178 protein-coding genes, 3 tRNA genes and 1 pseudogene are annotated in these 227,481 nt (G+C 63.4%); 95 read left to right on the forward strand and 87 right to left on the reverse strand.

The window, feature by feature from the left end; genetic code table 11:
• Positions 1 to 293, forward strand: a 293-nt coding sequence (locus KVP10_RS15275) for a transposase (protein WP_217965485.1), incomplete at its 5' end; no start/stop codon positions are given.
• Between the two features lie 95 nt (positions 294 to 388).
• Here the strand turns inward: KVP10_RS15275 and KVP10_RS15280 are convergent.
• A tRNA-Gly gene (locus KVP10_RS15280) sits at positions 389 to 462 on the reverse strand.
• Between the two features lie 148 nt (positions 463 to 610).
• Between KVP10_RS15280 and trmB the strand changes: the two genes are divergently transcribed.
• Both trmB and pip read left to right on the forward strand, forming a co-directional pair.
• Entirely contained in the window at positions 611 to 1,390 is a 780-nt protein-coding gene (gene trmB, locus KVP10_RS15285; protein WP_217965486.1) for a tRNA (guanosine(46)-N7)-methyltransferase TrmB, read from the forward strand.
• A 152-nt stretch (positions 1,391 to 1,542) separates the two neighbouring features.
• Positions 1,543 to 2,478 carry a prolyl aminopeptidase gene (pip, locus tag KVP10_RS15290; protein WP_217965487.1) on the forward strand — a complete coding sequence of 312 codons (936 nt, stop codon included), beginning with the start codon at positions 1,543 to 1,545 and terminating at the stop codon, positions 2,476 to 2,478.
• Between the two features lie 12 nt (positions 2,479 to 2,490).
• Here pip and ffh read toward each other — a convergent pair whose 3' ends face one another.
• Entirely contained in the window at positions 2,491 to 3,909 is a 1,419-nt protein-coding gene (gene ffh, locus KVP10_RS15295) for a signal recognition particle protein (RefSeq protein ID WP_217965488.1), read from the reverse strand.
• A 108-nt stretch (positions 3,910 to 4,017) separates the two neighbouring features.
• Here ffh and KVP10_RS15300 point away from each other — a divergent pair, with 108 nt between their 5' ends.
• From KVP10_RS15300 to ampD, 3 genes are all read left to right on the forward strand, one after another.
• Positions 4,018 to 4,860: a cytochrome C assembly family protein gene (locus KVP10_RS15300; protein WP_217965489.1), complete on the forward strand. Its 843-nt coding sequence runs from the start codon at positions 4,018 to 4,020 to the stop codon at positions 4,858 to 4,860.
• Between the two features lies 1 nt (position 4,861).
• Positions 4,862 to 5,116, forward strand: a complete 255-nt coding sequence (locus KVP10_RS15305; protein WP_217965490.1) for a PP0621 family protein — start codon at positions 4,862 to 4,864, stop codon at positions 5,114 to 5,116.
• Between the two features lie 106 nt (positions 5,117 to 5,222).
• Entirely contained in the window at positions 5,223 to 5,837 is a 615-nt protein-coding gene (ampD, locus tag KVP10_RS15310; RefSeq protein WP_246600723.1) for a 1,6-anhydro-N-acetylmuramyl-L-alanine amidase AmpD, read from the forward strand.
• 206 nt (positions 5,838 to 6,043) lie between these two features.
• On the opposite strand, the gene htpG is transcribed toward ampD, so the two are convergent.
• Entirely contained in the window at positions 6,044 to 7,954 is a 1,911-nt protein-coding gene (htpG, locus tag KVP10_RS15315) for a molecular chaperone HtpG (protein ID WP_217965491.1), read from the reverse strand.
• Positions 7,955 to 8,030: 76 nt separating this feature from the next.
• On the opposite strand from htpG, the gene KVP10_RS15320 reads away from it, so the two are divergent.
• Together KVP10_RS15320 and KVP10_RS15325 are read left to right on the forward strand one after the other, a co-directional pair.
• Positions 8,031 to 8,915, forward strand: a complete 885-nt coding sequence (locus KVP10_RS15320; protein WP_246600724.1) for a DMT family transporter — start codon at positions 8,031 to 8,033, stop codon at positions 8,913 to 8,915.
• A 406-nt stretch (positions 8,916 to 9,321) separates the two neighbouring features.
• Positions 9,322 to 9,534 carry a hypothetical protein gene (locus KVP10_RS15325; protein ID WP_217965492.1) on the forward strand — a complete coding sequence of 71 codons (213 nt, stop codon included), beginning with the start codon at positions 9,322 to 9,324 and terminating at the stop codon, positions 9,532 to 9,534.
• A gap of 35 nt (positions 9,535 to 9,569) precedes the next feature.
• Here KVP10_RS15325 and KVP10_RS15330 read toward each other — a convergent pair whose 3' ends face one another.
• Both KVP10_RS15330 and KVP10_RS15335 read right to left on the reverse strand, forming a co-directional pair.
• On the reverse strand, positions 9,570 to 10,601 hold the full coding sequence (locus tag KVP10_RS15330) for an aldo/keto reductase (protein ID WP_217965493.1): 1,032 nt from the start codon (positions 10,599 to 10,601) through the stop codon (positions 9,570 to 9,572).
• Between the two features lie 26 nt (positions 10,602 to 10,627).
• On the reverse strand, positions 10,628 to 11,839 hold the full coding sequence (locus KVP10_RS15335; RefSeq protein ID WP_217965494.1) for an MFS transporter: 1,212 nt from the start codon (positions 11,837 to 11,839) through the stop codon (positions 10,628 to 10,630).
• A 102-nt stretch (positions 11,840 to 11,941) separates the two neighbouring features.
• Here KVP10_RS15335 and KVP10_RS15340 point away from each other — a divergent pair, with 102 nt between their 5' ends.
• The 25 genes from KVP10_RS15340 to KVP10_RS15460 all read left to right on the forward strand — a co-directional run bounded on the left by KVP10_RS15340 (position 11,942) and on the right by KVP10_RS15460 (position 32,073).
• Positions 11,942 to 12,865, forward strand: coding sequence for a LysR family transcriptional regulator (locus tag KVP10_RS15340; RefSeq protein ID WP_217965495.1), 924 nt, complete (start codon positions 11,942 to 11,944; stop codon positions 12,863 to 12,865).
• 135 nt (positions 12,866 to 13,000) lie between these two features.
• Positions 13,001 to 13,085: transfer RNA gene (locus KVP10_RS15345), tRNA-Leu, on the forward strand.
• A gap of 142 nt (positions 13,086 to 13,227) precedes the next feature.
• Complete coding sequence (locus KVP10_RS15350; RefSeq protein ID WP_217965496.1) at positions 13,228 to 14,295, forward strand: site-specific integrase; 1,068 nt, start codon at positions 13,228 to 13,230, stop codon at positions 14,293 to 14,295.
• A gap of 70 nt (positions 14,296 to 14,365) precedes the next feature.
• Complete coding sequence (locus tag KVP10_RS21605; RefSeq protein ID WP_376810962.1) at positions 14,366 to 14,647, forward strand: helix-turn-helix domain-containing protein; 282 nt, start codon at positions 14,366 to 14,368, stop codon at positions 14,645 to 14,647.
• Positions 14,648 to 14,711: 64 nt separating this feature from the next.
• A complete protein-coding gene (locus KVP10_RS15360) occupies positions 14,712 to 15,455 on the forward strand; it encodes an HNH endonuclease (RefSeq protein ID WP_246600726.1) in 744 nt (247 codons plus the stop codon).
• Positions 15,456 to 15,588: 133 nt separating this feature from the next.
• Positions 15,589 to 15,882: a plasmid mobilization protein gene (locus KVP10_RS15365; protein ID WP_217965498.1), complete on the forward strand. Its 294-nt coding sequence runs from the start codon at positions 15,589 to 15,591 to the stop codon at positions 15,880 to 15,882.
• 55 nt (positions 15,883 to 15,937) lie between these two features.
• Positions 15,938 to 16,603 carry a TrbM/KikA/MpfK family conjugal transfer protein gene (locus tag KVP10_RS15370; protein ID WP_217965499.1) on the forward strand — a complete coding sequence of 222 codons (666 nt, stop codon included), beginning with the start codon at positions 15,938 to 15,940 and terminating at the stop codon, positions 16,601 to 16,603.
• Between the two features lie 9 nt (positions 16,604 to 16,612).
• Complete coding sequence (locus KVP10_RS15375; RefSeq protein WP_217965500.1) at positions 16,613 to 17,266, forward strand: lytic transglycosylase domain-containing protein; 654 nt, start codon at positions 16,613 to 16,615, stop codon at positions 17,264 to 17,266.
• Positions 17,267 to 17,358: 92 nt separating this feature from the next.
• Complete coding sequence (locus tag KVP10_RS15380; RefSeq protein WP_217965501.1) at positions 17,359 to 17,679, forward strand: TrbC/VirB2 family protein; 321 nt, start codon at positions 17,359 to 17,361, stop codon at positions 17,677 to 17,679.
• A gap of 3 nt (positions 17,680 to 17,682) precedes the next feature.
• Entirely contained in the window at positions 17,683 to 18,003 is a 321-nt protein-coding gene (locus KVP10_RS15385) for a VirB3 family type IV secretion system protein (RefSeq protein WP_217965502.1), read from the forward strand.
• A gap of 11 nt (positions 18,004 to 18,014) precedes the next feature.
• Positions 18,015 to 20,441 (forward strand): VirB4 family type IV secretion/conjugal transfer ATPase, encoded by a 2,427-nt coding sequence (locus KVP10_RS15390; protein WP_217965503.1) that lies wholly within the window; start codon positions 18,015 to 18,017, stop codon positions 20,439 to 20,441.
• Positions 20,442 to 20,459: 18 nt separating this feature from the next.
• Complete coding sequence (locus KVP10_RS15395) at positions 20,460 to 21,206, forward strand: hypothetical protein (protein ID WP_217965504.1); 747 nt, start codon at positions 20,460 to 20,462, stop codon at positions 21,204 to 21,206.
• 189 nt (positions 21,207 to 21,395) lie between these two features.
• On the forward strand, positions 21,396 to 21,779 hold the full coding sequence (locus KVP10_RS15400; RefSeq protein WP_217965505.1) for a hypothetical protein: 384 nt from the start codon (positions 21,396 to 21,398) through the stop codon (positions 21,777 to 21,779).
• 37 nt (positions 21,780 to 21,816) lie between these two features.
• Positions 21,817 to 22,521, forward strand: coding sequence for a TrbJ/VirB5 family protein (locus KVP10_RS15405; protein WP_217965506.1), 705 nt, complete (start codon positions 21,817 to 21,819; stop codon positions 22,519 to 22,521).
• 72 nt (positions 22,522 to 22,593) lie between these two features.
• Positions 22,594 to 23,481 (forward strand): TrbL/VirB6 family protein, encoded by an 888-nt coding sequence (locus KVP10_RS15410; protein WP_246600727.1) that lies wholly within the window; start codon positions 22,594 to 22,596, stop codon positions 23,479 to 23,481.
• Between the two features lie 68 nt (positions 23,482 to 23,549).
• Complete coding sequence (locus tag KVP10_RS15415; RefSeq protein WP_217965508.1) at positions 23,550 to 23,687, forward strand: conjugal transfer protein; 138 nt, start codon at positions 23,550 to 23,552, stop codon at positions 23,685 to 23,687.
• Between the two features lie 3 nt (positions 23,688 to 23,690).
• Positions 23,691 to 24,377 carry a VirB8 family type IV secretion system protein gene (locus KVP10_RS15420; protein ID WP_217965509.1) on the forward strand — a complete coding sequence of 229 codons (687 nt, stop codon included), beginning with the start codon at positions 23,691 to 23,693 and terminating at the stop codon, positions 24,375 to 24,377.
• Between the two features lie 27 nt (positions 24,378 to 24,404).
• Complete coding sequence (locus KVP10_RS15425) at positions 24,405 to 25,292, forward strand: TrbG/VirB9 family P-type conjugative transfer protein (RefSeq protein WP_217965510.1); 888 nt, start codon at positions 24,405 to 24,407, stop codon at positions 25,290 to 25,292.
• Positions 25,289 to 26,422, forward strand: coding sequence for a type IV secretion system protein VirB10 (gene virB10, locus KVP10_RS15430; RefSeq protein WP_217965511.1), 1,134 nt, complete (start codon positions 25,289 to 25,291; stop codon positions 26,420 to 26,422). The genes KVP10_RS15425 and virB10 overlap by 4 nt, the downstream gene beginning before the upstream one ends.
• Complete coding sequence (gene virB11, locus KVP10_RS15435) at positions 26,400 to 27,407, forward strand: P-type DNA transfer ATPase VirB11 (RefSeq protein WP_217965512.1); 1,008 nt, start codon at positions 26,400 to 26,402, stop codon at positions 27,405 to 27,407. Before virB10 ends, virB11 begins: the two co-directional genes overlap by 23 nt.
• 148 nt (positions 27,408 to 27,555) lie before the next feature.
• The gene (locus KVP10_RS15440; RefSeq protein ID WP_217965513.1) at positions 27,556 to 28,473 is read left to right on the forward strand and encodes a TrfA; all 918 of its coding nucleotides are present in this window, start codon (positions 27,556 to 27,558) and stop codon (positions 28,471 to 28,473) included.
• 344 nt (positions 28,474 to 28,817) lie between these two features.
• Positions 28,818 to 29,255, forward strand: coding sequence for a hypothetical protein (locus tag KVP10_RS15445; RefSeq protein WP_217965514.1), 438 nt, complete (start codon positions 28,818 to 28,820; stop codon positions 29,253 to 29,255).
• Entirely contained in the window at positions 29,252 to 29,959 is a 708-nt protein-coding gene (gene stbB, locus KVP10_RS15450) for a StbB family protein (RefSeq protein WP_217965515.1), read from the forward strand. Before KVP10_RS15445 ends, stbB begins: the two co-directional genes overlap by 4 nt.
• Positions 29,960 to 29,967: 8 nt before the next feature.
• A complete protein-coding gene (locus KVP10_RS15455) occupies positions 29,968 to 30,402 on the forward strand; it encodes a hypothetical protein (RefSeq protein ID WP_217965516.1) in 435 nt (144 codons plus the stop codon).
• 12 nt (positions 30,403 to 30,414) lie between these two features.
• Positions 30,415 to 32,073: a type IV secretion system DNA-binding domain-containing protein gene (locus KVP10_RS15460; RefSeq protein ID WP_217965517.1), complete on the forward strand. Its 1,659-nt coding sequence runs from the start codon at positions 30,415 to 30,417 to the stop codon at positions 32,071 to 32,073.
• Between the two features lie 94 nt (positions 32,074 to 32,167).
• Here KVP10_RS15460 and KVP10_RS15465 read toward each other — a convergent pair whose 3' ends face one another.
• Entirely contained in the window at positions 32,168 to 33,847 is a 1,680-nt protein-coding gene (locus tag KVP10_RS15465; RefSeq protein ID WP_217965518.1) for a hypothetical protein, read from the reverse strand.
• A 74-nt stretch (positions 33,848 to 33,921) separates the two neighbouring features.
• Positions 33,922 to 35,673: an ATP-dependent nuclease gene (locus tag KVP10_RS15470; RefSeq protein WP_217965519.1), complete on the reverse strand. Its 1,752-nt coding sequence runs from the start codon at positions 35,671 to 35,673 to the stop codon at positions 33,922 to 33,924.
• A gap of 627 nt (positions 35,674 to 36,300) precedes the next feature.
• On the opposite strand from KVP10_RS15470, the gene mobF reads away from it, so the two are divergent.
• Positions 36,301 to 39,198, forward strand: a complete 2,898-nt coding sequence (mobF, locus tag KVP10_RS15475) for a MobF family relaxase (RefSeq protein ID WP_217965520.1) — start codon at positions 36,301 to 36,303, stop codon at positions 39,196 to 39,198.
• A gap of 194 nt (positions 39,199 to 39,392) precedes the next feature.
• Positions 39,393 to 39,737 carry a serine hydrolase gene (locus tag KVP10_RS21610; RefSeq protein WP_376810953.1) on the forward strand — a complete coding sequence of 115 codons (345 nt, stop codon included), beginning with the start codon at positions 39,393 to 39,395 and terminating at the stop codon, positions 39,735 to 39,737.
• A 245-nt stretch (positions 39,738 to 39,982) separates the two neighbouring features.
• On the opposite strand, the gene KVP10_RS15485 is transcribed toward KVP10_RS21610, so the two are convergent.
• The 4 genes and pseudogenes from KVP10_RS15485 to KVP10_RS15500 all read right to left on the reverse strand — a co-directional run bounded on the left by KVP10_RS15485 (position 39,983) and on the right by KVP10_RS15500 (position 45,787).
• Positions 39,983 to 42,457 (reverse strand): DEAD/DEAH box helicase family protein, encoded by a 2,475-nt coding sequence (locus tag KVP10_RS15485; protein WP_217965522.1) that lies wholly within the window; start codon positions 42,455 to 42,457, stop codon positions 39,983 to 39,985.
• An 874-nt stretch (positions 42,458 to 43,331) separates the two neighbouring features.
• Positions 43,332 to 43,785 (reverse strand): annotated as a pseudogene (gene ssb, locus KVP10_RS15490) (single-stranded DNA-binding protein).
• A 63-nt stretch (positions 43,786 to 43,848) separates the two neighbouring features.
• A complete protein-coding gene (locus tag KVP10_RS15495; RefSeq protein WP_217965523.1) occupies positions 43,849 to 44,658 on the reverse strand; it encodes a DUF3560 domain-containing protein in 810 nt (269 codons plus the stop codon).
• A gap of 595 nt (positions 44,659 to 45,253) precedes the next feature.
• A complete protein-coding gene (locus KVP10_RS15500) occupies positions 45,254 to 45,787 on the reverse strand; it encodes a JAB domain-containing protein (protein WP_217965524.1) in 534 nt (177 codons plus the stop codon).
• A 588-nt stretch (positions 45,788 to 46,375) separates the two neighbouring features.
• Here KVP10_RS15500 and KVP10_RS15505 point away from each other — a divergent pair.
• The 11 genes from KVP10_RS15505 to KVP10_RS15555 all read left to right on the forward strand — a co-directional run bounded on the left by KVP10_RS15505 (position 46,376) and on the right by KVP10_RS15555 (position 61,242).
• Positions 46,376 to 46,960 carry a recombinase family protein gene (locus KVP10_RS15505; protein WP_074685660.1) on the forward strand — a complete coding sequence of 195 codons (585 nt, stop codon included), beginning with the start codon at positions 46,376 to 46,378 and terminating at the stop codon, positions 46,958 to 46,960.
• Between the two features lie 12 nt (positions 46,961 to 46,972).
• Positions 46,973 to 50,206 (forward strand): DEAD/DEAH box helicase, encoded by a 3,234-nt coding sequence (locus tag KVP10_RS15510; protein WP_217965525.1) that lies wholly within the window; start codon positions 46,973 to 46,975, stop codon positions 50,204 to 50,206.
• Positions 50,203 to 50,994, forward strand: a complete 792-nt coding sequence (locus KVP10_RS15515) for a DUF4391 domain-containing protein (protein WP_217965526.1) — start codon at positions 50,203 to 50,205, stop codon at positions 50,992 to 50,994. The genes KVP10_RS15510 and KVP10_RS15515 overlap by 4 nt, the downstream gene beginning before the upstream one ends.
• A 9-nt stretch (positions 50,995 to 51,003) precedes the next feature.
• Entirely contained in the window at positions 51,004 to 53,127 is a 2,124-nt protein-coding gene (locus KVP10_RS15520; protein ID WP_217965527.1) for a GmrSD restriction endonuclease domain-containing protein, read from the forward strand.
• A 41-nt stretch (positions 53,128 to 53,168) separates the two neighbouring features.
• Positions 53,169 to 55,085: a site-specific DNA-methyltransferase gene (locus tag KVP10_RS15525; protein ID WP_217965652.1), complete on the forward strand. Its 1,917-nt coding sequence runs from the start codon at positions 53,169 to 53,171 to the stop codon at positions 55,083 to 55,085.
• A complete protein-coding gene (locus tag KVP10_RS15530; RefSeq protein ID WP_217965528.1) occupies positions 55,085 to 55,594 on the forward strand; it encodes a gamma-glutamylcyclotransferase family protein in 510 nt (169 codons plus the stop codon). Before KVP10_RS15525 ends, KVP10_RS15530 begins: the two co-directional genes overlap by 1 nt.
• Positions 55,591 to 58,596, forward strand: a complete 3,006-nt coding sequence (locus KVP10_RS15535; protein ID WP_217965529.1) for a type III restriction-modification system endonuclease — start codon at positions 55,591 to 55,593, stop codon at positions 58,594 to 58,596. Before KVP10_RS15530 ends, KVP10_RS15535 begins: the two co-directional genes overlap by 4 nt.
• Before the next feature lie 114 nt (positions 58,597 to 58,710).
• Positions 58,711 to 58,911 carry a hypothetical protein gene (locus KVP10_RS15540; protein ID WP_217965530.1) on the forward strand — a complete coding sequence of 67 codons (201 nt, stop codon included), beginning with the start codon at positions 58,711 to 58,713 and terminating at the stop codon, positions 58,909 to 58,911.
• A gap of 300 nt (positions 58,912 to 59,211) precedes the next feature.
• Complete coding sequence (locus KVP10_RS21615; protein WP_217965531.1) at positions 59,212 to 59,748, forward strand: nuclease domain-containing protein; 537 nt, start codon at positions 59,212 to 59,214, stop codon at positions 59,746 to 59,748.
• Positions 59,749 to 59,948: 200 nt separating this feature from the next.
• Positions 59,949 to 60,323, forward strand: coding sequence for a helix-turn-helix domain-containing protein (locus KVP10_RS15550; protein ID WP_217965532.1), 375 nt, complete (start codon positions 59,949 to 59,951; stop codon positions 60,321 to 60,323).
• Positions 60,324 to 60,990: 667 nt separating this feature from the next.
• Positions 60,991 to 61,242: a helix-turn-helix transcriptional regulator gene (locus tag KVP10_RS15555; protein ID WP_246600728.1), complete on the forward strand. Its 252-nt coding sequence runs from the start codon at positions 60,991 to 60,993 to the stop codon at positions 61,240 to 61,242.
• Between the two features lie 735 nt (positions 61,243 to 61,977).
• Here KVP10_RS15555 and KVP10_RS15560 read toward each other — a convergent pair.
• Complete coding sequence (locus tag KVP10_RS15560; RefSeq protein ID WP_246600729.1) at positions 61,978 to 62,304, reverse strand: BrnA antitoxin family protein; 327 nt, start codon at positions 62,302 to 62,304, stop codon at positions 61,978 to 61,980.
• The gene (locus KVP10_RS15565) at positions 62,301 to 62,600 is read right to left on the reverse strand and encodes a DNA-binding protein (RefSeq protein WP_217965533.1); all 300 of its coding nucleotides are present in this window, start codon (positions 62,598 to 62,600) and stop codon (positions 62,301 to 62,303) included. Before KVP10_RS15565 ends, KVP10_RS15560 begins: the two co-directional genes overlap by 4 nt.
• A gap of 538 nt (positions 62,601 to 63,138) precedes the next feature.
• Here KVP10_RS15565 and KVP10_RS15570 point away from each other — a divergent pair.
• Genes KVP10_RS15570 through KVP10_RS15580 form a run of 3 tightly spaced genes read left to right on the forward strand, consistent with a single transcriptional unit; the run spans position 63,139 to position 64,462 of the window.
• Positions 63,139 to 63,603 (forward strand): VOC family protein, encoded by a 465-nt coding sequence (locus KVP10_RS15570; RefSeq protein ID WP_217965534.1) that lies wholly within the window; start codon positions 63,139 to 63,141, stop codon positions 63,601 to 63,603.
• Positions 63,600 to 63,995, forward strand: a complete 396-nt coding sequence (locus KVP10_RS15575; protein WP_343218753.1) for an ArsR/SmtB family transcription factor — start codon at positions 63,600 to 63,602, stop codon at positions 63,993 to 63,995. Before KVP10_RS15570 ends, KVP10_RS15575 begins: the two co-directional genes overlap by 4 nt.
• Complete coding sequence (locus KVP10_RS15580; protein WP_217965535.1) at positions 63,992 to 64,462, forward strand: SRPBCC domain-containing protein; 471 nt, start codon at positions 63,992 to 63,994, stop codon at positions 64,460 to 64,462. The genes KVP10_RS15575 and KVP10_RS15580 overlap by 4 nt, the downstream gene beginning before the upstream one ends.
• A gap of 140 nt (positions 64,463 to 64,602) precedes the next feature.
• Here KVP10_RS15580 and KVP10_RS15585 read toward each other — a convergent pair whose 3' ends face one another.
• Positions 64,603 to 65,517, reverse strand: a complete 915-nt coding sequence (locus KVP10_RS15585; protein ID WP_217965536.1) for a LysR family transcriptional regulator — start codon at positions 65,515 to 65,517, stop codon at positions 64,603 to 64,605.
• Positions 65,518 to 65,635: 118 nt separating this feature from the next.
• On the opposite strand from KVP10_RS15585, the gene KVP10_RS15590 reads away from it, so the two are divergent.
• The 3 genes from KVP10_RS15590 to KVP10_RS15600 all read left to right on the forward strand — a co-directional run bounded on the left by KVP10_RS15590 (position 65,636) and on the right by KVP10_RS15600 (position 68,363).
• Entirely contained in the window at positions 65,636 to 66,409 is a 774-nt protein-coding gene (locus tag KVP10_RS15590; protein WP_217965537.1) for an SDR family oxidoreductase, read from the forward strand.
• A gap of 387 nt (positions 66,410 to 66,796) precedes the next feature.
• Positions 66,797 to 67,345, forward strand: coding sequence for an FUSC family protein (locus KVP10_RS15595; protein WP_217965538.1), 549 nt, complete (start codon positions 66,797 to 66,799; stop codon positions 67,343 to 67,345).
• A gap of 67 nt (positions 67,346 to 67,412) precedes the next feature.
• A complete protein-coding gene (locus tag KVP10_RS15600) occupies positions 67,413 to 68,363 on the forward strand; it encodes a hypothetical protein (protein ID WP_217965539.1) in 951 nt (316 codons plus the stop codon).
• Between the two features lie 116 nt (positions 68,364 to 68,479).
• Here the strand turns inward: KVP10_RS15600 and KVP10_RS15605 are convergent, their stop codons facing one another.
• Together KVP10_RS15605 and KVP10_RS15610 are read right to left on the reverse strand one after the other, a co-directional pair.
• Complete coding sequence (locus KVP10_RS15605) at positions 68,480 to 69,388, reverse strand: tripartite tricarboxylate transporter substrate binding protein (protein WP_217965540.1); 909 nt, start codon at positions 69,386 to 69,388, stop codon at positions 68,480 to 68,482.
• Between the two features lie 331 nt (positions 69,389 to 69,719).
• Positions 69,720 to 70,862, reverse strand: coding sequence for a mandelate racemase/muconate lactonizing enzyme family protein (locus KVP10_RS15610; RefSeq protein ID WP_217965541.1), 1,143 nt, complete (start codon positions 70,860 to 70,862; stop codon positions 69,720 to 69,722).
• A 218-nt stretch (positions 70,863 to 71,080) separates the two neighbouring features.
• On the opposite strand from KVP10_RS15610, the gene KVP10_RS15615 reads away from it, so the two are divergent.
• On the forward strand, positions 71,081 to 72,022 hold the full coding sequence (locus tag KVP10_RS15615) for a LysR family transcriptional regulator (protein ID WP_217965542.1): 942 nt from the start codon (positions 71,081 to 71,083) through the stop codon (positions 72,020 to 72,022).
• Between the two features lie 284 nt (positions 72,023 to 72,306).
• Positions 72,307 to 73,407: an NAD(P)-dependent alcohol dehydrogenase gene (locus tag KVP10_RS15620; RefSeq protein WP_217965543.1), complete on the forward strand. Its 1,101-nt coding sequence runs from the start codon at positions 72,307 to 72,309 to the stop codon at positions 73,405 to 73,407.
• A 126-nt stretch (positions 73,408 to 73,533) separates the two neighbouring features.
• On the opposite strand, the gene KVP10_RS15625 is transcribed toward KVP10_RS15620, so the two are convergent.
• The 8 genes from KVP10_RS15625 to KVP10_RS15660 form a co-directional block, all read right to left on the reverse strand.
• Positions 73,534 to 74,676 carry an ABC transporter ATP-binding protein gene (locus tag KVP10_RS15625; RefSeq protein WP_217965544.1) on the reverse strand — a complete coding sequence of 381 codons (1,143 nt, stop codon included), beginning with the start codon at positions 74,674 to 74,676 and terminating at the stop codon, positions 73,534 to 73,536.
• A 6-nt stretch (positions 74,677 to 74,682) separates the two neighbouring features.
• Positions 74,683 to 76,368 (reverse strand): ABC transporter permease, encoded by a 1,686-nt coding sequence (locus KVP10_RS15630; RefSeq protein ID WP_217965545.1) that lies wholly within the window; start codon positions 76,366 to 76,368, stop codon positions 74,683 to 74,685.
• A gap of 30 nt (positions 76,369 to 76,398) precedes the next feature.
• Positions 76,399 to 77,580 carry an ABC transporter substrate-binding protein gene (locus KVP10_RS15635; protein ID WP_217965546.1) on the reverse strand — a complete coding sequence of 394 codons (1,182 nt, stop codon included), beginning with the start codon at positions 77,578 to 77,580 and terminating at the stop codon, positions 76,399 to 76,401.
• A 118-nt stretch (positions 77,581 to 77,698) separates the two neighbouring features.
• A complete protein-coding gene (gene araD, locus KVP10_RS15640) occupies positions 77,699 to 79,432 on the reverse strand; it encodes an L-arabinonate dehydratase (protein WP_217965547.1) in 1,734 nt (577 codons plus the stop codon).
• A 200-nt stretch (positions 79,433 to 79,632) separates the two neighbouring features.
• Positions 79,633 to 80,688 (reverse strand): Ldh family oxidoreductase, encoded by a 1,056-nt coding sequence (locus KVP10_RS15645; RefSeq protein WP_217965548.1) that lies wholly within the window; start codon positions 80,686 to 80,688, stop codon positions 79,633 to 79,635.
• A gap of 32 nt (positions 80,689 to 80,720) precedes the next feature.
• The gene (locus KVP10_RS15650; RefSeq protein WP_217965549.1) at positions 80,721 to 81,668 is read right to left on the reverse strand and encodes a 2-hydroxyacid dehydrogenase; all 948 of its coding nucleotides are present in this window, start codon (positions 81,666 to 81,668) and stop codon (positions 80,721 to 80,723) included.
• Positions 81,669 to 81,793: 125 nt separating this feature from the next.
• On the reverse strand, positions 81,794 to 83,314 hold the full coding sequence (locus KVP10_RS15655) for an aldehyde dehydrogenase (NADP(+)) (protein ID WP_217965550.1): 1,521 nt from the start codon (positions 83,312 to 83,314) through the stop codon (positions 81,794 to 81,796).
• A gap of 22 nt (positions 83,315 to 83,336) precedes the next feature.
• Positions 83,337 to 84,077 carry an SDR family oxidoreductase gene (locus KVP10_RS15660; RefSeq protein ID WP_217965551.1) on the reverse strand — a complete coding sequence of 247 codons (741 nt, stop codon included), beginning with the start codon at positions 84,075 to 84,077 and terminating at the stop codon, positions 83,337 to 83,339.
• A 365-nt stretch (positions 84,078 to 84,442) separates the two neighbouring features.
• Between KVP10_RS15660 and KVP10_RS15665 the strand changes: the two genes are divergently transcribed.
• Positions 84,443 to 85,483, forward strand: coding sequence for a LacI family DNA-binding transcriptional regulator (locus KVP10_RS15665; RefSeq protein ID WP_217965552.1), 1,041 nt, complete (start codon positions 84,443 to 84,445; stop codon positions 85,481 to 85,483).
• 20 nt (positions 85,484 to 85,503) lie between these two features.
• On the opposite strand, the gene KVP10_RS15670 is transcribed toward KVP10_RS15665, so the two are convergent.
• The 7 genes from KVP10_RS15670 to KVP10_RS15700 form a co-directional block, all read right to left on the reverse strand.
• On the reverse strand, positions 85,504 to 87,180 hold the full coding sequence (locus tag KVP10_RS15670; protein WP_217965553.1) for a N,N-dimethylformamidase beta subunit family domain-containing protein: 1,677 nt from the start codon (positions 87,178 to 87,180) through the stop codon (positions 85,504 to 85,506).
• Positions 87,181 to 87,294: 114 nt separating this feature from the next.
• Positions 87,295 to 88,290 carry an ABC transporter ATP-binding protein gene (locus tag KVP10_RS15675; protein WP_217965554.1) on the reverse strand — a complete coding sequence of 332 codons (996 nt, stop codon included), beginning with the start codon at positions 88,288 to 88,290 and terminating at the stop codon, positions 87,295 to 87,297.
• Positions 88,287 to 89,276, reverse strand: a complete 990-nt coding sequence (locus KVP10_RS15680; RefSeq protein WP_217965555.1) for an ABC transporter ATP-binding protein — start codon at positions 89,274 to 89,276, stop codon at positions 88,287 to 88,289. Before KVP10_RS15680 ends, KVP10_RS15675 begins: the two co-directional genes overlap by 4 nt.
• A complete protein-coding gene (locus KVP10_RS15685; protein WP_217965556.1) occupies positions 89,276 to 90,175 on the reverse strand; it encodes an ABC transporter permease in 900 nt (299 codons plus the stop codon). The genes KVP10_RS15680 and KVP10_RS15685 overlap by 1 nt, the downstream gene beginning before the upstream one ends.
• A complete protein-coding gene (locus tag KVP10_RS15690) occupies positions 90,168 to 91,112 on the reverse strand; it encodes an ABC transporter permease (RefSeq protein ID WP_217965557.1) in 945 nt (314 codons plus the stop codon). Before KVP10_RS15690 ends, KVP10_RS15685 begins: the two co-directional genes overlap by 8 nt.
• 21 nt (positions 91,113 to 91,133) lie before the next feature.
• Positions 91,134 to 92,705 carry an ABC transporter substrate-binding protein gene (locus KVP10_RS15695; RefSeq protein WP_217965558.1) on the reverse strand — a complete coding sequence of 524 codons (1,572 nt, stop codon included), beginning with the start codon at positions 92,703 to 92,705 and terminating at the stop codon, positions 91,134 to 91,136.
• 111 nt (positions 92,706 to 92,816) lie between these two features.
• On the reverse strand, positions 92,817 to 95,066 hold the full coding sequence (locus tag KVP10_RS15700; RefSeq protein ID WP_217965559.1) for a penicillin acylase family protein: 2,250 nt from the start codon (positions 95,064 to 95,066) through the stop codon (positions 92,817 to 92,819).
• Positions 95,067 to 95,231: 165 nt separating this feature from the next.
• On the opposite strand from KVP10_RS15700, the gene KVP10_RS15705 reads away from it, so the two are divergent.
• The 4 genes from KVP10_RS15705 (at position 95,232) to KVP10_RS15720 (ending at position 99,316) form a co-directional block, all read left to right on the forward strand.
• Complete coding sequence (locus KVP10_RS15705; protein ID WP_217965560.1) at positions 95,232 to 95,963, forward strand: GntR family transcriptional regulator; 732 nt, start codon at positions 95,232 to 95,234, stop codon at positions 95,961 to 95,963.
• 175 nt (positions 95,964 to 96,138) lie between these two features.
• Entirely contained in the window at positions 96,139 to 97,398 is a 1,260-nt protein-coding gene (locus tag KVP10_RS15710) for an aminotransferase class III-fold pyridoxal phosphate-dependent enzyme (RefSeq protein ID WP_217965561.1), read from the forward strand.
• 35 nt (positions 97,399 to 97,433) lie between these two features.
• Complete coding sequence (locus KVP10_RS15715) at positions 97,434 to 98,297, forward strand: transketolase (RefSeq protein WP_217965562.1); 864 nt, start codon at positions 97,434 to 97,436, stop codon at positions 98,295 to 98,297.
• 2 nt (positions 98,298 to 98,299) lie between these two features.
• A complete protein-coding gene (locus KVP10_RS15720) occupies positions 98,300 to 99,316 on the forward strand; it encodes a transketolase family protein (RefSeq protein WP_217965563.1) in 1,017 nt (338 codons plus the stop codon).
• Between the two features lie 14 nt (positions 99,317 to 99,330).
• Here the strand turns inward: KVP10_RS15720 and KVP10_RS15725 are convergent, their stop codons facing one another.
• Genes KVP10_RS15725 through KVP10_RS15750 form a run of 6 tightly spaced genes read right to left on the reverse strand, consistent with a single transcriptional unit; the run spans position 99,331 to position 106,627 of the window.
• Positions 99,331 to 101,511 carry an acetate--CoA ligase family protein gene (locus tag KVP10_RS15725; protein ID WP_217965564.1) on the reverse strand — a complete coding sequence of 727 codons (2,181 nt, stop codon included), beginning with the start codon at positions 101,509 to 101,511 and terminating at the stop codon, positions 99,331 to 99,333.
• Positions 101,508 to 102,605: an acyl-CoA dehydrogenase family protein gene (locus KVP10_RS15730; RefSeq protein ID WP_217965565.1), complete on the reverse strand. Its 1,098-nt coding sequence runs from the start codon at positions 102,603 to 102,605 to the stop codon at positions 101,508 to 101,510. The genes KVP10_RS15725 and KVP10_RS15730 overlap by 4 nt, the downstream gene beginning before the upstream one ends.
• 2 nt (positions 102,606 to 102,607) lie before the next feature.
• Positions 102,608 to 103,798 (reverse strand): acyl-CoA dehydrogenase family protein, encoded by a 1,191-nt coding sequence (locus tag KVP10_RS15735; RefSeq protein ID WP_217965566.1) that lies wholly within the window; start codon positions 103,796 to 103,798, stop codon positions 102,608 to 102,610.
• 22 nt (positions 103,799 to 103,820) lie between these two features.
• Entirely contained in the window at positions 103,821 to 104,597 is a 777-nt protein-coding gene (locus KVP10_RS15740; RefSeq protein WP_217965567.1) for an enoyl-CoA hydratase/isomerase family protein, read from the reverse strand.
• Positions 104,598 to 104,648: 51 nt separating this feature from the next.
• A complete protein-coding gene (locus tag KVP10_RS15745) occupies positions 104,649 to 105,605 on the reverse strand; it encodes a tripartite tricarboxylate transporter substrate binding protein (protein WP_217965568.1) in 957 nt (318 codons plus the stop codon).
• 44 nt (positions 105,606 to 105,649) lie between these two features.
• Complete coding sequence (locus tag KVP10_RS15750) at positions 105,650 to 106,627, reverse strand: Bug family tripartite tricarboxylate transporter substrate binding protein (RefSeq protein WP_217965569.1); 978 nt, start codon at positions 106,625 to 106,627, stop codon at positions 105,650 to 105,652.
• A 26-nt stretch (positions 106,628 to 106,653) separates the two neighbouring features.
• On the opposite strand from KVP10_RS15750, the gene KVP10_RS15755 reads away from it, so the two are divergent.
• The 4 genes from KVP10_RS15755 to tam all read left to right on the forward strand — a co-directional run bounded on the left by KVP10_RS15755 (position 106,654) and on the right by tam (position 108,991).
• Complete coding sequence (locus KVP10_RS15755) at positions 106,654 to 106,803, forward strand: hypothetical protein (protein ID WP_217965570.1); 150 nt, start codon at positions 106,654 to 106,656, stop codon at positions 106,801 to 106,803.
• 37 nt (positions 106,804 to 106,840) lie between these two features.
• Positions 106,841 to 107,431, forward strand: coding sequence for a TetR/AcrR family transcriptional regulator (locus KVP10_RS15760; protein WP_217965571.1), 591 nt, complete (start codon positions 106,841 to 106,843; stop codon positions 107,429 to 107,431).
• A gap of 45 nt (positions 107,432 to 107,476) precedes the next feature.
• Positions 107,477 to 108,091, forward strand: a complete 615-nt coding sequence (locus tag KVP10_RS15765; protein ID WP_217965572.1) for an LON peptidase substrate-binding domain-containing protein — start codon at positions 107,477 to 107,479, stop codon at positions 108,089 to 108,091.
• A 123-nt stretch (positions 108,092 to 108,214) separates the two neighbouring features.
• A complete protein-coding gene (gene tam, locus KVP10_RS15770; RefSeq protein WP_217965573.1) occupies positions 108,215 to 108,991 on the forward strand; it encodes a trans-aconitate 2-methyltransferase in 777 nt (258 codons plus the stop codon).
• Positions 108,992 to 109,071: 80 nt separating this feature from the next.
• On the opposite strand, the gene pdxR is transcribed toward tam, so the two are convergent.
• Positions 109,072 to 110,496, reverse strand: coding sequence for a MocR-like pyridoxine biosynthesis transcription factor PdxR (pdxR, locus tag KVP10_RS15775; protein ID WP_217965574.1), 1,425 nt, complete (start codon positions 110,494 to 110,496; stop codon positions 109,072 to 109,074).
• A gap of 242 nt (positions 110,497 to 110,738) precedes the next feature.
• Here pdxR and KVP10_RS15780 point away from each other — a divergent pair, with 242 nt between their 5' ends.
• Positions 110,739 to 111,203, forward strand: coding sequence for a GNAT family N-acetyltransferase (locus KVP10_RS15780; protein ID WP_217965575.1), 465 nt, complete (start codon positions 110,739 to 110,741; stop codon positions 111,201 to 111,203).
• 89 nt (positions 111,204 to 111,292) lie between these two features.
• Here the strand turns inward: KVP10_RS15780 and KVP10_RS15785 are convergent, their stop codons facing one another.
• Positions 111,293 to 111,889, reverse strand: a complete 597-nt coding sequence (locus tag KVP10_RS15785; RefSeq protein ID WP_217965576.1) for a helix-turn-helix domain-containing protein — start codon at positions 111,887 to 111,889, stop codon at positions 111,293 to 111,295.
• A gap of 327 nt (positions 111,890 to 112,216) precedes the next feature.
• On the opposite strand from KVP10_RS15785, the gene KVP10_RS15790 reads away from it, so the two are divergent.
• The 3 genes from KVP10_RS15790 (at position 112,217) to KVP10_RS15800 (ending at position 114,986) form a co-directional block, all read left to right on the forward strand.
• On the forward strand, positions 112,217 to 113,440 hold the full coding sequence (locus KVP10_RS15790; RefSeq protein WP_376810963.1) for an MFS transporter: 1,224 nt from the start codon (positions 112,217 to 112,219) through the stop codon (positions 113,438 to 113,440).
• A gap of 7 nt (positions 113,441 to 113,447) precedes the next feature.
• Complete coding sequence (locus tag KVP10_RS15795) at positions 113,448 to 114,047, forward strand: glutathione S-transferase family protein (protein ID WP_217965578.1); 600 nt, start codon at positions 113,448 to 113,450, stop codon at positions 114,045 to 114,047.
• Between the two features lie 168 nt (positions 114,048 to 114,215).
• Positions 114,216 to 114,986: an aldolase gene (locus KVP10_RS15800; protein ID WP_217965579.1), complete on the forward strand. Its 771-nt coding sequence runs from the start codon at positions 114,216 to 114,218 to the stop codon at positions 114,984 to 114,986.
• Between the two features lie 53 nt (positions 114,987 to 115,039).
• Here KVP10_RS15800 and KVP10_RS15805 read toward each other — a convergent pair whose 3' ends face one another.
• Positions 115,040 to 115,912 carry a TrmB family transcriptional regulator gene (locus tag KVP10_RS15805; RefSeq protein ID WP_217965580.1) on the reverse strand — a complete coding sequence of 291 codons (873 nt, stop codon included), beginning with the start codon at positions 115,910 to 115,912 and terminating at the stop codon, positions 115,040 to 115,042.
• A 405-nt stretch (positions 115,913 to 116,317) separates the two neighbouring features.
• Here KVP10_RS15805 and KVP10_RS15810 point away from each other — a divergent pair, with 405 nt between their 5' ends.
• Both KVP10_RS15810 and KVP10_RS15815 read left to right on the forward strand, forming a co-directional pair.
• Positions 116,318 to 117,295 (forward strand): Bug family tripartite tricarboxylate transporter substrate binding protein, encoded by a 978-nt coding sequence (locus KVP10_RS15810; RefSeq protein WP_217965581.1) that lies wholly within the window; start codon positions 116,318 to 116,320, stop codon positions 117,293 to 117,295.
• A 2-nt stretch (positions 117,296 to 117,297) separates the two neighbouring features.
• Positions 117,298 to 118,665 carry an MmgE/PrpD family protein gene (locus tag KVP10_RS15815; RefSeq protein ID WP_217965582.1) on the forward strand — a complete coding sequence of 456 codons (1,368 nt, stop codon included), beginning with the start codon at positions 117,298 to 117,300 and terminating at the stop codon, positions 118,663 to 118,665.
• 57 nt (positions 118,666 to 118,722) lie between these two features.
• On the opposite strand, the gene KVP10_RS15820 is transcribed toward KVP10_RS15815, so the two are convergent.
• Positions 118,723 to 119,559, reverse strand: coding sequence for a M90 family metallopeptidase (locus tag KVP10_RS15820; RefSeq protein ID WP_217965583.1), 837 nt, complete (start codon positions 119,557 to 119,559; stop codon positions 118,723 to 118,725).
• Positions 119,560 to 119,984: 425 nt separating this feature from the next.
• On the opposite strand from KVP10_RS15820, the gene KVP10_RS15825 reads away from it, so the two are divergent.
• Positions 119,985 to 120,938 carry a Bug family tripartite tricarboxylate transporter substrate binding protein gene (locus KVP10_RS15825; RefSeq protein WP_217965584.1) on the forward strand — a complete coding sequence of 318 codons (954 nt, stop codon included), beginning with the start codon at positions 119,985 to 119,987 and terminating at the stop codon, positions 120,936 to 120,938.
• Here the strand turns inward: KVP10_RS15825 and KVP10_RS15830 are convergent.
• Complete coding sequence (locus tag KVP10_RS15830) at positions 120,925 to 121,794, reverse strand: carcinine hydrolase/isopenicillin-N N-acyltransferase family protein (protein ID WP_217965585.1); 870 nt, start codon at positions 121,792 to 121,794, stop codon at positions 120,925 to 120,927. The genes KVP10_RS15825 and KVP10_RS15830 overlap by 14 nt on opposite strands.
• A gap of 260 nt (positions 121,795 to 122,054) precedes the next feature.
• Positions 122,055 to 123,071, reverse strand: a complete 1,017-nt coding sequence (locus tag KVP10_RS15835; protein WP_343218756.1) for an Lnb N-terminal periplasmic domain-containing protein — start codon at positions 123,069 to 123,071, stop codon at positions 122,055 to 122,057.
• 377 nt (positions 123,072 to 123,448) lie between these two features.
• Between KVP10_RS15835 and KVP10_RS15840 the strand changes: the two genes are divergently transcribed.
• A complete protein-coding gene (locus KVP10_RS15840) occupies positions 123,449 to 125,218 on the forward strand; it encodes a solute carrier family 23 protein (RefSeq protein ID WP_217965586.1) in 1,770 nt (589 codons plus the stop codon).
• 149 nt (positions 125,219 to 125,367) lie between these two features.
• Here the strand turns inward: KVP10_RS15840 and KVP10_RS15845 are convergent, their stop codons facing one another.
• The gene (locus tag KVP10_RS15845) at positions 125,368 to 125,706 is read right to left on the reverse strand and encodes an STAS domain-containing protein (RefSeq protein WP_217965587.1); all 339 of its coding nucleotides are present in this window, start codon (positions 125,704 to 125,706) and stop codon (positions 125,368 to 125,370) included.
• 227 nt (positions 125,707 to 125,933) lie between these two features.
• Between KVP10_RS15845 and KVP10_RS15850 the strand changes: the two genes are divergently transcribed.
• Together KVP10_RS15850 and alr are read left to right on the forward strand one after the other, a co-directional pair.
• Positions 125,934 to 126,380 (forward strand): ATP-binding protein, encoded by a 447-nt coding sequence (locus KVP10_RS15850; RefSeq protein WP_217965588.1) that lies wholly within the window; start codon positions 125,934 to 125,936, stop codon positions 126,378 to 126,380.
• The gene (alr, locus tag KVP10_RS15855) at positions 126,377 to 127,537 is read left to right on the forward strand and encodes an alanine racemase (RefSeq protein WP_217965589.1); all 1,161 of its coding nucleotides are present in this window, start codon (positions 126,377 to 126,379) and stop codon (positions 127,535 to 127,537) included. The genes KVP10_RS15850 and alr overlap by 4 nt, the downstream gene beginning before the upstream one ends.
• A 103-nt stretch (positions 127,538 to 127,640) precedes the next feature.
• Here alr and KVP10_RS15860 read toward each other — a convergent pair whose 3' ends face one another.
• Positions 127,641 to 130,094 carry an MFS transporter gene (locus KVP10_RS15860; protein ID WP_217965590.1) on the reverse strand — a complete coding sequence of 818 codons (2,454 nt, stop codon included), beginning with the start codon at positions 130,092 to 130,094 and terminating at the stop codon, positions 127,641 to 127,643.
• A gap of 131 nt (positions 130,095 to 130,225) precedes the next feature.
• On the opposite strand from KVP10_RS15860, the gene KVP10_RS15865 reads away from it, so the two are divergent.
• Together KVP10_RS15865 and KVP10_RS15870 are read left to right on the forward strand one after the other, a co-directional pair.
• Positions 130,226 to 132,241 carry a SpoIIE family protein phosphatase gene (locus tag KVP10_RS15865; protein ID WP_217965591.1) on the forward strand — a complete coding sequence of 672 codons (2,016 nt, stop codon included), beginning with the start codon at positions 130,226 to 130,228 and terminating at the stop codon, positions 132,239 to 132,241.
• A complete protein-coding gene (locus KVP10_RS15870; protein ID WP_217965592.1) occupies positions 132,238 to 133,422 on the forward strand; it encodes an ABC transporter substrate-binding protein in 1,185 nt (394 codons plus the stop codon). The genes KVP10_RS15865 and KVP10_RS15870 overlap by 4 nt, the downstream gene beginning before the upstream one ends.
• Here the strand turns inward: KVP10_RS15870 and KVP10_RS15875 are convergent.
• The 6 genes from KVP10_RS15875 to KVP10_RS15900 form a co-directional block, all read right to left on the reverse strand.
• A complete protein-coding gene (locus tag KVP10_RS15875; RefSeq protein WP_217965593.1) occupies positions 133,404 to 134,945 on the reverse strand; it encodes a glutamate-cysteine ligase family protein in 1,542 nt (513 codons plus the stop codon). The two genes, KVP10_RS15870 and KVP10_RS15875, sit on opposite strands and share 19 nt — an antisense overlap.
• On the reverse strand, positions 134,932 to 136,317 hold the full coding sequence (locus tag KVP10_RS15880; RefSeq protein WP_217965594.1) for a glycosyltransferase family protein: 1,386 nt from the start codon (positions 136,315 to 136,317) through the stop codon (positions 134,932 to 134,934). The genes KVP10_RS15875 and KVP10_RS15880 overlap by 14 nt, the downstream gene beginning before the upstream one ends.
• 36 nt (positions 136,318 to 136,353) lie before the next feature.
• Entirely contained in the window at positions 136,354 to 145,977 is a 9,624-nt protein-coding gene (locus tag KVP10_RS15885) for a hybrid non-ribosomal peptide synthetase/type I polyketide synthase (protein WP_217965595.1), read from the reverse strand.
• Positions 145,974 to 148,115: an AMP-binding protein gene (locus KVP10_RS15890; RefSeq protein ID WP_217965596.1), complete on the reverse strand. Its 2,142-nt coding sequence runs from the start codon at positions 148,113 to 148,115 to the stop codon at positions 145,974 to 145,976. Before KVP10_RS15890 ends, KVP10_RS15885 begins: the two co-directional genes overlap by 4 nt.
• 65 nt (positions 148,116 to 148,180) lie before the next feature.
• On the reverse strand, positions 148,181 to 150,934 hold the full coding sequence (locus KVP10_RS15895; RefSeq protein WP_217965597.1) for an ATP-binding cassette domain-containing protein: 2,754 nt from the start codon (positions 150,932 to 150,934) through the stop codon (positions 148,181 to 148,183).
• 232 nt (positions 150,935 to 151,166) lie between these two features.
• Positions 151,167 to 152,033, reverse strand: coding sequence for a thioesterase II family protein (locus KVP10_RS15900; RefSeq protein ID WP_343218755.1), 867 nt, complete (start codon positions 152,031 to 152,033; stop codon positions 151,167 to 151,169).
• A gap of 148 nt (positions 152,034 to 152,181) precedes the next feature.
• Here KVP10_RS15900 and KVP10_RS15905 point away from each other — a divergent pair, with 148 nt between their 5' ends.
• From KVP10_RS15905 to KVP10_RS15920, 4 genes are all read left to right on the forward strand, one after another.
• A complete protein-coding gene (locus tag KVP10_RS15905) occupies positions 152,182 to 153,033 on the forward strand; it encodes a phytanoyl-CoA dioxygenase family protein (protein ID WP_217965599.1) in 852 nt (283 codons plus the stop codon).
• A 377-nt stretch (positions 153,034 to 153,410) separates the two neighbouring features.
• Positions 153,411 to 153,737, forward strand: coding sequence for an antibiotic biosynthesis monooxygenase family protein (locus tag KVP10_RS15910; protein WP_217965600.1), 327 nt, complete (start codon positions 153,411 to 153,413; stop codon positions 153,735 to 153,737).
• Positions 153,738 to 153,949: 212 nt separating this feature from the next.
• Positions 153,950 to 157,312, forward strand: coding sequence for a non-ribosomal peptide synthetase (locus KVP10_RS15915; protein ID WP_217965601.1), 3,363 nt, complete (start codon positions 153,950 to 153,952; stop codon positions 157,310 to 157,312).
• Complete coding sequence (locus KVP10_RS15920) at positions 157,309 to 164,367, forward strand: non-ribosomal peptide synthetase (protein ID WP_217965602.1); 7,059 nt, start codon at positions 157,309 to 157,311, stop codon at positions 164,365 to 164,367. Before KVP10_RS15915 ends, KVP10_RS15920 begins: the two co-directional genes overlap by 4 nt.
• A 126-nt stretch (positions 164,368 to 164,493) precedes the next feature.
• Here KVP10_RS15920 and KVP10_RS15925 read toward each other — a convergent pair whose 3' ends face one another.
• From KVP10_RS15925 to KVP10_RS15940, 4 genes are all read right to left on the reverse strand, one after another.
• Positions 164,494 to 165,558 carry an ABC transporter ATP-binding protein gene (locus tag KVP10_RS15925; RefSeq protein ID WP_217965603.1) on the reverse strand — a complete coding sequence of 355 codons (1,065 nt, stop codon included), beginning with the start codon at positions 165,556 to 165,558 and terminating at the stop codon, positions 164,494 to 164,496.
• Entirely contained in the window at positions 165,555 to 167,219 is a 1,665-nt protein-coding gene (locus tag KVP10_RS15930; RefSeq protein WP_217965604.1) for an ABC transporter permease, read from the reverse strand. The genes KVP10_RS15925 and KVP10_RS15930 overlap by 4 nt, the downstream gene beginning before the upstream one ends.
• Before the next feature lie 19 nt (positions 167,220 to 167,238).
• Positions 167,239 to 168,231, reverse strand: coding sequence for an ABC transporter substrate-binding protein (locus KVP10_RS15935; RefSeq protein WP_217965605.1), 993 nt, complete (start codon positions 168,229 to 168,231; stop codon positions 167,239 to 167,241).
• A gap of 168 nt (positions 168,232 to 168,399) precedes the next feature.
• Positions 168,400 to 169,344 carry a bifunctional helix-turn-helix transcriptional regulator/GNAT family N-acetyltransferase gene (locus KVP10_RS15940; protein WP_217965606.1) on the reverse strand — a complete coding sequence of 315 codons (945 nt, stop codon included), beginning with the start codon at positions 169,342 to 169,344 and terminating at the stop codon, positions 168,400 to 168,402.
• Between the two features lie 30 nt (positions 169,345 to 169,374).
• On the opposite strand from KVP10_RS15940, the gene KVP10_RS15945 reads away from it, so the two are divergent.
• Positions 169,375 to 169,629: a hypothetical protein gene (locus KVP10_RS15945; RefSeq protein WP_217965607.1), complete on the forward strand. Its 255-nt coding sequence runs from the start codon at positions 169,375 to 169,377 to the stop codon at positions 169,627 to 169,629.
• The gene (panE, locus tag KVP10_RS15950; protein WP_217965608.1) at positions 169,626 to 170,567 is read left to right on the forward strand and encodes a 2-dehydropantoate 2-reductase; all 942 of its coding nucleotides are present in this window, start codon (positions 169,626 to 169,628) and stop codon (positions 170,565 to 170,567) included. Before KVP10_RS15945 ends, panE begins: the two co-directional genes overlap by 4 nt.
• 141 nt (positions 170,568 to 170,708) lie before the next feature.
• Here panE and KVP10_RS15955 read toward each other — a convergent pair whose 3' ends face one another.
• Entirely contained in the window at positions 170,709 to 172,286 is a 1,578-nt protein-coding gene (locus tag KVP10_RS15955) for a DHA2 family efflux MFS transporter permease subunit (RefSeq protein WP_217965609.1), read from the reverse strand.
• 94 nt (positions 172,287 to 172,380) lie between these two features.
• The gene (locus KVP10_RS15960) at positions 172,381 to 172,902 is read right to left on the reverse strand and encodes a MarR family transcriptional regulator (RefSeq protein ID WP_217965610.1); all 522 of its coding nucleotides are present in this window, start codon (positions 172,900 to 172,902) and stop codon (positions 172,381 to 172,383) included.
• Between the two features lie 125 nt (positions 172,903 to 173,027).
• Between KVP10_RS15960 and KVP10_RS15965 the strand changes: the two genes are divergently transcribed.
• On the forward strand, positions 173,028 to 173,828 hold the full coding sequence (locus KVP10_RS15965) for an IclR family transcriptional regulator (protein ID WP_217965611.1): 801 nt from the start codon (positions 173,028 to 173,030) through the stop codon (positions 173,826 to 173,828).
• 86 nt (positions 173,829 to 173,914) lie between these two features.
• On the opposite strand, the gene KVP10_RS15970 is transcribed toward KVP10_RS15965, so the two are convergent.
• The 4 genes from KVP10_RS15970 to KVP10_RS15985 all read right to left on the reverse strand — a co-directional run bounded on the left by KVP10_RS15970 (position 173,915) and on the right by KVP10_RS15985 (position 178,186).
• On the reverse strand, positions 173,915 to 174,706 hold the full coding sequence (locus tag KVP10_RS15970) for an enoyl-CoA hydratase/isomerase family protein (protein ID WP_217965612.1): 792 nt from the start codon (positions 174,704 to 174,706) through the stop codon (positions 173,915 to 173,917).
• Between the two features lie 5 nt (positions 174,707 to 174,711).
• Positions 174,712 to 176,280, reverse strand: a complete 1,569-nt coding sequence (locus KVP10_RS15975; RefSeq protein WP_217965613.1) for an AMP-binding protein — start codon at positions 176,278 to 176,280, stop codon at positions 174,712 to 174,714.
• A 38-nt stretch (positions 176,281 to 176,318) separates the two neighbouring features.
• Positions 176,319 to 177,092: an enoyl-CoA hydratase/isomerase family protein gene (locus KVP10_RS15980; protein ID WP_217965614.1), complete on the reverse strand. Its 774-nt coding sequence runs from the start codon at positions 177,090 to 177,092 to the stop codon at positions 176,319 to 176,321.
• 104 nt (positions 177,093 to 177,196) lie between these two features.
• Positions 177,197 to 178,186: a Bug family tripartite tricarboxylate transporter substrate binding protein gene (locus KVP10_RS15985; RefSeq protein ID WP_217965615.1), complete on the reverse strand. Its 990-nt coding sequence runs from the start codon at positions 178,184 to 178,186 to the stop codon at positions 177,197 to 177,199.
• 323 nt (positions 178,187 to 178,509) lie between these two features.
• On the opposite strand from KVP10_RS15985, the gene ppc reads away from it, so the two are divergent.
• Positions 178,510 to 181,398 (forward strand): phosphoenolpyruvate carboxylase, encoded by a 2,889-nt coding sequence (gene ppc, locus KVP10_RS15990; RefSeq protein ID WP_376810956.1) that lies wholly within the window; start codon positions 178,510 to 178,512, stop codon positions 181,396 to 181,398.
• A gap of 27 nt (positions 181,399 to 181,425) precedes the next feature.
• Here the strand turns inward: ppc and KVP10_RS15995 are convergent, their stop codons facing one another.
• Positions 181,426 to 181,761, reverse strand: a complete 336-nt coding sequence (locus tag KVP10_RS15995; protein WP_217965616.1) for a PsiF family protein — start codon at positions 181,759 to 181,761, stop codon at positions 181,426 to 181,428.
• Between the two features lie 257 nt (positions 181,762 to 182,018).
• Here KVP10_RS15995 and KVP10_RS16000 point away from each other — a divergent pair, with 257 nt between their 5' ends.
• Positions 182,019 to 182,828 (forward strand): sulfite exporter TauE/SafE family protein, encoded by an 810-nt coding sequence (locus KVP10_RS16000; protein WP_217965617.1) that lies wholly within the window; start codon positions 182,019 to 182,021, stop codon positions 182,826 to 182,828.
• A 66-nt stretch (positions 182,829 to 182,894) separates the two neighbouring features.
• Here KVP10_RS16000 and KVP10_RS16005 read toward each other — a convergent pair whose 3' ends face one another.
• Positions 182,895 to 183,797, reverse strand: coding sequence for a LysR family transcriptional regulator (locus KVP10_RS16005; RefSeq protein WP_217965618.1), 903 nt, complete (start codon positions 183,795 to 183,797; stop codon positions 182,895 to 182,897).
• A 113-nt stretch (positions 183,798 to 183,910) separates the two neighbouring features.
• On the opposite strand from KVP10_RS16005, the gene KVP10_RS16010 reads away from it, so the two are divergent.
• The 4 genes from KVP10_RS16010 to KVP10_RS16025 all read left to right on the forward strand — a co-directional run bounded on the left by KVP10_RS16010 (position 183,911) and on the right by KVP10_RS16025 (position 187,182).
• Positions 183,911 to 185,170, forward strand: a complete 1,260-nt coding sequence (locus KVP10_RS16010) for an aromatic ring-hydroxylating dioxygenase subunit alpha (protein ID WP_217965619.1) — start codon at positions 183,911 to 183,913, stop codon at positions 185,168 to 185,170.
• Between the two features lies 1 nt (position 185,171).
• Positions 185,172 to 185,642, forward strand: coding sequence for an aromatic-ring-hydroxylating dioxygenase subunit beta (locus tag KVP10_RS16015; protein ID WP_217965620.1), 471 nt, complete (start codon positions 185,172 to 185,174; stop codon positions 185,640 to 185,642).
• A 7-nt stretch (positions 185,643 to 185,649) separates the two neighbouring features.
• Positions 185,650 to 185,964, forward strand: coding sequence for a non-heme iron oxygenase ferredoxin subunit (locus KVP10_RS16020; protein ID WP_217965621.1), 315 nt, complete (start codon positions 185,650 to 185,652; stop codon positions 185,962 to 185,964).
• Between the two features lie 99 nt (positions 185,965 to 186,063).
• Positions 186,064 to 187,182 (forward strand): MFS transporter, encoded by a 1,119-nt coding sequence (locus KVP10_RS16025; protein ID WP_246600730.1) that lies wholly within the window; start codon positions 186,064 to 186,066, stop codon positions 187,180 to 187,182.
• A gap of 93 nt (positions 187,183 to 187,275) precedes the next feature.
• Here KVP10_RS16025 and KVP10_RS16030 read toward each other — a convergent pair whose 3' ends face one another.
• Positions 187,276 to 188,817 (reverse strand): DUF3300 domain-containing protein, encoded by a 1,542-nt coding sequence (locus KVP10_RS16030; RefSeq protein ID WP_217965622.1) that lies wholly within the window; start codon positions 188,815 to 188,817, stop codon positions 187,276 to 187,278.
• A 264-nt stretch (positions 188,818 to 189,081) separates the two neighbouring features.
• On the reverse strand, positions 189,082 to 189,519 hold the full coding sequence (locus KVP10_RS16035; protein WP_246600731.1) for an ACP-like domain-containing protein: 438 nt from the start codon (positions 189,517 to 189,519) through the stop codon (positions 189,082 to 189,084).
• 398 nt (positions 189,520 to 189,917) lie between these two features.
• Here KVP10_RS16035 and lhpI point away from each other — a divergent pair, with 398 nt between their 5' ends.
• Complete coding sequence (gene lhpI, locus KVP10_RS16040; protein ID WP_217965623.1) at positions 189,918 to 190,868, forward strand: bifunctional Delta(1)-pyrroline-2-carboxylate/Delta(1)-piperideine-2-carboxylate reductase; 951 nt, start codon at positions 189,918 to 189,920, stop codon at positions 190,866 to 190,868.
• A 7-nt stretch (positions 190,869 to 190,875) separates the two neighbouring features.
• Here lhpI and KVP10_RS16045 read toward each other — a convergent pair whose 3' ends face one another.
• The 7 genes from KVP10_RS16045 to KVP10_RS16075 form a co-directional block, all read right to left on the reverse strand.
• Positions 190,876 to 193,170, reverse strand: a complete 2,295-nt coding sequence (locus tag KVP10_RS16045; protein ID WP_246600732.1) for a nitric-oxide reductase large subunit — start codon at positions 193,168 to 193,170, stop codon at positions 190,876 to 190,878.
• Between the two features lie 160 nt (positions 193,171 to 193,330).
• The gene (locus tag KVP10_RS16050) at positions 193,331 to 194,479 is read right to left on the reverse strand and encodes a mandelate racemase/muconate lactonizing enzyme family protein (protein ID WP_217965624.1); all 1,149 of its coding nucleotides are present in this window, start codon (positions 194,477 to 194,479) and stop codon (positions 193,331 to 193,333) included.
• A 56-nt stretch (positions 194,480 to 194,535) separates the two neighbouring features.
• A complete protein-coding gene (locus tag KVP10_RS16055) occupies positions 194,536 to 195,510 on the reverse strand; it encodes a Bug family tripartite tricarboxylate transporter substrate binding protein (RefSeq protein ID WP_217965625.1) in 975 nt (324 codons plus the stop codon).
• Positions 195,511 to 195,755: 245 nt separating this feature from the next.
• Positions 195,756 to 196,685 carry a LysR family transcriptional regulator gene (locus KVP10_RS16060; protein ID WP_217965626.1) on the reverse strand — a complete coding sequence of 310 codons (930 nt, stop codon included), beginning with the start codon at positions 196,683 to 196,685 and terminating at the stop codon, positions 195,756 to 195,758.
• 159 nt (positions 196,686 to 196,844) lie between these two features.
• Positions 196,845 to 198,323: an aldehyde dehydrogenase gene (locus tag KVP10_RS16065; RefSeq protein ID WP_217965627.1), complete on the reverse strand. Its 1,479-nt coding sequence runs from the start codon at positions 198,321 to 198,323 to the stop codon at positions 196,845 to 196,847.
• A gap of 68 nt (positions 198,324 to 198,391) precedes the next feature.
• Positions 198,392 to 198,988 carry a thiamine pyrophosphate-dependent enzyme gene (locus KVP10_RS16070; protein WP_217965628.1) on the reverse strand — a complete coding sequence of 199 codons (597 nt, stop codon included), beginning with the start codon at positions 198,986 to 198,988 and terminating at the stop codon, positions 198,392 to 198,394.
• A complete protein-coding gene (locus KVP10_RS16075) occupies positions 198,988 to 199,539 on the reverse strand; it encodes a thiamine pyrophosphate-binding protein (protein WP_217965629.1) in 552 nt (183 codons plus the stop codon). Before KVP10_RS16075 ends, KVP10_RS16070 begins: the two co-directional genes overlap by 1 nt.
• Positions 199,540 to 199,710: 171 nt before the next feature.
• Between KVP10_RS16075 and KVP10_RS16080 the strand changes: the two genes are divergently transcribed.
• Complete coding sequence (locus KVP10_RS16080; RefSeq protein ID WP_246600734.1) at positions 199,711 to 200,628, forward strand: LysR family transcriptional regulator; 918 nt, start codon at positions 199,711 to 199,713, stop codon at positions 200,626 to 200,628.
• A gap of 51 nt (positions 200,629 to 200,679) precedes the next feature.
• Here KVP10_RS16080 and KVP10_RS16085 read toward each other — a convergent pair.
• Both KVP10_RS16085 and ispB read right to left on the reverse strand, forming a co-directional pair.
• A tRNA-Pro gene (locus KVP10_RS16085) sits at positions 200,680 to 200,756 on the reverse strand.
• 148 nt (positions 200,757 to 200,904) lie between these two features.
• Complete coding sequence (ispB, locus tag KVP10_RS16090; RefSeq protein WP_217965631.1) at positions 200,905 to 201,870, reverse strand: octaprenyl diphosphate synthase; 966 nt, start codon at positions 201,868 to 201,870, stop codon at positions 200,905 to 200,907.
• 258 nt (positions 201,871 to 202,128) lie between these two features.
• Between ispB and KVP10_RS16095 the strand changes: the two genes are divergently transcribed.
• Both KVP10_RS16095 and KVP10_RS16100 read left to right on the forward strand, forming a co-directional pair.
• Positions 202,129 to 202,995, forward strand: a complete 867-nt coding sequence (locus tag KVP10_RS16095; RefSeq protein ID WP_217965632.1) for an ATP-binding protein — start codon at positions 202,129 to 202,131, stop codon at positions 202,993 to 202,995.
• Positions 202,988 to 204,109, forward strand: a complete 1,122-nt coding sequence (locus tag KVP10_RS16100) for a thiamine phosphate synthase (RefSeq protein ID WP_246600735.1) — start codon at positions 202,988 to 202,990, stop codon at positions 204,107 to 204,109. The genes KVP10_RS16095 and KVP10_RS16100 overlap by 8 nt, the downstream gene beginning before the upstream one ends.
• A gap of 188 nt (positions 204,110 to 204,297) precedes the next feature.
• On the opposite strand, the gene KVP10_RS16105 is transcribed toward KVP10_RS16100, so the two are convergent.
• The 7 genes from KVP10_RS16105 to KVP10_RS16135 all read right to left on the reverse strand — a co-directional run bounded on the left by KVP10_RS16105 (position 204,298) and on the right by KVP10_RS16135 (position 215,529).
• A complete protein-coding gene (locus KVP10_RS16105) occupies positions 204,298 to 205,755 on the reverse strand; it encodes an efflux transporter outer membrane subunit (protein WP_376810957.1) in 1,458 nt (485 codons plus the stop codon).
• A 2-nt stretch (positions 205,756 to 205,757) separates the two neighbouring features.
• Positions 205,758 to 208,847, reverse strand: coding sequence for a multidrug efflux RND transporter permease subunit (locus KVP10_RS16110; RefSeq protein WP_217965634.1), 3,090 nt, complete (start codon positions 208,845 to 208,847; stop codon positions 205,758 to 205,760).
• A gap of 19 nt (positions 208,848 to 208,866) precedes the next feature.
• The gene (locus KVP10_RS16115) at positions 208,867 to 211,977 is read right to left on the reverse strand and encodes a multidrug efflux RND transporter permease subunit (protein WP_217965635.1); all 3,111 of its coding nucleotides are present in this window, start codon (positions 211,975 to 211,977) and stop codon (positions 208,867 to 208,869) included.
• Between the two features lie 15 nt (positions 211,978 to 211,992).
• Positions 211,993 to 213,222 carry an MdtA/MuxA family multidrug efflux RND transporter periplasmic adaptor subunit gene (locus tag KVP10_RS16120; protein ID WP_217965636.1) on the reverse strand — a complete coding sequence of 410 codons (1,230 nt, stop codon included), beginning with the start codon at positions 213,220 to 213,222 and terminating at the stop codon, positions 211,993 to 211,995.
• A 133-nt stretch (positions 213,223 to 213,355) separates the two neighbouring features.
• The gene (gene zapD / locus KVP10_RS16125; protein ID WP_217965637.1) at positions 213,356 to 214,108 is read right to left on the reverse strand and encodes a cell division protein ZapD; all 753 of its coding nucleotides are present in this window, start codon (positions 214,106 to 214,108) and stop codon (positions 213,356 to 213,358) included.
• A gap of 209 nt (positions 214,109 to 214,317) precedes the next feature.
• A complete protein-coding gene (gene coaE / locus KVP10_RS16130) occupies positions 214,318 to 214,929 on the reverse strand; it encodes a dephospho-CoA kinase (protein ID WP_217965638.1) in 612 nt (203 codons plus the stop codon).
• A 69-nt stretch (positions 214,930 to 214,998) separates the two neighbouring features.
• Positions 214,999 to 215,529 carry a prepilin peptidase gene (locus KVP10_RS16135; protein WP_246600736.1) on the reverse strand — a complete coding sequence of 177 codons (531 nt, stop codon included), beginning with the start codon at positions 215,527 to 215,529 and terminating at the stop codon, positions 214,999 to 215,001.
• Between the two features lie 238 nt (positions 215,530 to 215,767).
• Here KVP10_RS16135 and KVP10_RS16140 point away from each other — a divergent pair, with 238 nt between their 5' ends.
• Positions 215,768 to 216,436, forward strand: coding sequence for a hypothetical protein (locus tag KVP10_RS16140; protein WP_217965639.1), 669 nt, complete (start codon positions 215,768 to 215,770; stop codon positions 216,434 to 216,436).
• Positions 216,437 to 216,469: 33 nt separating this feature from the next.
• Here the strand turns inward: KVP10_RS16140 and KVP10_RS16145 are convergent, their stop codons facing one another.
• The 4 genes from KVP10_RS16145 to KVP10_RS16160 form a co-directional block, all read right to left on the reverse strand.
• The gene (locus KVP10_RS16145; protein WP_217965640.1) at positions 216,470 to 216,691 is read right to left on the reverse strand and encodes a response regulator transcription factor; all 222 of its coding nucleotides are present in this window, start codon (positions 216,689 to 216,691) and stop codon (positions 216,470 to 216,472) included.
• Positions 216,692 to 216,772: 81 nt separating this feature from the next.
• Positions 216,773 to 217,615 carry a pantoate--beta-alanine ligase gene (gene panC / locus KVP10_RS16150; protein WP_217965641.1) on the reverse strand — a complete coding sequence of 281 codons (843 nt, stop codon included), beginning with the start codon at positions 217,613 to 217,615 and terminating at the stop codon, positions 216,773 to 216,775.
• A 48-nt stretch (positions 217,616 to 217,663) separates the two neighbouring features.
• Positions 217,664 to 218,551, reverse strand: a complete 888-nt coding sequence (locus KVP10_RS16155) for a segregation and condensation protein A (RefSeq protein WP_217965642.1) — start codon at positions 218,549 to 218,551, stop codon at positions 217,664 to 217,666.
• 4 nt (positions 218,552 to 218,555) lie between these two features.
• A complete protein-coding gene (locus KVP10_RS16160; protein WP_217965643.1) occupies positions 218,556 to 218,744 on the reverse strand; it encodes a DUF3460 family protein in 189 nt (62 codons plus the stop codon).
• Positions 218,745 to 218,810: 66 nt separating this feature from the next.
• Between KVP10_RS16160 and KVP10_RS16165 the strand changes: the two genes are divergently transcribed.
• Positions 218,811 to 220,286 carry a DHA2 family efflux MFS transporter permease subunit gene (locus KVP10_RS16165; RefSeq protein WP_376810958.1) on the forward strand — a complete coding sequence of 492 codons (1,476 nt, stop codon included), beginning with the start codon at positions 218,811 to 218,813 and terminating at the stop codon, positions 220,284 to 220,286.
• Positions 220,287 to 220,421: 135 nt separating this feature from the next.
• Here the strand turns inward: KVP10_RS16165 and KVP10_RS16170 are convergent, their stop codons facing one another.
• Positions 220,422 to 221,228 carry a helix-turn-helix transcriptional regulator gene (locus KVP10_RS16170; protein ID WP_217965645.1) on the reverse strand — a complete coding sequence of 269 codons (807 nt, stop codon included), beginning with the start codon at positions 221,226 to 221,228 and terminating at the stop codon, positions 220,422 to 220,424.
• Between the two features lie 43 nt (positions 221,229 to 221,271).
• Positions 221,272 to 225,045, reverse strand: a complete 3,774-nt coding sequence (metH, locus tag KVP10_RS16175) for a methionine synthase (RefSeq protein WP_217965646.1) — start codon at positions 225,043 to 225,045, stop codon at positions 221,272 to 221,274.
• A 496-nt stretch (positions 225,046 to 225,541) separates the two neighbouring features.
• Here metH and KVP10_RS16180 point away from each other — a divergent pair, with 496 nt between their 5' ends.
• On the forward strand, positions 225,542 to 227,422 hold the full coding sequence (locus KVP10_RS16180) for a TonB-dependent receptor domain-containing protein (RefSeq protein ID WP_217965647.1): 1,881 nt from the start codon (positions 225,542 to 225,544) through the stop codon (positions 227,420 to 227,422).
• The last annotated feature ends 59 nt before the right edge of the window (positions 227,423 to 227,481 follow it).

The raw sequence follows: 227,481 nt of genomic DNA on the forward strand, positions 1-227,481 counted from the left end.
TGGTCATGAAGAGCCTGAAGGCCAAGCGGGCCAAGCAGATGCTGCCCCAGTTCCTGGCCCTGATCCGTCAATTTGAACAAAGCCCGGCCAAGGCGCTGGCCGCTACGCTACTATCGTGGCTCGAGCCCATCGTGCGCATGTGGCGCTTCACCAAGTCCAATGGGATCACCGAAGGCTTCCACACGAAGATGGAAATGCTCTCGCGCCGGGCGTATGGCTTCAGGAATTTTGAGAATTACCGCATGCGGGTCTTGGCCCAGTGCGGTTGGAACGGGGTGATTAACCGAGTGTGATGAATGCCCGTATCCCCCGATTATGGGGTAGAGCCTTGAAATTCAATCACTTGGAATCACTTCCCAAAGTGACAAACCGGGTGTGGGGCGATACTTGGAGCGGGTGAAGGGAATCGAACCCTCGTCGTAAGCTTGGGAAGCTTCTGCTCTACCATTGAGCTACACCCGCATGGGATGGGTCTCGCGCGGCGGCGGGCGTCGCGGAGAGCGCAGATTATAGCGCCTGCGGGGCATGCCGTGGGCGCAGGCGGACGGCGGGCCGGCCGGATCGCCCCGCCCTCGCGCAGACCGGCCCGGCAGTCACTACAATCCTGCCTATGAGCACGAACACGCATACCGATATCCCGGCTGCCGCCGAGGGGTCCGAGCCTGGGCCGGCCCCGGACAGCCCGGCAAACCCCGCCGATTCGGCGGCCGATCCTACGACCACCCCTCCCCATATCCGCAGCTTCGTCCACCGACGCAGCCACATCACGCCCGGCCAGAAGGAAGCGCTGGACAGGCTGATGCCGCTCTGGGCGCTGCCCTACCGGGCCACGCCGCTGGACCTGCAGCGCACCTTCGGGCGCGACGCGCCGACCATACTGGAGATCGGCTTCGGCATGGGCGAGACCACCGAAGCCATTGCCGCAACCCGGCCGGGCGATAATTTCCTGGGCGTGGAGGTCTTCAATTCGGGGGTGGGCGCTCTGCTCAAGCGCATCGAGGCCTCGGGCCTGCAGAACATCCGCATCGTGCAGCACGACGCGGTGGAAGTCGTGCGCGACATGCTGGCGCCGCAGTCGCTGGCGGGCGTGCATATTTATTTTCCCGACCCGTGGCCCAAGGCGCGGCATCACAAGCGGCGCCTGGTGCAGCCGCCGTTCATCGAGCTGCTGGCCAGCCGCCTGGCGCCGGGCGGCTATATCCATTGCGCCACCGACTGGGAAAACTATGCGCAGCAGATGCTGGCGGTGCTGCAGGGCGAGCCCAGCCTGTGCAATACCTGCGAGGGCTATGCGCCGCGGCCGGAATACCGGCCGCAGACCAAGTTCGAGACCCGCGGACTGCGGCTGGGGCATGGAGTATGGGATCTGATCTTTACGCGAAAAAACTGACCCCGCCCGGAATTCGCTGCAGGCCCCGTATTTCAAAACGCGGGGAAAACCAGCCCCGTTGCCGGTGAAGGGCGCAATACCCGGCGCCGGCGCTGCGGCAAGGACTGCTGCCCGCCCACAAAGCTGAACGAACACAGGAACACAGAGACACCATGTACCCGGCCATACAACCCTACCGCCAGGGCTACCTGAACACCGGCGACGGCCATCAGGTCTATTGGGAACTTTGCGGCAATCCGCAGGGCAAGCCGGCCGTGTTCCTGCATGGCGGGCCGGGCAGCGGCTGCTCGCCGGTGCATCGGCGCCTGTTCGACCCGCAGCGCTACAAGGTGCTGCTGTTCGACCAGCGCGGCTGCGGGCGTTCGCGGCCGCATGCCAGCCTGGAAAACAATACCACCTGGCACTTGGTGGCCGATATCGAACGCCTGCGCACGGAAGTGCTGGAAGCCGAGCAGTGCCTGGTGTTCGGCGGGTCCTGGGGCTCGACCCTGGCGTTGGCCTACGGACAGACGCATCCGGAACATGTCAGCGAAATGGTTTTGCGCGGCATCTTCGCGATGCGCCGCAAGGAACTGCGCTGGTTCTACCAGGAAGGCGCGTCATGGCTGTTCCCGGACTTGTGGGAACAATACCTGGCGCCGATCCCGCCCGAGGAACGCGACGACCTGATCACCGCCTACCACAAGCGCCTGACCGGCACGGACCGGGAGGCCCAGCTACGCGCCGCGCACGCCTGGACGCAGTGGGAAAGCCGCACGATCACGCTGCTGCCCAGCGCGCAGCATCAGCAGGACCATGCCGACGACGCGTCGGCGCTGGCCTTCGCCCGCATCGAGAACCATTATTTCGTGAATTCCGGCTTCATGGAAGAAGGCCAGTTGCTGGCCAACACGCACCGGCTGCACGCCATACCGGCCACCATCATCCAGGGCCGCTATGACGCCTGCACGCCCATGCGCACCGCCTGGGATCTGCACCGGGCCTGGCCGCAGGCCAAATTCCACGTGGTGCCGGACGCCGGGCACGCTTTCGACGAGCCCGGCAACCTGAAGCTGCTGCTGGCCGCCACCGACCGGTACGGCGGCTAAGGCCATACCGGCCTAGGGCCGGAAGCCTCCGAAGCCGCCCTTGCCCATGCCGCGCAAGCCGCCCATGGCGCGCATCATCTTGGCCATGCCGCCCTTCTTCATTTGCTTCATCATGCCCTGCATCTGCTCGAACTGGGCCAGCAGGCGGTTGACTTCCTGCACCGGCACGCCGGCGCCGGCGGCGATGCGGCGCTTGCGCGAGGCCTTGAGCAGCTCGGGCTTGGCGCGTTCGGCCGGAGTCATGGAATTCAGGATGCCTTCGGTGCGGCGCAATTGCTTTTCGGCCTGGCCGCCCTGCAACTGATTGGCGGCCTGCGCGAACTGGGCCGGCAGCTTTTCCAGCAGCGAGCCCATGTCGCCCATTTTCTTGACCTGCTGCAATTGTTCGCGAAAGTCGTTCAGGTCGAAGCGATTGCCCGACTTGAGCTTGGCCGCCAGCTTTTGCGCTTCGACGATGTCGACGTTCTTCTGCGCCTGCTCGACCAGGGAGACGATGTCGCCCATGCCCAGCACGCGCTGCGCCATGCGTTCGGGGTGGAAGGGCTCCAGCCCGTCGAGCTTTTCCGACATGCCGACGAACTTCAGCGGCTTGCCGGTGACGTGGCGCACCGACAGGGCCGCGCCGCCGCGGGCGTCGCCGTCCAGCTTGGTGAGCACCACGCCGGTCAGGGGCAAGGCGTCGGCAAAGGCCTTGGCCACGTTCACCGCGTCCTGGCCCTGCATGGCGTCGACCACGAACAGGGTCTCGATCGGCTTGAGCAGGTCATGCAGCGCGCGGATCTCGCGCATCATGGCCTCGTCGATGCCCAGGCGGCCGGCGGTATCGACGATCAGCACATCGTAGTGATGGCGCTTGGCATGGTCGAGCGCAGCCAGCGCGATGTCCTCGGGCTTCTGCGTGGCCTCGGACGGCAGGAAATCCACATGCACCTGCTCGGCCACGGTGCGCAACTGCTCGATGGCCGCCGGACGGTAGACGTCGGCGCTGACCACCAGCACCTTCTTCTTGCCCGTCTTGCGCCCGTGCTGGACGTGGCCGCCCTCGCTGAGCCACTTGGCCAGCTTGCCGGTGGTGGTGGTCTTGCCGGCGCCCTGCAGGCCGGCCATCAGTATCACGGCGGGCGGTTGCGCAGCCAGGGACAACTCGCCGGCCTCGGCGCTCTGGTCGCCGCCCATCAGGTCGGTCAGTTCCTTGTGCACCACCCCCACCAGGGCCTGGCCCGGGTTGAGGCTGCCCACGACGTCCTGGCCCAAGGCGCGTTCCTTGACCCGGGCAACGAAATCGCGCACCACGGGCAAGGCCACGTCGGCCTCGAGCAGGGCCATGCGCACTTCGCGCAGCATGTCCTGGGTATTGGCTTCGGTCAGGCGCGCCTGGCCACGCATGGTCTTGACGACTCGCGACAGGCGCTGGGTAAGATTGTCGAGCATAAATAAGAATGGTTTCGCTTAAACTAGTCGGTTCCGGACTGCGCCCGAACTAAAATAGGGTGCGGAGGGGCATCATGCCCCTGCCGGCCCAACCATATATCAGGGACTATGTCTGCAGGCATTGTATTTCACTTGCTGGCCGCGCTGGCCTACGCCGTGCTGGCCGTTTCTCTTTGGCGGCCGCTGGCCCGCGGCGGCGAGCAGGCTCACACGGGCAAGGTCGGACGCATCTGCCTGCTCAGCGCCATCATCCTGCATGGCATCGCCCTGCACCAGGCCATACTCACCGACAACGGCCTGCGCCTGAGCTGGGCCCTGGGCCTGTCGGCGGCGATCTGGGTGGGCATGATCATATTCTGGCTGGAAAGCCTGATCCTGCGCATCGACGGCCTGCTGCTGATCCTGCTGCCGGCCGTCACGCTGGTCACGGTGGTGGCCGCCGCCTTTCCGCAGGGCTACGTAGTGGCCCACGCCCATAACGACTGGCTGCGCGTGCATCTGCTGATCGCGCTGACCGCCTACGGGCTGATCACCGTGGCAGCCTTGCACGCCATCCTCATGACCGCGCTCGACCGCCACCTGCACCGGCCGGTCGAACAGGAAGCCAGCCGCGGCATCATCAGCCGCGCCTTCGATTCCATGCCGCCCCTGCTGGTCCAGGAACATCTGCTGTTCCGCCTGATCTGGATCGGCTTCATCGTCCTGACCCTGGCCGTCGGGTCCGGCGCCATGGTCTCCATCGCCCTGACCGGCCGCCCCTTCCCGCTGGACCACAAGACCGTCTTCACGCTGCTGTCGTGGATCACTTTCGGCGGGCTGCTGATCGGCCGCTACGCGCGCGGCTGGCGCGGCCGCATCGCCCTGCGCTGGACACTGGTGGGGTTTGTCTTCCTGCTGCTGGCCTACACGGGCAGCCGGTTCGTGCTCGAAGTCATATTGCAGCGAGGTTGAAGTGGGCAAGGTCCTGATCTGGGTACTGCTGATCCTGGGCGGCATGCTGCTGGCCCGCATCTTGTCGCAGAACAACGCCCGCCAGCAGTCGCGCCCGCGCCAGGCCCCGCCGCGCCCCACGCCGGCGGTGCGGGCGCCCGAAGCCATGGTGCGCTGCGCCCATTGCGGCATCCACTTGCCACGCTCCGAAGCCGTGCTGATGCAAGGCCAGACCTGGTGCAGCGCCGAACACGCCAAGCTGGGCGTGCGCAAATGAGCAGGCACGCACGGGCCAGCACCCCGGCCTCCAGCGCCGATCCGGCTGCAGCCCGGTTCCAGTTACGGCTTCGGCTGCTGCAGCCCAAGCGGCGGCCAGCGCAACCATGATGGCAACGGCAACGCCCGCCGGCGCCCGCCCCCTCGCCCTGGACCGCCACGGCTGGCTGCGCCCGGGCCCCGGGGTGCGCCTAGCGCCTTCTCCCAACCAGGACATCCGGCCAGGCAACGAAGACCCATACCTGCTGATCCTCCACAATATCAGCCTGCCGCCCGGCGTCTTCGGCGGCCCCGAAGTAGAGGGCCTGTTCCTCAACAGGCTGGACTACGAATCCCACCCCTGGCTGCCGCGCCTGCGCGGGCTGCGGGTTTCTGCGCACTTCTTCGTGCGCCGCGACGGCAGAGTGATCCAGTTCGTCGCCAGCACGCGCCGCGCCTGGCACGCCGGCGTCTCGGCCTTCGAGGGGCGCGAACGCTGCAACGATTTTTCCATAGGCATAGAAGTGGAAGGCACGGACTTCGAGCCGTACGCCGAAGCCCAATACGCGACATTGGCCGCCCTGACCGCGGCGCTGCGCGGCCGCCACCCCTTGCGGGCGGCGTGGGGGCACGAACACATCGCCCCCGGGCGCAAGACCGACCCGGGGCCGTACTTCGACTGGGCGCGCTACGGCCGGGAGAACGGCTGGCTGCGGCGGCAGATGCCGCCGGGCGTCGGCTAGGCCGGAAGGCGGCTGCGCCACGGCAGCGCCGGAACACAAACGGCGCCCGGGCTATCGAACCCATGGGCGCCGCAGCAAACATGAAACATCAGTAGTGCCTGGGCCGGACACAGTGGCCCCGGATCACCGGGGCCCGACTTGTGCGCCACAGCCCGGCCATAGCCGCCGTGCGCCACGGCACAAGCGGCCCATGGCCCCGCCAGCCATCAAGCGTTGAGTATCAGCCGGTTCATGCGCTTCACGAACCCGGCCGGATCGGCCAGTTGCGCACCCTCGGCCAGCATGGCCTGGTCCAGCAGCAGTTGCGCCCAGTCGCCGAAGTCCGCTTCCGGGGCGCCCTGCACCCGCGTCACCAGCGCGTGCTCGGGGTTGATCTCGAGTATCGGCTTGACCTGCGGCGTTTCCTGGCCGGCGGCCTGCAGCATGCGCATCAGGTGCGGGCTGAGCTCGTGCTCGTCGACCACCACGCAAGCAGGCGAATCCACCAGGCGCACCGTGACGCGCACGTCCTTGACCTTCTCGCCCAGCGCCGTCTTGAGGCGCTCGACCAGGGGCTTGAAGGTCTCGGCTACCTCCGACTGGTGCTTCTTTTCTTCCTCGTCGGCCAGCGTGTCGAGATCCAGGCCGCCCTTGGCGATCGACACCAGTTGCTTGCCTTCGAATTCGCGCAGGTGCGACAGCATCCATTCGTCGACGCGGTCCGACAGCAGCAGCACTTCCAGGCCCTTCTTGCGGAAGATCTCCAGGTGCGGGCTGTTGCTGGCCGCGGCAAACGAATCGGCGCTGACGTAATAGATCTTGTCCTGGCCTTCTTTCATGCGGCCGACATAATCGGCCAGCGACACCGTCTGCGCCGAGCCCTCGGCCTGCGTCGAGGCAAAGCGCAGCAGCTTGGCGATGCGTTCCTTGTTGGCATGGTCTTCGCCCACGCCTTCCTTGATCACCTGCCCGAACTGGGTCCAGAATTCCGCGTACTTGTCGGCCTGGTTCTCGGCCAGGTCTTCCAGCAGCGACAGGATGCGCTTGGTGGACCCTTCGCGGATCACCTTCACGTCGCGGCTTTCCTGCAGCAGCTCGCGCGACACGTTCAGCGGCAAATCGGCCGAATCGATCACCCCGCGCACGAAACGCAGGTACGTGGGCAGCAACTGCTCGGCGTCGTCCATGATGAACACACGCCGCACGTACAGCTTGACCCCGCGCCGCGCGTCGCGATCCCAGAGATCCATGGGCGCATGCTTGGGGATATACAGCAACTGCGTGTATTCGCTGCGGCCTTCCACCCGGTTGTGCGTCCAGGCCAGCGGATCGTCGTAGTCGTGCGCGACGTGCTTGTAGAATTCCTTGTACTGCTCGTCAGTGATGTCGGCCTTGGCACGCGTCCACAGCGCATTGGCCTGGTTCACCGTTTCCCATTCGTTCTTCTTGACCTGCTCGGATTTTTCACTGTCCCACTCTTCCTTCAGCATCTGGATCGGCAGCGAAATGTGGTCGGAATAGCGGCGCAGTATCTCGCGCAGCTTCCAGCCGCTGAGGAACTCATCCTCGCCCTCGCGCAGGTACAGCGTGACCGCCGTACCGCGGTCGGCCTTTTCTACCGTCGTGATGGAAAACTCGCCCTGCCCGTCCGATTCCCACAGGATCGCCTCGGTTTCCGGCAGCCCCGCGCGGCGGCTCAACACCGACACCTTCTGCGCCACGATGAAGGACGAATAAAAGCCCACCCCGAACTGGCCGATGAGCTGGGCGTCCTTCTGCTGGTCGCCCGTCAGTTGCGAAAAGAATTCCCGCGTGCCCGAGCGCGCGATCGTGCCCAAGTTGGCGATGGCGTCTTCACGCGACATGCCGATGCCGTTATCGGATATCGTGACGGTACGCTGATCCTTGTCGTATTCCACCCGGATGCGCAGGTCGGCGTCGCCCTGCAGCAGCTCGGGCTTGTCGATGGCCTCGAAACGCAGCTTGTCGCAAGCGTCCGACGCGTTCGAGACCAGCTCGCGCAGGAAAATCTCCTTGTTGCTGTACAAGGAATGGATCATCAGATGCAGCAGTTGCTTGACCTCGGCCTGGAAACCCAGCGTTTCGGCGCCATGCACAGTAGTATCGGAATCGCTCATAACTTATTGAATAAATGAAAAGTTTGTTGACGGAAAAGCTTCTGCGCCCAGACATTCGGGCCAATTGGGAAAATATATGGAGGCGATAGCCTCGACTTCAAGGGGCCCGGGGCGCGCCGGCGCCAACGCCGGCATCTGCTGCATGCTGGCCGGCATCCTGGTACTGAGCCTGAGCGACGCCTCGGTCAAGGTCCTGGACGGGCGCTACCCGGCCCTGCAGATCCTGTTCCTGCGCGCCCTGATCGCCCTGCCACTGGTCACCGCCCTGGCGCTGGCCCTGGGCGGGCGCCCCGCCCTGCGCACCCGCCAGCCCGGCCTGCACGCCTTGCGCGGCTTCCTGAACGTGATCGGCGCCTGTGCCTTCTACCGCGGCCTGGCCGAGCTGCCGCTGGCCGAAATCACCGCCATCGCCTACGCCGCCCCGGTCTTCGTCGTGCTGCTGTCGGCCGCCGTCTACAAAGAGCGGCTGGACGCCTGGCGCATGCTGGCCGTGGCCCTGGGCTTCGCCGGCGTCCTGGTCATCGTGCGGCCCGCCAGCGGCGCCTTCCAGGCCGCGTCCCTGTATCCCCTGTTCACCGCCATGACCTACGCCGCCATGATGGTCAGCGCCAAGCGCATCACCCCGTCCCACAGCTTCGCTGCCCTGATGTTCTATTCCGTACTGCCCCAGGTACTGTTCAGCGCCCTGCCCCAGCCCTGGATCTGGCAGCCGGTCGCGGGCGCCGACTGGCTCGTCATGTTCGCCATCGGCATCTTCAGCAGCGCCGGCATCAGCCTGATCTCACAGGCATTCAGGCTGGCTCCCGCCTCGGTGGTGGCACCTTTCGACTACTCGGGCCTGCTATGGGCCACCTTCTTCGGCTGGCTGGTGTGGGGAGAGCTGCCGGACGGTGTCAGCTACGCGGGCGCGACGCTGATCGTCGCAGCGGGATTGATCGGGGCCTGGCGGAAAAAACGGTAGGCAGCTTGGGCCAGGAGGCGGCCTTGCCGGGGTGCCAAGCTGTAGGTCGGGAGCCATCCTGGCCCCGAGGCCGCCTGAGGAGATGGCCTTGCCACCGATCATGGTCCTAAACCCTGAGCCCTGAACCTTGCCCTGAGTCTTGAACCTTGAGCCCTGAGCCGCGAGCCCTCAGGCCTGAGCCCTCGGCCCGCAACCCGCGGCGCCAAAGATTTCGAAACATTTTTCCCCGCGCCAAACCGGGGGCTCTCGTTTTATCCTTCGCAACAGTGGCTGTTGCCCCGGCGGGCCGGCGTGTCTAGGACTCGCGCCTCGTTCCGCCTTTTACGAGATCCGCGCAGCCACACTGCTGGAACTGACGATCGTCCAGGTTCCTTTCCACAGACGCCCAACAACAGGAGAGCAACGCATGAACATCAACAAAGCCGTGATGAAGGCCTACGAGACCAAATCGCTGAAAGAGATCGCCGACGCCCCGGTATCGGCCCTGCAAGGCGTGTCCGAAGGCGACGCGGAACACCTCAAGGCAGCCTTCAACGTGAAGACCGTCAGGGACCTGGCCAACCTGAAGTTCGTGCACTGGGCACAGGCCATCACCAAGCTGGCCGACACGGAAGAGTAAAGCCGCGAGGGGCGGCCTTGCCCGGCCGCCGCCCGCTATACGGCGGGCGGATTGCGCTCAGCGAACTGGCCGTTCCAGTACGGATAATAGGGATACGGAGGCGTCACCGCGCTGGCTGCGTCCAGCTGGGCGATCTGCGCGGCATCGAGGGCCCAGCCCACCGCGCCCAGGTTCTGGCGTAGCTGTTCCTCGTTGCGCGCGCCCACCAGAACACTGGATACCGTGGGCCGCTGCAACAACCAGTTCAGAGCAACCTGCGGAATGGTGCGTCCGGTCTCGGCGGCGACCTCGTCCAGCGCATCGACGATGCGATACAGCCGCTCCTCGTCCACCGGCGGCGCATAGCCGGCCGTCTGATGCAAACGGCTGTTCTCGGGCAAGGGCTGGCCGCGCCGTATCTTGCCGGTAAGGCGTCCCCACCCCAAGGGGCTCCACACCAGTGCACCGATGCCCTGGTCCAGGCCGAGAGGCATCAGCTCCCACTCATAATCGCGGCCGATCAGCGAGTAATACGTCTGGTTGGCGACGAAACGCGACCAGCCGTGCCGATCGGCAGCCGCCTGCGACTTCATCAACTGCCAGCCCGAGAAGTTCGATGCGCCGATGTAGCGGATCTTGCCCGCGCGGACCATGTCGTCGAGCGTCGACATCACCTGCTCTACAGGCGTTTGCGCGTCGAAATGATGCAGTTGCAGGATATCGATGTAATCGGTGCGCAGGCGCGACAGCGCGCGTTCTATGCCGGCCACCAGATGGTGGCGCGACGCGCCTACGTCGTTGGGCCCATCGCCCGCGCGCAGCGTGAGCTTGGTGGAAATGAGCGCCCGCCCGCGGCGGCCCTCTAGTGCTGCGCCGAGGATCGATTCCGATGCGCCGTCGGAATACACATCCGCCGCGTCGAACAAATTGACGCCGTGCTCCATGCAAATATCGATCAAGCGGCGGGCCTCGGCGACGTCCGTCCGCCCCCAGGCGCTGAACAGCGCACCCTTGCCCCCAAAGGTTCCCGCACCGAAACCCAGCTCCGAAACCTTGAGGCCGGACCGGCCCAGAAAGCGATAATCCATCTTGATGCTCCTTGAATGGCTGGCGGTCAGGCTTGAGCGCAAGCCGTATTCCGGTTGATCAACGCGCCCGCACGATCGCGGCGCAGGGCATATCCAGCCACCAGCAACCCGGCCACCGCCACCAGTGCGGCCACCCAAGGCAGGGCCGCAAGGCCGGCGCCCGCGGAAATCACCCGGCTGCCCAGCCATGCGCCCAGCGCATTGGCGAGATTGAACGCACCGATATTCACGCTGGAAGCCAGGCTCGGCGCGCCGGCCGCCTTGCGCAGGACCCACAACTGCAGCGGTGCCACCGTCGTAAACGCAGCCACGCCGAGCAAACCCGTGACCAGCACCATCAACACGCCGTTGTGCAAGACCAGCCCGAGCACGCCCAGCACGACGGCAAGCAAGGCGAGTGCGCCCAGCAAGGCCGATGCCAGACTGCGATCGGCCAGCCGGCCGCCCAACACCGTGCCGACGAATATGCCGACGCCGAACACCAAAAGCACCGGCGACACCGCCGCATCCGCGAAACCCGTGACACGCAGCAATATGGGCTCTATATACGTATAGACGACGAACAGGCCGGCAAAACCCAGCACAGTGATCAACAGACCCAGCAACACCGGAAGGCTTGCGATCACGCGCAGCTCCGTGGCCAATGAGGCGGGAGCCGCAGTGCCATGGCCGGCGGGAATCCACAGCGCCACCGCCGACATGGCCAACACCCCCACCACGGTCACCGCCCAGAACGAGGCGTGCCAGCCAAAGTGCAGCCCCAGCCACGCGCCGGCGGGCACGCCGAACAAAGTGGCCACGGCGAGGCCGGTGAACATCAGGGAAATGGCCGAAGCCTCGCGCTCTTTAGACACCAGGGACGTCGCCACCACCGACCCCACGCCGAAAAACGTGCCATGCGCCAGCGAGGTCAGCACCCGCGCCGCCAGCAGCGTCGCATAATCCGGCGCCAGGGCGCTCGCCAGATTACCCAGGGTGAAAACAGCCATCAAAGCCAGCAGCACCGTCTTGCGCGGCAGCCGCCGCGTTGCCAGCGTAATCAAAGGCGCGCCCAGGAATACCCCCAGCGCATATCCCGAGATCAGCAGGCCGACCGTAGCAATGCCGACATGCAGATCGCCGGCAATCTGCTGCAGCAAACCCATGGGCATGAACTCGGTCGTCCCGATGCCGAAAGCGCCAATGGCCAGGACATAAAGCGCCGCCGGGGCGCGCGAACGAACAGAGGGAACAGACATGATGCAATCCTTCAGGCAAGACAGGGCCACAACATTAAGGCCTGCGATTGCATAGAAAAACCACTAGAATGAATAAACATTATCAATAATCCATTGAAAATAATGGACCGACTGGACGACATACAGCTGTTCCTGCGCGTGCTCGATCAAGGCTCGATCAGCGCCGCCGCGCGCAGCCTGGACCTTTCCGTAGCGGTCGCCAGCCAACGGCTGAAAAGGCTGGAACAAAACCTGCAAGTACGCCTGCTGCACCGTACGACCCGCCACTTGCACCCCACTCCCGAAGGCATGGAACTCGCCGAACAAGGGCGCATACTGGTCGAAGACCTGGACGCGCTGACCGCCCGGCTGCGCCAAGGGGCCAGCGCGGTAAGCGGCACATTGCGGGTTACCATGTCCTCATCCTTCGGCAGCCAATACGTCTCGCCGCTGGTGCCGGCCTTCCTGGCGACATACCCGGACGTAAAGCTCAGCGTCAGCCTCAGCGACGAACTGCTGGACCTGGTCGGATCAGGCTACGACCTCGGCATACGCGTCGGCGTCCTGCGCGACCCCGGACTGGTGTCGCGCCGCCTGACCAGGAACCGGCGCGTAGTGTGCGCCTCGCCCGATTACCTGCGCCGGCACGGCGCGCCCCGCACCCCCGCCGACCTGGCCAAACACGAATGCCTGCTGCTGGCCGGCGGCTCGGGGCGCCAGAACATCTGGCACTTCACCGACAAAAAAGGCAATGCTATCGCCCAGCGCGTCAAGGGCCGCTTCGAAAGCACCCAGGGCGGCCCGCTGCGCGACGCCGCCGTGGCCGGGCTGGGCGTGTCGCTGCATTCACTGTGGCATGTCCATGAACAAGTGTGCAGCGGCGCGCTAAAGATCCTGCTGGCGGATTACCCGGTACCCATGACATACATCCACGCCGTCATGCCCCAACGCCGGCTGGTGCCGCCGAGAGTGCGCGCATTCGTGGATTTTTTGACCGAGCACCTGGGCGATCCGCCACCCTGGGAACGAGGCGTGCCGGGGGCCTAATCGGTGGCGGCAGCCTATGGGTATAGTCACCAAGATGTTGCGCCGAGCGGCACGACCGTGGACTGCGTCACGGTATCGTATAATTGCGACTCTTCTCCACGCCCCGGCATCCCAAGCCCAGGGCGATCCCCCAAAGCCCGGGTGGTGAAATTGGTAGACGCAGGGGACTCAAAATCCCCCGCCGCAAGGCGTGCCGGTTCGATTCCGGCCCCGGGCACCAGTCTAAATTTCCTCGTATTTACAGGTATTTAGCTGGATTCAAAGCCTTACCCCGTCTCTGGGGGATTTTCAAGAATTGCGAGCCAGGTACAGTTTCGGTACAGTGGTGAAGCGCCGAGTGTACTTTCGGAGCTCTAACTCGCATGGCTACTATCGTTAAGACACCCTCTGGAACCTGGAAAGCGGTCATCCGAAAGACGGGTTGGCCCACTTCGTCCAAAACATTTCGGACCAAACGAGACGCCGAAGACTGGGCCAGACGTACTGAAGACGAAATGGTACGAGGGGTTTACATCCAGCGCACACTCAGCGAAAGGATGACGGTCGAGGCGGCGCTGAAACGCTACCTACAAGAAGTGACGCCGACCAAGCGGGAATCCACTCGCATCTCTGAGCACAAGAAAGCGCGGCCATTGCTGCAGCATCTTGGCAAATATTCATTGGCCGCCCTGAGCGCGGACGTCGTCGCACAATACCGAGACATGCGCTTGGCGGGCGCCCCCGATGAAAATGGCAAGCTGGTACCCCGCACCAACAATACAGTTCGACTGGAATTGGCACTATTGAGCCATCTATTTACAGTAGCCATCAAAGAATGGGGACTGGGACTGCCGTTTAATCCTGTAGCTCAGATCCGCCGTCCCGCCCCGGGAGCAGGACGAAATCGTCGGCTCACCCCTGCTGAAACCAAGCGACTACTGGCCGAAGTAGATGCCTATTCCAATCCCATGTTCAGCTGGATTGTGCGGATTGCCTTGGAAACCGGAATGCGGCTGTCAGAGATCAGCGGTTTGCGTCTTGAGCAGGTTGATATACAGAGACGGGTGGTACGACTGGATATCACCAAGAACTCATCGCCGCGCACAGTGCCTCTGACGAAGGCCGCCACAGTTGCATTTCAGGCAGCTATAGATAATCCACTCCGACCACCCGAGACAGATCTCGTGTTCTTTGGTGAGCCTGGTCGCGATGGTGTGCGACGGCCATATCTGTTCGATAAGGCCTGGAATGACGCCAAGAAAGCCGCCAATCTGACAGATTTCCGATTCCATGACCTGCGCCATGAAGCCGTGAGCAGACTGGTCGAAGCAGGCCTATCTGATCAGGAAGTGTCGGCGATCAGCGGCCACAAATCCATGCAAATGCTCAAGCGGTACACACATTTGCGTGCCGAGGATCTCGTAGGCAAACTAGATAGACTGCGTAGTTAATCAACTCTCTCAAGTCCTCAGCGGGGAATACTGCTGGACTGCCGCCGTAATTCGCATGAGGGCTAACGAAATGGACAAATGTGTCATTGACGGTGTCGAAGTCGAGCTATCCTCGGGAAACGTGTTCAAAGACCTTGCTCTACACGATGCTGAGGAACTGCAGACCAAGTCAGGACTCATCACCCAAATCACGGCGGTCATCCGTAAACGTGAGCTCTCTCCCACTGCCGTGGCCAACGCCATAGGCTTCACTCCGTCCGAACTCGCAAACTCCTTGCTTGCAAAACTATCCAATCTCTCTGAACGGGAGCTCATGGACTGTTTGAATCATTTGCAGCAAAGTCCACAGTAGACATCTAGCTTTCTGACAAACTGCTTATCATGCATCGCTAACAGTCGAAAAGGGCTCGAAATACATGGCACGCGCGCGAGTTACGCCGGAAGTATTCTCAGCAGCGTATGAAGCTGCGCAGCAGGTACTCAACGGCACGATAAAACTAATCGATGCTCAAGAAGCTCTTGCGGAAAGGTTTGGTATTGCTAAGCGCACTGCCGGTGGATATATCGGCTGTTTCCTTGCTATGCGTAGAGGTAGCACGTTTAAAACCACGGTAAGCGCGGATGGTCTTCGATTCATGCTTGGCCGAATTGCAGAGAGCGGTCTAGGCGACTTGATGATCGCTTTGCAATCGGTCATGAACCACATCACATACCTGTCCAACTTCACTGGCAATGAACCAGGGCTACGCCGCGTTCATGCGGAATTCGTCGACAAACTTCGTGAGATGGCTACGTTTGATGAAACGTCGCTCTCGCTTGAGCAGCAAGTAACAAATGCGTTAGAAGACTCTCCTGATACTCGTGCGCAACGACTCCTGCATGCGCCGACAATGCCTGAACAGAGAGTAGTGCTAGCACGGACGTTCAAACGTAATCCTGATGTAATTGCAGAGGCCCTTCTAGCTGCCAAAGGCGTGTGTCAAGGTTGCGGCCAAGTCGCCCCATTTCTACGCCCGGACGGTCGCCCATATCTCGAAGTTCACCATCGCAAGGCCCTTGCTGAAGGCGGTGCAGATACCCCAGAAAATGCGGTAGCACTATGTCCAAACTGCCATCGAGAACGACACTACGGCGCAAATTATCATCAACCGCCTCAATAAACACGGACATCGTTCCATTCATGACGCTTGGTTATATGAGCCAGCCGCCAATTATGTGGCACGCAGCGGACACTGTGTTTCCTCGCCTCATACCCGCAACGAACTAGCCCTCACACCTTATAGGCACACCTTTATGAACGAACCTCTCTCCGAGGTCGTCCGCATTCGGATGACCCCGTCTCATGCTGCGCGTCTGGGCGAAGCTGCCGCCCTCTCGGGACTATCTCTGTCCAACTACATCCGACGCCGTCTGTCCGCCGACGACACGCTGCAGGAAGAGCTCACCCTGCTACGCCAGATCGTGGCCAGCCTGGGCAATTTGCAAGACACCCGCCTGGTTGCCATTGAAACCGCCTATCTCGTGCGTGCCATGGCCAAGCCCGAACAGATCGCCATCGCCCAACAACACCTGCAGCGTTCGCGCTGACCCGCCTCCGGTCGATTCCTCGACTGCCTGCTGTACCTATTCCCTGGAGACCTTCATGCAATCCTTCCCTGCAATGCAGGCGGGAGCGATGGCGCTCGTCTACGCGCTGGTGCCCGCCGCCCATGCGGCCAGCGCGGATCTGCTCACTGGCAATACCCGCTTGGCCTGCGAAGCAACACTGTGCCTGTCCACCGGCGCACAACCCAGTGAGTGCAGTCCCTCCCTGAACCACTACTTCGACATCAAGAAATACAGCCACGGCGGCCTGGATTGGTCGGCCACCGTCTCGGCACGACGTGCCTTCCTGTCCCAGTGCCCAGCCTCAAGCGATCAGGGCATGCCCGAGCGCATTGACGCCATCTCACGCGGCGCAGGCAAATGCGATCCTGACTATCTCAATCGCACGTATGCAGCAACGGCATACCGATGGCGCAAACGCAGCCTGGGCGGCGACAGCGGTGACATCATCTACGACGTACATGCGATCCCCACCGTATCGCTGGACAAACTGCCTGCCTACTGCGTGACGTACAACGATCATGCCTGGACCTATGACCTATCGGTGCGCTATGTCGGCGTGCCCGCGATGGGCGGACACTGGGTCAATGCGCAGGCATACACCGCCGCGCAAGCCAAATGGGATGCTGACCATCGAGGACGTTGGGCCAGCGGCTGGAATTTCTCCCTCAAAAACCCCAGGCCAGCCACCAATAGCCGATGAGGATGCACCATGATTGCTGCATTTGCTGCGCTGGCCCTGGCCTGTGCGCCAAACATTCACCCCGATACGCTGTCGGCCTTGATCCGCCATGAATCTCGAGGCAGTCCATACGCAATTGGTGTCAACCAAAAGCGCCGGCATCTACCGCAGCAACCGCAAACATTGGCGACTGCCACGGCCGCAGCCGATCGCCTGATCAAACAGGGAATCGACTTCGATGCTGGACTGGGGCAGATCAACGTGCGCAATTGGGCCGCTCTGAACCTGAACAGCAAGACGGTCTTTGATCCCTGCCGCAATTTGGCAGCGGCCCAAACGGTGCTTGCCGATTGCTATGCTCGGGCCTTGCACGAGCATCAAGATCCGCAACAGGCGTTACGTGCCGCCCTGTCTTGCTACAACACAGGCAACTTCACTGGTGGGTTTCGCAACGGTTATGTCGGCAAGATATTGGCCCAGGCCAATATCAAAGTGCCTGCATTAACACCGCAAGCCAGCGACGAGACCCCATCGACGCCCGACAGCAAAGCAGCACCAGAGCCACCCGCTGCCGAGCCTCACACCCCAGGTACTCAGGATGGCTTCACGGCCAATCCGGCCAACGATGGCTTCTCTGAAAAAGCCCAGCACCAGTCCTTAGCGGAACCCACTACCGACACCTGACGCAGCGCCGTCTCACTAGGCCCAGCGCCACCCTCCCACTTTTCATCCCCACCACCCCGACGCCAGCAAGCGTGTGGGGCAGGAGTCTTTTCATGTCTGTACTCAAGCACATCATGAACGCAACATCGTCCCTGCGCATTCTGTACAAGCTGATAGCAACGTCACTGCTATTTAGCTGCCATCACGCTGCATTTGCACAGTCCATCGGCGGACTGTCCCGCGCCAGAACCACGTTGCAAACGCTCAGCGACAATCTGGACATCATCCTGCCCATTGCCGCCGTCATCATCGGCGTGATCATTTTTGTGCTGTATGCCGCCGAAGTCATGCGTAAAGACGATGCCATCCGTTGGGGGATCGGTGTGCTGCTGGCGGGCTCCACGGCAGAACTGGTTGTTCTGCTCTGGAAGTAAGCCATGACGCCCAATACCTATCCGGTCTTCAAGGGCCTGGGCCGCAAGGCCACGTTCATGGGGATTCCCACCACGTTACTGCTGGGCGCGTTTGCCGGGGTAGCCATCATCGCCATGACGGCAGGCCTGGCCTGGTGGGGACTGCTCTTTGTGGTCATGCCCACCTTGGCGATTCTCACGCGAGACGACGACAAGGCGCTGGACGTGCTCTGGCTGGAACTCAAAACCCGGCGCAGCAATCCCAATCAGCGCTTTTGGCAAGGCTCCAGCTATGCCCTGCAGGGTTATCACCGACGCCGCCCCTGGCGGTCCCTCATCAAGTAAAGGATGTCTCCATGACTGCTGCAGCCTTCCTGGCGGTAGACGAGCGTCGCATCGCGCGCTACTTGCCGCACTCCCATCATGTCACGGATCAAATCATTGCCTGCGACAACCATGAGTACATGACGGTCATCAAAGTCACGGGTCGAGCGCCGGACGCGTACGCACAAGACGAACTCAAGGACTGGATCGAAGCCCTGCATAACGTGCTGCGCGGCCTGCCGATGGGAGCGTTTGGGCTCTACTCCCATATTGTTCGCCGCCGCGTCACCGAATATCCCGACAGCACGTTCGAGCAACCCTTTGCAGCCCAATTCGATGCTGCCTACCGTGCCACGTTCGATACGTCGGGCTTGATGGTTAATGAACTGTACCTGACTGTCCTGGTTCATCCTGTCCAAGATCCCATCCTAGGCACGTTTGCCAGCCTGGAGAAAGCCGACGCGAAACGCTTGGCGCTTTGGCAAGCCGAATCGATCGAACGACTCAACGGTATTGTGCGCGCCCTGATGGCAGGCCTATACCGCTACGATCCTGAAACGCTCGGCATCGTAGACCGGAACGGTTTTGCCTTCAGTGAAGCGGCTGAGTTTCTGGGCTTTCTGCTGTCCGGCACGCCACAACAGGTACCTATCAGCCGCGAACGGCTGCGAGACACCCTGCCACAGGCCAGACCGATCTTTGGCCGCCATGGCGAACTCGGCGAACTGCGCACCGTCGCCAACGCCCGCGTCTTCGGCATGATGGAATTGCGCGATTACCCGGAAGCGACAAAACCAGGGCACATGAATCGGTTGCTGGCCCTGCCGCACGAATTCGTGCTCACGCAGTCATGGGGTAGCCATACGGGAGCTGCAGCCAAGAAGTTGGTCAAGAAACACCACAAACTGCTGGTCGATTCCGGCGATGACTCTACCAGCCAGGTGGCCCAACTCAACGACGCCATGGATGACCTGACCTCGGCCCGCTTGGGTCTGGGAGACCATCACGCCACGCTATTGATCTATGACGACACGGCAGAAAGCGTGCGCCAGGCGCTGGCGCAAACGGCCACCGCCTTGGCCGAAGACGCCATCGGCTTCAGACCCTTGGACCGGGCATTGGAGGCGGGGTTTTGGGCACAACTACCTGGCAACTGGCACTGGCGACCCCGACCGGTTCCCATCACGTCGCTGAATTTTCTGTGCTTTTCCAGCCTGCATAACCAACTGACCGGCAAACCGGTCGGCAACCCCTGGGGCCCTGCGGTCACGCTGCTTAAAACCCAAACCGGCAGCCCGTACTTCTTCAATTTCCATGCCTCCACCGACGACGTGGACGAAACCGGGAAACGTCGCCCCGGCAACACGATGATTATCGGCATGACGGGTACCGGCAAAACCGTTCTGCAGGGCATGTTGCTCACCCAAGCCCAGAAGTTCGGTGCGACATGCGTGGTGTGGGACAAGGATCAGGGTATGCAGGTGCTGATCATGGCGCTTGGGGGTCGTTACTTCAACATTCGGCTGGGCGAAACCACTGGCTGGAATCCCTTCCAAATGGAGCCCACCAAAGGCAACGTCGCCTTTATGGTGCGCCTGGTGGTGTTCCTGGCGGAACGCCGAGGAGAAACGGTCACCACCCGCCAACAGGCCGACATAACCAAGGCCGTGCAACAACTGACCACGCTCATCGATCGCGAAGCCCGCACGTTATCCACGCTCAACACCTTGCTGCCCAACCCCTATAGCGAGGATGACAACACCAGCACCATTCATGCTCGGCTGGCACCGTGGTGCCAAGGTGGTGAATACGGCTGGGTGTTCGACAATCCGGTCGATGAGCTGAGTTTGCGCACGGATACCGGCCAGCCTGCCATTTTCGGCTTTGACCTGACCGAGCTGCTGGACGATGACGCCGCCCGGGGTGCTGCCACGCTGTACCTGAAGCATCGCGTCGATGCCCTGCATGATGGTCGCCGCATCATCAACCTGTACGACGAGTGTCAGCACCCGTTGAAAGACGCGCATTTTCAGGAATCCATGCAGGATGCCAGCCGCACGATTCGTAAAAAGAACGGCGTGCTGGCCTTCGCCACGCAGGAGCCGGGGGCCATCATCGAGAACCCGGTCGGGCCGTCCCTGGTGCAACAGACCGCCACACTCATTCTGCTGCCGAACCCCAAGGCCAAGGCTCGCGACTATATCGAGGGCTTTGGGCTTACCGAGGCGGAATTCGAACTACTGCGCGGCCTTGGAGAAGCCAGCCGGAAATTCCTGGTCAAGCAAGGCTCAAGCGTCACCGTCGCTCAACTTGACCTGTCCGGCTGCGAAGATGAACTGCTCGTGTTCTCGGGCAGCCCCGACATGGCCGCGATCGCACAAGAGGCGGTTGCCCAGGCAGGTCATGACCCAGCCGCCTGGCTGCCGGTATATCTGGCGGCGATCCGGCAGACACGCTAACACCATGCAGGAGGCTCCATGAATCTGCAGAACAATCCCTACTCAACACCCAAAGAGCTGGAAGATCGTGTGGAGGAGGCCTTCAGCGCGGGCGAACGAGCCCGACCAATACCGGACGCCGCGAAGGAACACCTGATCCTCACCCAGGAATATCTCAAAGGACTCAAAGACCACATGACTGGTCTGTATATCGCCAGGGACATCGAGGGCGTGGATATCCCGGATGCAGACTTTGAGGCTGGACGCGCACTGATCCGCGAGACCGAAAATCTCATCGCCGAAACGCAGACGGCCTGGGAGTACGAACAGCATCGGGATTTTTACCGCCGATTGGGACTTGAAACCCATGAACCGGAGCAAGAAAGCCCCGAAGACACCTTCGTGGTTTCCATCGACTGCGAGTACTGGGAGCCGGAAGACCTGGAAGCGGGCCAATCCAGTTGGGCAGATACCACGGTGGAACGTGAAGCCGTCGATACCGAAACGCTTCGGCGACTGGCACAAGACCACGGCCTGGACTCACCCTCCGCATCCGATCCACGGCAGGCCCCATCGCTCTGGTTTTCATCGAGCACGCCACGCGAAGATCGTGCCTATTTTGAACAAGGTGTGCACAAGTACTACAGCCTGCACATTCACGAGGTCAACGGCCATCCTCCGCAACCTGCCGACTACCAGCGCGTATCCGATCTCATCGGTGCACGCTTCGATCATCCGCTAGAGCGGCATGAGGCCACTCACGAAATGGATGGGCCGGATTTCTAACCCCTTTATCAACGTGTTGATGTCCGCATCCAAGGGCACCGAGAAACACGGCCTAATGGAACATCCTGAAACTGTGCAATCAAGCGGCCTGCACTACAAAGATTGAATACGCCTGCAGCGTACGCAATCCCTGGACATTTTTCACGAATAGCCGGGCCCTTCAACTGCCGCTCACTATAGGAAAACCGCATGAACCGACGAAACTTCATCGCCGCCATTAGTTCTGCCACACTGCTCACGCCCCTAGTCGGATGTAATAGTGAGCCCGGGGGTGAGAAGTTTCTTGGATATTGGAAGTCAGATAGCAAATATGATCCTGACGCGATCCATATCACTCGCAACGGCGATAGTTTTCTGTTCACCGTCGTAACGAAAGACCCTTTCGGTGGCGGTTACCAAGCTCACAAACTGCCTGGAAAGCTAGACGATTCGGACAATATTCTGGCAGTAGGCGACAAACGCGTTGCCTACGATGAAAGCGCCGATATCATCGTTTCAGGCCAAATGAAAGCGCATCGTGCAACAGAGGCTGAATATCAAGCCATTGCACAGCAAAGCGACACGCAGTCCTGATCCTCGCGCCTAACGGCGCACTCCCTGGAGACCCCTCATGACACGCTGCAAGCTATTTGCGGCGGGCATTTCCCTGTCCGTCGTATTGATCAATACCACCTACGCGAGTGGAATTCCAACGGTTGATGCTGCCACGATCGCTCAATTGCAGCAGCAATTACTGACGGCCAAAGATCAATTGAAAAATCTGAGCAAACAACTGTCTACAGCCAAGAGCCAGCTTGCCGCACTGACGCAATCAAGTGGTTACGGCAATGTGGTTGGCAGCCCAGACTCGCGCGATCAGCTTCGCTCTGCATTGCCCTCAACTGCCCAAGATCTGCTGAATCAACCTACCAACTCAAGCCTCAATGCAGACGTTAGCCGCGTCACGGACTCCGTCACTGCCCCTGTCAATTTTCAGGAAGATCGAGCCAAGCTTTCCAAGAGGGCATTGGATATTGAAGCAACCGCTAAAGCGATGAGCCAACGCGCCTATGACTCAATGACCCAACGCCTAGCTAACATTGATGCCCTGCAAGACAAAATAAACCAGACGAGCAACCCCAAAGAAATCGCCGAACTACAAGCACGGATTCAAATTGAACAGTCCAACATCGTGGCCGAGCAGACACGCATTCAACTAGCCTCGCAACAACTTGAAGCGGAGAGACACCTGCTACAAGCGAGAGCTGAACGGGTATATGGCGGGTGGTTTGGAGATAACAACACCGATGATGTAGACGCTCAACCTCACAACTAAGGTCGCACTATGCCCGGAATGACTCCGTCGGCTTCTTCGTCATTGTCCCCAAGCAATATTGCTCAATGGGTCATGTCTGAAACCGAGAATACATTAAGCAACGCTGTAAACGGCCCCATGCAGGCGTTATTCCAGGCCCTCATGCCCGTCATCGTCGTAGGCCTCACTCTCCAATTTGTCGTGTATGCATTTGCCCTCATGCACGGGCAAAGCAATATGACAGTGACGGAATTCTTTCGCAAAGCCATTCTCGTCGCCGTTGTCTCAATGATCTTTGGCGTGGGAGGCCTATACCAGAAGAACATCGCGGACACGATGATTGCATTACCTGACGATGTCACACAACTGGCACTAGGTACCAGCGATGTCGCAGTAGAGGTCGATAAATTGCAAAATGAGACCAGTAAAGCCTCCGGTGCCATGATGGGTAAGGGTCAAGATGCTTGGTACAACTTCTTGCCCTCCACTAAAGAAGTGCTCGTCAGTATTCTCGCCACGTTAGTACGTGCAAACGCAGCAATAGTTGGCAGCATCATTATTGTGATGATCGTCGTATGCAAAGTCGGTATGGCATTGGTAGTCGCGACTGGCCCCATATTTATTGCAGCGACGCTATTTGAGCCGACCAAGCCACTTCTCAACAGCTGGATCTCTCAAGCACTAAATTTCGTGTTCTTAGCATTGTTGGCCGGCCTTATTTTCGGGCTGATGTTGCAAATGAACGTTGAGCTTATCCGCATGATCGCCGATCAGATCAATGGCGGCGCGAAAGATATTCTGAGCCTCTATGGCGCACAACTGCTTGTCGGTATTGCCAGCCTAATCGTCATGATCATGATCCCCGGCCTCGCTGCAGGCCTCTCCAATGGCTTCGGCGCTCAACTCGGTATTGGAGCCGCCGCTAAAGGCGTGTTTTCCATCATGCGCCTGCGCAGCATGATACGCCCACGCGCCAAGTAATCCAGCGGCCTGCTGTCCCCCTCCATTCCTTCCTAATTGTTCTGTCCGCAGACAGAGCGGGAGTTCCCATGAAAAACATCGTTGCCGCCCTGGCATTGGCCGGGCTGCTGGCCGGTTGCGCCTTTCACGTGCCAGAGCCACCCCAACCCGCTGACTCGCCCCGTGTGCCGGTCAATGCCACGCCACCGCTTATTCAAGGAGTTTGATTCGTGCCCGAAGCCCTCAAATCCGAAGATATAGCTGCCTATCTGGAACAGTCTCGCGGCCTGGAGCGTGATTATTTCGGCGAAATTTTCCGCAGCCGAAAACGCGCCTGGCAAGTTGCCATCGGATCTGCGCTCATTGCCACAGTCGCCATCGCTGCCGTCGTCGGCCTGACGCCGCTAAAAGCGCCTCCTGAAATGTACGTTGTGCGTGTCGATGAGGCTACCGGCACGGTCGAGCACGTCAGCCAGCTCGGACAACCGCTGGAAGACTATGGCGAACGCATCGCCAAGCATTTCCTGAATACCTATGTACTGAACTGCGAAGGCTACAGCTGGCAAACCATTCAGGAGCAATTCGATACGTGCGCCCTGTTGTCCTCCGCACCCATTCAGACGCAATACGGCAAACGCTTTGAAGGAGAGGATGCCGTCACGACACGTCTGGGCACCGAGGGCACGGTCGATGTACAGGTTCACTCCATCACACTCGGAGCCAATCAGGCGGCCATTGTCCGATTCACCAAGACAGAGCGAGAAGTGACGTCGGGCAACCTCACCAACGTTCAGCACCTGATTGCCACCGTGGCCTATCAATACACCGATGTGCCGCTCACTGAAGAGGTCGCACGCCTGAATCCGTTGGGTTTCCAGATCACACGCTATGACCTGGCTGCCGACTTGTCGCGCTAACTCCCATATCGCCCTGAAGGAACTCTCATGCTTGAACACTTCCCCAGACGGCAGGCGTTGGCGCTCGTGCTTTGTCTGGCACTGCCTGCAAGCGCGCTAGCGCTGGAAACACCTCGACCCTCAAAATCGGATCATCGCGTACGCTACGTCAATTACAACGCGGCAGAAGTGATCCAGCTCAATGCCATCATTGGTGTGGCAACCCATATTGTCCTGGAGCCAGGCGAGCACTATGTCTACCACGTCTTCGGTGACAGTCAGGCGTACGCGTTTACGTACAAAGACAATCACCTGTTCTTCAAACCGACAGCCGAAAACGCCAACACCAACCTGCTTGTCGTCACCAACCGGCGCGATTACAGCTTCCGGCTTTCGTACAGCGACAATCGCCACTCACCGGCACTGTACAAACTAGTCGTCCGCTATCCCGACACCGAAGCCAAGCAACGTATTCAAGCATCGCGGAAAGCGGCGGTTGAGCAATCCCTACGCACGACAGGCGCTCCAATTAACTGGCAGGCCTACACCCGCAACGGGGATGCAGGCATCGCGCCCGTACATGCCTGGGATGATGGCCGTCAGACCTGGTTGCAGTTTGCCTCTGAGGCCGACATCCCGACCGTCTATCGCGTCACCCCAGACGGTCAGGAAGTCATTACCAACTATCACATGGCCGATCAACGGACCATGGTGCTGCATCGCACTTCAGCCTTATGGCATTTACGACTGGGAAATCAAGTGCTGGCCATCCATAACGATGCTTACGGTGTCACGCCGGTGCCGTCGCATACCGGAACAACCTCGCCTTCGGTCAAGCGCAACATCAAAGGCGCACCTGCATCGCAACCCTCCGCGGTCATGCCCGTGCCCGCCGTGCAGCACAGCGACGACATGCAACAAAGGAATGCCCCATGACGGAAAACGAGCAAGGCACGCTGCCGCTAGACTGCCAACCACCCAACGACCATGCAGCGCCTGACCTGGAGCGGGAGCCTCTGAACCTGGAGACCGCCGGACGCACCGCGCCGCGTGGTGCACGGGCTTTTCTCTGGCTCACTATCCTGGTCGCGCTTGCCGTCGCCATCGGCGTGCTCATCAAGGCCTGGAGCCATGACCAGCAGGAGGACACCAACAACGGCCTGGAAGCGGACCAAAGCGGCATCACCAATCGTCTGAAAACGCCCAAGGTGGAACGCCCTGCGCCACAGCCAGCCCCTGCACCGCCGGTTTCCGATCCCTCACCCGAACCGAGCTATAGCGTGCCGCCGCCTGCGCCGGAAGCACCACCGCCCGCCGATGAATTGACACAGCGTCGGCTGCTCAGCCCATTGCAAAGAAATGGCGGGGACGGAAACGGCGAGACCACGAACCAGCCAACTGCGGCACAAGGCCCGTATAACGATGCAGGCCCCTTGGCCGACAGGTTACGCCCACTGGAGTTATCTCCATCTGTGGCAGGTCAACTTGGCGACAGGAACTTCCTGCTGACGCAGGGCACCATGATCGATTGCACGCTGCAAACAAAACTCGTCAGTACACAATCCGGGTTTCTAACCTGCCTGGCCACACACGATGTCATGAGTGCCAACGGCAAAGTCAAACTCATCGATGCCGGGACCAAATTTACCGGCTATCAGTCTGGCGGCATCCAGCAAGGCCAGGCCCGCGCCTTCGTGACCTGGAACCGATTGGAAACGCCCAGCGGCGTGATCGTGAATCTGAGTTCACCCGGCACCGGCCCGCTTGGCGAAGCCGGGGTGGATGGCGAGATCGACAATCACTTCTGGGAACGCTTTGGCAACGCCATTTTGCTGTCTCTGGTCGGTGATTTCGGCAACTGGGCCTCCAACCAAGGCCAGTCTGGCAACGACAACATCCGTTTTGACAATACGGCCCAGGGTGGCCAGGAAGCCATTGCCAAAATACTGGAGAAGTCGCTGGATATTCCCCCCACGCTTTATAAAAACCAGGGCGAACGCATCGGCATCATGGTCGCCCGTGATCTGGACTTCAGTCACGTCTATGAGCTTGAACCCATCCGCTGAACCGATCCCATTTGATCGCTCCATCTCGGTTCGCACCTTTCTACGACCGTTAACCACCCACTTGGAGAACCCGAGCGTGACGGAAATTGCCATCGTGCGAGCTGGGGAGTTTTACACCCGTACGCGTGGGGCATGGGAGTTGCAGACGTGCCCCTCGCTCACCTACCCGCACCTGGAAGCCCTGGCCACCGCGTTGGCCGCGTACAACCACATGGCCCGCAGCCCCATCCAGTCTGTCATCCTGCCGGACGGAGAGCGTGGCCAGATCGTGATGCCGCCCGCCTGCATCGACGAGACACTGGCCATCAACATCCGCAAACACACACAAGCCGCAATTTCTCTGGAAGAACTGCAGGCACAAGGCGCGTTTGCGAGTACGGCTACCAACGCGGCAAGCGACATCTCGGCATCAGACCAGGCGCTCATGACGCTGAAAAAGGCGGGTGACATTCCCCAGTTTCTGCACGAAGCGATCCTAGCGCGCAGAAACATCGTCATTTCGGGCGCGACGGGATCCGGCAAAACCACCTTTGCCCGCTCGTTGATCGACCGTGTTCCCATCGACGAACGGCTGATCACCATTGAAGATGTCCATGAACTGATCCTGCCACGGCACCGAAACCGGATTCACCTGATGTACGGCGGCACACGCGGTCGAGTCTCGGCCACCGACAGCCTGGCCGCCTGCATGCGATTATCGCCCGACCGGATCTTTCTGGCCGAGCTCCGCGGCCCTGAAACCTGGGACTATCTGGCGGCATTGAATACCGGTCATCCAGGATCAGTCACCACCACACACGCCAACAGCGCCGCCGACGCCTTTGACCGGCTGGCCATCCTTATCAAGCAATCGCCAACCGGCGGCAACCTGGATTTGCCGACCATACAGGCCTTCTTGCGCCAGACCGTCGATGTCGTGCTGCATTTCGAACGCTTTCGGCTCAAAGAACTCTGGTTCGAGCCGAAAACACCAGTCAGCAGTTAGCCCGCCACACCGCCCGTCAGGGCAAACACCTGTTATTGCGTTGTCGGTCTGACATGTTCAGCCGACGATGCTCCCTTCCCCTGAACCCGTGTGAGGCACTGCACACGCGCCAGGCAGGCCTTATACCGGCTCGCCTGGAGCTTGACCCATGATTTCATCCACACGCCAGCCCTTTCATCAGGACGGCAACGTACTGCGTCGGTCTGCCGCCATGCAACGGGCCCACCAAAAGGCCCAGCAGGCCTTGGCGGCAGCCGCAGAAAAGCAGGCTCGCACCCCGACACCCTTTATCCTGCCCGGCATCAAGGAAACGGCGCGCGCCATTCCCAACTACATTGCCCGAAGCGCCGTCTTTGCGCCCGTGCGCCGAGGCTGGCGCACCCTGCACGACGACGCGGTGTTTCTCGAAGGCAGCAACATCCTGCTCAAGGGATCCGGCAAGCAGTTAAGTGAAGACCATGCGGACATCTGGATGCATGCCATGTATCTGCAAACCACGGCCTTGCTCGGCGAAGCACCCGTCATTAACCGCGCCGATTTTCTGCGAGGCATGGGCCGACCGACAGGCGGCAGCCAATACGAGTGGCTGCATGAAGGCATGAAAAATTTGGCCCGTTTTACGCTGTGCATTGAGGCCCGCCGCAAGGACGGCTCCATCAAGTACAGCTATGGCAATCATCCTTCAACGCGAGTGCTCGCCATGATCGGTGGCTTTGATTACGACGCACACAGCGGCTGTTACACCATTTATGCCGATCCGCGCTGGGCACAGATTTTCGGCAATCGAGAGTATGCCCTGGTGGACTGGTCCAAGCGTTTGCAGATGCGGTTGGATCTGTCCAAAAGCCTGCAACGACTCATCGGCACCTCGTCGGACATCCAGCAGAAATACAGCCTCGATATCCTGAAAGAACGTGCGCAGTCTAGCGGTCGTATGCGTGATTTTCGGGTCAGTTTGGAGCGCAGTTTGGCCGAACTGGAGGCGTTGAACGTGATCGCCGAACCCCGAGTCGAGGCGGCCATCAAGGGACATGAACAGGCCGTTTGGACGCGACTGGATCGCTAACCCATCGTGCCATGACGTCTCATCCAGCGCACCAAACTCGCCTTCTCACAACCCGTTTATTGATCATTGATTGACCAAAAAATCGCCTGTGGATAAGTGGTCTTCGGCGGCGGCATAGCATCGCGCCTGCATCGGCATAGCATCGCGGGTTATCGGCACAGCATCGCGCTTTATCGGCATAGCATCGCGCATCGGTTTTGGAAACCCGCATGAATAGGGGCTCTCCAGCGATCTCGACGCCTTCTACCTTATTTCTACCTTATTACTACCAGGCAAGCTTGTGGATAAGTTGCCCTGTGGCAAGCCGCAACCCCACCCCGTTTTCAACTCAACCATGGAAGCCTATGAATGAAGCCCGACCCGTAGCGCGCTATCGCGCCACCCTCGCGACCTTGGATCCTCGCATCAGCACCGCCGCACAACTGCGCGCCCTGTTTCCGTTGATCGAAGCGGAGCTGGCAACGGGTGTCCCACATGCTGCCGTGCTGGACGATTTGGCAGCGGCTGGCCTGCAGGTTCAGTTCGGCACCTATGCCATCAATCTCTACCGCTGGCGCAAAGCGCAGAGGAAAGCCGCCAAGTCACCGTCTCCACCCTCAACCCCCACCTCCTCACCCCCCACACTGGATGCCATTCAGGGACGACCCCGCGACATCCAAACGCCTGGTGATCTGCGAAAGATTCGCGACATGCGTATTGACTTGGAGGCACTGCGCCGAGAAGGCCAGGCCAACCGTACGCCCGCCATTGACAACCCGCCCACCAAAAGGAACAAACCATGAAAGTCGCCGTACTCAACTACACCGGCTCTGTTGGCAAAACGGTCGCTGCTTCACACCTGCTTGCACCCCGCATGAACAGCGCCCAAATCTTCGCCGTTGAGTCCACCAACGAAACAGGCGCAGATCTTGGTCTCGATGTCGATCAGCTACGCGGAGAGCAGTTTGGCCGACTGTTTCGTGAATTGCTGACCCGAGACGATGCCATCGTCGATGTCGGTGCCAGCAACATCGAGGATTTTCTGACGCACATGATGCGCTACGAAGGCGCTCATGAAGAAATCGGCTACTTCGTGTTGCCCGTTATCAATACCGGCAAAGCCCAGCGCGAAACCATCAAAACCGTCGCGGCGCTGGCCGAACTCGGTGTGGATCCCGAACGCGTACGCATCCTGTTCAATCGTGTCGATAGCAGCGTGGCCGATGAATTCCCGTCGATCCTGGCCTATGCCGCCAAGACCGGCGAGGTGCAAGCCAACCCGCACGCGGCCATCTACGAAAACGAAGTGTTCGAACTGCTGGCCGAACAACGCACCACCATTGCCGACGTGCTAGCCGACCAAACCGATTACCGCGCCCTGCTTCGTACCGCCGATCCAGACGACCACGTCCGCATCTCACAGCTAAGCAGTCGCCACGCATTGCGCGCCTTGGCCAAGCCCGTGGATCGGCAAATGAACGCGGCCTTCAGCGCACTGTTTGCCTGAGCGTCACCATGGAATCCAATCTGGCTCCCAATGGCGCTCGCACCAAACTGGACTTGCTGTATCACGAGGTGCTGGGCGAAGTGTCCAACCTGGTGGATCGGCTGGAGCGCACCACTCAGCACCTGCATACCATGCAAAAAAGCATGCAGACGATGGCTGACACACAGCAAGCCTTGCCCCAGCAACTCAGCCACCACCTGACGGCCACCATCGAATCGAGCATCAGGCCGATCCATCAGGAGGCACAGCAGGCCACTCAGGCCATGCTGCAAGACACCCACCAGCAACTGAACATCCTAGCCCGAGAGGCCGCACAGTACGCCCACACAGCACATCGATCGGCGCGTCGCATGACGTGGATTGCCCTGCTTGTCGGCGGTGCAACAGGCGTTCTGGGCGGATTGCTGGCGGGCCTAGCCCTTGGTCACCTACTGATTTCATGAGGACTGGCCACCATGTCCACACTAATTTCTCCCATCACTCGGCGGCGCATTGCCGCCTTTTCATTGGTGATCTTTCCTACAGGAGCCTGGATGGCCGTCGCCACCTGGGCCAGTCACATACACTGGCGAGACTGGAATGCCAGCGCCTTTTGGCACTTCATGGTGATAACGCCGCAGTACCCCTTGCTCTATGGCTCGCTAGGTGTCGGGTTGGTGCTCTCCCTCATCTTCGTCCTGTTTGTCGGGCGCACGGCGCGAACAGAAGGGTTTGAAGGGGCTGGCTACAAACGCTTTGTACGGGGCACGCGCACGACTTCGGCCAAGAGTCTGGCACGCCAGTGTGAAGAAAGCGGCGAGGAACAGATCGACATTGGCGGCATTCCCATGCCAACGGCCAATGAAAACCTCCATCTGCTGATCAGCGGTGCCACCGGCTCGGGCAAATCGGTACTGCTGCGCAACATGGCCGCCTCCGTCCTGCGTCGGTCAAAACGTGACATGAAAACCCGAGTAGCCAGGCAAGCCCCGGACCGCAACGACCGCATGATTGTGATTGATCCCAACGGGGATCTACTCAGCAAATTCTGGCAGCCGAACGACATGATTCTCAACCCCTACGACGCCCGCAGCCAAGGATGGTCGTTCTTCAACGAAGTCCGCGCCGACTACGACTGGAAACGGCTAGCCCACTCAATGGTGCCGATGAGCCAGGACAAAAATGCGGAAGAGTGGAACGACTTTGGGCGACTGCTGCTACGCGAAACCGCCAAGAAACTGCATCAGATGCAGGGCGAACAAGCCAGCGTCATGGATCTGTTTCGCCTGTGTACCATTGAGGATCCCAAGGTCTTAAAACAGTTCCTGGAAGCTACACTGGCCGAATCGCTGTTCGTGGGCTCCAGCGAGGCCAGCAAAGCCTTGTCCTCTGCTCGCTTTGTGCTGTCGAACAAACTGTCGGAGCACACTGGCATGAAGCCCGGGAAATTCTCCATCCGTGCATGGCTGTCCAAACCGGATGGTGGCAACCTGTACATCAACTGGCGCGAGGACATGATGAGCTCCATGAAACCTCTCGTGTCCTCATGGGCCGACGTTTTCATCACGTCGATTCTGTCCATGCCGGAAAGTTCTCATCGGCGCTGGTGGCTGTTTATTGATGAACTGGCCAGCCTGGAAGCGCTCCCCTCTCTGGAAGCAGGACTGACCAAGGGGCGGAAAAATGGTCTGCGCATCGTGGCCGGACTGCAAAGCACATCACAGCTGGAACACATTTATGGCAAAACCATGGCCACCACCATTCGTGCCAGCTTTCGCAACCTGGCAGTGCTGGGCGGCTCCCGCACGGATCCACAGACGGCCAAAGACATGAGCGAAAGCCTGGGAAAACATGAAGTCGAGCGCCCCAAATACAGCGTCAGTCGGAGTGTCGACAACCGGAATACGTCGGACAACATGGAACGAACGACGGAGGATGTGGTGACAGCGGCCCAGATACAGGCGCTGCCATCACTGGGGGGATATGTGGCGTTGGCGGGGGATTTTCCGATTGCGAGGGTAACATTGCCGATTAGGAAGTTTGGATCGGCTGCAGCGGCGTTTCAGGAAGTGGAAGGATTACCGCGTACCGTTACATCCAATACAGTGCCATCAGGTCAGATAGTAGCCGAATGAATATAGTCGGCTACAAACAATCTACGAAATTTAGGTAACAGATACCGCCGAGGCCCGGAAGAAAAACAGCGCTCGAAACCGAGGAGGGGTCACCCTAGTTAGCAAGGTGGCGAAAAAGAATTCCAGTGGGTGATGTGCGCCTTACCTTATCTGCTTCTGCAATTTCGACATACTTTGTCTTTATGTCTTTTAGTGTTGCCAACCCAACCACGCTTAGAGCTGCGGAAATTCCTTGAAGCGGGATACTTCCCGTCATAGCTCCAGCGACTCCAATGGCACCGACAGCCAAGCATGTTGGCACATCTATGCCGTAGAGCTTCAGTTTTCTACGCTTTGCCTCCAGCAGATCTTGCTGATGCTTTCTGAAAGCTAAGTCTAAGTTTTCAACAACCTGATCTGCTGTTCGAAAATAATTTTCTGGATTGACTTTCAGAAGGTCTGATAGTCCGCTCGACAACACCCCCCGCAATTCCTCTGCAAGGCCATTCCTTCGAATCTCCAGCACGGACTCTGGCGGGACATTGCCAAGCCATTGCAAGCTAGTACCTGCCTCCGTAGTGAGTGCGTGCGCAACATGGCATGCCTCTATGTTCCCAGCCCGGTTTCTCGCTCTCGCCCCTTGATATTCTAAGAGCCAAGTGTAGTAGCTCCAAGATGTGGGAGCCGAAATCAACGGAGAACCACCGAACTGGAACGCAGCCTCCTCTGCAGCCATCGCTTGCGGCATCCTCCCAAGGGCAGCAGTGATAACTTGATGTCCCGCGACATCTTGATCCATTCCAGGTAGAACGGGATTCTCAGTCATGGCTGTGCGAAGTTGGTGCGTCGCATCCCCTCCCCACTCAGTATCAAACAATAGCCTTTCCGGACACTTGAGTTGGCTAACAACATCTTCCACGCCGACCAGGCCGCTGCAGAATTCGGTAAGCTCGTCTAGTTCTTGAAAAGAACGGCCAAACAGCCGATTACCGTGTTGAACCATCAACGGTGCCGCTCGTGCTGTTACAGAGTGCTCACTGCCTCGTCCCTGAATATCATCTCGTGAGGGAACAATGAGAACAATCGGAGGCGAGACATCAGCCGTTGCGAGATTTCGGTAAGTCATCACAGTCAGGACGTGCTTTACAAATAGCTTTACAACTTCTGACTTGGGCAGAAAGTTTCCAAGCGGAGCCACCCTAAGAACTGGGCACGGTAAAATTATTGTGTCGACGTAGAGTCCGGCCGTTGAGACTACGTTCTCGTCATACGATGGACACAAGTCACCAGAAAAGACTGATTTGAGCTGATGCCCGTCTTGCAAGTGGTATTCAGAGATCTCACCTGCGACTTCCCAAAAATCCTTTACTGCCTTTTCACAGTCAGGAATAACAGAAAATAGCTTGTCGACAAACTCAGCTTCCTTCGCAAAATGTTCAGCAATTACATATGACGGCACTTTATGCTGCACCATCTGGTCGTACAGCCATCCAAACTGCTCAAAGAGAAACTCAAAATACTTTTCTTGCAGATCCTGCAGAGTCGCAGAATTCTTCATCTCCTCTCGCTGATTCATGGCCACGATTGCGAGTGTTGATGCTCGGATACGCCCGTCTACCGTGCGAGGATCCACTTTCCCATCTGGCCGAAGGCGAATCGCCTCAAAGCTCCGCCGAAAATCCTCGATCAAATGCGGAGCAAAATGAATTTTCCCCGCTTCAAGCCGTTCCTTAAGCAGAAACACGCGATCCGTTAGATCTTGAATTTCTGCTTCTGTGTAGCTTCGGTCATTCATCGTTTGCTACTTCCAAGTAAGGTAACCGGCGATAGTTATTAGAAATCGAGCTTTGCCAGGAAAATTGGTGGTGACTATACCCATTGCGCGAGATCGTGCAGATCTTGGGGCCTCGCAGCATGATTCAAATTGCCAACCTGCATAGCAGTGTTCAGGAAGCCTATTCGATCTTGATCGTTCTTGCCAATGCCCAAGTGAACCTCGATCGCTCCGCCTGACCACACCCAAATATTGTGCTGGCGAAGCATCTGAACAAGCGCATTGATCTCGTTAGGCATGGCAGCGGCCATCCTCTCGAACGCCTCAGCTGAGCTATAGGTCGATATCTCGCCATTGGGGCCTTTTCGAGTTGGCAGTCCGCTGGTATCCAGAAAAATCCCTAACGCGCCAGACTGGGTAGCAAACCAGTTCTTGCAGGCGACAAAGTCTTGGTCAGCCGGATTCACCAGTCCCGCTTTGGGAGCCACCTTGAAAATGAAATCAAGATCTGTCAGCACTTTGGGAGCGAATCCAACTGATTGCAAAATCTGCATCATGGGCATCAGTGCCGAACTGCTTGAACCAGAAACAATGCATCCTTTGTCGTGCGCAAAGGAGTGCCCGTGAACTGCCTGGTATATGTGCGGTAACAACATCTGCTCAGTTTTCCCCTCGACGAGCAAAACCTTTTCAGAAAACAGCAAATGGGTGGCGGACTGTATCGAAAACACAGCTTCCGCATGATGCTCGTGAGCTGCAAATGCTGCAGAGGCAGTCGTCAGCCGTTCACGGACTGCGGTCTTGTTGTCCGCATTCTTATAAATTATCCGTGTTTGTAGCGCGTGAGCTCGTCCTATCAGAAGCGGTGAGTGGGTAGAAAAGATGACCTGGAATGTCTGATTGGATAGAGACAGAAGAGACTCTCTGAGCAACTCAATCGCTTGCGGGTGGAGGTACAGTTCGGGCTCATCGATGAGTAGGACGACTGTACCTCCGGGATTGCCTGCTGCCCCCCCTGTCAGATCCGCAAGGAGTTTGATAAGCGCCATGTGAACACTCCGCTGCGCACCGTGCCCAAACGAAGTAAATGGCCGTGGCCGGCCCTGTGCATCCGACAGAGTAATCGTAGAGGATTTAAACAAGTCTTCGATTTCAGGAGGTGCGAAACTCAGGTGTAGTGATAGCCCTGGAAAGAATGATGCGATTGCAGACGTCGCTTCCGTTTCGAATCCGGCGAGCTCCTCGATTCGGTTCTGCCCATTCAAGTGTCCCGAGACTTGTGCTAACGCAGCACTCATAACATCTATGGCGGCAGGATTGCTGGCGTTGATTCTGCGCAATACATGTTTAAGCAAAAGGCCAATAGTGTTTTTGGCACCGAACTTTCCAACATCCTCACCAGCGTCTTCCATTGCTTCAATGTACAGAGGCTCCGGCAACAACACGGCTATCGCATTGTCAAGACCTGCTGGGTTGTCAACCCAGGCGCGGGCTTGACCATCGAAAACGTCAATTCTAAGCTGTCCCACGGGGCATCCTGGTGATGGCTGCCTGCGGCGAAATATCAGCGATCCATTGTTTAAATATGGAGCTACCGCTTGCTGCTGATTAGGTGGAAGTATCTGTAGATCTACATCTTCAATGGTACCTTCCACTGTGACCGCATTAGTGGGGTCATGGAACATATAATTCGGCAGAACACTCTTACGCAGCAGCCAGTTGATAGCTCGGAGAATGTTGGATTTTCCTGAGTTGTTGTATCCAACAATAGGGTTGAAATCGCTCAGTGAGATCCTCACTGGATCGCACGAGCAGAAATTGTTGATGACGACGTCAGATAGGCGCATTTTTTCAAATAATTTCGTTAGTACAGCCACACACAAGACAACCGCTTCTAGCCGAAATCGGCAACAACAAAGAAAGGGATGCTTAAGGTTCAATCAAGCAACCCATCTCTGCTCGTGTCCTTACTTTGGAACGGTCCATGCCTCAGTAAAACCGTCACTCGACACAATCCCTACACTCACAGCCCCAAGTGCCTGTAGTTCTCTGAGCTCCACAGAGTTTTTGCACAGCCACTGCCGAATCGAAAATTCCGCTGATGGCCCATTGATTTGCGCAACGACGACTGGAGGCACAACATCGGAAAGATATCTAAGCGCCACAACGCGTTCACAAAGAATGGCTGCCAACGCCCATTCATCGCCATCATGCGTATCGCACATGGATTCGGGAAGTGGATATATTTTCATGCCAAGGAAAACACAATTTATCTAAATGTGACTGATTTTAGCTATATCGCCCGATTATTAAAGCTGCTATGCATAGGGATTACCCACAAGTCCCCGAGATAAACCTCATCTCGACGTCTCCGCTGTCACAGTTGAAACAGCAAATTCACACCCTTCAGTAAGGCACCACACGCTCAGCCGTCGAGGTAGCTCCCCCTCAACTCGCTCGTTTCTGGAGTTTCTATGATCTCGCACAGCCAGATCTATCGCGCTCGCGCGTCCGTTGCTACCCACTACTACGCAGGCCAGGCAGACGATTACTACAGCCGAGACGGTGAGGCTGCCACCTGGCAAGGCGAAGGAGCCCGGCGGCTCGGAGCAATCGGTGAAATTGACCCTGCGCGCTTCAAAGCCATGCTGCAAGGCGAGTTTGGCCATGACGTCGTGGAAGGCGAATCCATTCGTAAAGATGCCAGAGCCCGGGCTGCCCTAGACCTCACGTTTGGTGCCCCTAAAAGTATTACTCTGCAAGCCTTGATCGGTGGTGACGAGCGCCTAATCCAAGCCAACGACAAAGCAGTCGCGGTGGCCCTGGACTATGTTGAGCAACACTTGGCTATGGGTCGCCGCAAGGAGAAAGGCAAATCACGTATCGAACACACTGGCAATCTCATCATTGCCAAGTTTCGCCACGAAGCCGCCCGCCCTACCGAGGATGCTGCGCCAGATCCTCATCTGCACGTTCACGCGCTGCTGATGAATCTGACCCAACGGGCCGACGGCAACTGGGTGGCCCTCTCCAATGAGGAAATTTTCAAACTCTTGCGCGTGACAGACTCTATCTACCAGGCAGAATTGGAGCGCAATGTCCGCACGCTGGGCTATGACGTTCGCCATGAAAAGCACCATATTGAACTGGCACACATCAGCCGCGAGCAAATCGAGTTCTTCAGCAAACGAAGCGCCGACATCGCGGCAGAGCTCTCTGCACGCGGCACCAACCGAGACGAAGCCCCTCACGCCCTGCGCCAAGGCATTACCTTGGCCCGTCGCCAGGCCAAAACAGAAAACCTCGATCGCACTGCATTGCAACAACAATGGCGCGACGCCGCCACTGCAATTGGCATGCAGTTTGACCACACGACGCCATCATTTCAGGGACAGGATGTCCCACACTCGCAAATACCGGCCAACCTTGTCGCGGAAGCCTCATTAGACTGGGCGATTCGGCATCTGGCCGAAAGAGAGTCCGTCATGCCCTTGGCAGACCTATTGCGCCACGCGGTACGCCACACAGGCGGGCATGCCAACGTCGCAATCATCCAGGATGCAGTTCAGCAGCGTGTCGAGTCTGGTGCATTGATCCGAGAGGCCCCTCACTACCGCAACTCCCAAGACCAACGCGCATCGCCCATGACACGTGAAGGCTGGGCTGCCGAAGCGACACGCCTATCCAACGTTGCACAGCCTGCCGCTCTGCGACTGGTCGATCAAGCCATTGCATCAGGACGTCTGTTGATGGAAGCCCCACGGTACGCGACTCGGGAAGCTTTCGACGCCGAAGCCAGGATCCTGTCGGCGGAGTTAGCGGGTCGCAATGCCTCGCCCACCACCATTGCCAAACCTCATGTCGCAAACGATCTGGACACGCGCCTGACTCCCGGCCAGCGCGAAGCGGTCATGCTGATTGCAACGGGATCAGATCAGATCGCCGGTATTCAAGGACTGGCAGGCACAGGCAAATCCTTCGCGCTGCAAAACGCACAATCCCTCCTGCACCAGCACGGCCATACGATGGTTGCCCTGGCCCCCTACGGGAATATGGTGCGCAATCTGCAAGACGACAACATATCGGCCAAGACAATCGCATCCGTACTTGCCGCGTCCGACAAACGCATGTTCACCGACAACCTGGACGCTAACACCGTGGTCGTCATCGATGAGGCCGGGGTGGTACCCGTCAGGCAGATGGACAAGCTGCTATCCCTGATTCAACCCACCGGTGCAAAAGTGGTTCTGCTGGGCGACACCGCCCAGACCAAAGCCATTGAGGCCGGAAGGGCATTTTCCATGTTGCAAGAACACGGCATGCGCACCGTACTGATGGGGGATATTCAGCGTCAGCGTTCGGAACGGCTGCGCCAGGCGGTTCAATTAGCTGCCGACGGCCAGGCCAGTCGCTCCCTCCCGCTATTAAACGACATCCGCACCGTTACAGATCAGTTCACGACAGATGAGCATGGCCACAAGCGCCGAGACAGTACGGCACGATATGAGGCCATTGCTCAGACGTATACGAAGCTTTCAGCGACGGAGCAATTGTATACCCTCGTGGTTACGGGCACCAACGACTCCCGCATCGCCATCAATGCCCAGATACACCGACTGCTTGGCCTGCAAAACAAAGGCCGACAATGCGATCTCCTGACGCGCCGTGACACCACGCGCGCAGAGCGCAGTGTGGCTCGCTACTACACAGAGGGCGACATTGTCATTCCCGAACGGGACTACCAGTGTGGACTGAAACGCGGCGAGCCTTACCGCGTAACGGGAACCACACGTCATGACCGCATTACCGTCGAGCCACTGACTGCCAGCCAATCGTCTACGAAGACCATAGAAATTATCCCTAAAACCATGAGCAAGCTATCGGTCTACCACCAGAGCCGAGCCGAGTTATCGGTGGGAGATCGCGTCCGGATCACGCGCAATGACACGCATAACGACCTGATCAATGGCCAACTGGCGACCGTCGCCGCCATTGACTCGGCTCATGTCACCATTCAAACCCAAGGCCGCTACGTACGATTGTCCACAGATCGGCCCCTCAATATGGACTATGCCTACACCACCACGGCACATAGCGCTCAGGGCTTAACTTGCGACCGCGTGCTTTACAACGCGGAAAGCTTCAGTCGCACCACGGCCCAGGACACCTACTATGTCAGTATCTCCCGCGAGCGGCATGAAGTGATCGTGTTTACAGACGATGCGGAAAAACTACCAGAACGCGTGGATCAACTCACATACAAGGGACTGGCACACGACCTGCAACCGGTGGTGAGCAAAGACCTGACAGACGGTCAGAACGAACTGGCTCCTCTTGCCCTACGCGCAGAATCTGAGCTGGAAGTAGGATAACTAGCCGCCTCTTGCCCTCTATTCCACATACCGCCTAATTAACCAAACAAGTAACTGCAACTGTGTCAAAATAGACTTATTGTCATGCTGGGCGCATATCGACCATGGGCTGGCGTTCGCCATACTGAATATCGCCAGCTTACAAAATTGCTAGGGCATCGATATAATTTTTTCGATCTTTGACTTTAAAGAAGATGCCCACAGCTTGCCTTGTCGGCACGCGCGCCCACGCGCGATTATTGTTCATCACATACCGACTTCAGTTGACCTGCTATAGATTATTGATAGGCATCGCTCTGATTGCCTTAACGTCTACCGTGTCACCTGTCTTCGCAAACGATGGTACCTTTCAATCGCAGTCCCACGCCACCTACGCACAGTCTATTGAAGAATACAAAATTCCCGGCCTTGTCGTGGGCGTAACCCTAAATGGTCACCACAGCTTTTATGCAACGGGTCTGGCCTCACGTGCTAACAACAGCCCCAACACCCCTGACACCCTCTTCGAGCTGGGGTCAATCAGTAAGGCCTTTAACTAGACTGAAGCGTGCAACAGCTGCTTACGGCCAGATGCTGTCAATCAGCGGACGCTTTCGACTAGCTGCTTCAGGAAGGTTGCTGCCGATCAAATTGGACAAAGCATTGACCGCTTGTACCGATGCAAGGCATTGCCACATTCTATGGTTGAATGTCAGCAGTATTGCCCAAAGTAGACATTTCTGGACTGCAGCCCAGTCCAGAAATGTCATCAATGGCAACACCCCCTCTAGGAGCAGCCCCGATGCTACTTTGTGCCAATAGCAACAGTGCATAGGCCAACAATCTCTGCGGCATTCAATTTGTGAAAACGTAGCTGTCTTTCTACTTCCTGCGCGTCCTTGAATCCGCTTGTCGCGGCCAGCGCAATAACATAACTGCGAATTCCATCCCGTAGCTTTTGCAGGCCAGCGTCGTTGACGATCCTGATCAGTGGATTCGGAGATGCTGCGTGTTCAAAGATCGTCTTCGGGTGCACCAGGATTGGGACCTTGTTGCAAGAGCCGTCGTACTTTTCCTCAAACCAGACGATGGAGCCATTCAATTGATTGGTGTCGCGCTTCGACACCTTCTCCGCTTTTGTGGCACCGCTTTTGCACTCAATAACCAGATAGTGCAAGCCGCCCAGCGCCCAAAGGTTATCCGGTCCTTTGCCAATCTTGTCCTCAGGTCTTTCAGATCCGAAACCAAGGAACGATCCAAGGTCCTTCATTGCAGCCTCAAACATCTTGCTGCCATCTTCTCCCCAATCGAGATCGTCAAGCAGGCCATTTATCCAGATGATGAGATCGTTTCCTTCAAGAAACCTCGTCATGAAGGTTGTCGCTGCTGTCGCCTGGCCTGCAGCAGGTGCATTCAGACGATGGTATGTCACACCTGCAAGCGGTCGAAGTAACCGCGAGTTCATACTTAGCGCAGATAGCTGCAACTCCTGCGCCTTCGCCGGATCCACGAAATTAGTGTATTCCGCAAGCTGCTGTTTGAGATACCCCTTTAGATGAGGTTCTGCAGTGGCATTCACCGCAGTTTGGGCCTCTTCCGCTGCCACATCGTATCTTTTAATACGTGCCGCATCAAAAGCAGTACGTAGAACAACCTGATTCGAGTCCAGATTTCCATCTACTACCGGCGGTGCATTAATTACTGCATTGCGATCCGCACTCACCCAGTTTGCATCCTGGGTTAGGCATAGATCAAGAATTGGCATTAGGTCGGCGAGAGCTTTGCCGCGAGCTTGGCTCGCCACGCTCTTGCCCAGATTGATCTGTGCACGCGTAGCTGATGAGAACATGGCTTCAGCGCCAGGCTGGTGAAGCCGCTGAGTCAATCGTCCTCCAAGCAACAAGACTACACAGTAGTCGTCGCTTGAGCGTACGCCTCGGCCCATGCCTTGCTCTATTCGTTGGACTTGACGAATCAACTGTCGGTTAGTGCCATCGAGCATGAGCATTTCGGCACGCTCTCCTAGCCCGTAGGCCTCCGGCAATCCGTCGATCACAAGCAACTCGCATGCTTTCCCCGGTAAGTCGATTCCATCGTACTTGTTTATCAGTACAGTCAACCCGACGTGCTTCTGCTTCAGACACTCAACCCCAGCCTGAATGGTGTCTTTGTCGAGAATTTGTTGAGCGACTTTGGTCCAGAATGCCGTGCGTTTCCACGACGGCACGATCACCACTACATTTCGTTGCTTGGCAATCTCCGCTACCAGATCACGGATCGCTTCCTGAGTGTAGTCAGGGTTAATCTCTTGCGGGGCAAGAATCATGCGGTCACCTATATCACCGCCGCCCTTCGGGCGAATAGGCCTACCGACTTGTGCAGCGTCAGCCTGGAAATGACTAACCAGGATAGAGTCGTCAGCCAATGTTGCCGTCATATAGATACGGCGTTGTGCTGACGAAAAAGACGGAATCCTATCTATGGGGACGAAGTGGGGCGCGATCTCTAAGTGCCCTCCACCAAACAGGCAAGTGCACAATGGAATACAGTCGCGCAGCAGCGACCAAGACCACTCCAAATCACCGGAATTGCGGTTTGCGTGTAGCAACTCGATTACCTGCTGTTGCTTCGCCTGCCATGCCCAGAATGGCACGGTCATTACGATTGAAGGATCGGATGCTTGAACGTCCAGCAAACCCGTTGCCGACTGATTTCTCAAGTCCTCTTCGAACAATGGCAACAACCCGTCGTAGACCGGACTACCAGCTTTTGACCTAATAGAAAACTGGTCATGTACCACGCCTAAGCAAGCGTGCGCATCATCGATGACGATGCAACCGATCGGGATTTTTCGTTCGCCGACACCAAACACTGAACGAGCATTAAACAGCTTGTGGACATTGACCACCAGAATTGATTGACCAGCTAGAAATTCGGGACTGGTCTCGTCTGAGGTCGCAGCGATACCCAACGATTCGGCCTCCTTGAGAACCTGTTTTACCAGGAAGGGATCTGGTGCAACGTAAACAGCTGGTCTGACGTTTTCATTAAGAGAGCTTTGCAGGCAGAGTAGGCCAACGACTGTTTTCCCGCCACCGGTATTCATCTTGATCGTCAGATCCTTAGCGGACCTTCGCTCATGCCATGCATCTAGCACATCAGACTGCTCATCGTGTGGCCGCTTAAAGCGTGGGTCACGCCTCAAGGTGGTGAAAATCTTCCGCGGATCTGTTTGAATCGCGACTGTGCCTGCATTCAATTTTCCAAAATCCAGAACCATCGGTGCACCCTTTTTCTGTAAGTCTGAAGTTTTTCGAATAATTGTTACATGCTATATCTTGGACAATAACAGGACAGCAATTTCTGTCCACTTTTAAATTTCGAGTGAGCGGTTTAGATATCGATGACGGCCATAACTTCATCGTTTTCAGAGTCGATAAGGTTCAACAAGGGTTCAGCGGTTGTTTAGGCTATTCCCAATTGTTATGAGTGCCGAGGCGGATATCCGTTCGTTTAAATCAGGCACGGTCTGCCTGCTCAAGCAGGAATCAGCACTCCTGAAATCTTCCCGTATGCTTGGTGTCGCAAGACTGTAAAGTCCCTGCCGCCCATAGGTAATCATCATGCAGCACTTATGCTGTCGCCATGCAATCAAAGTGCATATGGAAAGCAGTCGGCGTGTAGTCGGTACGTTGCTAGCGACAGGTGTCCGTGCCGTCTACCAGAAACGAGACTACAACTGTAGCCAGATATCTATTCGATAAATCAAGCTCTTACACTGTTTTGTGGTTCTATATGTCCTGCAACGCGGCTAGCCGCCGCTTGCTCCCAATCCCTTGAAAAACAAGCGTTTTTCCTACCCCTCCAAGGGTGCGTCATGTGTGGGACGTTTAAGGCCACAAATGAGCGCAGCGAATTTGGGGGCAAACGTCCCAGCCTGGCCCCGAAAGCGGGCAGGCAGTGTCACGTGGCAGGGCCCCAGGCACAGCCTGGGAATGGTCGGCACGATAACGATACACAGCCGATAGAATCAACCCCCAACGCAGGCATAGCCAGCAAAGAGACCCATCAGGCCAAGACGCAACAAAGCCCGGACAATGCCGGGCTTTAAAACAAACCAGGCCGGAATCCCCGGCCAGGAGCCTATCAATGAATCAGAAGGGGATATCTGACGATTCATCCTCTACAGGGGCTGCAGCCTCTTTCCCCTTACCGCCTCGACTCTTGGAGCGGGCAGCAGGCTCGGCCTTGGACTCATCCGTGTGTCCATCAGGGCGACCGCCCAACATCTGCATTTGCTCGGCGATGATCTCGGTGCTGTAACGGTCGATACCGTTGTCTGCATCCTGCCATTTGCGAGTTTTGAGTCGCCCCTCCACAAAGACCGTGCGGCCCTTGCGCAGATACTCTCCCGTCACTTCAGCCAGTCGGCCGTAAAACACCACGCGATGCCATTCGGTTTCTTCGCGGCGCTCGCCACTGGCCTTATCCTTCCAATGGCTGCTCGTAGCGATGGATACCGAGCATACGGCAGCCCCCTCTGCGGTATAGCGCAGCTCGGGATCCTTGCCCAGATTACCGATCAGGGTGACAATTCAATGAAGCCATGGTAATTCTCCTTTAGGTTGAGTTCGAAGTTTCCCCAGGAGTGTTCAGTCCGGGGCGAGTGGGTTAATGCTGCGTCGGCGTGCTGTCCAGCACACGTATCACTTCTCGGGCGGCCCATTGCGCGTTGCCCGTTAGCTGTCGTACCCAAGCATTGCGCGTCGGGCTCCACCGAAAGCCCTGACGTTTGAGTACGTCGCGAATGTCCTTGGCTGGTTTTCCGTCGAACAAAAACAGGGCGTGGTTGTCTTGCGAATCCTCGCGATAGATATAGCCATTGCCACAGCGTTGCCGCTCGGGGCGATCGGCTAGCGCTTCCAGTTGCTTGATACGATCAGCCACGCGGCGCATGTTGGCGTTGTTGTTCTGTAGTTGGTACGGCGAAAACCCAACACGACCCGCAAAATCAGGGGTCATCAGTTCGGTAGCGCGCTCGCTATCCACCAGGCCCGAAGCCACCAACATAGATACACGCGTTTCGGCATCTGCTTGGGCATGGCGGCGCAAAATTGCGTTTAACTTTTTCATGACATCCTGCTTGGCCTGCAATTGCGCCAACTGGGCCTTGAGCTTCTCGATGGCACCCGGATCATCGCTAGAGACTCCGCCCTTGCCTACCGCATCGGCCTTACCTGCGTAATGCTCTGCCTGCTTCTGCAGCGCGTACGATTTTTGGTATCCCTGGTTGACCCGTTCCCGATAACGTCGGTCGGCCCGCTCAGAATGGTGGCCCACCAGAATGGGCTGCCCGAAAGGAATGGCCTGTGCCATCTCCTGCGCTTGCGCGTGGCGAGCATCCGCTTGCTGTTGTGCCTGTGCCGCGCGGGTTTCATAACGTGCTTTGCGTGCCGCTTGCTTTGCTTCATAACTGTTCATGATCTGACTCCAAATGAGGGTTGATGCCTGTTCGGCTGACCGGATCCGAAGATTCTTGAGCCGGAACGTAAATCCTCCGTGTTGGGGTCTACGTTGGTTTTCCGGTCTTGCCGCCGTCTTCCGTGAGTTCCGTCGCCGTACCGATCTGGATCACGTAGCGCCGACCAGAAAGGGGCTGGCACGGAAGCCGCAGCCCGAAACGCAGTGCAAGGACCGGGTGAGTACCAGGCGCGGAGCGCGCCCCTTGTCGAGAGAAGCGCAGTGATACACGTCGGGGCTTTAGGCGACGTAACTCACGGAAGACTGAACAGCGGCCCAGCCGAAGCGATGACCCCACACACGGCGGCCGCGCGGCGAGCGCCCCTAGCCGCGCTTTGGCGCGGCTCTCACTGGAGGTTGAAGTGGGCTTTCACGACATACGTGCCAAAGGCACTAACTAAAAGCCCGGCAGACCAAGAAGTCAGCCGGGCTATGTCTGTTGCATTGAGCCCGCCCCGCCCGAACGCTGCCAGACATTCGCCGGGGCGTGCTCAACTTTCTGGGTATTTTTGGCGCATCCAGCACGACGGTTATGCCGCCGTGCTGTGTACCCGCTTTACATTTGACCGAGCTCGGCCAACGATGTGGCGCTCGCGCCTGCCACGATAATGTGGTCCAGGAAACGCACATCGACCAAGGCCAATGCATGCTTTAGCTGTCGAGTTAAGGTCAAATCAGCCGCACTGGGCTCAAGGGTGCCACTGGGATGGTTATGCGACATGATGATTGCCGCCGCATCTAAGCGCAACGCCGCTTTTACGATTTCACGGGGGTACACGCTGGCTTGTGTCAACGTGCCGTGACTCATTTCCATATACCGAATGACTTTGCATCGGGTATTGAGATACAGCACCGCAGCAACCTCGTGCCCAACTCCCGATAACTTCGCCTGAAAATACCGTTTCACAACGCCGGGATTACTCATATCCACCTGCTCGCCGATCAACGTTTCAGCGGCAACCCGAGCCGCCGCCAGCACATCTGAATCCGTCGCGGCCTGATACTGACCCGATGTGCTGCGCACGTACAAGGTCTGTCCAGCATCCATATTGTCATAGCTCAAAGCAGCGCTATCGCTAACACGTTCCATTTTCCTGTTCCTCCAGAAACAGTTGGTTTCCCTGCTGACCGGGGCCGAAGATTCCGAGCCTGGTTGTAGGTTTTCGGCGTTCGCAGTAATACGGCTCCTGCGGCGTTGCCGCCGTTGCCGTGAGTTCGTCGCCTTGCCGTGCTGAACCGCTGGCCGAGGCTGATGAACAGGAACGTGGAATATATGGAGGGGACCCGCTTAGCGGGGAGGAAGCCGTTTATGCCGCGAAAGCCCAGGCAGCAGACACGGACGGCGGTACTGTCGGCGTTTTGGGCGGCGGGCTCAGGGCAATGGGAACAGATGGCCCGATATGCACTGATTGTGAATGCTGGCCTGCGCGGCGAGCGCCCTTACCGCCTAGTGGGCGGTCTCACTTAATACTGACTTACGCATCAACCCGTATCTGTGCTTTCAATAAAGGCTCCATGTAGTCTCACTTCCCGGTGTCAACCTGGTCGCATTTAGATATCAGCATGGCAATAAAACGGTGGTTTTCTGAACGGGGGAACACACCGCATTTTTCTATCGTGAAAAGTCGTTAACGAGTGTTAATATATCCGTCAATTTTTCAATGTCCTGATTGCGTCCATGAATCAACGTATAGGGTACGCCCGCGTATCTACCGATGATCAGCACCTAGATCTGCAGCGCGACGCGCTCATGCAGGCTGGATGCGGCGTGATCTACGAGGAAGCGGCTAGCGGCAAGAGCGCAGCACGTCCTGAGCTTGAGCAGTGTCGCAAGGCGCTGCGGGCCGGAGACACCCTGGTGGTATGGCGGTTGGATCGACTCGGGCGCAGCCTACCCGACCTTGTACATGTCGTGAACGATCTTGAGCAGCGTGGCGTCGGTTTTGAAAGTTTGACAGAAAAAATCGAAACAAGCAGTGCGGCGGGAAAGCTGATTTTCCATGTGTTTGCTGCGCTTGCCGAATTCGAGCGTGGCTTGATTCGGGAGAGAACGCATGCAGGCCTAGCTGCCGCTCGTGCCAGAGGTCGTGTCGGTGGACGCAAGCCAAAGCTGGAGGAGAAACAAGTGAGGGAGATCAAAGCCCTTTTACGCGATCCTGACATTCAGGTCTCGGAAGTGGCGCGTCGGTACGGAATCTCTCGCACCACGCTCTACAAGTATGCAGGGGTGATTAAGCCTCGCGAAAAAAATAGTCAGAAGTGAGCGAAGGCGTCCATGAAGCTAATCCAAAACACCGGAACACAGCGCGTCATCGACTTGATGAGGCCCCACCTCAAGCACGGCAACCGACTCGACTGTGTAACGCCTTCTTTTTCTCTCTACGCCTTTGCGGAAGTCCGGGAGGCGTTGTCCGCTCTGGATCGAGTCCAATTGATCGTGCCTCCAGATAACGAGGCGCTCGAACTCCTGGGCACGGAGGGCGACCGCGCTGCGCGCAATCGTCTGCAGGCACGTTGGCTGGCCAATCAGTGCGCGAAATGGATCAGTGAAAAAGTAGCGCTCCGGCGGGCATCGAGGTCGGTGCCACAGGGGGCTGCTGTCATGCGCGGCCCGGACGGGGCACCTGCACAAGTGGTTCTGGGCTCGTTTGCCTTCAGCACATCTGGCCTTGGCCTGACGCCAGGCAATCCATTGAACCTGATTCAGGCGTCAGAAACGGCCGAGGAAGCCGCGCAGCTTGCGCAATGGTTCGATCAGCAGTGGGCGGGCTTGCAAACGGCTGCTTCAATCGACTCGGATGGTCAGGGTAAAGAATACGAATCCGTTTTTGAGGCGCTGCAAGGCCTGGGTGAGCACCGCGATCCCTTCACCATCTACACCTTGATGCTGCACCGCTTGTTTCAGGACAGCGGTGACGAGATGGACGAGGAGCGCATCGTCAAGTCTGCCACCGGCATTCGCAATACCGTGGTGTGGAAGAAACTCTTCAAGTTTCAGCGCGATGGTGTAGTGGGGGCCATCGACAAGCTGAATCGCTTTGGCGGCTGCATCATTGCCGACAGCGTAGGGCTGGGCAAAACCTTCGAAGCCCTGGCCATCATCAAGTATCACGAGCTGCGCAACGACCGCGTGCTGGTGCTGGCACCCAAACGCCTGCGCGACAACTGGACGCTCTACAAGGCCAACGACAAACGCAACATCCTTGCGGCTGATCGCTTCAACTACGACGTGCTCAACCACACCGATTTGTCGCGCGATGGCGGCCTGTCGGGTGACATCGACCTGTCTCATGTGAACTGGGGCAACTACGACCTGGTGGTGATCGACGAATCACACAACTTCCGCAACAAGGCCACGCATAAGGGCAAGGAGTCGCGCTACGACCGCCTGATGCGGCGCATCATCCGTGAAGGCGTCAAAACCCGCGTGCTGATGCTCTCCGCCACACCTGTGAATAACCGCCTGGCCGATCTGCGCAACCAGATTGCCTTTGCTACAGAAGGCGACGATGCGGCCCTGATGGAACACGGCATCGCCAGCATTGAGGCCACGACCCGCAAGGCACAGGCGCAATTCAATCGCTGGCTGGCGCTGGACGAAGCGGAAAAGACCCCCGGTCGGTTAGTAGAAATGCTGGGGTTCGACTACTTCACCCTGTTGGATCATCTCACCATTGCCCGCTCCAGGCGGCATGTGGAGAAGTATTACGGCACCAGCGAGACCGGCCGCTTTCCCGACCGACTGCCGCCCATCAACATCAAGGCCGACGTGGACCTTGCGGGCGAATTTCGTGCCATCCGCGATATCAATCAGGAAATCCGTCGGCTCACGCTCGCCAGCTACGCGCCGCTGCGCTATGTGCTGCCCCACAAGCAGGCCGCCTACGACGCCAAATACAGCACCCAGGTGCGTGGTGGCGAAGGTTTTTTCCGGCAAGCCGATCGTGAGGAAAGCCTGATTCACCTGCTGCGCGTGAACGTGCTCAAACGCATGGAAAGCTGCGTTGCGGCCTTTACCCTGACCGTGCAGCGCCAGCTCAAGGATGTAGAGAGCACACTGGCACGCATCGAATCCCATGCCGAAGCAGTGGAGGAAATCGACATTGCCGACGTCGATATCGACGACCCTGCGTTTGAGGCCTTACTGGTCGGGCGCAAGGTCAAGGTGCTGCTGGGCGATGTGGATCTGATCCGCTGGAAGCAGGACCTCCTGGAAGACCGCAATCGTCTGGCGACCCTGCTGGCGGCCGCGCGCCAAGTGGATGCCGCGCGCGATGCCAAGCTGGCGGCCTTGCGCGACATGATTGCCCGCAAATGCGCCGAACCTATCAACACCCACGATGGCAAAGCCAACCGCAAGATCATTGTGTTCACCGCCTTCTCGGACACGGCGCACTATCTCTACGCCCAACTTGCCCCCTGGGCCAGGGATAAGCAGGGCATGCACGCAGCGGTCGTCACCGGCAGCGCCGGCATCCAGTCCACCTTGCCAGGTCTGCGCAAGAATATGGGAGACGTGCTCTCAGCCTTCGCGCCGCGCGCCAAGGAGCGCCCGCAAGACCTGGCCGATGAAGGCGAAATCGACTTGCTGATCGCCACCGATTGCATCTCTGAAGGGCAGAACCTGCAAGACTGCGACTGGCTGATTAACTACGACATTCACTGGAACCCGGTGCGCATTATCCAGCGTTTCGGGCGTATCGACCGCATCGGCTCGCCCAACCAGCGCATCCAGCTCGTAAACTTCTGGCCCAATATGGAGTTGGAGGAGTACATCAACCTGGAGCAGCGCGTCAGCGGCCGCATGGTGCTGCTCGATGTCTCGGCCACCGGCGAAGAAAACCTGATCGAGCAACAGTCCGGCAACGCCATGAACGATCTGGAGTACCGGCGCAAGCAACTGCTCAAGCTGCAGGACACGGTGATCGACATGGAAGACCTGTCCACCGGCGTGGCGATCACCGACCTCACCCTGACCGACTTCCGCATCGACCTCGCGCAGTACCTGAAAGCGCACCCCGGCAAGCTGGACGCCCAGCCGCTGGGGGCTTTTGCGGTCACCACCACGCTGGATGCCGACATTCCCCCTGGTGTGATCTTTTGCCTGCAAGCCTGCGGCCCGACGGCACAATCCGCCGCATCGTCCGACTATCCGCTCGCGCCGCACTACCTGGTGCATGTCGGCGATGATGGGCACGTGCTGCTGCCTTACCCGCAGGCCAAGCGCATCCTGGATCGCCTCAAGCGCCTAGTGTTGGGGCGCGAACGGCCGGATGACAGTGCCTGCGCCCGTTTCGACAAGCTAACCAAAGGCGGCGAAGACATGCGCCACGCCCAGAAGCTGCTAGCCGCCGCAGTGGCATCCGTGGCCGGCAAGCAGGAGGAGCGGGCCGTGGCCAGCCTTTTCACACCTGGCGGCACGCACGCCATGAAGGGCGAGTTCGCTGGCAGCGGTGATTTTGAGGTGGTGGCATTTCTCGTCGTGCTGCCGGAAAGGGAGGCAGCATGACGGTCATCGACGCGTACGCCGTTATCCAGGCATTGTGCCTGCCCGACAGTTGCCGGGTAGAGCAGCGCGTTCCCAAGAAACTGCTGTTGGAGAATGGCGTGCCTACGGCGTCCGATAAGCGCTTGATCACCGATGCCATTGAAGAAATCCAGTGGTTCGCCGCGCTCAAGCCCAACACCATTGGCGTGCCTGACTACCGGGACGCGCAGCGCGAGTACCTTGAGATCGCAGTACTGGTTGTAACCTTGCGGGGTACCGTCAAACCCGCCAGTTGTTCGAGACTGGCTGAACTGGTGCACCGTGCGGTGCCTTATCCGGTGCTGTTGCTGTTGGTTGAAGGACAAACGGTGGCTTTGTCCCTGGCCCACAAGCGCTGGGCGCAGAACGAAGCCAGCAAAGTGGTGCTCGACGGCAGCCTGACGTCGACCTTGCTATCCCACGCAACCGCCGATGCCGCTGCACGCTCCGAAGCCGAGCATGCCTTCGTGCAATCCCTGTCGATTGCACACCAGCCCCAGACCTCGTTGCACGCTCTCTATCAAGGCTGGATGGATTGTGTGCAGGCCCTGCAGGCTGCGCAGTGGACAGGAAACTACCGAACCACGGCAACGCCGGAGCAGGCGGTGGCGCGTCGGCAGGCATTGGCTGATTGCGAGCGGCTTGAAGACGAGATCAGCCGCCTGCGGGCACAAGGCGCGAAGGAAAGGCAGATGGCACGCCAAGTCGAAATCAATCTCCAGTTAAAAGCACTGTTGGCCGAGCGTCAGCGGATCGCTCAATATCTCTGAGGAATAGAAGTGAAGGCCACCGAAACCAACCTGCTCAAGTTCTTGAAGAAATCTCCGCAGTTTGTCATTCCCATCTATCAGCGCAATTACTCCTGGACGGAAGCCCAATGCCAACAGCTGTGGTCAGATTTGCTGAGGTCGGGTCGTGACGAGCAGATTAATGGCCATTTCATCGGTTCCATCGTTTATGTGGAGCGAGGTCTGTCCACCGTCACTACTCAGGAAGCGCTGCTGGTCATCGACGGACAACAACGCCTTACCACGTGCACCTTGTTGATTGCAGCACTGGCCAAGCACTTTGAGGCCAATCAGCTGCCTGAACTGCTGGACAGTTTCTCCGCGCGAAAGCTGCACAATTACTATCTGCTCAATCCTGAAGAGGACGGCGAGCGCCACTACAAACTCATTCTGTCGGAAACTGATAAGAAGACGTTGTTGGCCATTATCAAGTCCGCACCGATGCCTGCGGAGATCAGTACCCGCATAGAGCAGAATTACACGCTCTTTCAGGCGCTGATAAACAAGCATCAGGATGAGCTCAAAGCCATCTGCCAAGGGTTGGCCAAATTGCTCATCGTCGAAGTGTCGCTCGATCGCACTCAGGATAATCCTCAGCTCATCTTCGAGAGCATGAATTCTACCGGCCTTGAGCTCAGCCAGGCCGATCTGATTCGCAACTACATCCTGATGGGATTGGAGCCAAAGCTCCAGACTGAGCTTTATCAGAGTTACTGGCGGCCGATGGAAAAATCGTTCGGCCAGAAGGCCTACGTGACGCACTTCGATCCCTTTATGCGTCACTATCTCACAGCCAAAACAGGTGAGATTCCCAACGTGCGCGAAGTGTATGCTGCCTTTAAGGCTTTCGCTCGCGCCAGCCAGCTTGATACTACTGCGCTTGTTGCTGATATCCACGCCTATGCCAGTTACTACTGCGCCATGGCGCTTGGTGCGGAAACGGAGTCGAAACTAAAAGAGGCTTTTCACGATCTGCGTGAGCTGAAGGTAGACGTAGCCTATCCCTTCCTGCTTGATGTCTATCACGACTATAAACAAGCACGCTTGGCTGCGGACGAATTGGTGAGCATTGTTCGCTTAGTTGAAAGCTACGTGTTTCGCCGCGCCATCTGCGCCATTCCCACCAACTCGCTGAACAAGACCTTTCCAGGTCTGAGCCGGACACTGAAAAAAGACCGTTATCTGGAAAGTGTGCGGGCAGCGTTCCTGTTGTTGCCGTCCTATCGCCGCTTCCCAGGCGATGAGGAGTTTCAGCGCGAACTCAAACAACGCGACCTGTACAACTTCCGCAGCCGTAGCTATTGGTTGCGTCGTCTCGAAAACCACGGGCGCAAGGAACGCATCGTGGTTGAGGACTACACCATCGAGCACATTTTGCCGCAGAACGAAGTACTGTCATCAGCGTGGCAGGCTGAACTCGGCCCCGATTGGAAACAGACTCAGCAGCAGTATTTGCACACCTTGGGAAATCTCACTTTGACGGGATATAACAGCGAGTATAGCGACTATCCATTTGCCTACAAGCGCGACCAGGTCATTAATGCCGATGGCAAGAAAATTGGCTTCAAGTACAGCGCCCTCAACATCAACGAAGGGTTGGGAGAGGTGGAAAAGTGGGATGCAGCAGCTATCCAAACACGCGCCGAACGCCTTGCTAGAGACGCCGCCAAAGTATGGGCTGCACCGCAATTGGATAGCAGTGTTCTTGATGCCTATCGCCCTTCGGCAACCAACGCAGGGCAGCACTACAGCATCGACGATCATCCGCACCTGACCAGCGGCACCATTCGCACACTGTTTGAAGCCTTGCGCAAAGAAGTTCTGGAGTTGGATCCGTGCATCTACGAGGAATACCTCAAGCTCTACGTCGCCTATAAGGCAGAGACAAACTTCGTGGATGTTGTCCCTCAGGCCAGGCGCTTGCGCCTGTCACTGAACATGCCATTCAGCGAGATTGATGACCCCAAAGGGCTGTGCACCGATGTCACTAACCTTGGTCGTTGGGGCAATGGCGACGTGGAAGTCGGCTTGTCCAACCCAGATGAACTTCCCTACGTTATGGGCCTGATTCGCCAGTCTTTTGATCGTCAGATGGGCGATCCGCAGGATGCCTGATGCCAAAGAATACCTAGTTTGAGGAAAGTCTCACCATGACCATGAAAAAAATCGACACCGCCAGCCCCGAAGCCCAGTCTGCCGACTTAGTGGCGGCAAATATCGAACAGCTCAAGGCGCTGTTCCCGGAATTGATTACCGAGGGCGCGAACGGCGTGGCCGTGAATATGGACGTGCTCAAGGCGCTGGTGGGTGATGCCAGCGTGACCGACGCCGATGAGAAATACGGCCTCAACTGGCATGGCAAGCGCCGTGCCCGCCAACTAGCGCTCACGCCCAGCACCGGCACCTTGCGCCCCTGCCCGGAAGACAGCGTGGACTGGGAGACCACCCAGAACCTGATGATCGAGGGCGACAACCTCGAAGTGCTCAAGCTCCTGCAAAAAAGCTATGCCGGCAAGGTCAAGCTGATCTACATCGATCCGCCGTACAACACCGGAAAGGACTTTGTGTACCCGGACAACTTTCAGGAGAACATCAAGAACTATCTGGAACTAACCGGGCAAATCGAAGGTAGGCAGAAAATCAGCAGCAATACCGAAGCCAGTGGTCGGTTTCATACGGACTGGCTAAATATGATGTATCCCCGTCTTAAACTAGCGAGGAACTTGCTGCGGGAGGATGGATTTATCTTTGTCAGCATTGATGACAATGAGGTAACGAATCTGCGAGCAGTGCTCGATGATCTATTCGGATCAGAGAATTTTGTTGCCAGCGTCATCTGGCAGAAGAAGTACAGCACAAAAGCGGACTCCAAGGATTTTTCGGAGTCACACGATTTCTTACTCTGCTACCGGAAAAGCGATGAGGCTCATATTCAGGGGTTGCCGCGCAGTGATGCTCAAGAAGCCACCTACAAAAATTCAGACAATGACCCTCGCGGCCCGTGGGCATCCGACAATCTCTTGCGTACTGAAGTTAGAGAATACGCAATATTTGCGGTCGTGGCGCCAAACGGGCAAGAGCACTGGCCACCCGAGGGAAGTAGCTGGCGCTTTAACAAGGAGCGAATGACAGAACTCATTGCTGATGATCGCATCTGGTTTGGTGAAGCTGGAAATAGCAAACCCCGATTGAAGCGTTTTCGTTCTGAAGTACGAGATGCGATTCCGCCGCAGACAATATGGACATTTGAACAAGTGGGTCATACAGATGAGGGCACCAAACAGCTAGCAGAATTGTTTGGCAGTACACGATCGCCGTTCCCCAATCCAAAGCCGACTCGACTACTTCAGCGTGTCGTCCAAGTAGGATCAAACAATGGTGACATCATTGTTGATTTTTTTGCTGGTAGCGGCACGATCGGGCAGGCAGTGTGGGAGCAAAACGTTACTGATGGGGCGAGCCGACGTTTCATAGCGGTACAGCTTCCGGAGTCTTTAAGTGATGAAAATAAAGAGGACCAATCCGCCATTCACTTCTGTGAACAACTCGGCACGCCTCACACCATCGCCGAACTGACTAAGGAGCGCCTACGACGTGCTAGCGCCAAGGTCAAGGCGGACACCCCACTGTTCGTGGGTGACATCGGCTTCCGCGTCTTCAAGCTCGACACCTCCAACATTCGCGCTTGGAATCCGAAGCCGGATGACCTGGAAGCCACGCTGCTCGATCATCAGGAGCACCTGCTCGAAGGCCGCAGCGAGGCCGATGTGCTTTACGAACTGCTGCTCAAGCTGGGGCTGGACCTGTGCGTGCCCATCGAACAGCGCGATATAGTAGGCCTGCACGTCCATGCCATCGGCGGCGGCGTGCTGCTGGCGTGCCTGGCCGAGAGCATCACCCGCGAGCAGATAGAGGCGCTCGCCCAGGGCATCATCACTTGGCACAAGGAACTGGCCCCAGCCGGCGATACCACCTGCGTGTTCCGCGACAGCGCCTTTGCCGACGACGTGGCCAAGACCAACCTCGCTGCGATTCTGGAGCAGCACGGCATTCAGAACGTAAGGAGCCTGTGATGCCAGAAAATTCTTTTCTGTATTTTGCTTACGGCTCGAACATGCTTTCCAGTCGTCTTCGGGAGCGTTGCCCTTCTGCGAGGCCGGTCGGTGTGGCTGAATTGCCGGATCATGAACTTCGCTGGCACAAGCGAAGCAAAGACAACTCGGGGAAATGCGATGTTGTCGCCTGCCAAGGCAAGCGCGTCATCGGTGTTCTTTATCGAATTGAAGCTTGCGACAAAAAGGCGCTGGACCGTGCAGAAGGTCTCGGAAAGGGATATCAAGAGATCGAGGCTCACGTTCTGCATGACGGCAATAACGTCTTTGCCAAGACGTACCAAGCAACGGCGACAGATGAATCATTAATACCTTATGAATGGTACAAAGCCTTGGTGATTGCCGGGGCGCAGGAAAACGGCTTGCCGCAAGACTACGTTGAGCAGCTCAAGCTCGTGGTTTCGACAGATGATCCGGACCGTGCTCGCCACGATAAGGAGTTCCATTTGATCGAAGGGGTGAGCCAATGAAGCTGCATTTTGAGCCCAACCTCGATTACCAGATGCAGGCCATCGAAGCCGTCTGCGACCTGTTCCGTGGGCAGGAAGTCTGCCGCACCGAATTCACGGTGACGATGAGACCCGATCAGACGCAGATGTCGCTGGGTGTGGCGCAGTCCGACCTTGGCGTTGGCAACCGCTTGACGCTGCTGGACGATGAACTGCTGAAGAACTTGAATGACGTGCAATTACGCGGAGGTCTGCCGCCTTCCGGTTCGCTGACTTCCGGCGATTTCACGGTGGAAATGGAGACCGGCACTGGCAAGACCTATGTGTATCTGCGTACGATCTTCGAACTGAACAAGCGCTACGGCTTTACCAAGTTCGTGATCGTGGTGCCGTCAGTGGCCATCAAGGAAGGCGTCTACAAGACCCTGCAAATCACCGAGGAGCACTTCAAAGGCTTGTATGCGGGCGCGCCGTTCGATTACTTTCTGTACGACTCGGGCAAGCCCGGGCCGGTGCGCAATTTCGCCACCAGCTCCAACATCCAAATCATGGTGGTGACGGTGGGTGCCATCAACAAGAAGGATGTGAACAACCTCTACAAAGAGAGCGAGAAGACCGGCGGCGAGAGGCCTATTGACCTGATCAAGGCGACTCGGCCGATCATCATCGTGGATGAACCGCAAAGCGTGGATGGCGGCCTGGAGGGCCGTGGCAAGGAAGCGTTGGATGCGATGACCCCGCTCTGCACGCTGCGCTACTCCGCTACCCATGTGGACAAGCACCACATGGTATTCCGCCTGGATGCCGTGGATGCCTATGAGCGCAAACTGGTCAAGCAGATCGAGGTGGCATCGGCCACGGTAGAAGATGCGCACAACAAACCCTTTGTGCGCTTCATTGCCCCTATCACGCGCGGTAAAAGTGTGGTCGGCGCGAAGGTTGAGCTGGATGTTCTTGTCGGCGGAAAAGTGCGGCGTGAAATTAAAGATGTGCAGCCATACGACCATCTCGATCAGACCACCGGTCGCGATGTCTACAGGGATTACACGATTGGCTCAGAGATTTTCGCCAAGAGAGGCGAGGAATTCATTGAGCTGCGTTATCCCGGTGACGAGGTAATTCTGAAATTAGGTCAAGCCCATGGTGATGTGGATGCATTGGCCGTGCAACGAGAAATGATCCGCCGCACGATCAGGGAGCACCTAGACAAGGAAATGCGCCTGAGGCCCATAGGGATCAAGGTGTTGAGCCTGTTCTTCATCGACGCGGTGGACAAGTACCGTCAATACGATGCGGACGGTCAGCCGGTCAAGGGTGTGTATGCGCAGATGTTCGAGGAAGAATATCGCCGTGCCGCCAAATTGCCGGCCTACCAGAGCTTGTTTGCCGAGATCGACCTGGAGTCCGCCGCCGAGGAGGTGCACAACGGCTATTTCTCCATCGACAAGAAAGGCGGCTGGCTTGACACCGCCGAGAACAATGCGGGCAACCGGGAGAATGCCGAGCGCGCCTACAACTTGATCATGAAGGAGAAGGAGAAGCTGCTGTCGTTCAGCACGCCGCTGAAGTTCATCTTTTCCCACTCAGCGCTGAAGGAAGGCTGGGACAACCCCAACGTGTTCCAGATTTGCACCTTGCGCGATATTCAGACCGAGCGCGAGCGCCGCCAGACCATTGGCCGTGGCCTGCGCCTGTGCGTCAACCAGCATGGCGAGCGGGTACGCGGCTTCGAGGTCAACACCCTGACCGTGGTGGCCACGGAAAACTACGAACAGTTTGCCGAAAACCTGCAAAAGGAAATCGAGAAAGACACGGGCATCCGCTTTGGCATCGTGGAGCAGCATCAATTTGCCGCCATTGCCGTGACCGGCGCTGATGGGCATGCCGCACCGCTGGGCATGGAGCAATCGAAGGCACTGTGGGAGCACTTGAAAGCCGCCGGCCATATTGATGCCAAAGGCAAGGTGCAGGATTCACTGAAAACGGCGCTGAAGAACGGCACTCTGGAACTGCCGGCCGAGTTTGATGCGCAGAAGGCCCAGATTGCTGAAGTGCTGCGCAAGGTGTCGGGCCGACTCGACATCAAGAATGCCGATGAGCGCAGGCAAGTGCCGCTGCGCAAGGGCAAGGATGGCAAGGCCGTCTATCTGAGCGACGAGTTCAAGGCGCTGTGGGACCGCATCAAGCACCAGACAACGTACCGCGTGCAGTTCGACAACGCCAAGCTGGTGACGGATTGCATTGCAGCGTTGAAGAAGGCCCCGGTGATTGCCAAGGCACGACTGCAATGGCGCAAGGCCGACATCTCGATCGGTAAGGCGGGTGTCGCCGCGACGGAGAAAGCGGGCGCGGCGACCGTGGTGCTTGATGAAGCGGATATTGAGCTGCCGGATTTGCTGACCGATCTGCAGGACCGCACCCAGCTCACCCGTCGCACCATCGTCAGCATCCTGACGGGAAGCGGCCGCCTGGACGACTTCAAGCGCAACCCGCAGCAGTTCATCGAATTGACCGCCGAAACCATCAACCGCTGCAAGCGCTTGGCTCTGGTCGATGGCATCAAGTATCAGAAGCTGGGTAACCAGCACGTCTATGCGCAGGAGCTGTTCGAGAAGGAAGAGCTCACCGGCTATCTCAAGAACATGCTGCTGGATACCCAAAAGTCGATCTACGAGCACGTGGTGTACGACTCGACCACCGAGCGCGATTTCGCCGATGGGCTGGAGAAAAACGACGCAATCAAGCTCTACGCCAAGCTGCCAGGCTGGTTCAAAGTGCCGACGCCGTTGGGCACCTACAACCCCGACTGGGCCGTGTTGGTAGAAGAAGACGGCACTCAGCACCTGTACTTTGTGGTGGAAACCAAGAGCAGCCTGTTCACCGACGACCTGCGCGACAAGGAAAGCGCCAAGATCGAATGCGGCAAGGCACATTTCACTGCGCTGGGGGTTGGTGAGAACCCAGCCCGATATGTGGTGGCGCGCTCGGTTAGTGATCTCTTGGCCGAGGCGGCAAAGGGGTAGTTTTTTCGCTGTCATGGCGAGATGAGGCAACCACCCGATCAACAAGCGCCTCAAGCGTCCTACAACGGATGCTTGAGGCGCACATTTGCTAGCCACTAGACCGGAGGAGTGAGCATGACGCACTTAAATCTAACCGACTCGGCCGAGCCGTGTTTCATCACCGACGGCCCGCCGTCCAATGATCTGCCGACCTCTCCGCATCGGACCATGAACCTGCCGCAAATCCTGGCGGGCCTCACCGATGACGAGTTGGCGAGGTGGCCCGCCGACCTGGCCCACGCCGAGCGGGAGAAGCGGCGCAAGGCTGGAGGTTGAGCGCCGTCCGAGAGTGGCTAGTTCAATTTCTCTTGGTGTTGCATGGTATTTTTCATGGCATCATGAGCATTAATACAAATAAATTATTGATATATATGGATATTTTTCTCTTGATGATGATCGAGTGGGAGTCATGATTGACTTCAGTGCACGAGCAGCTCAATCTCCCGGGGACCATACTTCCGTAGCTCAACCCACCGAATTAACAATAACCCAGGTTCCCGCGCACTGGCCACACAGACTGACGGCAACGCAGCCGGCGACCGGCTTCATATCTCTCCGTCATGGGACATTTATGAGTTGTGGGGTTTCCTATGCGTCGTTACCTGCATCGCCGACATCACCAGGCTCACCCCAATGCGCTGTTCGGCCACGACCGTCGTCGCCGAACATGCCGTCCAATTTACGCTCAATCACGATCATGTGTTCGAGGTCCTATTTCAAGCGATATTTCCGTCATTGAAATCGAACACCAATTGTCGAGGTCGGAGCCCATCGCGAGAGCTTCGACCCGATATTGTCATCGCTCAACGCCGATCCTCAAAGACCAGCGCCGTCGTACTCGACGCGAAATGGCGCAGCGGAAAGTCAAATATCTTGGACGCGATGGAGTCAGCCCATATTTACCATGACGCGCTGCGCGTCGGCATGATTCCCCCTGAATGGTGCATACTGCTATTGCCCGGGCAGACATGCGTTGCCCAGCTTGAGGATGACGCATTCATCCAAACTCAACACGTAGGCGCAGTGAGCAACATTCGACCAGGAGCGGTCGGGCTGACGCGGATACAGAGTCTCATCCGGTCTTGGTTAAACGGTCATTCAACATCGTCCTAACATCCCGCGGGGCGTCTAGGCAGACCGATTGGCGAAAACCCTCGCTGTTGACAATTCTTATCTCCCACACCGTCTCATGAAGTGTCACAACGGCCCAAGATTAAGTATTTATTTAATAAAATTGGCCATCCTAAAAATTGGACAGGCAATGCCTTTTAAATAAATATAGACTTACACTCCCAGTATCGCGCACGAGAACAATGACAGCAAAAATGCAACCAAGCTCAAGAGGCAGCATCGGCGAGCGCTTGATCATCGCACGCAAGAAGCGAGGACTGTCCCAAGACGCCTTGGCCCGCCTTCTTACCCCTCCCGTGAGTCAAGGCGCTATTGCCCATATCGAAAGCGGACGCATTGAGTCGTCCCGCCATCTTGTTTGGATTGCAGCCGCCCTCAAAATTCGCGCTGAATGGCTAGTCACAGGCGAGGGAGACATGTTCGAAATGCCTTGGCCGTGGCCAGAAATGCCCCAGTATGTCGTTGAACAGTTACCGGCTTCCGTCCTGGAAGACATCGGCGACTACATCAAGATGAAAATTAACCAGCAAGCCAGGCACAACAAAGATCAAACATAAGCCTGCGAGCTACGCTCCTCATCGCAAAAAACAACATTTCCCTCCCCAACGTCCTGAATTTCGTAACGAATCAGGGCGTTTCTTATTGGGTTAAGCCGGTTTATAGGATTTCTCCGTTCAAAAATTTTTACCTTTTATTCGGCCCAGATTCAGTACTTATTTATTGACGCCAAAAAATAAGTACGTAATGATTACAACAACCCTGCTCTTTAACAACACAACACCGATAAAAACCGCGCCCTGCCCCATTGCGGGCGGTGTGAGTGCGCGGCTACCCGAGTTACCAGCATGCATATGCGGGGTGACATGCACCTGGGTAGGAGCAAATCAGGTGAAAAATCGTTGTGCTCTTGGGCCGGTCGTGACTGGCATGAACTGAGAGCACCAACGACGATCCTTGTTACCGGACGCCGGTGCTGCCGAAGGCAGCCCCCCTCGATGGATGGCGCGTAATCCGTCGATGACAGCGGCAAAGACCACAGTCTTCAGTATCCCGACGAACCACACTTGTGGATCAACAACGACGGGCTCTACCGAAAATGATCAAAGCAATTGGTTCCCATCGCGGTTATTTGGCGAGCCAACTACCAGGGCGCTGGCTGCGCCCGCTTTGGAAAGCATCCTGGAGATCGTCCTAGGATGCTTTCCAAGGTTTAAAGGAGAGAACATGGAGAGACAATCTCAACGATCACCTTTTAGTGTGTCATTTGGCAGCAGCGAGACCCCTCGCCCGTCTGACGACGCATTGCTTTATCGCATACACACTGCCGAGGCCAAACTTGGCGTATCCCGCTCCACGATCTACCGCCTCGTCAATGAAGGGCAGTTGGTCTTGATCAAGATCGGCAAACGATCCAGTGGCATTACGGCCGCCAGTTTGCATGCGCTCATTGAACGTAATAAGACAGCCGCATGCTGAGCACTTCGCTGACACTCATGCCCGCAAGGTCTCATGCGTGAGCGCACTTTGCATACAGATAGAGTAGCGTCTGAAAAGCTGCTCACCATCAATCACTCCCGGCGAGCATGCAACAGGGAGACATAACCTGGAGTTGTTCAGTGACCACCGAAGAACAATTGATCAAACGGTACGGACCGTTATTGTCGTTAGTCGAATTATCCGAATTGTTAAAACGCAGCCCAGACGGCCTACGGCTTGCGCTCTGCGGACAATCCGAATTCGCCCGGCAATGGAACACGGCAAAGCGGAAAGTGGGAAGACGTGTTTACTTTCGAGCCAGCGACGTGGCCGAGTTGATTGACGGTGCCTAAGCGCTTCTGCACATCATTGTTTGCAGCGACACACGCACCCACGCACTCCCAGCAAAAATTGCGGTGATTAGCCATGACAATCACCGCATATTCCCCTTTTTCGACGTTCGCATGCATCAACCAAACGAGTCGCCGAGATTAGGTCCACTACTGTACTGAACTGTACCGACACCTCGCTTTTCGGTACAGTAGCGGTACAGGCATCAGTTCTGACGAACTTCGCCAAAATAACATAATCAATTGATTTATAAGTACTATTATATAGTTTAAGATGCACTCGGCATTGCCCCACTTCCCTGGGAAAGTAGCCTGAAACGCCAACTCAAAATCCCCCGCCGCAAGGCGTGCCGGTTCGATTCCGGCCCCGGCACCATTCAAAAATTCAACGAGCAGCAGCGACCTTCCCTGCCAACGCCAGGGACGCACGCAGCATATCGTTGGTACGGGTCTGCCAGCCGTCCCCGCTGGCGCGAAGCGCCTCCAGAACGTCAGCATCGAGACGCAGCTTTACCGCCTCTTTCGTCACAGCTTGAGTACTGCCCACGGGACGTCCTCGCCGCTTGGCAATCTTTGCCGGCGTGTGGATCTCCGCGAACTTGCCAGCCTTGGCTTCGGCCAGGGAGTCGCGCAGACCAGGAAGTGCCTGGCCAGCATCGGCCTCGATAGCCTTTGCCACCTTTTCCATATCCAGTTTCTTCAGGGCCTTCATACTTTCCTCCGCTTGATTTCCTTGGGCATCACGTTCTTGCGCTCGGCCTTGGCATACACCATGACCAACAGCACGACCTCGTCATCGACCAGGTGAAAGTAAATCACCCTGGCCCCGCCACGCTTGCCCATGCCCTTGCGGGCCCAGCGCACCTTTCGAGCCCCATCAGCCCCAGGGATGACATCGCCCGAGTCTAGGTTTTCCGCAATCCAGTCAATGAAGGCATGCCGCTCTTCTTCGTGCCAAATTTCAGCGGCTTGCTTCTGGAATGTGAGAGTTTCGATCACAGTACGCATAGTTAATTGTACCCCCAAATAAATCCTTAGCAAGGGGGGCGATGTGTCTGTACAGCAGCCAAGGGGAAGGAGCCCTCTGATTAGAGCTTTCACGTACAGAACCAAGCCTCGGTGAGCGGCCCGGCTAGGGCATCCCCTCGTCGGTGAACCGCAGGCGAGCCGCCTGACTCTGGTGGCTCGTTGTGTAACATTCAGGAATGCTGAAGTCGGCTGCGCTCGCTGGAGCCGCCCTGGCCTATGCTAATCACAAAATCCGGGCAAATGCGGTAGCACCGTGACCGATCGATGTAGGTGATGGGTAGTCACCCGTTCCAACCGCACTGGGCCAATAACCGGGCTTGTGGAGCAGTTCCGCGAATTCGCGCCACAGCTGGCCGGACGACAGGATTTTTTCGAGGCCCAGGCCAACAGCGGAAGCCGTGCGCGCCAGCCAAATCTTCCACGGGACTCGATGCATCAAGATGTATATCTGCTCGACAATATAATTTCTATTGTTGTTAAATATTCCATGTAACGGCAATATTCAAGGAGTCCCGCCATGTCTACTGCTATACCCCGTCGGCCCTCGTTCATCTCGTCGATCGCATACAAGGACGCTCGGGCCGCGCTCAAATGGCTGCAGGATGTTTTTGGCTTCGAGCCGAGCATGGTTCTTACCAATGCCGAAGGGAATGTAGTCCACGCCGAGATGACGCATGGCGACGGCGTCGTGATGATCGGGCCCGAGTGGGCGGACTGGACCCGCAGCCCTCTATCGCTGGGCGGCAAGAACACCCAGCGCGTCCATGTGCGCATCGACCACGGCATCGACGAGCATTGCGCACGGGCGCGGCAAGCCGGCGCGAGAATCGTGAAGGATCCCGAGGATCAGTTCTACGGCGACCGCTCCTACATAGCGGCCGATCTCGAAGGCCATTTCTGGACGTTCTCGCAGGCAGTGCGCCGCGTTTCGGAGGAAGAAATGGAGCAGGCGACCGGCCTCAAGTTCGAGCGGCTGCAGTGAGCGCCCAAGGCCTGGGCCGCGGGCCTCGGCATGATGATGTCGTCGAAGCTCCAGCCGCGGCAAGTGCGCATAGCCTCGATCGCACGCTGGCGGCGCTCGCCGACCCGCATCGCAGGCGCGTCGTCGATCTCCTGCGCGAGCGGCCTCTGAGGGCGGGGGACTTGGCGCAGGCGGCGCAGATTTCTTTTCCGGCCATGAGTCGCCATTTGAAGACGCTGCGCCAGTGCGGCCTGGTCGAGGAGGACCGCGACGAGTTCGACTCCCGGGTCCGCATCTATCGATTGAAGGCCGAGGCAATGGGCGAACTCAAGGCCTGGCTGGCAGAGACGGATGCATTGTGGGCGCGGCAGCTCGCGGCGTTCAAGGCGCATTTGCGGAAGGCCGGGAAATGACGTCGAAGGTCTATATCGCCATTCGCGTGCCTGCCGATCCGGCGCGGGCTTTCGAGGCATTTACCCAGGACATCGCGTCCTGGTGGCAGCCGGACCCCCTGTTTCAGATCACGCCGGAAGGCGATGGCGAGCTGAGTTTCGAGCCCGGCCCGAACGGCCGCCTCGTCACGCGGCTCGCCAACGGCGAGCTCTTCGAGATCGGCCGCATCCTGGCCTGGGAGCCTGGCAAGCGCCTCATGTTCGTTTGGCGCCAGGCCAGTTTCCCGCCCCAGCAATCGACCGAAGTGGAGGTGCTCTTTGAGCCGGCAGGCGAGGAGACGCGCGTGTCGATCGAACATCGGGCGTGGGACACGATCCCGCAAGAGCACGCCGCCCGGCACGGCTTCCCGGAACACGTCACGCTGCTGCGCGCCGCCGAGTGGTGGCGCGCTTCGCTGCGGAATCTCGGCGACAGGCTTTCGGGATGACTATGGCACGGGATGGCTCAAAGAAACGCGTCATCTGACGGGCGTCGATAAACGCCGCGGAACGTGCCGGTTCGATTCCGGTCTCGGGCACCGCCAATTTACGCAAAGCCGAAAGACGGGCCTCGCACCGCCATCTCGCATCACACCTTGCCGTCCGCTTCCAGACAAGGCACCAGAATCCCGGCGAGCCAATCGCTGAACACCCTCACGCGCCGCGACAAATGGCGCCGATGCGGATATACGATGTGCACCGGCATTGCCGGCGCCGGCCAATCCGTCAGCACTTCGACCAGTTCGCCGCGCTGCAGATGCTCGCGCACGTCGAAGGCCGGAATCTGGATCAGGCCCGAACCGGCCAGGCAACAGGCGATGTATGTCTCGGCATTGTTGACCATGACCTGGGAACGCATGGCGAGGCTGCGGCCCTGCCCTTCATCGCGCCATTCCCAAGGCACGATCCGGCCGCTGGCGGGCTGCGCGTAGTTGACGGCAAGATGCTGCGCCAGATCGGCCGGGGTGCGCGGCACGCCATGGCGGTCCAGGTAGGCCGGGCTGGCGCAATTGACCAGCCGCATCATGCCCAGCGGGCGCGCCACCAGGCTGCTCGCCGAAAGTTCTCCTACGCGCAAGGCGCAGTCGATGCCCTCCTGGACGAGGTCGATGGCGCGATCGCTCGATCCCAGCTCGATCTCGATGCCCGGGTGATGGTCGAAAAAATCCGGCAAGGCCGGCGCCACTTGCCGCCGGGCAATGCGGCTGGGCATGTCGACGCGCAGGCGCCCCCGCAAGGCGCCGGGGTGGGGCCGGAACTGTTGCTCGAGTTCGTCGCTGTCGGCCACCAGGGCGATGGCGCGCTCGAGTACCGCTACGCCGTCCTGCGTCAGGCTGACGCGCCGGGTCGTGCGGTTGAACAGCCGCGTGCCCATGCGCGTCTCCAGTTGCTGGATCGCCAGCGAAACCGTGGGGCGTGGCACTCCCAGCTGCGCCGCGGCCAGGCTGAAGCCGCCGCAGTGCGCGACACGCAGGAAGATGCGGAGCTGGTCGATACGATCCATAAGCCTGCAATTGGAAATTGGTAGTGATTTATGGATAGTCTAGGCTTAAATTGCTGGTTTATTCCAGTTTTATTGCTCTATAGGATAAAGAAATCCCTCGTTTCAACAAGGAGTTCCGATGTCTGCACATAGTATTCAAGGCAAGGTCGTTCTCATCGCCGGCGGCGCCAAGAACCTGGGCGGCTTGATTGCGCGCGACCTCGCGCAGCAAGGCGCGAAAGCGGTGGCGATCCACTACAACAGCGCCGCGACGCGGCCCGATGCCGAGGCGACCGCGGCCGCCATCGAGGCCGCCGGGGCGCGGGCGTTTGCCTTCCAGGCGGATCTCACGACCGCCGGCGCCGTCGAGAAGTTGTTCGCCGAGGCCGTCGCGGCGGTCGGCAAGCCGGACATCGCGATCAACACAGTCGGCAAGGTGCTCAAGAAGCCCTTGGTCGAGATCAGCGAAGCGGAATACGACGAGATGAGCGCCGTGAATTCGAAGTCGGCATTCTTCTTTCTCAAGGAGGCCGGCAGGCATGTCAACGACAACGGCAAGATCGTCACCCTGGTGACGTCGCTGCTGGGCGCCTTTACGCCGTTCTATGCCGCCTATGCAGGCACCAAGGCGCCGGTGGAGCATTTTACTCGCGCGGCCGCCAAGGAATTCGGGGCTCGCGGCATCTCGGTGACCGCGGTCGGCCCGGGGCCGATGGACACGCCGTTCTTCTATCCGGCCGAAGGCACCGACGCGGTGGCCTACCACAAGACCGCGGCAGCCTTGTCTGGGTTCAGCAAGACCGGCCTGACCGACATCCAGGATGTCGTGCCCTTCATCCGCCACTTGGTCAGCGACGGCTGGTGGATCACCGGCCAGACCATTCTGATCAACGGCGGCTATACGACCAAATGAGGCGGCGCGGCCTCGTCGGGCCGCCGTGATGGCGGGGTACGCGCAGATGAGCACCTGCTCCCCATCGGCCATCAGCGCATAGCGGGCCTGGGAATTGGGTATTCTCGCCGCAGATCAGCATCCCGATGCGGCCGATTTCGGTGTCGCTGACGCGCAGGCCGGATCGCGCTGCCCGCGTGGTACGATGCAACGGAACAATTCACCTGTGATGGATGTTCACCTTGCCGCATCGATTCGCGAATCTTTTTTTCGATCTTCGGCACCTGACAGTACGGCGGCGATGGATACCAGCCCCGGGCTGTGATGCGAGCCGAGGCGCCCGGCTTGCGGGCGCCAGCGGCGCTGCCGGACCAGATCGTTTGCACGCTCGGGCCCATGGGGTGTCGCATGAATGACGATGACCACGCCGCGCCGGCGGCAAAGCCGGCCCCCGACCAAATCCCTCGATCGACCTCAAGAGGCCTATGCAATTTAGGCCTGACGATATGGGACAGATGGCGCAGCGCGTGGCGCGAGATTGCGGCCGCGACCGTTGCCGCGATGCTGGCCTGGGTGGTCGCACAGAAACTATTCGACCACACACACCCGATATTTGCCGCGGTCATCGCCATTGTCGCCTTGGGGCCCGGCATCCCCAGCCACCGGAGACAGGCCTGGGGCCTGGTCCTGGGGGTGGCGCTGGGCATCCTGGTAGGCGAAGTGGCGCGCTTCATTCCCGAGCCGGCCGTGGCGACCGGAGTCGGCGTATTCGTTTCGATGATGATAGCGACGTCCTTCGGGATGGGCCCTGTCGTGCCCATCCAGGCCGGCGTTTCGCTGCTTCTGGTGCTCACGCTGGGCACGCAGACCGCGGGCTATGTGCGCATGATAGATGTCGTGATAGGCGCGGTAATCGGCTTGATATGCGGCCGGCTGCTGTTGAGGCCCAAGCCTTGACAACGCCGACCGCTAGCCATTGTTCTTTTCTTTCCGGCGCATCCGCCGGAACTTCCCGGAGCATTTGATGAAGGTCACGCTGGATCTCGACGAACTGCTGCGCAATGGCGACATCACGCAGGCCGAGCACGACAGGCTGGGCCGGCTGGCCGCGGCCACCACCGGCACGCTGGCCTTCAATTTGCTGGTCGGATTCGGCATAGTCGCGGTCGCCGCCGCGGCGCTGGCCCTGGTTCCGACGGCAATTACCGCCATCGTGATCGGCCTGTGCGTGCTGCTGGCGGGCATGCTCCTGCATCGGGCAAGCCTGGCCCAGTGGCAGTTGCTGGCGAACATCTGCGTTCTGGTGGGTGCGCTGATGGCGGGCGGCGGCCTGATCGCCAGCGACGATGGCAGCCTGCAGTCCATGCTGACGGTAACCGTGGCATTCGCCGTCATCGCGGCCCTCTCCAGAAGCAGCCTCATGGCCGTGCTTGCCACACTGATGCTGGCGGGATGCATAGGCTCTCGCACCGATTATTTCCATGCCAGCTACGGGCTGGAAATCCAGAAGCCGATCTATACCATCGTGCTCTTCTCGCTGCTGGCGGCGGGGCTGCATCGCCTTTCGGCAGTCCTTCCGGCGGCCTACCTGAAGATCACCGAAGCAGCTACGCGAACATCGATATTCCTGGTGAATCTCGGATTCTGGGTGGGATCCCTGTGGGGCGACCATATCGGCCGCGGCTACGCGGCGGACCCTACGCTGGCCCAGGGCTATATAAGCGCACCCGTGTTCGCCGTGCTGTGGGCCCTGGTATTGCTGGCGACGGGCATCTGGGCGTGGCGGCGCAATCGCCGCTGGGTACTCAATACTGTGGCGGTCTTTGCCGCGATCGATCTTTACACCCAGTGGTTCGAGAACCTGGACGCCAATGCCGGCAGCCTGCTGTTTGCCGGCCTGGTGGCGCTGGCCGCGGCCCTGGGCCTGAGCCACATCAATGCCGCCATGAGGCAACGTACGGTCCGTGCGAAGTAAGTCGAAACCATCGGAGGCAAGCCACGAACCGGGTTCGACTCCGGTCCATGTGCCGTCATGAAATGACATTCTTGAAATGTGGGCAGCAGCTCTGCCTCGGCCGCCACGCGCGGCTTTCATTTGACGTGTATGTTTGCCTTATGGGCTACGTCGGTCCATTTGCCGATCTGTTGCTTGACGAAGACAGGAAAGGGAACATCTTGGTGAACCGCAACGTTGGCGCCCAGCTTGCCAAAAAATGCAGCGGCGTCCGGCTCGGCCAATATGGCGCCCAATTCATCACGCAGGCGTTGGACTACCTGCTTCGGCGCGCCGGCCGGCATGGTCAGCCCGAACCACGAGGTTGCTTCATAACCGGGCACGCCGGCTTCGGCAACCGTGGGGACGTCGGGCAACTGAGCCGAACGATGCAGCGTAGTTACGGCAAGAGCACGCAATTTGCCTGCCTTCAACATCGGCAACACCGCGGCAAGCGCCGGAATAACCACTTGCGTCTGGCCGCCTATGGTGTCGGTAATTGCCGGAGCCGCGCCCTTGTAGGGTACGTGGAGCATTTGCGTCCCTGAATCGATCGCCAGCAGAGCTGCCGCCATGTGCAGCGGGCTGCCCACGCCGCCCGATGCGTAGGTAATGCGACCCGGAGACTGGCGCGCCAGATTCAGCAAGTCTTTGAGCGTATGTGCGGGAACCTTGGTATTCACGCATACGACAGCCGGCACCGTGACGATCAACCTGATGGGCGTGAAGTCCTTCACGGGATCGTAAGGCATCTTCATGCCGATCGCGGTGACTTGGGAAAACGAGGTGTCCACCAGCATGAGGGTATAACCGTCCGGAGCCGACCTCGCCACGTACTGGGCGCCGATGGTGCCCGAAGCGCCCGCCTTGTTGTCCACGATAACCGACACACCAATACGCTGGCTCAATTTCTTCGCCACGAAACGCGCGGTCAAATCGCTTGCTCCGCCCGCTGAAAAGGGTACGACAATCGTGATCGGCCTACTGGGATACTTGTCGGCGGACATCGCGGATCCCGGAAGAAGCATGGCGCACAGCAGCGCCGCGGCGAAATATCGAAAGATTTGCATAGTTATCTCCTGTCGTTATGAGTCTCTTTCGGCTCGATACCATCGGGTGACGGTCTCGCCGATGCAAAGATTCGTTTTATGAAAGGCCCTTCCCGTCCTGCCTCGACCAAGGGAAGGCCTGCCTATATCGCTATAGCGGTGGAAACATTAGCGTTTGGAACGTATCGAGTTTCCTGCACAGGGCCGCAGCGCAGCCCATGAGCCTTCCCGCATTCAGCCCGATTCGGGGTGCATGCATTATGTTTGCTCGTATAAGCCGAGCCAGCCTTCAAATATGGAATCGCTTCACGACATCCCAATCGATATCGAAGCCAAAGCCGGGGAGATCGCTCAGATGCAATTGCCCATCCCGCAACTGGGCACGTTCACGAAACAACATCTTCCACAAGGGGTCGCGCTTTTCGTCCAGGAAGACCTCGACGCATGCGCCATTGGGAACCGCGGCAGCCAGATGGCCATGAATATGGGGATCATGATGCGTGGCCATCGAGACGCCATGTAATTGCGCATAGGCGGCTACGCGCAACCATTCGGTGACGCCGCCAGAACGGGTAGCGTCGAACTCCATGTAGCGGATCGCCCCGAGATCGATCAAATCGCGGCAGGCCCACGAATGCTGCTCGGACTCGCCGCTCGCCAGGGCCACATGCGTGTATTGCGCCAATTTCCCCATCGCACGTACCGAGTCGTACCAATGCAGCGGCTCTTCGAACCAGTAGACATCGTAGGGTTCGAAAGCGCGAATTGCCTCGATGGCCTGCTCGAGCGTATACGCGCAGTTGGCATCGACCATCAGCATAGTGGACGGCCCCACGGCATCCCGCACCGCTTTGACGCGCGCCACATCGGCGGGCAAGCTCAAGCCGCCGACCTTCATTTTTACGCCGTTGAATCCCTGGCTTACATAACCGGCCATCTCTGGTCCGATATCGAACAAATCGCGATCGACTTGGTAATAGCCGCCGGTCACGTATGCTCGTATGGAAGTGCGATCGCCCCCCAACAGCCGCCACACCGGCAAGCTCACCGCTTTGCCCTTGATATCCCACAATGCGATATCTATCCCCGCCATGGCGGCCAGCAGCGCGGGGCGCTTGTCAGCCCCCAGATACGAAGGCGCCCCGGACGCGCGCGCCGCGTCAGGCGAGATCGTCGTCAGGCCGAAAACCTTTGCCCATATTGCTTCGTGTGCCAATGCGTCCATACCGGCCAGATAGCCGCTCAATTGCTCCACTACCTGCAGCACAGTCGGCATGGACCGGCCGTGTAGCGTCGCGACGCCGGTCACCCCTTCGTCCGTGAGCACCTGCACAATGATCTGGCTGCATCGGTCGATGATTTCGTTGCTGACCCAATACGTCGTTTCCAGCGGAATAGAGACTGCGTAGGCCTGTATTTTTTGGATTTTCATTTTCCTGCGCTCCTGCGCGAATCCCGTTGCGGGGCTGTCGACTGTTGAACTCGGGCCCGGCATCCGATGCGCGCCGTGGATCGTAAGAAGCTCGAACAATGGCTGCGCAAAGCCGGTCGAAAAAAATTGTAGGGCCCGACAGGTGCAATAATTCCGCATAACCTCCATATCAGATATGCATTTATTCCAAAATTTCGCCAAGGCGAGGATGACGAGCCATGAATTCGGATGATCTGGAACTGTTTGCCAAGGTTGCCCATCACCGCAGTATTGTGCGGGTGGCTCTGGAACTGGGCATGGATCAATCGACGATTACCCGCCACATCGCCCGTCTGGAACAACAGAGCGGCTTGCGTCTCTTCTATCGCAATGGCAGAGGGGTCGTGCTGACAGACGCGGGCAAGGCGTTTTTACAGCCTGCAAGAAAAGTTCTGGAATCCTTGGAGCAGGCGCGCCTCACCGCACACGCGCTTTCGCATGCGGGGCCGCCACGCCTGTCTATCGCCGCGCCGCCGACCATCGCCGGGGTACTGTTCGGCCGGATAGCCAACGCGGTGGCGCATGCGTTTCCCGCCACCGTTCTTCATTTCGCCGAAAGCCTGGTAAGCAACATCTTGAACATGCTGGCCGAGGGCGAAGTAGACATCGGGGTGGTCTACGCCCCGGTTCCCGCATCCCTGACGTACGACAGCCTTATGTTGAAGGAATCCATCTATCTGGTCGGCCCGATCACCGCAGCACCGCTAGGGGCCGAAGTCCAGTCGACCCGAATCGGCGAATTTCCCCTGTTGCTGCCCGCTACGCCCTATGGTTCACGCATGATGGCGGAGACGCTGGCGCGCAACCTGGGCCTCCGGTTGAATATACGTCTGGAATGCAATACGGGCAGCGCCACCATGAAGCATCTGGTCGAAGAGGGTATCGGCTATTCGCTTATGCCCTATGCGATCATAGCCCGGGAAATTTCCCATGGGAGGCTGCAGGCGGCGCGTCTTGTAGATCCCCCTGTAACACGCGATATCGTTGTCGTCACGGCGAGGAACCGCGACCCTGCCCCCGAGTTGTGGAATACGCTGCAAATAGTGCGCAACGAGATCAAGCACCTGGTACAAGCGGGGCGATGGGCCGGAGTGGCCCTGTCGGAAGATGAGGTCCATTGAAAGCAAAGCGCGAGCCATCGCGAGCCGGCCCGGCGCGCCGGCGATAAGTTCATGCGATCCTCGAAGTCGGCACGGCTGAAAAGAACTCGCAAGGCGCAACGAAAAATCACAATTTCCAAATGGAATGCCTGTTCCGTTTGCGATTAAATAAAAGCTTCCCCCGAGTATGGCGCGCAGCGGCACTGGGCACGCATGCCCTGCAGTCCGATATGACGTATCGACCGAGCCCCTACTCTCATGCAGCAGCTTCCCGGTATTGCCACTCACATTAAGGAGATTCTTTCATGGCTCAAATGATGAAGGCGGCAGCATTCCTGGCGCCAGGGCGGATCGAGCTTATCGACAAGCCGATTCCCGACGTGGGCCCCAACGATGCCCTGATGCGCATTACAACCACGACCATCTGCGGGACGGACATCCATATTCTCAAGGGCGAATACCCCGTGTCGACCGGGCTGACCGTGGGCCACGAGCCGGTCGGCGTCATTGAAAAGCTCGGCAGCGCGGTAAGCGGATACCAGGAAGGGCAGCGGGTCATTGCCGGCGCCATTTGCCCCAATTTCAACTCCTACGCGGCGCAGGACGGCGTGCCCTCCCAGGACGGAAGCTACCTGGTGGCGCGCGGGCTTTGCGGCTGCCACGGCTACAAGGCGACCGCCGGATGGCGCTTCGGCAATCTCATCGACGGCACCCAGGCCGAGTATGTGCTGGTGCCGGACGCCCAGGCCAATCTGGCCCCGGTCCCGGACGGCCTTACCGACGAGCAAGTGCTGATGTGCCCCGACATCATGTCCACCGGGTTCAAGGGCGCGGAGAATGCCAATATCCGCATCGGAGACAGTGTCGCCATCTTCGCCCAGGGGCCTATCGGGCTGTGCGCCACCGCGGGGGCGCGCCTGTTGGGGGCTACCACCATCATCGTGGTCGACGGCAATAGCCATCGACTGGACATCGCACGCGGGATGGGCGCGGACGTAGCGCTGAATTTCAAGGAATGCGATGTGGTCGAGGAAATCATGAAGCTCACCGGCGGACGGGGGGTCGACGCATCCATCGAGGCGCTGGGCACCCAGTCGACCTTTGAGTCTTCGTTGCGCGTACTCAAGCCCGGCGGGACACTATCGAGCCTGGGCGTGTATTCGCAAGACCTGAGCATCTCGCTGTCGGCGTTCGCGGCCGGCCTGGGCGACCACAAGATCAACACCGCGCTGTGCCCGGGCGGCAAGGAACGCATGCGCCGCCTGCTCAATGTGGTGGAGTCGGGGCGAGTGGACCTGGGCCCGCTGGTGACCCATGAATTCGCGCTCGACGACATCGTCACCGCTTACGATCTGTTCGCCAACCAACGCGACAACGTGCTCAAGGTGGCGATCAAGCCCCACTAAAGGCAGGAAAGCCCCGAGATTCCCATCGCGGGCTCGGGGCGAGGCGCCCTCTGCGAGGGTGCCTTGTCGGCCATGGACAATGCACAGCCGGCACGGGGTAGCCGGCACGTGGACGTTCGGCTTGCGTCAGGCCGCCGGCGCATCGTCCTCGAGCAGCACGCAGCGGTTCGGGTCCACCGACAGGAACACCTGCTGGCCTTCTTCCATCCGGTCGAGCGCCGAGCGGCGGATGATCAATTTCCGTCCGCCCCACTCTACGTGGATTTCGCTCAGGTCGCCCAGAAACACCGATCGGGCGATCGTCACCTGCCATACGTTGCGGTCTCCCGCAGGCCGCTGGGATGACAACTGCAAATGCACCGTGCGCACCGACAGCGTCGCCTGGCTGCCCCGCTTGCGCCCGTGGGTGTTGCCGTGGATGAGTTCGCCGCCCTGGGTTTCGATGACCACGTCGTTGCCCGAGGAAAGGTCTTCGCGCACGGTTCCGGAAATCAGGTTGGAAGAGCCCACGAAGTCGGCGACGAAGGCGGTGCGGGGGTAGTTGTATATCTCGTAGGGCGTGCCGGACTGTTCGATGCGGCCCTTGTTCATCACCACGATGCAGTCCGACATGGCGAGCGCTTCTTCCAGGTCGTGCGTCACGTAGATGGAAGTGACGCCCAGGCTGTGCTGCAGTTCGCGCAGTTCGATGCGCATGTCGCCGCGCAGCTTGGCGTCGAGATTGGACAGCGGCTCGTCGAACAGCAGGACTTCGGGGGAAAAGGCGCAGGCGCGCGCCAGGGCCACGCGCTGCTGCTGACCGCCGGAAAGCTGCGAGGCGGGCCGCGACGCATAGGCCTCCATCTGCACCAGGGCCAGTGCGCGCTTGACACCCGCGTCGATTTCTTCGCGGTTCTTGCGGCGCACTTTCAGGCCATAGGCTACGTTGTCGTAGACCGTCATGTGCGGCCAGATGGCGTACGACTGGAACACCATGGAAAGCCCGCGGTCTTCGGCCGGTATGTTCAGGTTCTCGGCCGAGGAATACATGTTCCGGTCGCCGATCTTGATGACGCCCGCCGCCGGTTTTTCCAGGCCGGCGATGGCGCGCAGCGTGGTGGACTTCCCGCAGCCCGATGGGCCGAGCAGGGTGAGCTGTTTGCCTTTCGGCACGGAAAAGCTGACGGGCCCGACCGCAGCCACGGCACCGTAACGGATTTCCAGGTCCCGGACCTCGATCTCGGTTTCTGCCTGGATTTCCTTATCTTGCGGTTGCGCTTGCGTTTGCATCGAGAGTTATCCTTTCAAGTCGCGCCGGCGCATCAGCACCGTGAAAATCACTATGACCACACCCACCACCACGGTCTGGATCAACGCCATGGCCGCGGTCAGTTCGGAACTGCTGAAATTCCATGCATCGACGATCGCCGGGGTCAAGACCTCGGAATTCGGGCCGACCAGCAATATCGACGCGCCGAGCTCGCGCACCGAGCCTATGAACAGCAGCATCCAAGCCGCCATGATGCCGGGCCGCAAGAGCGGAATGTTGATGGTGCGCAGCCTCTGGAACCAGTTGGCGCCGCAGACCTGGCCGCATTCGTCCAGGGTCTTGTCGAGCTGCATCAGCACGCTGGATATGGTGCGCACCCCTAGCGGCAGGAACACGGTGACGTAGGCGATCAGCAGCAGCCAGATGGTGCCGTAGACCGGGATGGGTATTACCAGCCACGCCCACATGATGCCGAAGGCGAAGACCAGGCGCGGCACGGCTTGCGGGAACATCGAGATGTACTCGAGAGTGGCGCGGCCCGGCAGCTTGGTACGATGCAAGAGCCAGGAGATGGTCCCGGTCAGGGCCACGCCTATGGTGGCCGTTATCACGCCGAGCTCCAAGCTGTTGCGTATGGCGTAGCGCACCGCGTTCTGCGACAGCGCGACCCGATAGTGCTCGAAAGTGAAGTTCGACCAACTGGGCAGCGCCGTCGCAAGCTGCTGTAGCGACACGTAAACCAGGGTCAGCATCGGCAGGACGACCGCCAGGAAGATATAGGCGCCGACGAGCACGAGATAGACCCAGCGCAGTCCGCCCACGTCCACGGGGCGCGGCCGGAAGGCCTTGCCGCTGACGGTGACATAGCTGCGGCCGGCGATCATGCGGCGGTAGAGATAGGTCATGAGGAACATGACCGCGAAAAGCACCACGCCCATCGCCGCGGCCAGCGGGATACGGGGCGGATATTGAGTCACCATCAAGTAGATGGCCGTGGTCAGGACGTAGAACCGGCTCGGCGTGCCGAGGACCAGCGCCGCGGAGAACGACCCGAGCATTTCGGCAAAAACATAGACCAGGGCTCCGAGCACGCCGGGCGCGACCAGCGGCAGCGTAACCCGCAGCATCGTGTTGATCCGGCTGGCGCCTATCACCTGCGAGGCTTCTTCCAGGGACGGGTCGATGGACTGCATGACCGCGCTGATCATGACGAAGGCGACAGAGCCTTCGAATAGCGCCATGACCCAGGCAATGCCCATGGCGCTGGTGACGTTGATGATCGCCCCCTCGCCTCCCAGCGCGCGCCACAGGATGTTGATGTAGCCGCTGTGCGGCTCGCCCAGCAAACCCCAGGCGAGCGCGCCGAGCAGCGGCGTGACGTAATAAGGCACCGCCATCAACTGCTCGAGACCGCGGCGGAACGGCACGTTGGTGCGCGTCAGGATATACGCGATGAGAAAACCCACGATGATGGCGATGATAGTCGCCACTACCGAGACTTCCAGCGTATTCCAGACGATGCTGCCGTAGCTCGGCAAGCGCGCGAAATTCCCCAAGCCGTAGCCGGTACTGCCATCAACCGTGCCGTCTCCCTGTTTCAGGGCTGCCTGAAACAGGAAGAAGATCGGGTATAGGACAAAAACCCCGATCACCACGATGATGGCGATGCCGGAGATTGCGCTTCTGCGCGACTTGAACGCACTGGTCGCCATGCCGTTCACTCCTGGTCAGCGGTCAAAGAATCAGAGCAGCCCCAGCATCTGGTTCCATTCGGAATTGAATTCCTTGCGGCTGGCCAGGAAGGCCTTCATATCCGTCGGAACCAGCAGCTTGAAGTCGTTGAGCTTCAGCCCGCCAGGCATGGGCGGCGCGTCCTTGCGGATCGAGCCGTAGTACAGGTACGGATTGTCCTGGTAGAAGGTCTGGCCCTTGAGCGACATCAGCCAGTCGGTGAACAGCCGCGCGGCTTGCGGGTGCGGCGCGTTGGCGACGATACCGTTGGCCATGGGCGAAGACGGCAGGCCGTCCTTGGGGGCGACGAAATTGATCGGTGCCTTCTTTTTATGGGCGAGCTGGTAGCCGGCCCACTCGGCCATGCCGCACACGGCATCGTCGCCGCGCGCGAGGCGGTCGAAGACCTGCACCCGCGAATTGAAGCCCTTGGGCTTTTGCTTGGCGAATGCCTTCCAGTAGTCGTCGCCATACAGCTTGCGCAACTCGTACCACGCCGTGAACTGCATGCCCGAATTGGCCTGCTTGACGCTGATCTTGCCGGCCCACTTGGGATCGAGCAGGTCCTTCCAGCTTGCCGGAGCCTCGGCGGGCTTGACCCGGTCGGTGCAATAGGCAAGACCGGCGAAGCCCATGGCGATCCAGAAGAAGTGCCCGGCCGGATGGCTCAGGTGATCGAGCGAGTAATACTTTTGCTGCGGCGAGTTGTATTCGTCGTAGCCGCCCTTGTTCTGGAAATCGATGGCGGTGCCCAGGTCGGAGAACTGGATGACGTCGGCTTCGTAGCGATGGGCCCCGCGCTCGGCCAGGATCTTGCTGAACAGCGAACCGTTCTGCAGGCTAACATAGCGTGCCGTGATCTTGGGGAAGTCTTTGTGGAATGCGTCGCAAATCGCGGCGGCGGCGGCGCCGCTGTCGTGCGTGTAGAAAACCAGGGCGCCTTCTTTTTCGGCCTGCGCAACGTCGGCGCCGGTCTCGAAGCCCTGCACGGTCGTGGTTTTACCGGTCTGTGCGTACGCGCCGCGCGGCGTGATCACGCTCAGGACCGGCAGCGCCGCCAACGACAGTCCCGCCCGCAATACATTGCGGCGGCTGGGAACCATCAAGCTGCTCGTGGCGATCGTTGTCTTGCTGTCCTTGCTCATGCCTTCCTCCTTGCTGGTTTTCGTGCTTCCGGTGATTTTTTCAGCCATGCCGTCCTCCGTATGTAGATGGAACATCGGCCGATGGACGGGGCGCCGCCTCGATGACGAGGCCACGCCCTATTCCGCCATGCCATGTCCCGGGCCTGAAATGCCAGGGAAATGCTGCTCAGAAAATATCGGGCTCGCCGACGGGGCGGCCGAAATCGGTTTGCAGGAAATCGAAGTCGCAGCCCTTGTCGGCCTGCGTGATATGGTTGATGTACATCCAGCCCCAACCGCGTTCGAAGCGGGGTTGGGGGGGTGTCCATGCGGCGCGGCGGCGAGCCAGTTCTGCTTCGTCGACCAGCATGTCCAGGTGCCTGTTTTCGAGGTCCAGGCGCACGATATCGCCGGTCTTGAGCAGCGCGAGCGGGCCGCCGACATAGCTTTCCGGCGACACATGCAGCACGCAGGCGCCATACGACGTGCCCGACATGCGCGCATCGGAAATCCTGAGCATGTCGCGATGGCCCTGCTTGATCAAGGCCTTCGGAATCGGCAGCATGCCCCATTCCGGAAAGCCCGGGCCGCCTTGCGGGCCGGCATTGCGCAGCACCAGCACGTGGTCGGGCGTGACCTGCAGGTTCTCGTCGTCGATGGCCTTTTTCATTTCCGGGTAGCTGTCGAATACCAGCGCCGGGCCTTCGTGCTTGTAGTAACGGGGGTCGCAGGCCGCGGGCTTGATCACCGCGCCGTCCGGGCACAGATTGCCGTGCAGCACCGCCAGCGAGCCTTCGTGATAGACGGGGTTGGACAGAGGCCGGATCACGTCGTCATTGAAGACTTTCGCGCCCACGAGCGTTTCGCCCAGGCTCTTGCCGGACACCGTCAGCGCCGAGGTGTCTAGCCTGTCTTCGATCTGCTTCATCAGGGCCAGCAAGCCGCCGGCATAGTAGAAGTCTTCCATCAGGTAGTCTTTGCCGGACGGACGGACATTGGCGATCAAGGGCGTCACGCGGCCGAGCGCGTCGAGATCGTCGAGCGTCAGGGCCAGGCCGGCGCGGCGCGCCATGGCGATGAGGTGCACCACCGCATTGGTCGAACAGCCCAGCGCCATGGCCACGATCGCAGCGTTGCGGACCGAGGCGTCGGTCAGGACTTTGTTCGGCGTCAGGTCTTCCCAGACCATGTCGACGATGCGCCGGCCGCAGTCGGCGGACATGCGCTGGTGGCCCGAATCGACCGCCGGAATGGACGAAGCGCCGGGCAGCGTCAGCCCCAGCGCATCGGCGATCGACATCATGGTCGAGGCCGTGCCCATGGTCATGCAGGTGCCCGCCGAGCGCGCGATGCCGCCCTCGACGCCCTGCCATTGTTCGTTCGTGATATTGCCCGCACGCCGCTCGTCCCAGTATTTCCAGGCATCCGAGCCCGAACCGAGGATCTGGCCCGCGTAATTGCCCCGGAGCATCGCGCCCGCAGGCAGGTAGATCATGGGCACGCCCGCCGAAACCGCCCCCATCACCAGCCCGGGAGTGGTCTTGTCACAGCCGCCCATCAGCACCACGCCGTCCAGCGGATGCGAACGGATGACTTCTTCGGTTTCGATGGCAAGCAGGTTGCGATAAAGCATGGAGGTCGGCTTGGTGAAGCTTTCGTCGACCGAGAGGGCCGGCATTTCCACCGCGAGCCCGCCGGCCTGGAAGACCCCGCGCTTGACGTGTTCAACCCGATCGGGGAAGTGCGAATGGCAGCTATTGAGGTCCGACCAGGTGCTGAGGATTCCGATTACCGGCTTGTTGCCGAAATCGGCTTCTGAAAAGCCGAGCTGCATCATGCGGGAACGATGCCCGAAACTGCGCAGATCGTCCGGCGCAAACCAGCGTGCGCTCCTGAGTTTTTTTTCCGATTTCGATGCCATGTCGTTTACCTTCATGCCCGGCGAGCGGGCTTTGCAAGCTCGTTAGTATGCGCATACATTGAGGAAAAACCAACTAGGTAATTACCCCAATAATAAAAGTATCTATTTGTTTTTATTGATTTTATTTTGGAAAAGCAATAGAAATAAAAAAAGTATGCGCAATCATTTTTTTGCACAAAACCATGCTTGAACCCGCCGGATCAGGCCGGCAGGCCGGCGCTGCGCCAGGCCGCCCCCGCCTGCTGGGCGCGGCGCTCGAGCCGAGCCAGCAAGGCATCGGGAATTTCCAGGCCGTTTTCAAGCGCATCGCGCCGCTTGCGCGCCGCGGCGTCGCCCGGGACCCGCACGGCGGCGACGCCAGGGGCCGGCGGCGTGGCGCGGCACAATCCGGCGGTATAGCTGGATTGGCGCACGAAAGCGTCGAGCCCGGCAAAAGCCTCCGGATCGATGAGCTGGACGAATACGGCCAGGGCCATATGGTCGGGATGGTCCACCCGCCCGAATCCAGCCAGCCCCTGGGTCATGAGGTCGACGCCCAGCGCCATGCCGTATCCCTTGTGCCCCTTGAGCTTGCCGCCCAAGGGCAGCAGCGTGCCGCCGCCTTCCAGGACGGCGTGCGGGTCGTCCGTAGGTTCGCCTTCGGCCGTCAAGGCCCATTGTTCGGGGTAGCGCTGCCCTTCGCGGGCCAGCGCCTGGGTCAGCGAGGTCGTGGTGATGCTGGAACTGATGTCGATCATGACCGGATCGCCGTCGGTGGGGTAGCCTTCGGCCAGCGGGTTCGGCGTGAAGACCGGGCGAATGCCGCCGAAGGGCGCCATCCGGGCCACGGAGGCCGTGGAACATTTGATTTGCGCGATGTAGCCTTTTTCCGCGGCATCGCGCAGATAGACGGCAAGCGCGCCGATATGGTGCGAGTTGCCGATAGCGAACGTGACGACGCCGTGCTGCTTCAGGCGCTCGTAGCCCAGCGCCATGGCCTTCCTGACCAGCCAGCCGCCGGGCAGCCTCTGCCCGTCCCAGGTCACACAGCCGCCGCGGTCGTTCACCACCTTGATGTCGCCGCTGCCGCGCATGCGGCCGCTGGCCAGAGCATCCAGATAGGATTCGAGCAGCCCGACCCCGTGCGTATCGTGGCCGATGAGATCGGCCTCGACCAGGACGTCGGCGACGGCCTGCGCCTTGTCGCGATCGACGCCCGAAGCCGCAAGCAGCGCGACAACGTTATCGAAAAGAACGGCGTGGCTGACTCTTGCCATTGACTTTCTCCGTGGGCGCCCGCAGGCCGGGCCTACAGTTTGACGGCCGTCAGGAGCGGCTTGCCCGCGTAGAACGCGGCCAGGTTGTCGATCACGAGCTGCGCCATCGCGTCCCGCGTCTCGACCGTGCCCGAGGCGTGATGCGGATAGAGCGTGACATTGGGCAGGGAAACGAGGCTCGGCTCTTGCGTGGGCTCTTGCGCGTAGACGTCCAGCGCGGCGTGGCCGAGGCGCCCGTCGCGCAAAGCCGCGATCATCGCGTCCTGGTCCACCACGGAACCCCGCGAGATATTGATGAGCAGGCCCTCGGGCCCGAGGGCCTCGATGACCTCGCGGGAAATCAGCGCGCGCGTGCCCGGCCCCCCGGCGACCGTGACGACGAGGTGATCGGACTGCTCGGCGAGCGTCTTGACGTCGGGGCTGTGCGGCCATTCGGCTTTCTTGGGGCTGCGGTTCCAGTACGAGATCTGGACGCCCATGGCCTGCGCCCGGTGCGCAATAGCGGTGCCGATGGAACCGAGCCCGACAATGCCCAGGCGGCTGCCCTTGAGCGAACGCTGCAGCGGAAACATGCCGTGCTTCACCCAATCGCCCGAACGGACATAGGCATCGGCCGCGACCAGGCCCCGGCGGGCCGCAAGCAGCAACATGATGGCCGTGTCGGCCACGTCGTCGAGCAAGGCCGCCGAAGTGTTCGTCAGGGCGATCCCCCGCTCGGCCATGATGCCGATATCGAAGGCCTCGAACCCAGCCGAAGAACACGCGACCAGCTTCAGATTCGGCAAGGCATCCAGCATGGCCTTGTTCAGCGGCGCATGGCCATTGGTCACTACCGTGCGGCACTTCGCCCCGTGCTCGGCCAGCAGCGCGGCCTTGTCCGCCGCCTTGTCCCAGCGATGCAGCGTATAGGCCTGCTCCAGTTGAGCCATAGCCTTGGGGCGCTGTTCGTATAGCACCATCACATCAGGTTTGGTTGTCATAAATTCCCCAGGGTGTATCCCAGACCGAAGGCATCAGCGCCTTCGAACAACTCTTACTTTATCGCCCATCGGCGGGCGCTGCGAACCCCGGCGCCGCGCACGGCCGGGTTCGCGGCGCACTTCCATCAGGCAAGATCCGCCGGCAGCAGGGCCTCGGGGATATTCTGATAGCAGACCGGCCGCAGGAAGCGGCGTATCGACAGCGTGCCGACGGAAGTCGCTCCGAAATTGGTCGAGGCCGGATACGGGCCCCCATGCACCATGGCGTCGCAAACCTCGACACCCGTGGGGTAGCCATTGGCAAGCACGCGGCCCGCCTTGCGCTCGAGCACGGCCATCAGGCGGCGGCCCAGGGCGGCGTCGTCCGCATCCAGATGCAGCGTGCAAGTCAGTTGCCCTTCGATTTTGCGCGCTATCGCCACCATCTGGTCGGCGTCCTGCACCGTGACGACCAGGCCCAGCGGGCCGAACACCTCGTCGGCGAGCTCGGCGTCGGCGAGCCAGTCCGCCCCCGAAACCTTGAAGAGATTGGGGGATGCGCTACGTTCGCTGCTTTCCGTGACCAGTACCTTGGCGACGCCCGGACCGCCGGCGATACGCGCGCAGCCCTGCCTGTAGGCTTGAGCAATGCCGTCGGTCAGCATGACCTGCGCGCCGACGCTCGACAATGCCTGCTGCACTGCATCGGCGAAAGCGGCTGCCTGGTCCTGCATGATGATGGCGATGCCGGGATTGGTGCAGAACTGCCCCGCCCCCATGGTCAGGGAACCGGCCCAGCCCTTGGCAATTTCGTCGCCCCGGGCGCCTATGGCCGAGGGCAGCAGGAACATGGGATTGACCGAACCCAGTTCGCCGAAGAAGGGAATCGGGTCGGGGCGCGCGGCGCACAGGTCGAACAGCGCGCGGCCGCCGGCCAGCGAGCCGGTGAAGCCGACTGCCTTGATCAAGGGGTGCTGCACCAGCGCATGGCCGACATCGCGCCGGCCGCCCTGCACCAGGCTGAATACGCCTTTGTGCACGCCGCAACGGGCGACGGCGGCAGCGATCGCTTCGGCGACGATCTCGCCTGTCCAGGGATGGGCGGAATGGCCCTTGACGACGACGGGACAGCCCGCGGCAAGCGCGGCCGCCGTATCGCCGCCGGCGGTCGAGAAGGCCAGCGGGAAATTCGAAGCCCCGAACACCGCGACCGGGCCGATAGGCCGCTGCATCAAGCGTATGTCCGGCCGCGGCGCGGGCTTGCGGTCCGGCAAGGCCACATCGTGGCGGCGGTCGAGGTATTCACCTTTGCGGATATGCTCAGCAAACAGGCGCAACTGGCCGGTGGTGCGGCCGCGCTCGCCTTCCAGGCGGCCGGCGGGCAGGCCGGTTTCTTCGCTGCCGACCTTAGTGATGGCAGCGCCGCGAGCCTCGATTTCTTCGGCTATGGTCTCGAGAAAAACGGCGCGCTCTTCGCGGCTGGAATAGCCGTAGGACCAGAACGCCTCTTCCGCCGCCGCGCAGGCCTGGTCGACCAGGGCTACCGTTCCGACGGAAAAATCATGCGGCTCGCCGGAGGCGGGCGCGGAGCGGAAGGTGGTTTCCGTTCCGACCCATTCCCCGGCGATGAGATGCTTGCCGTGAGGCTGAAAAGACTTGTCGAGCATTTGCGATTCCTGTTTGCGGCGTTCAGCCACGTCCGATAAACGGCATGGCCGTCGCCATCACCGTCAAGAATGGAATGTTTACATCCAGAGGCAGGTCCGCCATGTGATAAACGGAAGAGGCCACATAGCCGACGTCCATCATGGCTTCCGTCTTGATCGAGCCGTCGGCCTGGGGCACGCCCTTTGCCTGCCCGGCAGCCAAGTCGGTACGGGCATTGCCGATGTCGATCTGGCCGCAAGCGATGTTGAAGGGGCGCCCGTCGAGCGACAGCGTGCGTGTCATGCCCGTGACCGCGTGCTTGGAAGCCGTATAGGCGATCGAGCCGGGCCGAGGCACATGGGCGGAAATAGAACCGTTGTTGATGATGCGGCCGCCTTGGGGATCCTGGCGCCGCATGCGCGCGAAGGCCGCGCGAGCGCAATAGAACACCGCGTTGATGTTGACGTCGATGACGGCCTTCCATTGGTCGATACCGACATCGTCGGGCAGCACCGACTTGAGGCCGATACCGGCATTGTTGAAGAGCACGTCGAGGCGCCCCCATTTGGCCACTGCCTGGTCGAAGGCCGCATCGACCTGCTGCGGATCGGTGACGTCGCAGGTCAGCACCAGCGCGTTTTCGTTGCCGTCCGCGGTTTCAACCAGCGCGTCCGTTCGGCGGCCGATCAGGCCGACGCGCCACCCTTCTTTCAGAAACTTGCGAGCCGTCGCGCGGCCAATTCCGGCCGATGCCCCAGTCACGATAATGGTTCGTCCCGACACTGCTGTTCTCCTTTAGCAAACCCGAAATCGCGCCACCGGCTTCCTGCAAGACTTGCGCCGTCTGTGCTTCGGATATTTAGTATGCGCATTCATTAGAATACACAAAAACCCTTATTGGGATCAAGAATAAAAATAATTCATTGATAATACATATTTTTATTTCTACATCTGTATAATTTCATTTATGCATACGCAATCAATTTCATGCGGGAAGGCGGCCAATTCCACCACAATACAATACGGCATCATAAAAAGAGGCCGTTAGATTCGACTAGCGTCTGTTCGGCAGGCCAGGCGAAGGTTTGTACCAATAAACCGCCCATCGCCGCCAGCCGCCAGGCCTTCACCACAAGGCACGAACGTCGATGAACAAGTCTTTGAACCTGCGCACGAGAACCGCAGGAGGACGTCCCAGCGGGCGAGTCACCATGGCAACGGTCGGCAGATTGGCCGGCGTCAGCCAAGTGACGGTGTCGCGCGCCCTGTCCGATCCATCCAAAGTGTCGCCGGCGACCATGCAAAGAATACAGGACGCCATCGACATCACTGGTTTCGTGCCGAACGCCGTGGCCGGCGCCCTGGCATCGCGCCGCTCGAAGCTCATCTCGGCGCTGGTGCCCTCGCTGACCAGCAGCGTCTACGCCTCGATGATGCAGTCCTTCAGCGACCTGATGCGCGACAACGGCTACGAGCTCCTGCTGTCCGAATGCGGCTTCCAGGCCGAAACCGAAGAAAAGCTGATCGCCGCCCACTTGTCGCGCCGGCCCGACGCTTTCTATCTTACCGGCATTCATCACACCGCCAGGGCCAGGCAAATGCTCATCGGCGCGGACATCCCCGTGGTCGAAGTATGGGACCTGACCGACGCGCCGATAGATATCTGCGTGGGCTTCCACCATCGCGAGGTAGGCTGGGCCATGGCCGACTTCGCCCTGGAAGCCGGATACAAATATGCGGGCACCGTCAGCGCAGGCGACGAGCGCGCCCTGCGGCGCCGCGACTCTTTCGTCGACCGGTATTCCGCGCGCGGCGGCACCTGCGTGGGCAATGTCAGTTTCAGCGATTCGGCCAGCGTCGCGCACGGCCGCGCCGGCCTTGCCCGCCTGATCGACGAGCACGGCTTCACGTCCGGGCTGATCGCCTGCAGTTCCGATCTGATGGCGCAAGGCATCCTGATCGAAGCGCAGAAGCGCAAACTCAGCGTGCCGGATCAAATCGCCGTCCTTGGCTTCGGCGACCAGGATTTCGCCGCCTATCTCGAACCCGCCCTGACCACGATACGCGTAGACCGCCCGGCCCTGGGCACGAGCGCCGCCCAGGCAATCCTCAAGCGCCTGCACGGCGGCAGCCGCGAGCAGTCGCGCGTGGACATCGGCTTCCAATTGATACGGCGCGAGTCGGCCTGATCTTCCTGCTCACGCTTGGCTCATTTCGCTTTAGCCAGGAACCTCCCCAGCACATTGCGTGTCACGCCCTGAGTGTAATAACAGCCGCGCGCCAAACCCATCACCCACTCGCAACTGCCGGCGGTGAAGACTTCGCCGCGGCCTTTGGTCATGGAAACTATCATGCCGGAGCCATATTGGTGGCGGGCGATGGATTCGGGGCTGTCGTCGCCACTGAGGGCCATGGCCTTGCGCGCCAGGCCTCCGTCCTTGAGGTAATAGCGGAACCCCTCGCCGTCGTGCATTTCCTCGCCATAGAGGGCCGGCGCCATGGCCAGGATCTCCAGGCTTTGGGGCGCGCCGTCTTCATGCGTAGGGTATGGCAAGCCGTGGCGAAAGGTGTATTCCAGGCCATCGACCTCATAGGCGAAAATTCCCGCCTCGGCGCCAAGCAGGTCGCCGTAGTGCGCGTCCAGGCCCTCGAAAGCCCAATGGCGCGGACGATAGATGGTGAAGCCGCGGCTGGCCCGCGGCGCAAAGCCTCCCCAGGACGAGTACACGCCGCGCATGCCATTGACGCCGAAGGTGGTGGCGCCCGGCCAGTTGACGGCCAGCTCTTCCCAGGCGCCGGTCAACAGTGCGCGATCGGGGCCGCCCGCCACCGGGTCTTCGTCCTTGGCCCGAGCCTTGTAGCAGACCTGCCGCCGGCCTTCGTCCTCGAGGCGGATCTGCCACATGAAATTGCCGCCAAAGCGCGCCACGGAGCCGCCGCGCTCGACGAACTGCTCGATGGTTTCGCGCATCTGGCGGGTCCAATACTCGTCGTGCCCTGCAATGACCACCGTATCGTAGCGCTCCAGTATCTGCGGCCTGTAGTGCAGGTCGGTCTGGGTGATGCAATCGAATTCGTAACCCTGGCGTTCGGCCCATACCGCAAAATGACGTTCGAACTGGGCCCAGCCGGCCGAGGCGTAATACTGGGCATAGCCATTGGTATAGGCCCATTCTTTGGTGGGGTAGCGCGGCGCCTCCCAGGGGCCTCGCGGCAACGGGTCGCAAAGGCGGGGCGCCCCCGGAGGCAGCCAGACCAGGCCACGGGTCCAGGGCCGCTGGTTGCTCAGCACGGGCGAGAACTGCTTGCCGTCGGCGCCGTCGATGCCGTCATACGCATTGGCGCCGCCCCAGTCGTTGTAGGCGGTCCAGGTAGCGGTGGAAATGAGGAACAGAAATTTTTTCCCGGATGATGCAGTTGCCGTGCGAGGCCGCACCACGAAGAAATGGTGCTGCAGGAACCGGGAGCCGTCCGCCCTGGCGCACCACGAGGCGACGCGATAGAAGCCGGAGGCGGCATCCTCCGGCAGGCGCCAGCGCAAGGCCACCGGCCAGTCGCAGCCGTCGCGGTAGGCCTGCTTCGGCATAGGCGTAAAACGCCCTGCGACGTCGTCGGCCTTGTATACGCACTGGGGCCGGGCACCATCGCGCCAGACCTCGAGCGTCCAGCGCGCAGCGGTGCAAGAGGCATGGAAGGCCACTTCGTCGCCCGGCGCATAGGACATGGCATCGGTGTAGACGTAGATTTCAGGCAGCGCAGGATCTTCGCGCGGGGCTTCGTACCAGTGCGACAAATGCAGGCCTGCATCGGGATGCATGACGCCGGATTGGCGTGCCTGTTGGTTCAAGGCGCCGAATTCGGGGCGCGCCATGGTGGGGGCTGACATCGCTTGACTGTTCCTTTCTTCAGGGATTCAAAGGCCTGCCGCCATCCGGGATCCCGGGGCACATACCCCGGACGGACGGGGCCCGATGGACATTGCCGTTTACTGCTGGCGCAGCTATGGCGCCTGCGAGGCAGACGACCGTATCGCCTCATGGAAATGGCAGGCGACCTGCCAGCCGGGCTCGACCTCTCGAAGTTCCGGCTCTTCCCGGCGGCAGCGATCGGCGACATAGGGACACCGCGGACTCAGGCTGCAGCCGGCGGGCCTGTCGAGCAGGCTCAGCAGCTCGCCTTTGATGGGCGGCGGGCTCGTATGCCCCACCACCGGACGCGGCACGGCCTTGAGCAGCGCCTGCGTATAGGGATGGCGGGGCATGGCGTATAGCCGCCTCTTTTCACCCATTTCAACCACGCGGCCGGCATATAGCACCGCCACCCGGCTCGAGATAGTCTTGACCACGGCCAGGTCGTGGGCGATGAACAAATAGCTCAGGCCCAGTTTCTGTTGCAGATCCATGAGCAGGTTCACGATCTGCGCCTGCATGGACACGTCCAGCGAAGAAACTGCCTCGTCGCAGACGATGAAATCGGGGTTGAGAGCCAGCGCCCGGGCGATGACGATGCGCTGGCGCTGCCCGCCGGAGAATTCGTGCGGGAAGCGCGAGGCGAAGGACGGCGGCAGGCCCACCATTTCGAACAATTCGGTAATGCGGTCCTGCCGCTGCTTGCGCGATATCCCGCCAGCTATGTCCAGCGGCTCGGCCACGGCATCGCCCACCCGCATGCGCGGATTCAGCGATGAATAAGGGTCCTGGAACACGAACTGGAGCCGGTGGCGCACCGCGGCGAGATTGGAGCGCGCCTGCGTCCCGGTGATGGATTTGCCGAACAGCAGGATGTCGCCCTCGGACGGCTCTAGCAAGCCGACCATCATGCGGCCGATCGTCGACTTGCCGGATCCGGATTCCCCCACCAGGCCTATCGTTTCGCCACGGCCGATGTCGAAGCTGACCCGATCGACCGCGCGCAGCGAATGGCGTCCCTTGCCTCCACGGCCCAGCTTGAAATCGCGGGTCATGCCGCGGACTTCGACTATGGATTCACGGCTCATGAGGCGGTATCCAGTGCGGCGGCGCGGGGCGGACAGCGCAACTGCCGGCCCCGCGCCAGGGTTGCGAGCGGTATGGCCTGCTCGAAACAGCCAGGCTCGGCGTATGCGCAGCGACGGCCGAAGCGGCAGCCCTCGGGCCAGGCGCCCGGCGCAGGGATGCTTCCGGGAATCGCGGCCAGGCGCTCGCTGTCGCCGTCCAAGTCGGGAATAGCCTTGAGCAGGCCTTCGGTATAGGGGTGCAGCGGTTGCTCGAACAACAGTCGCGCGTCGGCATCCTCCACGGTCTGTCCTGCGTACATGACAATGACGCGCTCGACGAATTCGGCGACCAGCCCCAGGTCGTGGGAAATCAGGATCACGGACATGCCGATTTCCTCCTGCAGCTCGCGCAGCAGTTGCATGATCTGGGCCTGGATGGTCACATCCAGCGCGGTGGTGGGCTCGTCCGCAATCAGCAGCCTGGGCCTGCAGGCGATGGCCATGGCGATCATCACGCGCTGGCGCATGCCGCCCGACAGCCTGTGCGGATATTCGTCCAGGCGCCGCCTGGCATCCGGGATGCGCACCATGTCTAGCAGTTCGGCGGTGCGCCGGCGGGCCGCTGTCTTGTCCAGCCCCTGGTGGATGCGCAAGGTCTCGCCGATCTGGTCGGCAATCGTAAGCACCGGGTTCAGGGAAGTCATCGGATCCTGGAAGATCATGGCGATGTCGCCGCCGCGCACATGCCTCAGCTGCCGCTCCGGCATCGCCAGCAAATCCTGGCCATCGAAACGGATGGCCGACTGCGGCATGCGCGAATTGCGCCGGCTGTGCAAGCGCAGGATGGAGAGCGCGCACACGCTCTTGCCGCTGCCCGATTCGCCCACGATGCCCAGCGACCGGTTGGCTTCCAACGAAAAGCTGACATTGCTGATGGCGCGCACCCAGCCGGAGTCGCCCCGGAAATCGACGCTGAGGTTGTCCACCTCCAACAGAGGCATGCTCATCAGGAGCCCTCCACTTTCAGCCGGGGATCCAGCACGTCGCGCAAGCCGTCGCCGAGCAGGTTGATGCCCAGCGTGGCCAGGCTGATGGCCAGGCCCGGGAAGAGCATGATCCACCAGGCTTCGACCGCGTAATCGCGGCCTTCGGAAATAATGTTTCCCCAGCTCGGCAGAGGCGGCGGCGGGCCGATGCCCAGGAAGCTCAGCGTCGCCTCGGCCAGGATCGCATAGGCGAAGATGAAGGTCAGGGTGACGAGCAGCGGCGCCAGTGTATTGGGCAGGATGTGCCGCGTAATGATGCGCCACGAACCGGCCCCGCTGATCCTGGCGGCATCCACGTAATCGAGCCGCCGGATCACCAGCACGGCCGCGCGCACGATGCGGGCGGTGCGCGGCACATAGGCGAAGGCCAGCGCGATGATGACGCTGTGGATCTGCGGCCCCAGCGCCGCGTTGATGCCTATGGCCAGCAGGATGGCCGGGAAAGCATGCAGCGCGTCCATGACACGCATCAGCAGCGAATCCAGCCATGTGAAGTAGCCCGAGACCATGCCCACGAGCGAGCCGCCTATGGCGGCAAGCACCGCCACCACCAGGCCTATCCAGAGCGAGAGGCGGGCGCCGTAGAGCACGCGCGTGAAGACGTCGCGCCCATACATATCGGCCCCGAACGGATACGCCAGCGACGGCCGGTGGAAGCGGTCGACGATGTGCATGGCCATGGGGTCGCCGGAAGTAATGAAGGGCGCGCACACCGCGCCCGCGACGAGCAGCAGCAGGATGATCGCGCCGATGCGAAACGAGCGATGGCGCCAGAGCCGCCGCAGCACCGACGGCCGCGCGGCGGCAGGGGCTGCCGGCTCTGCCGCGCCAGGCCCGCGGTCGATGGCGATTTCAGTCATAGCGCACCCTCGGATCCACGAATGTATACACGATATCGAGCAGCACATTGACCAGGACGAAAGCAAAGCCCAGCAGCAGCATGGTGCCTTGCACGGTCGGATAGTCGCGCGCCATGATGGCCTGCACCAGCAGGCGGCCTATGCCGGGCAGGGCGAACACCTGTTCCACAACTACCGAACCCCCTATGAGCAGGCTGAGTATGTATCCCCCCACCGTCACCACCGACATCAGCGTGTTGCGAAATGCATGCTTGCCGACGGTGGTGAATTCCGACACGCCCTTGGCGCGGGCTGTGCGCACGTAGTCCTGGTCCAGGATCTCCAGCATTTCCGAGCGCGTCATGCGCGCCAGGAACCCGATCTGGAACAGTGCCAGCACCACCGCCGGCTGGATCAGCGCTGCCAGCCAGTGCCAGAAGCCTTCCGCCAGCGGCACATAGCCGGCCGACGGCAGCCAGCCCAGATGCACGCTGAACAGCACCACAGATAATGTGGCAATCCAGAAATTCGGCACCGACACGCCCAGCAGGGCAAAACCCATGACCGCGGAATCGAACCAAGAATCACGCCAATAGGCGGCAATCACTCCCAGGCCTATCCCCACCGGAATAGTGATGACGAAGGCCACCGCCGTCAGCGACAAGGTGACGGGCAGGCGCTCGGCCACCGCCGACAGCACCGGCTGGTTCAGAATCAGCGACTGCCCGAAATTGCCGCGCAGCAGATGCGAGATCCAGAGCCAGAGCTGTTCGAGCAAGGGGCGATCCAGGCCCAGGTTGTGACGTATGGCCTGGATCGCATCCGCGCTCGCCTGGTCGCCGGCGATGATCACTGCCGGGTCTCCCGGCAGCAGATGCATCAGGAAGAACGTGAGTACCGCCACCAGCAGCATGACCGGTATGGCCTGGGCGATGCGGAAGGAAACGCTATTGCTCATGACGCTATGCCGCTGCGGCCCTTATTTGAGCCAGACATTCCAGAAGTGGTTCATGTAGTAGGGCTGGAAGCCGCCCACCTTCTTCGTGTTTATGATCTGCACATTGCCCCGGTCGGCAACCTTGATCATGTAGGCCTGGTCCAGCACACGCTGCTCGATGGTGAGCCAGGCGTCCTTGCGATCCTTGAAGTCCGGCGAGGAATAGAACTTCTCGTAGGCGCCGTCCAGGACCTGATCGCCCTTGACGTGGGGAAAGTTGTAGATCATCGTCTGCCACTGCTGCGGCCCGAGTATCGGATTGGAGCAGAAGCTCGTGGTCGAGACATTCCAGTTGCCCTTGCCGGTCTGCAGGTTGGAGGCATTGGTGGTCCAGTCCGTCATGTCGATCTTCACCTTCATGCCGGCCGCCTTCAACTGTTCGGAGAGCACCAGGATCGCATCGCGCATGTAGTCATAGTTGTTGTTGGTCTGCAGGACTATGGGCTGGCCGGCGTAGCCCGCCTGCTTGAGCAGTTCCTTGGACTTGGCGGGGTTGTTTTCGTCGTAGCGGCCGTCGGTGAGCTTGCCGCCGTAATACGCGCCGTCCGGATAGACCATGGAATGGTTCTTGCGGCTGGCGCCGATCACCTTCATGAGGTCTTCCACATGCACCGCGCTGCGGATGGCCTGGCGCACCTGCACCTTGTCCGTGGGCGATTGCTGCGTATTCACGATGAAGTATTGCTGGCAGTACGGATAGACCGTGACTTCATGCAACTGCTTCTGCCCCTTGATGCGCGCCACGAGTTCCTGGGGAATCGACGAGGTGAAGTCCGCTTCGCCCGTCTGCATGGCAGCCAGCCGCGCATTGGCCTCGGGCACGAAATTGAAGCGCACGGCGTCCACATATACGGTGCGCCGGCCGGCGAAGCCATCGGGCCCCGGCTCGCGGTCATCGGCCGCATAGCCGTCGAAACGCTGCAATACCAGATGGCTGTCCTTCACCCACTGGCCCAGCTTGAACGGCCCCGTGCCGATGATGTCGATGCCGCGGGCCGGCTTGTCCTTTTCTTCCGCAGGCAGGATCACGAAGGGATAGACCGGCGTCTTCAGCATGTCCAGGAAGGCTGCATTCAGCTTCTTGAGCTTGATGACGAACGTGTACGGATCGGGCGTGTCGTAGCCCTGTACATCGCCCAATGCGGAGCGGTTCGGGCTGACCCGGGCGTAGCGCTCGAAGGTCGCCTTCACATCCGCCGAAGTCATGGTCTTGCCGTTGTGGAACTTCACCCCATGGCGCAGGATGAACGTATAGGTCTTGCCGTCGTCGCTGGTCTTGATTTCCTTGGCCAGCAGCGGCTTGGTGTCGTATTTCCCGTCTATGGTGACCAGGCCTTCGTATAGATGGTGGATGACCTCCAGATCCACCATGCTGGCCGCCACTTGCGGGTCGAGCGTGCCCGGCCCGGACAGGCTGGCATAGACCAGCGTTCCACCTCGCTTGGGCGCATCGCTCTGTGCCGTCGCGGCGCTCGCCCCTGCCAGCCCCCCGAGTAGCGCCGCGCCCAGGACGACGGCCCCTCCGAACCGCTCCAGTCTGGAATCTGCAAACATTGTGCTCCCCTTCAATCTTCAGTGGATAGTCCATGCCCCGCTGCGAGGCATGGCCCTGCCGGTTGAAAACGCAGCGCAAGCATCTGGCAAGATACCCGCGCCGTGCATCGATCAAGCATTCCGGACGGTCTGTGAAATCTCCTGCCGCGACACGGCGGCCGCGTCGACCGCCGCCCGCGAGAACGGCGCAGGCGCCAGCTCGCATTTCGCCCACAGGGCGTTCTGGTCGCCGTAATGCGCGCTACCGGGAACGCCGGAGGCGCCGTGAAACACCACCCAGCGGCTGTTGTCCCAGTCGCCGACATCGAAAACATAGCGCGCCACCGGGCCGTAGGTCGCCGCCGGGCCGCCTGACGGATAGGCTCCGTGCGCGCTTACGCAATCGCCATCGCCCCCTACAGGCTGCGATGCGGGCGCAAGCCGGCTGGCCTGTTCCGGAAACACGGACGCCAGCGGATGGGCGAACACGGGGCGATGCAGTTCGCCCCATGGCGCGATCGTCTCGTCGCCGGCCACTTCGAGCAGCGCTTCCCGTATGACCTCGTCCCAAGTCGCTCCCGCCAGCAGGCTGGTATCGTCGCGGCGCAGCAGGTCCGGCAATGTCCACCAGAGCTGGTTGACGGGGACGACGCCGGGCGCGGCCATGCTTGCGTAGATGTCGTCCGCCGCCGCATCCAGGCCCGAACGGCGCGCCAGAATCCGCGTCATTTCCTGCCGCACGAGATAGTAGGCGGAAGGCGCCTGCGCCCCCGGATCCATATTGCCGTCCCACTGCGCAAGCATGTCCAGCAGGCGCTGCGCAGCCGCATCGTCGACATGCACCATAGCGATACGCGCTGCGATTTCGACCGCGCGCGCGCTGCTCGTGTCGGCCAACACGGCCCGCATATCCGCCACGCCGGCACGATCGATGCCCCCGAGCCGCTCGTCGATGCGGCGCGCGCGCGTGGACGGATGGCAATCGGTGCACAAGTAGTCGCCCTGCCCGTCCGGCACGATACGATTGTTGGCCGTGACCAGCCGGCCCGACGGTGGATCGACCAGGCGCGGCATTCTTTCCCAGGGAATATAGCCCCGCCATTCATGTTCGCCGGTCCAGCCCGGCACCGGCAGCCAGCCGTTGGCCCGATCGCGCTCGGGCACGATGGCGCGCACATTCACGCTGATGCGGCCCTGCGTGTCGGCCGACACGACACTATGGTCGATGACGCCCCAGGGACGGCAGCGCTCGTTGAATTCCTCCACGCCACGCGCGCGCAGCATGGGCAGCAGGCAATCCAGGGACCGGTCCACCGGATCCAGTTGCACCGAGCGCAGCGCAACGCCGAAGCTGGTCTGCGCGGCGTCGGTAATGACCGGCCCGTGCCGGGTCTGCACGGCCTGTATGGTGACGTCTTGGCCGCCGCGCACGTGTATGGTTTCGCTGCGCACCTGGGCGCGTTCCGTGCCGTTTTCGGTGGCATAGCACAGCGGATCGCCAGGATCGAAACGTTCCAGGTACAGGTCGTGGATGTCGGCAAATGCGTGCGTGACGCACCAGGCCACGTGCTCGGTGTGGCAAAAGTGCGGAAAGGCCGGCACGCCGGGCACCGAAAAACCCAGCGCGTCGAACTCATCGCAGCTCAGGTGCAGTTGCGAGTACATGGAGGGGATCTCGAATGCGCGATGCGGATCGCCGGCCACCAGCGGCCGGCCGCTGGCGGTATGCGCCCCCGACACGGCCCAGTTGTTCGAGCCCGCGACCGTCGCGTCGCTCGCCGCCATGCCCAGCACGGCCTCGATGGACGGCGCGAGCGCTTCCAGGCCGGCAATCCACCGGCGGGATTCACTGTCGGTCTGCGGCACGACGAAGCGCTCGGTGCCGCCGTCCTCGTAGCGCAGCAACCCGACTGCCTGCGGCCCTATGCGCCGGATGGCCGCGGCCCGCCACAGCTTGAACCATATCGAGCCCATGAGCAGCCCGCGCTGGCGCATCACGGCCACGCAGTGCCAAGGCTCCCAGGGCTGCGGCCGTTCGCCGAGCAAACCATATTCGACCGGCAGCGGCAGTTGTTCCATGGCGTCGTTCACGCCGCGCGCATAGCATTCGAGCATGCGCCGGGTCTCGGCAGACAAGTGTTCGTAGTCGCGCAGCGATGCCTGCGCCACGCCCAGGCGGCGCGCCAGCATGTCGGCCGCCAGGCCTTCACGGCCGACCCACTCCGCATAGCGTCCCACGGCGCGCCGTCGAGCCGCGTCCATCTGCCACAGCCTGTCCTGCGCGTGAACATAGCCATTGGCATAGAACACGGCGTCCGTATCCGCGGCGCGGATGTACGGTATGCCCCACTGGTCTCGGAGAATTTCCGCGGACAACGGCATCGAGCCCCCTTATTCCTCGCCAGCCTCGCCGGCAAATTTGCAACACGATATATAATATATTCTGTTCTTTTCGCGCCGGCTGATATCAGTAGTTCTACTTAGTCGACAGTGTTTTCTACAATTGAACAAAACAACAACGACAGAAACAGAGACAATCAACGCAAGATGACCGCAGAAAACACGTCTATCGTCCGTTCCAGCCTGACCCGCCAGGTGTACCGCAGCCTGCGCGACAAACTCATGTCCGGCCGTTTCCAGCCCGGCGAACGGATCAAGATCCGCGAACTGGCCGCGCAATTGGGCGTCAGCGAAACCCCGGTGCGCGAAGCGCTGCTGCTGCTGACCAACGACGGCGCCATCGAGATGAAGACAGGCTATTACTTCCTGACTCGCCATCTCAGCCTGGCCGAATACATGGAGATCCGGCGCCTGCGCCTGATACTCGAACCTATAGCCGCCATCGAAGCCTTGCCGCACGTCGATGCAAACTTCATCGCCGAATTGCGGCGCATCCACACACAGCTGATCCGTGCCGAGGAAGAAAAAGACTATCCCCAGGCACTGCAATCCAATTTCGACTTCCACTTCTCGCTGTACCGGCGCTCCGGCATGCCGCAGTTGACGGAAATCCTGGAGCGCCTGTGGATCCAGGCGGGCCCGCTGCTGACTTACCTCTACCCTTACGGCCATCCCACCTACAAGGGCGACCATCAGCACACCAAAGTCATAGACGCCCTGGAAGCGCAAGACGCCGCTGCGCTGCGCACCGCGGTCGAGCAAGACCTGATAGAAGGAGGCGACAAGTTCATCGCCTACCTGCAGACCATCGACGAACAGGCGCCCCAGCCGGTCAAGAAATCCTCCACCAAGTCAATACGCAGAAGCCCCGCCGCGTAACTGCGGCCCGCGTGCGGCACCCTGCCAGTCGCCCACCCGCCACATGATTGGCGCCAGCCGGCGTTCCATGCTTTACAGTGTTCAAATACATCATATATCATGTATCAAGCGATGTACAAATAAATTGGCAATACCAGGCTGATCACCCTCTCTCGTTCCTTCACTGGACCCGGAAATGACTGCGACGCAGACGGCGGCAAGTAGACAGATCGACAACGACAACGAGCTCATGGACACGAACCTCCGGAGCCGGGCCGAGCGAGTCATCCCAGGGGGCATGTACGGTCACCTGAACGCCAAGGCGCTTCCGCCAGGCTATCCCCAGTTCTTCGAGCGGGCCCAAGGCTGCCGGGTCTGGGACGTGAACGGCCGCGAATACATCGATTTCATGTGCAGTTGGGGGCCCGTCATTGCCGGCCACAAGCATCCCGGCATCGAAGAGGCGGCCCGCCGGCAGGCATCGCTGGGCGATTGCATGAACGGCCCCACAGGCCGCCTGGTAGAACTTGCCGAGCGCCTGGTCGGAATGTTGCCCCATGCGGACTGGGCCATGTTCCAGAAAAACGGCACCGACGCCACCACCACAGCCCTGACCATTGCCCGCGCCGGCACAGGCAAGCGCAAGATTCTTTTGGCCAAGGGGGCATACCACGGGGCGGCTCCGTGGTGCAGCCCGTCAGTCGCGGGCGTCACTGCCGAAGACCGCGCCCACCTGATCTACTTCGCCTTCAATGACGTCGCCAGTCTCGAACAAGCCGCCCGGCAGGCCGGCGACGACCTTGCGGCAATATTGGTGTCGGCCTTCCGCCACGACCTGGGCGTGCCGCAAGAACTGCCCGACCCGGCCTTCGCGCGCAAGGCGCGCGAATTGTGCGATGCCCGCGGCGCCGCGCTCGTGCTCGACGAAGTGCGTGCCGGCATGCGCCTGTCCCTTTCGGGCAGTTGGGAAGGCCTGGGCGTGCGGCCCGACCTCGCCGCCTGGAGCAAGGCCATCGCCAACGGCTATGCGCTCGCTGCAGTCACCGGCAACGACCGCTATCGCAGGGCGGCGCAGCAGATCTACATCACGGGATCGTTCTGGATGGGCGGCGTGGCGATGGCGGCGGCCCTGGCCACCCTGGACGTGCTGGAACGCAGCAATGCCGTAGAACATTTCGAGAACATGGGGCTGCGCCTGCGCCTCGGGCTGCAACGTCAGGCGGACAAGTACGGGTTGCCGCTCAAGCAAACGGGCCCGGTGCAACTACCCTCGGTCATGTTCGAACAGGATGCCGATTTCGCCAAAGGCTCCCTGTTCGCCGCAGAAGCCCTGAAGCAAGGCGTATATCTGCATCATCGCCACAACATGTTCCTGAGCCTCGCGCACAGCGAACGCGACATAGACCTGGCGCTGCAGGTTACGGATCACGCGTTTTCCAAAGTAGCCGCCCTGTAACCGTATCCGGGCTCGTCCGCAAAAGGAAAGACCTCATGCCTCATGCCTCCCAACCCCCGCGCGCGCCCTTCCCCGCCACCCGCGATCCCGCCGTGCTGGCGGACATAGCCCGGTACTTGCGCAAACAGGTCGTCCGCATGGTCGCGCGCACTGGCCAGGGCTATGTGCAACAGGGCTTGGGAGCCGCCGACATCTTCACCACGCTCTATTTTTCCGAGCTGAACCTGAAACCACAGGAGCCCGCGTGGGAAGACCGGGACCGGTTCATCCTGTCGACCGCGCACAACACCGCCATCTTCTATGCCACGCTGGCTGCGCGCGGACTCATAGACCTGGCCCTGCTGGATACTTATTGCGAGGACGGCTCGCCGCTGGAGATCAACGCCTCCGAGCGCCTGGGTCCGATGATCGAGGCGACCTGCGGTTCGCTGGGACAAGGCCTGTCCGTCGGAGCCGGCATGGCCGCCGCCCTCGGCCGCGCCGGCAGGCCAGGCCGGGTATATGTGGTGCTGGGCGACGGCGAGCTGCAGGAAGGCCAGGTATGGGAAGCCGCCATGGCCGCCGGCAACTGGCGCCTCGACAACCTATGCCTGGTCATCGACGCCAACGATATGCAGGTCGAGGGCCATGTCGACCAGGTCCAGGCCAACGAGCCACTGGCCGCCAAGTGGGAAGCCTTCGGCTGGCGCACCCAGGATATAGACGGCAATGATATTGCCGCGATCCAGGCCGCCTTGCGCCGGGCCCGGGACGAGCGCGGCCAGCCCCATTGCATCATCGCCCGCACACTGGCCGGCAAGGGCGCTCCGACTCTGGAAGGAATACTCGGCCACAACCTCAGGCTTCCGGCTGACATTGCAGCCAGGGCGCTCGACGAACTCGATATGCAGGAGGCCTGATCATGCCCAACGACCATCTTGCGGTACAGGACTTCACGGACCGCTCCGGCCAACAGGCCGCGCCGCGCCATTATGGAGAAGCCTTGCTGGCCGCCGCACGCGACGACGCGCGCATCGTCGCCCTGACCGCCGATCTGACAGGCCCGACCGAAACCGACCTGATGCGCGACGCAATGCCCGAACGCTTCTACCAGGTCGGCATCTCCGAAGCCAATATGGCAGGCATGGCAGGCGGCATGGCGCGTTGCGGCCATATTCCCTTCATCCATACATTCAGTGTCTTCGCCACGCGCCGCAGCTACGATCAGATCGCCATGCAATTGGCCTACCCGGGTCTCAACGCCAAGATCGTCGGATTCATCCCGGGAATCGACACCCTGCTGGGCGTGAGCCACCAGGCCATCGACGACATTGCGTTGATGCGGGCACTGCCGCGCATGCGCGTGCTGGAGCCGGCTCCGGGCCAGGTCGCCCATGCCGTTCGGGAAGCGCTCGCCTACGAAGGGCCGGTCTATCTGCGGCTGGCCCGCAAATCGGGGGGGAACACTGCTTCGACATATCCCGAGCCGGTCGACGGGATTACGGAAATACGTCAAGGCGGCGACGGCCTGCTCCTGGCTTGCGGGCTCATGGTGCCCATCGCACAACAGGCAGCGGAACAGTTGGCCGCACAAGGCATCGAGGTCGGAGTGGCCGCCGTCACCACGCTCAAGCCCATGAGCGCAAAGGTTCTCGCCCTGGCCAAGGCAACTCCCGTAGTGGTCACTGTCGAGAACCACTCCATCATCGGCGGACTGGGGACGGCCGTGGCCGAATTACTGGCCGAGGAAGGCGTCTGCGTGAACTTCGAGCGAGTGGGCCTGCGCGACACGTTCGCGTATGGCGGCACGACGCCTTATTTGATGAAAACCTTCGGCATGGATGCCGATGCCGTCGTGGAGGCAGTCCTGCGCCAACGCAGGCGTTTCCAGGCGGGCGCCTCCAATGCCGCCAAGCCTCGAGATTCCGGAAACAAATAGGCTTGCGGCGAGCGTCAACAAGACGAGGTGGCCATGCACGCGGTATCTCGAGACGCAAGCGCTGCCGGCGGTTTCCTGGTCACGATCAAGGCATCCAGGCACACCGCCGTATCGTGCTTGAGCACAAACGGGTTTACGTCAATGCTGACGAGCGCTTCGCGCCAGTCGCACGCCAATTCGGACAGCCCGATCAGCGCCTTCACGAGCAAGCCTGTGTCGAGTGCCGGCTGGCCCCGCCAGCCCTTGAGCAGTTTGTATCCTTTTATCGATTCGATCAATTGATACGCGCGCCGCTCCGTCAAGGGGGCGGAAGCGAAAGCCACATCTTCGAAAAGCTCCACCGAGATGCCCCCCATGCCGAACATTATCATCGGCCCGAACAAGGGATCCATGTGTACGCCCAATATGGTTTCGGTGCCCGGCTCGATCATGGGCGAGATCAGCACCCCGGAGAGTGTCGCCTTCTCGTCATGCGCACGAGCCCGGGCCTGCAAGGTGGCGTAGGCTTCCCGCACCGCACCGGCGTCGGCCAGATTCAGCATGACGCCGCCGATTTCGGTCTTGTGCCGGATCTCCGGTGAAACGATCTTGGCCACCACCGGGAATCCTATTTCCTGCGCGGCGAGCACGGCATCTTCGGCGCACGTGCATAGACGTTCGGCAAGCACCGGAAGGCCGTACCGGGCCAGGATCTGCTTCGCCTGGAATTCGTCCAGGGGCGCATCCGGAAGTGCGGGCAAGGCACGGCCCGAAGCCTGCCGAATGCCGCGCACCGTGTCCTTGTCGCGCAGCGTGTCATGCAGGCAATTGCGTCTTTCGGCCATGGCGCAGGCGGCCCCCAGCGCGGCGATGGCCCGGCCGGGGTCGGAAAAAATCACCATGCCTTGTTCTTCGAGCGCGACACGCATCCGTTCGCTGTGCGGGCCCACCAGCACGATCAGCCGATCTGGATATTCCGCCCTGAGCTTGCCGAGGTCTTCCAGCAAAGGCGGGAAGCGCCGCTCGTCGCAAGGAATCTGGGCCAGGTAGATGCATAGGGTGGACCATTCGGTCTGCGCCAGCATCAATCGGGCCAGGCCGGCGATGCCGCCCGGGATGGCGCTGATCTGCGCGGTGGTGTCCAGCGGGTTGTCGCCGATGGCGAAGGGCACGAGGTCGTGCACCTGGTCTTGCAGGGGCGCCGGGATGCCGGGGATGGCAATGCCATGCCGTTCGGCGTCATCGGTCATCAACACACCTATGCCGCCCGAAACCGTCAGGATTCCGGCGCTGGAATTGCGGGGCGCGGGCAATTGGGTGCACAGGTAGGCAATGTCCAGCATCTCTTCTATGGTGCGGGCGCGCCAGGCGCCGCACTCCCGCACAACCGTGTCGAAGACCCTATCGTTGCCGGCGATGGCCCCGGTATGCGTGGCCGCGGCGAGCTGGCCCCGCGACGAGGTCCCGACCTTCATCAGGACGACCGCCTTGCCCGCCGCCGACGCGCGCAGCAGCGCCCGCCGCAGGACATCGCCGCTGCGGCATCCCTCGATGGCCCCGCATATGACGCGGGTTTCCGGGTCGGAAGCCAGGAAATCTATGCACTGCGCCACATCGACATCCGCCTCGTTGCCGGTCGCGACTATGCGCGCAATGCCCAGGCCCCGCTGTATCGCCTGGGCATAGGCGCAGGAACCGAAGGCCCCGCTTTGCGTAGCGAAGCTTATTCCGCCGGGCTGGGGCGACAATGCCTCCAGCGCCGTGGAAAAAGTCGCGAAGTAACGGTTCGGGACGCTGACTATGCCCAGGCAGTTCGGCCCGATGAGCCGGACGCCGTGCTCGCGCGCCATGCGCGCCAGTGTTTCCTGGCGCTGCCGGCCGATGTCGTCTTCTTCGGCAAAGCCGGAGCTCAGTATCTGGACATGCTTGATGCCGTGATCGATGCAGGCTTGCAAGGCCTCTTGCGCGGCGGAGGCCGGAACGATGATGACGGCCTGGTCGACCTGCTGGGGCACGTCGGCAAGGCTGGCGTAGCAGCGCAGCCCCTGGACGTTCCCGGCCTTGCGGTTTATCGGAAATATCTTTCCGCGGTACCCGGCTTTCAACATGAACCGGATGACCCGGCCCCCCAGCTTGTCCGCATCCGAGGAAGCCCCGATGACGGCAACCGACTGCGGATCGAAGAATGGTAAGAGAGGATGATCTTTTGCGCTCATGGCCGTGTCTTGGTGCGAAAGTCGTGCAAACAATAAAGATGGCTCAGCGGGTCGTCGAACCGCAGGGCATTGGCCAGCATCCGTGTGGCCAGCCGCGCGGCCGGAAGCTCTTTGGTCATGCCCATCCCGCCATGCAGCTGAATGACCATTTCGGCAAACCGGATCGCCTCCTGTCCCGTAAACAGCCCGAGCAAGTCGAAGGCCGCCTTGGCCTGCCGGCTGTCGAGCGGAGCCTGCATCGTATCGAGCGACGCCTGCAACAGGCCGCGCGCCAACTCGTAGATGATATAAAGCCGCGCGACATCATGGCGCAAGACCTGGAAACGCGACAGGGACTGGCCGAATTGATGCCGTTCCCGCAGGTAGGCTATGGTGTGTTCGAGCGCACTGCCCATGGCGCATACCGTGTCCGCCGCCGTGGCGCAGACCGCGAGGCGCCAGCCTGCCTCGATGGCCCGCGCCGCCTCCGCGCCGAACGCCAGCATGGCCGACGCGGGCAGCGACATGGACTCCATCCGATAAGCGCAAACGCCGCGTTCGTCCATGGATGTATAGGCCGCGGCCTCGCCATCCAGCTCTTGCCGGCGAGCGATGAAAACCATGGGGCTGCCGTCCCCGGCGTTGCGCGCCACCAACAGGGCATGCGTACATTCTTCGGTCAGCGCGATGTTCGGGATGCATCCCGAAAGTTCCCATTTCCCGGCTTGCTCGCGGGCGAGCAAGGGCTCTTCCGGCTGGCCGTTCAGAGATCCCCCCAGCTCTATGATGGCCGAGCCATCCGCGACGGCCGCGAGCAGGCTCCGGGCCGCATCCCCATCGGCCAGCGCATCCAGCATGGTCGGCACGACGCCGCAGCGGGTTACGACCGGCAAGGCCACGGCATGCGTAGCCAGGCCTTCGACGATGGAGGCGAAATCCGAGAAACTTCCTCCCGCTCCCCCCGCAGACTCGGGGACGAGAACCGCGTTCCACCCAAGCTCGCCTATCACTTGGGTAGAAGCCGCCTCCGGATAGCGGCCGGCGGCGTCCCTGGCCCAGCGCGTCGCGCTGTCGAACAGCATTCCAGGGAACAAAGCTTTGACGACAAAAGACATACTCAATCTCCGAACAGCAAACGGGCGATCACGTTCAACTGAACCTCTGTGGTTCCCCCGGCAATCGACTTCGATCGGCCAAACAAATAGTTCTGCACCCACAGTCCCGCAGACGACGGCGTTTCGTCCTCGCGCACGAACTGCTGGGTGCCCAGCGGCCCTATCGCATTCAAGGATATGCGGGTCAGCGTCTGCGCGATTTCGCTGCATGCCAGCTTCAAGGCGGAAGGCTTGCCGCCCAGAGGCTCTTTGCGCATCAGCCCGTCGATGCCCAGCGCCAGCATTTCCCGTACCCCCTTGATACGCGCGGCAAGCGTCAGCATTTCGTTGTCCAGCACCGCATAGTCGCGCAAAGAAGCCTTCTTGCGCTGCTCGTCCAACAGGCGCACTACCCGGCGCCACTGGCGCATCAATTGCGACACGCTGGCCGGCGGCAGACGTTCGCGCTCCAGGAGATACTTGGCGCAAGCCCAGCCTTTGCCCTCGTCGCCCACGAGGCGCGCGGCGGGAACCCGGACATTGTCCAGGAACACTTCATTGACATGATGCCAGCCGTCGATAGTGCGAATCGGCCGCACGCTGATGCCCGGCATATCCATGTCCATGAGAAACAGCGAAATTCCCTCTTGCTTGCGCTCGCCGCGCGAGGTCCTTGCAAGCAGATAGATGTGATCGGCTTCATGGGCGTGCGAGGTCCAGATTTTCTGGCCGTTGATGACATAGTCGTCGCCGTCCCGTACTGCCGGGGTGCTCAGTGACGAGAGGTCCGAGCCCGAGCCCGGTTCTGAATAGCCCTGGCACCACCAATCCGTCGTGTCCAGTATGCGCGGCAGGAATTGCGTCTTTTGCGCCTCGCTCCCGAATTGCATGATGACGGGCCCGATATGGCCCAGGCCGTGGTGATATAGAGGCGGGCAGTCCATGTCGGCCATGACCTCCTCGAAAATCATGCGCTGGCGCAGGCTCCAGCCGGTGCCGCCATATTCCTTCGGCCAGTTGGGCGCGGCCCAGCCGTGTGCGTAAAGGATCTGCTGCCAACGGCTGTATACGGGCCGTGTGATTTTCTTGCCGCTGGCCACGGCCTCTTCGATGTCGTCCGGGCGATTCTTGCGCACGAATTCCTGCAACTCTTCCCGAAACGCCGCGTCCTCGCGGCTTTCGGCCCGGCCGTCCGAGGGCAGCGATAAAAACATAGGATTCAAGTCCAGCCCCATTTCAACGTCCCCGATATACCGGATCCCGTTTCTCGAGAAAGGCGCGCTGCGCCTCGGCCGCATCGTCGGTCGCGGACAGCGCCACCGTGATGTTCTGCTCGAAGCGATAGCCTTCTCTCGGAGGCATCGACGAAGTAACCTGCGCCGCCTCCTTGGCATAGCGCAGCGCGATCGGGGCCTTGTGCGCGATTTCCTGCGCGAGCTCCATCACGTAGGGCATCAGTTCGTCGGGAGGCAGGCTGGCTTCGATCAGGCCGAGGCGGTATAGCTCGTCGGCGGATACCTTCATGCCGGTGAAGAACATGCGGCGCGCCCGGGACTTTCCGAACACGCGCTGCAGCAGCGCGGTCCCGCCGGCAAGGCCGACATTGATCTCGGGCATGGAGACATAGGCGTTGTTGGACGCCACCCAGATGTCGCACGAGGTCATCAGCCCGAAACCCGCGCCGAGGGCCGGGCCGTTCACTGCCGCAATAACCGGCTTATTGCATTCCGCTATGGCCAGCGATGCCTCGCGCACCAGCCGGTTATGGCGCCAGTATGCGCCGGGACCCTTGCCTTTTATGGCCGGGCGTTCCGATACGTCGGCGCCGGCGGAAAAAACCTTCAGCCTGCTGGCCAGGACGACGCAGCGGATACTGTCGTCGTCGTTGAAGGCGTCGAACACCTCGATAATCTCGCTGCGCAGTTCCGCGTTCTGTGCGTTGACCGGAGGCCGGTTCAGGTAAACGACGGCGACTTTGCCGTCGATTTCTATATCGAGATGCTTGTAGTTCATTTTCGGTTCCATGCGAGTCCTAGGCAAAAACATATCGGGTCATGGCAGCGGTCACTCGACCGCAATATCGGCGCCGCTATTCACCAGGTCCTGCAGGCGGCTCGATTCGTATTTCAGGAAATGGGCGAATTTCGCGGGCGAGCCCGTATCGATGACAAGATGAGTGTTTTCCAGGGCGGCGCGCGTGGCGGGGTCGTCCACGGCACGGCGCATATCGGCGTTGAGCTTCTTGACTATTGCGTCGGGCGTCCCCTGGGGCACGAAGAAGCCGAACCAGCTGCCGAATATGAGATTCACCCCCAGTTCCTTGAAAGTCGGGACGTTCGGGGCGGCGGCCTGGCGTTTTTCGCTGGCGATGGCTATGGCGCGCAGCATTCCGGACTTGACCGCCGGCATGGAAGACAGGCCATCGAAAATGCCGTCGACCTGGCCGGCATAGACGTCGTTCATGGCGGGGCTGGTGCCCTTGTAGGGCACATGCGTGATCTTGACGCCGACAGCCTTGGCCCACAATTCCGCCGCGATTTGAGGGCTGGACCCGTTTCCGGACGAGGCTAGCCGCAGATTGCCGGGGGATTTTTTTGCCTTGGCGATTACGTCATTCAAAGTATGTAAATTGGTTTTCGCCGAAACCACGAGCATGTTGGAAGTCCTGCCCACCAACATGACCGGCTGCAGCGCATCCTTGGAGTACGGCAAGTGCCTGCGCAGTATGGGATTGGACGTATACGCGTAGCTGGTCAACAGCAGCGTGTAGCCGTCGGGCTTGGCCCGTGCGGCGGTCTGCGTGCCTATCATCGTGCCGGCCCCGCCTTTGTTCTCGACAATGACGGGCACGCCCCATAGTGTTCCGAGATACTTTCCGATCAAGCGGCCATAAAGATCCGTGAGGCCGCCGGCCGAATACGGAACGACGATCGTAACCGCGCGATCGGGATATCCCCCCGCCGCGGCGCTCGCCGAGAAGGCAAGGGCCGCCCCCAGCATGACTACAGTATTCACAAACATTCGCATCGTTGATCTCCGGGCTTCTGAATTCACTCTCGCTACGTCTATTGAATCTTGATATCCGCTTTTTCTATCAAGGCCTTCCATTTCTTTTGTTCCGACCCGACCAGCTCATCCATTTCGCGGGGTGTGCTACCCTCGAGCGTGGTTCCCTTGTAGAACTTGGCCCGCACTTGCGGATCGTGTATGACCTGGTTGAGCGTCTTGTTGAGCTTTTCGATGACTGCGGGAGGCGTGCCCGCGGGGGCGGTTATGTAATTGATGGGATACGCCTCGAAACCGGGCAGCGTCTCGGCGATAGTCGGGATATCAGGCGCAGCGTCGCTTCTGCTTTTTGTAGACACCCCCAGGGCGCGCACCTTTCCGGACTTGATATACGGCAGATAGACGCTGAGCGTATCGATGGTCATGGGCACCTGGCCGCCCATGAGGTCGTTCAGCGCCGGGCCGGTGCCACGATAAGCCACATGGAAGATGTCGATGCCCGCCTCCTGCTTGAACAACTCGCCCGCGAGATGGCTGGTGGACCCTACCCCGGAACTCGCGAAACCCAGCTTGCCGGGATGAGCCTTGGCGTAGTCGATCAGTTCCCGCACCGTGCGCACGGGCAAGGCATTGGTGACCACCAGGACATTCGCGCCGACAAGCAGCTTGCCGACCGAAATCAGGCTCTTGAAGGGGTCGTAGCCCAGGTTCTTGAACAAGTACGGCGCGGTCATCTGTTGGCCGGGCGTCGTGTAAAGCAAGGTATAGCCGTCGGCGGCCGCATGGGCGACGAAGCCCGCCCCGATCGTGCCGCCCGCTCCGGGCCTGTTCTCGACCACGACGGCCTGCCCCAATACCTTGGTCCAGGGCTCGGCCACCATGCGGGCGGAAGTATCGGCCCCGCCGCCGGGCGCGAATGGCACTACCAAGTGGATGGCATGGTCCGGGAAAGTGCCCGCCCGTGCCGCGGAAATGCCCCAAACCGTGCACAGGGCCCACGAGCCCGCCATCAGAAATTTCTGCAATTTAATGCTCATGTCACCTCCAAAATCGGCTATTTAGTTTGAAATACAGCCTTTTCCCGATCGTCATTCGTGCGCCGAAATTTACTTACCTACCGGTCGGTAAGCAAGATGATATACACTCTACGGAAAATTTCAAGCGCTTCCGCAACGCAGCGACTCCACAAAAAACCGGCGGCACGATTGCCTGACGGGCACGTGCAAATAAATGACAGGACGACAACACTCATGGCAGCCAGAGAAATCGGAAGACGGGATCAGATCGTCGAAGTTGCCCGACGGCTCTTTGCACAACATGGATATGACGGCACATCCTTGAACATGATCGCGGCGGAGGTGGGCGTTTCGAAGCCGGCGCTCTACCACCATTTTCAAAACAAGGAAGAGCTCTATCGCACGCTGATGGCGACAGGCATGGAAACCATGTTCGTTTTCGTGCGGGACCAACTGCAAGATGTGAGCGACAACCCGCGGGATCGCCTGTATGGATTCATGCGCGCATCGGTCGCCTACTACGAGCAGTACCACGATAGATGGATGACCGGATCGGCGTTATTCTGGACGGCGCACACCGAAGCGCACCGGACCATCATGCTGAAATGGCGGGACGCCTACGAAGGGATGCTCAAGGACGTCATACGGGACGGCATCGAACAAGGCTTGTTCGCACCGGGCACGAACATCAGCCTGGCAAGCAAGTTCCTGCTTTCGTCGCTGAACCAGTTGTCGAGGTGGTATCGTCCTACCGGGGAAAAGACCGCCACGGAAATCATGGATTATTTCGTAGACATGTTCCTGCACGGCATCGAAATCCGCTGACCGGCGGGCCAGCCCCCGAACCATCGCAGCATTCCCGCACACGACATGGCAGCCATTCCCCTCTTCCCCTTGCAAGCCACTTTGTTTCCGGACGGCCTGCTGCCGCTGCGGATCTTCGAGGTGCGCTACCTCGACCTGATCAAGCGGTGCATTGAAGACGGCACGCAATTCGGCGTGGTGGCGCTGCTCAGCGGCAACGAAGTGCGCACTCCGCAAGGCGGCGAGGTGCTGGCGGGCCACGGCACCATGGCTCGCATCGATTCCTGGGAAGCGCCCATGCCGGGCCTGCTGCATGTGAAATGCTCGGGCACCGCGCGCTTTGCGCTGTCGTCCAGCGAAGTCGGCAAATACGGTCTTTGGCATGGCGAGGCTGCCGTGCTGCCCGAAGATCCGTCCGCACAGATTCCGGCCGCCTCGCAGGCCGTCGCCGACCGGCTCGGCAAGCTGATCGCCGAACTGCAAAAGGATCGCGTGCCGGCCGGTGAAATGCCGATACCGCGCCCCTATCGCCTGGACGAATGCGGCTGGGTGGCCAATCGCTGGGCCGAACTGCTGCCCTTGCCGGTCGCGCAAAAGCAGTTGCTGCTGGCCATGGACGACCCAAGGGCGCGGCTGGCGTGGGTGCACGACTACCTGTCAAGCAGGAACCTGCTTGCCTGAAAGCCGGGCGGCGTGCACGTTGCCGCGTCAGGCGCTACGATTGCGGCTGCACGGCAAGCCGTGCGCATGTCGCCCGGCCCGCAAGCACGGCCGGAGCCGCGCCTCGCATTTTGTGGAGCCTTGATGAAAGACTGGAACCCTGAACTGTATACCCGCTTCGAAGCGGAACGCACGCGTCCCGCTCAGGAATTGCTGGATCGCATTTTCCTCGATCGCCCCGCCCGCGTCGTCGACCTCGGCTGCGGCCCCGGCAACTCGACGGAACTGCTGGCCAACCGCTATCCCGGCGCCCGCGTCACCGGCATCGACACCTCCGAAGCCATGCTGGAAAGCGCACGCAAGCGCCTGCCCGGCTGCACCTTCGATCTGGGCGATATCGCCACGTGGCAGCCCGAAATCGCCCCCGACCTGCTTTATGCGAACGCTTCGCTGCAATGGGTGCCGGACCATGCGAGCCTGTTTCCCCGCCTGATGTCCTGCGTGGCGCCGGGCGGCGTGTTTGCGGTCCAGATGCCTTCGAATCGCGACGAACCGTCGCACAGTTCGATGCGCGAAGTCGCCGCCAACGGCCCCTGGGCCTCGGCCATAGGCAATGCCGCCGCGGTGCGGATCAAGGTCCAGCCGCTGACGGACTACTACGACATGATCGCTCCGCTGGCGTCGGAAATCGACGTGTGGTGCTGCATCTACCATCACCAGATGCCTTCGGCCGACGCCATCGTCGAATGGGTGCGCGCCACCGGGCTCAAGCCTTTCGTGGAACGCCTGCCCGCCGACCAGCAGGCGGCCTTCATCGACGCCTATCGCCAACGCATCGACGCGGCTTATCCGCCGCGCACCGACGGGCTGAGGCTGCTGAAATTCCCGCGTATTTTCATGGTGGCGCGGCGCAAGCAGTAAGCGTCCGGGCCTAACGGGCGGCGGCCCGCGCCGACCGCGCACGGAAACCGCCCGTTTTTCGATTGCCCCGATGGCCGGCATCAACGCTGCATCAGTTCCGACAGGCGCGCGCCCAGTTCCTCCGCCTGGCCTTGCGACGCGATGTTGGTGAAACCCAGCATGAGGCCGCCATGGCCGGCCGGCTCTGCGCACCAACTGGCGATGGTATGGCTGTACATGCCGTGCTCGAGCATGCGGGCGACCAGCGTCTTTTCGGCGCGGCGGCTGTCCAGGCGCAGCACCAGATGCATGCCTCCGGGCTGCGCATCGATGCGCGCACGCGGGCCCAGGGCCTTCGAAAGCCCTGCGGCGGTTGCGCTGCGGCGCTCGCCGTACAGCTTGCGCATGCGCTGGATGTGCCGCACGAAGTGCCCTTCTTCCATGAATGCCGCGACCATCGCCTGGGTGGCTTGCGGCACGCCGATGGCCAGCGCCTGCCGGGCCCGCATGAAGTCTTCGATTCGCGCCTCGGGCACCACCAGATAGGCCAGCCGGATGCCGGGAAACAGCACTTTGCTGAAGGTTCCCGCATAAAGCACGCGGCCGTGGCGGTCCAGGCTCGCCAGCGCCGGCAAGGGCCGGCCCCGATAGCGGTATTCGCCGTCGTAATCGTCTTCGACGATCCAGGCCTTGCGCCGCGCAGCCCAGTCCAGCAAGGCCAGGCGGCGCGGCAAAGACAAGGACACGCACAGCGGGCTCTGGTGGGCCGGGGTGACCACCGCGGCGCGCGCGGACATGGCGAGATCCATGCCTCGCTCCACCACCAGGCCTTCGGCATCGACCGGCACTGGCACCGGCAGCAATTGCAGGTCTTTCAATACCGACCGGGTCGCCGGATAGCCGGGATCCTCGACCCAGACCTGGTCGCCGCCCCGCAACAACGCGCGCACGATCCATTGCAGCGTATCGTGATAGCCGGCAGTGACGAACACCTGCGCCGGATCGCAATCCACGCCGCGCGCCATCCGCAAATAGGCGGCGATGGCGCTGCGCAGCGCAGGCAGCCCCGCCGGATCGGGGAACGACATGTCGCGCGCCTGCATGCCTCGCGCCAGGCGGGCGCCCAGCCGCGCCCAGATCTTGCGCGGAAAAGCGTCGAGCGCCGGCAGCCCCATCTGGAAGGGGCGCGTATGCGCCGAATCGAAAACGCCGTTGCCCGCCACCGCCGAGGCGTGGCGCTGCGTGTCGTAGCGGACGGACTCGGGACGCAGGCCCGGGCTGACGACGGTACCCGCCTGGCCACGGCCCTGGATGTAACCCTCGGCCTCGAGCAATGCGTAGGCCGTTTCCACCGTGCCCCGGGCCACGCCCAGCTCTTTGGCCAATGCCCGGCTCGAAGGGATGCGGCCGCCCGGCCGCAGCGCCCCGTCGGCGATGGCGCCGCGCAAGCGGGCATACAACTGCCGGTACAAGGGCTCGGCAGCGGCGGCGTCGACTGCCAGCAGTTCATCGATGGAAGAATTCATGGCCCAGCCAAAATGGCAATTCTTGGATCTTTGAATTATGACATCGCGCCCCTAGCATAGGGCAAGAAACTGGTGCGCAGCGCCCAGGCTTTACGCGCGGATTACTCTACTTCCGTGCGGCATGCCCGCAACGCCGAAGACGGGCCGGACCCAGCTCGCGACGCCTTACGGGGCCAAGCCAGCGCCGCGCTCCCACAGCCGAAAACCGAACCCGAGCGACCTTGCCCATGAACGAAACCTCCATGACCGGCGATCAAGCCGAAGCTCCCGTCCTGCGCCACGCGGAAACGGACCGGGAGCTGTACGCCTGTTTTCCCGTGATGCGCGAGCTCAGGCCGCAGCTCGAGGACGAACAAGACCTGATCCGGCGCGTACGGCGCATGCAAGGCCAGGACTACCGCCTGCTCGCCGCATGGCAAGCTGGCCGGGTGCTGGCGCTGGCCGGCTACAGGCTGCAGGAAAACCTGGTCTATGGCCGCTACCTGTACGTCGACGATCTCGTGGTGACGCAAGACGGCCGCGGCAAGCGCCTGGGCGCGCGCCTGTTGCGGCACCTGCGGACGAGCGCCCGCGAGGCGGGCTGCAAAGAACTGGTGCTGGATACCGCCTTGTCCAACGCACTGGCCCAACGCTTTTATTTCCGCCAGGGGCTGCTTACGCGGGCGATCCGGTTCAGTGTCCCGGCCGCACAAGACGGCGGAAATTAGCGGCGCACCAGCCTAGCGGCGCTGTGCATCGCAAGCCGGCTACGTGGTGAAAAGCGAGCAACGGCGGCCGGATTGCCCCTGTCCGACAGTCAATCTTCCCGGCTGCCGGCCACCACGATCAAGACCTCGGTGTTCGCCTCGATCCCTCGCAGGCGGTGCTTGGCCAGGCCCGGGAACTGCGCATAATCGCCCTGCCTGAGCACCACCGACTGGGACGCCAGTTCGATTTCCAGCGCCCCGGACAGGACAAAGAAAATTTCCTCGCCGGCATGGAAGGCATGCTCGCGCACCAGGGATTCGCCCGACAAGCGCAGCAGGAACGCGGTCGGGCTTTCGGTGCCGTCGGCACGGCTCAGCGAGGCAAATTGATATTTCCCCTGGCTGGCCTCGCGCAACTGGCGGTCGGCGCTGCGCACGACATGCAGAATATCGTCGCCCATGTGCTCGCCTAGCAGCGCGGCCACCGAGGTATGCAGAGCCTGGGCCACGCGCATCAATGCGGAAACAGAAACCGTCTTTTCCCCGCGCTCGAAACGCGACAAATGCCCTTTGCTGAGCTGGGCCTGTTCGGCCAATTGTTCGAGCGTCATGCGGCGGCGGGTCCGCAAGGCCCGCACCAGCTTGCCCAATACCGGCGAATCCTGTTCGGGCGCCGCGGCCGTGTTCTTGTTTTTCCTGCCCTGCACAACTGCCTCGCTTCATGTGTCCGGCCCCAGGCCGCCTGTCATGCCTGCGCCGGGGCGCGGCATGGCGCATGCGCAAGCACATCGGCCAATCGCCTATGGGGCAACCTTCGGCAAATTTGCCGGATCAGCATAAACCCCTATGGAATCATGGGAAATCCTGCTTGCTTTCGGCCATTTTAAGTGAATATACTTTCGTCCTATGGACAACTTTGTTGTCTTATAAGCAACGAGGAGACATCCATGAGCATCGCGGCAGACAAGACGGAAGAGATATTCCCCGCCGGCAATACGCGGCCCACATCCCTGAAACGGGTCGCGCTGGCCACCATGGCCGGAACGGCGATCGAAGGCTTCGATTTCCTCGCATACGGCACCGCCGCGGCGCTGGTCTTCAACAAGCTGTTCTTCCCCACGTTCGATCCCATCAGCGGCACGCTGGCCGCATTCGGGGCCTTTGCCTCGGGCCTGTTCGCCAGGCCGATAGGCGGCATTATCTTCGGCCACTACGGCGACCGCCTGGGCCGCAAATCCATGCTCATCGCCAGCCTGGCCCTGATGGGCGTCTGCACCGCGCTCATCGGGCTGCTGCCCACTTATGAATCCATCGGCATCTGGGCGGCGGTACTGCTGGTCTTGCTGCGCATCGCACAAGGCATTTCTTTCGGCGGCGAATTGGGTGGCGCAATGCTGATGGCGGTCGAGCATGCGCCGGTGGACAAGAAGTCGTTCTTCGGCAGCCTGCCGCAGGCCGGCGCCCCTATAGGCATACTGTTGTCCTCGGGCGCCTTCGCCCTGATGAACCTGTTGCCCAACGCCAGTTTCATGAGCTGGGGATGGCGCGTGCCGTTCCTGGCCAGCGCCCTACTGGTGGCCCTGGGGATATTCATTCGCATGAAGGTGGAAGAAACGCCCGACTTCGCCGCCGTCAAGCAACAGAAGAGAACCTCGACGCTGCCGGTGCGCGACGTCGTCCTGCGGCATTGGCGGCCCCTGTTGCTCACGGTGGGCGGCAAGCTGGCGGAAGTCACGCTCATCTATACGATTCTGGTATTTTCGATTTCGTACGCGATGTCCAAGCTCGGCTTTTCCCGGGGCGTTGCGCTCAACGCGGTAGTGATCGGGTCGGTGTTCCAGATACTGACGATTCCTTTCTTCGGCTGGGTCGGAGACAAAGTGGGCGCGCGCAGGCTGTACATATTCGGCACGCTGCTGCTGGCCGTCATGGCCGTCCCGCTGTTCCATGCGCTGGGCGGCGGATCGCCGGGCAGCTACACGCTGGCGACGATCATCGCGCTGGCGCTGAACTATGCGATCATTTTCGGGCCGCAGTCCACGCTGTACAGCGCCCAGTTCCCCGCAGAGCTGCGTTATTCGGGCATGTCGATCGGCATACAGGTCGCGGCGGCGCTGGGCGGCGGCCTTGCGCCCATCATTGCGACCCTGCTGGTGTCGCACATGGGGGGCATCGAATCGGTCGGCATCTACCTGGCCGCGCTGGGCCTGGTCGGGGCACTGAGCGCATATCTCATGAAACCCACCGCCACGCGCTGAAGCCTCCATGCTCACTCTCTACGATCACCCCAGGTCCGGCAATTGCCACAAAGTGCGGCTGATGCTGTCCATGCTCGGCCTGCAATACCGCAGCGTATTCGTCGACGTAACCCAGGGGGCGGGGCGCGAACCCTGGTTCACGGCCCTCAACCCGCTGCAGCAGGTTCCCGTGCTCGTGGACGGAGAATACGTCGTGCGAGACAGCCAGGCCATACTGGCCTATCTGGGCCATCTCGGCGCCACCGGGCTGATAGGCGCGACTGCGCGCGAAATCGGGGAAATCGGGCAGTGGCTGTCGTTCGCGGCCCACGAGATCGGCAACAGCCTGCAGCCCGCGCGGCTCTATCATCTGCTGGGCGAGGAGATCGACATCGAGGCGGCCAGCGCGAAAAGCATGCGTGTGCTGGGCATCCTGGACGATCGCTTGTCCGCCGCGCAGTGGCTGGCCTGCGAACGCCCCACGATCGCCGATCTGGCCTGTTTTCCTTATGTGGGACTGGCCCACGAGGCACGCCTGCCGCTGCAGGACTTTCGCCACATTGCAGCCTGGATCGAACACATCGCCGGCCTGGACGGGTACGTATCCATGGAAGGCCTGCCTCCCTGAGCCCTACGCAGCCCGCACGGACCGGCCAGCGCCGGCAGTCCGGCCGGCCCGCAACTGCCCCCGGCGGCGCCCAGGCCATGGCCGGGCGCCGCGGCCGCGCCTCTCGATATCAAGGCCCCGCATTCCGTCCTTATCCGATTCATTATCTTCACTCAGTTGGAGCGCAACATGCAGCAAACAGCCAAACACGTCGCCACCGCCCAGACCGTACAAAAGATGAAGAGCGGGGTGGACCTGGGCCATTGGACCGACGTCGAGAAGATCGTGCTGAGCTGCAGGATGCTGGCCATGGAGTCCCATTCCGAAACGCTGGCGGGGCAGATCACCATACGCGGCGAATCGGGCACGTTCCTGACCACCCCCATGGCCATAGGCTTCGACGAGATCGAGCCGCGCCACGTCATCCGCGTGGACGAATCGCTGAACGTGATCGACGGCGCAGGCATGGCCAACCCTGCGGTAAGGTTCCACTTCTGGGTCTATCGCCGCAGGCCGGACGTGAACTGCATCATCCATACCCATCCTCCGTACGTCTCGGCCCTCTCGATGACCGGCCGCCCCCTGAAGGTTGCGCATATGGACGCTACGCCATTCGCCGACGACTGCGCCTTTCTCGCCGAATGGCCGGGCCTGCCCATCGCCGACGATGAAGGCGACATCATCTCCACGGCGCTGGGGTCGCGGCGCAGCATCCTGCTGGCGCATCACGGCTTCCTGGCCGCGACCGCGTCCGTCGAGGAAACCGCCTATCTGTCCATGCTGATCGAACGCGCCGCGCGCAATCAGCTAGCGGCCGAGGCTACCGGCCCCATCCGGGAACTCGACCCCGCGCTGGCCAAGGAATCGCATGATTTCCTGCTGCTGCCGGGCGTCGTGAAATCCAGTTTCGCCATGTTCGCCCGGCGCGCGCTGCGGCATTATGGCGGCGAGATGCTGTAGGCCCGGACGGATCGGCGCGACTAGCGGCAGGCCAGCGGCGCAAGCCGCCGCATTCAACGCGCCTTCTTCAATTCCATTTTTTCGTAGAACGAAGCCAATTGGTCGGGAGTGTAGGCGTTCTTCCGGAGATCCACGAGATATCGGCCGAATTCCTGGTTGAGCTGGTCGCCGAAGCGGCGGAAGATTTCCGACATGTAATAGTCGTGGCGGATCAACGACAAAGCCATGGTGACGATAGGCAGGCTTTGCGTCCTGGCCGCGATGAGTTCGTGGTCCCGGTTGACGGTGATCATTTCCTTGTGATCGATGGCCAGGGTAAATAGATTGTCGGCCTTGCCCATGCGGCTACCATCGTTCTCGTGGATGTAGACCTTGCAGCGCTCGTTGAACTCGAACTCGGACTTATCCGTGCCGAAGAGCACGACCAGCAGCGACACACTCTCGCGCGACACGGCCTGCTCCAGGGCTGCGGCGTACTTGCGCAGCGTGGCATCGGCCGCCTTGATCCAGATCGAATCGCGAGCCAGTCCGATCAGCCGCTGGATTTCGGTATCGATATTCTCTTCGTCGCGCAGCATCCAGACGTATTGATTCTCGACCTTGGGCGCGAGGTTCTCGAGATTCGTTTCCAGCCTTTCGCAGATCTTGTCCGTCTGGGCGCGGACCTTGCCGAGGACATCCCTGGGATTTGCCGCGGCATAGGAAGTGGGATTCTCGGTCACAGGCAGCACCGCCCCCTTGCGGGTCAGGCCGTCCAGCGCGCTGTAGGTATTGGACCGCGGCACGCCCGACCCCCGGGCAATCTCGTAGGCGGTTTTGGGCACAGCTCCGGCCTGCAGGACTTCGACGTAGATCCTGGCTTCATATTCGGTAAAGCCCACGGCTTTCAAGTCAAAGACCAGGTTCGCCGTCGTTTCGTTGCCCATATGCTTGCACGCTTCCCATAAGCATGATTAGCCGGCGACATGCCGGAGACTGGATTGCCTGTTGCGGCGCTTGCGCGCCGGACGACCCGTCGCTTGCCGCCTCTCATGAGAAGACGGCCGGCCCCGGGGGCGCTTGCCCGAGCCCGCGCGCGAATTGCGCAAGAGCAATGCTAACAGACCCAGTCACCGGTCACGGCACTGAAAAACCCCGGAAATACCCAATCCAGGATACATAACCCATTGAATTACATATATTAATACATTCCTCCGTTTTAGTGGTTGCTATAACAGCCACGTCGGTAATACACTAGCGATCACAGCGCAGGCGACATGAGCGACCTCGCCCCGCCGACGGCCCGCAGCGTCCGGGCCCTTGCCCAATATACGAGCCCGAAGGAGACAAACATGACCTCGAAACTGGCCACGCTGATGCGCGGCGCCTTGCTTCTCTGCTGCCTGTCGGCCACATTGCCCGCGCATGCCCAGGCCTACCCGACAGGTCCCGTGCGCGTCATCGTGCCATTCCCTCCGGGGGCGGGCGTGGATATCGTTACCCGGCTCGTGGCAGCCAAGCTGTCGCAAGACATGGGCCAGCAGTTCGTCATCGAGAACCGGTCCGGCGCCGGCGGCAACGTCGGCGCCGGCGAAGCGGCGCGGGCGCCTCACGACGGCTACACGCTGCTGGCCGCACCGTCTTCTCTCGCCATCAGCAAGAACCTGTACAAGCACCTGCCCTTCGACATCGAAAAAGACTTCAGGGCCGTCGCGATGATGGCCTCGGTGCCTTTCGTCCTGGTGGTCAATTCCAAGGTGCCCGCGAAGTCGGTATCCGAACTGATCGCATTGGCCAGGACCCAGCCCGGCAAGCTGAGCTTCGCTTCCACCGGCAACGGCAGCTCGCCGCAACTGACCGCGGAAATGTTCAAGGCGCAGGCGCACATTCAGATGCTGCATGTACCCTATCGCGGTTCTTCGCCCGCCCTGACCGACCTGATCTCGGGCCGCGTCAGCATGATGTTCGCCAACGCTTTATCCGCACTGCCGCAAGTCAAGGCGGGGCACCTGCGGGCCCTGGCCATCACAAGCGCCAAGCCCAATCCAAGCGCACCGGGCGTGCCGACCATGGCGCAGGCCGGACTTCCAGGCTTCGAGTCCGAGACCTGGTTCGCATTGATGGCGCCCACCGGTACTCCCCAACCCATCATCGACCGGCTCAACAAGGAAGTGAACCGCGTCCTGCAAATGCCGGACGTACAAAAGGCACTGCGGCTGCAAGGCGCCACGGCACGCCGGCAAACACCCGCACAGGTCGATGCCTACATCAAAAGCGAAGTTGCCAAATACGCCAAGATCATCAAAGCCGCCGACATCCATATAAACTGACCATGGCCCAAGACTCAGCAACGACTCAACCCGCTCCCGTAACCCGGCAACTCGCCCGATACCTGGTCGAATCGAACGGCCGCGACCTGCCCGCAGACGTCATCCACGAAGCCTCGCGCGGGCTGCTCAACTGGCTGGGCTGTGCCCTGGGCGCGGCCAGCCACGACACTGTCGCAATCGCCGTGCGCAGTTTCGCCCCATTCTTCGGCCCCGCCCAGGCCCAGGTGCTGGGGCGGCCCGAAAGAGCCGACATCCTGCATGCCGCGCTGATCAATGGCATCAGTTCGCACGTGCTGGATTACGACGACACGCATTTCCGGGCAGTGCATCCCAGCGCACCGGTCCTGCCCGCGGTGCTGGCGCTGGCGGAATGGCGCCGGTTCAGCGGGGCGCAACTGGTGCACGCGTATGTGCTGGGCGTTGAAGCGGAAATCCGCATAGGCCTGTCGGTGTTCCCCGAACACTATGACCGGGGCTGGCATATCACCGGCACCGCCGGCGTGTTCGGCGCGGCCGCGGCGACGTCCAAGCTGCTGGGCCTGGACGAGGAAAAGACCGCTTGGGCCTTGGGCATCGCAGCCACTCAGTCGTCCGGGTTGCGGGAAATGTTCGGCAGCATGTGCAAGAGCTTTCATCCGGGCCATGCCGCACAGAACGGACTGGGCGCTGCGCTGCTCGCCGAACAGGGATTCACCAGTTCCGACCGGGCCTTGGAAGCTCCGCGCGGGTTCGGCCATGTGCTCTCCAGCCGCTTCGACCCTGAAACCATTACGCAGGGCCTGGGAGGCAGCTACGAACTCCTGCGCAATATGTACAAGCCCTATGCCTGCGGCCTGGTGATGCATGCCGTGATCGACGCCTGCCTGCAGTTGCGGCGCGAACACTCATTGACGGCCGAACGGATTGCCACGATACAGGCCACGGTGAGCCCCTTGGTGACAGAGCTGACGGCCAAGCCCGCTCCAGGCACCGGGCTGGAAGGCAAGTTCAGCGTCTACCACGCGCTGGCCGCGGCCATCATCCACGGCGCAGCAGGCGAGGCGCAATTCAGCACAGAGGCGGTACGCGATCCGCGGGCGATCGTCTTGCGCGAGCAGGTCTCCATCGTGGTCGAGCCGACAATGCGCAAGCTGGAAGGCAAGGTACGCATCGAACTGCGGGACGGGACGGTACTCGAACGGCATGTCGAGCATGCACTCGGCACTCTCGAGCACCCGATGAGCGACGCCGATCTGGAAGACAAGTTTCGCGCCCTGGTCCAGGACACGCTGCCGCCCGGACGCGTCGCGGAACTGATCGACGCATGCTGGAATGTATTTCAATTGGAAGATGCGGGCGTCGTCGCACGGCTGGCCGCAAGCACGCCTTGAAAGTCCGCAACAAGCCGCCGGGGGCACGGCGGCGGCAACCGTATTGCGCCGCTTTGGCTATGACAGCCTTGCCGCCGGATCCTGCCGGTAGTAGCGCGCCAGCAGGCCATACCATTCGGGGAGTTCCCGGGCCAATGGCGCAGGGCTGACGAAAAAAGCCTCGGAGCTGACGGCGAAGAATTCGGCCTCGTCGGTGGCGGCGTAAGGATCCAGCGGCAGCCTGTCATACCAGCGCGAGGCCGCGGCGGACTCGGGGTCGACGTTGCGCGGGATGTCAGCCTCGACGGCGTCCAGCATGTCTTCGAAGCTGTCCATCGAGGCTTCCAGAACCCGGCGCCACTCGCGCCAGCGGATGTCGCGGTGCGCGTGCAGGCTGGGCATGCCGTCGGCCTCGCCGCCATGCAAATCCAGCTTGTGCGCGAATTCATGGATGACGACGTTGGTCTCGCGCGGCGCGCCCGGCGCGCCGTCCGCCCAGGAAAGAATGACGGGGCCGCCGTCCCAGGCTTCTCCCGATGCGGGCTGCAGGTACTCGTGCACCACGCCGCTGCCATCGACTTCGCGGCGCGGGATGATGAACCCTTCCGGATACAGCACGATCTCGACCCAGCCCTCGTAGAGCGCCGGATCCAGTTCGAGTATCGGCAGCGCCGCCTGGATGGCCACCGACATCCGGATCGAGTCCGTCACCTCCAGGCCGCGCACGCCGGTATAGATCTTGCTGGCCAGCAGCCAGGCGGCGCGCCGGCGCAAGGCCTCGTCCTGTTGCGCCGACAAGCCTTGCAGGAACAGCAGGGCCGCCACGGCGCGCCGCCAATCCGGTTCGGCAATGCGCGCCAGCTCTTGCTCGACCTGCCGCCGGCTGGCGCCGCGCCCGCTCAACCACCTGAACATATGCCCATACCCTGAAATGCATCCACGACGCCAGTGTCCATGGTAGCCGGGGAAAAAGAAAGCCCCCGCGAAGAAAGCCCGCACGACGGGATAAATGCGCGAGTTGAATGTCCGCATTGAATGTCCGCGTTGAATGTCCGCGTTGAATGTGCGTGCCCGGCCGGACATCCCGGCCGGCGAGGCTTGCCGTCGAACCGGACATCCTCACCTTGCACCAGCAGTCGAGCCCAATATTCGAGCCCAACATTCTTGACAAGGCAAACATTCGGCATTAGCTTGGCTGTGGCATCCTGGGCAGCCAACCGGTGCCAGCCCGGGCATCCATTGCGCGGGCCGGCCGCGGCAAGACCCAAGCCACGGCCGCAGCAAAATCATCAGGGCACAGGCAGCTCATAAAAACCGCCGGCCCTGCACAGGAGACACGAATGAAACTTTGCAGTGCCTTGCTCGCCTCGATCGCAGCCATGGCCTCGATCGCACCCGCGCTTGCGCAAGCGGCCGACTATCCGTCCAAGCCGATCACCGTGGTCGTGCCCTACCCCGCCGGTGGCGTGGTGGACCTGGTGGCCCGTTCGGTCGGCAACCAGATCGGCAATCAAATGCATCAATCCATCGTGGTCAAGGACAAGCCCGGCGCCAGCGGCCGCATAGGCGGCGAAGAGGTCTCGCACGCCAGCCCCGACGGCTATACCCTGCTGTTCGCCGCCTCGCCGCTGACCATCAATCCCAGTGTCTACCTCAAGCTCAAGGGCGAGCCTTTCCGCAGCTTCACGCCTGTGGCGCTGGTGGGCATCATCCCCAGCGCCCTGGTGGTGTCGGCCAAGAGCCCCGACAAGACACTGGCCGATTTCGTCGCAGCGGCCAAGGCCAAGCCCTCGGCCTACAACTATGGTTCGATAGGCGACAGCACGCCCACGCATCTCGCGATCGTCCAGTTGCAGCAACGCGCGGGGATCAAGCTGACAGCGGTGCCCTATACCGGCCAGCCGCCCGCGCAGCTCGGCCTGTTGCGCGGCGACATACAACTGATGGCAACCAGCGTGGCACTGGTGCAATCGCAGATGCGCCCCTTGGCCGTCACTTCGCTCAAGCGTTCACATCTGTTGCCCGACGTGCCGGCCGCGGCCGAGACCTACCCCGGCTACCAGGCCACGACATGGTTCGGCATCATGGCCCCGAAAGGTACGCCCGCCCCTATCGTGCAGCGCCTGTATGAAGAAGTGGCCAAGGCGGTGCAGCAGCCCGACGTGCGCAAGCGCCTGGATGTCGCCGGCATGGATGTGCAGGTGAAATCGCCCGCCGACTTCCTGGAATTCCTGAAAGCCGACCAGCAGCGCTGGGCCGAGCTCGTCAAGGCCGCCGGGATCAAGCCCCAGTAGGCTTGCCTCGGGCCCAGAAGGCATCGTCCAGCGTCCACGTCCGGACAGCCTCGGGCATGCCGGGGTTGTCCAGCACGACGCGCAGGGTTTGCGGGCCCTGCGCCGGAGAGTCGATGATCCAGGACGACAAGGTGGCTTCCTTGCGGCCCGTGCGCCACAGGCTGTCGTCGGGCCCATCGTGATGGTCGCGGCTGATGGCCGCATAGCGCGCGAGCGTGTAGGGCCGAGGCGCATCGGCCAGCAGTTCGCCGACGCGCCGGTAGCGCGTGGCGCTGCTATGGCCGATCTTGACATTGAAGTCGGCCAGCGTGCGGTCCAGGTAGTAGTTGGTATGGGCGGTGACGCCGCGGTCCAGCACCTTGTAGGCGTAGCGGCCCTGCAGGCCGATTTCCGCGACGAGAATCTTGTGGCGATCCGAGACCATCAGGAACATGGCGCGGGACTTCGGAAAGATCTCGCTCGCATGGGCCGCAAGCTCGTCCACGCTGCCGTAGTGCGCCAGGATGCGGCCCAGGATGCCGTGCTTGCCGGGCTGCGAGGCGCGCAGATGGCCGGGGATGCTGCTGGCCGAGGCAGTGACGGCCGACAGGCCTTGCCGATTGACGCCGCTCTTGATGCCGCGGGCGCGGCCGTCGACGGCGAACAAGCCGAAATAAGGAATCCCGTGGCTGGGATAGCGATATTCCAGCGCCTGGTGCTGGCCGGGCTTCCAATCTCGATTCTTGGAAAGCAGCGTGCCTCCGTCCGAATCTTGCGGGCCAGCGGAAGCCCAGAGCGTGCAGGCCCCTGCCGGCATGGCCATGGCCGCGGCCAGGCAGGCGGCGGCGGACTTCGAAAGGAATGCGGTCTTGGGCATGATGAGGCGCGGGACGGGAAGAGGCGGGTCGCAATACGGGCACAGGCACAGGTACAGACAGGCACCTGCACGATCACGATCACGATCACGATCACGATCACGATCACGGCGCCAGTTTGCCCTTCCGTCCGCTGGCGCGCAAGGTTTCTTGGGGGCGCTGCCACCACCCAGCCGTTTCATTCGATTTCGCGGCCGGCGGCGAACCCGTTGTCACCGGCCACGCCAGGGCTGCGGGACGAGAGCCGGGAACCACCAGCCCGCTACTGTGCGCCGCCAGGCCGCGCCGGCTCCGTGCAGCCTTCTTGCAGAGCGATGCCGGGTACGCCGCGCCGTATGGCCGCGGAAAACCCCGGGGTGTCGCCTTCTGCCAGCGCGCGCTCTGTGTAGCGGCCGCGGCTGCGATACTCGGCCACGCTGCCGGCGCCTTCCAGCGCCCCCAGGTCGTACAGGTATTCCGGCAGGTAGCCGGAAGCCACCAGGCGGTAGTCCAGGGGCAGGCCGGGCACGATGCGGTTCATCATCTTGAATATGATGGTGGTGCAGTTGGCGGTGATGGTGTTGTAGAAACGCGGCCGGTTCACCAGGCGGTTGGCGCGGCGTACATAGGCCAGGAACAGCGACCTCATGGCCTCGGGCGGCATCGGCACCCGATAGATATAGGAATCTTCGCCGCGCATATTGGTGCGCACCAGCAGGATATCGCGCTCGTCGGCGGCGACTACGCTCAGCTCGTACTGCCGGAAGAATCCGCCCAGGGTGGAGAATTTATCGCCTTTCTTGCGCCGTATTTCCACGGAAAACACCACGTAGCGGTCCTCGCCGAAGCCGAAGGACACGAGGGCATGGGCGATGCCGGGATGCATCCAGTACGACAGGATCAGGTCGGTGGACTGCAGCCCGCGCAAGTCGTAGACGCGGGTCTCCCAGCGCGCGTCGAAATCGTCGGCGCTGCGCCAGTGGAAGTTGCGCACGTTTTCCAGCGTCACCAGATCGCCGTCGACCATACCCTGCGTCTGCTGCGCCACATCGGCTATCCAGTCCCGGTCGTTGCTGGGACGCACCGCAGCCCACCACACCAGCACCAGCACTACAGCGCACAGAAACAGGCCGGCGCTGGCCGGCCGCGCCGCGGGCCATGGCAGGAAGAATCCGGCAAGAAAGAAGCAGGCTACGACCAGCCACAGGACGAGCAGCGCCCTGCCCACCACCAGGCCGCCGGGCTTGCGCACCCATAGCGCCAGGCCGGCCCACAGGGCGAAGCCCACGGCAAGCACGATTTGCAGAATCAGGATCCCCTCCGTATATCTATTGTCTATTGCCGCCCGCACCGGCCGGACGGCTATTCTATATGCAGCGGCATGTCCGGCGCGACATCTCCCCGAAAGCCAAAGGATATAGCGGATATCACCGACCGGTGCGGCTACCGGGCATTTCCCGCCAGTATCAGGCCCGCCCGCCCAGCGCCGGGCTTTCACGAACCGTAAAAGCCGACAGTCTTATTCGCTTCCGGCCTCGGCCGCCGTCCGTCATGGCACAACGGGCACCTCGACGCGCCCACCGCAGCACGTACAATACGCGCAAATATGATCGCCGCGCCGCACGGGCATCGTCCTCGACGCCTGCGGCCGGCCCTCCCCCTGCGAATGCGAGATCCATGGCCCTCTTCCCGAAGATCAAGCTGCCCCCCGTTCCCGCATTCAAGCGCCCTGCCGACCTGGCCTATGCCCTGGGGGAAAAACCGCCCGCCGTGACCCTGTTCGGGCTGGCCGTGCAGCACATGGTCACGGCGCTGACCTGTGTCGTCTATGTGCTGGCCGCGGCCAAGATAGGCGGGCTGTCGCCGGCCAGCACCCAGGGGCTGGTGACGGCCACGACGCTCGGCATGGCGCTGTCCACGTTCTTCCAGGCCTGGGGAGGCCGCCTGGGTTCGGGGCTGATGCTGGTGGACATCCCGTCGCCGCTGCTGATCGTGATCGGCGGCTCGGTCATCGCGCAGTTCGGGGTCGCCGGCGCAGCCGCGATGAGCCTGACCAAGGGCGTGGTGTCGCTGGCAGCCAGCGTGCTGGTGCCCAAGCTGCGCTCCATCCTGCCGCCCACGGTGGCCGGCGTGGTGGTGAGCATAGGCGGCCTGTCGCTGATCGCCCCGGCCTTGACGCACATGACGGGGCTGCACGGCGCGAGCATGGACGGCACCGACGCCCTGACGGGGCTGGTGACACTGCTGGTGATCGTGGCGCTGTCGATCTGGGGCAATCGCCGCGTCAAGCTGGCTGCGCTGCTGGCGGGACTGCTGGCCGGCGTGCTGCTGGCCGCCGTGCTGGGCAAGCTGCGCGGCCTGGGCATGCTGGCCCGGTCGCCGATGCTGGCGCTGCCGCATATACACCTGCCCAATCTCTCCGTGGACCCGGCCGCCCTGGCCGCGGTCGCGCTGGTAGCCCTGATGTCGCAGCTCGACTCCCTGGGCACCGTGGTGCTGATGCACAAGATGAACGACGCCGACTGGCGCCGTCCGGACATGCGGCTGGTGGGCCGCGGGATGCGCGCCTCCGGCCTGGGCAATCTGCTGGCTTCTTTCCTGGGCTCGTACCCCACCGGCATGTCGTCGGCCAACCTGGCCCTGTGCCACATCAGCCGCTCGACGTCGCGCCGGATAGGGCTCGTGACGGCGCTGCTGCTGGCGATCAGCGCCTTTCTGCCGCAAGTGGCGCTGGGCCTGACCCTGGTCCCCACGTCCGTGGTGGGCGCCATCGAGGTATACGCGGCCGCCTACCTGGTGGTGTCGGGCATCGAACTGATTTCGTCGCGCGCCCTGGACGCGCGCGGCATCTTCATGATCGGCCTGTCGTTCGTGGCCGGCCTGGGCGTGATGGTGCTGCCCCAACTGGCCGAGCTGGCGCCGCCTGCGCTGCGCTTCATGGCCCGCAACGGCATCATTACCGGCGGCATCACGGCTATCGTGCTGAACGCGATATTCCGCCTCGGCACCTCGCGGCGAGCCACGCTGGCGATCGCCGAGCCCAGCCATACCGAGCGCATGCGGCGCATCGTCGAATTCGTGGAATCGAACGGCGCGCACTGGAGCGCGCGCCGCGATGTCGTGCGGCGCGCCGCGCAGGCCATGCTGGAAGGCGCCGAGGCGCTCGAGGCTGCCGGCCAGGGCCGGCGCCTGGCGCAGATATCGGGCAGCTTCGATGAATTCAACCTGGACTTCGAGCTGCTGTACGAAGGGCCTGCGCTGCTGCTGGAATCAGCGCCCAGGCACAATGCCGCCGGGCTGCTGGATATGCAGGACGAAGAATTCCAGAATGCCGTCGGGCTGGCGCTGGCCAGCGTGTCGCACGTCCTGCTCAAGAGGCTGGCCGACCGGGTAACCAGCGGCACGCGCGGCCAGCTTTCTTATCTGCGCCTGCACTTCAGCCACTGAACGGACGCCGCGCCGCAAGCGGGATATTGCCGGCTTGGTGCGGCCGGCATCGGCGCCGAGGCTGCGGCGCCGGTGGCGCGCTTGTGCATGGGAATTGAAACGGCCGCAGAAATGCGGCCCGCTGCGGGGGCGTGGCCCCCCGGAATGGCTTAGCCTGCGAGCTTGCCCAGGGCTGCGGCGCGGTCCGGCACCACCGTGAGTATCGACAGAAAGCCGCTGATCTCGAACACTTCGGTCACGTTCGGCTGCAGGCCGCACAGCACCAGTTGCCCGGAATTCTGCTTCAGGCGCTTGGCCAGCATCAGCACTACTCGCAGGCCGGCGCTGGAAATGTAGTCGAGCTGGGACAAGTCCAGCACGCAACGCCGTTCTTCCTTGCCTATGGCCGCCAGCAGCCCGGCCTCGACTTCGGAAGCATTGGCGCTATTGACCTGGCCAGCCACGGACACGACCTGGACCTCGCCGATTTTTTCGCTTGAAAGACTCATAGACAAACCATAGAGGTGAAGAATGAAGTGATTACTGTATTGTAATTCACTGTAATTAATTATTTCGCATTTTGGCGACAAAATAATATAATACGCGACAAACCTGCCGGTGGCACAGCACGCTTTGCGACACTATTCATACGTCGGGCAGGCGCGCATCGCGGCAGCCGCGTAACCCGCCTCCAGAGGCGTTGTTTGATTCGGCGGACGACGCCCGGCCTACACCTATGCAGACACTTGCCTCTCTGACCTTGCCCCCCGGACCCGACGCAGTAGCCCAGGCGCTGGACTGGCTGGAAACGGTGGGCGGCCAGGCCCAATGGCCCATGCGCACGACCTTCAAGCTCAGCCTGTGCCTGGACGAAGCACTCAGCAATATCGTCATGTACGGCTTCCAGGACACGGCAGCCGCTGCCGGCCCGGGCAATATCAGGCTCGTCGTGCACCAGGACGCCCAGCATATCCTGCTCGACATCTTCGACAACGGCATGCCGTTCGATCCCACCCAGAAGATGCCGCGCGACCTCGACAACTCCCTCGAAGAAGCGGAAATCGGCGGCCACGGCCTGCGCCTGATGCGGCATTACCTGCTCGACATCGCCTACCAGCGCAGCGGCGAAGAAAACCACCTGCGCATGACGGCAGGGCCCGAAGCCGAAGCGGGCGCGGCATGAAAATCCTGCAGCCTGCCGCCTCGCAGCCGCAGGCTCGCACCCACGTGGTGCCGCAAGGCACCGTGGCCATCATCGACAAGCAAGCGGTAGCCTATAACCTCGACAGCCTGCGCCATCGGCTCGACCAGGCAGGCCGGCGCAACGGCCCGCGCCTGTGGGCCGTGGTCAAGGCCGACGCATATGGCCACACGCTGGCGCATGTGCTGGGCGGCCTCGCACGAGCCGACGGGCTCGCGGTGCTCGAACTGGAAGAAGCCCACCTGTGCCGCGCCATGGGCTGGCGCAAGCCCATACTGATCATGCACGCGCGCTATACCGCGGCCGACCTGTCCGACCCCGGCCTCGCGCCGCTGCACGTCATCGTCGACAGCGAAGACCAGTTGCGCGAACTGGAAACGCTGGCGCAGCGCCCCGGGCCTCACGCATGGCTGCGCTACAGCGGCTGCCTGAATCATTCGGGCTTCCCGGCCCGCACATATCGCGCAGCCTACGCCAGGCTGCACAAGCTGCTGCAGGCCGGCCGCCTGTCGGGGCTAGGCTTGCTGCAACACTATGCGCGCGCCGAAGAAGCCGAACACATGCGCGAAGAACGGCGCGATTTCGAAGCCGTCTTCGCCGGCCTGCCCGGCCCGCGCTGCACCGAAAACTCGGCGGCCCTGCTGTCGGACCCGGACTACGCCGGCAGCGGCGACTGGGTGCGCAGCGGCATCGCCCTCTACGGCATCAGCCCGCTGGCCGGAGTCGACGGCCGGGGCCTGGGGCTGCTGCCGGCCATGACACTGAGCGCGCCCATACACGGCGTACAGCCGCTCGCGGCCGGCGCCCCGCTGGGCTATGGCGCAACCTTCCAGGCCGCACGCGACCTGCGCGTGGGGCTGGTGCATTGCGGCTACGCCGACGGCTACCCGCGCAATCTCGTGGCCGCGGGCACAGTGCTGGTGCAGGGGCGCGCCTGCCGCATCATCGGCCGCATCTCGATGGACACCATCACCATAGATCTCAGCGACATCCCGCAAGCGGGCCCGGGCACCCAGGCCGTGCTTTGGGGGCACGAGGCACTCAGCATAGAATCCGTGGCCCTCAGTGCCGGCACCATCCCCGCGCAGCTATGTGTCGGGGTGACCGGCCGCGTGCCGCGCATCGCCGCGGCCGCTTAGCGCCGCATCCGTCCGTCGCCCGCGCGGCTCCTTCTTCAGGCGAATACCAGCCCCGACAGGCCGGCCGATTGCGATCGGCCGATGCCCGCCACATGGACAGGCCCTAGGCCGGCGCGCCGCGCAATGGCGCGCATACCATGAAGGCCAGCGTGGCCACCAGGTACAAGGCGCCGGTAACCGCCAGGCCGCCCGAGATTCCCACCGAAGCGAACAAGGCGCCCACCGCCAGGGGACCCAGCATTTGCCCGAACTTGTCGGCCGCGCGCATCACGCTGGTGGCGCCGCCCGCCCCGTAGCGCTGCACGTGGTCCAGAGACAGCATGTAGGCTGTCTGGGCGCCGCCCGCCAGGCAACTGGCCAGCGCCAGCAAGACGACCGCCAGCCCCGCGGCGACGACGCCGCTGGCGAAATACAGGCTGAGCAGGCCGGCACTGCCGACCAGGCCGCCCGCGGCTATCCAGTATTTCTTGTAGGCGCTGTGGTCGGCCAGCCTGCCCATGTAGGGCCCGACATAGATCACGCAAAAGCCATACAGCATCAGGATGCGCCCGACGGTCGCCGCGCTGGCGTGGTAAGTCTCCATGTACAAGGGCAGCGCATAAGTAAGCAGGCCAACCTGGGCAATGGAGAAAGGCACTACGCAGCCCAGCAGCAGCATGCCGAAATCGCGGGTCGCGAGCAGCTCGCGCAGCGCCTTCCAGGAACGCACCACCGGCCCGGCCACCACTTGTGAAGCTTTTTGCACCCCGGCCACATGGCGATACGGCCACATCAGTGTGAACACGCCCAGCGCCGGCAGCGCCAGCAACACTGCGCCGGCGACGAATACCGCCACGGGCCCGAGCTGCTGCATCAGCATGGCGCCCACCGCCGCCCCCGACAGGTGGCCGGCGAACAGCCCGGCTATGACCAGGGCCATGTTGCGGCCGCGGTAGGCCGCCGGACTGCGGATCACGATGAAGCCCTGCAGACCCATCCAGGTAAGCCCGTAGCCCAGCCCCACCAGCCCGCGCGCGACGATGAAAGTCGGCAGCGAGCCGGCCAGGGCGCAGGCCAGGTTGCCGGCCACCGACACCAGCAGCCCGGTCAGTACCGGGAACTGCCAGCCGCGGCGATCGCTCAGGCGTCCGGCCAGCAGCGCCGTCAGCAGGCCGCAGGCCATTTCCGCCGCGATGGGCAGCGCCATGAGCAGCGCGCCCTGCCCCGGCGCGTCGCCCAGCAGGCTGCGCGCATAGATGGGCAGGAAACTCAGGGGCAGCGCCATCGCAAACAAGAAACCGAACATCACGGGGCGCACGATCGCCCCCACCTTGGAAGGATCGTCCAGCCCCGCCGGATCACCCGGCACGTCCTGCACGCGCACCGAGAAGGCGCGATCCATCAACAGGTTCAGCAGCAGCAGCAATTCTATGGCGGCCACGAGCGCCACGGCCACGACGGTGGCGGCATCCAGGACCCGCGCACGGATGCCCGCGGCCAGCAGGCGCGGGTCGAGCAATACCTGCAGCGACGCCAGCGTCGGGCCCGAACCCTGCGCCTTGAGCGGAAACGCCAGGGTGTCATCGGGCTCGGCGGCCGTGGCGCCCGCCACCGGCATGGCGCCGCGCGCATTGGCGCGATTCAGCAGCCGCCCTTGCGCATCGACCAGGCGCAGCTCGGAGATGACGGGAAAGGCCGAGGCCAGCCGCGCCATGGGCTGCTCTACGCCGCGCAGGTGCGTGGGGGCGATGCCGTAGCCCAGTACCCGATCGAGCGAGGCCTGCAGCCCCTGGGCCAGCACCTGGGTATTGTCGCGGGTGACGCGGACCCAGACGGTACGGAAGGTGTGTATGGTGTAGGCCGCATAGACCCCCTGGGCCAGCATCAGGACCAGCAGCGGCACCAGCATGCGGGACCTGCCTGCGGACGCCACCTCGTGCAGGGGCATCACGTAGCGGAAGACCAGCGCCAGGACTATCGCGGCGCACAGGGTCGAAAGACCCAGCACCGCCAGATTGTCGAGCATGAGCGAACTCTGGCGCATGTCCTGCGGGCGCACCTGCAATATCACGGCGCCCTGCAAGCCGCCGCCGTCGCGCATCAGGGGCACGGCCACGCGGATGCCCTGCGCGTCCGCCTGGTGCACGCTGCCCGCGGCCGCCGTGCCGGCGCGGCCCTGGCCCCGCCCGTCGGCCACGGCCGACCGTAGGTCTTGCAGCAGCGCCCCGGCCTGAGGCGGAGTGCCGACCGAGGTCAGCACCTGGCCGCCGGCCAGCACCACGCTGGCGCCCGACAGGTCGGGGATGCGCCGGCGCAGGTCGTCGAGCATGCCCGACAGGCCGAAGAATTGCGCCAGCGGCTTGCCCAGCCGCATGCCCGTCTGGATTTGCTCGGAGGTCTGGCGCGCCAGCAATTCGACGCGCCCGGCGGTGTTGTCGATGATCTGGCGATTGAGCGCGGACAGGCTCAGCGCCCCGATCAGGCCCTGGGCCAACAGCAATACCAGCATGCAGGCCAGCAATACGTCGCGCAGAGGATGGCGACGCTTTTTTACTTCCGACACAGAATCGTTCTTCATAGCAGACCCGCACCACAATCGCACACCGGGCCACCTCCTGTAGACTAATTCCCGCAATATTAATTTACAATCCAAGACAAAAGTACACTTTCGGGCATTCAAGCCCGCAACTTTCCGGTCGAACTCCCCCAATGCGACTGACTTCGCTGCGCAGCAAAATCTTCCTGCTGGTCGGCCTGACGCTGCTGGTCAGCGCCATAGCGGTCATGCTCGTCACGGAACACGATGTGCGCCAGACCGTCGTCGCCAGCGAGCGGCTGGCCGTCAGGAATGTCCTGAACCTGCTGTTGCGCGACAGCGACGCCCGCTGGGGCAGCCTGCTCAACGACAAGATCACCACGGTGCGCGCCGACCGCAAGCAAATGGTCGAACAGGGAGACCTGATCCGCTCGGTGCTGAACATGTACGCAGGCCAGGTCGCCCGCAAGGAACTGAGCGTCGACCAGGCCCAGCGGCTGGCAAGACAATGGATAGACCAGCTCTTCAAGGGCAGGGAACGCTTCAGCTTCGTCTTCGGCCCCGACCTCACGGTCATCGCCAGCGGCAACGGCAAGCTGCGCGGCGCCAGCCTGGCTGGCATCAAAGACTTCAAGGGCCACGCGCTCGCCTCCGCCGCCTACCAGGAATCGCGCACCAGCGGGCAAAGCTTCGCCCTCTATCGCTGGCCGCAGAACGGCAAGGGCTCGGGCGAACTGCGCTACGCCTATTTCGCCTATTTCCAGCCCTGGGACTGGGTCTACGCCATCACCGACAATGCCCGCGAGGTAGTCAAGCAGTTCGACGTGCGGCGCAAAGAAATGGAACACGCCATCGGCCAAACGCTCGAATCCCTGCGCCTGGCGCAATCGGGCTTCGCCTTCATCGCCGCCGACGACGGCACGCTGGTCGCCCCCCTGCCCAAGCCCAATACCGGGTTGCTGCAGGAACGCGACGCCGGTTCCGACAAGACGCTGCACGACTTGCTGCGCGCCATTCCACCCGACGGACGGATCTCCTCGTTCCAGTTCGACGGCACCGGCAAGGACCCTTGGGAAATCACGGCGGCCTATTTCAAGCCGCTCAAATGGACCATCGTGGCCGCGGTGCCCACGCACGACCTGACCGCCGCGGCCATAAAGCTGCGCAACCGCCTGGCCTGGGTGTTCCTGGTGGTGCTGGTGGCGTCGCTGGCGGTCGCCTGGGCGCTGTCCACGCGCATCTCGCGGCCGCTGCGCCAACTGACCGACTTCGCGCGCAAGCTGCCCGAGCAAGACCTGAGCACGGCCGCTCCCATACCCGAGCACATCTCCCGGCTGCCCAAAGACCAGCCCGACGAGGTCGGGCGCCTGGCGGCCACCTTCATCTTCATGGACCAGCAACTGCGCGAGAAGATCGCCCGGCTGGTGCAGGAAACCTCCAGCCGCGAACGCTTCGAAAGCGAACTGAACATCGCCCACAGCATCCAGATGGGCCTGCTGCCCGTGCCGCTGGAAGGCGAAGTTCTGCGCAAGATCGACCTGCACGCCACCATGATTCCCGCCAAGGAAGTCGGCGGCGATCTCTATGACTACTTCATACTGCCCGATGGCAGGCTGTGCTTCGCCATCGGCGATGTGTCCGACAAGGGCGTGCCCGCCGCCCTGTTCATGGCGGTCACGCGCACCCTGATCCGCGCTTCGGCCGAGGACGAGACCGATCCCGCGCTCATCATGGAACGCGTCAACAACCGCCTGTCCGAGAACAACCCCAACCTGATGTTCGTCACCTTGCTGCTGGCGGTGCTTGACCTGGACAGCGGCGAGCTGGCGTGGTGCAATGCCGGCCATCTGCCCCCCTGCGTGCTGGGCACCGACGGCGCCATGCGCATGCTCACAGGCCGCAGCGGCCCGGCCTGCGGGGTGCAAGAAGACATACCCTACAAAGGCTTTGTTTCCACGCTCGAGCCCGGCGAGATCTTCGTGGGCTACACGGACGGCGTCACCGAGGCCATGGACCCCGACAACAAACAGTATGAAGAGGCGCGCATGGTCCGCCTGCTGACCGAACAAAAGCCTGCCGACGCACAGGCCGCCACCGCTGCGCTGCTGCACGACATCCGTACCTTCGTCCGGGGCGCGGAACAATCGGACGACATCACGCTGATCGCCGTCAAGAGGTTCACGCCATGATTTCACGCTTCCTGTCCTTGATGCTGCTGGCGGCAAGCCTGTGCGTGCTCCCGGTCGGCCGCGCGGCCACGCCGGCTGCCGCGGCGGCGCCGGCCGCCCAGACCAAGGTCTTTCCCACCACGCCCACTGTACGGCCGGACGGCAAGCGCTGGCGCATCGGCTATGTAGAAAGCGGCATATACGGCGACTATCCGCTGACGCTCGGCGAGATCGTCAAGGGCCTGCAGCACCTGGGCTGGCTCAAGCTCAAGGGCCCGATGCCCAAGGGCGCGAGCGGGCAAGATCTATGGGCCTGGCTGGCGCAGAACACAGAAAGCAAATACCTGGAATTCGTCCCCGACGCCTGGTGGCAGCCGGGCAACTTCGACGCCAGCAAGCGCGCGCCCATGCGCGCGGCCATCGAGCAGCGCATCAAGGACCGCCACGACATCGACCTGATCATCGCCATGGGCACCTGGGCGGGCCAGGACATGCGCGCGCTCGGGCCTCCGGTGCCCACCATCGTGGCCTCTACCAGCGACCCGGTGGCCTCGGGCATTTCCGACAGCGTCAAGGACAGCGGCCGCGACAATCTGCAGGCGCGCATCGAGCCCGAACGCTACCAGCGCCAGGTCAGGCTGTTCCACGAAATCGTGCCCTTCAAGAAGCTGGGCATCGTCTACGAGAACAGCGACGCGGGCCGTACCTACGGCGCCGTGGCCGCCGTGGAGCAGGTCAGCAAAGAACTGGGCTTTGCCGTGCAACCCTGCTATGCCCAATCCAACAGCATCACCACCGAACAGGCCGTCACCAATGCCGTCGAATGCTACAAGAAGCTCACCGAAGAGCGGGTCGATGCCGTGTACGTCACCACGCATCGCGGGGTGACTGCGGATTCCATCAAGGAAATCGCCAAGATCCTCGAACAGGCCAAAGTGCCGAGCTTCTCGATGAACGGCTCCAAAGAAGTCAAGAGCGGCATCCTGCTCAGCCTGGCGCAGGCAGATCTTTCCTATGTGGGCCTGTTCCACGCCGAAAGCATCGCGCGCGTCTTCAACGGCGCCAAGCCGCGCCAGCTCAGCCAGATATGGATAGACCCGCCGAAGATCGCGCTGAACCTGGCCACCGCCCGGGCCATAGGTTTCGACCCGCCGGTCGACATCCTGCTGGCCGCCGACGAGGTCTACGAAACGGCGCCCTGAGGCTCCATATAGCATGAAGGGTGCAGCGCGGCATGGCGTGCCAGCACGGCGCGCAGGCGCTGCCCTGCCGTGCCGGGGGCCCGGTTCCAGGTCTCCAGCAGGCGATCGGCCGCGCTGCGGCCGCTGTCCAGCACATAGTCGGCATAAGCCAGCCACTGGCGGCCCTCGGCGCCCAGGCCTGCGCGCGCCACGTCCAGCACATCGGCGCACAGCGCCCTGACCCTCGCGTCATCCAGGCCGTCGCGCATCGCGGGCTCGCGCAAGGCCGCCAGCGCCGCCCAGCCCCAGCGGTCCACCAGGTCCTGGGCGGCATCCAGCCGGTTCAGCAGGCCGCGCTGCAAGGCTATGGGCGCCAGCAGCATGCTGCGCGCCGGCCCCTGCCCGGCCTCGTCCACCAGGCATTCGTCGGCAAAGCCTGCGCCCGGCGCGCGCGCCTCGATATACATCTGCGCGCCGCAAGCCTCGAACAAATCCTCCAGCCCGCCTTCGTGTTCCCAGGCTTGCATCAGTTCGGCAAGCTCGGGGGTGCGCTGCAGGCGATAGCGCAGGCGCGCATCCAGGAACTGGCCGATCTGGGAATATTCGAAATGCCGCGCCTGCGGCGCCAGATGCACGCGCTCGCCGGTATCGACGCGGCGGCCCGGCCACTGCGCCGCGAGCAGGAAATCCCGCAGGCAGGGGTCGCCATCGGGCAGCATCGTCGCGACCGCCTTGTAATCGTAGGATTGCGCCATCGGCAGGCCCCGCGTCACGGTTCCCGGGCCGAACATCCAGTGGAAGAAATCGCCCAGGTCGCGAAACGGGCGCGGCGGGCATGTGCTCAGCATCAGGTCGCCCGGGAACGTGGCCGGCGCGAATACGCGCTGCCACAGCGTCATGCGGTTTTCCTTGTAGCCGGTCGGGCGGCCGCCCTCGAGCGGGCTGTTGGCGAACAGCGCGATGCTGGCGGGCGACAGGGCGACCGCGACGTTCAGCGCGCGTATCGCCGCAGCGATGGGAACCGAGGTGTTGGCGCCGTTCTGCGCCTTGGCGTCTATGCCTTCCCAGTGATGCCAGCCGCGGTGGCCGCGCAGTTCCGTGTATATGGGCCGGGGCACGCAGACACGCGCATACCAGGCCGCATCGCGCGGGCAGTCCGGGTGTTCCGAGGCATTGAGCACGCAGGCCCCGTCGGCCCGCAGCGCTTCGAGCGTATCGGCGAGTTCCTGGTGCGCGCGCGCCGCCAGGCAAGCCAGCCCGTTCTCGTCGGACACTGGCGCCAGCGCGGTTTCCAGCAGATTGAAGCCATTGTCCAGCCCGCACTCGGCCTGCGCGGTATGCAGCGCCACGCGGCGCTGATCCAGGCATACGGGTTCACAGTCCATGCCGCGCCGCCGCTTGATCGATTCGAGGGCCTCGAAATAATGCCGGACCGGCAGGCTGAGCCCGCTGGAATCGTGCACCACCACCATTTCGATCTCCAGGCCCACGCGGCTGCGATAAGGCTGTATATCACCCGCGCCCGCAGTGTCAGGCAAGTGCATCGTTGCTGGTCCTTCCTTGCAGTGTGTCTTCCCGGAACAGCGGCGTGCACCACGAGAAGCCGCCATGGCATTCGACCATGGCCTTGAAGATTTCGGCCAGGCCGCCGTAGTCCCTGGCCCCGACCTCTATGCCCAGGGACGCCAGCAACTCCAGGGGAGTAGAAACAAAGACCGTGCGCAGATCGAGCTGCTGCCGGCACATGCGCAATGCGTCTTCCAGGCGCATTGCGCGCAGCGGCGCGGCGCCGGCGTCCGGGGCCGCCGGTATGGACGCTGCCAGGCGCGCATCCGCATTATGATCCGGCGACGGCATGCGCGCAGCCGGATCGATGCCCGGCCGCTGCCGCCCGGCATCGAGGCTCACGGGCACGGGCGCGTCTTGCAAGCTGCCGAGCAGGGCCTCGAGCTCGTCGATGACCGCGCCCCATTCTCCCTGATGCGCCTGGCGCAGCAGCCGCATGCTGCGATACAGAGACGTGCCTGGCGCATTCAGCCCCCAGCGCCAGCTGCATGGCCGGCTCAACAGGTTCCAGACCGGTATGCCGAGCGCGCCCGCGAGATGCGCCGGCGCGCTGTCTATGCTGATGAGCAAGTCGAGGCCGGCGATGGCGGCAGCCAGATCCGCGACGTCGGCCATTGCTTCCAGCGGCTCGATCGCGGCAGCCCAAGAATGCGCACGCAGCTCGTCGCCCGCGGAGCCCCATTGCAGGCTCTTCCAGGCGATCTCGGGATGCCCGCGCACGAGCCCCGCGAACAGCGCCAGCGGCACGGATTTCAGATCGGTCGCCGCCCCCGTGGCGCGGGCCGACCAGTTCAGCCCCACCCGCAGCCGGCCTTGATTGCGCGTGGCGGCCGGCTGGCTGGCAAGCTTGAGATAGGGCCGGCCGCCGGTGGGGTCCGAGCTCAAGGCCCCCATGCGCATGAGCGCCACTTGCACTTTGGCGGGTTCGGCTTGCGCCTGCTCCGGCGTGACCGGCTCGATCCGCAGCCCCTGCAGGCGCAACAGCCTGTGCAGTTCCGGACGGCACTGCACGCGCACCCGGTCGAACTGCGCGGCGACCTGCGGCACATAGCGCCATTGCTGCACGATATCGCCTATGCCCTGGTCGGCCACGATCATCAGGTCGCGCTCGGGAAATTCGGGGCGGATGGTAAGAATAGTGGGAGAACGCTCGTTGCTGCGCCGCGCCAGGCTGCTGGGTGTATTCACGTCCCACAGCATGGACTCGCTTTCGCCCGTGGACAGCCGCTCGACATCCACGTCCAGGCACCAGGGCTGCCCCAACCCCGGCGGCCGTATGCTCACGTGCAAGTCTTCCAGCGCCCAATGAAATGGCGACGCGACCGACACGGGATCAAACTTGCGGCTCATGACTCGATACACCCGCATATGCGCCGGGCCATGGACTTAGTCCTCCAGCCCGACATCGCCGAGTTCTCCCATCAGCTGGTCCAGCTCGCCCTGGGAGAATTCCATGCCGGTGAAATCGGCGGGGGTATAGACCGCAGTGGCCGACGCGGCGCAGGCCGCCGTCAGGCGCATAAGCTCTTCCCGAATGCTTTCGAGCAGGCCGGCGACCGTGGCCTCGCCATGCCTTGCCGCATGGCGGCAAGACAGCCAGAGGCCCTCGTCGTCCTGCCAGCCGTCGAAGGCCAGCAAATGGCGCCGGGCGGCATCGGCGCCCCGCTCCCGGCCCGCCCCCAGGCGCAACAGCGCGAGATCGCCGCCGCCGAACTGCCCCAATTCGCCGACATAGTTGAAGGACACATCCGGGTCGACACGCAATTCTTCATGGCCGCCGTAGCGCAGCACGCCGTAGGACATGCCATGCCCGGGGATTTCGCGCAGGGTCTCTTTCAGGGCCGGCAGCCAGTCGTCGAGCCGGCTCGCATCCGCGTCCGGCAGGACTACCGGATAGCGGGTCGTGAACCACCCTACGGTACGCGACAAATCTATGGCAGCATCGAAAGGCTGGCGGCCATGGCCTTCCAGGTCCAGGGCCACGGCTTGCCCGGCCCAGGCGGCCAGCGCCAGCCCGACGGCGGCCAGCACCGCCTCGTGGGCGCGCAGGCCAAAGACCGATGCCATGCCCTCGAGAAACTGGACTGCCGGTTCCGCGGGCACGCACAAGCGCTGCTCGCGCACATCGCCTTCGCAGTTGGACTGTGTTGCGTCGTCGACGGGAATGACGGTGCAGCCGGCCGCGCGCCGGGCTATCCGCGACCAATAGGCCAGGTGCACCTCTTCGGCCTGCACTCGCTGCGACAGGGCCTGCGCCCACCACGACCATGAAGTGCCGGCGCCGCGCAGTGCGGCCGGGCCGCCCGCGAGCCCCGCCTCGAGGTCTTCGGCCAGGACAGCCCACGACACCACATCGGACACGGCGTGATGCACGGCCAGCACGATCTGCGCGCCGCGGCCCGCGCCCAGGTTCAGGGCGCCCGCCGCCAACACGCGGCCCGCGGCCAGGTCCAGGGCCCCCATCAGTTCGTCCGCGAGCCGGTCTTGCGCGGCGGGCAGTTCCGCGGCTTCCAGCGCCGAGGCATCCCGGACGCAGAGCGTCGGCGCGGAGGCCGCGCGCACCTGCTGGCAGGCTGTCGAGCCGACCAGATCGACAGCCGTGCGCAAGGCATCGTGGCGCTCGATCATGGCATCGAGCACGGCCCGCAGGGCCGGGGCTTCAATGGTGGAAGGCGCCTGGAACACCGCGCTGAGGCACCAGCGGTTGCGGTCCGGCATGGCGGTTTCGCGCAGCCAATGCTGGATCGGGGTAAGAGGCACGGGGCCGGCCAGCGGCTCTGCGCCCGCGACCCCCGCCGCCGACACTGCCAGGGCTGCCAGCCCGCGAGGCGTGGGCGCCTGGAACACTTGAGTAGGCGTCAAGGCCAGGCCGACGGCGCGCGCGCGGCCGACGATCTGGATGGCCATGATGGAATCGCCGCCCAGGGCGAAGAAATCATCGTCGGGGCCGATCTCGTCGCGCTGCAATACGGCGCGCCAGATTTCCAGGAGCGCAGCGACTCTTGGATCGGCTGCGCCCGCGGGCGCAGCCTGCGGGACGCTCTCGAGCGGTGCGCCGCCGCTGCCGGACGCCGCCGCGGCAGCGGAAACCGCCAGGCCCGGCGCTGCCGCCAGGAGCGCCTGGCGATCGATCTTGCCATTGGGAGTCAATGGCATGGCCTCGCGCACCATGATGCGCGCCGGCACCATGGCCGCGGGCACCTGCCGCGCCAGCCAGGCCAGCGCCGCGCCAGCCTCGGCCTCGCCGGCCACTACCGCCAGCAACGCAGGCTCGCGCCCTTCGTGATGTTCTACCAAGACCACCGCGTCGCGGACCCCGGGGCAGGCGCGCAACAGCTCGGCCAGCCCCGCCGGCTCGATGCGATGGCCGCGGATCTTGACCATGTCGTCGCCGCGGCCGAGGAACAAGATGGCGCCGTCGGGACGGCGCCGCGCCAGGTCGCCGGTACGGTAGCGGCGCAGGCCGTGTTCATCGCTGCCGAAGCGTTCCGCGCCCGCGGCTTCCGGACGCGTGTAGCCGCTAGCCACCGCCGGGCCGGAAATGACGATCTCGCCCTCGGCGCCATCGGCCACCGGCATACCGTCCGCGCCGATCAAGGCCACCGCATAGCCGTCCAGCGGCTGGCCTATCGGCACGGCATGCTCGCCGTCGGCGCGCAGCGCAGCCGCGGCTTCGGTCATGCAGGCGCCCACCGTGGTTTCCGTGGGACCGTAGTGGTTGAAGACTCTACACGCGGCGCCCAGGCCATGGATGCGCTCGACCAGCTTCCAGCTAAGCACGTCGCCGCCGAGTATCAGCGCCTTGCGCGGCAGCAGCGCCGCGGCCCCGGGGGCGTCGAGCAGCGCGGCCAGATGCGCCGGCACGATCTTCATGACGTCCACCGGCATGCGCGCCATCCATTGCTGCAGGGCGGCCGGATCGCGCGCGGTCTCGGCGTCCACCGCGTGCAGCGCGCCGCCGCTCCATAGGGCGGCGAGCACCGAGGTGTAGCCCAGGTCGGCGGCAAAAGACGACACGATCGCGCAGGACAAGGGGCCTTGCAGGCCCAGGCGGCCCAGCATGGCCTGCACATAGGCGGCCACCGCGCCTTGCGGCACAATCACGCCCTTGGGGCGTCCGGTGGAGCCCGACGTGTACAGCACATAGGCAGTGTCGGCCGCTGCGGCGGCTGGCGGGAGCATGGTCGGCAATTCCGACGCGGAAGCCTCCGATGCGCGTTCCCAGGCGACGGCAGGCACGGACGGCAAGGGCGACCCGGTGCCCGCTTCCACGACGATCGCCTTGGCGCCGCTGTCTTCCAGCACATAAGCGTGATGGCTGTCGGGATGGTCTTCGTCCAGCGGCACGAAGGCCGCGCCCAGGCGCATCGCGGCCAATATCGCCACCACCGGACCCAGGCTGCGCGGCAGCCGGAAAGCCACCCGGTCGCCCGCGCCTACACCCGCCTGCGCAAGCCGCACAGCCAGTGCTAGGGCCATGGCGTCGAGCCCGGCATAGTCGACGATGCCTTGGGCATCGCGCACCGCGGCCGCGGCCGGCGTTTGCGCGGCATGGCGTGCGACGCGCTGCGCCAAGGTCTCCACGCCCGCCCCGATGCCTGCGCCCTCCGGTGCCGCTGCGCCGGCATCGGCGGCGGTACGAGCAAGAGGACTGGAAGACGCCGCAGCGGCAACGAAACCAGAGGCGGCAGTCCCGGCGGCGCGCATGCCGGCCCCGCCGCCGGGCCCCGATTGCGGCGGCGCCGCCAGCGCCTCGAGTATGCCCGCATACAAATCCAGCCATTGTTCGACGCGCGCGGCGTCGAACAGGTCGCGGTTGTAATGGGCTTCGACGCACAGGCCGTCGGCGTCCGCGGTCATGTTCCAGTTCAGGTCCCAGCGCACCGCACCGTGCGCATTGGCGTCGACCGATACATCGAGCCCGGCGAAACGCGGCGGCGCGTCCATCCGGTCCAGATTGAAAGACACCGAGGCCAGCGGCGGACGCGACGGATCGCGGCGCAGGTTCAGGTCTTTCAGCAGGCGGGCATAAGGATAGTCGCGATGCGCCATGCCTTGCGCCACGCCGCGCTGCGCGGCGGCGAGCAGCGCGTCATCGGCCACGTCTGCGCCGGCGGCGATGCGCAGCGGCAACACGCCCACGCAATAGCCCAGCAGCGCGGACGCGCCCAGCTCGGCCTGGCCAGCGGAAAAAATGGCGACCGCGAGATCGTCCTGGCCGGACAAGCGGGCCAGCATGCGTCCGTATGCCGCCAGGCAGACGGCGAACAGCGAACCGCCGGCTCGGCGCCCATAGGATTCCAGCGCCTGCTTCAATTGCACGGGCAGGCGCCGCACTACTCGTGCCCCGGCATAACCCTGCAGGGCCGGACGCGGCCGGTCGGCCGGCAGCTCCAGCGCAGGGGGCACCGTCGAATACACGGAACGCCAATACGCCGCCACCTCGGGCAGCCCGGCGCGAGCGCGGGTGTGTTCGGCATAGCGGCGATAAGGAACGGGTTCGGACAGTTCCGCGGCCCGGCCCTCGCGCGCGGCGCTATAGATCTCGGCGAGTTCCAGCGCCATGGCCTGCATCGACCAGCCGTCGGTGATCAAGTGCGGCATGGCCAGCACCAGGCGATACCGGTCGGCGGCCAGGCGCAGCAGCCAGGCCGCGACCAGGGGCCCGCGCTCCAGGTCGAAAGGCGCGAGCACGGCCTGGCTTATCCAAGCCCGCAACGCCGCTTCGTCGGCATTCTGGCGATCGAGCACCAGCACGCGGGGCGGCAGTTCGCGGTGCACGACCAGCTCGGCGCCGTCCTCGGGGAAGGTGCTGCGCAGGGCCTCGTGGCGCCGCACGACCTCGCACAAGGCGGCATCGAGCGCGGCCGTGTCGAGCTCTCCCTGGAAATCGAGCACCAGGGATTGGTTGTAGGCCGCCGACGTTTGCGGACTGAAGGCCGCCAGCAGGCGCAGCGCCTGCTGGCCGGCGGTGGTAGGCAGTATCTCTTCATCTGCGTGGGCCGAGGCAGATGCCAGGCCATGCGCGGCGGCGGTAGCCGCCGGAGCATCGATCGACGCGCCGGCCGCAGGCATGCGGGCGGCGGCAGCGGCCGTCATGGCCACGGACGCGGCTGCCGCTGCGGATGCGCTGGCGGCGGCCGAGGCGCGGGCCGGAGCCGGCGCCCCGCCCAGCATTCCCGCGGCGCGCATGTCGCGCACCGAGTCGCGCACGGCCCCTTCGATCAGGTCGAGATCGGCATCGCTGTGCGCGGTCGACAGGAAGCAGGTGCGGCCTTCCCAGACGTACACGCCATGCTGGATCATCTGGTTGTAGAACAGGTCGCTCGCACCGATGAAGCGAAACAGCGAGGCGAAGTGATGCACCGAGATGCCGGCCTGCTCTTGCGCCAGCACGGCGTTCAGGCGCGCCGCGAAATCCGCCGTGCGCCGGTTCAGCGTTTCCTGCAGTTCCGGCCCGGCGGCCTCGAGGTGCTCGAGCACGGAACGCGCGGCCGCCATGGCCAGCGGATTCTTGTTGAAGGTGCCGGCAAAGAAAGTGCGCGCGTCCCGCGGCGCGCCCGGGCCGTCCAGCGGCCAGGCGCCGCCGTCCAGCGCATCCAGGTAGCGGGCCTGGCCCGCCACCACGCCTATGGGCAGGCCGCCGCCGACGATCTTGCCGTAGGTGACCAGGTCGGCGCGCACGCCGGCCCAGGCCTGGGCGCCGCCCAAGCCCACGCGGAAACCTAATAGCACTTCGTCGAAAATCAGCGGTACGCCGAGGGCCTGGGTGATGGCGCGCAGGCGCTGCAGGAATTCGCGCGGCTGGCGATCGGGCCGCCGGCCCTGCACGGGCTCGACGATTACCGCGGCGAGGCTTGGAGCTTCGCGGGCAACGATTTCCAGCGAACCCTGTTCGTCGCCGTAGTCCAGCAGCAGCACATCACCCACCATGGCCGGCGGCGTGCCGCCGGCCAGCGGCACTGAAGCGCCGCCCGGCCCCACCTGGGCCAGGGTGCCGTCGAAATGGCCATGATACGAGCCCTGGAACATGGCGATGCGCTGGCGCCCCGTGGCGTGGCGGGCCAGGCGCAGCGCGGACATCACGGCTTCCGTGCCGCTGTTGCAGAATGCCGCGCGCTCGTTGCCGGTGAGCCGGCAGATGCGCTGCGCGACTTCCCCCGCCAGATGCGCCTGCGGGCCTATGAACATGCCGCGTTCGGCGATATGCCGGGCGATGGCCTCGGTGATGAATTCCGGACTGTGGCCGAACAACTGCACGCCGAAACCCATCGCGATGTCGACATAATGGTTGCCGTCGATGTCGGTGAGATGGCTGCCCGAGGCTTGCGCACCCACGATGGGATAGAGCATGCCCTTGGTTTCGGGCCTGAAGCCCGCCACCGCGCGGCTGTCGGCCAGATAAGGGCCGAACTCCAGCCGCTGGCCGCGCGAACCGCGGCTGCGCTGTATATAGGCGCGAGAAAATGAATCCAGCCCCGCCAGGGCCTGCGGCGACATGGCAGGCGCGGCAGGCCTTGCGGAAGCGTGCGCGGCCTGCGCAGCGGCAGCGATGGAGGCTGCGACAGATGCTGCGGGCGCCGCAGCAGCCTGCGGCACGGTAGCCACAACAGCGGACGCGCCCGCAATGCCAGCCTGCGGCATCGTGCCGGCCCCGCCGGCGACGGCGGCGGACAAAGGCGCGGCTGCAGCCGTGAAAGCCGGGGCTGCAGCCTGCGTAACGCCAGCCCCGGACGGCGCAGCGGCGCTCGACGCGGAACCCGCGGCCTGCGCGCCGGCTTCCAGCACATGCTCGGTCAGGCGCAAGGGCGTTGCCAGCGTCTCGAACAAGGCGCGGCGGGGAATGACGATGGACCAGCGGCGTTCGAGCGCGGCCACTGCCTCGGTCAAGGCCAGGGAATCCACGCCGAGTTCGAGGAAGCTGCGATCCGACTGCGCATCGGCCGCTGACAACTGCAGCGAACGGGCCAGCATCGCGGCGATCTGCTCTCGCGGATCCACATCGATCCGGGCCTGGGCCGCGTTCTGCCCCGCGGCTTGCGCCTGCATACCGCGCGCAGCCTGCGCGCCTGCCGAGAAGCCCCCGGCCAAGCCTGCCTGGGCAAGGCTTTGCACGGCATCTGCAGCGACACCCGAGCCCGCGACCTGCGCAAACGCGCCGACACCGCTGCCGGCCGGGGCCTGCAGCCAATGACGCCGGTCGGCAAAAGGATAGCCCGGCACATCGATGCGCCGGGCGGGACCGAACACCGCGTCCCAGCGCAAGGGCACGCCGGCCACGAAGAGCTGGGCCAGCAAGGTGCCCAGCGTGCGGCGCGCCGGCTGGTTGCGCCGCAAGGTGGAGAAAAATACCGCACCGCGCCCCTCGAATCCGGGGCAGCGGCTGGCCGTTCCCGTCAGTGCGGGCGAGGCCCCGATCTCTATCAGCACCGTCGCGCCCGTGTCGGCCACGGCGGCCATACCTTGCGCGAAGCGCACCGGTTCCCGGATGTGGCGCACCCAGTAGTCGGCGGTGGCGAACGCCGCCTGCGCAGTGCCCGTCAGATTGGAGACGACCACCCGGGCGGGCGCCGCCAGCGGCACGCCTTCCAGCGCGGCGGCGAAGGCGCCCAGCGCCGGTTCCATCAAGCGCGAATGAAAGGCCTGCGTGGTGCGCAGGCGCTGGGTGCCTATGCCCAGCCCGTCCAGCACCTCGCAAGCCGCTTCGATCGCCGCAGCCGGGCCGGACACCACGCATTCATCGGGCGCGTTCACGGCGGCCAGGTCTATGCCTTCGCGCAAATCCGCCGGCAATTGGTCCAGCGCCTGCAGCCCCGCGAACACCGCGGCCATGGCGCCGCCTGCGGCGGCCGTAGCCATGACCCGGCCGCGCTCGACCACCAGGCGCAAGGCGTCGTCCAGGCCGAACACCCCGGAGCGGCAGGCCGCCACCCATTCCCCCAGGCTATGGCCTATGGACACGTCGGGCTCGACGCCCCAGGCGGCCAGGCGTTCGGCCAGCGCATATTCCAGGGCGAACAGCGCGGGCTGCGCCAGGCGCGTGTCGGCAAGATCTTCGGCCGGGCCCTCGAAAAACATTGCAGCGGCCAGCGACCGGCCTATCAGCGGATCCACGACTTGCGCACAGCGGTCTATGGCCGCGCGGAATATGGCATCTTCTTCATAGAGATCGCGGCCCATGCCCAACCACTGGCTGCCCTGCCCGGTATACAGGAAGGCAATGCGCGGCGCCGTCTTGGCGGCGTTGCCGCGGGCGCCGCCAGCCGGCGCACCCCCGGCGGCGATTTCACCCAATGCCGCCACCATGGCCGGCACGTCCGCAGCGACGGCGGCTGCGCGCACGGCATGATGGCTGCGGCCCATCGCCATGCTGGCCGCCGCCAGGCGCAGGTCTGCGCCGCTTTCTTCGAGCCACGCGGCAAGCGTGGCGGCCAGGCGTTCCAGTCCCTGCTCGTCGGGCGCAGCCAGGGGCAGCACCACCGGGCCGCACACAGGCGGAGATTCCGGCGCGCGGTCGGTGGCCGCGCGCGACACTTCGGAGCCAGACGCATCCGCCACTCCGGCGCCTGCTGCGGCCGCGGCATGGGTGCCGCCCGGAACATGAGCGCAAGCTTCGCCCAGTGCCGGTGCCGATGCCGATGCCGATGCCGATGCCGCTTCCAGTATGAGGTGGGCATTGGTGCCGCTGAAACCGAAGCTGCTGACCCCGGCGCGGCGCGGGCCCGCAGCGGGCCAGTCCTGCTCCCGGTCTATGACGCGCAGCGGCAGGCGGTCCCAGGCGATGCGCGGATTGGGGCTGGACTGATGCAGCGTCGGCGCCAAAGTGGCGGATTCCAGCGACAGCACCAGCTTGATCAGGCCGGCAATGCCGGCGGCGGCCTCGAGGTGGCCGATATTGGTCTTGACCGCACCCAGCAGCAGCGGCTCGCGGCGCCCGGCGCCATAGGATTCGGCCAGGGCCTGGACCTCGATGGGATCGCCCAGCGGCGTGCCGGTGCCGTGGCATTCGACCACTTGGACTTCTTCGGGCTGTAAGCCGGCGTCGGCCAGGGCCGAGCGCACCAGCGCCACCTGCGCGGAAGCATTGGGCGCGGTCAGGGAACTGGCGCGGCCGTCGTGATTGACGGCCCCGCCGCGCACGATGGCGCGGATGCGGTCGCCGTCGCGCTGCGCATCGGCCAGGCGCTTGAGCACCACGAAGCCAGCGCCCTCGCCGCGGACATAGCCGTCGGCGGACGCATCGAAGGTGTGGCAGGCATGGCTGGGACTGAGCATGCCGGCGGCGGCGAAGCCGCGGGTGAGCTCGTCGCCGACCAGCAGGTTCACGCCGCCGGCGATCGCCATGTCGCACTCGCCCAGGCGCAGGCTGCGGCAGGCCGCATGCACCGCCACCAGCGACGAAGAGCAGGCGGTGTCCAGGGACAGCGCCGGCCCGGTAATGTCCAGCAGATGGGCCAAGCGCCCTGCTGCTGCGCTGGCCGCGTTGCCGGTGGTGGCCAGCGGCGTGAAACCCGGCCCCGCACCATGGAAGCGCGCCTCGTAGTCGTGCGTGCTGATGCCCAGGAATACGCCGGTGGCGCGCGGGCGGCGCTGCGGGTCGGCGGCCCCGGCGTCTTCCAGCGCGTGCCAGGCGACTTCCAGCATCAGGCGATGCTGCGGATCCATGTGCGCCGCTTCGCTGTCGCGCATGCCGAAAAAGGCGGCGTCGTAGCGGTCGATGTCTTCGATATAGCCGCCGGGCGGCAGCGCGGCCCCTTCCGGGCGTCCGGGCGGCACGGGCCCGACGGCATTGCGTCCCTCGGACAGCAGGCGGCGGAACGCCGCGGCGTCGGACGCGCCGGGAAAGCGGCAGGCCAGCCCGACGATGGCGATCTGCGATGCTTGTTCCGGCTGCTGCGCCGCGCGCAGATCGTCGATGCGTTGCTGCAAGCCCGTTACCAGCCGGGCGAGTTGGTCGGCATCGAGGCGGGCCAGCCGCTCGCGCAGCGCGGCAGAAGCGTGCTGCGTCATGCGTCGCCCCGCTCGATGGAACTGAGCAAATCGTCGAGATCGCTGCCCGCGGCGGACGGCACGGGTACCGACGGCGCCGCCTTTGGCATGGCTGCCGCGCTGCCCACGACGCCATTGCCCGCGACATACGCAGCCAGGCGCGCTATGGTCGGATGATCGTAGGCAATCGTTTCGGGCAGTTCCGCACCCACATGTTCGCCCAGGGCAAGGGCCAGTTCGGTGGAACCGATGGAATCCAGCCCCATTTCGGCAAAGCCATGGCCCGCTTCTATGGCCTGGGCGGGCAGGTTCAGGCGCCGCGCCAGCCAGCCGCTAAGCCATACGGCCAGCGCCGTAGCCTCGGCCGGCGCGCGGCCTGCCGGCGTCGAACCGGCCGGTGCGGCTTCGGCGCCCTGCGGGCGCGACCATTGCGCGATCACCGGCAGGCTGCCGTCCAGGTAGGCGCGGCGGTTGGCCAGGCGCTGGATCTTGCCGCTGGAAGTGCGCAATACCGATCCCGGGGGCACCAGCACCACATGCGCCAGGGGCAGTTCGAGGTTCTGCCACACCGCCTCGACGACGGCGTGGAATATCGGTTCGGGCGCATCGCCGCGGTGCGAGCGCTCGAGCTCTTGCACCAGCACGACTTGCTCGCGGCCGCCGGGCTGCCCCGAGCCGTCTATGGAAAAGGCCGCGCCGTTGTCGCGGCGCAGCGATTCGTGGGCGTTCTGGGCCGTGCGCTCGATGTCGTGCGGATAGAAATTGGCGCCGCCCAGGATGATGAGGTCCTTGATGCGGCCGGTGACGAAAATCTCGCCGTCCACCAGCGCGCCCAGGTCGCCGGTGCGCAGGAACGGGCCTGACTCGGGTTCGCCGGCGACAACCGCCCCGAAGGTGTCGGCGGTTTCCTGGGGCCGGCGCCAATAGCCGCCGGCGATGGTCGGGCCGCCTACCCAGATTTCGCCCACCTCGGCGGGCGCGCAACGCCTGCCGGTCTCGGGATCGACGATCGCCAGGGGCACGTCGGGCAGTGCCTTGCCGCTGCCGGGCATGATGCGCCCGCCCGGCGCGCCGGCTTCCAGCACCCGGACGTTGCCGGCGGCCAGTGCATCGACATCGAAGCAGCTCAGCACCGGCGGTTCGCCGACCGGGTTGGCCGTGACCGCCAGCGTGCTTTCGGCCAGGCCGTAGGCCGGGCAGAAGGCCTCGCGGCGGAATCCGTGCGGCGCAAAGGCCGCGCAGAACTGGTCCATGACGGCCGGGTTGATGGGCTCGGCCGCGTTCATGGTCATGAGCACGCTGCTCAGGTCCAGCCCGGCCCGGTCTTCGGGCGCGATGCGGCGCACGCACAGATCGTAGGCGAAGCTGGGCGCGGCCGAATGCGTGCCGCGATAGCGCGTCAGGGCCGAGAGCCACAGCAGCGGCTTCTGCAAAAAGGCATTGGGCGCCATCTGCACCGAGGCGCAGCCCGAATACAGCGGCTGCAGCAGGCCGAAAATCAGGCCCAGGTCATGGAAGGCGGGCAGCCAGCTCACCATGGCGGAATCGGGCCCCAAGGCCCATACCGCCTGCATGCGGGCCAGGTCTTCGATGAGGTTGCCGTGGCCGACCCGCACGCCCTTGGGCAGCGCCGTCGAGCCCGAGGTGTATTGCAGGAAGGCAACGTCGTCGGGGGCAATGGCCGCCGGCGCCAGCGATGGTTCGTCGGCGAGATCGTCCACCGGCACCCAGTCCAGTGCTCCGAGCTGCTCGCTGGCCTGGCGCCATTCTGCGATCGACCCCATGAGGTCGGCGCTGGTGAGCGCTATCCGGGCCCCGGAATCCGACGCCACGGCGACCAGGCGCTCGATCAGGCGATTGCGGCGCGGAGGATTGATGGGGGTGGCCAGCCGGCCGCTCCACAGGCATCCCATGAAAGCCGCGAGAAATTCCGGGCCGGCCTGGAAGACCAGCAGCACGGGTTCGCCCGGGCGGGTATCGCGCAACAAGCGCGCGGCGATGGCGCGCGCACGGGCGGCCAGTTCGGGAGCGCGCCAACGGCAAAGCTCGCCGCCCTGGCTGTCGAGAAAGGCGAAAGACCAGCGATCGCCGGGTGTGCTCGCGCGTTGTTCGAGTATGTGCGGGAGGAAGTGGGAAGCCCGGGGACGGCTGTCTTGCATCGGAGACGCTCCTTACTTATCTATTGTTCGCGCACGCTGCGCGCGCCTTGCGGTATGTCCATCCATCAAGCCGACGATTCCGCGGAACTTGCCGCGGGCCGAGCCGCGCTGCCGCGCTGCCGGCTGGCCATGCGCCGCCCTATCAGTTCTTCGAGCTTGGCGTCGAGCCGCCGGTCCAGCGTGGCGACGATTTCTTTCTCGAGTTCGGACTGCTCGTCGGCCGTGCGGTGCAGGTCGGCCACATGGCGCAAGTCCTGGCGGCTGAGCGACAGCAGCAGGCAGGGCAGGCGCGTGCGGCAAGTGGTGGGATTCGGAATCCCCTCGAGCAGCGCGAATTCGCCGAAGAAGTCTCCGACCTCGAGGATTTCCATGATGAGCGCGCTGCCGTCGCCCAGCAGCACCGAGCTTTCGACCATGCCGCGGGCGATGATGTAGAAGCGCCCGGTCGTGGTGCCCTCGAGGGTGAGCACGGTATCGGCGGGCACTTCCTCGACGCGCAGCATGTGGCGGATGCTTTCCAGGTCGTCCTGGGGCACCGAGGCGAACAAGGGTATCTTGCGCAGGCGCTCGATGCTGATTTCGACGTCCTGGCCCGAACTGCCGATGGAAATATCGGCCTGCTTTTCCCACATGCCGGCGTATACGCCGCGCAGCGCCAGGAGTTCGTCGTGAGTGCCCTGCTCGACCAGCTTGCCATCGCGGAACACGCAGATCATGTCCATGTCGGGGCAGGAATTGAGCCGGTGCGTCACCGAGAACATCATGCGCTTGGCGCTGATCTTGGCCAGCGTCTCGTTGATGGCCGCCTCGGCCTCGGCGTCCAGCGCCGAAGTGGCCTCGTCGAGCAGCAGGATCTGCGGGTCGTGCAGCAGCGCGCGGGCGATGACGATGCGCTGGCGCTGGCCGCCCGACAGCAGCTTGCCGCCCTCGCCGACATTGGTGTCGTAGCCATTGGGCAAGGTGGTGATGAAGTCGTGGATCTCGGCATCGCGCGCAGCCTGCTCGATCTGCTCGTCCGTTGCGCCCATATGGCCGATCCCGATGTTGTAGCGGATCGATCCCTCGAACAGTGTGGTGTCCTGATTGACCACCGCGATGAATGAACGCAGCGTCTGGTTGTCGATCTTGCGTATGTCGATGTCGTTGAGCAGCACCTGGCCGCTCAGCGCATCGTAGCTGCGCGACAGCAGATTGATGACTGTGCTCTTGCCCGAGCCCGACGGCCCCACCAGAGCCACCCGGCGCGGCACCGGGGTTTGGAGCGTGACATTGTCCAGGTTGAGCCTTTCGCCGGTATAGCTGAAGGTGACGTCCTGCAGCGCCACCCGGGATAGCGGCAGGCTCGGCACCGCATTCTGCTGCGCATCGGGCACATCGGCCGGACGCGCCAGCAGCGATTCGATGCGCTGCCAGCTGCCCACCGCCTGGATGGCCGCCGGCAGCAGCGACGCAATGCCGCCGGCCGCGCCGCCTATGGCCAGCAGCAAGCCGATGTAGGCCACCACCACGCCGCCGGAGACGGTGCCGGTCAGCGACAGGCCGGCCCCCAGGCCGATGATGCCCAGTTGCGCCGCGCTGATGCAGAACACCGTGGCGCGGCTGGTGAGCTCGCCCATCAGGTACTGGCGATAGCTGGATTTATAGATCGTGTCGGCGTACTCGTTGAACATGCCGCGGCGGTGTTCGCCGATGTCCAGCGTACGGATCACCGGCAGCAACTGGGCGGTTTCCTTGATGAAGCCGGCCAGCTTGCCGTCTTCGACCTTGCGCTCGTAGGCCGCCTTGACCGCGTAGCGGGCGACCTGGCGCGGCGCCCAGAAGGCAATGGCCAGCAGCAGCACAGTGGCCAGCGCCATGCGCCAGTCCAGGTCCACGGCCGTGACAAGCGAGCCGATCATCAGGAAAACCTTGCCGACGATGCCGGCCACGGAACGCACGACGGCATTCTCGACGATGAAGATGTCGGTCGAGAAAATGGACACGATGTCGCCGCCCTTGAAGCGGTTCAGCGTGCGCGAAGACAGCAGCAGCAGCTTGTCGAATACCCGGCGCCGCACGTCGTTCAGGGCCCGGGGCCCGAGTGTCGAAACGCTGAAGTCGATGGCCAGGCCGGCCGAGGCTGTGACCAGGAAACCGCCGATCAAGAGAGCCAGGGTGCGCCATATGACGCCGGCATTGTGCGGCGTGATGCCTTCGTCGAACAGTTGATGCAGCCACAGCGGCATGAAAGCGGCGTACAGGGTCTGGATCAGGATGCCCACCACCAGCATGCCGCAGAAGAAACGGTAAGGCTTCAGCAGCCCCGCCGTCCAGCGCATGAAAGGCAGGACGCCGCGCATCGGCGGCTCATGCGACAGAGTTTCGCTCCATTGCAGTTCGACCATCGCCAGGGACTTGCCCGTCACCTTGCCGCAGACCTCGCTCATGGACACGCCGGGCTGCATCGCGCGGGCGAATTCCTGCAAGACTGCAGCGCCGTAGGCATCGTGCAGGAAACGCACGAAAGCCCCGGCCCGTGCCGCATCGCGCGGCTGCGGGGCATTTGCCGCCAGGCGCTGCGCCAGCCCGGAAAGATCGTTGACGTCATCCATCCCCAACGAGAAATTCTTGGCGTCGGGATCGTCACTGGCCAGGTAAAACACGCCGACGCCGATCAGGCCCAGCGCCGGCTGCGGGCAATCGAGGCGCTCGGACAGCAGGCGCTCGACCAAGGCGAGCCCCGCCGCTTTGCCGGGATGCGCGCGGACGTCGGCCAACGCGGCCTTCGCCAGGCTCGGGGAGCCCGCTGCGGCTTCGATGCCGAGCAGCTCGGAGGCCACCCGCTCGATGCGCTGTAGCCGCCGGAGCGGAGAATTCGGCCGCCCCCGCAAGAGATCATGCACTTGCTGTATCACATCGAACCTCGCTGGTGAGGATTAAACGGAGTCGAACTCGAAAAGAGAACAAGGCGTGCAACCGCAGACAGCGCCAGTCGTGCGGCAAAGCGAGGCAACGCGGTTATCTTTTCGAGTGCGGCTCCGTATTTGTTGGTTATGTTGAAATCGCCGACGCTCAGGCATGCGCCGCGAGCGTAGACTCGCAGCCATACCCTGCCGACTGAAGAAGAACGCGGGCCGTCGCGCCTGGCTGCGTGGCCCAAGGAAAATGGCCCGCCGCCAATTGCAGTACACGGAACGGCCCGGAAGTGACCTGCGCCCATGCGGCCAATTCGTCGCTTGAAACCGAGGAATCCTGCGTCAAGTGCAGGGCATCCACGGGGATGGACAAACGGTCCGCATGCGGATGGCGATAGGTGTCGCAGGACTCGAGGTCGGCGCGTAGCGCCTCTTCGGCGAGATCGAGCCATTCGAGGCCGTCGCCCGGCATGCTGCCGTAGCGGGCTTCGAGCTCGGCACGCAGCCTGGCCAGGGGCAGCCGATGCAAGGGAGCTTCGGTGCCTGCCAGGCGCGGCGAACGAAACCCCGAGACGACCAGGCGCTCTATGGCCGCCCCGGCACTTATCAGGCGCCTGGCGGTTTCGTAGGCAAGCAGCGCACCGTAGCTGTTGCCCACCAGGATCAGGCGCGTCTCGGCCGGCACGCCCAGCGCGAACCAGGAGACCGCCGCAGCATCGGCCGCGAGCGTGCAGCGCCGCGGCGGCACCCCGCCGTCAAGGCCGCCGCCGCGCGGCAGGGCCAGCACCGCGGCGCCGACCCTGTCGGGCAGCTCTGCCATCAGCCGGACGATAGACAATGGCGATCCGCCCGCATGCGGGAAAAAGACGAACGTCGGCTGTCCGGGCTCCGCAAGGCGCAGACTCAACATCCACGAGGAGCTCGAAATACCGGGATCACACAAAGGGGCGCCTATGGCTGAAGACATGTCATGAGGGCTGAACAAACAGGTTATATTATTAACATGTTGTATCAATTCGGACATATCTTAGCAGTTGGCGTAGCATTTTTGTATTTCTATTTAGAATCGCCGGCGCCCGACGCGTAGCGTGTCCGGCGCCTACCGCCCGGCCCACAAAGGCGGCCGATATTCCGCCGGCTCGGCCGGCGCATCAAAGACCCGAGGACCGGAAATGGAAGATTTCATCGAACGTTTCGAGGCCGACGGCGCCATATGCCTGCGCGCCGCCATCGATCCCGAGCAGCTCGAATTGCTGCGCTGCGGAATCGAACGCAATATCTCCAGCCCCAGCCCCTTCTTCCGCAACCTGGGCGGCGAAACCGGCGGCTTTCTGTCCGACATGTGGTCGCGCCGATATATTCCCGAATTCCAGCGTTTCTGCACGGAATCGCCGGCGGCCGCGATTGCCGCACGGGCCATGCGCGCCGACAGCGTGCGGCTGGCGCAGGACACCTGGTTCATGAAACGCCCCGGCAGCGGCGAACGCACGCCCTGGCACCACGACACCGTGGTGGACGGCCCCTTCTGCTCGTTGTGGGTAGCTCTGGACCCCACGCCGCGCGCCGCGACGCTGGAATTCGTGCGCGGCTCGCACGCCTGGGGCAAGGCCCTGATGCCCAAGTCCTTCTTCGAGGCGCCCACGGCCGACACGCCCGCGGTCGACCGTTTCTACGCTGAATTCCACGGCGACCAATCGCGCCCCGACGCCGAGGAATTCGGCGAAATCCCCGACATCGAGGCCGACCGCGACGCCTACGACATCATAGGCTGGGACATGGAACCCGGCGACTGCGTGCTGTTCGACGCGCGCACCATCCACGGAGCCCCCGGCAACAGCTTCGGGCATTGCATGCGCCGTTTCGTCACGCGCTGGGTCACCGACGCCTCGGTGGTCGCCCGCCACGGGCAGGAAATGATCGATGCGCTGGCCGGCGCCGGGCTGGACATCAGCCTGCGCATAGGCGGCCCCATCCGCGGCGACATGTTTCCCGAATTCCGGCCCGTTCCCGCCAGCGTGGCCTGAGCCGGGGCGCCACGGCGCGATGCCTCTAGTTGCGCGCACGGGCGTCCGGCGCCAAGCCAGCCGGACACCGGGCAGCCTTACGATTGCCCGCGAGCCCGCAAAAGCCTGGCAAGACGGCTTTCCCCGAGCGGATGTCTATATCTCGCGTATAGACATTAAATCTACATATAAAAAAGCTAGCCTGTTGCATAAGATACAGTTTTTCTCATAGCTGTAACTATCATGTATGGAATATGTCTAATATTGACAGTATTTACAACCCCAGCATAAACTGCGCGTGTGACGGAGGCCGCGCACGAGACAAGCGATAAACGAAATGCTCCTCACCTGTTAGTTCCGCAGATTCACCACTTCCCCCACATAAAAAGGAATTCATTATGGCCGATATGTTCTTGACCATCACCCGTGCCAACATCAAGGCAGGCAGCGAAAAAGACGCCCGTGCGCTGCTCGAAAAATCCTTGCTGCCCAACGACGGCTCCAAGCCCAGCGACCACGTCCCCGGGCTCATCGGCTTCGGCCTGATGCGCTCCAAGAAAGATCCCTCCATGTTCGGCCTGGCCACCGTCTGGAAAGACGAAGCCTCGTTCGACGCCCTCTCGAAGAACCCCAACGCCAAGACCGGCGGCCACTGGGTCGAGAAGTTCATGAAGTTCACCAGCGGCGACGTCAAGGGCGAAGGCTTCTACATCGAAAGCCTGTAATTCCCTGCATGGCTGTACCCGCGCATGCCCGCATTCTCGCGCGCATGCGCGGCGAAACCGTGTATCTATTTAGTAGATTCCGCTGCTTTTCCTCTTCTTTTCATCACGAGCCGGGTCGGTTTGCAGGCATGTAGTACACCACGGCCTCGAATCCGCCAACAGCGTAGCCAGATCCGGCCTTGATTCTTGCGCCGCAGATTTCGGGTACGCACATGACCTCAGCCCAGTTCCCCTCAGGCCCGGCCATGCCAGGCCGCAGTCCCGATGCAGGCGCCCCCGCCCTGCGGCCCATCGAAGACGCCTATCCCCTTACCCGAATGCAGCAGGCCCTGCTGGTGCGCTGCCTCGCCTATCCGGAACAGCCGCTGTACATGGGCCAATGGTGGGCCGTGCTCGACGGCGCGCTGGACGAAACGAAGTTCGCCGCGGCCTGGCAGGCCGTGGTCGACCGCCATGCGGCGCTGCGTAGCGGCTTTCACTGGGACATCAAGGACCACCCGTTCCAGGTCGTGCACCGCCAGGCCAGCCTGAAGATCCAGCGCCAGGACTGGAGCGCCGAGCCCGACTGGCGCCGGCGCCTCGAGGCATTCCTGGCCGATGACCGCGCGCAAGGCTTCGAACTCAAGAAACCCCCGCTGATGCGCATCGCCCTGTTGCGTATCGCGCCGCAACGCCACATCGTCGTCTGGACCCGCCACCACCTGACCGTGGACGGCTGGTCGCTCGGCATCATCATCGAAGAAGTGTTCGCGCTGTATAAGGGCCTGTGCCGGAACCAAGCAGCGGCGCTTCCCGCCGCGCCGTCCTTCCGCGCCTATGTCGACTGGGAAAAAACCACCGCGCACGCTCCGGCCACGGAATACTGGCGAGCGCTGTTGGCCCGGCATCCGCTGGAAGACGGCGCGGCAGGCGAGACACGGCTTAGCCAAGGCGCGCCCAGCCCCGAGATCCAGGCCATTGAACGCCGCGTGCCGCAAGCAGCCGTACAGCGCCTCGAAGAGCTGGCCCGCGCCTGCAAGGTAACGCTCAATACCGTGATACAAGGCGCCTGGGCCATGGTCGGCAGCCGGCTCGACGGCCACGCCGGCCAGCTTTTCGGCGCGGTCGAGACGCTGCGACCCGCGCAGCTCGACCGGGACGGCGACAGCCGCCTGGTGGGCATACAAATACGCATCCAGCCGGTGCTGGCGCGCATCGACGACACCCCGCTGGGCGCCTGGCTGGAAGCCCTGCAGGCCGAAGCGGCGCAAGCGCGCGAAGCCGGAACACTGGGCATGGACGAACTACGCGAACTGCTCGGCCTGCCGCGCGACAGCCTGCCTTTCGACAGCCTGGTGGGCTACCAGAACTATCCCCTGGACATCGCCGCCGCGCTCGAGGGCAGCGGCCTGGCGCTGGCCCACAGCGGCGACACCACTCTGCCCGACATGCCCCTGAACCTCATGGTCGAGCGGCAAGAGGGCGAGCTCAGCCTGCTGCTCATGTTCGACAGCAAGCTGCGCGATGCCGCCGACGCCGCCCTGCGGCTGGACATGCTGGCGCATACCCTGGCGGCGCTGCCGGACCAGGCCAGCACTCCGGTCGCGGCCATCGACACGCTGCCGGCATCCGTCCACGCATCGCTGCTGCAAGACGCGGGCTCTCCCGTGCCGCTACAGGCTGTGCGGCAAAGCGTGGTCGCCGACATACTCGCACATGCGGCGGCCCAACCCCATGCCATCGCGGCGGCATGGGGCGAACAGCGCCTGAGCTACGCCGAACTGGCCGCCACGGCCACGGCGGTGGCGCAGCGCCTGGCGCAGCGCGGCATCGGACGCGGAGCCCGGGTCGGGGTGTATCTCGAGCGCACGCCGCTGGCCATCGCGGCAATAATCGGCATCCTGCATAGCGGCGCGTCCTATGTGCCGCTGGACATGGACGCACCCGACGAGCGCAAGGCGTATATCGTCGAACAGGCAGGCCTGGCCGCCGTGCTGGCGGACCAAGAAGGCGGCGAACTGGCGGGCGCGCCCATCGTCGCAGCGGGCGGGATAGTTTCGGCTGGGCCGGCCCCGGGCCCAGAAGCTACGCACGCAGCGCTTCCGGGTATGTCCGACCCAGCCTCGGGCCGGCCCGCTACGGAAGCCCCTGCCCCGGCGGCGGCGCCTGGCTCGACTGCCGCGCCGCCGGCCCTGGAAGACGAAGCCTATGTGATCTTTACATCGGGCTCTACCGGGAAACCCAAGGGCGTCTCGGTCAGCCATGGCAACCTGGCCTATCACGTGGCGGCGCGCAACGCCGCCTATCCGGGCCGGCCCAACCAGGTCCTGTTGCTGAGCTTCCCGCTGATCTTCGACGGCTCGGTCACCGGCATCTTCGGCACCCTGTCCATCGGGGGCACACTGGTGCTGCCCAAGCCCATAGAAGCCACCGATCCCGACCGCCTGGCCGCACTGATCCGCGACCGGGGCGTGACCCAGACCATCATGATTCCCTCGCAATGGAGCCTGCTGCTGTCGGCCGGCGCCGCTGCCGATTTCGCCAGCATGAAAATGGCCGTTGTCGCGGGCGAGGCCTGCCCGCGCGACCTGGTCGAGCGCCACTGCGCCCGGCTGCCCGCCGTCGTGCTGAGCAACGAATACGGCCCCACCGAAACCACGGTCTGGGCCACTTACGAACTCTGCGCCGCCGGCGAGAACGGCCCGGTGGCCATAGGCCGCGCCATCCCCGGCATGCGCGCCTATATAGCCGACGGCCGCGGCCGGCTCTGCCCTCCCGGGGCGGCGGGCGAACTGCTGATCGCCGGGCCGGGGGTTGCGCAAGGCTATGTGGGGCGCCCCGACCTTAGCGCCGAGCGCTTCGTCGCCAACCCTTTCCATGACGAGGCCGGCTACCGGGTGGCCTACCGCAGCGGCGACCGCGTGGTGCGCGGCTTCGACGGCCGGCTGCGCTTTCATGGCCGTTCCGACGACCAGGTCAAGATCAGCGGCTACCGTATCGAACTGGCCGAGATCGCCGCCTGCCTGCAGGAACTGGCAGGGGTGAGGGAAGCGGTCGTGATGGCGCAGCGCGCGTCGCCGCAGGCTCCGGCACGCATCGTGGCGCATGTGGCCGGCCCGGAACTGCCGCCCGAAGAAGCCATACTGCGCCACGCGCAACGGCTGCTGCCCGCCTACATGGTGCCGCACAGCGTGGTATTGCACGAGCGCCTGCCGCGCACCGCCGCGGGCAAGGTCGACCGCCAGGCACTGCCGCAGCCGCGCCTGCGCGAAAGCGTCGCCGAAGCCCCCGAGGCCGGGGCCGAACAGGCCATCGCCCAGATCTGGCAGGCCGTGCTGGGCTGCGGCACGGTGGGCCGGCACGACGACTTCTTCGCCATAGGCGGGCGCTCGCTGGACGCCATGCAAGTGGTGTCGCGCCTGCGGCGCGACCTGAAGCTCGCCGTCGACCTGATCGATTTGTTCGAGGCCCCGCGCCTGGCCAACTTCGCGCTGCGCGTCGGCGGGCGCGAGGCGGGCGAGGCCCCGGCCATCCGCAAGCGGCAGCGGGCGCGAGTCGACCTGTCCGCCGTATCGGCCCCGGGGCAGACGTCGTGAGCAGCGGCTACGTCGCGGCGGCGTCGTTCGCCCAGCGCCAGTTGCGCTATCTCGACCTGCTGCAGCCGGGCGGCATCGAATATGCGGTGCCGCTGGCGGTCGAGATCTCCGGCCCGGTCGACGAAGGCGCGCTGCGCCGCGCGCTGCAGGCGGTGATCGATCGCCATGACGTGTTGCGCGCCGCCTTGCCGCTGGCCGAGGGCGTGCCGGTGCTGGCGGTGCGCGATCATCTGCAGATCGACATTCCGACGCTGCGGCTCAATGCCTCCGATCGCACGCAATGGCGGCAGGCCCTGGCCGAAAGCGTGACGGCCCTGGCGGCGCAGCCTTTCGACCTGGATCGCGGCCCGCTGTGCGCGGCGCAATTGCTGCGCCCGTCCGACCCTGATGCGGCAGGCTGCAGCCTGGCCGTGGTGGTGGTACTGCACCATGCCGTGGCCGACGGCACTTCCCTGCCGATATTCCTCGAAGACCTGGTCGCCGCCTACGACGCCAGCAAGAGCGGTGCCGAGCCGCGCTGGCCCGAACTGCCGCTGCAATATCCCGATTACGCCGACTGGGAACAAGAGCAATACGGCGAGGCCGATTCTCCCGCGCTGGCCGAGGCGCTGCGCTATTGGCGCGAACAACTGCAGCACGTCCCGCCGCTGCTCGACCTGCCGCTGGACCGGCGCCGCGGCATGAACCTCGTGCGCGCGCAAGGCGCGACGGCGCGCCTGACGCTGCCCGCCTCGACCGCGGCCGGGCTCGACGACATGGCGCGCAGGCACGGCGCCACGCCCTTCATGGCGTTCCTGGCGATATTCTTCGCGGTGCTGCATCGCTGGAGCGGGCTCGACGACCTGGTGGTCACCGTGCCTGTGTCCAAGCGCACCCGCCCCGAACTCGCGCGGCTGGTGGGCCTGCTGGTCGACACCTTGCCGCTGCGCCTGGCCTGCACGCCCGATACGGGCTTCGAGACGCTGCTGGCCGGGGTGCACCGCACGTTCCTGGACGGGGTGCGCCACCGCGACGTGCCTTTCCAGCGCATCGTCCAAGCGATCGGCATCGAGCGCCGCACCGACGTGGTGCCGCTCATGCAGGTGCTGTTCGGGGCGCTGGAGCAATCCGGCGAGCCGCTGGCGGCCGCCGACGGCTCGCGCTTCGCCGTCGTGGACGACCAGGCCGAGCAGGCCGCCAAGTCCGATATTTCCTTTGTCTACCGCCAGCAGGCGCAAGGCACCGAGCTTTGGTGCCGCTACGACCCGTCCCTGTTCGAGCAATCCAGCATACAAGGCCTGCTTGCCTGGTTCGCCGCAGTGGCCGACGCCGTGGTCCGCGAACCCTCCCTGGCGCTGGGCGACCTGCCCCTGGTCGATGCCCGCGCGGGGCGCGAACTCATCGCCCGCTACAACGACAATCGCCGCCCCTATCCGGCCGACAGCTCGGTGGCCGCGCTGTATGCCGAAACCGCGGCACGATATCCCGACCGCCCCGCAGTGGACGAGGGCGGCACGCAACTCAGCTATGCCGAACTGGCGCAGCGGGCCGGTCGCCTGGCCGCCGCGCTCGCGGCGCAGGGCGTGCAGGCGGGCGACGCGGTGGTGCTCATCGTCCCCTTGTCGGCCCGCTATATTTCGCTGGTGCTGGCCATCCTGGAAATCGGCGCCACCTATGTGCCGCTGGATCCCTCCCACCCGCATGCCCACCGCGCGCGGCTCGCCGCCGCCGTAGGCGCCCGCGCGGTCATCCTGCAGGACGCCGACGCGTCGGAAACCTATGGCGCGGCGGCCGTACTGGAAGCTCCGCGACTCGAGGCCCTGGCGGCGCAGCTCGAGCCTCGCGCCTACACGGCGGGGCCCGCATCCGGCGCTGCCTACGTCATGTTCACCTCGGGCTCCACCGGCGAACCCAAGGGCGTGGCCGTACCGCACAAGGCCATCGCACGCCTGGTCCGCAACGCCGACTTCGCCGACTTCGGTCCGCATACGCGCGCCGCCGTCTATTCCAATCCCTCCTTCGATGCGTCCACGCTGGAACTCTGGGCGCCGCTGCTCAATGGCGGCACCGCCGTCATCGTCGAGCGCCGCGCCATGCTGGAAGTCGCCGAGCTGCGGCGCACCCTGGCCGAACGCGACATCACCTTGCTGTGGATCACCGCGGGCCTGTTCCACGAGATCGCCGGCATAGATCCGGCCGTCTTCGCCGGGCAGCGGCTGGTGCTCACCGGCGGCGATGCCGTCAATCCGGCCGCGGCACGCGCGGTCATGGCCGCCTGCGCGGGCTCGGGCCTGCGGCTCATGAACGGCTACGGGCCGACCGAGAACACCACCTTCAGCACCACCTTCGACATGGGCGGCCTGGACCCGGACAGCCCCACGATACCGATAGGCCGCCCCATCGCCAACAGTACCGCCTATATCCTGGATCGCCGCGGCCAGCCGCTGCCGGCCGGCGTGAACGGCGAGATCTATGTGGGCGGCGCGGGCGTCGCACTGGGCTATGTCGGAGACCCCGCACGCACCGCCGCCGCCTTCCTGCCCGACCCCTATGCGGGCATCGACGGCGCGCGCATGTATCGCACCGGCGACCACGGCCGCTGGCGGCCGGACGGCACGATATTGTTCGCCGGACGCACCGACGACCAGGTCAAGGTGCGCGGCTTTCGCATCGAGCTCAACGAAATCGCCGCCGCGCTCGGCCGCCATCCGGCGCTGCGCGCGGTCCATGTGGCAGCGCCGCGCCAGGCCGGCGGCGAACGCAGCATCGTCGCCTATGTGGTGCCGCATACGGCACCCGCGCCTGCGCCGGCGGAACTGCGGCAATTCCTCGAACCGCTGCTGCCCTCGCACATGCTACCGCAGGCCTATGTGGCCGCGGAATCCCTGGCGCTCAACCTGAACGGCAAGGTCGACCGCAAGGCCTTGCCGCCGGTCGAAGACCGCCACTACGACAGGTCCGCGCAAATCGTGACGCCGCGCACCGAAGAAGAAGCCACGCTGCATGGCATATGGCGGGAACTGCTGGGCCTGGATTCGATCAGCGTCACTGACGACTTCTTCCACGTGGGCGGCGATTCCATCCTGGCCATACGCATGGCGGCGCGCGCCGTGGACGCAGGACTGCCGCTGACGCCCACGGACGTATTCCAGCTCCAGTCCATCGAACGATTGGCGGCCGCGGCCGGCGCCGCTCGCCAGCCGCGCCAGCGGCGCGGCGGAACCGAACAAGTCTTCGCCGCCGAGCTGTTGCCGCAGGCGCAGCCCGATCAATCCGGCGCCCGGCCATCCTATATGCTGGCCAGCCTGGCGCTGGACCGGCCCGTGAGCATCGCGGAACTGGCCTTCGCCACGCAGCTACTGGCCGAACGCCACGAAGCCCTGCGCCTGCGGACGATCCGCGACGGCGAATCCAGCCGCCTGGAAATCATGGCCTATGTGGCGCAACTGCCCATCCGCACCGTCGAAGCGCCGGGCCTGGACGATACGCAGATCGACGACTGGGTCGCGGCGCACGCCGAGCGCATAGGACGCGGACTAGACCCGCACAAGGGCGTAATGATCGCCGCCACGCTGGTGGACCGCGGCCCGGCGAACGGGCCGGTAGCCGTGGTCGCCCTGCATCGCGCCGCGGCGGACGAGCACAGCGCGGCCGTGATCGTCGCCGAGCTGGAAATCGCGCTCAAGTCCGGCGGCGCGGCATTGGCAGCGCCCGAGGCCGGCTATGGCCTGTGGCTGCAATGGCTGCAGGCCTATGCCGACCGCCAGGCGGCCGACGGCGCGCTGGCCGCCCTGGAAAGCCAGGCCATGCGCGCGGCCGCGCAGCCGGCCTTGCGCGAATCCGAGGCCAGCCACGCGCGCGCCGCGGCACAGAGCCTGCTGGACGCGGGCGCCTCGGCGGCACTGGCCGAAAACTTCACAAAACGGCTGCGCGTCACGCCGCTCGACCTGCTGGCCTCGGCCCTGGCCGCCGCGCTGCAGCAAGCGCCGGGCGACGAGGCCGGCGTCCTGATCGAAGCCCTGAACGGACGCGGCATCCTCCCTCCCGATGCTCCTGCTCACGACTGGCTGGTCGGCATGCTGGACGCGCCGCTATTGATGCTCGCCCCCACAGGCCCGATGCCGGCGACCGAGCGCCTGCGCGCCATCAAATCCGCGCGCCAGGCCGTACAGGCCGGCGCTCCGGTCTACAGGGTGCTGGGACAGACCTTCGACCTGCCCGCCGCCACGCTGGGCGTAGCCTGGTCCGACGCCGCCGCGGCACACCCCGCCATGCGCCTGCATTCCCTGCCCGGCTTCAGCCCTTCGGTGCGCGGCATGCTGCTGGCTCGCGCGCACGGCGGGCGTGTCGCCCTGGAATGGTTCGGCGCCGAGCCGCCCTGCGGCGCGGCCGAGCTGCTGCGCCGCGTGGCGGCCGAACTCGACGCCGCCACGGCCCTGGCCGCCGAAGACCGGACCGTGCTGTACACGCCGGCCGACTTCCCGCTGGCCGCGCTGTCCGACGCGGAACTCGCGGGCATTATTGCCGATGGCTCCGACATCCAGGACATCTATCCGCTGTCGCCTATGCAAGAGGCCATGCTGGTCCACAGCCTGGCCGCCGAACATTCCGAGATCAATTTCGAGCAGAGCTGCGTGCGCATGCGCGGGCCCCTGGATCTCGAGGCTTTCCACCATGCATGGGCCACGGTGTTCGAGCGGCACGATGTGCTGCGCACCGCGTTCCATTGGCGCGGCCTGGCGCGGCCGCTGCAGGTCGTGCACCGCAGTGTGGCGCTGCCCATGGAATCCGAGACCTGGCCGGCCTTCGACGCCGCGCGGCTGGAAGACTTCCTGGCGCGCGACCGGGCCCAGGGCTTCCGCCTGGAACAAGCGCCGCTGGTGCGGCTGCGCGTCATCCGCTGCGCGCCCGACGAAACCTATGTGGTGTCCAGCTTCCATCACCTGCTGGTGGATGGCTGGTGCCTGGGGCGCCTGGAGCGCGAAGTGCGCGCCGCCTACGAAACCTATCGCGGCCGCCCGCCGCTGTTCGACGAGCCCGTACCCTACCGCAGCTATATCGCCTGGCTGGCGCAGGCCGACCAGACAGCCAGCCGGCGCTTCTTTGCTGAACTGCTGGCCGGCCTGCCCGAAGAGCGCCGGCTGCACGCGCCGCCGCAAGGCCCGGCCCGTTCGTTCGGCACCTCGCGCCTCGCGCTGGACCGGGCCGCCAGCCGTGCGCTGACGGCATTCGCGCGCCGCCGCGGCCTGACCCTGGCCGCCACCCTGCACTTCGCCTGGGCGGTATGGCTGGGCGCGCGCCTGGGCAGCAGCGACGTGGTCTTCGGCACTACCGTATCGGGGCGCCCCGCCGGCATCGCAGGCGTCGAGAACATCGTGGGCCTGTTCATCAATAATCTACCGGTGCGCCTGGACGTGGCGGACGCGGCGGCTTGCGGCGAGCGGCTTGCCGCCATGCAGGCGCTGCTGGGCCAGTTGCAGGCGCACGCGCACCTGCCGGCCACCGCGGTGGCCGAGGCGGCCGGCCGCGGCACGCGCGCCGGCGCCCTCTTCGACACGCTGGTAGTGGTAGAGAACATCGCGTCCGGAACCAGCGCCTGGAGCGGCGCCCAGGGCCTCGTCGCCGAGCCCGTGCACTCGCGCCTCAAGACCGCCTACGATCTCACATTCATCGCCGTGCCCGGCGATTCGATCGTGCTGTCGCTGGTGCAGCCCGAAGACGGGCGCGAGCTGGAAGACGGCGATGAAGTGCTGCGCGCCGTGGCGGGCATACTAGCGGCCTTGCCGCTGGCCGCCGAAGCGCACATCGGTTCGCTGCCGCGGCCCGAGGCGCACCCCGCCGCCGCGGCCGGCGCCCTTGCGCCAGAGCGCCGGGCGCTGCGCTTTGCCACCCGGCCGCGCAGCACCTTCGAAGCCCGCATCGCGGCGGCGGTCGCCGACCTGGCCGACACCGCCGCGCAGGGCGACGCGGCCGCAGACCTGGACACCGATTTCTGGCGGCTGGGCGTCACGTCGCTGGCGCTGGTGCAACTCGCCGCGAGGCTCGAGCAGGCGCTGGAACGCCCGGTGCCGATTTCGCTGCTGCTCGAACACCGCTCCGTGGCTGCGCTGGCCCGGGCCATCGAATCCGGCCAGGCCTGGACTCCCATCGTGCCCATGAACGCGGCGCCGGCCCCGAGTGCCGGGGCCAGCCGAAGCGGCCCCGGCAGCGTGTCCGCCGGCCCTGCGTCCGCCCATGGCGAGCGTCCCGGCACGGCCGATCCCTTCATATGCGTGCACCCGGTGGCGGGCGACGTCAGCGTGTTCCTCGACCTGGCGCGCGCCATGCCGGCGTCCATCCCGTTCTGGGCGATCCAGGCGGCCGGCCTCGAAGAAGGGCAAGAACCTTTGTCCAGCGTCGAGGCCCTGGCGCAGGCCAACCTGCAAGCCCTGCAGGTGCGCGGCCAACCATGGCCGCGCTGGATCGGCGGCTACTCCTTCGGCGGCATCGTCGCCTTCGAAATGGCGCGTCAACTGGCTGCGCAGGGCCAGGCTCCCGAAACCGTGGTGATCATAGACACCCCTGCGCCGCTGGAACGCGCGTCGGTGCTGGACGCCGACTCCGACCGGGCGCATGCACAATGGCTGGCGCGCATGGCCGATGTGCGCGCCCGCTTCCAGGGCCTGGAGCCCGTGCTGGACATGGAAGAACTGCTTGCCCTGCCCGCCGCCGAGCGTTTCGATTTCGCCACGCAGCGCCTGCACGCGGCGCGCATCCTGCCGCCGGCGGCGGGCGCGCGCTGGCTGGAGCGCGCCCATCGCACCAGCCTGGTCCAGTACGACGCCTATCTGGCTTATGCGCCCAGGCCCGAGCCGGTGCCGGGCCTGAAGCTGGCGCTGATCCGGGCCAGTGCCCCCTTGCACTCGGACCTGGGCGACGCGGAAAACCGCCAACTGGCGCTGGCCGACCTGGGCTGGGGCGAATTCACCGATACCTCCATACCGGTGCACCACGTGCAGGGCGACCACGTCACCATACTCGGGCCGGACAGCGCCGCCGAAGTCGCGGCGGCGGTGGCGTGCGTGCTGCAGCCCTAGCGGGCTGCGCAGTAAGAATCGTTGCTGCGCCCGGTCGAGCAGGCGGATGCTGCGGGGCCGCCTGACCGCGCAGCGCGGCCAGCGGACGCGGCAAGGGGCCGATTGCGGCAATCGGGCCGCGGCCCGCTACAAAACGGTCGCGCAGGCGGGCGCCGGCGTCAGGAACACCGGCTCGCCCACCGCCAGCAGCGTGCCGGCCGCGGGATTGGCATGGTCCACCAGCAGTTCGCCCACCCCGGGCACTTCCACCAGGTATTCCGCGATACTGCCCAGGAACATCACGCGCCGCGTCGTGCCGCGCAACATGCCCGAGGCTCGGTCCACGGCCAGGGCTTCGGGACGCAGCACCACGGTCGCCGTCTCGTCGGCCGCCCTTTCGTGCGGCCGCACCTGCAGCACGGCGCCGCCGACCTCGACATGCGCGGCGTCGATCACCCGCGCCTGCACGAAATTGGCCTTGCCCAGGAAGTCGGCCACGAAGCGGCTGTGCGGCCGCGCGTAGATTTCGTCGGGCCGGCCGATCTGTTCGGCCGAGCCCGCGTTCATGATGACGATCAGGTCGGAAATGCTCATGGCCTCGACCTGGTCATGCGTGACGTACACGGTGGTGATGCCGACGCGCTGCTGCAGCTCGCGGATCTCGACGCGCATCTGCTCGCGCAGCTTGGCATCCAGGTTGGACAGGGGCTCGTCGAACAGCAGCAGGCGCGGTTCCATGACGATGCAGCGCGCCAGCGCCACGCGCTGCTGCTGGCCGCCCGACAACTGGTCGGGCGAGCGCCGCGCCAGGCCGGCGAGGCCGGTGATTTCCAGGGCGCGGCCGACGCGATCGCGCAGCTCGGCGGCCGGCACGCGGCGCAGCCGCAGGCCGAATGCCACGTTCTCGAAGACATTCAGGTGCGGGAAGATGGCATAGGACTGGAACACCATGGCCGCGTCGCGCGCATTGGGCGGATCGTCGTTGACGCGGCGCTCGCCGAAATAAATGTCGCCGCTGGTGGGTTCCTCGAAGCCGGCGATCATGCGCAGCAGCGTGGTCTTGCCGCAGCCCGAGGGGCCCAGCAAGGTGACGAGCTGTCCCTTTTCCACTTCCAGGCTGACGCCGTCGACCGCCACGGCGCGTTGCCCCGCCTGGTCGCGGCTGGTGAATTCCTTGCGCAAATCGACCAGTCTCAGGTCTTTCACGGTCATGCCATGCTCCCGTGCGTGCCGCTCGGCGCGAGCCGGTCGACAAGCTTGCCTATCACCCCTATGGCGATCACCACTATCACAATGAGCAGCACGCTGAAGGCCGCGGCCACCCCCAGGCGCCCCGAGCCCACCTGGCTCAGTATCTGCACCGTCATCAGGTTCCAGTCGGCCGACACCAGGAAGATGGCCGCGCTGATCGCCGTCATCGCCCGCACGAAGGCGTAGACCAGGCCCGAGAAAAAGGCCGGCGCCACCAGCGGCAGCGTGATCTTGCGGAAGGTCTGCAGGCTGCTCGCCTCCAGGTTGCGGGCGGCCTCTTCGATGGCCGGGTCGATCTGGCGCAGCACGGCCATGCCCGACTGGATGCCCACCGGCATGTAGCGAAAGACGAAGGCCAGCACCAGGATGGCCAGGCTGCCGGTGAGGATCAGCGGCGGCCCGTTGAAAGCCAGCACATAGCCTATGCCCACGACCGTGCCGGGCACGGCGAAATTCAGGATCGAGCCGAATTCCATCAGGCTTTTTCCCGGAAAGGCGCCGCGCACCACCATGAAGGCGATCAGCATGCCGAGCACGCCGCTGATCGGCGTGGACAGCAGCGCAATGACCAGCGTGTCCTTGACGGCATCGAAGCCCAGTTGGAACACATAGCGGAAATGCTCCAGCGTCGGCGTGTAGTCGCTGCCCCATACCCTGGTGAAGGCGCCGACCGCGATCACCGCGTAGAACATGGCGATGGCCAGGGCGAACAGCAGCACCAGCGCATACAGCAGCCGCAGCGTGCGCCGACCCAGCAGCCGCGACGTCGAATGCGTGGGCTTGCCGGTGACCGTGACATACTGGCGCCGCGAAATGTAGTAGCGCTGGATCGCGAACGCGGTGATGCTGGGAATCAGCAGCACCACGGCCAGCGCCGCCCCCAGCGGCAGATCGAAAGAGCCGGTGATTTCCAGATAGGCCTGGGTGGCCAGCATCGGAAAGCGCGCGCCCGCCAGCACCAGCGGGTTGCCGAAATCGGCCAGTGATTCGATGAACACCACCAGGAAAGCGCCGGCGATGCCGGGCAGCGACAAGGGCAGCGTGACCCGGCGGAACACCTGCCAGCGGCTCGCCCCCATATTGAAGGCGGCGTCTTCCAGCGTCGTGTCCATGGACTGCAGCACGCCGCGCAGGGACAGATAGGCAATGGGCGCGAAAGTGAATATCTGCGACAGCACCACGCCGCGGTAGCCGTATATATTGAAGTCCTGCAAATGCAGCAGCCGGCGCGTCACCAGGCCATTGAAGCCGAACAACAGCAATATGGACACCGCCGTGACGAAGGGCGGCGAGATGATGGGCAGCATGGCCGCCATGTGCAGGGGCTTTTTCAGCGGTACGGCGCCGCGACCCAGCACGAAGGCCAGCAGATAGCCCAGTATCACGCTGGCCACGCCCACCGTCAGCGCCACTTCCAGGCTGTTGAGCAAGGCATTCAGGTACAGGCGGCGCTGGACGATGCGCTCGTAATGCGCGAACGTCCATCCCGCATCGCCCTGGAAGCTGGTGATCAGGACCTGCGCCAGCGGGTAGACCACGAACAGCAGGAGCGCGGCGAAAACCGCCGCGACCAGCGCCAGGAACACCGGATCGCGGGCCAGCCGCCTGAGTTGCGCCCCCACTTCGGCTTCTAGCCCTGTATCACTGGCCGAGCACGTCCTGCAGCCAGCGATCGACCAGCCGCTTGCGGTTCTTGGCCGCGTATTCCGAGTCGGACTCGACCAGCTTGATCTGGCTCATGGAAGGCACGCCGCTGCCGGCCTTGACGTCGTCGCGCACCGGCATGAAATAGGTCTTGGCATCGACCATGGCCTGCTGGCCCTGCTGCGAGGTGATCCAGTCGATCAGCGCCTTGGCCGCGCTCAGGTCCTTGGCGCCCTTGATGATGGAAACCGCCGCCACTTCGTGGCCCACGCCTTCGGTGGGAAACACCACGTCGACCTTGTAGCCCTGGTCCTTGAGCTGCAGGAAGCCGGGCGTGAACTGGATCGCCACCGCGCACTGGCCCAGGCCCAGGTTGGCGCTGGGCGCGGTGCCGCTCTGGGTGTAAGTCTGCACATTGGCGTTGAGCGCCTTCATGTAGGCGAAGGCCTGGTCTTCGCCCATGAGCTTGATGAGAGTCAGCATGGCCTCGTAAGAAGTGCCCGAGGTCTGCGGCGAAGGCATCTGGATCAGGCCCTTGTACACGCTCTTGGTGAGATCGGCCCAGGAATGCGGCACCGGGGCGCCGCGCTTGGCCAGGATATCGGTGCGCACGCCGAAGGCCAGGGGATTGGTGTAGATGGCGTACCAGTAGCCCTTGGCGTCTTTATATTGCGGCGCCACCCCCGCCGCCTTGGCGCTGACGTAGGGCTCGAGCAGATTGCGCTGTTCGGCCACCACGTGGTTCTCGACCGGGGCGCCGAACCAGACGTCGGCCTGGGGCCGCTTCGACTCGGCCTGTATGCGCGACAGCGCCGGCCCCGTGGACAGGAACACCATATTGGCCTTGATGCCGGTGTCCTTGGTGAAGGCATTGAGTATCTTCTTGGCATTGGCCTCGTCCACGCTGCTGTAGACAGTCAGCGTCTGGGCATGGGCCGCGCCGGCCAGGACCAGGGTGAAAAGCGAGAGTGCAGCCAGGCAGCGTTTCATTTTGTGTTCTCCTGCGCCTTCCAGGCCGGGCGTACGGCGCGGCGGGACACGCGTCCGCCGGCTTGTCCGGCGCGCGAGCCTGCCGCGCGCCAGACCGCAAACTTATACCCCGGCACAAAACACTGTCAATAGAGTAAAGGCGAGAAAAGGCAACAGGCGGCGCCCGGCTCAGAGATCCAGGGCCCAGTTCTGGCCGACCAGGTCCTTGCCGAAGGAATGATGGTTTTCCTGCTCGACCAGCTGGAAGCCGGCGGCCTGGTAGATGCGGCGGGCCGAAGCCAGCACGTCGTTGGTCCACAAAACCATGCGCCGGTAGCCCCGGGCGCGCGCGTAGGCGATGCATTCGTCCACCAGGCGCCGGCCTATGCCCAGGCCGCGCGCCGAGGGTTCCACGTACAGCAGGCGCAGCTTGGCCACCGTATCGGATTCCTTGACCATGAACACCGAGCCGACCACTTCGCCCTCGCGCTCGGCGACCCAGGCACGCTCGCGCCTGGGGTCGAATTCTTCCACGAACTTGGCCAGGATCTGCGCCACCAGCGCCTCGAAGGTCTCGTCCCAGCCGTATTCCTGGTTGTACAGCACGCCCTGGCGATGCGTGATCCAGCCTATGTCGCCCGACTGCAGCGGACGCAGCACATAGGGCACGGCGGGTTCGGCGTGATCGCCCAGCAGGCGTTCGATGGCCAGCATGGATTTCACCAGCCTGTCGCGTTCGGGCGCGGCCAGCGCCTGCAACATCTGTGCGATTTCGTCGCGCGATGCGCGGTCCAGCGGGCGGAAGGCCTTGCGTCCGGCGGCGGTCAGGGCCAGCGTGGTCTGCCGGGCGTCTTGCGGCGCCGGCGTGCGGCTCAGCAGGCCGCGCTCTTCGAAGCGCTTCAGCACCCGGCTGAGATAACCGGCGTCCAGCCCCAGATCGCGCACCAGGTCGCTGGCGCTCAGGCCTTCGCGATGCGCCAGTTCGTACAGTATGCGCACTTCGGTGAGCGAATATTCGCTCTTCAATATGCCCTCGTTCAAGAGGCCCACCAGCCGCGTATAGAAGCGGCTGAAGCCGCGCACCACGGCAATTTGCTGATCGAGAACCGAGGCGGCGGCATTGATGGCGGTCATGGCAGAGTTCCTGAAGGCTGGAGGCCATGCATGCGCGTGGCCGGGCTTGCTGTACGGGTTTGCTGGACGGGCTTACTGAAATTACTGGCCATTTTCAAGCAATATATTGACTTAGTCAACTATCATGCAATCGGCCATGCCGTCGGAAAACACGCCGCGCCGGACGCTCCGCGCATGCCGCCGCTGCAATACGGCCTACCGCAGCCGCGGGAATACGGCGCGGGCGCAGATCACGGGAGTAATATGTTCCCGGCTATTTTTTCTATATGGGAAGCGAGACAATGAGATTTCTGGTTGTAGGCGCGGGCGCGCTGGGCGGGTATTTCGGCGGCAGGCTGCTGCAGGCCGGGCGCGACGTCACATTCCTGGTGCGGCCGGCCCGCGCCGAACTGCTGCGCGAGCATGGCCTGCGCATCAAGAGCGTCAAGGGCGACGCCCACATTGCCAATCCCCCCACCGTGTCGGCGCAAGACCTGGACTCGGCCTTCGACGTCATCATCGTGGGCTGCAAGGCCTACGACCTGGACTCGGCCATGGACGCGATCGCCCCGGCCGTCGGGCCCGGCACCGCCATCCTGCCGCTGCTCAACGGCATGCGGCACCTCGACCGGCTGGCCGAGCGCTTCGGGCGCGAGCACGTGCTGGGCGGGCTGTGCCTGATCTCCGCCGCGCTCGATGCGGACGGCACCGTCAGGCACTACAACGACCGGCACACCCTGGCCTACGGCGAGCTGGACGGCTCCATGTCGGAACGCGTGCGCCGCATCGAAGCGCAATGCTCCGGCGCCAATTTCGAGGCCCGGGCCAGCGCCCAGATACTGCAAGAGATGTGGGAAAAATGGGTGTTCATCGCGGCCGCCGCCGGCACCAACTGCCTGATGCGCGCCGCCATCGGCGACATCGTGCAGGCGGGCGGCACCGGCCTGACCTTGAGCCTGATCGACGAGTGCGCGGCCGTCGCGCGCGCCAACGGCCACGACCCGCGCCCCGAGGCGCTGGAAAGCCCCAGAAAATTGCTGACCTCGCCCACGTCCACCGTGACGGCGTCCATGCTCAAGGACGTGGAACGCGGCGCCCCCACCGAGGCCGACCATGTTTTCGGCGACCTGCTGCAACGCGCCGGCACGGCGCTGCCCGACCATGCGCTGCTGCGCCTCGCCTACCTGAACCTGAAATCCTACGAAGCGCGCAGGCAGCGCGAGGCGGCCGCAAAGTCCCGTTGATCGCCCGGCTCGCGGGCCGGGCCGCCCCAAGGCCTTGCGCCGGCCGCGAACAGGCGCCGTCGGCGCAAGGCTATTTTCGCGCCTTGATGAGCTGGCCTTCTTTTCATGGCCATGCCGCGCCCCTACTAGTGTCAACAAGCCCTAGTCCGCCCCCACGGCAACGGCCTCGGCCTGCGCCTCGGGCTGGACGGGCTCCTTGGGCTTCTTCGCTATGGGGCGGTCGTTGCTCATCAGCATCAGGCAGGGCATGGCCAGCAAGGTCATCCAGAACATCAGCCGGAAATCGTCCAGGTAGCCGATGAAAGCGGCCTGGCGGTTCAGCACCGCGTTCAATCCGGCCGCCCCGCCCAGCGTATTCATGTCGAAGAGACGCGACAGCCCTTCGGGCATGACCAGCAGCGAGCCGGCCGTAATGTAGGCCGCCAGGGTGCTGTGCATGGTGGAGGTATTGCGCACCAGCAGCGTCTGCATGACCGAAATCCCTATGCTGCTGCCGATATTGCGCGAAAGACTATAGATAGCCGTGCCTTCAGAACGCAGGCGCCGGTCCAGTGTCGAGAAAGTCATGGTGGTCAGCGGCACCGACGTGAAACCCAGGCCCAGGCCCTGCACGAAGCCGGGCCAGGCCACGTCCCATTCCGTGATCTGCATCGTATAGCAGGACATTTCCCACATCGACACCGCCGTCAGGCCGAAGCCGAAAGCGAGGATCAGGCGGCTGTCGATGCGGCCCACCAGCCGGCCGGCGAACATCATGGCCACCATCGTCCCCAGGCCGCTGGGCGCGGTGACCAGGCCGGTAGTCACCACCGGATAGCCGAGCAGGTCTTGCAGCATAGGCGGCAGCAGCGCCCGAGTGGCGTACAGCAGCAGGCCCATCAGGAAATAAATGGCCAGGCCGGTGACGAAGTTGCGATCGTGCAATAGCTTGACTTTAAAGAACGAATCGCCCGTGTCGGTGGCGGTATGGATGACGAAGAAAGTGAAGGCGATCACCGCGCAGACCGCTTCGACGCGGATCTCGATGGAGCCGAACCAGTCGGCCTGCTCGCCGCGGTCCAGCAGCATCTGCAGCATGCCTATGGCGATGGCCAGCATCGAAAAGCCGAACCAGTCGAATTTGCTCAGGATGCGCGCGCCGCTGTCGTGTATGTAGTAATACACCCCCGCCAAGGACAATATGCCGACCGGCAGATTGATGAAGAACACCCAGCGCCAGGTCAGATTGTCGGTCAGCCAGCCGCCCAGCGTGGGCCCGAGCACGGGCCCCAGCATGACCCCCATGCCCCACACCGCCATCGCCCGCGCATGGCGCTCGGGCGGGTTGATGTCGAGCATGACGGCCTGCGACAAAGGCACCAGCGCCGCCCCGAACACCCCTTGCAGCAGCCGCGCCAGGACAATGGCCAGCAGGCTGGCGGACATGCCGCAGAGCACCGAGCTGATCGTGAAACCGGCGATGGAGATCAGGAATATGGTCTTGCGTCCGTAGCGTCCGGTCAGCCAGCCCGTCACCGGCGTGGCGATGGCCGCGGCGACGATGTAGGACGTCAGCACCCACATGATCTGATCTTGCGATGCGGACAAGCTGCCCGCCATGTGCGGCAGCGCCACGGCGGCAATCGTGCTGTCCAGCGTCTGCATGATCGTCGCCATCATGATGGACAGCGTGATCATCAGCCGCCGAGATTCGGGCATGTCCTCCTGCAGAGTGCTCATGGCGCCACCCGCTCCTGCGGCAGTATGGGCGCGGCGTCCAGGTAATAACTGGCGTTACTACCCCGGCAAAAAAAAGCGACACGGCACATGAATATCAGTCCAGATTACGCAGCAGCTTGCGCAGCAGCCGCTCGAGTTCGTCCACTTCCGCCGCCGAGAAATCCTCCAGCGCCTCGCGAATGTGGGTGCGGCGCTCGGGCAGGAAAGATTCGACGAAGGCCACGCCCTTGCGCGTCAGCCGCAGGAACCACTGCCTGCCGTCGCTGGCATCGGCCAGCCGGTCGACCAGGCCATGCTGCTGCAGTTGGCGCGCCACGCGCGTGCTGTTGGTGCGCGAGGAATTCATGAAAACGCTGAGCTCGGACGGCTTGAGCCTGTGCTCGGGGCTGGCGTAGATCACGACGAGCGAAGTCCACAAGGTCGTGTTCAGGCCATATGCGCGAAACGGCTCGTCCATGAAATCGTTCAGGCGCTGCGCCACGTGCTGGAACAGGCGCACGATGACGGACTCGCGCAGCGTCGCGCGCGACGCAAGCCGTCGCGACAGGTCTTGCATGGCCTGTTCGAAAGACTGGAACGATGAGGGTTTGTCGGGCGTTTCCATATAGTAACGCACGTTACTATCTCTGGGCGCAAAAGTCCAGAGGCGAGCGCCGGCGTGTGGCGGATTAAGCTAGAATTCTGTGAGTGCATTTTCAGGCAGCCGCACGTCAGGCAAGCCGCAAGCCCCATATTTCCTCCATGCCCGCCGATTCCAGCCAAACACCCGACCCCGCCACATCCAGGTTCTATGTAACCGCGGTAGAGCGGGCCATGGCAGTGCTGATGGCCTTCGACGGAATGCATCGCCACCTGTCGTTATCGCAGCTAGCCGAATCGACAGGCCTGGATGTCAGCGCCATGCAGCGCTTCACCCATACCCTGCAAGCGCTCGGATACCTGCGCCGCGACCCGCAAAGCAAGAAATTCGAACTCACCGCCAAGCTGCTGGATTTTTCCAATATTTATCTATCGGCCAATGAAATGCTGGCCAAGGCCATGCCGTATCTGCAGCGCCTCGCCCAGGACACCGAGGAAGTGGTCAACCTGAGCGTGCTGGACGGCACCGACATGATCCTGATCTCGCGCATTGTCAGCCGCAATGCGCTGAACCTGAACATCCATGTCGGTTCGCGCATGCCCGCGTTCTGCACGGCGTCGGGGCTGGCATGGCTTTCGGCGCTGCCCGAGGAAGAAGCCGAAGCCGTATTGCAGGCCTCCGACCTGGTCGCCCATACCCAATATACGGAGACCAGCCTGCCCAAGATCCGCAAGAGGCTGGCCCAGACCAGGAAGAACGGCTACGTGCATACCGGAGAGGAATACCGGCTGGGCGGGGTCGCCACCGCCGCAGCGATATGCGATACGCAAGGCCGGGTGCAAGGCGCCATCAGCGTCTCGGTTTCCAAGCCCCGCTGGAACGCGCCCGAAGACGAGAAGCGCTACGCGGACCTGGTCATCGCCACCTGCGCCGCCATTTCGACACAGCGCCTCACGCCCTAGGACCTATTCACACCAAAAGGCACACCACAAGGCAAAAGGGCCGCCGCTTTTAATGTGCAGGCCCCGAGCCGCCGCGTCGCCCGAGGCTATCTGCCCTCGAACACCGGCCGGCGCTTCTGCGCAAACGCGGTGGCGGCATTCCGATAGTCTGCGCTGTTGTCGGCCTGCGCGCTGATCGCGTCGATCGCGGCACTGGCCTCCTGCAGCCGGCCGGCCGCGATGGCGTTGAGCTGCAGCTTGCTGCCGGCAATCGACAGCGGCGCGCTGTCCATGAAAGGCCGGCCGAATTCAATCGCGGCAGCCACCACATCGTCGCCGCAAGCCACGTCCAGGTAGCCCGCTTCCAGCGCGTCGCTACAGCCGACCAGCTCTCCGCCATATACCCAGCGCCGCGCGCGCGCGACGCCGATCAGGCTTGCAAGGCGCACCAGTTGCACCGTGGGATAGACCAGGCCCAGCTTGGCCGTGGGCACACCTATCCGGGCATCCGGGCGGCCGACCCGGAAATCGCAGCACAGCGCCAGGCTGCAGCCGCCGCCGACACATGCCCCGCCGATGGCGGCCACCACCGGCACCGGCAAGCCCTGCACCGCCGCATAGCATTCCTGGATGCGGGCGCGATAGACGGCGGCTGCCGCGGTATCGTCCAGCACCGCGCGAAAAGCGACGATGTCGTCGCCCGCGCAGAAATGCCCCTGGGCCCCGGTCAGCACGACCAGCTGCGGCCGAGTGCCTTCGGCCAGCCGCCGAAAGATGTCGCGCAGATCCGTCCATGCCGCAAAATCGCAGGCGTTCCTGCGCTGCGGGCGATCGATCGTCACCAGCGCCACCCGGCCGCCTTCTTTCCATTCCAGCAGGATCTCGGATTTTTCCGCCATGTCCGTCACTTCCTGATTACGTAAGCCGTATCGTCCAGGCACCAGACCCCGGCCACCTCGCGAGACAATTCTTTCTTCTGGATGCGCTGCGTGGCCGTCTTGGGAAATTGTTCTATGAACGCCACGTAACGCGGTATCTGGAAATACGGCAGCCTGGGTTCGCTCCATTTGATCAGGTCCAGCGGATCGAGCTCGGCGCCGGCCTTGAGCCGCACAAACAGCTTCAGCTCGTCCTCGCCCAGGTCGCTGGGCACCCCGACCAGCGCCGCTTCCTCTATGGCGGGATGCTCGGCAAACACGCGCTCGACCTCCCACGAGGAAATATTGATGCCGCGCCGCCTCAGCATGTCCTTCTTGCGGCCGGCGTAATAATAAAAACCCTGGGCGTCGCGGCGGCCCAGATCGCCCGTGCAGAACCAGTCGCCCCTGCGCGCCGCGCGGTCCGCCTCGGGGTTGTCGTAATAGCCCAGAAAGCCCAGGCCCTCCGCACGGGCCCGGACAATGATCTCGCCGCTGTCGCCATCGGCCACGCCCTTGCCCTGGTCGTCGATCAGGTCGACATCGAAGTACTCGAGCGGCTTGCCCACCGAACCCGCAGGCCCATGCGGGTTGGCGGTGACGAAGGTGATCATTTCCGACAAGCCGTAGCCCTCCCGCATTTCGACGCCGAAGCGCTGCGAGAAGTCGCTCCATAGATGCGGCGGACAGCCCCCGCCCCAGGCTATGCGCACCCCGTGCCCGCGGTCGCCTTCGCGCGGCGGCTGCTTGAGCAGCATGGGCACGACGCTGCCCAGGTAATGGATGTGTGTCGCCCCATAGCGCCTGGCATCGTCCCAGAACCGGGAGGCGCTGAATTTTTCCAGCATGGCCAGCCGGGTGCCGCCGATCAGCGCGGAAATCACGACTGCGACCCCGGCCCCATGGTGCAAAGACTCCCACAGCAGAAAGACGTCGCCGTGCCGCGCCTCGGTCAGGCGCAGGATGGCCATGGGCCCGGCCCTGAGCGTACGGTCGGATTTCAGCACACCCTTGGGAGCGCCTGTAGTCCCCGAGCTGGGAGTAAGAGCAAGAATGTCGTCCGGGTCGATCGCCACTTCGGGCGCAACGTCGCTGCAATCCAGATAGCTCTCGAAGCTCACGCCGCCTTCACCGGGGCCGCCGCGCCACAGGCACAGCGGCACGCGCACTTGCACATCCCGCAATGCCCCGGCATGGGCTGCATCGGCAATCATCGCTATGGGCTTCAAGCTGTCGAAGACGTGCCGCAGCGCGGCGCCCTTCAGATGGATGTTGACCGGCACGCGCACTGCGCCGAGCCGCGTCAGCGCATACATGGCGATGACATGGTCGGGGTGATTGGGCAGCATCAGCGCCACATGGTCGCCCTTGCGCACGCCCAGCTCGATCAATCGATTGGCAAGCTGGCTGACGTGCCGGTCGAGCTGCGCGAGGGTGCAGGATTCGCCCTTGTACTGCAAATAGACCGTATCGGGCTCTTCTTGCGCGCGCCGCTGCAGCAACTGCGAAATGGTTTCTTCGGGTACGGATGCTATGTCGATATGGCTGGCTGACATGTGATGCCTGTGTAGAAATCGGGAATCCGGGTTCGGAACTAGCCGCGGCGCTGCGCGCGCTCCTGGAAAAACTTTTCCATCATCGCCGCGGGCTCGCCCGAGCCGTAGCATTCGCGATGAATGCGGATCGCCGCCTGGATGGTTTCGCGGAAATCCGCTTCGGTCACTTCGCGCAGGCGCGCCTTGTCCAGCCGCATCGCGATGGGCGGCTTGGCGGCAAGCTCGCGGGCGAGCTCCAGGCTCTTGGCCATCACCTGGTCTCGCGGCACCAGATAATGGACCAGCCCGATGCGCTCGCATTCGGCAGCTTCCATCATGCGGCCGGTAAGCGTCAGCTCCACCGTGCGGGACAAGCCCAGCATCTCGCGCATGATCCAGGGGCCGGTGACGCTGGCAATACCGGAATTGATTTCAGGCTGCCCCATCTTCACGTCCGGATGCGCCACGCGGATGTCGCCCAGCAAGGCAACCTGGAAGGCCGAGCCCGCCGCCGTGCCGTTCAGCGCCATGACCAGCGGCTTGGGAAAGCTGCGCAAGGCGTCGTAGTAGGTTTCCCACTCGCCTATCCACGACTCCGCGCGGTCGGCATCGAAATCGTGGGCTTCGTTCAGGTCCTGGCCTGCCGAGAAGGCCCGGTCGCCCGCGCCCGTCATGATCAGCGCCCGCACGGATTCGTCCGCCGCGCTGGCCGCGATCGCTTCGAGGATCTCCTGGCGCATCGCCGTATGCCATGCGTTGAGGCATTCCGGCCGGTTCAAGGTCAGGACCGCCACCGGGCCCGACGTTTCATACTTGATGTATTGCAATTGCATGTTTCCGTTTCCTGGATGTGCCGCAACGCCACCGGCGCCGCGTGGTTCGTGTCCCGCGCAGGCAGCCGCCGACACGAACCACGCGGCGCCGGCGGCGCGCGAACTCACTGCTTGATCACAATGTGCGTTTCGTCGATCAGCCGCCCCCACTTGGCGACCTCGTCGCCCAGCATGGTGGCAGCCTGCTGCGTATCCGTGAGCACGGGCACCACGCCCTGCTGTTGCAGCTTGCCGCGTACCTGCGGGTCGTTCATTACGTGTTCCAGCCCGGCATTCAGGCGCCGCAGTTCGGCATCGGGAGTGCCCTTGGGCACAAGCACACCGTACAAGGACGTCACATCCAGGCCTTTGAGCCCCTGCTCGGCCAGCGTGGGCACCTTGGGCAGCAAGGGCACGCGCGTATCCCCCGCGATGCCTATGGCCTTGATCTTTCCTGTGGGCAGGTTGGCCAGCGTGGTCGGCGTGGTGGCGAACATGATCTGGATCTGGCCCGACATGAGATCCAGCATGGCCGGCGCCGAACCGCGATACGGCACGTGCAGGATATTCACGCCCGCGCGCAGCCGGAACAGCTCCCCGGCCACATGCTCGATCGAGCCCGCCCCCGACGAGCCGAAGGAATCCTTGCCCGGATTCTTCTTGAGATAAGCGACGAGCTGCGGCAGCGTACCGGCCGGAACCGCGTGATTCACCACCAGCACCACCGGCAGCTTGCCGACCACGCCCACGGCCCGGAAATCCTTCGGGAAGTCGTAGCCCATGAGCTTCGACCCCAGCAGCTTGTGGTTCAGGGAATAGGAAGTCAGCGCGGCCATCAGGAGCGTGTAGCCATCGGGATTGGCGCGTGCCACGTACTGGGCGCCGATATTGCCGGAAAAGCCCGCTTTGTTCTCGACGATCACAGGCACCTTCAGTTGTTGCGACAGCTTCTGCCCGATGATGCGCCCGACTATGTCGACCGCCCCGCCGGCGCTGTAGGGCACTACCAGCGTGATGGGCTTGTCCGGATAGGCGGCCTGCGCCGCCAAAGGCCCGCACAGCGCCAAAATGCCTGCAATGCGGGAAATCCGGGAAAAGAAATTGGTCTTGCTCATGCGTGTCTCCTGGGAGAAAGCCATCCTGGGCTTTCTTGTTATGTGTGCGTGCCCAAATTCTATAATATTTTTTTATTGTCTAGCAATATTTATATATTGTTTATTCGGAACTGATTCAGACTGCGGCGGGCGCGTCGCGCGGCCGGGCCATCGGCTGGGGGAAAAATTTGAAGCGGGGCGATGCACTGTCGCGCGCCCCGCGGCAGGAATTCCTTGCGCAGGCCCGCCGCACCATGCCGGCCAGGCCCGGCTATCGTATATAGTTAGCGCTGCCCCGCAGGGCTGCAGCACCTCCCTCCCCCCGCCTTGAATGAGGAGTACCCGTGAACCTGCCCGCAACAAGCCATCCGGAATCGCTTCCCGGCCTGCGCACCGACATCCGCATGCTGGGCAAAATATTGGGCGAGGTCATACGCGAATGCGAGGGCGCGGCAGTCTACGACATCATCGAGAAGCTGCGCCGCGCTGCCGTTTCGTTCCGGCGCGAGGGCAAGATCCGCGACAGCCGCCTGCTCGAGCGCCAGATCCGCGGGCTCGACGCCAGGCAGGTGAACTCGGTGATCCGCGCCTTCACTTATTTCCTGCACCTGTCCAATATCGCCGAAGACCGCGACCAGAACCGGCGCCAGCGCCACCATGCGCTAAGCGGGCGCGGCCCGCAGCGCGGCAGCCTGGGGCACGCTATCGAATTCCTGCAGGACAAGGGGGTCAGCAGCCGCAAGATCCTGCGCGCGCTGGCCGAGGCTTGCGTGACCCCGGTGCTGACCGCGCACCCTACCGAAGTGCAGCGCAAGAGCACGCTCGACCTGCACCGCGAGATCGCGCTGCAACTCGCACGCAACGATAACCAGTTGACGCCTGACGAAGACCAATGGCTGCAGCGCCGCCTCGCCGGCCTGGTCTCGACCCTGTGGCAGACGCGGCTGCTGCGGCGCCAGAAGCTGACGGTGCTCGACGAGATCAACAATGCCCTGGGCTTCTATCACAGTACCTTCCTGGCCGCCATCCCGCGCCTGTACCAGGACCTGGCCAGGCTGTTGCAGCGCCCTGGGCGGTCGCTGTTCAAGGTGGACGCAAGCCCCCTACCCGCGTTCCTGCGCATGGGTAGCTGGATAGGCGGCGACCGCGACGGCAATCCGAACGTAAACGCCGCAACGCTGGAGCAGGCTCTGCTGCGCCAGTCCACCGTCGCCCTGCAGCACTACCTGCTGGAAGTCAAGGAACTGGGCACCGAGCTGTCGATGTCGCAATCCCTGGAACACGCCAGCCCCGGACTGCTCGCGCTGGCGCAAGCCAGCCAGGATCCGTCGCCGCAACGCGCCGACGAACCTTATCGCCGCGCCTTCATACACATGTACGCGCGGCTGGACGCCACCGCGCAGGAGCTCACCGGCGAGCGTCTCGCGCGGCGGCCTACCTACCCGGCCGCGCCTTACGAGGACGCGGCACAATTCCAGGCCGACCTGCAGACCGTCGCCGACTCGCTGGCGCAGCATCATGGCGGGCTGATCGCGATGCTGCGCCTGAACGCCCTGCTGCAGGCCGTCAGCGTGTTCGGCTTTCATCTGGCCACGGTCGACCTGCGCCAGAGCTCCGACGTGCATGAACGGGTGCTCACGGAACTGTTCAAGGCCGCCGGCGTGCGCCACGGCGACACCGTGGTCGACTACGCAGGCCTGGGCGAAGAAGCACGCATCGCGCTGCTGCGCAGCGAATTGCGCGAAACCCGCCCGCTGGTGTCGCCCTGGATCCGCTATAGCGCCGAGACCGAAAAAGAACTGGCCATCTTGCGTGCCGCGGCGGCGGCGCGCCGCCGCTATGGCGCCCAGGCCGTGGTCCAGTCCATCGTGTCCCACACCGAGACGCTCAGCGACCTGCTGGAAGTATTGGTGCTGCAGCAGGAAACCGGGCTCATCGCCCCGGGGGCCACAAACGCCCCCGACGGCGAAGCCGGCGATGCGCCCTCCCGCGGCTGCGCGGACGGGCTCATGGTGGTGCCGCTGTTCGAAACCATTCCCGACCTCGAGCGCGGCCCGGACATCATGGCCGAGTGGCTGGACTTGCCGGAAGTCGCCGAGCGCGTCCGCCACTGCCAGGGCGGCATCCAGGAAGTCATGCTGGGCTATTCGGACAGCAACAAGGACGGCGGCTATCTCACTTCCACCTGGTCGCTCTATCGCGCCGAAAGGCGGATGGTCGAAGTCTTCAAGCAGCGCAAAGTGCGCCTGCGCCTGTTCCATGGCCGCGGCGGCTCGGTGGGGCGCGGCGGCGGATCCAGCGTCGACGCGATCCTGGCCCAGCCGCCCGGCACGGTCGACAACCAGATCCGGCTCACCGAGCAGGGCGAAGTCATACAGAGCAAGTACAAGGACAGCGAGGTCGGGCGCTGGCACCTGGAACTGCTGGTGGCCGCCACGCTGGAAACCAGCCTCAGCCCGCGGCGCTCGGCGTCCCAGGCCGAAGACGAGAACATGCAGCGCTACGGCGCCGCGCTGGCGCTGATGTCCGACGCGGCGCAAAGCGCCTATCGCGACCTGGTCTACCAGACCCCCGGTTTCGCCGATTATTTTTTCGCCTCGACCCCGATACTGGAGATTGCCGGCCTGAACATAGGCTCGCGGCCGGCGGCGCGCAAGCCCAGCCGCCGCATCGAAGACCTGCGCGCCATCCCCTGGGGGTTTTCCTGGGCGCAATGCCGGCTGATGCTCACTGGCTGGTACGGGCTGGGCACGGCCATACAGGCCTATCTGGAACGGGGCGGCCCGGGCTGCCCCGAAAGCCAGAGCGCCAGGCTGGCGCAATTGCGCCGCATGGCGCGCTCGTGGCCGTTTTTCTACACGCTATTGTCGAACGCCGAAATGGTGCTGGCCAAGACCGACCTGGCGATCGCCCGGCGCTATTCCCTGCTGGTGCCGGACAAGAAGCTGCGCACCCGCGTCTTCGGCGCCATCGAGCGCGAACACGCGCTGACGCTGGAGATGTTCCGGCTGGCAAGCTGCCGCGAGCTGCTGGACGACAACCCGCAACTGCGCGCCTCGCTGAACGAGCGCTTTGCCTATATCGACCCGCTGAACCACCTGCAGGTCGAATTACTGCAGCGCCACCGCGGCAGCCCCTCGGGCGGCAAGGGCGCCGACGAAGAAAGCAGCACGCAGCGTGCCATACACATGACCATCAACGGCATCGCGGCAGGGCTGCGCAATTCCGGCTGAGCCCCGCCGCGTGCCGGCCTGCGGGGCTTACTTGGCCTTCAGGCAGGTGCTCATGAAGGTCTTGCGCGCGTCGCCCTTGAGCGACTTGGACGAGGCCTGCGCATTGCAGGTCTTCATGCGCTGCTGCGAGGACGACAGCTTCGAATCGGAATGGCTTTCCCCCTTCAGGCAGGACTTCATGAATTCCTTGCGAGTATCGCCCGTCTTGCCCGTGGCTTCCTTGTTGCAGGTGGTCATGCGTTCCTGCTGGGCGGTCTTGGGCTTGGACATGGCGGCGCCGCCGGATGTCGCGGCGTACACCGGGGCGGCGGCAAAGCCGCACAGGGCGGCGCAGGCCAATGCTGCGCGTATCGTTTTGAACATGTGAAGCACCTCGTCGAAGTGGGTGTAGGTGCGCATATCTTGAGGCGCGTCCCGCATCGGCGCAAGCTGCCGCAAGCCCGGCTTGACATTTTTTTTGCAACAGAATTTGAAGCGCGCTCTATATTTCTTATAAATATATATAAATAACTAAAAATAATTATAATAGCGTGGGCCGAAACTTCCCAGGAACCGGTAACGCTTATGCTCTCAACCCCCGAACGCAGCCCCGCCACCCCATCCAAAGCAGGAGCCCGGCCATGCCGCTGGTAATGCCTTTGGGCGCGGCAATCGGCCTGATGATGGGGCTGACCGGGGCGGGCGGCGGCATACTCGCGGTGCCGGCGCTGGTGATGGGCCTGGGCCTGAGCATGACGTCGGCCGCGCCGATAGCGCTGGCCGCGGTCGGCATCTCGGCCGCCGTGGGCGCGCTCGACGGCCTGAACCGGCGCATCGTGCGCTACAAGGCCGCCGCCTTGATGGCCGTGCTGGGCACGCTGTGCTCGCATGCGGGCATCGGGCTCGCCCACATCATTCCCGACACTGTCCTTACGGCGCTGTTCAGCGCAGTGATGCTGATCGTGTCCGTGCGCATGCTGCGGCGTGCGACCGCGCAAGGCGCCGGCCCGCTGCTGCGCGCCGACCGGCCCTGCATGCTCAACCCGGCTACCGGACGGCTGCACTGGACGCGGCGATGCGCCGGCACGCTGGCCGGCATCGGCGCCACCGCCGGGCTATTCGCCGGCATGCTCGGCGTGGGCGGGGGCTTCGTGATCGTGCCCGCCTTCCGGCGCTATACCGATATCGACATGCACGGCATCGTCGCGACCTCGCTGATGGTGATTGCCCTGATCTCGCTGGCCACGGTAGGCAGCGTGCTGCTGCACGGCACCCGCATCCCCGAAATAGGCTGGGTCTTCGTGGGATCGGCGGTGGTGGGCATGATCGCCGGGCGCGCCGGCGCGCGCCATGTGCAGCCGCGCTTGCTGCAAATCGCATTTGCCCTCATCGCCGCCCTGGTGGCCGTGATCCTCGCCGTCCGCGTCGCCTGGCCTGGGCTGCTGGGCTGATCCTGAAGGCGTCGGACTGCCGCGCGCGCGGCAAGCCGGCGCCGGCACGGCCCGAGCCGCCACGGCTCAGAACGAAAAAGATTCCGAGATCAGCCGGCGCAGCCACTGGTTGCCGGGCTCGCGGTGGTTCCTGCCGTGCCAGAGCTGGCGGATGACGATCTCGGGCAAGCGGATGGGGCAAGGCGCGAAGACCAGGCCGAAGGGCTTGAGCGTGCTTTCGGCATAGGCCTGGGGCACCACCGCGATCATGTCGGTGCTCTGCAATATATGGCCGACCGCCACGAAATGCGGCACGCTCAAGCGGGGCCCGTCGGTGAGGCCGGCGCGGCGCAGCGTCGCGTCCACGGTTCCGTGCCCGGTGCCGGCGGCGACGATGGCCACACGCTCGGCCGCCTTGAACTCCTTCAGGCCGAAACCGCCCGCCGCCAAGCGGTGCCCGCGGCGGAATACGCACACGTAACGCTGGCGGAACAAGCGGCGCTGGAAGAAGCCGTGGCGCAGGTCGGGCAGGAAGCCGATGGCCAGGTCCACCTGGCCGCTTTCCATTTCGCTGCGCAGGCTGATGGTGGTGTCGCGCACCGTGCTGACAGACACCCCGGGCGCCAGGCGCGCGAGACGTTTCATGAGTTCGGGCAGGAAATAGATTTCGCCGATATCGGACATGGCGATCGTGAAATTGCGCGTGCTGGTGGCCGGCTGGAATGACGCCGGGCCCGCCAGCGATGCACTCAACGTGCCCAGCGCCTGATCTATCGAGCCCGACAGTTCCTCGGCATAGTGCGTGGGCGCCATGCCGCGCGAAACCCTGACGAACAGCTCGTCGTCCAGGGCAAGGCGCAGCCGCCGCAGCGCGTTGCTTACTGCCGACTGCGACAGCCCGAGCGCTTCGCCGGCCCGCGATACGCTGCGCAAGCGATACAGCTCGTTGAACACGAGCAGCAGGTTGAGGTCCAGGTCCTTGAGGTCCATGCGGCGATAGTATCACCAGCAGTGATAGTTTTTATTTACATAGTTCCATTTATAAATATCCAGGCTTCGTGCATGATGTGCCGAGAACATCGAACATAAAACCGGAGACCTCCATGAGCCAGCCTCTCGACGGCCCCTCTACCGCACGCCGCTGGAACGGCGAGGGCACGAGCCGAACCCCTTTCTGGGCCTATACCGACGATTCCTTGTACCGCCGCGAACTCGAGCGGTTCTTCTATTCGGGCCACTGGAACTATGTGGGCCTGGAAGCCGAAATACCGCAAGCCGGCGACTTCAAGCGCACCACCATCGGCGAACGCTCGGTCATCCTGGTGCGCGCCGAAGACGGCGGGATCCACGTCGTCGAAAACGTCTGCGCCCACCGCGGCGTGCAGTTCTGCCGCGAGCGCTACGGCAACCGCAAGGACTTCACCTGTCCGTATCATCAATGGAACTACGACCTCAAGGGCAATCTGCTGGGCGTCCCTTTTCGCCGCGGCGTCAAACAGAACGGCAAGGTCAACGGCGGCATGCCCGCCGACTTCGACCCTAAAGACCATGGCCTGAACCAGCTCGCGGTGGCAGTGCGCAACGGCGTGGTGTTCGCCTCCTTCGACCACGGCATCGAAGCGCTGGAAGACTATCTGGGCCCCACCATCCTGGAATATTTCGACAGGGTCTTCGACGGCCGCAAACTCACCATTCTCGGCTACAGCCGGCAGCGCATTCCGGGCAACTGGAAGCTCATGCAGGAAAACATCAAAGACCCCTACCATCCGGGCCTGTTGCATACCTGGTTCGTGACCTTCGGCTTGTGGCGCGCCGACAATCAGTCCGAACTGAAGATGGACGCGCACTTCCGCCACGCCGCCATGATTTCCACGCGGGGCACGGGCGGCAAGGGCGCGGTGACGGCGGGGGTTTCCAGTTTCAAGGAACAGATGAGCCTGCACGACGACCGCTTGCTCGACGTGGTGCAGGAACCCTGGTGGCGCGGCCCGACCGCGGTCATGCTTACGCTGTTTCCGAGCGTCATCATCCAGCAGCAAGTGAACTCGGTATCCACTCGCCACATCCAGCCCAGCGGCGCCGATTCCTTCGATTTCGTCTGGACCCATTTCGGCTTCGAGGAAGACTCCCCGGAAATGACGCGGCGCCGGCTGCGCCAGGCCAATCTGTTCGGGCCCGGGGGCTTCGTCTCGGCCGACGACGGCGAGGTCATCGAGTTCTCGCAGGACGGTTTCCGCCAGAAGCCCGAGCACAGCACCATCGCGGAACTGGGCGGACGCGGCGTGGAGAACACCGACCACATGGTCACCGAGACCCTGATACGCGGCATGTACGACTATTGGCGCAAAGTGATGGAGCAGTGAGATGGACTTCGACACCTACTATTCGGTCGTGGCGCTCTATGCGGAATACGCGTCTGCACTGGACGACCGGCGCTGGGACGCATGGCCCGAATTCTTCGTCGACGATTGCGTCTACAAGGTGCAGCCGCGCGAAAACTACGATCGCGGCTTCCCATTGGCCACGCTGTCGTTCGAAAGCAAGGACATGCTGAAAGATCGCATCTACGGCGCCACCGAAACCATATTCCACGAACCCTATTACCAGCGCCACGTGGTGGGGCTGCCGAAAATCGGCAAGATCGACGCGCAGCACATCGAATCGCAGGCCAACTACTCGGTATTCCGCACCCGCAGCGACGGCGTGTCCACCGTCTACAACGTGGGCCGCTACATCGACGTCATCCGGCGCGGCCCGCAAGGGCTGAAGTTCCAATCCCGGCTGTGCATCTTCGATACCGAGATGATTCCCAATTCCCTGATCTATCCGATATGAGCCCGACATGAACGAAGACTGGATCGCAGCCATCGCCGCCGACGAGGTGCCCGAAGACGACGTCACCGCGGTAGAGGTGGCGGGCAAGGATATTGCCTTCTACAAAACCGAAGGCCGGTATTACGCCACCGACAACCTCTGTACCCACGGCCATGCCAGGCTGTGCGACGGCTTCCTGTATGGCCACGAGATCGAGTGCCCGCTGCACCAGGGCCGCTTCGACATCCGCGACGGCCGCCCGTTGTGCGCGCCGGTCAGCGCGCCGATCAAGGCCTACGCCGTCAAGGTGGAAAACGGCCAGGTGCTGGTGAACTTGGCCTGAGGCCTCGCCTACGCCATGCGGGGCATGGCGTAGAATGCCTGATTTGGTCGTTGCGGCATACGCGCAATCCGGACCGCGCGACGACAGGAAGGCACATCATTGAGCGACGCTCCCGTCCAGACCACAGACAAGAACTCCCGCTACGCCTCGCTGGTGCTCGGCATGTCGCTGCCCGCCGACACTGTGTTGTATCTGGTGCTGCCGCTGTACGCGGACCAATTCGGCATCACACTGGCCGAAGCCGGCATACTGCTGGCGGCCAACCGGCTGATACGCATCGCCGGCTACAGCACCGTGGCCAGGCTCTACGGCAAGCATGGCGACCGCGCCTCCTGCACGCTGGCCGCGGCGGCCGCGGCGGTTTGCGCGGCCGGCTATGCCGCCTGCTCGGGCTTCTGGGCATTGCTGGTGTTCCGCCTGCTGTGGGGCCTGTCGTACGCGGCGCTGAATCTTTCCACCCAGGCGCTGGCCACCGCCGAGCTGGCGGGCGCGGCGCGCCGCACGGGCCAGTCGCGCGCGCTGATTGCGCTGGGCCCCATGCTGGCGCTGCCGCTGTCGGCGGTCTCGGCGGAACACTTCACGCCGCGCCCCTTCTTTCTGATCCTGGCCGTCGTGGCCCTGTGCGCAGTGCCGGTCGCGCTGCGCCTGCCCGCCGGCCAAGGCCATATCAAGCCCCGTGAACGGCGCTTCAGGCTGCCCGGCGCGCTCGACATCTGGTCTTTTGTCGAGGGGCTGGTGCTCGACGGGCTGTTCATCGTCGGCCTGTCTTTCCTGGGCCGGAGCATCGCCCCGACCGGCGCAGTAGTCATCGCCGGCCTGCTGCTGGGCCTGCGCTACCTGGCGGAAATCATGCTCAGCCCCGTGGGCGGCCACGCCGCCGAGAAATACGGCGCCGAGCGCATGCTGGTCACCTTGTCGGTGACGACCTCGGTGGCGCTGGTGGGCTTCGGCGCGGGCTGGCTGTGGGCCTGCGCCGCGGCGGTCGTGGTGCTGCGCGCGCTGCAACTGCCGCTCATCGCCCCCATCGTCGCCCAACGCTATCCGGGCTCGCAGCGCGTACACGCGCTGGCCACGCGTGCGATATGGCGCGACATCGGCGCCGGCGTCGGCCCTATGATGGCCGGCGTATTGCTGCCGGTGACTTCGTCGCTGCTGCTGTATGGCACCGCCGCGGCATGCCTGGCGGCCTCCGCGCTGGCCTGTCGCAGCCGGCGCTAATCAATCTACGCCAATATTCTCTTCGCCAATCTTCGCGGCAACGCTATCCGCAGCAGGCGATGCGGGGCCGCAAAATTGCGGCTCGCCCGCTCGTCAATGCCGTTCGTCGCGGCGGCCGTGCCCGCCGCCCCCGCGATTGCCATGGCCGCCTTCGGGCCTGTGCATGGCGGGCGGATGATTCGCCGCGGGCCGCGGCGCGGCAGCGCCGCGCTCGGGGCCACGATGGGGAGCCTGCATGCCGCCATGCGCAGCCGGGCCTTGCGGACGCGCCTGTGGACGTGCCTGCGGGGCAGGGCCGCGCATGGCCGGCCCGCCCGGACGAGCCTGAGGCGCGGCGGGAGCAGGCCTCGCGGCCGGAGCCGGGCCGCGCGCGGGCGGAACATGCGCAGCGCCCGAAGGACGGCCGGACGGAGGCTGTCCACCCGGGGGCCGGCCTCCGGGAGCCGCAGAGGGACGCGACCCCGGAGCTTGCGCGCCGGGAGGCCGCGGCCCTTGGCCCTGGGGCCCAGGACCATGCGCGCCTGGGCCTTGCGGGCCGTGACCCTGCGGGCCGCGTGGCGGCTGCGGGCCATGGCCTTGCGGCCCACGCGGAGGCTGCGGACCATGGCCTTGCGGGCCGGGGCCATGCCCGGGAAGCGGCGGCCTGCCTGCCGGCCCGGCCGGGCCGTGACCCCCATGGAATGCCGGGCCGCCGGGGCGGCCGTAGCGTTCGTGCAGCGCCGGATTGCCGTAGCGCGCGCCGCGCCTGTGCTCCGGACGATGCACCCAGTTCGGGCTCACGATGTGCGCATGGTTGTAGCGGTTGTAGCGCTTCACATCCACACGCACGACACGGCGATGCCAGTCCATATGGCCCCACAGCGCATGCCCGACCATCAGCCCCGCCCCGAAGGAAATGAACACCCCCGGCGGCGGCACGAAACGCGGCGGATGCCAGTAGAACGGGCGATACGCAGGATAAGGCCAGGCGCCGTACACGACGAGAGGATCGTAAACGGGCACGTACACGAGCTCGGGCTGAGCCGGCAGGATCTGGATGACGGGACTCGGGCCCGGCACCACCTGCACCGTCTGCTGGGCCGTCGACTGCAGATGGCCGGCCGCCTGGGCCCGCGCGCGCAGCCGCTGCACCGCGCTCATCAAATCCGCCTGCTGCGACAGGAAAGCCTCGCCGAGCTGCTGCGTCCAGTCGAGCCGGTCGTTCATCATCTGCAACACGTCGGGAAACGCCGCGAGCGACTGGACGCTGGGGTCCCAAGGCGAGTTCTGCATGGCCAGCGACAGTTGCTGGTCGGACATCTGGCGCGGCTGCGTCGCGCGCCAGCGCTGGGCCTCGACGACCTCCAGCGGATACGTGGAGGCCATGAGCACTTGCGACAGCAATGAATCAGGGTACAGCGCGATCGGCGCCACCAATTGTTCAAGCTGGGCTGGGCTCAGGGCCGGCGGTGGCGGCGCTTCCTGGGCGCGGGGCGCAGCGAGCGGCGCCAGGCAAACCAGCAAGGCGAAGATGCGCGCCCAGGCGGCGAAATCGGCCGCAAGCCGGCGGTGCAATCCGCGCAAGACTCGACCGGCCGCCGCGACACCGCGGCCCGGCACCAGGCCCTCGGCACTATATGCGCTGATCATATTCATCTGCATGCTCCACAATCCGGCCACCGTAATTCGACCATCCGGCGGCGGCACGTCATGCGGCGTGCGAGGCCTGCGGCCACCGGCGCTCCGGGGCCGCGCAATACGACCCCGCCTTAGAATCAGACCACACTGGCAGCGCCGGGTTCGGCTCGCGAAATGGGGCGAAACATATTTGGTTCGTTCCCCATTCATGCATCGGCGCGGCGCGCCGCTATCATAAGCCATGAGGCCGAAGCGGCGCGCTCCCATGCACGAATTGACACCCTAACCGGTGACCTTGCAGTCCTTGGCTAGGATATTGTGGGTTACGGACGCATTCTGGCCGCTCGCACCGGGCTGCTGAGTGTCCTGGGTCAGCATACTGCCGTTGGCATGCGAGGTATCTTCACGCGAGAACTTTTCCGTGGCCCAGGTATAGCCATTCCCGGCAAAGGTGTCTCCAACCATGTCGGTCTTGCTGCCGGTGTCGCGCGTCAGGTCGATGGCCTGGTTGTTGTATATCAACTTGGCCGTGACCGGGTCCGAGCCCTGGAACGTGTACTGCACATCCAGCGCTTGCTGCCCATGGCTGCCGCACTGATAGTGCACTGTCTTCTGCGACAGTTCCTGGGGCTTCATGTCATGGCCGGGGGCGGCGCAGGCCGCCAGGCCGGCGCACAGGGATGCGGCGGCGATACAAGTCAGGGGGCGGGTGATCATCATCTGTATATCCTTCATAAAATCCAGGCGACAGCGCCTGCTCCTCGAATTTTTATAGCATCCGCTACCTGCCCCCCTTGTAAGCAAAAGTGCATCTGCACACCCTTCGCCGCGTACGGCGCGGCCATACGGCAACGCACGTCCCCAACTCCACAAAGCGCGCCGCGCTACGCAACAAAAACGCACAAATACGTCACATGCGGCGTACACCGCGCTTACAACGGTAAAGTAATGACACCTGCCCACGCCACACTGCGGGCCATGGAATTCGCTCCTGCAGGCCCGCCGGAGAACGGGCTTCATGGCGGCAGCCGCGCTATCATTAGCCCGCCGGCCGCGGCAAGATTGCGAGCCGCGGAAACCGGCGCCGGCGCGCAAGCAGCCGCAACGAGGAGCCCATCTTGCAGATATACGACAGCCACTCCACGGCGGCCCGGCTGCCCTTCGACAAGCTGATACCGGCGCTCGCGCGGATGTTCCGCGAAGGCTGCATCGTCCCGCGGCGCCACAACCACGCGCTCGGCACCACGGCGTCCGGCGCGCACAACAGCCTGCTGATCATGCCGGCCTGGCGGGAAGCCGGGCATCTGGGCATCAAGCACGTCACGATCTTTCCCGACAACGGCAAGCGCGGCCTGCCGGGCCTGCACTCGACCTACACGCTGTTCGACGCCGCCAATGGCGTGCCGCTGGCCCTCATCGACGGCGACCAGATCACCACGCGCCGCACGGCGGCGGCATCGGCGCTGGCCGCATCCTATCTGGCGCGCCGCGACGCGCATACGCTGCTGGTCGTCGGCGCGGGCAATGTGGCCGCGCTGCTGGCTCCCGCCTACGCGGCGGTGCGGGACATCACCCGCGTGCTCGTATGGAACCGCAACCCCGCCAAGGCCGAAGCCCTGGTCCAGGAACTGAAACTGCAGGGCTTCGATGCCCATGCCGAGCCCGAACTGGAATCTGGTGTCAGGCAGGCCGACATCGTGAGCTGCGCCACCCTGTCCCAGGAACCACTGGTGCGCAGGGCTTGGCTACGGCCCGGAACGCACCTGGACCTGATCGGCAGTTTCCAGCCGTCCATGCGCGAAGCCGACGACGCGGCATTTGCGGACACTGCGGTATTCATCGACACGGAAGAAGCCCTGGACAAGGCCGGCGACCTGCTGTCGCCCATCGCCGCCGGCGTATTCGGCCGCGACCGCGTGCTGGCCACGCTGGAAGCGCTATGCCGGGATCAGCACCCCGGCCGGCGCAACGATGAAGAAATAACCGTATACAAGGCCGTCGGCACGGCCCTCGAAGACCTGGCCGCCGCGACGCTGGTGTATGAAACCCAGCGCGCAGGCGCGGCCTGAACAGGGCTTACGCCGCGGGCGCGCGGCGCTCGTTCACCCAGCCCTTGATGGACGCGATCACCATAGGAATCGCGCCAAACACGATGAATATCATGTCGCCCGGCATGCGCAGCCACTCGATCAGGTGCTGGCGTTCGGTGCTCGTGTAGGCCAGGCTGCGCGCGTGCCAGTAGCCGTGCTGGACCACATCCCAGGTCTGCAGCACGCCGCTGGGGAACAGGCTCATCACCACCATCAGCGCCAGGCCGATATTGGCGCCCCAGAAACCGACCTTGACGTATTTCTCGATGCCGCGCCAGTTGTCTTCACTGGACGTCTGCCGCAACACGAACACCATCAGCGCCAGCGCCAGCATGCCGAACACGCCCATCATCGAGGCATGGCCGTGATTCGGCGTCAGTTGCGTGCCGACCTCGTAGTAGCTGACTATGGGCAGGTTGATCAGGAAGCCGAACATCCCCGCGCCCGCGAAGTTCCAGAAGCCCACGGCCATCAGGAAATAAAACGTCCATTTATGCGGCACCCTGCGCGGCTTGCCGTCCGGGCCCGGCTGGCCTTGCGTGGTATGGACGAAATCCCAGGCGTCCAAAGTCAGCAGGGTAAGCGGCACCACCTCGAGCACGGAGAACAGCGCCGACATGGCCATGTTGAACTGAGTATGCCCGACGAAATACCAATGGTGGCCGGTGCCGATCAGGCCGCCGAGGAAATACAGGATCGCGTCGAGATAGATGACCCTCAGCGCCACATTGCGCGACGCAAGCCCCATTTGATAGAACATCAGGGCCACCACGGTGGTGGCGAAGAATTCGAAGAAGCCCTCTACCCAGAGGTGGATGATCCAGAACCGCCAGGTCTCGACCACGGTGTAGTTGGTATGGGCGCCGAAGAACAGCGCCGGCAGGTAGAACACCGGAATGGCCAGGGCCGCCCACAGGAACATCCGCACGATGGGGCGGGCCGCCACGTTAGAGACCCTGGAAGGCCGGCACATATTGAACAATAGCGCGAACCAGACCAGCAGTCCGACCACCAGCAGGATCTGCCAGAAGCGGCCGATCTCGAGGTATTCCCAACCCTGGTTGCCCAGCCAGAACCAGGCATTGCCCAGCATATCGGCGATGCCGGCCCATTCGCCCAGCAGGCTCAGGCCGATTACCGCCACGAACGCGGTAAACAATATGTGGATCCATATTACGAAGCCGCGCGGTTCGTCGTGGCGCAATGACCTGCCCAGGAACAAGGCCGCGGCGACATATGCCGTCGCAATCCAGAATATCGCGGTCTGCAGGTGCCAGGTGCGCATCAGGTTGCTCGGGAACAGGTCCTCGAGCTGGAAGCCATAGAAACTGCCCGGATCCGCGCGATAGTGGGCAGTGGCGCCGCCCACCAGGGTCTGCATCAGGAACAGCAGCGCCACGACCACGAAGAACTTGAGCAGCGCGCGCTGCCCGGGGCTGGCGTCGCCCGGCACGATATCGGCGTGGGGATAATGGCCCCGCGAAACCCAGCCCAGGTAATCGAACTTGCCGAACATCAGCAACACTGCCGCGATGCCGGCCAGAAAGACCAGCAGGCTCAGCGCGCTCCACAGCAAGGTCCCCGATATCGGCGTATTGCCAACGGACGGGTCGTAAGGAAAATTGTTGGTATACGAGTAGCTGTAGCCGGGGCGATTGGCCACCGAGGCCCAGGCCGCCCAGGCGACAAAAGCACTGAACTGGTGCAGCTCGGTGGGGTCGCTGATCAAGCCCGGCTTGAGGCCGCCATTGGCCTTCGGGTGCTTGAAGTAATCCGTCCAGTATGCGACTTGTTGATTCCATGCCTGGGATTCGGCAGGCGTCAATGACAGCGTGTCGGTGGCGGCATCATAGCGATTGACTTTCAGCGAGACCGCCACCAGGGCCTGGACCGAGGCTTGCTGCGCAGAATCGAGCTTTGCAAACGGCTCGCCATACTGGTGCTGCGCCATGGCCGCCGCGGCATCCTTGCCCATCTGGTGCAGGGCTTCGGCCGAATAATCGGGCCCCAGGTAGGCGCCGTGCCCCCACACAGACCCATTGTCCATCAAGCCGTATTTAAGGAATATGCCCTGCCCGGCGCTTATATCCTCGCCCGTGAACAGGGTCGTGCCATGTGCGTCCACGACCTTGGCGGGAATCGGCGGAGCGTTGTGATAACCCAGAGCTGTGATTGCGATCAGGATGACGAAGCCGAATATCATCACGCCCAGGATCGAGCGCAACCACCATCGCGAAAGCTCGGACTCCTCGTTTTCGGTTATCGGAAGCGTAGCAGCCATGACAATTCCCCTCTGGTTTGTCAACTAAACGCAAAACGCAAATCGTGGAGTACATCGCAGATGGGTTGAAATATACGCTCGGTCCGGCGAGGGGGTCAAACTGCTCCTGCACAGGCCAGGGGACATGGCCAAGGGGAAATGCCCGGCGCCGCTACGGCCGCTAACGAACTGTCAGCCACCGCTCTTTCGCGCCGGGATAAGACACGCCGTATCGATCGATGGCGGCATCGTCGAAGGCGAACCCCAGGCCGGCGCCTTGGGGCAGCAACAAGTCGCCCTTGTCCGCGACCAGTTGCGTGTCTATGAGGCGCCGGAAATTGACGATGTGATCGTCCGGCATCCATTCCACATAAGTGGCGTTCGGCGTGGCCGCCACGAGATGGACATGGACGTCGTGCCAGGCATGCGGTTCCACCGTGATGCCGTGCCCGGCCGCCATGGCGGCAATGCGCCGCCATTCGGTGATGCCGCCGCAAACCGTGGCGTCGGTCTGCAGCAGCGTGGTCGCCTTCTGCGCGATGAGATCCTTGAAGCGCCAGCGGCCGGCTTCCACCTCGCCCGTGGCGACAGTAATCGGAGTCACCGCGGCAAGCCTTGCATGATTGTCGATATCGTCGGGAGAAAAGGGCTCCTCTATCCAGAAAGGCTTGAAAGGCTCGAAGCAGCGCACATACTCCAGCGCCGTGGGCAAGTCTTTCCAGGCGTTGTTGGCATCGAGCATGAGCCGCACATCCTCGCCGATGGCCTCGCGCACCGCGGCAAGCCGCTTGCGTTCATTGGCCACGCTCTCGAGGCCGACCTTCATCTTTACCGCCTTGAAGCCTTCGGCCACATGAGCCGCCATTTCCCCGGCCAGGTCCGCTGCAGTCTTGCCGGGCAGATAGTATCCGCCGCTCGCATACGCCGGCACGCGATCGAGAGCCACGGCCCCGAGATAGCGGTACAGCGGCAGGCCCGCGGACCTGGCGTTGAGATCCCACAGCGCGATGTCCAGGGCGGAAAGCGCACGCATGACGCCGCCCGTACGCCCGAGCAGCAGCGCCTCCTGGTACATCTCGCGCCAGAGCCCTTCGACACGGTGGGAATCCTGGCCCACCAGCCTGGGAGCAAGCAAATCGGCCACCGCTACCGCCAATAGTCTCCCGGCACTATTGACGGCATAGCAATAGCCCAGGCCTTCGGTGCCGTCCGATGCCCGGATACGGACCAGGCAGTATTCGCGCGCGGTGACTCGCCGCGTGGAGAACGTGACGGGATTATCAAGCGGAACGCGGGCGACGCAAGCGGATACGGATTCGATGATGGGCATGAAACGACTTGCTCCTTCTAGCTTCCCGGAACGGGGGTGTAATGGATCGGGCCTGTTTACTGCAGTTTGATGTCGGCTTTCTTGATGACGTCCGCCCACTTCGTCTTCTCGCTGTCGAGCAGCGCCTGGAACTGTTCAGGGGTGCTGCCGACCGGATGCAGCCCGAGGTCTTCCAGGCGCTTGCGGATTTGCGGACTGTGGACGATGTCCGTGATTTCCTTGTTGAGCTTTTTCACCACATCGTCGGGCGTCTTTGCCGGCGCGATGATGCCGAACCACACGCTGGCCTCGTAGCCGGGCAGGCCGGATTCCGCCAGAGTCGGCACATCGGGCAACTGAGGAATGCGTTTGGCCGAGGTCACGCCCAGCGCCTTGAGCTGGTGGTTCTTGATGAAAGGCAAGCTTTGCGTAGGCGTCGCGAAAATCAGGGGGATCACGCCGGCGATCAGATCGGTCTGTGCCGGAGCGCCGCCCTTGTATGGGATGTCTTTCATCTTGATCCCGGCCATCTGGTCCATGAGCGCCATGGCGATGTCCTGGGTGGACCCCACGCCGGGCGTGCCGAAATTGATGGGCTTCTTGCTGGATTTGGCCAGCGCTATCAGCTCGGCGACATTGTTGGGCTTGAATTTCGGGTTGGCCACCAGCACGAAGGGCGTATCAGCGACGACGCTGATGGGCCTGAAATCGTCCAGGCTGTATGCCAGATGAGGATATAGCAGCGTATTAGTGACATGCGAAGAAATCACCAGCATCAGGGTATATCCGTCAGGCTTGGATTTCTTCAGGCCATTGGTGGCGATGGTGCTGTTGGCACCCGGCTTATTCTCGACGATAAAAGGCTGTCCCAGCTTCTTGGATAATTCCGACGCGATGAGGCGGGCAATCGTATCGTTCGAGCCTCCCGGCGCCATGCCGACCACGACCTGCACGGGCCTGTCCGGATAACTGTCCTGCGCCATCGACGGCATCGCCGCCGCGACCAGTGCGGAGCAGGCCAGCCCCTGCGCCAAGCGAGTAAATAGTTTCATTGATTGTCTCCCGATTTCACGAATTCATGAGCCGTATGCGGACTCATGTGTGTGAAGACGATTCTATCGGCCTCATATCAGTTGATATACAGATTGTTTTAATCAATTAATCTATTATTCCGATTAATCGATAACACGGGCAGGCTGGGTTCGGACACAAAGCCGCCAGCTAATGGCCCAGGCCGCGAGACGCTGCTCCGGCGCCGCGGGCTCGCACCCCGGTCGGAAAGCGAAAGATGAGCCGCTCAGGCCCGCACGGCCTGCAAGGTGCCCATATGCTCTACCTTCTTCGCGAGGCTGTTCTTGAGCAAGGCTATGAATTCCCGCGCGGCCACGGACTCTGTGGCATCCTTGCGCCGCAACAAGCAGAGTTCGCGCCGGTTGATGGGCAGTGTCACGGGAATCGCGGCCAGGCCCGGCAAATTGAATTGGCGCAAGCCCAGCGTCGGCACGATGGTGGCCCCCAGGCCGGCGCTGATCAGGCCGGCTGCCGTCGACAGGCTATTTACCTGAAATGCCTGTATCCACTGCCGCGGATAGATCGATGCGTCCAGATGCTGGCGGATGCTGCTCGCCGTCTCGAAGACAATGATGGGGTGTTTCTGCACCTCCGTGGCCGAAAGGCGCTTGCGAGCGGCCAGGGAATGATCCCCGCGGCAAATGAAATAGAAGGTGTCGGATGCAAGGACTTCGATGATGAGATCCGTGCCGGGCGCAGCCGACGCGCACAAGGCGAAGTCCACGCGCCGATTGCGCACCAACTCGACGCACGTCGTGCTGGCGACATCTTCGATAATGAGTTCTATGCCGGGATGCTTCGCCAGGAATGCAGCGATGATATCGGGCAGCAAGGCAGAAAAAATTGTCGGCAGCGCCGCAATTGCTACCCTGCCCTTGCGGCGCTGTACATAATCCTGCATCTCCGCAAGCACTCTTTCTGTTTCGGGCATCAGATGGCCCATCATCTCGCTGAAGACCTCGCCTTCCGCGGTTAGTTCGACATTGCGGGTATTGCGGGAAAACAGCTTGACCCCCAGGCCCCTTTCCAGATTGGAGATCATGGCGCTGAAAGCCGATTGCGTCAGGCTGCATTGCTCCGCCGCACGGGTGAAATTGCGCGTCGCAGCCAATGCGCAAAAGGCCTTCATGTGGCGCAGCGAAAGGTTCATGGACATGGGGGCTATATGCGATGGATTTGTATTGTCTGCGGCCGGCGCAGCGAATTCCGCGCCACCCGCAGCGCCGCATGCCATACGGCTATCGATTTTAGGCCCTTATGATTTATAGGTATCTGCCATCCGCGCGTCTAACCCCTGTACCGTAGTCTTTAGCCTTCACCGCATTATGAAAGGATTGCCTGCCACCGCGCCGCTGTTGATCCATACCGACTTGGTCTGCAGATAGGCACGAATCGCTTCGATGCCGTTCTCGCGCCCGAGCCCCGAATCCTTGTAGCCGCCGAACGGCGCCATGAAGCTCACCGCCCTATAGGTATTGACCCATACCGTGCCGGCCTGCAGGCGCTCGGACATGCGGATCGCGCGGCCTATGTCCTGAGTCCAGACGGCCGCGGCCAGGCCGAAGCGCACGTCGTTGGCAATGCGCAGCGCATCTTCTTCGTCCTTGAAGCGGATGACGGACAAGACCGGCCCGAACACTTCTTCCTGCGCGATACGCATGCCGTTGCGCACGCCGGTGAAGATGGTCGGCTGCACGAACCAGCCCTGGCCGCACTCGGCGCCCTCGCCCTTGGCGCCGCCCAGCACGGCCGTGGCGCCCTCGGCGCGGGCGATGTCGATATAGTCCAGCACCTTCTTGTATTGGGGCGGCGTGGTCACGGGGCCGACCTGCGTATCGGGATCCATCGGGTCGCCCATGCGGGCCGTGCGCGCAACGGCCAGCAGCCTCTCGACGAAAACGTCATGGATGCTTTCCTGCACCAGCAGCCGGGATCCGGCGATGCAGGTCTGGCCGGTTGCGGCGAAGATACCCGAAATGGCGCCGTAGACCGCCTGCTCGACATCCGCATCCTCGAACACCACATTGGGCGACTTGCCGCCCAGCTCCATCGATGTGTGCTTGAGCAGACGGGCCGCCTGCTCGTTGATGCGGCGGCCGGTCGCGTCCGACCCCGTGAAGCTGACCTTGGATACCAGCGGATGTTCGACCAGGGGCGAGCCGGCTTCGGCCCCGAAGCCAGTCACGACGTTGAATACGCCCGGAGGGAAGCCCGCCTCGTCGAAGAGTTCCGCGAACTCCAGCGTCGAGGCCGAAGTGAATTCCGAAGGCTTGGCCACTACGGTGCAGCCGGCCGCCAGGGCGGGCGCAAGCTTCCAGGCCAGCAGCAGCAAGGGGGAATTCCACGGCGTGATGGCCGCAACCACGCCCACCGGCTCATGCCGCGTGAAAGCGAAGTAGCCCGGCTTGTCCAGAGGCAATGTGCTGCCCTGTACCTTGTCGGCCAAGCCGCCATAGTAATAGAACCATTGCGGTATGTAGTTCAACTGCCCCTGCATCTCGGCAATCAGCTTGCCGTTGTCGCGCACCTCGGTCTCGGCCAGGCGCTTCGCATCGCGCGCGATCAGGTCCCCCAGCTTGCGCATCAGGGCGCCGCGCTGCGTGGCGGTCATGTGCGCCCACGGGCCTTGCGTCAAGGCCCGGTGCGCGGCCTGGACTGCCGAGTCCACATCGCGCGCGTCGCAACGCGGGATTTCGGCCCAGGCCGTGCCCGTGTACGGGTTTTGCGTCTCGAACCAGGCACCACCCTGCGGCTCGCAAGCCTGGCCGTCAATACGAAGTTGGTAGCGTTTCACTTTCGCTGTCTCCTGTAGAGGTATCCGGGCCATGACTCGCATCCGGCCATGCTTGCGGTCCGTGCCCGTCAAAAGGGCCGCAAACCCAGCGCCGCCCGGAAGCGGTTCTTGATATACGGGCCATCGCGCGGCGGCAGCATGCGAGGCGGTTCGTCGGCTTCGATGAACACCTGCGCGAAAGCCACGCCGGCACGCGCATGAATGCGGCGCCTGATTTCTTCGCTGCCGTCCATGCTGCCCGTGCCGAAGGCATCGGCAATGCCGAAACCCTTGGCCACGGCGACGAGATCGGTGCCCAGGCTCGAATGGCTGCGCTGCATGCCCGTCTCGCCAAAATGGCCGTTGTCCAGCACGACTATGGTCAGGTTCTTGGGCTGCTTGGCCGCCACGGTGGCCAGGCTGCCTATCCCCATCAGTTGTTCTCCGTCGCCGGTCAGCACCACGACAGGCTTGTCGCGCTGCGCCAGGGCCAGGCCCAGCCCGAGGGGCACGGCGCCGCCCATGGCGCCCCACAGGTAGTAGTTGCGGTCGCGATCGCCTGCGGCAAAGGCGTCGTATGCCGCGGAGCCCAAGCCAGTCACGACCAGCGCGTCGGGCAGATCGCGCAACAGGCGCGCCACGAATTCGCGGCGGCTGACGCGCCCCGCCTGTGCTGTCGAACTCATTAGTTGCGCTCCCATTTCTTGCGTCCGATCAGACTCTGGCCCAACAGCACCGCCACCTTGTCGCCCGCCGCGAAAGCGGCGTCGAATCCGGCACCGACGATTTCAGCGGCCTCGTCCGCATGCTCGACGCGCAGCACGTGGATGCCCATGAGTTCCAGCGCCGCCTGTGTGGCCCTGCCCATGGAGTTTTGCCAGGGATTGAATTCCGCGTATTCGCCGCGCATGGTCACCAGCGTAAAGAAGGGGAAATCCGCGGCCTGCAGCAGCGAAAACATGTTGACGCAATTGCCGACGCCGCTGCTTTGCATGAGCAGTACGGCGCGCTGCCCGCCCAGCCAAGCGCCGCAAGCCAGGGCCACGCCTTCCTCTTCTGTGGTCAAGACGATATCCTCGATCTCGGGATCCGCAATCGCGCTGCGGATCACGTGCGAGTGGCCCGCGTCAGGCACATAGGCGATCTGATTCGTGCCGCCCTCTTTAAGGACTCGGAAGACGGCTTGCTGCCATGCTGGCGCGCCGGCGTCGGAAGCGGAGGCTGGGGAGTGTGACATGGTCGATAGGTGCCTCGTGGCAATGCCCGGCAAAGGGCTGACGGGCTTGAGCCCCGGTGAATGATCTAGTCCGTGGAATTCTATATTTAGATAGAATTAATTCTGAAATAGAATATTTTGATCGAACAATTACTTTTTTTGATCGAGGCCTCAGGAGTGGATTTTCGACAGTTGAAGGCCTTTCTCACGGTGGCCGAAATAGGCAATGTGACCCGTGCAGCGGAACTGCTCAACATCGTGCAACCCGCGGTATCGCGCCAGATACGCCTGCTCGAGGAAGACCTCGGAATCCAGTTGTTCGAACGCGGACGGCATGGCATGGCCCTGACCGACGCGGGCAGAGCATTGGTGGAATATGGCCAGCGTGTCATGCTGGAGCTGGACCGGGCGCGCGCCCTGTTGAAAAGCTCCGAAACAGCGGTCGGCGGCCTCGTCACGATAGGCTTGCTCCCCAGCACCAGCGAAATGCTTGCAAGCCCGCTGGTCACCGCCGTATCGCAGCAATATCCGGGCATCCGCCTGCGCGTCGCCATGGGATACGCCGGCACATTGCTGCGTTGGCTGGAAACCGGCGAGGTCGACGCCGCCCTTTTGTATCGGGCGGAACGATCGGCGGAAATCCAGACGACGCCGCTGGTCGAAGAACCATTATGGGTGATAGGCCCGCGAGACAGCGGCTTCGAGCGCAGCCAGCCCGTGCATCTGTCGAAACTCGTCGGCCGAAAATTCATCCTGCCCAGCGCGCCCCACGGCATCCGGACCTTGGTCGAGCATGCCTGCAGGACGGCAGCAGTGTCCCTGGACCTTTCCGTGGAAACGAATGCCTTGAGCGTGCAGCGCAGCCTGGTCCTGGGCGGTCATGGGCTCACGATCCTGCCGCCCATAGCCGTGGCAGAGGACCTTGCGCAAGGCCGGCTATCCGGGGCTCCGGTCTGCGGCCCCGACATCGCACGGACCATAGTGCTTGCTTTGCCGTCCAATCGATCCACCGGCCGGCACATTCGCAGCGTAGTGAATATTCTTGTCGAGGAAATGCGGCGCGCGGTCCAGGCAGGGTTATGGCCGGAAGGCCGCTGGCTCGCGGATTGAAGTGTGTTTTATGGCTGGTCTTCCCGCTGTTGGGAAAGAGCCGGGAATGAATGGTCGGGGCGAGAGGATTTGAACCTCCGGCTCCTGCGTCCCGAACGCAGTACTCTACCAGGCTGAGCTACGCCCCGATTTGATGCTGTGGTGGCTTGCCGAACCACTTGCCCGCAATCCTGGCGAAATGCGAACCGAACTTGCGCCCGTCCGGGGGCCGGATGGGTCCGCGATAATGCGGGAGCCGTATTTTAGCAAAACCGGGCGCGCTGCGCCTGGGCTGGGTCAACGGTCCCGCTCGACCGCGAAAGAGCAGAATTCTAGCAAAGAATCGCGATAAGCGGAAACGGGGAAGGCATCCAGGGCGGCGCGGGCCAGTTCGGACTCGGCGCGGGCCGCCTGGCGGGTGTAGTCCAGCGCATCGGTGTCGTGTATGGCGCGGGCCACGGCCTCGAAATCGGCTTCGCCGGTCTGGATCGCCGTCTTGATGAGCTCGCGCTGGTCCGGCGTCCCGACTTCCATGACGCGGATCAGCGGCAGTGTGGGCTTGCCCTCGCGCAGGTCGTCGCCGACGTTCTTGCCCAGGGACTGGACGTCGCCGCTGTAGTCCAGCACGTCGTCGATCAACTGGAAGGCCGTGCCGACGTGGCGGCCATAGGCGGCGGCGGCCTCGACCTGCCGCGGCGTGCCCGCGGCGATCACGGCTCCGACCTGGGACGAGGCTTCGAACAGTTTCGCGGTCTTATAGCGCACCACCTGCAGATAGCGATCGAGCGAGACGTCGGGGTCGTGCACATTCATCAACTGCAGCACTTCGCCTTCGGCGATGACGGTGGTGGCTTCCGAGAAAATGGACATGACCCGCATGGTGCCGGCCTCGACCATCATTTCGAAAGAACGCGAATACAGGTAATCGCCCACCAACACGCTGGCGGCGTTGCCGAATACGGCGTTGGCGGTGCTGCGGCCGCGCCGCAGGTCGGATTCGTCGACTACGTCGTCGTGCAGCAGGGTCGCGGTGTGGATGAATTCCACCACCGCGGCCAGCAAATGGTGGTACGAGCCCTGGTAACCCAGGGCCTTGGCCGCCAGCAGCAGCAAGGCCGGACGCATGCGCTTGCCGCCGGCGCCCACGATATAGTCGCCGATGGTACGGATCATGACGACATCGGAATTCAAGCGCGCGCGGATGACCGCGTCGACGGCTTTCATATCGTCAGCAATGGGAGCAATCAGCTCGGCGAGATTCAAGATTTTGTCCGGATTTGTAAGTCTGCGAAACAAGAGAAGGATTATACGTGCTAGCAGGTTCCCCACGGGAACGCGGGGCCGGCCCGTTTTGCGGCCCGGCCGGACTGCCAGGGCGGCGGATTTGTTAAGCTAACTGTTTTCCACGCTGCAGCCCTCGCCCGCGGGTCCGATACCCGGCGCCGGGCGCAAGGCCCGTCGCGCCGGCAAGAACGACGCGGCTGCCGACGCAGCAGCCGCCCACATCCTGGAGAGTTTTCCGTGAGTGCCAAGGACCTGAGCACCTTGATCGAACGCGCCGAGCAAGTACTGGCGCAACTGGAGGCCTGGCTGCCTCCCGCCCCTCCCGCGGCCGACTGGTCGGCGCACGCCTACCGCTGGCGCAAGCGCGGCAACCGCGGCTGGCTCGATCCGGTGCGCAATATCATGGCCATCCACACGGACGATTTGCAGCACATCGAGCGCCAGAAAGGCATCATCGACCGCAACACCCGCCATTTCCTGCAGAAGAAGCCCGCCAACAATGTGCTGATGACGGGCGCGCGCGGCACCGGCAAGAGCTCGCTGGTCAAGGCCATGCTGGCCGCCTATGGCGACCAGGGCCTGCGCCTGATCGAGGTCGACAAGAGCGACATGGGCGATCTGGGCGATATTGTGGACATGGTGGCGCAGCGTCCCGAACGCTACATCATCTTCTGCGACGACTTGTCCTTCGAAGAGGGCGAGGCCGGCTACAAGGCGCTGAAATCGCTGCTGGACGGCTCGATCAGCGCCTCGGGCGAGAACGTGCTGATCTACGCCACATCCAACCGGCGCCACCTCATGCCCGAATACATGAGCGAAAACCTGGATGCCAAGCACCAGGCCGACGGCGAGATCCACCCCGGCGAGACGGTCGAGGAAAAAATTTCGCTCTCCGAGCGCTTCGGCCTGTGGCTGTCCTTTTATCCCTTCAAGCAGGACGATTATCTGGACATCGTGAACTACTGGCTCAAGGAACTGGGCTGCACGCAGGCCGACATCGATGCGTCGCGCACCGAAGCGCTGCAATGGGCGCTGGAGCGCGGTTCGCGTTCGGGGCGCGTGGCGCGCCAGTTCGCCCGCGACTGGTCGGCACGACATGTCTGAAGAAAACTCGGGCAATCCGCCTCGGCCCGAAATGCCCGCCAAGCCCCTGATCCACGTAGCAGCAGGCATGATCCTGCGCGCCGACGGTGCCCTGCTGCTGGCCGAGCGCCCCGCCGACAAGCCCTGGTCGGGCTGGTGGGAATTGCCCGGCGGCAAGATCGAACCAGGCGAGACAGTGCTGCAGGCGCTGGCGCGCGAGCTGGATGAAGAGCTGGGTATCCAGATCACCCAGGCCACGCCATGGGTCACTCATGTACACGAGTACCCCAAGAATATCGTCAGCCTGGCCTTCTGCCGCGTCACGGGCTGGAACGGCACGCCGACCGGGCGCGAAGGCCAGACGCTGGCCTGGGTCGATCCGCATGCGCCCATCACTGTCGGCAAGCTGCTGCCAGCCACCGAGCCGCCTCTGCGTTGGCTGCGGCTGCCCGACCGCTACCTGATCACATCCATAGGCGGGCAACAGGAACTGCCCGGCTATCTTGCGCGGCTGGACACAGCCTTGCAGCAAGGCATCAGGCTGGTGCAGTTCCGCGAACCTGCATGGCAGCAGCGGGACGGCGAGCAGGCCGTGGCGGCGGCCTTGCAGGAAGTGCTGCGGCGCTGCCGCGAGCACGGTGCGCGCTGCCTAGTGAATAGCGCCCATCCCCGTGACTGGTGGGATCGAGCCGACGGCGTGCACCTGCGCGCCGCCGATGCGCGCCTGCCCGAGGTGGCCGCGCGGCTGCGCCGGGCCGCCGAGGACTCGAACGCCACTGGTGCCGACGCGGCAGCCGGCGCCCAAGCCGCCCCGGATAACCATGCGGGGGCAAATGCCGCCGCAGCCGGGCCGAACTCGTGGCCCGACCGGCTGCTGGGCATGTCGGCCCACGACGCGGCCGACCTGACGCTGGCGCGCGAGCTGGGGGCCGATTTCGCGGTGCTCGGCCATGTGCTGGACACGCCTTCGCACCCCGGCGAGCCCGGCATGGGCTGGGAACGTTACGCCGAGCTGGCCGGCGGCGCCGGCCTGCCGGTGCTGGCCATAGGCGGCCAATCGGAAGCTACGCTGGACGAGGCGCGCCGCCACGGCGCGCATGGCATAGCCGGCATCCGCGGGCTGCTGGGCTACTGATAAAGGATCGGGGGGCAAGCGCGGCGATCGCCACGCTGCCTCACCCTTTTCTCTTCAGCTTGTATTGCCCGCGGCTGCACACCTGGTGCTTGTTTCATTCTCAAGTCAATCGTGCGCTTTGCCTGCTTCGCTTGCCGTACTAGGACCTGCGCTTCGCTGGCGCGTTCACGATCGATCTAGAAACGGAATTACTTCGACGGCGAGCCGGTATTCGGCGGCGAGCCCGTATTGCCGCCTTCGTCCGGCGCGGCCTGCCAGCCGCCGCCCAGGGCCGCGATCAGTTGCACGCTGGCCACCAAACGCTGCGCCTGCAACGACAGCGCGGACCTTTCGGTGCTGAGCGCGGTGGCCTCCACCTGCGCGACGCTGAGGTAGTCGATCATGCCGGCGGCGTACTGGTTCTCGGTCAGACGCAGCGAGTTGCGCGACGCAGTCAGCGCCCGGTCCTGGGTCTGCTGCTCACGCGCCATGACGCGCAGTTGCACCAGATAATTCTCGACTTCTTGCAAGGCGTTCAGTACGGTAGACCGGTAGGCGGCCGCCTGGGCGTCGTAGGCGGCTCGCGCCTGCTCGATATTGGCCTGGCGCGCGCCGCCGTCGAACAAGGTCAGGGCCAGTGCCGGGCCCAGCGACCAGAAACGTGTCGGCGCAGCCAGCCACAAGGCCCAGCGGTCGTTGCTCAAGCCGCCGTCGGCGCTCAAGGTCAGGTCGGGGAACCAGGCGGCTTCGGCCACCCCGATCTGGGCGTTGGCCTCGGCGGTGCGCCGCTCGGCGGCGGCCACGTCGGGACGGCGCTCCAGCAGTTGCGAAGGCAGTCCCACCGGAATTTCCGGCAGCTTGCCGATGCCGGACGCCGACGCCAGCGAGAAAGCCGATGGCGGCTGGCCGGTAAGCACCGCCAGGGCATGCTCGTACTGGGCTCGCTGCCACTCCAGGGCCAGCGCATCGGTATGGGCATTCTCGAGCTGCGCACGCGCCGATTCCACGTCGACCTGCGCCGCAACGCCAGTGCTGTAGCGGTTCTCGGTGATGGTGAGCGAGCGCTGGTAGGCCTGCAGCGTCTGGGCGTACAGGCGCTGCTCGGCGTCCAGCGCGCGCAGGTTGAAATAGGTCTGCGCCAGCGTCGACTGCAGGCTGAGCCGGGTCGCAGCCATGTCGGCCGCGCTGGCCTGCGCGCTGGCCCGGCTGGATTCGACCGAGCGCCGCACTTTGCCCCACACATCGGGCTCCCAACTGACTGTGCCGGTCAATGTGGACTGGGTGCCGCGGGTCGAAGCATCCGACCCGCCGCTGCTGCCCGAACGGGTCGCCGAGAGGTTCGCGCCGACGGTGGGAAAGAAGTCCGCCCGCGCGCCCTTGAGCAGCGCCTGGGCCTGGCGGTACTGCGCCTCGGCCTGGGCCAGGTCGGCGTTGTGCGCCAGCAGCGCCTGCATCAAGCCGTCGAGCACCGGGTCCTGGTACGCGCGCCACCAGTCGGCGCGCAGCGCCGTGTCGGCCGGCTGCGCCGGCTTCCAGCCCTGCGTTTCTTTATAGGCATTGCCCACGGGCACATCGGGACGGTGGTAGTCCGGCCCCACCGCGCAGGCGCTCAGCGCCAGCGCCAGCGCCGCCGGCAGCAGGCATCGAGAAATTTTTCTTGTCGGCATAATCATGTTGCAGTCCCACGCTTGCGCCCGGCCCACAGGCGGAAGCGGTCGAGGTACAGGTAGACCACGGGGGTCGTGTAAAGGGTAAGAATCTGGCTCAGGAACAGGCCGCCCACGATGGTCAGGCCCAGCGGACGGCGCAGTTCGACCCCGGCGCCCGAGGCCAGCACCAGCGGCAAGGCGCCGAACAGCGCCGAAACCGTGGTCATCATGATAGGCCGGAACCGCACCAGGCACGCCTGGTAGATGGCGTCGCGCGAGGACAGATTATCTTCGCGCTCGGCCTGCAGCGCAAAATCGACCATCATGATGGCGTTCTTCTTGACGATACCGATCAAGAGGAACACCCCGATCAGAGCGATCAGCGTGAACTGCTCGCCCAGCAGCATCAAGGCCAGCAAGGCCCCGATGCCCGCGGAGGGCAAGGTGGAAAGAATCGTCAGGGGATGCACGTAGCTCTCGTAGAGCATGCCGAGCACGATGTACATGGTGACCAGCGCGGCCAGGATCAGCCAGGGCTGCTGCGCCAGCGACTGCTGCAGGGCCTGGGCATTGCCCTGGAAGCCGGCCTGGATTTCGCGCGTGGGCAGGCCCGTGCGCGCCACCGCCTTCTCGATGGACTGCACGGCCTGCTCCAGCGCCACGCCGGGCGCCAGGCTGAAGGACACAGTGTCGGCGGCAAACAGCCCTTGGTGCTGCACCGACAGCGGCGCATTGCCGACCTCGAAGTGGGCGAAGGCGGATAGCGGCACGCGATTGCCGCTGGACGTCACCACCTGCACCAGGCGCAGCGATTCCGGATCCTTGGCATAGCGCTGGTCCACGCCCATGACGACGTGATATTGGTTCAAGCGCCCGTAGATCACCGAGATCTGCCGCTGGCTGAACGAATCGTTCAGGGTCGAGGCGATCAGGCCCATGTCCACCCCGAGCCGGGTCGCGGCGGTGCGGTCGATCACCAGATTGACCTGCGTGCCCTTGTCCTGCACGTCGGTATCCACGTCGACCAGCTCCGGCAGCCCCGCCATGGCCTGCTGCACCTTGGGCAGCCAGGTCTTGAGCAGCGCAAGGTCGCTGGCCATCAGCGTGTAGTCATACGAAGCCGTGCTGGTCTGGCGGCTGCCCATGCGTATGTCCTGTTGCGGCACCAGCGTCAGGCGCGCCCCGGGCTCGTTCTGGAATTTGCTGCGCAGGCGGTTGGCCACTTCCAGCGCGCTGGCCTTGCGCACATCCACGGGCTTGAGCTGGATCAGCATGAAACTGGAGTTGCTGCCGCCGCGCCCGCCGGCGAAGCCGGTCACGCTTTCGATGGCCGGATCCTGCAGCAGCACTTTGCGGAAGGCCTCGAGCTTGGGCATCATGGCGGAAAAAGAAGTGCCCTGGTCGACCCGGAAGAAACCCATCAACTGGCCGGTGTCCTGCTGCGGGAAGAAGCCCTTGGGCACTACCTTGTACAAATAGACATTCAGGCCGACGGTGATGGCCAGCAGCAGCAGCATGAAACGGCCGTGCGCCAGCGACCACGACAGCGAACGCTTGTAGCCTTCCCACAGTATCTCGCCCAGCCGCTGGAAGCGCCGCGCCAGCCAGCCCGGCTCGCGTGGCGCTTTTTCCTGGCGGCGCAGGATGCGCGCGCACATCATAGGCGTCAGCGTCAGCGACACGAATAGCGACACCATGATGGACGCCGACAGCGTCACCGCGAACTCGCGGAACAGGCGGCCGACCATGCCGCTCATCAGCAGTATGGGTATGAACACCGCCACCAGCGACACGCTCATGGCCAGCACGGTGAAGCCGACTTCCCGCAGGCCGCGGATCGCGGCCCGCAGCGGCGGCACGCCGCGTTCCATGTGGCGGATGATGTTCTCCAGCACCACGATGGCGTCGTCCACCACGAAGCCCGTGGCCACGATCAGCGCCATCAGCGAAATCGTGTTCAGCGTGAAATTGAACAGCAACATCAGGCTGAAGGTAGTGACCAGCGACACCGGCACCACCACGCTGGGGATCAGCGCCGCCCGCGCATTGCGCAGGAACAGCAGCACCACCAGCACTACCAGCACCACGGCGATCACCAGGGTAAGCTCGGCCTCGTGCAGCGAGGCGCGAATGCTGGGGGTGCGGTCCTGCGCCACGGTGAGCGTCACGGCGGCCGGCAGCATTGCTTGGAAGCGCGGCAGTTCCGCCCGTATCGCGTCCACGGTGGCGATGATGTTGGCGTCGGCCTGGCGCCTCACGATCAGCAAGATGGCCTTGCGGTCGTTGAAAAAGCCCGCATTGAAGATGTCTTCGACCGAATCGCTGACCGTGGCCACGTCCTTCAGGCGTATGGGCGCGCCATTGCGCCAGCCCACGATCAACGGCCGGTACTGCGCCGCCGAGGTCATCTGGTCGCCGGGGCTGACCTGCCAGTGGTAGTGGTCGTTCTCGACCATGCCAGTGGGACGCACGACATTGGCGTTGGACAGCGCCGTGCGCACATCGTCCAGCGCCAGCCCGGCGGCGTTCAGGGCCTGCGGGTCCAGGTCTATGCGTATCGCCGGCAGCGAGCTGCCGCCGACGTCGACCTCGCCCACGCCCTGCACCTGGGCGAGCTTCTGCGCCAGCACGGTAGAGGCCAGGTCGTAGAGCTTGCCCTGCTCGACCGTGGGCGAAGTCAGCGCCAGCACCATGATGGGCGCGGCGGCCGGGTTGACCTTGTGATAGGTGGGGTTGCTGCGCAGGCTCGAGGGCAGCAGCGTGCGCGCCGCATTGATGGCGGCCTGCACGTCGCGCGCCGCGCTGTTGATGTCGCGGCTCAGGTCGAACTGCAGGGATATGCGCGTCGAGCCCTCGGTGCTGCTGGAGCTCATGTCGGTGACCCCGGCGATCGACCCCAGGGCTTGCTCGAGCGGCGTGGCGACGCTCGAGGCCATGGTCTCGGGGCTGGCGCCGGGCATGCTGGCCGACACCGAGATCATGGGGTAGTCGACCTGCGGCAGCGGCGAGACCGGCAGCAGGCCGAACGCCAGGGCCCCCGTCAGCACCAGCGCCATGCTCAGCAGCGTGGTCGCCACCGGCCGCATGATGAACAGGGACAGGAACCTCATGGAAGCGTCTCGCCCTGCATCATGGCAGCGCCTCGCCCTGGGCTTGCTCTGTCGCGGGCTCGGAGCGCAGGCGGCGGCCCAGGCGGTCGAACCACAGGTAGATCACCGGCACGGTAAACAGCGTCAGCAACTGGCTGCACAACAGGCCGCCCACCATCACCAGCCCCAGCGGCTGGCGCAGCTCGGAGCCGGCGCCCGTGGCCAGCATCAGGGGAATCGCACTGAACAGCGCCGCCAGTGTGGTCATCAGGATGGGACGGAACCGCAGCCGCGCAGCTTCCTGGATGGCCTGGCGCGGCGGCAGGCCGCGATGATGCTCGGCCTCGAGGGCGAAGTCGACCATCATGATGGCGTTCTTCTTGACGATGCCGATCAAGAGGATGATGCCGATGATGCCTATCATGTCGAGCTCGGTGTGGCTGATCAGCAGCGCCAGCAGCGCGCCGATCGCCGCCGAGGGCAGCGTCGACAATATCGTGACGGGATGGATGTAGCTTTCGTACAGGATGCCGAGCACGATGTACATGGCGACCACCGCCGCCAGCAACAGCCACAGCGTGCTGGACAGCGAGGCCTGGAACGCCGCCGCCGCGCCCTGGAAGCGCGTCTCGATGGAATTCGGCATGGCCAGCCCGCCCTCGGCTTTCTCGATGGCCTCGACCGCATCGGACAGCGCCACGCCGCGCGCCAGGTTGAAGGACACCGTGACGGCGGGGAACTGGCCCAGGCGCTCGATCGACAAATGGGTATTGGACTGCACCAGGCGCGCCAGGCTGGTCAGCGGCACCGGCGGGTTGCCGGAAGTCGTGGGCACGTAGATGCGCGACAGCGAAGACGGGTCTTGCCGGTACTGCGGCGCCACTTCCAGCACCACGCGGTATTGCGAAGATTGCGTGAAGATGGTGGAAATCAGCCGCTGCCCGAAGGCGTCGTACAGGGCTTCGTCGATGGCCGCCACGGTGACACCCAGGCGCGCCGCCGCATCGCGGTCTATGACCAGCGTGGTCTGCAGGCCGCCGTTCTGCAAGTCGTCGGCCACGTCCTCCAGCTGGGGCAGGGTCTGCAGCTTGCTCACCACCTTGGGCACCCACTCGCTGAGCACCGCGCCGTCGGGGTCGGACAGGGTCATCTGGTATTGCGTGCGGCTGACGCGGTCGTCGATGGTCAGATCTTGCACCGGCTGCATGTAGACCTTGATGCCGGGCACGCCTGCCAGCGTCTGGTTCAGGCGCCGGATGACTTCGGCCGCATTGTCGCTGCGTTCGCTGGTAGGCTTGAGCGCGATCTGCATGCGGCCCGTATTGATCGTGGAGTTGGTGCCGTCTATGCCTATGAAGGACGTGACCGTGGCCACTGCGGGATCCTTCATGATGAGGTCTACCGCCTGCTGCTGGCGCACGCCCATGGCCTTGAAGGATATGGTTTGCGCCGACTGGCTGATCGCCTGGATCATGCCGGTGTCCTGCTGCGGGAAGAAGCCCTTGGGTACGATCATGTACAGCAGGCCCGTAACCGCCAGCGTGGCCACCGCCACCAGCAGCGTGATGCGCTGGTGCGACAGCACGAAGGACAGCCCGCGGTCGTAGGCATCTATCAGCTTGTCTATGTATGCGCCGGCCTTCTGCTGGAAGGGGCTGAATTTCATTTCGGACTCGGGCTTGAGCAGGCGCGCGCACATCATGGGGGTGAGCGTCAGCGAGATCAGCAGCGAGATCAAGATGGCCACCGCGAGCGTGATGGCGAATTCGCGGAACAGGCGGCCGATGACGTCGGCCATGAACAGCAGCGGGATCAGCACTGCGATCAGCGACAACGTCAAGGACACCAGCGTGAAGCCGATCTGCTGCGCGCCCTTGAGCGCTGCCTTCAAGGCGGTTTCGCCGGCCTCGATGTGGCGCGCGATGTTCTCGATCATGACGATCGCGTCGTCGACCACGAAGCCGGTGGCGATCGTCAGCGCCATCAGCGTCAGGTTGTTGATGCTGAAGCCGGCCAGGTACATGATGCCGAAGGTGCCTACCAGCGACAGCGGCACCACAACACTGGGCACGAAAGTGGCGGTCCAGCTACGCAGGAATACATAGGTCACCAGCACCACCAGCACGATGGCCAGGATCATCTCGAACAGCACGTGGTTGACCGAGTCGCGTATGGTCTGGGTGCGGTCGGAGGCCACCGACACGCTCACGCCGGCCGGCAGCGCCTGCTTGAGCGTGGGCAGCAGCGCCTTGATATGGTCGACCACGGAGATCACATTCGCGCCGGGCTGGCGCTGGATGTTCAGCAGCACCGCCGGCGTCTTGCCGACCCAGGCGGCCTGGCGAATGTCCTCGGCATCCTGTTTCGCGACGGCCACGTCGCGCAGGCGCAGCGGCGCGCCGTTCTGGTAGGACACGATCAGCTTGTCGTAGTCCTGCACCGACTGCAACTGGTCGTTGGCGTTGATGGTGGTAGAGCGCTGCGGCCCATCCAGGTTGCCCTTGGGCTGGTTGGTGGACGCATTGGTGATGGCGGTGCGCACATCGGTGAGCGTCAGGTTGTGCGCCGCCAGCGCCTGCGGGTTGACCTGCACTCGCACCGCCGGCCGCTGCCCGCCGGCGATGCTCACCAGCCCCACGCCGGATATCTGCGACAGCTTCTGCGCCATGCGGATGTCGATCAGGTCGCGCACCTGGTACAGCGGCATCGTGGGCGAAGTGATGGCCAGGCTCATGACCGGCGTGTCGGCCGGATTCACCTTGTTATAGGTGGGCGGCGTGGGCAGGTCGCTGGGCAGCAGGTTCGAGGCCGCGTTGATGGCGGCCTGGACTTCCTGTTCGGCCACATCCAGCGACAGGCCCAGATCGAACTGCAAGGTGATCATGGACGAGCCGCCGGAACTGGTGGAAGTCATTTGCGACAGCCCGGGCATCTGGCCGAACTGGCGTTCCAGCGGCGAAGTGACCAGGGCGGTCATCACGTCCGGGCTGGCTCCCGGGTACAGGGTCACCACCTGGATGGTCGGGTAATCGACTTCCGGCAGCGCCGACACCGGCAGCAGCCGATAGGCCAGCAGGCCGGCTATGAGCACGGCGAACATGGCCAGGGTGGTGGCCACCGGCCGCAGGATGAAGAGACGCGAGAGATTCACTGCCTGGATCCGCCCCTAGTGCCGCCGCCGGGAGGTGCTGCTCGGCTTCTTGTGCATGTCGGCCATGGTGGGCGCGGCCTGGGTGCCGGTCATGATCTCGACCTTGGAGCCTTCGCCGAGGCGGTCCAGCCCTTCGGTGACGACTTGCTGGCCGACGGTCAGGCCCGATTTGACGGCGACGTTGGCGCCGTCCTCGGTGCCGGTGGCGACCTGCTGCACATGGACCGTGTTGTCGGGCTTGAGCACATACACGAAGGTGCCGATCGACCCCTGCTGCACGGCCAGCGTCGGGATGACCACGGCCTTGTCGTCGCTGCTGACCAGCAGCCGCACATTGACGAACTGGTTGGGAAACAGGGCGTCGTCGGCATTGTCGAAGCGGGCCTTGAACTTGACCGTGCCGGTGGAGACATCGATCTGGTTGTCCACCGACATCAGTTCGCCGCTGGCAAGCTTGGTGGTGTCGTCGCGATCGTAGATGTCGACCGACAGCTTGTGCCCCTGGTGCATCTGGGCCAACACTTCCGGCAACTGGGTCTGCGGCAGCGTGAAGACCACGGCGATGGGCTGGGTCTGGGTGATGACAACCAGCCCCGGGGTCGTGGACGCCGTGATCAGGTTGCCCTGGTCGACTTGGCGCAGGCCCAGGCGCCCGGATATCGGCGCGGTGATGCGGGTGAATTCGAGCTGCAGCCTGGCGCTGTCCACGGCCGCCTGGTCGCTTTTTTCCGTTCCCAGGTATTGCTGGACCAGCGCGGCCTGGGTATCGACCTGCTGCTTGGCGATGGAGTTCTGCTTATATAGCTGCTGATAGCGCTGCAGGTCGCGGCGCGCATTCTGCAATTGCGCCTCGTTCTGCTGCTGCTGGCCGATGGCCTGGTCGAGCTGCACCTGGAAGGTGCGCGGGTCGATCTGCGCGAGCAGGTCGCCCTGCTTTACTTTCTGGCCGTCGGTGAAATCGATTTTCTGCAGTTCCCCCGATACCCGGCTCATGACCGTGACGGTATTGAAGGCCGTGACCGTGCCGATGGCGTTGAGCACCAGGTTGATGCGCCCGGTATGCACCTGGGCGACACGCACCGGTATGGCCTCGGACATGCCGGCGCCGTAGCGGCCGGCGGCGCCCTTGCCCTGGCGGCCCAAGGCCCAGTATGCGCCGGCCAGGACGATCAGGACGATGACGGCAAGCCAGACCCAGGCTCGGGTGCGGGACGATCGGGCGGCCTCGGGACGAGGTTCCGGCATGCGCGGACTCCTTCAGGGGATACGAAAATGCGTGTATTTTCGCTGATTTCCCGGGCCGTCGACCGTAAAGAATCGAAATCTGTAATCGAACGCAACACTTACGGGCAGGCGTCCCGCCATGGCACGGCCGCTGTCAGACGTTGCAGCGCGCCAGCTTGAAGGGGATGTCGCGCGTGACGGCCTGGGGTTTGAGATCGTAGTCGGGGCTGGCAAAGCGCACCCAGATCACATATTTGTTGGCGCTCATTTCGGGAAACACCCCGAGCGTCGGATCGACCCAGGCGCGCAGCAACTGGAACGTCTTGCCGCCGAGCATTTCCTGGTAGGCACCCTGGCGGGCCTCGACATCGACCACGTCGCCGGCGTCGCGCAGCAGGCGCAAACTTAGGGACAGGCTGCGAAACAAGGGCAGGAATGGGTTGATCCATTGCCGCAGGTCGTGCATGCGGTCGTCGTAGGGCTTGAGCTGCCAGGCGAAATACGAAGGCATGTCCACCTGGGAAGAGCCGCCCGGCACCGCCACCCTGCCGCGCAGGCTGGCCAGCCATTCGTTGTCGCGCAGCCCCTGGCCGATACGCCCCTGCCCACCCAGGTCGCCGCTGACCGACTGGATCTCGTTGAGCATGTTTTCGAGGGCTTCGGGGTCTACCCCCGGATGCTGGCGCAAGCCCGCGAGCGTGACGCGCTGGCGTTCGAGGTCTTGCAGGATGGAACCGCGCAAATCGGTGCGATCGCAGATGTCCAGCACATCGAAAAGCGTGGCGACAGCGATCTGCTGATAGCGCGGGTCTTCGCCTTCGGCGAAGAAGAACAACCGATTGAACAAGTGCTCGACCCGCAGGAGAGCCCTGACTCGTTCATTGCAAGGATATTCGTATAGGACCACGCGAACTTGCACCTTACTCAAACAGCCGGCATCACGGGAAGCATGGGGCGGAGGATGCGTCGGCGGCGTATACGCCGCGGCAGCCGGTTCATCGTCTATTCCTGGCCTTGCGCCAGGGCGGCTACACAAACCCGATTACGATGAAGACAATACCGGAAGCATCCCCAACCGCGTTTCGATCACTTCTGCCGCACGGGCCCCCAGGCCGGCTAACCCCGTTGTTGCGCCCAAAGGCACCAGCGCTCGTGCACCACGCGGGCACGCCGAGCAAGCTCTTCGAGCGACGTCTGCGCATCGTTCAGCACCACATCATCGGCGAGTGCCAGTCTCTCCTCACGCGAAGCTTGCACTGACATGATACGCGCAATAGTGTCCGCCGTCAGCCCGCTGCGGGCCTGCACGCGGGCCGCTTGCGTGGCCGGATCGCAGTCCACCACGCAGATGCGGTCGACACGATCTCGCCAGCGGCCCGACTCGACCAGCAGCGGTACGACCAGCACAAGATAACATCCCTGCGCCTGCTGCGCCCGTTCCTGTGTAACGGTTCCTATCAATGGATGAATAATGGCTTCCAGGCGGCCCCTTGCGCCGGTATCGGAAAACGCCAGCTCGCGCATGCGGGCGCGGTCGAGCGAGCCGTCGGCGGCGATCATGGCCGCGCCGAAAGCCGCGCGTATGGGTTCTATGGCGCGCCCGCCGGGCGCGGTAAGCTCGTGGGCGATGACATCGGTATCGACGATGGCCGCGCCCCATTCGCGGAAGAATTCTGCGACGCGGCTCTTGCCAGAGCCGATGCCGCCGGTCAGTCCAATTTTGTACATGCTGTGCCGGGCCGGGGGCTGTCCAGATCGAGTGGCGTGCCGCCCCCTCTAGCGTAAACAGGCCCCAGTTCATCCAAAGCCCCACTGTACCTCAGGACCGAGCAACAGGGCGGCGGCGCCCGCGCCCGACAGGAAGGGACCGAAGGGATAGGACGCCCGCGCGCGGAAGTCGCGCCGCCACAGGAAGGCCCAGGACAAGCCGGCCGCACAGGCCGCCAGCAGCACCCCCGGCAAGGGATAGGCCCCAAGCCAGGCGCCGAGCGCGGCCAGCAGCTTCAGGTCGCCGCGCCCCATGCCCGCACGCCCGGAAAACAAGGCGTATGCCCATGCCAGCAAGCATGGCAGGCTATAGCCGCAGGCCACGCCGGCCACCGCATCGTGCAACCCGACCGGGCCCAGGCTGCCGCCCATCCAGGCGCGCAACAGCCCCAGCCAGAGCAAAGGCTGGGTCAAGGCGTCGGGCAGCAGCCCGAGCGCCGCATCGACCAGCGACAAGGCCAGCAGCAGGGCCAGGGCGCACAGCACGGCCGCCGCGTATGGGCCAGCGCCATGCCTGGCAGCGAGTACCGCAGCCAAGGTTCCGGCCCCCAGCATAGACATCGCGCAGACACCCCGCCGCTGCCGCGGCGGCGCCTCGTTCATCTGGGCGGCAAGCCCGGCAATGCAGTTCCCGGCCAGTTGCACAGCCACCCATCCGGCCGCCGCCCCCGCCCCGAAGCCCGCGAGAACAGAACCATCGCAAACGGCTATGAGAGCCCGCAAGGCGCTACCCCAAGCCTGCGATTAATGCGTAGAATGCTCATTCATCAGCCTCGACAGATTCCACGGAATACCTTCCATGCCTGCATTAGCTATCTACACAAGGCGCGCCCGCCGCAAGGCCTGCGGCGCGGCGATCCTGGCCATGCTGCTGGCCGGCTGCGCCTCGCAGCATTCGCCCGGCTACTACGACAACGCCCGCGACAACACCCAGCGCGATGCCATGGAACAGGCCCAGGGCTCGGGCCCTGGCGTGCAAGCGCAGTCGCCATCGCAATTGCACCTGGGCTTCGGCCCGACCCAGAAAAAGCCTTCCGCCGCCGAAGCGGCGAACGAAAAAGCGGCCCAGCCCGACTACGTGCGCCCGCTGGCCGAGCCCAAGACCTTTCTGGGCACCGTTCCGTGCCTGGTCAACGGCAATACCTGCTCGGCCAACCGTATCACCCTGACCCTGGCGCCCAGCGGACTATGGCGTTCGCGCACGCTGGTGCTGGACGGCCCCGACGCCCAGCACAGCACCGTACAGCAGGGTTGTTGGCAGGTAATAGGCAGTTCGCCGCTGCGCATCCTGCTGCAACTGGACCACGGCGGCAGCAAGGCCAGCCTGACCTTCGTCAACGACAACCTGCTGCGCATCGACAGCCTCGACAACATCAGGCCCACCCTGGAATACCGCCTGACGCGGCAGGCCGACATAGACGGCATAGACGAACTGAACAAGGCCCCGCACCCGAGCTGCAATCGCTGACCGCGCCGCCCCCCGCCCGAGGCGGCCGGCACGCTACGGCGACAATACGCAGCGCGCCAGTTCGACAGCGTTGCGCACCTGCATTTTCTGGAAGATGCGGGCGCGATGCGCTTCGATGGTGCGCTGGGAGACCCCCAATTCCGCAGCGATGATCTTGTTGGGCTTGCCTAGCGCCACGTAGGCCATGACGTCGCGTTCGCGAGGCGTCAATACGGCAAACCGGGAATCTTGCGTTGGGTCAGGGTCAAGGCTCATGCGACTCTCCTGTCTGTGGGGGTACAGGGATTCTGTCATGCCCCCTGTGCAAAGTCGCCTGTCATTTCTTACAGAAAGCCCTCAGATCTCGAGATTGTCGATCAGGCGCGTATTGCCCAGCTTGGCGGCGGCCAGCACCACCAGCAATTCGCCGGCCTCGATTTCTTCGCGAGTGGGTGGATTGAGATCGCGGCGGCGGCGCAGCGCCACATAGTCCACCTTCCAGCCGTGGCCGGCCAGCGCGGACATGGCCTGCTCTTCCAGGGCCTGGCGGTCGGACTGCCCGGCCAGCACCTGCTCGCGCAGCTTGTGCAGCACCGCATACAGGAACGGCGCTTCGCTGCGCTCGGCCGGCTGCAAATACATATTGCGCGAAGACAGCGCCAACCCGTCGGCGTCGCGCACGGTCTCGTGCGCCAGGATGTCGACCGGAAGCTGGAACTGCCGGCACATATTGCGCACCACCATGAGCTGTTGATAGTCTTTCTTGCCGAACACCGCCACCCGCGGCTGCACACAGGAAAACAGCTTCATGACCACAGTGCTCACGCCCGTGAAGAAGCCGGGGCGGAAATGGCCCTCGAGGATATCGCCCAGGTCATTGGGCGGCTGCACCGTGTAGCTCTGCGGCTCGGGGTACATCTCGCGCTCGTCGGGCGCAAACAGCACGTAGACGTCGCGTTCGCGTTCCAGCTTTTCGATGTCGGCGGCCAGGGTGCGCGGATAGCGGTCGAAATCCTCGTTGGGGCCGAACTGCAGGCGATTGACGAAAATGCTGGCGACCACCGGATCGCCGTGCTGGCGCGCCAACTTCATCAAGGACAGGTGCGCCCTGTGCAGATTGCCCATGGTAGGCACGAACGCCACGCGCAGTTGCCCGCGCAGCTGGTCCCGCAACTCTTCGATCGTATGCACTACCTTCAAGAAATTCTCCGTCCTGGATGTGGGTTAAGCGTATGGGGGCGAACGGCTTTACGCCTGGGCGCTGATATACGACAGGCGCACGTAGATGGGGGCGTAGGGCTCGGCCTGGGTGATGTCCAGCAGCGACTCGCGCGCCAGTTCGAGCAGCGCCAGGAAATGCACGACGATGACGGCCGCCGCATCGCCGTGCGAGGCCCGTTCCATGAACAATTCGGTGAATTCCATGAAACGCACGTCGCTCAGCCGGCGCAGGATCTGGCTCATGTGATCGCGCACCGAAAGCTGTTCGCGGGTGACCTGGTGGCGCGCATTGAGCCGCGCGCGGCGCATGATGTCGGCCCAGGCGCGGCGCAGGTCTTCGGCGTCGACGTCGGGCAGCATGCGCTCGACGCGCAAATCCAGCAGCGCGTGGCTGCGCAGGAAATCGCGGCCGGCCTGCGGCAGCGCGTCCAGCTTCTGCGCCGCCAGCTTCATCTGCTCGTACTCGAGCAGGCGGCGCACCAGCTCGGCGCGCGGATCGTCGGGCTCTTCGCCGGTGTCGGTCTTTTTCAGCGGCAGCAGCATGCGCGACTTGATCTCGATGAGCAGCGCGGCCATCAGCAGGTATTCGGCGGCCAGCTCGAGATTGTGGTTGCGGATCTGCTCGACATACGACAGATATTGCCGGGTGACCTCGGCCATGGGAATGTCGAGCACATTGAAGTTCTGCTTGCGGATCAGGTACAGCAGCAGGTCCAGCGGGCCCTCGAAGGCCTCGAGAAAGATTTCGAGTGCATCGGGCGGGATGTACAGATCCTGCGGCACGGCAAACAAGGGCTCGCCGTACAGGCGCGCCAGCGCCACGCTGTCCACGACGTCGGGTGTACTATCCACTTCTGGCTCGACCAGGGCGTCGATGTCGCCGGCCGCAACGGGGGCCTGGGGGCTCGGCGGCATGGAATCAGTCGGTCTGGTACACGTAGGGCTGCTGAGGCACCTGCGCCGCCCGGAAGCCGTCCTGCAGCTCGGGATCGAGCTGCTTGTCCCACAGCCGCGACCGGCCCTCGCGCTGGCGCAGCTCGGTTTCGGGGTGACGCGTCTTGTAGTCGTTCAGAAATTGCGTGATTTCCGAGGTGTAATTCTTGGCCATGATGCTCACGAGGTGTTACGGTCGAGTTTCAAGTTTACTTCAGACAAACAAAGTTAGAATGCTGTAATGGACTCCAGCACCGGCCCTGAACCTGCCCCAGCCTATTCCGAACGCGAACGCCAAGCAATCCGCATGATCCCCTTCATAGTGGGGTGTGCGCTATTCATGCAAATGCTGGATTCCACCGTGGTGGCGACCGCGCTGCCGGTGATGGCCGGCTCGCTCGATTCGACCCCGGTGAAAATGAACGTGGCAATCACCAGCTACCTGCTGGCCACCGCCGTGTTCGTGCCCATCAGCGGCTGGGCGGCCGACCGGTTCGGCGCCAAGCGCGTATTCATTGCGGCCATTTTACTGTTTACGCTGAGCTCGGTGGGCTGCGCCATGTCGCACAACCTGACCGAGCTCGTCATCGCCCGCGTGGTGCAGGGCATGGCCGGGGCCATGATGGTCCCGGTCGGGCGCATCATCCTGCTGCGCAAAGTGCCCAAGACGGAACTGCTCAAGGCCATGTCGTTCCTGTCGCTGCCGGCCTTGCTGGGCCCCGTGATCGGGCCGCCGCTGGGCGGCTTCCTGGTGACCTACGCATCCTGGCACTGGATCTTCCTGATCAACGTGCCCGTGGGCGCCCTGGGCATCGCGCTGATCCTGCACTATGTGCGCGAAGACTACCCCGTGGCCAAGCCGCGCCTGGACTGGCTGGGCTTCATACTCAGCGGCATCTGCCTGGCGGCCCTGGTGTCCGGCTTCGAGGCCATAGGCCACAGTTCCCTGTCGATAGGGAACCTGCTCATGCTGGTGGGCACCGGCCTGGTCTGCGGCGTCCTGTATGTCTGGCACGCCGGCCACGCCGAATACCCCATCATCGACCTCAGCCTGCTGCGCACGCCCACCTTCGCTATCGCCACGCTCGGCGGCAACCTGTGCCGCTTCGCGGTGGGCGCCACGCCCTTCCTGCTGGCGCTGCTGCTGCAGGTGGGCTTCGGCCTGACGCCTTTTTCGGCCGGCCTGATCACGTTCACCAGCGCGGCCGGGGCGATGCTCATGAAGCTGGTGGCCACCCCCATCATCCAGCGCTTCGGCTTCAAGCGGGTGCTGATTTTCGACGCGGTCGTCGCCGGCGCCTTCGTCGCCCTGTGCGGATTGTTCCGCGCCGACACGCCGGTCTGGATCATGGTCGCCATACTGCTGGTCGGCGGCTTCTTCCGCTCGCTGCTGTTCACCGCGGTCAATACCCTGACCTACGCCGACATCAGTTCCGAAAACATGAGCCGTGCCAGCAGTTTCGCCGCCATGGCGCAGCAACTGGGCATCAGCCTGGGCGTGGGCTTCGCCGCGGTAACGCTGAACCTCAGCATGCTGGCCCGCGGCGCCGACCACCTCGCCCTGCCCGACCTGGTGCTGGGCTTTTCCGTGATCGGCCTGCTCACCGCCCTGTCGATCCTGTCGTTCCGCCGCCTCGCCACGGATGCCGGCAACCACCTGAACCAGAACAAGAAGCTGCCCAGCCGCCGCTGGCCGCGGCGGCGCCGCACAGCCTAAGCGCCGACGCCGGCGCCGCGGCACGATCCCGCGCCGCGCTTGCCCTGTGCAAGCCTGATCAAGTCGGGAACATCCCGTGATGTCCGGCCCGGACATGGACCTGGGCCGGAGCCTGGGCCCGCGCGCCGCCAGGCCTCAATCCAGCAGCATCACCAGCTTGCAATCGGGCCGGGTGGCCAGCCTGAAGGTAATCTGGCGATAGCTGGAAATGCCGCCCGCAGCATGGCGGAACTGGCGCAGGCCGCCCTCGCGCTCGACCACAGTCTGGCGCGTCCACCAGTGCGTGAATACCGGGCTGGCCTGGCGCAAGTCTTCCACCAGCGCACGCACATCGGGCTCGTCGGCGTGCGCCCCCGCGTCAGCGCGGAATTCCGCCACCACCCGGCGCGCCCGCTGTTCCCAGTCGACCACCAGGTCGCGCGCGGCCGGATCCTGGAATATGTAGCGCAGCAGATTGGGCCGCGGGGTGCGATCCGGCCAGCCCTCGAACAGGCGCAGCAGCGGTTCGTTGCGCGCCAGCACGTTCCAGCAGCGGTCCAGGATATAGGCGGGCGCCGTGATGCTGTGCACGCAATCGGCCAGGTCCGCGGGCAGTTCGGCCTCGGGTTCGCGGCCGTGCTCGGGGTCGGCGCACTCGGCCAGCTCGAACAGGTATTGGCGCTCGGCGCGCACCAATTGCAGCACCGTCGCCAGGCGCGACCACACCGCCGGCGAGGCGGCGATGTCGCGGCCCTGCTCGAGCCAGGTGTACCAGGTGACGCTGATGCCGCAAAGCTGCGCGACTTCTTCGCGCCGCAGGCCGGGGGTACGGCGCCGTATGCCCGCCGGCAGGCCTACCGAGGCCGGCGTCACCCGCGCCCGCACGCTGCGCAGGAAATCGCCAAGCGCGCGGCGCCTGGTCGAGCCGGCCTGGCCATCGGTGTCGGCCATGTCAGTGGCCATGCGTCATCCCTTTTTGCGGCATCCCTTTTAGTGCAAACAGGCCCTAGCGCAGCACACTCGCCAGGGCGCGGCGCACGTCGTCTTCGCTGCGGCCGCTGCGGCGGATGTAGTCCTGCAACTGGTCCGGGCCTATATTGCCCACGTTGAAGTACTGCGAGGCCGGGTGGCTGAGATAGAAGCCCGACACGCTCGAGGCCGGATACATGGCATAGCTGTCGGTCAGCGTCATGGATATGTCGTCGCACTCCAGGTACTTGAACAGCTCTTTCTTGACGATGTGCTCGGGACAGGCCGGGTAGCCGGGCGCCGGCCGTATGCCCTGGTACTTTTCGGCGATGATGGCCTCGTTGTCGAGGCTTTCGTCGGCGGCATAGCCCCACAGGTCGCGGCGCACCCGGGCATGCAGGCATTCGGCGAAGCCCTCGGCCAGGCGATCGGCGATGGCCTTGAGCATGATGCTGGAATAATCGTCGTTGGCGGCCAGGAAGGCTTCGTCGTGCTTTTCTATGCCCAGGCCGCCCGTGACCGCGAACAGGCCGATGTAGTCGGTAACGCCGGAATCGCGCGGCGCGATGTAGTCGGCCAGGCACTTGTTGTCCACGCCCTCGCGCTTGGCCGTCTGCTGGCGCAGGTTGCGCCAGGTGAACAGCACCTCGGAACGCGACTCGTCGCGATAGACCTCGATGTCTTCGTCGTTGACCGTATTGGCCGGATAGAACGCCACCACGCCGTTGGCCGTGAGCCAGCGCCCGTCGATGATGCGCTTGAGCATGGCCTGGCCTTCTTCGAACACCTTGACGGCCTGCTCGCCCACCACGGGATCCTTCAGGATGGCGGGGTAATGGCCGAACAGGCTCCAGGTCTGGAAGAACGGCGTCCAGTCGAGAAAGTGCACGATCTCCGACAAATCGTAGTTCTTGAAGGCGCGGCGGCCGATGAATTTCGGGCGCGGCGGCACATATGCGGACCAGTCGATGGCGGGCCGGTCGGCGCGCGCCTGCTCCAGGCTGACCAGCGGCGTGGCCTTGCGGTTGGCATGGCGCGTGCGCACGGTCTCGTATTCGGCCGCCACCTCGGCCACATAGGCCTCGGCCTGGTCGGACATCAGATTGGTGGCCACGCCCACCGAGCGGCTGGCATCGGGCACGTAGATCACCGGGCCCTCGTAGTTGGGGGCGATCTTTACCGCCGTATGCACCCGGCTGGTAGTGGCCCCGCCCACCAGCAGCGGCAGCTTGCGGCTGCGGAAATAATCGTCGCGCTGCATTTCGGAAGCCACGTAGGCCATTTCTTCCAGGCTGGGGGTGATCAGGCCCGACAGGCCGACCATGTCGCAGTTCTCTTCCTTGGCCTTGGCGAGAATAGTGGCGCAGGGCACCATCACGCCCATATTGATGACCTCGAAGTTATTGCATTGCAGGACCACCGTGACGATGTTCTTGCCGATGTCGTGCACATCGCCCTTGACCGTGGCGATCACGATCTTGCCCTTGGAGCGCACGTCGCCGCCCGCGGCCGCGATCTGGCGTTTTTCTTCTTCGATGAAGGGGATCAGGTGGGCCACGGCCTGCTTCATCACGCGCGCCGACTTGACCACCTGGGGCAGGAACATCTTGCCCGCACCGAACAGGTCGCCCACGACGTTCATGCCGTCCATCAGCGGCCCTTCGATCACTTCGATGGGCCGCCCGCCGCGCGCGTCGATCTTCTGCCGCACTTCCTCGGTGTCTTCGACGATGAAAGTGGTGATGCCGTGCACCAGCGCATGCGACAGCCGGCCTTCGACGGGCTGCTCGCGCCAGGCCAGGTCTTCTTCCTTGCGTGCGCCGGCACCCTTGACCGTCTCGGCCAATTCCACCAGCCTTTCGGTGGAGGTGCGCTCGTCGGCCGGGTCGGTGCGGCCGCGCGGCTCGGCGCGGTCGAGCACCACGTCCTCGACGAAATCCAGCAGTTTCTTGTCGATGTCCTCGTACACGCCGAGCTGCCCGGCATTGACGATGCCCATCGTCATGCCCTCGCGGATCGCGTAGTACAGGAACACCGTGTGGATGGCCTCGCGCATCAGGTCATTGCCGCGGAACGAGAAGCTGACGTTGGAGACGCCCCCCGACACGCGCGCATGCGGCAGATTGTGGGTGATCCAGTGCGTGGCCTCGATGAAGTCCACCGCGTAATGATTGTGCTCGTCGATGCCGGTGGCGATGGCGAACACATTGGGGTCGAAGATGATGTCTTCGGGCGGGAAACCCGCCTCGTCGACCAGCAGCCTGTAGGCGCGGGCACAGATTTCCTTGCGCCGCTCGAGGCTGTCGGCCTGGCCCTGCTCGTCGAAGGCCATGACGACGGCCGCCGCGCCGTACTTGCGGCACAGCCGGGCATGGTGCAGGAAGGGCTCCACCCCTTCCTTCATCGAGATGGAATTGACCACGGCCTTGCCCTGCACGCAGCGCAGCCCCTGCTCGATGACCTCCCACTTGGAGCTGTCTATCATGATGGGCACGCGCGCGATGTCGGGCTCGGAGGCCACCATGTTCAGGAAGCGCCGCATGCAGACGGCCGAATCCAGCATGGCCTCGTCCATGTTGACGTCGATGATCTGCGCGCCGTTCTCGACCTGCTGGCGCGCCACGGCCAGGGCCTCGTCGTACTTGCTTTCGCGGATCAGGCGCAAGAACATCTTGCTGCCGGTAACGTTGGTGCGCTCGCCGACATTGACGAACAGGCTGTCCTCGTCGATGTTCAGCGCCTCGAGCCCAGACAGGCGTGTCTTGACCGGGATCTCGGGCACTTGCCGCACCGGCAGGCTGCCCACCTTGCGGGCGATCTCGCGGATGTGCTCAGGCGTGGTGCCGCAACAGCCGCCGGCCACGTTCACAAGCCCCGCCTGGGCGAATTCCTGCAGCAGCCCCGAAGTGTCTTCGGGGCTTTCGTCGAAGCCCGTGTCCGACATGGGGTTGGGCAGGCCGGCGTTGGGATAGACGCAGATGTAGGTCTCGCAGATCTTGGACAGCTCGGCGATATAGGGGCGCATCAGCGCCGCGCCCAGGGCGCAGTTCAAGCCCACGGTGATGGGCCGGGCGTGGCGCACCGAATTCCAGAAGGCTTCCACGGTCTGGCCGGACAGGATCCGGCCCGAGGCGTCGGTGACGGTGCCCGAAATCATCACCGGCAGGCGCACGCCGCGTTCCTCGAACACGGTCTCCACGGCGAAGATGGCCGCCTTGGCATTGAGCGTATCGAATATGGTTTCTATCAGCAGCAGGTCCACCCCGCCGTCGAGCAGGCCGTTGAGCTGTTCGGTATAGGCGTCGCGCAGTTCTTCGAAAGTGACATTGCGCGCGCCCGGGTCGTTGACGTCGGGCGAAATGGAAGCTGTCTTGGGCTGCGGGCCCAGGGCGCCGGCCACGAAACGCGGCTTTTCCGGCGTGCTGTACTCGTCGCAGGCGGCGCGGGCCAGCTTGGCCGAGGCCAGGTTCAGTTCGTAGGCGATGTCGGCCAACTGGTAGTCGCCCTGCGCGATGGCAGTCGCGCCGAAGGTATTGGTTTCGATGACATCGGCGCCGGCCTCGAGATACTGCTTGTGGATGTCGAGGATGATCTCGGGCCGCACCAGTGACAATAGTTCGTTGTCGCCCTTCAGGTCCTTGGGATGCTGCGCGAAACGCTCGCCGCGGAATGCCTCCTCGCTCAGCTTGTACTGCTGGATCATGGTGCCCATGGCGCCGTCCAGGATCAAGATGCGCGAGGCCAGCAGCCGCGCGAACTCGCCGCCGCGGGTGTAGGAGGAAACCGGATAAGGAAGGGAAGGATAGGACACGTCGTACCTGGAACGTAACGAAAAGCCGGGAATGGGCCGAACGGCGGCGCCATGGCATACGCGGCGGGCAGCGCCGCAAGGCGCCCGCCGCGTAACATGGGCCGGGGGTCGGTACCCTATTGTAGCCACTTCCCCCCGGCGGGCCGCTGCCGGCCCGCCGCGGCAGCAAGCCGGGGGCGCGGCCGGCATTTGCGCCGCCATGTAAAATCCCGTTTCTGAAAGAGGTGCTTTCGGCGCGTAATCCACAAGAAACCCCGCCCGCCCAGGACGAGGAAGCGCGCTGCGAAAGTCAAACGGGAAACAGGATGCACCGGCCGCCCCCGCGGCACGAGCCGGCCCGCAGTAACTGTGCTGCCCCCGCAACGGTAATCATGCTCATGCATGCCAGCCCGACACCGGCCTCGATCAAACCGGGTTCGTGCCCGCCGCCAGCGTGGCATGCACGATACATTCCAATAATGGCGTGCGGGGACGCACGCCGTGACCAGGTCGCACAATGAAAACCTCTCTTACGCGGTGCGCGTTTGCCGTACTCGCCTGTTTCGGGCCGCTGGCCGCCGGCGCCCAGACTACCCCCGACACTACATCCCAGGTGCCCCAGCTCGACCAGATCGTCGTGACCGCCAGCCGCTCCGGGCAACTGGAAAAGAACGTGCTGGGAAACGTCACCGTCATCGACCGTCAAACGCTGCAGCAAGCCGGCCAGGACAGCCTGGCCGACATTCTCGGGCGCCAGCACGGCATCCAGTTCGCCAGCAATGGCGGCCCGCAGACGACGACCAGCGTGTTCATGCGCGGCGCCAATGCCGACCAGACCCTGGTGCTGCTGGATGGCGTGCCGATCAACGGCGCCACCAGCGGCCTGGGTGCGCTCAATGCGATCCCGCCGGCCAGCATCGACCATGTCGAGATCCTGCGCGGCTCGGCCAGCAGCCTGTATGGCGCCGACGCCATCGGCGGCGTGATCAACATCATCACCAAGCCGGACACCGACCAGCCCTTCTCGGCCTATGCCAATGCGGGCGTGGGCACCTACGCCACCAGCAAGTACAGCGCCGGCATGTCCGGCAGCGCCGACGGCTGGACCTACAGCCTGGGCAGTTCGTATGCGCAGAGCGGCGGCTACAACGCCACCAACGACAAGAATGCCTATGCCTACAACCCGGACGCCGACAGCTATTACTCGCGCAACCTCAACGGCTCGCTGGCCTACGAATGGCGGCCGGGCCAGAAGATCGGCCTGCAGATATACAACAGCCGCATCAACGGCGGCATCGACTACGATCGCTACAACCCCTACAACGACCGCAGCGTACAGACGCTGGATCTGTACAGCCTGAGCAGCGAAAACCAGATCACCTCGCGCTGGAAGAGCACCCTGCGCTATACCTACACGCAGGACAAGAACCGTACGATCGCGGCCGACAGCGACACCACCTTCAGCACTCGCCAGGACCAGTACAGCTGGCAGAACGAGCTGCAGCTCGCTCCACAGCAAAAGCTGGTGCTGGCCTACGAGCACCTGGACCAATCGGTGTCGGGCGACATTCCCTCCTACAACGCCGACTTCACCCCCGGCCCCATCATCAATTACGACCAGACGCGGCGCCACAACAACGCTTTCACCGGTGTCTATACCGGCCAATTCGGCCGCAACCACCTGCAGGCCAGCCTGCGCAACGACCATGACTCGCAGTTCGGCAACGCCCCCACCTGGGGCCTGAGCTACGGCTATGACCTGACGCCGGGGCTGCGCGCCTATGCCGCGGCCAATACCGGCTTCAAGACCCCGACTTTCAACGATCTCTACTATCCCGGCTATTCGAACCCCAATCTCAAGCCGGAAAAGTCGCGCAACTTTGAGGCGGGTTTGCGCTATACGGGCGAGACGACCCGCCTGAGCGCCGTCGTCTACCAGAACAAGGTCCGCGACCTGATCGCCTACGACACGCTCACGTTCCTGCCCACCAACCTCGATCACGCCACGCTGCGCGGCGCCACGCTTTCGGCCGAGCAGCGCCTGGGCAACACCACGCTGCGCGCCAGCGCCGACTTCCTGGACCCGCGCGACGACGATACCGGCAATCAGCTCAATCGCCGCGCCCGCCAGATCTACCGGGCCAGCGCCGAGCAGCGCCTGGGCGCATGGAAGCTGGGCGGCGAGTACATGTACGTGGGCAAGCGCTACGACGACGTAGCCAACACCATCGTCCTGGGCGGCTACGGGCTGGTCAACCTGACCGCGGCCTACGACTTCAATCGCCATTTCGGCGTGCAGGTGCGCTGGAACAATGTGCTGGACAAGACCTATACCCAGGCCTACGGCTACAACACGCCCGGATCGAATGTCTTCGTCAATCTGTCCTGGCGCATGTAGCGGGCGCGGGCCGCGCGGCATGGCCGGCGGCGCGGCGCCGCCGCCCCGGGGCCGCGCCG

Origin of the sequence: Candidimonas humi (assembly GCF_019166065.1) — a bacterium.
Lineage (GTDB): Bacteria > Pseudomonadota > Gammaproteobacteria > Burkholderiales > Burkholderiaceae_B > Candidimonas > Candidimonas humi.

What these genes read in the sequence shown, in the direction of transcription:
- trmB (WP_217965486.1), top strand. Translation starts at nt 611, where the DNA reads ATGAGCACGAACACGCATACCGATATCCCGGCTGCCGCCGAGGGGTCC.
- pip (WP_217965487.1), top strand. Translation starts at nt 1,543, where the DNA reads ATGTACCCGGCCATACAACCCTACCGCCAGGGCTACCTGAACACCGGC.
- ffh (WP_217965488.1), bottom strand. Translation starts at nt 3,909, where the DNA reads ATGCTCGACAATCTTACCCAGCGCCTGTCGCGAGTCGTCAAGACCATG.
- KVP10_RS15300 (WP_217965489.1), top strand. Translation starts at nt 4,018, where the DNA reads ATGTCTGCAGGCATTGTATTTCACTTGCTGGCCGCGCTGGCCTACGCC.
- ampD (WP_246600723.1), top strand. Translation starts at nt 5,223, where the DNA reads ATGATGGCAACGGCAACGCCCGCCGGCGCCCGCCCCCTCGCCCTGGAC.
- htpG (WP_217965491.1), bottom strand. Translation starts at nt 7,954, where the DNA reads ATGAGCGATTCCGATACTACTGTGCATGGCGCCGAAACGCTGGGTTTC.
- KVP10_RS15320 (WP_246600724.1), top strand. Translation starts at nt 8,031, where the DNA reads ATGGAGGCGATAGCCTCGACTTCAAGGGGCCCGGGGCGCGCCGGCGCC.
- KVP10_RS15325 (WP_217965492.1), top strand. Translation starts at nt 9,322, where the DNA reads ATGAACATCAACAAAGCCGTGATGAAGGCCTACGAGACCAAATCGCTG.
- KVP10_RS15330 (WP_217965493.1), bottom strand. Translation starts at nt 10,601, where the DNA reads ATGGATTATCGCTTTCTGGGCCGGTCCGGCCTCAAGGTTTCGGAGCTG.
- KVP10_RS15335 (WP_217965494.1), bottom strand. Translation starts at nt 11,839, where the DNA reads ATGTCTGTTCCCTCTGTTCGTTCGCGCGCCCCGGCGGCGCTTTATGTC.
- KVP10_RS15340 (WP_217965495.1), top strand. Translation starts at nt 11,942, where the DNA reads ATGGACCGACTGGACGACATACAGCTGTTCCTGCGCGTGCTCGATCAA.
- KVP10_RS15350 (WP_217965496.1), top strand. Translation starts at nt 13,228, where the DNA reads ATGGCTACTATCGTTAAGACACCCTCTGGAACCTGGAAAGCGGTCATC.
- KVP10_RS21605 (WP_376810962.1), top strand. Translation starts at nt 14,366, where the DNA reads ATGGACAAATGTGTCATTGACGGTGTCGAAGTCGAGCTATCCTCGGGA.
- KVP10_RS15360 (WP_246600726.1), top strand. Translation starts at nt 14,712, where the DNA reads ATGGCACGCGCGCGAGTTACGCCGGAAGTATTCTCAGCAGCGTATGAA.
- KVP10_RS15365 (WP_217965498.1), top strand. Translation starts at nt 15,589, where the DNA reads ATGAACGAACCTCTCTCCGAGGTCGTCCGCATTCGGATGACCCCGTCT.
- KVP10_RS15370 (WP_217965499.1), top strand. Translation starts at nt 15,938, where the DNA reads ATGCAATCCTTCCCTGCAATGCAGGCGGGAGCGATGGCGCTCGTCTAC.
- KVP10_RS15375 (WP_217965500.1), top strand. Translation starts at nt 16,613, where the DNA reads ATGATTGCTGCATTTGCTGCGCTGGCCCTGGCCTGTGCGCCAAACATT.
- KVP10_RS15380 (WP_217965501.1), top strand. Translation starts at nt 17,359, where the DNA reads ATGTCTGTACTCAAGCACATCATGAACGCAACATCGTCCCTGCGCATT.
- KVP10_RS15385 (WP_217965502.1), top strand. Translation starts at nt 17,683, where the DNA reads ATGACGCCCAATACCTATCCGGTCTTCAAGGGCCTGGGCCGCAAGGCC.
- KVP10_RS15390 (WP_217965503.1), top strand. Translation starts at nt 18,015, where the DNA reads ATGACTGCTGCAGCCTTCCTGGCGGTAGACGAGCGTCGCATCGCGCGC.
- KVP10_RS15395 (WP_217965504.1), top strand. Translation starts at nt 20,460, where the DNA reads ATGAATCTGCAGAACAATCCCTACTCAACACCCAAAGAGCTGGAAGAT.
- KVP10_RS15400 (WP_217965505.1), top strand. Translation starts at nt 21,396, where the DNA reads ATGAACCGACGAAACTTCATCGCCGCCATTAGTTCTGCCACACTGCTC.
- KVP10_RS15405 (WP_217965506.1), top strand. Translation starts at nt 21,817, where the DNA reads ATGACACGCTGCAAGCTATTTGCGGCGGGCATTTCCCTGTCCGTCGTA.
- KVP10_RS15410 (WP_246600727.1), top strand. Translation starts at nt 22,594, where the DNA reads ATGTCTGAAACCGAGAATACATTAAGCAACGCTGTAAACGGCCCCATG.
- KVP10_RS15415 (WP_217965508.1), top strand. Translation starts at nt 23,550, where the DNA reads ATGAAAAACATCGTTGCCGCCCTGGCATTGGCCGGGCTGCTGGCCGGT.
- KVP10_RS15425 (WP_217965510.1), top strand. Translation starts at nt 24,405, where the DNA reads ATGCTTGAACACTTCCCCAGACGGCAGGCGTTGGCGCTCGTGCTTTGT.
- virB10 (WP_217965511.1), top strand. Translation starts at nt 25,289, where the DNA reads ATGACGGAAAACGAGCAAGGCACGCTGCCGCTAGACTGCCAACCACCC.
- virB11 (WP_217965512.1), top strand. Translation starts at nt 26,400, where the DNA reads ATGAGCTTGAACCCATCCGCTGAACCGATCCCATTTGATCGCTCCATC.
- KVP10_RS15440 (WP_217965513.1), top strand. Translation starts at nt 27,556, where the DNA reads ATGATTTCATCCACACGCCAGCCCTTTCATCAGGACGGCAACGTACTG.
- KVP10_RS15445 (WP_217965514.1), top strand. Translation starts at nt 28,818, where the DNA reads ATGAATGAAGCCCGACCCGTAGCGCGCTATCGCGCCACCCTCGCGACC.
- stbB (WP_217965515.1), top strand. Translation starts at nt 29,252, where the DNA reads ATGAAAGTCGCCGTACTCAACTACACCGGCTCTGTTGGCAAAACGGTC.
- KVP10_RS15455 (WP_217965516.1), top strand. Translation starts at nt 29,968, where the DNA reads ATGGAATCCAATCTGGCTCCCAATGGCGCTCGCACCAAACTGGACTTG.
- KVP10_RS15460 (WP_217965517.1), top strand. Translation starts at nt 30,415, where the DNA reads ATGTCCACACTAATTTCTCCCATCACTCGGCGGCGCATTGCCGCCTTT.
- KVP10_RS15465 (WP_217965518.1), bottom strand. Translation starts at nt 33,847, where the DNA reads ATGAATGACCGAAGCTACACAGAAGCAGAAATTCAAGATCTAACGGAT.
- KVP10_RS15470 (WP_217965519.1), bottom strand. Translation starts at nt 35,673, where the DNA reads ATGCGCCTATCTGACGTCGTCATCAACAATTTCTGCTCGTGCGATCCA.
- mobF (WP_217965520.1), top strand. Translation starts at nt 36,301, where the DNA reads ATGATCTCGCACAGCCAGATCTATCGCGCTCGCGCGTCCGTTGCTACC.
- KVP10_RS21610 (WP_376810953.1), top strand. Translation starts at nt 39,393, where the DNA reads ATGCCCACAGCTTGCCTTGTCGGCACGCGCGCCCACGCGCGATTATTG.
- KVP10_RS15485 (WP_217965522.1), bottom strand. Translation starts at nt 42,457, where the DNA reads ATGGTTCTGGATTTTGGAAAATTGAATGCAGGCACAGTCGCGATTCAA.
- KVP10_RS15495 (WP_217965523.1), bottom strand. Translation starts at nt 44,658, where the DNA reads ATGAACAGTTATGAAGCAAAGCAAGCGGCACGCAAAGCACGTTATGAA.
- KVP10_RS15500 (WP_217965524.1), bottom strand. Translation starts at nt 45,787, where the DNA reads ATGGAACGTGTTAGCGATAGCGCTGCTTTGAGCTATGACAATATGGAT.
- KVP10_RS15505 (WP_074685660.1), top strand. Translation starts at nt 46,376, where the DNA reads ATGAATCAACGTATAGGGTACGCCCGCGTATCTACCGATGATCAGCAC.
- KVP10_RS15510 (WP_217965525.1), top strand. Translation starts at nt 46,973, where the DNA reads ATGAAGCTAATCCAAAACACCGGAACACAGCGCGTCATCGACTTGATG.
- KVP10_RS15515 (WP_217965526.1), top strand. Translation starts at nt 50,203, where the DNA reads ATGACGGTCATCGACGCGTACGCCGTTATCCAGGCATTGTGCCTGCCC.
- KVP10_RS15525 (WP_217965652.1), top strand. Translation starts at nt 53,169, where the DNA reads ATGAAAAAAATCGACACCGCCAGCCCCGAAGCCCAGTCTGCCGACTTA.
- KVP10_RS15530 (WP_217965528.1), top strand. Translation starts at nt 55,085, where the DNA reads ATGCCAGAAAATTCTTTTCTGTATTTTGCTTACGGCTCGAACATGCTT.
- KVP10_RS15535 (WP_217965529.1), top strand. Translation starts at nt 55,591, where the DNA reads ATGAAGCTGCATTTTGAGCCCAACCTCGATTACCAGATGCAGGCCATC.
- KVP10_RS15540 (WP_217965530.1), top strand. Translation starts at nt 58,711, where the DNA reads ATGACGCACTTAAATCTAACCGACTCGGCCGAGCCGTGTTTCATCACC.
- KVP10_RS15550 (WP_217965532.1), top strand. Translation starts at nt 59,949, where the DNA reads ATGACAGCAAAAATGCAACCAAGCTCAAGAGGCAGCATCGGCGAGCGC.
- KVP10_RS15555 (WP_246600728.1), top strand. Translation starts at nt 60,991, where the DNA reads ATGGAGAGACAATCTCAACGATCACCTTTTAGTGTGTCATTTGGCAGC.
- KVP10_RS15560 (WP_246600729.1), bottom strand. Translation starts at nt 62,304, where the DNA reads ATGAAGGCCCTGAAGAAACTGGATATGGAAAAGGTGGCAAAGGCTATC.
- KVP10_RS15565 (WP_217965533.1), bottom strand. Translation starts at nt 62,600, where the DNA reads ATGCGTACTGTGATCGAAACTCTCACATTCCAGAAGCAAGCCGCTGAA.
- KVP10_RS15570 (WP_217965534.1), top strand. Translation starts at nt 63,139, where the DNA reads ATGTCTACTGCTATACCCCGTCGGCCCTCGTTCATCTCGTCGATCGCA.
- KVP10_RS15580 (WP_217965535.1), top strand. Translation starts at nt 63,992, where the DNA reads ATGACGTCGAAGGTCTATATCGCCATTCGCGTGCCTGCCGATCCGGCG.
- KVP10_RS15585 (WP_217965536.1), bottom strand. Translation starts at nt 65,517, where the DNA reads ATGGATCGTATCGACCAGCTCCGCATCTTCCTGCGTGTCGCGCACTGC.
- KVP10_RS15590 (WP_217965537.1), top strand. Translation starts at nt 65,636, where the DNA reads ATGTCTGCACATAGTATTCAAGGCAAGGTCGTTCTCATCGCCGGCGGC.
- KVP10_RS15595 (WP_217965538.1), top strand. Translation starts at nt 66,797, where the DNA reads ATGAATGACGATGACCACGCCGCGCCGGCGGCAAAGCCGGCCCCCGAC.
- KVP10_RS15600 (WP_217965539.1), top strand. Translation starts at nt 67,413, where the DNA reads ATGAAGGTCACGCTGGATCTCGACGAACTGCTGCGCAATGGCGACATC.
- KVP10_RS15605 (WP_217965540.1), bottom strand. Translation starts at nt 69,388, where the DNA reads ATGTCCGCCGACAAGTATCCCAGTAGGCCGATCACGATTGTCGTACCC.
- KVP10_RS15610 (WP_217965541.1), bottom strand. Translation starts at nt 70,862, where the DNA reads ATGAAAATCCAAAAAATACAGGCCTACGCAGTCTCTATTCCGCTGGAA.
- KVP10_RS15615 (WP_217965542.1), top strand. Translation starts at nt 71,081, where the DNA reads ATGAATTCGGATGATCTGGAACTGTTTGCCAAGGTTGCCCATCACCGC.
- KVP10_RS15620 (WP_217965543.1), top strand. Translation starts at nt 72,307, where the DNA reads ATGGCTCAAATGATGAAGGCGGCAGCATTCCTGGCGCCAGGGCGGATC.
- KVP10_RS15625 (WP_217965544.1), bottom strand. Translation starts at nt 74,676, where the DNA reads ATGCAAACGCAAGCGCAACCGCAAGATAAGGAAATCCAGGCAGAAACC.
- KVP10_RS15630 (WP_217965545.1), bottom strand. Translation starts at nt 76,368, where the DNA reads ATGGCGACCAGTGCGTTCAAGTCGCGCAGAAGCGCAATCTCCGGCATC.
- KVP10_RS15635 (WP_217965546.1), bottom strand. Translation starts at nt 77,580, where the DNA reads ATGGCTGAAAAAATCACCGGAAGCACGAAAACCAGCAAGGAGGAAGGC.
- araD (WP_217965547.1), bottom strand. Translation starts at nt 79,432, where the DNA reads ATGGCATCGAAATCGGAAAAAAAACTCAGGAGCGCACGCTGGTTTGCG.
- KVP10_RS15645 (WP_217965548.1), bottom strand. Translation starts at nt 80,688, where the DNA reads ATGGCAAGAGTCAGCCACGCCGTTCTTTTCGATAACGTTGTCGCGCTG.
- KVP10_RS15650 (WP_217965549.1), bottom strand. Translation starts at nt 81,668, where the DNA reads ATGACAACCAAACCTGATGTGATGGTGCTATACGAACAGCGCCCCAAG.
- KVP10_RS15655 (WP_217965550.1), bottom strand. Translation starts at nt 83,314, where the DNA reads ATGCTCGACAAGTCTTTTCAGCCTCACGGCAAGCATCTCATCGCCGGG.
- KVP10_RS15665 (WP_217965552.1), top strand. Translation starts at nt 84,443, where the DNA reads ATGAACAAGTCTTTGAACCTGCGCACGAGAACCGCAGGAGGACGTCCC.
- KVP10_RS15670 (WP_217965553.1), bottom strand. Translation starts at nt 87,180, where the DNA reads ATGTCAGCCCCCACCATGGCGCGCCCCGAATTCGGCGCCTTGAACCAA.
- KVP10_RS15675 (WP_217965554.1), bottom strand. Translation starts at nt 88,290, where the DNA reads ATGAGCCGTGAATCCATAGTCGAAGTCCGCGGCATGACCCGCGATTTC.
- KVP10_RS15680 (WP_217965555.1), bottom strand. Translation starts at nt 89,276, where the DNA reads ATGAGCATGCCTCTGTTGGAGGTGGACAACCTCAGCGTCGATTTCCGG.
- KVP10_RS15685 (WP_217965556.1), bottom strand. Translation starts at nt 90,175, where the DNA reads ATGACTGAAATCGCCATCGACCGCGGGCCTGGCGCGGCAGAGCCGGCA.
- KVP10_RS15690 (WP_217965557.1), bottom strand. Translation starts at nt 91,112, where the DNA reads ATGAGCAATAGCGTTTCCTTCCGCATCGCCCAGGCCATACCGGTCATG.
- KVP10_RS15695 (WP_217965558.1), bottom strand. Translation starts at nt 92,705, where the DNA reads ATGTTTGCAGATTCCAGACTGGAGCGGTTCGGAGGGGCCGTCGTCCTG.
- KVP10_RS15700 (WP_217965559.1), bottom strand. Translation starts at nt 95,066, where the DNA reads ATGCCGTTGTCCGCGGAAATTCTCCGAGACCAGTGGGGCATACCGTAC.
- KVP10_RS15705 (WP_217965560.1), top strand. Translation starts at nt 95,232, where the DNA reads ATGACCGCAGAAAACACGTCTATCGTCCGTTCCAGCCTGACCCGCCAG.
- KVP10_RS15710 (WP_217965561.1), top strand. Translation starts at nt 96,139, where the DNA reads ATGACTGCGACGCAGACGGCGGCAAGTAGACAGATCGACAACGACAAC.
- KVP10_RS15715 (WP_217965562.1), top strand. Translation starts at nt 97,434, where the DNA reads ATGCCTCATGCCTCCCAACCCCCGCGCGCGCCCTTCCCCGCCACCCGC.
- KVP10_RS15720 (WP_217965563.1), top strand. Translation starts at nt 98,300, where the DNA reads ATGCCCAACGACCATCTTGCGGTACAGGACTTCACGGACCGCTCCGGC.
- KVP10_RS15725 (WP_217965564.1), bottom strand. Translation starts at nt 101,511, where the DNA reads ATGAGCGCAAAAGATCATCCTCTCTTACCATTCTTCGATCCGCAGTCG.
- KVP10_RS15730 (WP_217965565.1), bottom strand. Translation starts at nt 102,605, where the DNA reads ATGTCTTTTGTCGTCAAAGCTTTGTTCCCTGGAATGCTGTTCGACAGC.
- KVP10_RS15735 (WP_217965566.1), bottom strand. Translation starts at nt 103,798, where the DNA reads ATGTTTTTATCGCTGCCCTCGGACGGCCGGGCCGAAAGCCGCGAGGAC.
- KVP10_RS15740 (WP_217965567.1), bottom strand. Translation starts at nt 104,597, where the DNA reads ATGAACTACAAGCATCTCGATATAGAAATCGACGGCAAAGTCGCCGTC.
- KVP10_RS15745 (WP_217965568.1), bottom strand. Translation starts at nt 105,605, where the DNA reads ATGTTTGTGAATACTGTAGTCATGCTGGGGGCGGCCCTTGCCTTCTCG.
- KVP10_RS15750 (WP_217965569.1), bottom strand. Translation starts at nt 106,627, where the DNA reads ATGAGCATTAAATTGCAGAAATTTCTGATGGCGGGCTCGTGGGCCCTG.
- KVP10_RS15760 (WP_217965571.1), top strand. Translation starts at nt 106,841, where the DNA reads ATGGCAGCCAGAGAAATCGGAAGACGGGATCAGATCGTCGAAGTTGCC.
- KVP10_RS15765 (WP_217965572.1), top strand. Translation starts at nt 107,477, where the DNA reads ATGGCAGCCATTCCCCTCTTCCCCTTGCAAGCCACTTTGTTTCCGGAC.
- tam (WP_217965573.1), top strand. Translation starts at nt 108,215, where the DNA reads ATGAAAGACTGGAACCCTGAACTGTATACCCGCTTCGAAGCGGAACGC.
- pdxR (WP_217965574.1), bottom strand. Translation starts at nt 110,496, where the DNA reads ATGAATTCTTCCATCGATGAACTGCTGGCAGTCGACGCCGCCGCTGCC.
- KVP10_RS15780 (WP_217965575.1), top strand. Translation starts at nt 110,739, where the DNA reads ATGACCGGCGATCAAGCCGAAGCTCCCGTCCTGCGCCACGCGGAAACG.
- KVP10_RS15790 (WP_376810963.1), top strand. Translation starts at nt 112,217, where the DNA reads ATGGCCGGAACGGCGATCGAAGGCTTCGATTTCCTCGCATACGGCACC.
- KVP10_RS15795 (WP_217965578.1), top strand. Translation starts at nt 113,448, where the DNA reads ATGCTCACTCTCTACGATCACCCCAGGTCCGGCAATTGCCACAAAGTG.
- KVP10_RS15800 (WP_217965579.1), top strand. Translation starts at nt 114,216, where the DNA reads ATGCAGCAAACAGCCAAACACGTCGCCACCGCCCAGACCGTACAAAAG.
- KVP10_RS15805 (WP_217965580.1), bottom strand. Translation starts at nt 115,912, where the DNA reads ATGGGCAACGAAACGACGGCGAACCTGGTCTTTGACTTGAAAGCCGTG.
- KVP10_RS15810 (WP_217965581.1), top strand. Translation starts at nt 116,318, where the DNA reads ATGACCTCGAAACTGGCCACGCTGATGCGCGGCGCCTTGCTTCTCTGC.
- KVP10_RS15815 (WP_217965582.1), top strand. Translation starts at nt 117,298, where the DNA reads ATGGCCCAAGACTCAGCAACGACTCAACCCGCTCCCGTAACCCGGCAA.
- KVP10_RS15820 (WP_217965583.1), bottom strand. Translation starts at nt 119,559, where the DNA reads ATGTTCAGGTGGTTGAGCGGGCGCGGCGCCAGCCGGCGGCAGGTCGAG.
- KVP10_RS15825 (WP_217965584.1), top strand. Translation starts at nt 119,985, where the DNA reads ATGAAACTTTGCAGTGCCTTGCTCGCCTCGATCGCAGCCATGGCCTCG.
- KVP10_RS15830 (WP_217965585.1), bottom strand. Translation starts at nt 121,794, where the DNA reads ATGCCCAAGACCGCATTCCTTTCGAAGTCCGCCGCCGCCTGCCTGGCC.
- KVP10_RS15840 (WP_217965586.1), top strand. Translation starts at nt 123,449, where the DNA reads ATGGCCCTCTTCCCGAAGATCAAGCTGCCCCCCGTTCCCGCATTCAAG.
- KVP10_RS15845 (WP_217965587.1), bottom strand. Translation starts at nt 125,706, where the DNA reads ATGAGTCTTTCAAGCGAAAAAATCGGCGAGGTCCAGGTCGTGTCCGTG.
- KVP10_RS15850 (WP_217965588.1), top strand. Translation starts at nt 125,934, where the DNA reads ATGCAGACACTTGCCTCTCTGACCTTGCCCCCCGGACCCGACGCAGTA.
- alr (WP_217965589.1), top strand. Translation starts at nt 126,377, where the DNA reads ATGAAAATCCTGCAGCCTGCCGCCTCGCAGCCGCAGGCTCGCACCCAC.
- KVP10_RS15860 (WP_217965590.1), bottom strand. Translation starts at nt 130,094, where the DNA reads ATGAAGAACGATTCTGTGTCGGAAGTAAAAAAGCGTCGCCATCCTCTG.
- KVP10_RS15865 (WP_217965591.1), top strand. Translation starts at nt 130,226, where the DNA reads ATGCGACTGACTTCGCTGCGCAGCAAAATCTTCCTGCTGGTCGGCCTG.
- KVP10_RS15870 (WP_217965592.1), top strand. Translation starts at nt 132,238, where the DNA reads ATGATTTCACGCTTCCTGTCCTTGATGCTGCTGGCGGCAAGCCTGTGC.
- KVP10_RS15875 (WP_217965593.1), bottom strand. Translation starts at nt 134,945, where the DNA reads ATGCACTTGCCTGACACTGCGGGCGCGGGTGATATACAGCCTTATCGC.
- KVP10_RS15880 (WP_217965594.1), bottom strand. Translation starts at nt 136,317, where the DNA reads ATGAGCCGCAAGTTTGATCCCGTGTCGGTCGCGTCGCCATTTCATTGG.
- KVP10_RS15885 (WP_217965595.1), bottom strand. Translation starts at nt 145,977, where the DNA reads ATGACGCAGCACGCTTCTGCCGCGCTGCGCGAGCGGCTGGCCCGCCTC.
- KVP10_RS15890 (WP_217965596.1), bottom strand. Translation starts at nt 148,115, where the DNA reads ATGCAAGACAGCCGTCCCCGGGCTTCCCACTTCCTCCCGCACATACTC.
- KVP10_RS15900 (WP_343218755.1), bottom strand. Translation starts at nt 152,033, where the DNA reads ATGTCCGAATTGATACAACATGTTAATAATATAACCTGTTTGTTCAGC.
- KVP10_RS15905 (WP_217965599.1), top strand. Translation starts at nt 152,182, where the DNA reads ATGGAAGATTTCATCGAACGTTTCGAGGCCGACGGCGCCATATGCCTG.
- KVP10_RS15910 (WP_217965600.1), top strand. Translation starts at nt 153,411, where the DNA reads ATGGCCGATATGTTCTTGACCATCACCCGTGCCAACATCAAGGCAGGC.
- KVP10_RS15915 (WP_217965601.1), top strand. Translation starts at nt 153,950, where the DNA reads ATGACCTCAGCCCAGTTCCCCTCAGGCCCGGCCATGCCAGGCCGCAGT.
- KVP10_RS15925 (WP_217965603.1), bottom strand. Translation starts at nt 165,558, where the DNA reads ATGACCGTGAAAGACCTGAGACTGGTCGATTTGCGCAAGGAATTCACC.
- KVP10_RS15935 (WP_217965605.1), bottom strand. Translation starts at nt 168,231, where the DNA reads ATGAAACGCTGCCTGGCTGCACTCTCGCTTTTCACCCTGGTCCTGGCC.
- KVP10_RS15940 (WP_217965606.1), bottom strand. Translation starts at nt 169,344, where the DNA reads ATGACCGCCATCAATGCCGCCGCCTCGGTTCTCGATCAGCAAATTGCC.
- KVP10_RS15945 (WP_217965607.1), top strand. Translation starts at nt 169,375, where the DNA reads ATGCGCGTGGCCGGGCTTGCTGTACGGGTTTGCTGGACGGGCTTACTG.
- panE (WP_217965608.1), top strand. Translation starts at nt 169,626, where the DNA reads ATGAGATTTCTGGTTGTAGGCGCGGGCGCGCTGGGCGGGTATTTCGGC.
- KVP10_RS15955 (WP_217965609.1), bottom strand. Translation starts at nt 172,286, where the DNA reads ATGAGCACTCTGCAGGAGGACATGCCCGAATCTCGGCGGCTGATGATC.
- KVP10_RS15965 (WP_217965611.1), top strand. Translation starts at nt 173,028, where the DNA reads ATGCCCGCCGATTCCAGCCAAACACCCGACCCCGCCACATCCAGGTTC.
- KVP10_RS15970 (WP_217965612.1), bottom strand. Translation starts at nt 174,706, where the DNA reads ATGGCGGAAAAATCCGAGATCCTGCTGGAATGGAAAGAAGGCGGCCGG.
- KVP10_RS15975 (WP_217965613.1), bottom strand. Translation starts at nt 176,280, where the DNA reads ATGTCAGCCAGCCATATCGACATAGCATCCGTACCCGAAGAAACCATT.
- KVP10_RS15980 (WP_217965614.1), bottom strand. Translation starts at nt 177,092, where the DNA reads ATGCAATTGCAATACATCAAGTATGAAACGTCGGGCCCGGTGGCGGTC.
- KVP10_RS15985 (WP_217965615.1), bottom strand. Translation starts at nt 178,186, where the DNA reads ATGAGCAAGACCAATTTCTTTTCCCGGATTTCCCGCATTGCAGGCATT.
- KVP10_RS15995 (WP_217965616.1), bottom strand. Translation starts at nt 181,761, where the DNA reads ATGTTCAAAACGATACGCGCAGCATTGGCCTGCGCCGCCCTGTGCGGC.
- KVP10_RS16000 (WP_217965617.1), top strand. Translation starts at nt 182,019, where the DNA reads ATGCCGCTGGTAATGCCTTTGGGCGCGGCAATCGGCCTGATGATGGGG.
- KVP10_RS16005 (WP_217965618.1), bottom strand. Translation starts at nt 183,797, where the DNA reads ATGGACCTCAAGGACCTGGACCTCAACCTGCTGCTCGTGTTCAACGAG.
- KVP10_RS16010 (WP_217965619.1), top strand. Translation starts at nt 183,911, where the DNA reads ATGAGCCAGCCTCTCGACGGCCCCTCTACCGCACGCCGCTGGAACGGC.
- KVP10_RS16015 (WP_217965620.1), top strand. Translation starts at nt 185,172, where the DNA reads ATGGACTTCGACACCTACTATTCGGTCGTGGCGCTCTATGCGGAATAC.
- KVP10_RS16020 (WP_217965621.1), top strand. Translation starts at nt 185,650, where the DNA reads ATGAACGAAGACTGGATCGCAGCCATCGCCGCCGACGAGGTGCCCGAA.
- KVP10_RS16030 (WP_217965622.1), bottom strand. Translation starts at nt 188,817, where the DNA reads ATGAATATGATCAGCGCATATAGTGCCGAGGGCCTGGTGCCGGGCCGC.
- KVP10_RS16035 (WP_246600731.1), bottom strand. Translation starts at nt 189,519, where the DNA reads ATGATGATCACCCGCCCCCTGACTTGTATCGCCGCCGCATCCCTGTGC.
- KVP10_RS16045 (WP_246600732.1), bottom strand. Translation starts at nt 193,170, where the DNA reads ATGGCTGCTACGCTTCCGATAACCGAAAACGAGGAGTCCGAGCTTTCG.
- KVP10_RS16050 (WP_217965624.1), bottom strand. Translation starts at nt 194,479, where the DNA reads ATGCCCATCATCGAATCCGTATCCGCTTGCGTCGCCCGCGTTCCGCTT.
- KVP10_RS16055 (WP_217965625.1), bottom strand. Translation starts at nt 195,510, where the DNA reads ATGAAACTATTTACTCGCTTGGCGCAGGGGCTGGCCTGCTCCGCACTG.
- KVP10_RS16060 (WP_217965626.1), bottom strand. Translation starts at nt 196,685, where the DNA reads ATGTCCATGAACCTTTCGCTGCGCCACATGAAGGCCTTTTGCGCATTG.
- KVP10_RS16070 (WP_217965628.1), bottom strand. Translation starts at nt 198,988, where the DNA reads ATGAGTTCGACAGCACAGGCGGGGCGCGTCAGCCGCCGCGAATTCGTG.
- KVP10_RS16075 (WP_217965629.1), bottom strand. Translation starts at nt 199,539, where the DNA reads ATGTCACACTCCCCAGCCTCCGCTTCCGACGCCGGCGCGCCAGCATGG.
- KVP10_RS16100 (WP_246600735.1), top strand. Translation starts at nt 202,988, where the DNA reads ATGTCTGAAGAAAACTCGGGCAATCCGCCTCGGCCCGAAATGCCCGCC.
- KVP10_RS16105 (WP_376810957.1), bottom strand. Translation starts at nt 205,755, where the DNA reads ATGCCGACAAGAAAAATTTCTCGATGCCTGCTGCCGGCGGCGCTGGCG.
- KVP10_RS16110 (WP_217965634.1), bottom strand. Translation starts at nt 208,847, where the DNA reads ATGAGGTTCCTGTCCCTGTTCATCATGCGGCCGGTGGCGACCACGCTG.
- KVP10_RS16120 (WP_217965636.1), bottom strand. Translation starts at nt 213,222, where the DNA reads ATGCCGGAACCTCGTCCCGAGGCCGCCCGATCGTCCCGCACCCGAGCC.
- coaE (WP_217965638.1), bottom strand. Translation starts at nt 214,929, where the DNA reads ATGTACAAAATTGGACTGACCGGCGGCATCGGCTCTGGCAAGAGCCGC.
- KVP10_RS16135 (WP_246600736.1), bottom strand. Translation starts at nt 215,529, where the DNA reads ATGTCTATGCTGGGGGCCGGAACCTTGGCTGCGGTACTCGCTGCCAGG.
- KVP10_RS16140 (WP_217965639.1), top strand. Translation starts at nt 215,768, where the DNA reads ATGCCTGCATTAGCTATCTACACAAGGCGCGCCCGCCGCAAGGCCTGC.
- KVP10_RS16145 (WP_217965640.1), bottom strand. Translation starts at nt 216,691, where the DNA reads ATGAGCCTTGACCCTGACCCAACGCAAGATTCCCGGTTTGCCGTATTG.
- KVP10_RS16155 (WP_217965642.1), bottom strand. Translation starts at nt 218,551, where the DNA reads ATGCCGCCGAGCCCCCAGGCCCCCGTTGCGGCCGGCGACATCGACGCC.
- KVP10_RS16160 (WP_217965643.1), bottom strand. Translation starts at nt 218,744, where the DNA reads ATGGCCAAGAATTACACCTCGGAAATCACGCAATTTCTGAACGACTAC.
- KVP10_RS16165 (WP_376810958.1), top strand. Translation starts at nt 218,811, where the DNA reads ATGGACTCCAGCACCGGCCCTGAACCTGCCCCAGCCTATTCCGAACGC.
- KVP10_RS16170 (WP_217965645.1), bottom strand. Translation starts at nt 221,228, where the DNA reads ATGGCCACTGACATGGCCGACACCGATGGCCAGGCCGGCTCGACCAGG.
- KVP10_RS16180 (WP_217965647.1), top strand. Translation starts at nt 225,542, where the DNA reads ATGAAAACCTCTCTTACGCGGTGCGCGTTTGCCGTACTCGCCTGTTTC.